Below are 230686 nucleotides of genomic sequence, written 5' to 3'. Positions count from 1 at the left end.
ATCCACTGGCTAATTGGCGTTAAAACCGCCACCACAATGGCTATAATCAGACCACTGATAAACCCCTGTTTCCAGGTCATTGATCCGTTAAGATCTTTTTCCCGTTTTTCTCTAAGTGCTAATACATAAATGGCGATAGCAATAAGTGCAAAGAAGTTCGAGTAAGTTGAATGGTAAGCAATGTAATTGTCATGAAGACCAACTAGCCTTGCTATTAATACCCACAACATACTGACTATAATAAAAATAACGCCCCACTTTATTTCTGTTGTTCGTGTTTTAAGCATTCTGGATTACCCTTTTGTAAAGATCCCTAAAAACAATAGCACTATTAAGGGATAGTCTGTAATTATAGTCCCGTTTTAAACGAATTAATTCAGGAGGATTCTCGTGGAAATACCCAGCATGCTCGCTATCGTGGCTGCACTGTGGGTTGTTCTGGTCATAGCCGGCGCTTTTGAGGCCGTTCGCCATTGGGCACTTGTCCGTAAAATTCCAGTGCGGGTCCATGTAAATGGTACTCGGGGAAAAACCAGCGTTACCCGGTTGATTGCTGCGGGGTTACGGGGTGGCGGCAAACGTATTTGTGCTAAGACAACCGGTTCAGCTGCAGCTATTACCGACCCGGATGGTCGCGAATTTCCTATTTACCGCATAAGCGGTGCCAATATTATTGAGCAAATGCGCACGCTCAAAAGAATGGCAGCATTAAAACCTGAAATTGTGGTTATGGAATGTATGGCGTTGCAACCTCAGTATCAGTCTTTGAGTGAATTACGTATGGTTCGCTCAACGGTTGGTGTTATTACCAATGCCCGTGCCGACCATTTAGATGTTATGGGCCCAGGTGAGAACGATGTCGCACTGGCTCTGGCAGGTAGTACCCCAGTAAAAGGCGACTTATTTACCGCTGAACGCGACTTACTGGATGTGTTTAAACATTCTTGCCAAGACCGTAAAAGTGAGTTGCACGGAGTGACAGAGGAAGAGGTTAACGCGATTACCGACGACACCATGAAACGTTTCCGTTACGCGGAGCACGCTGAAAATGTTGCGTTAGCACTGAATATCTGCGAACACTTGGGTGTTGACCGGGAAAAAGCCTTAGAGGGAATGGTCTCACTAGAGCCCGAGGCAGGTGCAATGCAAGTTCTTCACGTTAATTACTTCAAACGCGAAATTGTATTCGTCAATGCTTTTGCTGCCAACGATCCCGAATCTACCAGCCGTATTTGGGAAAACATGCTGGAGAAACACAGCGAAGGGCGACGTAAAGTTGTCTTAATAAATTGCCGGGCTGACCGCCCACACCGCTCCCAGCAAATGGCCGAAGACATCGTTAAATGGAGTCCCGCAGATAAATATCTGTTAATGGGCTCAGGAACCTTTATTTTCGTCCGTAATGCCGTGAAATACGGCCTTGACCCCGAAAAACTACTTGTTATGGAAAATGCTGAGATGACCGAAATTACCGAAACTATTTTAGAAGAATCCGGCAGCAGCGCATTAGTTGTCGGTATGTGCAACATTCACGGAGGTGGCGAAGAAGTCGCTCGTTTCTTCCAGAACCGGGCAATCAAGGAGGAAGATCTATGATTGCATTAAACATTCTTGCCGTTGCCATTGGTGTCGGTTTATTTTTTACTTTGTTACTCACACAAACATTAGGTTTAGCCGCCGGCGGCTTGGTTGTTCCCGGTTATGTTGCCTTGCAACTGACTGATCCTCTAAGCCTGGCTATTACACTTGTTGCGGCGCTTATTACCTACCTGATTGTCAGAATTATTGCCAGTTTCGCTATTATTTATGGCCGTCGCCAAACCATTATCATGATTCTTACCGGTTATCTCATTGCTGGCTTAATGGATTTATTCCTTGGCAACATTGTTAACTGGGTAGATTTGCAAATGATAGCAGGCGGTGGTGATGCGCAGGCTCAAGTTGCCACACTTGAATCGAGCTTTATGATGTCGATTATGGAAAGCAGCATCGTCGGCTACATTATTCCGGGACTTATCGCTATTTGGTTTGATCGGCAAGGCGTATTGCAAACCTTATGTGGGCTGGCAGTAACTGCAGTACTGGTTCGTCTTGCACTTATCATTATTATGCCCGAATCATTACAAATGTACGAAGCAAGCCAAGCATTTCAGATGCCAGGCTGGTAACAGGAGGACGAATCATGAGTAGTTTTACAAAGATTTATTGGCGTTCGTCGGGCGTACCAACCTGGGGACTTATTTTTCTTATCGTACTGTCAGTAATCGTTATGGTTTCTGCGGAAAATCTAAAACAACGCGATCCCGTCGTTGATGATAATTACGCAACCATGGTTAATGCGTCAAAAATAATGCGTGAAGGTATGCAGGTTCTTAAACCGTTACGCGCAAAACTGGCTCCAATTAACCCGGAATTCGATCCCCAACGCTCTGGTATGGTTGGTTTGGAAAACAGTATTGTTACCACTAACCATGGTAGTCGCGAATCGAAACAAACTACGATTAACCCTAACTGGGCAGCAGTCGCGGTCAAATTAATGGCAGATGCGGGTGTTCAGGAAGGAGATTTAGTTGCAGTTACGGTATCAGGTTCCTTCCCGGCATTGAACCTGGCTGTCTATTCAGCTATCGAAGCGATGGGAGCTGAAGCGATTATTATCGCATCCGCGTCATCCTCGCAGTGGGGCGGGAACGTACCTAACTTTTTATGGCTTGATATGGAGCGAGAACTCCGCGAAGCCGGCGTACTCAGTTCAAAACCCGTTTACGCTTCTATTGGAGGTATTGAAGATCGGGGAATTGGTATTCCCGAAGAAGGCATTACCTCAATACGAAATACAATAGAAAGAGCCGGTATCAATTTTATTGATCCTGCAAGCTACCAGGAAGCCGTCGCTGACCGTATTGCCATATTTCGTGAATATTCAGCTGACCGTCAATACAAAGCCTTCATAAATGTTGGTGGTGGCGCAACTATAGTAGGCCCTCCCGGTATTGATGATATGTTCAAGTCAGGTCTTCAGAAGGACGCTCCTTCACGAGCTTTTGCTGTCGACACCATGATGGGCTATTTCCTGCAAGAAGATATTCCGGGTATTCACTTTAGTGGCATTAAAGATATGGCCACACGACATGGCCTTCCGTTAATGCCACAAGAAGTTGTGCCCGTTGGCAATGGCGGTATCTATTCAGCAACCGTTTATAACCGCTGGTTAGCACTTGGTTTAGGCCTTGGTTTATTCGCCATGACCTGGCTTATCGTCCGCTCTGCACGCATTACCAGCTTATGGCGCAGAACTGGCGAAAGCGGTAAAAGTACGAAGCCAATGGTTTAATCATTACCCAAGTTTAAGGGAGCAAATTTTGCTCCCTTTTTTATTTCCTTTCCCTCAGGCTCATAGCAATCATGTCCTGATTATCACTAACTTCCTTAAAACCAAGACTGTTGTATAACAACCTGGCTGGGGTATTTTCAGGATATACATTCAATGTAATAAATCTGATTTTCTCCTGTGCCCAGGCATACTCCAGCAATGCTTTTACAAACAACCGACCGACCCCTTGGCCTCTAACTTTTGGGTTAACAATAAGGCACGCCAGGTGAATACCATTCTCTACTTTTTCATAGGCCTGAGCAAAACCAACCAGCTCTTCATTCTGATAAAATGCAAAAGTCCCGCGCTCATTGCCTTTAATCTGTCGCCAAATAGCCTCTGTCGGGCTGCCATACCGAACTTTATCACCAAACCACAGGCGAAACTCGGCAGCATTCTCAGGCCAGGTCAGTGCCACTTTTAATTCGTTGATTTCAGCTTTCTTTAGCATCGCTCTTTGTTTGAATAGTGGGATTTTCAATGTAAATTATCACAGAAAAAAAGCCAACGTCGCATTAGTTCGTTAACTAAGGTAATGTAAAGCAGATAAAAATAACCTCCTATAAGAGGTAATTAACGGCACCATGCTAAGCAATACCAAACTACACCAGAAGCTCGCTTTACCCTTAATTATTCTCTCTCAATTACTCGGTACTTCCCTGTGGTTCAGTATTAACGGAGTCTGGCATCCTTTATCGGCAGAGCAGCAACTCACTGAATCAGACTTAGGCGCTCTAACTCTGGCTGTACAGCTGGGTTTTATTATCGGCACTCTGACACTGGCATTGACCGGGTTGGCGGATCGCTACCGGGCCAGCCAAATTTTCCTGTTCTCAAGCATCGTTGGTGCAGCTGTTAATGCGCTGTTTATCCTAACCGTTGAAATTGCCAGCATAGCCTGGTTGCTGCGCTTTTTAACCGGGCTGTGCCTAGCTGGAATTTACCCAATGGGAATGAAACTGGTGATATCCTGGGTGCCTCGTTACGCCGGCAGTGCACTTGCCTGGCTATTGGCGATGCTTACTCTGGGCACGGCCTTGCCCCACCTCATGCGCGGCATAACTCTGGATTTTTCATGGCAGATCCCGTTACTGGCCTCTTCACTATTGGCATTGCTTGGTGGTTTATTAGTGGGCTGGCTTGGTAGTGGGCCTCATTTACCTAGCGTAGCGACGCCCCACACGTTACGTTCCGGATTACGCGCATTAATCCAACCTAAATTTCGTGCCATAGCAATAGGCTATTTTGGTCATGCCTGGGAGCTCTACGCTTTTTGGATGCTGACACCCTTGTTGGTATTGCACCCACTGGCGACTCTAAACCTGCCATTAAGCGCGGCATCCTGGCTGGCATTTAGTATTATTGCTATTGGCAGTCTGGGCTGTATTGGCGGCGGCATCATGAGTAAGAACATAGGTGGTTTACGCGTTGCCCGACTAGCTTTATTCAGTTCCGGTGCCATTTGCTTACTATACCCTTTAATGACAGAGCTTCCTGCAGAGTTAATTTTCGGTTTGTTACTATTGTGGGGTCTAACTGTTATCGCTGACTCGCCACAGTTTTCGGCACTAGCCGCCCAATTTGCGCCAAAGGAGAATATTGGCTCGGCACTGGCTATAATGAATGCCATTGGCTTTTCTTTAACACTACCGGCAATATGGCTAACCAGCAACTTGTGGTCTATACATAATGAATGGGTCACCTGGCTTTTACTGCCCGGTCCCGTTATTGGTTTATGGGCAATGCGTAAATTATCAGCATAGAGAAGAAACATGACGACAGAACAGAAAGACCAGCGTATCTACAAGCACGGCATTTTCACCATTGTCGGGATAATTGCTGCTTTAGCTCTTATTTTTCTTATTGCCAGGTTTGGCTAAGTGAGTACTCGCTACCCCTCACTCACCCTGCAATGTCAAAACTAAAGTACGAGCGCCACCATGATCTCTATGTTCACATAGGTATATACCTTGCCATGTTCCCATATTCAGACCACCTTCGGTAACCGGAACCGTCACGCTACTTCCCAGAATACTGGACTTTAAATGTGCCGGCATATCATCAGGCCCCTCAAACGTATGCCGGTAATAAGGCGCATTCTCCGGTACCATCTCATTAAAGTGGCTTTCGAAATCCTGACGGACTGTTGGGTCGGCGTTTTCGTTGATGGTCAGCGATGCCGATGTGTGTTTTATAAATACCTGTAATAGCCCCGCTTTAACCGACCCGAGTTGCGATAAAGCTTGTTCTACTTCATGACTAATAAGATGAAAACCTCGCGGCTTAGCCGCTAACCGAAGTTCCGTTTGTTTGATAAGCATTTGTAAACCTGTTTGCCGTATATCAGAGCTTGCCATATGCTGACAGCATACAGAAAATAAAAGTATAACTTAAAGGAAGAATAACCATGCGATACCTAATTATAGTTTTCAGCCTGCTATTCAGCAGTACAGTTTTAGCTCAAGAAAGTGTAGAGGAAACGACAACAAAGGCTGTTGAGGGCTTTCTTTACGGTGCCAGCATCAATGACCACAAGGTTCACGATAACTTCTGGGCAGAAGAACTCACTTACACCAGCTCGACTGGAAACCGCTTTGGTAAAGAGCATCTTATGTCCGGCGTTAAAAGCTCAAAGACCAAAGACCCGGAAGAAGTTGAAGTGTGGTACGAGGCCGAAGATATCGAAGTAAAGCAATTTGGTGACACTGTGGTTTTTAATTTCACACTAACCGCCGAAGAAGAAGGAAAAGTGACAAAATACTATTACAATACCGGCGTTCTCATTGAGCTGGATGGTCGCTGGCAGGCAGTTAACTGGAACGCGACTGAAGTCCCTGAATAAAACCGACATAAACGCCGGGGGTAAAAATGGCAAGAGCACACGCATTACATATTTTAGTCGAGACTAAAGATGAAGCCGAAAAACTAAAAGAGCAACTGACCAAAGGTGCTAAGTTTGCCGAGCTTGCACGTAAGCATTCACTTTGCCCCTCGGGCAAAAAAGGTGGTGACTTAGGCGAGTTTAGCCGCGGACAAATGGTTCCTGCTTTTGACAAAGTAGTGTTCGGCAAGCCCACTCTTGAAGTGCATGGCCCGGTCAAAACCCAATTTGGCTGGCACTTAATTAAGACGTTGTCTCGCAGCTAGCTAGCCGGGGCGGTGCCGGACTTAATTATTTTGTTCCGGCTCAACGCCTTTCTCGTTTTCAGATTTTACATAAATAGCAATGCCTTCTCCGGTTTTATCAGTCAACCCAAAAGCCTTACCCACACTTACTCCTAAGCCCAAGTTACCCGAGTATTTCCCTGCGCCGGTGCCGACATAAACAGAGTTACCTTCTTTTTCACCCGTTTTTTGAAGCAAAATTCCATTAGCACCAACTTTTGCCGCTTCCTGTTTCAGGCGCTTTAATACCGCGTCCATTTTCGCCTGCTCACCAAAGCTCCACGAGGAGTCGCTGGTTGCTTCAATTAAAGCTATTTCCTCATAGTTTTCTGGTTTTTCTAAATAGACTTTTACCTGCTCAGCCGGAATTTCCGGACGAGCATCACCAATAAGCACGGAAGAAGACGGTGACGCACAGCCCGCCATTAACAACGCCAGACCAAAAACTAAACCATAAGAAATGTTGTGTTTCATAATACGACTCTCGGTTTCAATTCCATCCTTAATCAATAGCACAGAAGTGGAGATTTCACTCAACTCTTTCAATATCTTTAAGGAGCCGTAGAATGCAGTTGGAATAAACGCTGTTCATGCTTTATTAAAAGAGGAGCTTTCAATTGGCGCACCAAAAACCGCACCTGCCCAGCAAGCTATGTCCGGTTTGCCAGCGTCCATTTGTCTGGCGTAAAAAATGGAAGGACTGCTGGGATGACGTTAAATACTGCTCTGAACGCTGTCGAAGACAAGGCCGTCAAAACTAGCGACACCTGATGATACCGAGGGTCATCAGCGCCAATAGTCGGGTGGTATTTTCGCCAATATTTCATAAAATTCTTTAGCCGCTTTTCTTCTATGCTAGCGTGGTTTTGTAAAGATTGGAATGTGTATACTGAACCTACGAACATAAAATTACGTACTAAATCGCACAGGAGAAAACCTGCTTAAAACAGTGGACAATGGTTTTGCTTAAGCGTAACCATGTCCATATTCCTATTTACACCAGCCGGGTCTTATATTTTCAATGAATAAAGCCGCGTTCGCCGATCTTGCCGAATACATGGATTTGCTATTAGATGCGATTTGCGTTGTTAATAAGCAGCACCAGTTCAGTTATTTGAGCCCGGGTGCAGCCCGTGTTTTTGGTTATACCCCTGAAGAAATGATTGGTCGTTCAATGTTTGACTTTATGCACCCCGATGACCATCAGGCAACCATGGCTATCGCTCAACAAGTCAACTCAGGTAACGAGGTTGTTCAGTTCGAGAACCGATACATACGTAAAGACGGCTCAATAGTGCATTTGCTATGGTCCGCGCGCTGGTCTGAACGAGACCAGATGCGGGTTGGCGTTGCCCGGGATGTATCTGAGCAAAAGCAACTTGAAGCAGAACGTGAAGCTTTAATAGCGCGCTTAGAGCATATGGCACTGACCGATCCATTAACCCAGCTCCCCAACCGCGCACTATTTTATGACCGGGTTCGTACATCACAAACACGAGCAGAACGCGATGGCGGCGGCCTGGGTCTGTTGTATTTAGATCTCGATAAATTCAAAGTTATCAATGACGCCTATGGGCACGCAACCGGAGACCAGTTACTGAAGGGAGTTGCTGAACGGATTGCAGCTTCAGTTCGTGCAACCGACACGGTAGCGCGCTTAGGTGGCGATGAGTTTGTGGTACTTATTGATGCGGTTCCGACAACAGATGAAGGAGTCGATATAGTGCGAACCGTTGCTGAGAAAATTCGTCAGGCAATGCAGGCACCATTAATACTGCCGCATGGAGAAGAGGTTGTTACCGCCAGTATAGGAATGGCTCTGTGGCCTAAACACGGAGACACCGTAGACGCTCTAATAAACCGGGCAGATCAAGCTATGTATCAGGCCAAGCGCGGCGGTGGGAATCGACTAAGTGAATAACCAATGAAAGCAGCGCATCACCGCAGAGTTAGTGCGGTGATGCGCTGTATTTAGGGAAAAGATTTAAGAACTTTTCGTTTCGCTAATATAGTCGTTAACGAATTGCTCAAGTACATTAAGTGGTACCGGACCACTACCCAGCACAACGTCATGGAACTCACGAATATCAAACGCATCACCAAGCTCTGATTTAGCTTTTTCGCGCAATTCAAGAATTTTGTTCATACCAATTTTATAGGCTGTTGCCTGGCCTGGCATAACAATATGACGCTCAACCATTTTCACGGCATCGGCTTTCGCGTTCGGCGTATTGTTCACGTAGAAATCGATACCCTCTTCACGAGTCCATTTTTTGTCATGGATACCGGTATCAACAACCAAACGCACTGCACGCCAAAGCTCCATAGCTAAACGACCAAAGTCAGAGTAAGGGTCTTCATAAAGGCCAATCTCTTTTGGAAGTTTTTCGGTATATAGCCCCCAGCCTTCTGTATAAGCCGTGTAACGGCCATACTTTCTGAAACTCGGAATACCTTCTAGCTCCTGCGCCATTGCAATTTGCATGTGGTGACCCGGAATACCTTCATGATAAGCCAAAGCTTCCATCTGATACGTCGGCATAGATGACATATCGTACAGGTTGGCGTAATAGATTCCCGGACGTGAACCGTCCATTGACGGCTGCTGATAGAATGCTTTACCTGCAGACTTCTCGCGGAAAGGCTCTACCGCTTTTACCGTTAACTCAGCTTTTGGTTTATTAAGAAACAATTCATCAAGGCGTCCACGCATGTCATCAATAACCGCAGTGGCTTCATCCAGATAACGTTGACGACCTTCTTCCGTACTCGAATAAGTAAAGTCGTCACTGTTGCGCATATGTACAAAGAACTCCTGAAGCGTGCCGTCAAAGCCAACTTCTTTCATAATGCCGCGCATTTCTTCGTGAATACGCTCTACTTCGTCCAGACCAATTTGATGAATTTCATCGGCAGTCAGGTCGGTCGTGGTGGTGCGTTTTAATGCGTTATTGTAAAAAGCTTCGCCATCAGGAAATTTCCAGGCGCCGTGTTTAGTATCCGCTTGCTCAGCAATGCCCTCTACTGAGGTGATCAAGCTTTCATAGGCCGGTTTTACTGATTCCAGCATCGCTTTTTTCGCCGAATCTAAAAGCTCATCGCGCTGACTGTCATCAATATCTAAGCCGTCTATTTTCTTAGAAAAGTCTGCCCATAACGCGCTGGGTTCACCATCATCAAACGGCGCACCGGTAATGATATTTTCACTGTCGCTAATGACATAAGGGTAAACGAACTTAGGTGCGATAATGCCTTTCTCAGCCCGCAGCTCCAGGTTCTCTGCCAACTGCTCAAATAATTCCGGCAGGCCATTAAGACGCGCAATATAGTCTTCTGCATCATCCACTTCGCTAATACCGTGCTGATTAATTAGCAACGATGCTACGCTGGAGTGCATACCGAACATTTGGTTAACCGGGTAGTTATAGTGACGCCATTTAAAGTCAGCAATGTCGTTTTCCAGCTTCTGCTTCATTAGCGTCCAGCTAATTTTAGTCTGCTCGTTAAGCTTAGATTCATCAATAGCCATTACCCGTTCCAGCTGTGCTTTCTGAAACTCTAAATCTTCTTTTGCGCGCTCTTCAGAAATATCGTCCCATTTATCCTGATCATCTTTAATACCAAGGTAAGACTGATACATAGGGCTGCGCATAACATTTTCCATGAAAATGTCTTCAAACAGCTTATTCGCCTTTTCCGATTCGGTTTGCTCCGCATTTTGGGTAGTGTTTTCAGTCGTCGCAGTTTTCGACTCCACAGTTGCCGTCGTCGCTTCTTCTTTGGAAGCGTCAGAGCAGGCTGTTGTCATTAACACTAGCGAGACCGCCAGCGCTATCTTTTTATATTCAAACACGTGTTCTCTCCTTTCAGTTTTCTAAACTTGATATCTGTTGTAGCACAGTATGTCAACGCAGGCACGACCACAGGGTAAATTGTTAAGGCAGGCAGCTGCTTATTGCAGTCTATGTTCCCGGCAGGCTTCAATTTGCGCCGCAGGCAAGGACTCACCTATTACCGGTTCAAGAGCTAACTGCACTTTTGGGATCAGTGCCTGAAACTCCGCCAGCAAAACCTCTTCGCTTACGCTTTCATTAAACACAAGTGTCACCTTTAAGCTTTGCGGGAAACGCTGATAATTAACCTCGTGCGTCAGCCAGATAAAACCTTCATGATCAAACTTTGCGGCTTCGCACATTTGAGTCAGTTCGCGGATTATCTCGCGCTCAATTTTTTTGTCCGTTTTTCGCATAGAAACCTTTCGTATTCGTTCAACAGAAAGCCTCGGCTATATTGGTATGGAAAGCGTATTTATTACGGTGCTCTATGCTGGTAGCATGTGGTTGTCGATAAGTTAGGTAGAAGCCTTATAACGCGTACTTCGCCCACCGCCTTCTGTTTTATAAAGCAGCCCTTGTGCAACCATATCCGCCAAATGTCGCGTCGCCGTTGCTTTGCTCACTTTAGCCACCGACTTATACTGCGATGCATTAATGCCGTCCGCAAAATCACCATCCAACAACCGGTTAAGCACTTTTTGCTGATTTGGTTGAATATTCTTGTTCACGTGCCGAGCCCAGAATTTTGCCTTAGCGACAACCCTGTCAATTTTTATTAAAGCGGCATCAACAGCCTCAGCAAGTGTTTGTAAAAACCAAACAAGCCATGGCGTTATATCAACCCCATGTTTCTGAGTATATTCCAGTATGTCGTAATAACCCGTACGATTTGCCAGAATCGCTTCGGACATCGCAAATAACCGAATACTTTGCCTGTCCGCCTGAGCCAGAGCTCTGTCGGTAAGCGCTCGAGTTATGCGCCCGTTCCCATCCTCAAATGGGTGTATTGTCACAAACCACAAATGGGCAATAGCAGCACGTAACAAAGGGTCGTAGTGCGAGTCCTGCTGCGTTTCGTTGTACCAATTAACAAAGCTTTCGAGCTCTGTTTCTATATTGGCTCTTGGTGGCGCTTCAAAATGAACGGTCGGTCGTGAAATAGGGCCAGAAACAATTTGCATAGGTGCTTCACCGCGCAAAACACCAGGCTCTACTTTTTGCATAAGCGATTCATGATGTTCAAACAACCACCGATGCCAGTTTAGTAGCTTTTCTAATTTAATTGGGTCATCCAGATCGGTTACTGCAGATCGCATTAAACTGGCTAGCCCTTCCGAGGAACCATCTGTTTTTACCGGTGATTCGTCATTAATACCGAACTGCCGAGCCAAAGATGAGCGCACCGCGTACACATCAACTTTTTCACTTTCTATCGCCGACGATGCAACAATATTTGCCAGGAGTGTATCGAGACTAAACTCAGCGTTATTTTCAACCAGTGCAGATTTACCCTTTAGCTGACCAAGACGATCATAAACACCACGCAACAAAGGCGCCAGCTGTTGTTGCTGCCACACCATGTTCGGCCAATTTTTATGTTGCCAAAGCCACGCGGTCATTTGCTGATTACCTTAGTTGCTTGCGTCGTGAGCTGAATAACAAGCTTATTCGGCTCATGCTATGAGCCAAATAGTAGGTGTATTCGGCTCATTTTGCAAACATTGGTACTTCTGTACCTTTTACCTGCTAAAGCCAATACGGGACTAAATCTACTAAAAGACTACCTGCGATCAGATACATTACCGCACTGATTAATGCATTGATAATACGCCAGGTTCTTGGTTTATTCAGTTTGTTCGCAAGTTTTTTTGCAACAAATACCAGTGTATAGAACCAGACTGCCGAGGCACATAAAGCTCCGGCAACGAACCACGGTCTATAGACTTGCTCAAAGCCAGCAGTAACACCGCCAACCAGAACAACAGTGTCTATATAAACGTGTGGGTTTAGAAATGTCATTGCAAAAGCCATCAATAATGCGCTTTTAAGCGATGTTCTTTTGCTTTCACCCTTTTCTATCGATAATCGACTTTCACCTTTTATCGCAGCTTTTAGCGCATTACTTCCATACCAGATTAAGAAAATAGCACCCGCTAAGCTCAGCATTTGCCCCCAGATGCTTTCAATCGAAAAGAGCGCGCCAACGCCAAATACGCCCGCACCAATAAGTAGAATATCGCCGATAAAGCAAACGGTCGCCGCTGCAAACGGATGATTATTGGTTAGCCCGGTTTTTAACAGAAATGCATTCTGGCTACCAATTGCGATAATCAACCCACCAGAAATTACGGCACCCATAACGAATACACTGACAAACTCAAACATTATCACTTCCTGCGTTGTTCTAATCGTTTAAGTCAACGATAATGGAAATCATCGCCAGTTTAATATAAAGAAACAAATAGTCAATATAATGACCGATAAAGATAAAACAGCTATTAACGAAGCTATCGCAAAACGCGTTTACACCTTTCGTAAGCAATACGGAATGTCCCTTGATGAGCTGGCTAAAAATGCCGAAATCAGCAAGGGAATGCTAGTGCAAATAGAGAAAGGGCGTGCAAACCCAAGTATCGGAATTCTATGCAAATTAGCCAATGCACTTGCCGTTTCTGTGGCGGATATAGTAGCTGTATCAGACGACCCGAAAGTAACGATTCGACAGCCTCAGGACATTCCGACACTCTGGAATGGTGATCATGGGGGGGCTGCTCGACTGCTTGCAGGTTCAAAGGGCACAATCATGATCGAGTTATGGCGATGGTCTATGTTTCCCAAAGAACAATTTGTATCTGAGGCGCACTCTAAAGGAACCATTGAACTCATTCACGTTGAGGGGGGTTGTTTAGACGTTTTGGTGAATGAAGAAACTTATACTTTATCGGCAGGTGACTCAATGACCGCCGAAATGGACGTTGCGCACACCTACCAAAACAGCACTAACGAACCCGTTCACTTCACAATGACGGTCTACGAAAAATCGAGGTAGAGGTCTCATTGAAAGTTTCTCTTCAAATATCAAATCAAATTTTGACCTATGGACCCAAGTATCGTGAATTCCAACAGGCTTTATCTAATAGTCGATCCTGAAGCCACCTGCTGGGACGGCAATGTTGAAGGTTTAGACCGAAAGCAAACCGTCGATGATATGGAAATTATCGAGTTCGGTTGTGTTATCGCACAATTAGACGGAGCCGTGGTGGACTCCCGATCGTTTATGGTTCGCCCGCAGGTACATCCAAAGCTCAGCGATTTTTGTACTCAATTAACCAGTATTACACAAAGGGATGTTGACTCAGCCCCGATTTATCAAGACGTAGTGCCTAAGATAAACCAGTGGCTGGAGAATTATGAGCTGGCTGCCTGGGGTTCATGGGGTAATTACGACAAGAACCAAATTGGGGCAGAGTTCCGCCGTCATGAAATAGCACCTGAATTCTTCTCACTGTCGCACATTAACATCAAGCAACAATGGCGACAGGACAAAGTGAATAGTCGTAGCGCTGGTTTAGCCAATGCACTTAGATATCATGGTTTGTCTTTTGAAGGAACGCACCATCGTGGTATTGATGATGCTTTGAATATCGCCCGGTTGCTGAGGTTTACTGAATTATGAAATCGCACCTGCGGTAATAACCGCAGGCTACGTCAAAACATATTATTCCAAGTTCTGAATTTTATTATCGATCTTTTAAAATTAATACCTATAAATCAAATATTTAATGCTTTTACTTGTAAATAATTTTGAATTCACCCACCGCTTTACCCACCATAAGGTTCTGGCTAAACCCTGCACATTGAATGATTCAACAGCTAACTTTTCGCGCGAAATGCGACTAGTGGTGTCAAGAAATAGTCGCTTCAACTCTTTTCCGAAGTTCTCGAATAAAAAAATTGCCACGCTTCCATTGCATCTCAAGCTCTTCCTCGGAATACACCTCGTCCAAGATCTTCAACCCGCTACTTCTTTTTGAGGTGATTTTCATTCTTTTGGCGCCTGGCTCCGCGATACCAACGGGAGAATGCATCCATACTGAGTGCACTAGGTCATTTCTCAATTTCGCGAACTTCTCCACTTTAACCAAAGCGTATTTAAACTCCTTGAATATATCAGATGAAGAGTCGCTGAATTTAAGCATTGAAGACGATACTAGCGCCACAAGCTGCTGAAAAGAAAGCTCGGATGTCAAAATTTGTGCTCGCTCATAGTCTAACCTCAGCAAAAGAGCGATACACATCTGTAACTCATGCTCATTAACAGTCTGCTGCATGATTATGGACGCATAAAGCTGTAAAAATCTTGGCGATATCGTTGAGGATATTCCGTGTGCAGACCAGTCTGGCTCTTCAATCATTCCGATTTTCCTTGTACTAGACTCACTCGTCGCTTCGCGAAGTTGAAACCGAGTCCTTATCTGTATTAACCCACACCTAAGGCCTTATAGACGGCATCGACAGGCTCGGAGTAGAAGCTAATCTGAAACTTCGAAAACAATTCGGCCGGTACAGTTGGAATGTCAGAAGCCGATGCCATGGGCAGCAAAACACGTTTAGCACCGCTATCAAAGGCCATCTGTAATGTATCTGCGAGGCTCTCTACCGGGTTTATAACTCCGCCTAAGCTCATGCTGCCTAGCACGACCATTTGTTCCTGCATTGGCTTCTTGAGCAGCATTGAGCAACAAGCTATTAGTGACGCCATACTCAAACTAGAAGCAGGGCCTGTATGGTGCAGCTCAACCACATGGAGGTGATATTCAAATTCAGAAAATTTCGCTGAGGCACTAATACGATTTAAGTTACCTTTAAAGTAATCAAAACCGATGCGTATTGCTTCCTTTGCTGCGGATGCTGAACCTTGCTGTCCAGAACCAACACCTGAAACTGAGTGCTTACCGTTGCCCGGCATCATTTGCGTTTCAATTCGGTACAAACCAAGTTGTCCGCTAGTACCTCCGCGGGCTACCGCATGAACTACACCAGGTTTTGGCATTCCCTCCGGAATTAAGGAGCTTCCTCCTTGCTCGGGTACGCTCACAAAGAACTCTTCTAACGACTCGTTATCGAGATAGCTAAAATGCACATCAAAAAACTCCATGCCACCAAGCTTTTTAAGCTGTTCTTTTATGCGACGGCGAACCTCAAGTGCGTAGGTTAAGCAAGCTCGAACATCTTCTTTTTCGAATTTTCCGTCCGGGTGCATTAGCTTTAATAACCCTGAAGTAGTTCTGCGAACCCCGATAACATCACGCTGGTTCAGGTTGTTACCAAGCTTAAAATATTTGTCGATAGCGTCAGCAAAGCCGCGTTTACGCATTTCACGCATGTATTCAGCAAGGTAATCGGTAATTAAGCCGTAGCGATTCGTGAAAAACTCGGGTCGCATTTTTGGCACTTCCCAACCTGGAATATAGGCATGGAAACGGTCAAAAAACGCCGTATCAATCATGGCATCTGGAAACGGTGCCAATAGATGGCTGGTTTTAACCAGTGTATCCACACTTTGATTGATATTACCCACAAACACCATTGATGCTTTCGCTTCAATCGAATCGCGACCACGCGCAAATGATCCAGACGCCATATAGTCTTTCATGATCTGCACGCCGTCTTTGTCTTTAAAGTTAATACCAGCCACTTCGTCAAAGGCTACGATGTCCCACATACCAACTAAGCCAACCTGGCGCGAGCTCATGTTATAAAACAAGTTCGCGACCGTGGTTTGGCCTCCGGAAACCAATATTGAGTTGGGTGAACATTCTTTATAAACGTGCGACTTACCCGTACCGCGCGGACCAAGCTCGCACACGTTGTAGTTGTTCTCGACAAAGGGGATCATCCGCGCAATTAAATGCCACTTCACCCGCTGCTCAAGGTTGGCTGGCTCCATGCCGATTGAACGTAATAACACGTCCATCCACTCGTCTGTATTGAACTGAGCACGAGCTTGGAACACCTCATCCATGTCCATCGAAGGCATCTGAATCGGTGCCAGCTTCTCAATTGTAAATGGCGACGTTTTCTGTCCTTCCTCGTAAAAGTATTTAACGGTGATAATGCACCAAATACCGCCCGTTAGTAGCTTCTCGTTTTCTTTGACTAACCGCGATGGAATAACTGCATCCTTCACGCCGAGATTCGACAGCTGCGCTTCATAAATATCTTTTTTCTGATTCAGCTTCACGCCCACTTTATCAATCACTTTATAAACTGTTCGCTCGCGGATAAGCGATTTCACCTTTTCAGCTTCATCGGGTCGTACGTAATTGTCAGTAAGAATTTTCTTAACGTTCTTTAAGCCTTCCTCAACAATCTCAGGATGATCCGACGCACAATACATGCCCAACAAATACTCGAGCACGTAAACAGGAACATTTGCACCTTCTTTCAGTTGCTTTGTAAGGTCTTTACGGACCACACGGCCCTTGAAGTAGTTGTTCAACTTCTTGTCTAAATCCAGACCGCTCTGATGATCTGCTTCTGTCTGCTGCTCAATTTCTGTCATTTTTCTCACTTCCAACTTAGATGGCCTGAATCGTAATCGCTTTTTTGCCATATTTTTGTTTTTTCTTATCGAACGCAACTATCGCTAAACCTTGAACTGAATCGCCATCTGATACGTCACTTAGCAGGTGTGGCGGAACAAAGACATCTTCCACAAAACCTAACTTGCGCTCGGAAGCGCCAACCACACGTAAACTGCCTTCGTAGCCTTCTACATCAGAAACTACAGCTAAGCTTACGGGCTCAGTTCTGACAATTAAGGGCGTTCCAGCGGAAAAATCTCCAAACAATTTAAGGTACGTTCCATTTTCCGGTAGTTTCCCGTTTGGAAATAAAGATCGTTCAACCCAAACTTGGCTATGGCGATTCAAATATACAAATACCTTTTTTCCAAAACGATGTTTATCAGTCACTACGCCATTCGCTGATGTTATACTGTCTAAACATAAATTCTCTGCATCAACAGACCACTGCTTCAATTTCGGCCATAGTGCTTGAGTATCCTCGTTACGGACAAACCATGACGCACGGGTATACTCAAGGACCTCTTCTTTCAAATTCCAGCCACTGCTTTCATAGATTCGAATAATTTCATTTAGTAGTAAGAGCGCGTCTGTTTTGTCATCATCCTTCGCCTTGAGTGCTAGTGCATTTTTCAAGCTTTTGAGTCTGAATTTTTCATCATGTGAAAGTAATATCGCTTTTGCATATAGTTTTAGAGCGTTGCCAGGTTCATGAATGTAGGTTTCACCGAGAGCATTCCAAGCCCACCCATCTGCTTTTTTCTCACGTAATACTTTTCGAGCGCAGTCTCTTGCTTTTTCAATCTGTCCAAATTCAACATAAAAGGATACTAGGTCGTAAATCAGCCACAACTTACCTTTATCACTATCTTCGGTTTTCTTGAGTGCATAATTCGCGAACGCATGGGCTCGCTGGACATCCGACAGATTGGGGTTTAGGGCTACAAAAGTAACAACCTTTCTTGCCAGCCATAATACGAGGCTAGGCACCTCTCCCTGCTCAGTTTTGTATGGAACGTGATCATTTTCATCAAAAATACGACTGCCACTATCAAGCACGAAATTAACAAGCTCCGCCGTTACTGTGCTAATATTTTTGAAGAGAATAAAAAGATACTTGAATTCAATATCAGTATCCGCTTGCGCAATATTCAGACGTCTAATTACACCACACCAATGATTGCATTGGTCTCGCTCGCTATCAGTGAGGAAAACATTTTCTCGCTTTGCAACACTGCCAGTTAAATCCTTTAACGCTGCATATGCAATCCAATACAACGACATTAGCAAGAACTTATTATCAGGGTCATCTTGAAAGGCTTTTTGCCCTAGACTCCAAGCATCCAAGTACTTACCCTCACCTTTTAAGGTTCTTATATCGTCAAACACTGTCATGTCTCTTGCACCGTAACGCGTTCCAGTAAATTTGCGATACTCTCTGAACTCGCTTTTAGTAGTGAGAACTTGGTTACAAAGCCCTCGCCATTAAAAATAACCTTGACCTCTGCTGTATCTGGAAGCATCTGCAGACTCAAAATTAGTTGGTATGGATGCTCGATCACAGAGAGAACACTAACCTGATGTCGATCTAATACTCTTCGCAGGGACTCATAGACGTCTTCTGCATTGGCATCCTGCGCAATGAATTTTCCCTGTAAGGTGTCGTATAACGCTTGTTTATCTTCCGTATCCGATAAAAGCTCTGCATCGACTTTAAAACTCTTCACTCTCAGATCTTTATCGTAATTCAAGACGACACTTACAACATCTTCCTCGCTAGGTTTAGCTAACTGAGCCTGCACCCGATATTGACTCTCTTTCCAACCAACCAACCGGAAATTCAAAATCTCCGCTCTCTCAAAGAGAGTAATCGCCATCGGTATTAATGAGTCTGAGATCGCAAGCTTAGATAACTGTGAGGCTTCTTCAGGAGATACGCTTCTATCGCGACTATAATAGAGCGGTCTCTTGACCTGCATATATTGAATTTCAAAAGACTCTCGTTCTGCGTGCAACAAGTTCATTAACGGTGAGACATGCGGTGGGTTCTGAACAAAAAACTTGTTCGAGGCCGTTAGTGAAGCTGTGTACAACCACTGAAAATAGTTCTTATTCGAAACCGCCGTTCCATTAGGTCCTTCTTGAGCATTTATCCAGGTTTCAGGCCAGACTCGCCCTTGAGCTCGATGAACCGTCATTGAGTGGGCTAGTTTTATGAATGCGGCGGAAGCGTACCCCATGCTTTGTAAGGTCTGGAGTTCCCACAGGTCATAGGCTAACTTTTTCTCTCGATAGCTAGGATCTTTTTTATCCGGTAACTGACTTTTGCGTTGGGAGAGAATAGTCTTCGCTTTGCTACGCGCAATTACATTTAATGCCACCATCTCATCAGGCGACAGTTCGTTATCCTGGGAATTAGTAAAGTTCAGTAAGCATCTGCATTCAACTTCACCAAGTCCCTGGACAATAACTTTTAGTCGAACAAAGTGAAGTATTGCGGCTGTTCCTCGTCCCCGTAATTCTTGTTGTAAAAACTCTTCATCGAGAACTTTTACGACTCGACCTAGGGAGCCTGAATCTATCCATTTAAAGTTAACACGAGCTAACTCATCGAGAAACGGATCATCTAACTCTGTATCGTCAGAAAGAACCGGAGTTCGGTTATAAAAATCAACCCAATCACCTTCCTGTATAGAGTCAATAGCTGTGTGCTTGAGAAGCTTACTCTTTACCGCGTTGTTTAAAATCGCGGCCTTCCCCTTCGTCGGTACAAGCATCATCGACTGCTGCAAATTCGACTGAAGATCTGGCTTCCATGACTTATCGCCACCCTCTAAAACATGTAGCCTCTTGCCCGCACTAACTTGCAACGCGTTAAACCTAGATTTTTTCATTGATTTCACTAGTTCTAACTGTAACTTCTCTAGTGCAGAGTCTTCTTCTCTTGAAATATTCTCGTTAAGTTCAACCGCTTGGATTGCGAGCTCAAATCGATCATACACGTTCGTCAACAATAGTGACGACTCCTCGCCAGCCCTCCCTAATTGATAAGGGTCACCAATAGCTACCAGACGGGAGCCTTCCTTTTTAATCATTTCCAGAAAATCATTAATTAATCGTCCGGAGCCATAACGGCGATCGCTGCGCATAAGCTCGGCGTCACTAAACAAATGTGCGTCCAATACAATAACGATTGTCTTTGAAAGGTCGGTCGGCGTCCGAATCTCGTGAATGGCAACTTTTCGACCGCCATCATCTTCAATCGAGGTGGGGGACTGCGAATACAAGTAACTATAAGCCGAACCAACTTCTATACCTAACCCTGCATATCGCCGCGCAATGCGTTTGCTCGGCGCCAGAAACTGAACCAAATATCCTGCATCCACCGCTTTAGCTTTTAACAAAGGAAGCAGTTCTCTTTTTCCCGTGTTGATCATCCCTTTTAACTGAAAAACTTCTTCGCCTTGGCTTAACCACTTCTCGAATTGGCCCAACCCATCATGTTGACTTTGCGTGAGTGTTAACTCTGATTGTTGTTCACTATTAGATGGGTCAGCAGATAGATCGTACGTTTGTCGCTGTGCATTTGATACACGTATTTTCGGTACTTTATAAACTTCTATACCAAGTAACTCCGGTATTTGGTCTTGGTCATCATAATCAAACCGAATTTCCCGGCTTACGATGTTTTCTAAATCACGCACAAAACTAGCTTGATCAGTAATATGGAACCAACGGTTTAAGTGCCCAGGAACGGCGCCATAATCCATTTCCATGGGCTGCTGGAAAACTACAGCGGCAGCAACATGGCCCCAGTTACATTGAAGATCTGAAAACTGGCTCTGAAAAAACTCAACTAAAGCGCGTTTATTTTTCTTTAATTGAACAAACGGATTAACACTTGCTCCACCCTTGACCTCTGCGTCAGCACCTTCAGGCGTTTTTATTTTCCAAGGACCAGCCTCTGAGAATTGAAGCTTTCCACCATAATCCTTGAAATCCAGGGCGATTATCGCATTGGGTTTTACAAGCAGAGCATCAAGCTCTCTGCTTCCTACGTGGACATTTCCGAGTAAATGCCAGTCATGGGAATGACTCTCACAGTGATGAGTCAAAGCGTCACACAGAAAATCAAAAAAACGATTTTCATGAGTATGCTCGAACGCCTCACCCCTAAATATTTTCAGTCCCATATTGCCTCCATGCGACTCTGGCAATTAAGCACAAGAATCTGCTTTATTGGCTTAATCAGAAAAAATCATCCTGAATCGCCAAATCAATTCGCACCGAATAAGTGTTGTATTCAGTTCTGGCTTGGTCATCATTTTGCAGCACTAAGGTGTAATTCTTGGTGCGATCGAAGTGCGAGCCTTTAAGTTTAATCATCACATTTCTGGTGCGTTCATCTACCTTACTCCCGGTACTGTCAAAGTTCACGGTTTCGATCGCCGACACCATATTGCCCTCGGAGTCACGAATGTAGATATTGAGCTGACGTGCATTGAGTCGCTCACTCACCGCATCCGTTTGCATAAATCGTATCGAGTCGATGTTATTGACGATTTTCAGTTGCTGCGCGGCAACAACCATTACATCGACTGGTTTACGCTCATGCTTTTGTGCTTGCTTTTTGTCCAACGCTCGTACTTCAAGTACAGGCACGCATACTTCCTGCAGTGAAGCGCCACCGTGGACAAACTTTGCGCCACCAACGAAATGAAAACGCTGCATGCCCTTGGGTAGCATAAACTGAGTATCACTGCGGCCACCGGTGGTGTCTTTCAATACACCACGCCAACAGGCGTCCGCCAACGGCAGATTCTCACCAACTATGTAGCGTTTTTTTGCTTCCCGAGCGCCGTCTGGCTTTTTAATTTCCAGCGTCGTTTTCTCATGCTCTTCCATTGCTTGTTGACGGAACAAGAAACCGTGATCGGCGGTAATAACCAACCGACTTGCGTTTAAACGATTGATCACGCGACCCACCAAATCTTTCAATTCACTGATAGCATCGCGGCAGGCAGCAAAGGTCCGCTCTTCAGTAGCGGCTTTATCACCAATGGCATCAATGGTGTCATGATAGATATATACCACTTCGGCATCACGAACGGCGTCACGACCTTGCTGATTACTCCAAGCCATTATTTCTTTGAAGCTTACAGCCATGCCATTTACGCGTTGCAGTAGTTTGTTGCGGCTCTCTAATCCCTGTGCTGATGTTCCATCGACGGTAACTACAGTTGAGCCAGATCGTTCGTCATAAGCAAGGCCTGAGCCAGCTGCGGCACGCGGTAACAAAGCAGCCATACCGAGCTGCGTATAACTTGGCAGCACGCCAAGTTGACTGGCTAGCGAAGCTTTAAAGCGCTTTTCATTATTAATCGAATTGGTAAGCTCATGAGCAATTTCATAGCGTAGCGCATCAGATACAATGACGAACATGCGCTTCATTTGTGTATCCTTTAATCGCCCGCGCACTTCTTGCTGGAAAAAACCATACTGGTTGTGTACACCGCTTACTGACCATTTTTCCATTAACCCTTCTTTCTCGATCAGGTTGTCCCATGTCATACCCGCTTGCGTGAGATACCAGTTGGAGTATATGCGTTCAACTTCATCGTCTAGCTCCCGCAGAATGTCAGCACCTTTGCTTTGCACATGATGCGCGTGCTCATTGAATAAGCGATACGCCTGGTCAAACTGATACAAATCTTGTTCGTATGCTCGGTACATGGCTTGCGCGCTGTCAAAATGAAAACCATCGTTGTGGGTGCGGCGCAAATGCAGCAACAACTCGCCATAGCGTAAGGCTTGGTAAATTGAACTGTACTCAGATTTACTCTGTGGCCAATGTGCCATTAAACGCCGTGACAACGCCGCTTCAAAGTCAGAGCGTTCTAAGCGTTCACCTTCGGTTAATAACGCGCGCACCGAACCACGAATAATGGCTTGTTCAATACCTTCAAAGGTTTCACATTCAAGCAATACACTTGGTTCATAGCGCTCAAGCTGCCTAGGCAGTTCAAGTAAACGCTGTAACTCGTGGGCGATGGTCTCATAGGCTTTTGAGTGTTTTTTACTGTCCCGCCAGCCACTCATTAAGGCATTCGCAGTAGCGCGACCGGCTGGGGTTTTCAGTACGTTATGTTTGAGCCAGGTCTTGTCACCATCGGCCACACTAAGTTGGGTATAAAGCTCGGTACAAAACAAACGCAGCACAAACTGTTTGATACTGGGTTCATCGCTTTCGTAGCCGTAGTATTTTTGCAATAACGCAAACAAGGGCACATCTAAATCAAAACGAGCCAGTTGCTTGAGCATAGGTAAGCGTTTATCGTTTTTACCGTCATACTCGGTTTCATCTTCATCCACCTCGGGCGCGATCACAACTTCGGCGTAATGCTCAAACAGGCTAAATAAAATCGAATCTAAGCTGTTAGTTTCGGCTTTGGTCAACACGGCCATCATACGCAAATCAAGCTGTAGTTCGTTTTCTTCACCCGTGAGTCGTTTTTGGAGGTCGCTAATACGCTTTTTACTGGCAAAAAACGCTTTACGCTGACTAATGTGCGCGCGCAATGACATACGCTGTAAACCCAGCTCGGTAATCAATATTGAGCTTTGGTCGGCATAAAACTCAGGGCTGTATTTGCGAATATCAAACAACCAGTCATTCACCACCGTAGGAGCAGGCTCTGGCGAATACAGCAGAAACTTCTGCGCTGGCTCGTCGAGCTCCATCCGCTTCTTGGTGGCAAATACAGAAACATCAGCCAGGTTCACCACACGTAAGTTCGCGATATCGCTCTCAAGTTCAGAAGTCAGCTCTGGCAAGTCATCGGCAAAGCTTCGCTCTGGGTCGTGCCAAAACACGATTCGCCCCTGCTCAAACTTCTTTTTAATACCTTCTGCGAGTTTTTCTAATTGCATAATTTTCTGCGCTTTAGTTCCTGCGTTTTAATCTAGTTAGGGCTTTTCACCGGTGATGTCTTTCACATTCGCCAGCAAATCACCAAACTTGCCGTAGTTCACCTTCACGCCATCGTCTAAATCGAGCGAGATGAGCATATCCGCATAATGCTTGAGTTTGCTGTCAAACTCACGCAACTCATTGAGCTTGCTTTGATACTCTTTCAGCTCTTTGCCTAATTTGGTTTTCTCGGCGGCGGTAGCGCTAGTTTGCTGCTCTTCAATATGACGAATCTGGCTTTCGTATTTACCCATCAGCGGGGTTACGTACTCAGTACGCATACGCGAAAGCGTGCCTTCATTGTAGCGATGTAAGTACACCAAACACTCAAAGGCTTTTTGTTTACCTGAGCTAAACAACCAATAAATCGGACGCTTCTTGTAGGTTTTCATGTGGTCTTTGTAGAACTGCATCGACAAATAACGGCGAATCGTTTCCATCGACGTTTCGCCTTTTTTTGGCTTAATCGCATGCAAGCAAAGTGACTCAGCGACGAAATCTAAGTTCTCTTGCAAGGTGTCTTCACTCCACACCACTTTGACAAACTCGCGGAAACGATTAGTGACGTCATCCGCAAACCATTCTTGATCCGTTAATGGCAAAATCGCATCGTCATCCGGCCTGAACTTCGGTGATGGGATTTGTGCTAAGTAATCTTGAATGGTTTCACCTTGACTGGCGAAAATAAGGCCAGATTTGTCGAGGGAGTAGCGTCCCATCATGCAGCCTATTGCATAAGAGATAAGATCTTTTAAAGTTTCGCTCCTTAAGAGGTTTTCAAGTGTTTCGCTATCATATTTGGAGCCGAACCGGTAAGTTGGATTGCACAAGAGCGTAATACGCTCCTCGTCGACTTCTTCCTTTATCTCTTCATCAAGCTCGTAAGACTCAATAAATAACTTATTATTTCTAATCTCTAATTCACGTACTTTCGACTGCCTCTTTTTCCAGCTTTCTCGAAGCTGCATAAAAGCCAATCTAGTACTCGGCTCACTTATTTCAGTAATAGGATTTGATTTAAAATCAAATGAAAATTCGCACTCATCCCAATCCAATTTTGTTTGCTTGATTAACTCTTCAGCCACGTCTCTAACTTCGGTACTAGTGAAGTTCGGTGCCAAGGTGATCTTCCGAAAATCCCCTGACTGAAAATGAAGTGTCGGATTAAGTATCTTTGACCAATAGTTCGCGAAGTTTGAATTTAATAAAGCAAGGCCAATAACCGTATAATCATTATTTTTAAAAAATGCAGAAGGACCTGAAGCATCAAAAATAAAACCCTCTGGCAAATATCTACAGGATAAATTCCCACTAGTAACATCGGACCATGTAATACCAGATTTAAAATAAAATTCCTCTCCTCGCGCACATGAGTTCTTTTCCTCCTTTATTTCTTTGCCATTATTTTCCCAATTCACCACATAATCATAATTACCGTACCACTTTCGAAACGGACCGCCCTTGTTATAAAAGAACCACTTCACTGATAATTTATTAAATGAAACTTCGTACCAACCTCTAACGTACCGATCGTTGTTTCCAGTTTGCACGCCATTCGATGATATAGCGAAATTTGAAATTGCTGGATACTTTTCAAAACAACTCAATTCCCTCTCACTAGCCCAATAAGCCACCGGACTCCCCGGTATCTTCATAAAATCCGCAGCAGAAGCGCGATAGAAATGTTTGTTCATGTCCGTATTTGTTTGTTCGCTCATTAGGCGTCTCCTTTGGGTAATGCTTTGCGGTCATGCGCCATATCGGTGTTGAACCCGTCAGGGACCGGTTTGAATGGTTTTGATGGTGATCGATGACTTGATTGGAACTCGCGCAGTGCTTGAATATCAATTTCACCAGTCACACAATAATCGTGAATACCACCTTTTACTCGCAATACGTCACGCTGATAGCGCTCTTTGGCAGGCGAACGCACACGACTATCACCGTACTTACGGTCATTCACCTGAATAACATAGGTATGAACATCCAGCGCAGTGGCTTCAACCAGTGAATTGAATGTCTCTGTATCGGTATTCCATTCCGGTACAAACAAGGCATCAATTTTACCGCGTAACGCCGCTCTGTAATGGATATTGGTTAACTCACTGCAGATCATCAGCGCAAAGCGAAAGTTTCGGTGTTCTATAATGGGGGGCGCTTTCCATGTTTGCTTTGGCTGCATGGTCACACCGCTTAATCGATAGATTTCGCGCTCTTCGTGCAGTGCTGGTGACTGCTTGTCTTGACGATAAATTATCTGTGAAGGAAAGCCCAAGCCATCATGGGTTAACGACGCCCAAACCTGATTCCGCACTCGCTTTTTAGGGTCGTGTAAATACTCAATTCCAGTAATGAGAGAAATGCCTTTGCCTTTCAGCTTATCCGCAACACGAATAAACCATTTTGCTGGTAACGCCAGTTCAGGCAAAACCAAATACCCAGCGCCATCTGGCTGATCGAGCAAATGGTTCAGCATACGATTCAACCGCTGATACCGCCCTAATGCATCGGGATCGACATTCTTAGTAACCGCCGCAATAAAACTCTCATTCTCAGTTTGCCAGCTCGACACAGCAATGGTTTGCTTGCTCTTGATCTCACCGTCCGGAACGGACAGCACTTGATTGCCTTTTTCAGTCTTAAATGTCGGCATCTTCTCACCAAGATCAAAACCGCGTAGCGCCCGCATAACCCGCTTCAGCTCTTCTGTCTGTTTGCTGTCGAATGGATTTGGGCAAATCAGACTGAGCTCATTTAATGAATATGGCCTTGTGCTGAATACAAGTCCTGAAGGCACAACTTTCATTTTCATCCAGTTCGCAAGTCCTTTGACAGGTTCGAAGCGCTCATGATCTGATTGAGTAAAAGATAAATCCGCTGGCTCCTTAAGCTTTCGTTTTACTGGCACATGCCGAGCTTGAATAAGCTCTCGCGGCAAACCAATAAACCGAAGCGGGTTATGAGCGAGGTCGTAACGGAATAGCCGCCGTGTTTGCTTTTGAATCTCTGGAATTGAGGTAATGAAATGCTCTTTATATCCCACATAAAACCAAAGATGCTCGGCAACTTTAAACCAATCGAATTCAGTTTCCTCGTACCAAACTTTCTTCGCATTAGCACTTAGCTGGAATGGAAACGCTGCAATAATGTGCTCAAGCACCTCGTTCAACAGTTTATTCTTCCAGCGATTGATTCGTTGGTCCTTGTCGTCGACGCCAGAGTCTTTCTCTATACCTGCAATTTTGATTTTATCGAGGTCGGATACGCTATCGATAAGTTCAAGCAGCGATCTCATCATTTTACCGAGATATTTAAAGTCTTCACACACTGCTGCCAAACGGACGATACGTGGCACATAAGCGGCCAGCTGAAAATACTTTTCGGGTACGAATACGTGGGTAATGACCGCTTCGTAAAAAGCATGACGTATTTCCTCCCAAGCTTTTGGCGGGAGATCTCGTTCATAAGCTTCGAAATCACGTAACTTTATGGCAAAGCTGGCTCTGTTAAGCGATAGCGCATCAGTTTTTCGCAAGCTGTCCGCGTGTTCGCCATTACTATTGGTGGCTTTCATTAAGTCAGTAGCCACTTCAATGGTGTCCATTGGTAGCTTCGGAAGAGAGCGCCATTCACTCGCGCGATGATTAATCTGCTCGGCGATTGCATTAATCATCGTTTGGCCTTCAAGCCCATCAAGCACAAACGCCTTGTTTTTCTCATTCTCGAAAGCAATCTCTGAGTCTTCTAGGTACTCGGCTTGGAATCGCACCGACTTCTCATCTTGCATGAGAGTGTTGCCGGATACGTTTGCAATCAACTTCCAAAGGTCCTGTTGACTACAAATTTCAGTAGTATTCTCCAACACCAACATGATGTCATCGACATAACGACCGTAATATAGAGGCCGTAGTTTTTTCTCAATAATTTGGTCGAGTTCAAATAACGCCAAGTTGGCGATAATAGCCGAGGCAGGTAGGCCCACTGGCAGCCCTCGCCCCAATGGAGTTAGCTTGGCCCAAGCTTTTACAGCCCCAATAAACAGCTTATTTAATGTGTTTTGATCAGCGCTTAACTGAATACCAATAAGCTTATGGAATTCCTCGTTCAGCATGAAATCAGGTTGGAGCCGGTGGTAATAGCTAGTTACATCGGCTGTTAGTGCAACAAGCTTCTTATCCGCCTTTAGCCCCTTTTGCATCGCTTGAATGCCATCGTCACGCCAGTCTTTGAATGGCTTTAAATACGGCTTAAAAGAGCCTAATGAAAGCTCGTTAAACTGCTTTTCACCTTTCTCTTGCCTGCGCAAGCGACTACCGCGCACGCTATCGCTTAACTTTGAGTCAAACTCAGCACCAACTTCCATAATCCAAAGTGCTGCAAGCACATGGAGATCCATCGTGCACTCGGCCATCAAACGAAATGTTGCAGTGTGTTCTGCTGAATCACCCTCACATTGTCCATATTTATTCTGTGAACGTGCTGTTGAGGCGAACACAATGCCTGTTTCGTCTTTGGCCACGCATTTACAGTCAACATCACCAACTTTGCGCTGTTGGACTGAGTAGCTTTTAGGTATCAAACTCCACGAGCCCAGAAAGCTTTCTTCTTTTATCCAAGCGACAGATTTGCCGTTAATCTTTTTCTGCAATCTCTTGAGGTTGTTTTCAAGATCATCTTCATAATCGGCAATAGCTAGCAACGATGGATTACTTGCGTAATACAAATCCACTTTTGCTTTGCGGTAGGCTGTTACCAGTCTGCTGAAGCTGATGTCCATGGCTCTAATCCTTGTTTTTCTTCGTTGCCGAGCTTTTGATGTCGCTTAGCTGCTCAACCAGCTGGTCATGCATAGCTTCATACAAGCGCATTACAAACTCTTGACGGCGCTTGGATTTGAGCTCACTGAATGCACGCGGCTGTTCCAGTCCTTTTGCATCAAGCCGGAATATTTGCTTAGCCTGCAGGCCCTTCAAATCATGTCGTTTAAAGTCGATAGGTGCTAATGCGACAGGAAACAGCAACGGCTTTTGTACCAATACTGGCAGCTCTTTTTCAGTGATGTATTGAGATTGCAAAAACGCTGGCGATAAAAGCAATAGACCAACATCGCAGTGTGCCATAGCGGTGTGAATACTCTCGTTCCAATCAGAGCCTATGGATATTTGACTGTCTTGCCAAAATTCAAATTCAAAGCGCGCATCCGCCCCAGCGTAATCGCTCAGCATTGCCATAAACTGCTGCTTGCCGGTTTTGTTGCTTCTGGCGTAGGAGACGAATACTTTTATTCTTCTTTTCATGCTGCACCTATCCACTCTGCTTCGCAGCGCCCATATTTCGCTCGTTCAATGGTGGGAAATCTTCAGGACGATTGTCATCACTAAGGTCGCTATGCTCCACGAAGCAATATGCTCCTTTTGTAAGCGGGCTGCCAGCGCGTTTCATCACTGTACCAGATGTTCCAAATGCGATGCCCATAACGCCGTTAGCCATGTGTACCAAGCATTCAATGGACGAGTTCTCGAGAATATCCTTTCTCATCCTCTCGTAGGACGACAAGAACATCCATGACTGCATGGTAACCATAGCGTTATAACGATGGTCATTGAGTAACTTGAAGCCACGCTCCATAAATATCGCAAACAAATCCGACTTACTGTTCGGGTAGGATTTTTTAGCGAAATCTTTCAGTGCTACATTCATGCCTTTGCTGCCCATGTAAGGCGGGTTGGCAATCACAGCATCGTAACGTAGCGCCAGTATCCAAGCTTGCTTGATGTAAGGTACAAGTTTGCTTGCTGCGCTTCGCTGTATAGCATCGCCTTCGATAGTTAAACGCTGCAGTTCGGCCAGTAAATAAGCTAACGCTTGCGCTTTATCATCAGACACTTCGATTAATGAACCGAAGGTCTTTGCGTCATTAAAATGGGCTAAGGTCTCTTTGAGTAGTTTGTAACGCTCATCGGCGCTGGCGCTGCTCAATGATTCATGGCTATCCTCAAATAATCCCTGTGAAGTGCCTTTTTGCCAATCGCCAGTGAGGTTCAGCGCCTGCCATAACTTATCAATCTTCAAATGCTTGGTTTCTTGCAGCGCTGCAATATTCAAATGCACATCGCCACTGGCTACGCGGCTGAACAAACGGCGGTCATCTTCTCGGGCAAGCATCATTAAAGTAAAACCTGCAAGTTGCCCAGCACGGTCGTCGATGTCTAATCCATACAAGTTATGCTTTAAAATTAGTTGTGGAATATCACGGCTACGATACCCGCGCTCTTCGTAAATGGCTTTCAGTACTTTATAAGCTTCCACCAGTATGTGACCTGAACCACAGGCGGGATCGAGCACTTTAATGCTCTCGGGTTCAATACTTGTAGGTGTAATGGCTTTTAACTGCGCCATTACCTCGTCCGGTTGTTCACCTGGCTCAATGTAATACTGCATCTGTTGCTTAAGTGGTGAATCTGGATAGGTCATTAACCAATGCCGACCCAAAGAGTTTTGTACTAAATGCTGCACAATCCAGTTCGGGGTAAATAACTGGGTGGCCGCTGGGATATCTTCGCTCTTGACCACTTTACCAATCACTTGGTCTTTCTTTTCCGAGATATAAAACTGATACAGCCAGCCGATAATCTCAACGTCTTGCCAGTTATCTTCGGGAATGTCGTCCACTAAGCCACGAATCACCGAATCGGTGCGGGTGAGGTTATCAGGCAACAATAGCTCGGTTTCATCGTCGAGCTTTTCAAATAAAAACGGCATGGCTTCATACAGCTGATGGCACTGGCCTAAAATCAGCTCACGGAACAAAGCCTCGTCTTGATCGCCCGCGAGCTTCAGCTCTTCAATATGCTGGCGGTTCAGCCCTAGGCTATCGGCCGCCTCAATGGCGTGGTCGAGAACTTCAAAACCATGCTCCTTCGTAGGGTGTGATAGAACGCGAAAACCATGCTCGAGGTAGCCCACTCGTAGTTCCATGAAACGAATGGCAGAAAAACGGTTGAACCAGGTGTAGGCCACGTTTTCAAGTAGCACCTCAAAACCAACGTCTTGTGCGCGCTTGGCTAGGCGTTCACGTTGCGGTGCTAATTTGGCATCAAAGGTATTGCTGCCAATCTCCAGTACCGAACCTTGCTGGGTCGCTTTGCTCACTCGCGCTTTGAGCGTGTCCTCAGCTTTAGTCCCCTTGGCTGGCTTCTCTGGCGCAAAAATTCCAAATAGGTTTAGGCGCTGTTCGACTGCTTTTTTGAATTGGTTGCGCGCTTTTGGTGCATAACTTTTTACGTGTTTAGTGTTCATTAAAAACTTTCCTTGATATCTCGAGGTCGTCAAACTACTTTGCTCGCCGGAGTTACAACAGACCGGATACGTGCCTTCAGGAGCTTCTCTCTATCCTCATAGAAATCTAAAAACTCACTTATCGAATCAGGAAGCCAAGATATAGCCTGAGACTGAAGATGGGCTTTGCGAGCGCTTTCGTCAGGCCACTGCTGAATATACCAGTCATTAGGCATTTTCTGACGTTTCTCGTTATTTACTGAACCTTCCATTAATTGCAGGTTTGGTAATCTATTTACGTGATCCTGATATAATTTATGTCGTTCTTCTGGGATGTTAATTGAACTGAGTTTTTTTGAGCTAAATAGACCTTTCGGATAAATATGATCGACATGAAAATGTCTTGAGAAATCAAAACCACAGAAGAGCAAGCTGAGCAGCGAGAAAGCTCTAGGGTTTCCATATTCGAGCTGCACTAATTCGTCAATCTCTTCATCATCGAAACGGAGTGACTTTCCACGTTGAGCCATTGTTGATTCAATTTGGGCAGCGGGGAATGAATTATTACCATAATTTTTAATGTCAACACGTATAGCAGTAAGAAGCGTATCCAACCCACTACCCCATATTCCAGATGCCTTTAATAGAGAGCGCAGAATCCAACTTCTAATGGAATCTCTGTCCTTTGCAAAAGCGGATCTTGTCAAATATCCAGAATCTAAACTCCTGTGGTGAAGATAATAAGCAATTGGCAATATTACACTCGTTGCCCGCAAGTTTTGACCGTTAAAACCGAAGCCCGCAATCAGTTGCACTGAGAGTGTCAATGCCTCTCTTATAGAGTCCCACTGTTCCTCTAGCTTCGCCATATTTGTTTTATTAAAGTTTTCTACCTTAAAGCCTACACTACCAATGTCTGACAGCATTAACCCTGTTTTTAAAACAAGATCCTTGCTGATTTGAAAGCCATCACCAATATTATTTAATTCATCAACTAAAGAATGAATCTCCTCGCGCGCATCCAAGTTAGTCCATTGAGCGACAGCTATGGAAAGTAAGAGATCTGAATATGAAAGTACTGTTCCTCCGCTGTTCATTCTAATAAATATATTTAGTACTCGTTCAAGATCTTGTTCAGATTCTTCGTAATAAAAAATCATAGGTTTATGGTGAACAGTCCTAACAAGATGCCTTAAATTGGACCTTGCTACATCGCGCTGCTCCCGAGCAAGCGATTCGTCGTCTGTAACCTCATCTATTAAGAGATCCTCATCATCCTCAAGGACTCGACAAACTCGAAACCAAAATTCAGAGTTGGTTCTTTGTATCGCGCGTTCTTCAGTAAGAAACTCAAACTGATATACAGAGCCGGTATCAGGGTCAAGTTTACTAAATAAATTTAAGTAGAGTTGACGAACAGGAAACGCATCATCATTTTTCCACCACTTTCCACTCAACTTCCTAGCATAGGAACCACGTAAGCCAATATTTAAAGCTGTAATGCGCTGTTGCCCATCGAGTACAGCTGTAAATTCACTGTCCGGTAATTGAGTGACATTCTCACAATGGTGATTATCTCTCTCGTGGTAGTGCGTCATAAACTGGTAAAATTGGTATTTCTGGCGATTCGCTGGCTTTATTTTCCAAAACAAAAATGTTCCGAAAGGGTAACCTTGAAGCAAACTATCAAACAGCGTGCATATCTGTTCTGGTTTCCAAACAAACTCTCTTTGAATAGCTGGTAACAAATATTCTTGGTCTGCGACTTTATTTAACAAGCTACTAACAGTTCCACCGGATTGATACATTAATCTATCCCCATTGACAGGTTTACTTTAAGCGCACGCGGTTACCGTTGCGAACTTCGGTTAATAGTTTTTCTTCAAGCGCCTGCAAGTATGCTTTCACGTCTGCTTCCGATTCTAAAAACTGCGCCGTAGGCACTTCTTTACCGGGCTGCACGGTTACAATTTTTTTCACTACGGGTTGCGGAGCTGGCTTTGGCTCTGGTTTGGGAATCGGCTCGTGTACGCCGCCGGTTTCATTTTCTGCTTCTGACTGTTTTGAACGCTGCTCTGCTTCCTGCGCTTCTTCTTTCTGTGCTGCTTCTTTTTGACGCTGTGCACGCTGCTCAATAAGCTCGTTAATCGCATCGTAGGCCAGCTCTTCTTGATCGGGAAGCTCTGAAACAGCGGCAATCAAGTCGGGAATGGAATGGCTGTTACCAATGCGCTGCTTGCTAAGCTGCAACGGGCGAAGCACTTTGTTTTTAAACTGCCCATCGGCTTGCACCGAATCTAGCTCCTTTTGTATTCGCTCTAAACAAGCCTCAACGGCGCTATTCGCAACGTCGCGTTGTGCTGCAACCAGTGCATCGTTAATGCTGCGCACGGTTTCAATGAGTGGTTGCACTTGGCTTAAATGCCCGTAAGGCTGGGGCATATCGTAAATGCGTTCGAGCTTTTCCAGTGCTTCCGCTGCTTTGGTGTCGCGTCGCAAATTCGTATCGTTCACCTGGAAATCATGCATGAGCGCTTTGGTCAGGTTTTGCCAGGTGTGGAACTGAGCCGTGTAGAAATCGTCAAGATCTTCAAAATCCTCCACTAAATCCAGTAGCGAGCTCTGTTGCTCCACAAAGCTCTCCACTACGGCATAAGGGTTGTCGTTCCCCAGCACTTCATTCACAACTGTGAGCGAGTTTTCAATCAAGTCTTTCCCCGGGAACTTGCCCGTTTCTGATTTGGATTTGAATTTGCTTAACTCACGCTGGTATTTCAGCAAGTTCTCGCAAATAAAGTTGGCGAGCTCTTTCTCTTGCGTACCGGTAAAACTGCGATTAAATACTTGCTTGGCGAGCGCCACCGCTTTACGTATTTGAGCTTCGTTGTGTTGACGTACTCTCATCACTTGCACTTCTGCACGCTGACGCACACTTGTCATCGGTTCGTAGGCATTTCGCAGCAGTAGCGGGGCCTCCCGCGTAAGCGTAATGCGTCCTGCTAGACCGAGCCGCGCAACAATTAGTAAGATTTCATTAGTTGGCCAACCATAGGGCCGCCGCGTAAAGCGTGTTTCAATATCAGTTAAGAACACCTTTTCGTTGCGGTCATACTTGATCGCTAAGAACTGTTCGATCTCTTTTATGGCTTCTGCGTTGACCGCTTCGCCATCGAGGTCTAACGCATCTTGCGTAGTATCGTCCGAAGTAAGCACCGCTCGCAGTTCGTGTAGCACGTCGCCCGGTGTTAGCTTAAGCATTCTCAGCTTACTAAAGCTGTTCTCTATTACATACTTGTACGCTTCTTCGACAATGCTTTGCGGGCTACTGGCTTTAATTTGCAGCTTTTCACCAATGGCAAAAACCTCAGCATCTTTAAACAGCTGCTCAAACTCGCTGACTAATCGTTTGCCGCGCTGTGAGTTCTCAAGCTGCTTATCACGCAGCAGGTGCTCTTGTTCAGGGCGTTGGCCACCGGTTAAGCTGATAAAGCGAGCGGTTTGAATGAAAGTGCGCAGCTCGTCGTAAATACGATCGTGCGCTGGCAACTTCATCAAAATGGCGCCGTCGTTGTTGCTTGCAGTTCTACACGCCTGATCGTGGCTAAACTGTTCGTAGTTCAGATCCAGCGGCGAGATGATTTTCAAGATTAAGTCCGCTTGCAAGCTGCCATCTCGTGGATGGCCATTACAATAGCGTGCAATAGGGAAATCTTGCTTGTTCTCTGGGTACCGGTATTTGTTTTGGCGTCTTAATACTTCGTCAAAAATAATCTCCGACAGCTTGTTGGTAACTTCCGCACCTTCAATATCCGTATGGCGAATTTCGTTCTCAATCTCTTTTTCTTCGTTGGTTAAGAATACGAACTCGTCACCGTTACGCGCAATCAGTACCTGACGCTCTAAACGATTTAAGCTCTCTTCAATGGCTTTGCGTAAATTGATTTTATCGGCGTCAATTTGATCAATACACAGGGTTACCAGGTTATCGAGTGTGCTTTTCACTACATCCACGTAGCGAATCAGGAACAGAACTTTGAGCACTTTGCCGTCGAACTCTGTCAGTGCACTGTTGTTTACCGCCTGCTCAATAGTTCGTTTTACTGCAGGTTCAAGGAAGCTCTCTATTGGCGCATAGAAACTGTAAAACGGCACAAGCACATCAAGCTTTTGATCTTTGATTTGTTTGGCCGCATGTTGAAAAGCATCGAGTAACGAACGCTCACCCATTGCCAGGTGTTTACCCGTTGCGCCCTTGGTACGAATCGCCTCGAATACTTTTTGCACCAGCTCGTAGTGATACGGCACAAAGGGATAGTTAATCACGAAGCTTTCAGCGTCTTCATAGCGCTTCAATGCCGCCGTGGTGGTTTCGTCGAAGGTCAGTTGGTTTCGTAAAATATCACCCTTTTCAGCAAACTCTTTTTCCAGTGCCGCCCGGGCTTCAGGTGTTTTCTCGAGCAAACGCTTTTGAATCACTTCTGAGGTATTGGTACTGGAAAGCTGCATGCGTGTGGCAAAACGGCCTTGGATTTTTGAGAAGTCTTGCCCTTGGATCTTATCTAAGTGACCAATTGCTTTGTCGATATCGGCTTGTGCAGTCACCACCAACCACGCACGACCACCACAATAGGTGCCTAGATCTTCTGCAATGGTTTGCAACTTGAGCATCATTTTTGAGTTTTTGCCGATGAACTGCCCTACTTCGTCGACCATGAACAACACATTGCGGTTGTTGTTGGCTTCACTGTATTCGTTGATCCAGCGGCAGAAATTGCGAATGTCCAACGGGAAGTTCTTCTCTAAGCCATCTACCCATTTAACTGTTGCCTCGAGGGTTTGCTCGCTGGCAAAGGCAAGCGCTTCAGCCATGTCATCCCGGTAAAAATCAAAGGCGTCACGCTCTTTTTCCCATGAAGAGCCAGTCAGTTGGTTAAACTTGTCTTTAAACTTTTGATATTGCCCGCGCTTATCGAGTTCACGCTCTAAATGCGCAATGAAAGGGTACTCCGCGCAATAGCCGACACGTTCGTTAAATACGCGCAGGAATACTTTCAGAATGGCATCGTCGCGATCTTCGGTATTCGCCCGCGAGTCGATGTTGAACAGGATTACGTCGGTGTCTTGAGCAACTGCTCGCTGGATATTACCTAGTAGCAGGGCGTCACTAATTTTCTCGCGGAAAAACTCAATCGCTTCGCGCTCAGCGCCATCTTTAGCAACTTTGCGGTTTTCGAGCAAATAACCGAGAATTTTCAGTAAGTGCGATTTACCTGAGCCAAAGAAACCCGATATCCATACTGCCACTTTACCGCCACGAGCTGCCTCATTAGGTTTTCCGCCAGCTTCAGGGGTGTAGGAATCGAAGAATTCAGTAATGTGGCGATTGAGCTCTTGCGTCACCACATACTCATCAAGTTCAACAAAAACACTTTCCTCGTCTTTCTGTTCCGCTTTTACAACGCCGTTGATGTTCCGTGTGAGTTTCTTGGTAAAAATCTGCTCAATGTTCATTTTTGCTTCCTGCTCTTTTAAATTCTTTATCTCGATTGTTGAAGCCGCGAATAGTGTGTTAGGGCACCAATTTAAATGCGCGGTAATAATTGCGTGATTCCACTTCACCAAAAGGCTGTAGATTCAGACCGCTATAAGTTCCGGGGTAGAACAACACAAGCGGCGTGTGGCCCATTACATCTTGCAATGCGCTCAATAACTCATGCCCACGAATCAATGGCCAGGCATTGCCAAGCCCAGAGAGAATTACAAAATCCAGCTCGGTAAAATTGTATTTATCTGCCAAGTAACGAGCGATTTTATCTTGCTGTAACGGGCCCGAAAGATTCTTTTTAAGAGCCTCCAAACCGACTTGCTTTTCACGCTCACAGGCACGTTCAAACAGCCCCCGCTCTTCAAGTAGCGCTACTATTTCTGCAAAGATATGAATATGCTCAAAGGTATGGCGTTTTTGCAGCCGCTTGTTGATGTGTTCGAGCTCTTCGCGCACTACTAACTCGTGTTCGGCCGGGTAGTCAAAGATCCAGAACCCAATTTCATTCCCAAGGCCATCACTACTCAAAAATTTCGGGCTTTCGATTTGCTCAAGAACCTGATTTAAACGCTCACGAAGCACTTTTAACGAGGCCGACACAGCTATACCTCCATCACTTGTGCGATTTTTTCATGGCCGTTTTGCACCAGCCACGATTGCACATCCGGATCAAGATAAACCGCCTGCAGGCGTTTCTGCCGTGCGGAGTTTAAGTAGCCCGCATCAACCAGCGCTTTGATCATGTTGTTACCCATTTTCTTGATGCTTGATTCAGAGAAGTTGGCGAGCTCTGGAATTGAACGAATACGCTCGTCAATAAAATCACTCCATGCATAATCAGACAGACGTTCCTCGAACATGCGCCGCGCATCCGACAGCTTGTGTCGCATAAAATCAATCGCAATGGGCGCCTGTTTCAAAAAAGCGGCCATTAATAGCTGTTTTACACAGGTTTCATTCGCCCGCACTAAAAACTCAAGATAGTTGTCACCCATAGGTTCAATTCGCAATCGAATCGTCCGCGCGTACCGTATTGCGGTTTTTGCTGAGTTTTTCTGCATGATATTGTCTTCTTCCACCACCCTCTTAAACTCAGCATCGCTCGGCTTTTCTAGCAATAATTCCGCAATCGTTCGGCTCTCCGCAACGAAGAGACTACCGCCAATAATGTCACCTACGTATTGTTTAATGTTTATCATCTGCTTGCCGTCTCTTTGTTCTTTCTCAGTAATTTATCCGGCAAAACTAGCCCCAACGTCGCACAAGCAGAAGTGTCGTTTTGAAGTTCTTCACTATTCTTCAACCACAAATGATAGCGGTCAGGACTTAACGTAAAGTCAGCAGTCACATCCACATTCCAAAACCTCAGCAAATATTTCGCTTCAGCAACTCTTAATGTGAGCTCAAGCTGCTGATTCTGCATTTGATAATCCAGCTCAATCGCTTTGGGGTGTTGGTGTTTAGGGTGCGGCACTAAGTTCAGGGTAACATTCGTGTTCCACTCAAGGTCGTTTTGCGCCTTCTCGTGTTCCTTGGGCTCGCTTGTTGCGACTTGTATGCTGGTTATACGCGTACAAACAAAATCCCGAAACTGCTTCGACTTTCTGTCAAACGCTCTAACATGCCAGCGATGGCCACTATTCAAAAATGCATGGGGGACAATCTCGCGCTGGCTTAATCCTGAGCTTAGTGATGCATATTCAATGGACACAGCTTGGCTTGCGGTAATAGCTCGTGTCAGGGCGGCAATAATGGCTGGTGCAGCATTGATGAGATCAACCGCCGCCACCACACTAGAGCGACCCAGAGGAAGCTCTAATGCAGCATGTTTAGAAAAATAGGATAGGGCGCGTTCGCCGTCGTGTTCGAATAATGGCTGAAATGCTTCGGTACGGTAATAGCGCTTCGTCTCGTGTTTTAGAACCAGGTTATCCGGCGCCAGCTCTTTGTAGGTTGCAAAATCACGCGAGCACGACGCCAACCCCATTTGGAAGCGTTGGATAAGATCATTACGGGCGATGCTCCCGAAGAACTGTAAGCAAAAATCAATGTAGGTAAGGCGTTCACGCTGGCCATGGCTGAGCTCGTTTAGCACCTGAGTCCCTTCTCATAACAATGTTGTGTTTATGTTTGTACTCTAATGCCTACACCTATGCAATGCAATCATTTTGATAGCATCGTTTTGTTTCAATTACAGTCGCGTTCCGCCACTCGCGCTTCACTCTCCACCCAGGCGCTTGCTCGACCAATTAGCGTGACCGCTTAAAGTCTATTAGATTAATTACTATAAAGGGGGTCGAGCGACAAGCGTGTGATAAGTTCGAATCCATGTGGCCAAGAACTTATCGGCAATTCAATGATTCATGATGTCTTGGTCATCCAGCCCAAAAACACTGGGCAAGAAATCAGCACAATGTCCATCCTTATCTCTTTTCTGCCTATCGTCGCATTGCTTAGCTTCATTAAACTTTACCTGCGATTGTGCTCCGTCCTAGATGCGATATCTGTAATTGAATCAGCAGGACTAACTACTGTTTGTAATTTCACGCGATCTTTCAGTTTTTTTTGAGCAATAAACGGAAAAATAAAATTGGACTTGTCTAGAGGTCGTTGACTATACACTCGCTCATCTCGTAAGCAGCAGAATTGAATGATTATTTAAAATTGACGATCCATGGGTCTTCACTCCCTCGCTCAAGATATATTTTGACTGTCTTACGGATCATGCTCTCTGCAATTGAATGAAGTGTTTGACTATAGTTAGGCGGAGCATTTGTTTCATAAGCGTATCGACCAACTTTAAAATAATCACGGTATTTATAGAGCATTTCACGCTCGAACGGTGACACTAATTTACGTTGAATTTCTGCGGGTAGCATATCCAACAGGTTTGAGAGATTATGCGAATCACCCGATACGTTGGGTCTACTGTATCGTTGATTCAAGCCACCTAAATTCCGTGAGGGCGTAAGTAGGTAGCTTTTAAGGATAATTTCGACAGCTAACGCTGCATTCGTCATGCTCACGCCACCACATATATCCCATGTTCGAACAGCAGCTAAGTAGTATTTATGCGCTGTTTCAACTGCCCATTCAGCCATTTCCCATTCATCGCTTTGTGCTGAATTTCTGGTAGATATGTACTCCTGTTGCTTGGGCACAACAATGTATCCATCACCTGGTGAGCCGAGAATACTCGTGTGTCCGATTGCATGCAACGCTGCGACGTACAAGCAAACAATCGCATCGAGCTTATCTTCGTGAGCCTTTACTTCCGAGCCAACGAGGTTGTGCTCCTGGTCGAATTTAAAATGCCCTACCTGTACATGATTAGCTATTTTCAAACGGAGCACAGGTGAGTTCTCCAGACTTCGAAGCAGCCACCCGAGTCGACGTTGCCCGTGGACTTGATCAGCAACCTTCATTCCTTTTTTCTTCTTGTATTTCAGCCTTTCAGGTAACCCAAACATGTTAATGATTGCCGGATGAGGATAACATTCCACCTGAAATTTTTTATCTGTAGTGAGGTGCTGAAATCCTTGGGTTTCTAACTTCTGAGAGAGCTCTACCGCAGGATGGTTTGGGTACTTTTCAAGGTTACTCGGCATGCACGATGCTTTCTTCTGACCAAAAGATCGCCCGATAGCTTTTTCACATTCTCTCATTCCTGTTTGATTGTTAATTATCGTCGGAGCATCGATCGCCACGCCTTCGACACGTCTACCCTTAAACTCTTCACAAATTGAATCAGGAGTCAAAACGTCGTGAGCGATATCCGTGACTGTTACAACGTCACCCTTCAGCTTACCGAATGCGATACCTGTCGGATGCTTAGCCGTCCAAGCGAGATCTATGCCAGCTAAAATCACAGCTACTAACCCAAACTTTTGCTGTAACTGATACGCGCATCACAGAAGGTACTAATTAACGTATCAACGGTTTCGAGTGCTCCTGTGCCCCATTGGTTCGTAAGTACATATGTTTTCTCGTCTTCATGAAAGAATTCACCCGGCTGAGAGAAAAATCGACGACTGCGATGTATTTGGCCTCCAGTGTCCAATTCATTGAACTTGGCCTGTATGTCTTCGTCGCTTAATATACCATTGAAAACTTGGAACGCGTTCCTTGAGTGATTAGGCAGATTACTAATCACCTCATTTATCTGGCTAGGCTTCACACCTCGTTCAATACAAGTCTTTACAACGCGATAGACCAACCAACGCTTACTCAATTCCGGAAATACCACTCCATCAACGCTCAAGTCAAAACGAGTTCTGTCATTAGTTGTTGTGCGGGCAGTTCGTTCACGTTGGCGCTTCTCTTTTATTTTAATCTGATAATCACTAGCTTCAGGCACAGGAATAACACTTTGTATGTCAATCAGCAGCTCATTGCCGTAAACATAAGGCTGCATGCGAATGCAGGTAATATCCAAGCCATTATCATTCAGCCACAATACAGATGTTGTGAGTTCTTTTGAAAAGTCAGCAGATGCAAGTATGATCCTGACATCTTGAGCGAAACTATCCTCATCTGGCTCACTCCATTGTAAGAAATCAAGCAACTTTTCTCGCGCTTCGACCTCCAAACCGTTCGCTTCAATGTAATCACTAAAAATGCCTACCAAACGCTCAAACGTAAGAGTTGAAACCATGGCTGCATAGCGAATCGCCTGAAGCTCCATATGCCCGCCATCTTCAGTACGTTTCAACTCAATAACGATTAACCGAGCTTCTTTGTCTATTGCCAATAAATCTATGCGTCGGCGGCTTTCATCCCAATCACCAAACTCCTCTGCAACTATCAAGATGTCGGGATACAACACATCTATTTGCTTTTTCAGCATTTGCTGTAAGTGGTTGCGCTCATATACGGCGTGCTGATCAAACCTTGTTGTTTCCAGCGCTGTCAGTTGATCATTGTGAAGGCGAAAAATTGGCATACCGGGATTCTCTTTGTGATTACAGTGTATGGTGATATTCAGGCTAATACAGTCAAGCTACAACAAATACTGGAGATTGTCATTGAGGCTAAACTTCGCGGTTGCTATCACGCTCCGTAATCCTATCTTCAATCCACTCAACCACTTCACTTTCCACCCAGGCGCTTGCTCGGCCAATTAGCGTGACTGCCTTGGGAAACTTCCCCTCCGACATCAACTTGTAAACCGATGAGCGGCCAAGCCCTGTCATATCCTTTACTTGTGGCAGTCTAATTAATCGCATGACGTTTCTCCTGTCTTAATTCGTCATGCGATGGCGCAGGCCTGTAACTAATTATGTGTCCGTGACCGTCTGCTTGCGTCCGTCGCTAATCTCTCGACTTTATTACTGGAGCGCCCACTGCCGAAATTGCTCCTTGCGATTCAACGGAATTTCAAACCTATATCACAGGTGTGCATTCAACCTACTAAAGGACTTAACCATGCACACTGATTCACCAAAACCCGATTTACCAAAACCCAAAAAAAACTACGTCACCACGCGCCGATTAACTGAGCCAGAGCTGTTCGAGCGCGCCAGCCAGCTCATTGAAGAGCGGTTCCAACGCGGTGATGCGTATTGCGAGCCGAAAGCCGTGAAGGACTTCCTGCAATACAAGCTTGCACACAAGGACCGTGAAGTATTCAGCATTATGCTGCTGGATTCACAGCACCGCCTGATTGAGTATCGCGAGATGTTCGCAGGCACCATCAATGCCGCCCCGGTGTACATTCGCGAAATTATCAAAGCGGTGGTGCAAACCAACGCCGCAGCCGTCATTTGTTCGCATAACCATCCCTCCGGTGTCCCTGAGCCATCCCGCGCGGATATCAGCGTCACGGAGCGTTTGAAGAAGGCTCTCGACCTGATTGACGTGACCTTGCTAGACCATATCGTCGTGGGTGAAACCACGGTTTCCTTCGCTGAACGCGGATTGCTATGAGGAGGACACCATGACAACACCATCATCAAAAGGAAAGTGGATTGTCTTTGGCGTGAACGCGGCGTTAACGGCGCTGGCGCTCATCCCGCAGTTACGCAAGCAAAACTCGGGGTCTAAGCCTGTGCTCAATATCGAACCACAGCCTGGCCTGAAGGACGCGCTTGATGCCGATATTGACTATGGCGTGTTTGGTTTGTTGTTTCTCGACAATAAAGGCGAGGTGATGTCCTCGTACAAGTTCGAGCGCAGCATTGTCATCAATCGCTTTGATATTGACCGAGAGGAGGTAATGCGGGTAGCGCGCGAGTCTGGCGCTTATGCAGCAGTTATCACGTTCAATCGCCACATCTTCAATCCTGATATCAGCCTGAACCGCGAACGCTTCATCCAGCAGATTTCTGATGCACTGACGGATGCCGGGATTCGGGTGTTTCAACGGGCATTTATGGGAGCGAATCCACCACCACGCAGTTAAGTTCCCAATTAAGCAATATGGGAACACTGTAAGCCAATAAAAACGGGAGCTTTGGAGTCAAACTGGCTCCAAAGCTCCCGTTTTGACGTTATACGAGAAAAAAGGAACACAACTATGGCAGAAGTCTATGCAGTCAAAAACCTCGATACCGTGAAGCTGGTGAGTCATTTACTTGAGCGTACCTTTGGCAAACAAATGGCCGATGTTTGGGACTTAGGCCTGAACCTGGCGCTGCGCATATCTGACTTGCTCAACATTCGCTTTGCCGATATCGAAGGCGACACCTTACGCGTTGTGGAAAGCAAAACAGGCAAAACGGCGGTTATTAAACTCAACGACAAGGCCCGAGCCATTATTGAACGCATTCAAGCGGAGAGCCCCGATCACGTTTACATGTTTCAATCCTACCGTAATCGCTGGTCACTCAATAAAGGCCCTAAGCCACTTAGTCGTCGCTACGCGAGCAAAGCCATATCAATGATAGGCGAGGAGGTTGGGCTGGCGCTGGGTACGCACTCCATGCGCAAAACGCGAGGCTACCACCTGTACCAAAACACCAAAGACCTTGGTCGCGTGATGAAGATGCTCCGCCACAGTTCAGAAGCGGTTACGCTGCGTTACATTGGCATTACGCAGGACGACATCGACCGCGACTTTATGGAGCTTGAAATCTAAGGGGCGGTGATGCCCCTTATTTTTTGTTCAGGTTTGAATAGCGACTGCCGTTGCAACCTGTGTTTCGACAATTGTTTTGACCGCCGAATAAATATCAACATCAGACTCAGGCGCTTCAATCGTCAGTATGAGAGAGTACCGTGTGGTTTCTCCATACATTTTCAAAGGAGTTCGGTTTTTCCACCACCCGGCAGTTGGGATAATGGCTATTTTATTGCGCTCTGCAAGATCAGCAGCAGTCCCAGTCCACACATCTTTCGAGATAGAGCCGTGCGCTCTGTTATTTGTGCCAATCAGCCAGTCACCTGTTTCATCTTGTGACTGAAAATCCTCGGGTTGATCGTCGGTATTAATTCGGTGGACCAACGCATCCGCATCCTCTAACGCTCGCTTGAGATCAAATACAAGGTTGTGACTTTGATAAGAGTACTTGCTATTGAATGCTCGACTTGAAGGATTTGGCTCAATGAAATATGAAAGGGTGACTGTTAATTTGACTTCAGTATCCGCCAAATCCTGGAGAATTTCTTTTGGCCAGGGCAAATCATGCGTAACAATTTCGTTGAGGCCGATTCCACCAGACTTACCTTTCTTGAACGGCGTGATTTCATCTTCAATAATCACGGCTACTCTTTGACTCGCGCTATCTAACGCCACCTCGATATTTGGCACCCCAAACCCTACACGACGCAAGAGCTTAGCAGAAAGTTGCTTTGCTGAGGTTGTTCCCGTCACTTGCTGTTTTAGCGCATCATTCCACTCAGCGGAATGCACAATCAAGCCACGAACCGTTTCGGGTCTTAAGTTTGGGTAAGCAGCGTAAATCTTAGCGGCAAAATTTGCGGCTAGTGCAGTTGCGGCGCTTGTTGCCCAGAGTGTCGTGAATAGCCGCTCTTGAACTTCGTGGTTGGTTGTAAGAAGCGACAACGAGGGATGTGTAACCCCACCGAGCGGACTCAATGCGATGTTTCCACCCTCGAACACAACATCAGGCTTAACGGGGTTCTTATTTGACCATTCAACAGATGTTGAGGTGTAAGGCGATATTTGCCCTGCACTAGCAACCGGCGCGCCTTGTTTCACGTCAGTCAGCGTTACCTTTTCGGTGTATGCTCCCACTGTCAACGCATTCCATGCTTGCCCAGGGTCATGGATTAACTGGTTGTCCAGGCAACTTGGGTAAGTTTGATAATCTGCGGGCTGTAATGCTGCGTTGCCTGCTGCAACGATGAATAGACGTTTCGGATCTTGCTCGCCTAGCCTGTTAAAACAGAGTTCGTCAATTGCTGCGGACCAAGCAGTGGGCCTACCAAAATCTCGTGTATCGGTAGCAGACACTGCCATCGTAAAAATGCGAGTTATATTGGGGTTCTGTGTTTCTGGTGCCGTTGCAGCGTCTATCGTGATGGCGCCATATGCTTGATCGCGATTGTCACCTCCACGATGAATTATTTTTACGGATTCGATTGAGTGCGCCACCTCCACAGCATCATCCGATTCAAGAGGCGCCTGTAAATCTCCGTAAAGCGATAGACCTGTCATGTGTGTGCCGTGGCCATCATTATCGGCTGTTCCGAATGCTTGGTTCACCGTATACAAACTGCGAGTATTAGAAAATGGTGAGATTAATGGGTGCCCAATATTCACACCGGTATCTAAAATGGTGACGACTGGATTGCGGTCGTTTCGTGAGTCAACGACTCTAGACGCCAAGTCGTTAGCCCAATCTCTTTGCTCTTCGATCGTAAGGTTGTCAAAGAACTCCGCTGTTTCCTTGGGCTTTCGTAATTCAGCAACACTGTTAAGTAAGTGAATGTTCGCACTAAGTTGCGAGACCGAAGCTCGAGCATAAAGTACAACTCGCTCTCGAAAATTTATTTGGTGCGACGATAGTTCAATACCTAATTGCTCAGCTAACATTTTAAATTGACGTTCTGCGGTTCCATCCCCTTTGACAAGCCACACTTCCCATGAAAATTCTTCATCAGGATTAGCAGGAAGCAGTTCCAGATCATCAGTCCACAAGGCTTTCAATGTAGCTCGGCTTAGTGATGCAATACTCTCGATTAGCTTTTTGCGAGCAGGCGATGATTCATCAATAGTTTCGGCATACTTTTCGAGCTTTTTCTGGAAAAAAGATAGTTTCCCTTCAGGGACAAAAACCGTGGCGTACTGAACGCTGCCTATCACTTGGATGTTAAGCAGTTCTACTTTTTGACGCTCGTCCGACAAACCGTCGAACACAAGCTCGAAGCCTTCGAAGCCTTGAAAAGTTACTTGTATGCCTACTCGTTCAAGTTCTTCCGCTTCAGCAGTTTGAGCGACTTCGCGCTCATAAGCCGCGAGGCTGGTGAGCTGCTGTGATAAATGTGCTAAGTGTCCGTAACGCTCAGGCTTTGGCTTAGGTTTCGTGTCCTCCCCACCCAATCCTTTTTTCTTTAACGGGTGCCGAGAGCCATTATTTCCGAGGTATAAGTGCGGCTTACTATCCCTGTTCGCCATAATAGTTATCTACCTTGTCGTTCGGAGCGCGACACTTGCTGGCGCTCTTTTATCGCTCGGTCAAGCCAGTCAGCTTTAAACTTTGATGCTCCACTTATTAGCATCTCTTTGGCAACGTCATCAGCTATGACCTTAATATCAGCTGAGCTCAAGCCCTCAGCTTTCTTTGCATAAGACTTCCAGGCTAGCCGCGATGGTGCGTGCGGCTTCAAACGTCGTTCTAGCAATTGCTCGATACTAATGACGGAGGGCAACTGATAATTAATAACATCATCAAACCGTCGGAATAGTGCCCGGTCAAGCAGCTCACTGTAGTTCGTAGCGCAAATGATCAAGCTTGTTGAAGTGTCTTGTTCAATCATGGTCAATAGACTATTAAGAACGCGACGAGCCTCACCAACATCATTCCCTGTGGCACGATCTGCTCCTAACGCATCAAACTCATCGAAAAAGTAAACGCCTCTAACACTCTCAATAGAATCAAATATCTGCCGAAGCTTCAGCGACGTTTCCCCCATGAACTTCGTGATTACCGCATCAAGTCGGACTTCAAACAAGGGATAACCAAGCTCACCCGCTAATGCTGCCGCCGTGTAAGTTTTACCAGTGCCTGGGGGGCCAACCAGCAAAAGTTTACGACGTGCACTTAACCCGTGGCTTCGAAGGTTGTTTATGTGGGACACTTCTTTGATGACTCGGTCAAGTTGACCGCGAGCAGCATCATCGAGAACAAGGTCGTTCAACTTGGTTGAAGGGCTTGATATGTTCAATAAGCCCGATGAATCACGCTGGCCTTTTGATATAGATACAATTTGCTGTTGTTGCTTAGCCTTGTTAACAAGTTCTCGCAACTCTTCAGCTAGCTTGACATGACCAATTTTTGCCTCATGTGCAGCTACTTGCAGCGCAACCGAACGGAAACGCTCTACGTCCCCTGCAACATGCGCATGTAGTAGTGCTTTTAATTGGGCTGAGCTAGCCATTAACAAGATCCTTCCTGCTTGGTTTAACAAACGCGTTAGTGTTTTATAGCATGGAAATTATACATGAGTAAGCCCTACGGCGCATTGACTTGAACCCAGATAAATAGAGCTTACTCAAGTGTTCGGTAACCTTCAGAAAATCTGAATGTTTTTAGGTTGGCTATTAAGACGGCCGATACAGTTTATCCAAGTTCGAATTCAAAAACTCCCGCGAAATAGCCGCACAGAAATCAACTGAATCCAAACCTTTCGGCAATCGGTTAGCCAAAGTTGCGTTCAGAACGAACGCGTGTTGATGCAAATCCATCCCTTCGTTGCTGGCTAGACTCGACTGCGTGACGATGGTGTTGATGAGGTCCTTCGATAGTTTTGACTTAAGGCCGTGGAGCTTTGCAAGCTCAATGATTTTTTCTTCGGTTAATGGACGTACAGGAATTTGCATTTGAGTCTCCTTGGGCAACAACAATGGCTACCCAGCTCATGACTAGTTGATACGGTTTGAAAAGTTATTGTTGGGGTACGGATTAAACCGCTGCGGCCTGGCGCTTTAAGTCACGCTTGCGTGAGTTTAATTCGCGGGCTGACTGACGAGGCACACCCCGATGCATTAGATTTTTCGGTAATTCTGCCAGCACGCTTAGTCGTCGAAAGGTATGCTCTAAGTCAGTGAAATAGGTTGAATCACCCTTGGACAAGCAAACAAAGGGAGCTCTTCCAAGCTTAACCAACAGTTTCGGTTTAAACTTTGATAGGCCTAGCGCTCGACACCACGACATCTGAACAAGATTTTTGAACTGGTCAGTTTCTTCATCCATGCCATAGAAGATTTTAAAGTCGAGCAGAATGGCCACTCTCCATTTGCGCGTTTGCGAACATGACTCTCCGTCGACATTGTATGCCCATACGAAGCGGACATTGTTCTCGAAGTAGCCGGTGTCGTACCTGAAGCGATAGTTAATGGACCAGCGCAGTTCATCACGAAGCGACTGTTCAAATGCCTTGGTCAGTTCAATGGGTGAACGCTCGACGTCATCATCCGACAGTGCCAATGTGAGCGTAACAACCGCTAAACTACCCTCGTGCTCTGGCTCTGACACAAGTTCTTGATAAAGCTGCTGCAAGCGGCTCATTGAAAACCCGTATTTACTGTTCTCAACGGGAAGTGAGCCAAAGGTGTTGCCAAAAAAAGTAAGTGCCATGGGATTCTCCTGAAGTTAGTTGTTCACAGGATGAATCCGCTCAGTAATTATTAATGAGATGCCTATTTTCGACTGGAACCGAACGACTTCTTGTGGTCTCCGTAATGTTTAGTTTTGAGCTTGGCAAGGTAGCTAACTCGGTAAAACATATCCTGAAATTCTTGCGAGTCAGCGCCGTCGGCCCTCCTAAGCCGATAAGTACCATTATCTACAAAGTTCACTAAACCTGTAAGGTCAGCCAACTCTATCCCAAGCACTCGCGCCCACGAAAGCTGGATGAAATGAGCAAGGCTCTTGTCGTTGCCGTTAAACCTGCCTAGGAGTCCGAAGAACGCGTCGTTCAATACCAAAGCAACGTGGTAATGAGGGTTAGGTGATTTGTATTGCTCAATACACCAGAAGCCCCTTGTCGTGCATGGATGAGCTCTACCACTGCGCTTGATGCGTTTCATGCGCTCTGCGGAAAACTGATAATCAAGCTTCTTGAAAAATTCGGTGATATCGCTGTTTTGGGGAAACACGGTGGGCAGATCTGGGTAGCGTAAGTCAAACCGAACTACGAGCAATCTTCCGTACTCACAGAAAGCTTTATCAAGTACTCCCTCCATCGACTCGAGATATTCGACTACCGTGCCATCTTCCGATTGATAAATTCGCTTACCGTTAAAAGTTGGTTCAAAGGTTAAGCTTAGATTGGTATTTGCTTTAACTCGTTTTTTCATGACTACCTCATATGACTGTGATTGGGTCATACAAGTAATCACTACTGTAATTTATTATAGCGATGACTGTTATGGTCGAGCAGCTTTAATGCTGCTCTCCAATAGTCACCTACTGAAGTTGTATATATTACTATTACATACATCAAGGCCTAAGGCGTGCCTTCCCGCAAAGTTAAATTACTCCATGATTCTCGGTAAGCCCACATTTGAACAAAACATCAAGATGAACTCATAAAATTACTAACGCATTTGATTAAATCAACCTTCGACTGACCTATACCTCCGGAAAAAAGTAGCAGCTAGCGCAATTTTTTATAGGTGACCCTTTCATCATAGACGGCATTGAAGCCCATAAATAAATAGAACTTTCTGCAAGTTTAAAACTTGTTTTAAAGCCTGTTGTAAATGTGTTTTAATGCGTTGTAGTGCAACTCAATAAAAAGCAGAGATCGATCATGAAGAAAAAATGGAGTCACTGGATTCTTAATTTGGATCCAAAAGATGAGGCCGCTTTCACCTGGCTGAGTAAATATTATCGGGATCGTCGAAAAGACTTCATACCGCGCAATGATATCAACTTGTATAAGTCGCTAAAGGACCACGTGATAAACCTCTATGAACGAGACAACGATCACGACTACAAATTTTTGCGCAACCTGAAAGCCGCTTATGAGCAATTTGAAAAGCGCCGAAATAATGGTGATAAGGTCAACCGGACATTCGAAATTTCAGTCGAGGCTGATACTCAGTTGACCACCATGAGTGGTGAATTAGCAGCTAGCAAAAACAATATCATTGATACCCTCATTCGTGAGTCGGCCAATGTTCATTTGCTGTTCACTGAAAAAGCCAAAGAACGGAAAAAGTTAACCGTGAAAGACATCATTAATCCGTTTGCGAAGGAAATGGGTGTCGGCGATTTCATCTTTGGTCGGCTCACCTTTCCCGATGAGGCGGCGTTGGGGAAAAAGGTATACGGCTTTATCGATAAGCTGAACAAGCAAGCGAATGCTAACAGCGATAAAGTAGACCCTTTGGCTCATGATGATGTGCTCACGCTAATGATTCGGGAAGGTATTTTACACAACATCAATAAGTCTATCGCAAGCCGCTCAGCACCTGGCTGGTTTGGACGAAAAATGACGAGCGATGAAGTAAAACGAACCATCGATGAGCTGCGCATTGATGATGTTTTTGAATTACCTAAAAAGACAACTGACAAGCTTGCCAGGTATCGTCACAAATTCGAGAAGTTGCATTACAAGCAACTTAATACTGATGTTATCAAAGAGGATATATTCATTGACCAACTGGTGAGTGATGCTCTTAACGCCGACGGCTTCAAGCATCGGATAAACAATCTGGAGCAACGAGTAGCGGAGCTTTCTGGCGCAAACCGAGAGTTAGAACGCGATCTGAACAATGAACTCAAAGATCTAACCTTTAACGATGAGGAGATGGAACGTCAACGGGTAATTATTGACGCACTAGGTAACCTTGTCACCTCACTTGTGGAAGAGCGTAATAAAGCGCAAGACGCATTGATTAGTCATCAATTAGTACAATCCGAAGGTCGAGATTCCAGACAACCTTCACGATTTAATAGCGACGAAATACCCCAGTCAATAAAGTCATTTCGAAGCTTAGTAAACCGGGCAAAAATTGGCAGTGTCGAACCAGAAGAGATCACATCAGTAGAGTTCCCAAGCCCTCAGATGCCCTACAAAGCAAATTAGTGAGGAGCGAGAATAGGCTTCAACCGCTCAGCAAGAAGAGTAAGCGCCTCTTTTCGCTCTTCAAAGTAGTCGTGCCGATCATATATGCCCTCAACGCCCTTGAGTTTGTGGTTGAGGCAACGCTCCGCCACATGTCCAGGTACGCCCAATCCTGCGAGCAAGGTTCGGCAGGTTCGTCTCAGATCATGAACTCGAAAGTACTCCAAATCACCTATCAAATTTGGTGGTTTGGCGCGTTTGCCGGTCTCAATGCCAAACATTTTACCAATGGCCCGGTTAAGCGTGTCGGGTCCCATGTGTGGACGAATCGCTAACCGACGACTGGGAAACACATAGTCAGAACCTGCGGCTCGAATTTGGAGCTCCCGAAACATCTCAAGGGCTAGGCTAGGCAGCGGCATAATAAGTCCTACCCCAGATTTACTTCGCTCCTTAGGTAGCTCCCAAATCGCTTTTTCGAGGTCAAACTCCTGCCACATCGCCTCACACAGTTCGGATTTCCGACACCCAAGCAATACCAACAGTGAGCAGGCAAGGTAATTATCGCGTGTGAATGACTGTGGATTAGCTCGGAACACTTTGAACGCGTGACTTAACTCATCAATCGTCAGAGCGCGGTCGCGACTCTTCTCAATGCCTCCTGCATCATCCACTTGAAATGCACTGGCCGGGTTCGCACCGATAACGTCAAGCTTTATGCCATGGTTGAACATTTGCTTGCAGTACATTAGCGCGTCGTTCGAGATCGTTGGACGGCCGGAATCATTAATCGCGGTAATAATGCGGCGAATATCGCGTGCGGTCACTTGGTCGACATTGTAGTCACCGATATGAGGGGCAATATCTTTTCGATAAACGCGTTCAGGGATCTGCGGGTGCTTCAAACGTTTACGATTGACTTGCTGCCAGTCCTCAAAAAGGTCATTTACGGTCCTAAGCTCTTGCATTTGAGCTTGCCGCTTTAGCGTGATTGGATTTTGACCTTCGCGAACCTGAGCCATTTTCAATGCGGCTTCAGCACGTGCCTCACTCAAGCTCATGTCAGCGTACTTGCCCAACGTCAATTCACGTCGCTTCTTATTAAAGCTGTAACGGAGCATCCAGTACGCATGTCCTGGTTTCTTATCGGTCGTGGTGGGCACAACAAAATACAACCCACCACCATCTGCGAATCTACCGGGTGCTTTCTTTGCCAATGAAGCGATTTTGGATGCGGTTAAGTTGGCCAAGTTACTGATTCCTTTGGTTAAAGGTGAGTTTTCAAATTTACCCACCACTCAAGACTTAGTAAACTATACCACACCCACCATTTTACCCACCATTATTTATTGGACACCCACCACTCTTTACGGATTTGTACGGACACAGAAAATAAAAAAGCCCTTTATTTAAAGGGCTTTGAGGTTGTTAGTGGACAAGGGCGGACATCATTCGATATTTTGGATCTGCTCACGCATCTGTTCAATCAAGACCTTAAGCTCCACCGCGGCGGCGGTAATGTCAGAGTTGATAGACTTAGAGGCCAAGGTATTTGCTTCGCGGTTGAACTCTTGCATCATAAAGTCCAGGCGGCGTCCGCAAGGGCCGCCTTTTTTCAGTATTTTGCGGGCTTCTTCCACGTGGGCGTCTAAGCGGTCGAGCTCTTCAGCTACGTCGGTTTTCTGCGCCAGCATGACCATTTCCTGTTCCACGCGCTGCGGCTCCAACTCAACTTTGGCTTCTTCAAACCGGGTTAGTAAGCGCTCACGTTGCCAGGCCATAACTTCGGGCATACGTTCACGCACAAAGGCCACCTGCGTGGTCACACCGTCTAAGCGCTCCTGCAGCATTTTATCAATGGCTGCGCCTTCGCTTTTGCGGTTCTCGATAAAGTCGTTAGTGGTCTTTTCCAGTGCGGCCAGAACGTCTTTTTGCAGCTCGTCCATGTCCTGATCCTGAGCAGCAACAACGCCGGGCCATTTTAGAACATCAATTGGGTTTAACTGTCCGGCAGCGGAGTGTTGGCTGACCCACTTGGCGCTGGCAATCACGCTTTTTGCCAGGTCTTCGTTAATCGACAAAGCGCTTTGCTGCGCTTCGTCTACCTGCAGGCTAAGCTTGCACTCGACTTTGCCGCGCTGCAGCTTTTTACGAAACTGCTCACGTAGTGAATTTTCCAGAGAGCGAAAGGTTTCCGGCAGGCGGAAGTAGGTTTCCAGATACCGTTGGTTAACGGAACGAATTTCCCAAACTGCGGTGCCCCAGTCGGCTTTTTGCTCGTAACGAGCATAACCGGTCATACTTTGAATCATGTCGGTTCCTTTGCTGCTAAGCAGCCGTTGCGGATGACGTTGTGATAACAATGTGCGCTGATATTACCTGTGATCCCGACCAAGGTGAAGTCAAAGCCTCGATAAATAAAGATGTCACACTTTTAACGGCCAACCTGACTTTATTACTGAGTACGCAACATTAAGCCACACAGTAAACCGCCGTAGCCGGCCACAACAAAGGAAATAAAAGATGAAATCCACAATAGCCGTTATTTTGTCATTCATAGTCAATGCCAGTATGAACCCCACGTTCGCCAATGAACACTCAGACATTCTTTCAAGTCAGGTGTCGGGTAGCGGACAGGATATGCTGCTAATACCCGGCCTTACCAGCGACAGTCGAGTTTGGCAGGATACTGCACATAAACTTAGTAAAAATTATCGGGTTCATCAGCTCAGTATTGCCGGGTTTGGTGACCAACCACATTACCGGCCACTACGGCAGCAATTTACCCAGCCCGTCATGGCTGCCATAACCAACTATCTAACTGACCATACCTCTGGGAATGCGGTGATTGTAGGTCATAGTCTGGGCGGCTTCCTCGGTTACCAGTTAGCCGTAGCCGATAAGCCTGCCATAAGCTGTGTGGTTGCCGTTGATGGCGTCCCGTTTTTCTCTGCATTGGTGACGAGGAACCCGGCCTTAACTGCAGAACAAGCCAAACCTCAGGCTCAGCAGTTATTGGCGGCATATCAACAAATGTCTGCGGCAACGATGGCGGCTCAAACAGCGCAGGGAGTCTCCCGTCACACCGCTTTAACTCAAGGGCAAGAACTTATTGTAGATATGGCTAAATCGTCCGATCCGAAAACGGCAGGGCGTGCTATCTATGAGTTGATGACAACAGATTTAAGGCCTCAATTAACACAACTGGAGATTCCGGTGTTACAGATGGCAGCAACGGGTGCATTTCCGAAAGAGCAACGCGCTGCCGCTATGACGCATTACCAAAAACAAGTCAGTGGTAGCAACCTGATAACCTTGGTAGAGTTTGATCAGGCGCGGCATTTTATTATGTGGGACCAGCCGCAATCCTTTATTCAGCAAACCACCGACTTTATTGAGGAGCGTTGTCATGCACAGTAACATCGCTGCATTAACTCAACACGTCAAACACGCGCAAGCCGGTGATAAATCAGCTTTTGCTGAAATTGTTCAGTGCACACAAAACCTGGTTGCCAGTGTCGCGTTGGCCATTGTTCAGGACGTTAAAGCCAGTGAAGATGTGGCCCAAGAAGCCTATATACTGGCCTGGCAGAAAATGAACCAGTTGAAACAGGCACAAAGCTTTTTACCCTGGCTTCGACAGACCACTCGCCATTGTGCTTATCAATGGCTTGAGAAGGAAAAACACAATCACCGTCAACACCAAAAACCTCTCGACAAAGAGCTGGAACAGCTAATAGCAACTGAACAGCCAGATGAGGACTTTACACAACAACAGCGGAACCAAATTATTGCACAAGCACTCACTCGCCTGCCCGATGACAGCCGCGATATTGTGCTGCTGTACTACCGAGAGCAACAGTCCAGTGAGCACGTTGCTGAACTGTTGGGTGTTGACGCCGCAACGGTGCGTAAACGCTTGTCCCGCGCCCGCAAAATGCTTGCGGCGGACTTACTGAGTCGAGTCGGGAAAGCCGCCTTACTCAGTGCTCCGTCACTCAGCGTCACCACGATACTCAGCTCGGCACTAACATTTGGCAGTCCACCGGCAGCAGCGGCTGGCTTATCCGCTTCCGGCGCACTAGGTAGCGGAATCAAGTGGATCACCTTTTTGGGTATTGCAGCCATTGGTATTTTTGCCGCTTTAGCCGGCTTGTTTATCGGCTCTCGTCAAGCACAGAAGTACGCCCCAACACACCAGGCGAAACAGCATCTGGTTCGTTTGCGAAATCGGGCAGCCGTATTCTTGGTCGTTATAGGCGGTTTGTTTTTTGCCAGTTATGAGCTGGACCCCGGCTGGATTCTTCCGCTTGCGACTTACAGTCTTTTAGTGACTGGCATCATGTACTATCAAGTTCAGGTGCAGCGTCACGTTAATAACCCAAAATCAAAACGCTGGAGCTGCTATTTAGGCGCCATTCTGGGTTTTGGTGGCGGGGGAATATCATTCATTGCGGGTTTAATCATGAGTGGCCGACTCTAGTCGGCCGTTACCTTAATTAGTTACCGCTTAGCGTGCTTTTCACGGTTCTTTTGTTTCTGTTCGGCGTTCTTTTTCATCATTATGTAGGCTGCGCCGCGGCCACCATGCGGTCGCTGTGCGCTATGAAACGCCAGTACAGGTTCCAGCTCGCGCAGCCACTTATTCACGTAACTTTTTATCAGTGCCGGATGCGGCTTAGTGTGCTTGCCCATGCCGTGGATGATTAAAGCCGTACGTACACCCGCGCCGTGACAATCTTTCACAAAGTTAAACAGTGCCGTGCGCGCCTCTACCAACGTATGGTGGTGCAAGTTCAAACTGGCTTCCATGCTGTAACGCCCCTGTTTAAGGCGTTTATACACTCCAGCCTGAACACCATCGCGATGAAACTCAATAACGTCCTCCGGCTCAACCAAGTCTACATACTCAGTCGATAAAAAGTTTTCGTTTTCAGCTTCTTCTGCCTCAGCGGCACGGCGGCGCTCTTTTTGCGCCAGCGTCGGTTCAAAAGCCTGCTTAATATCAGCAACTTCTTCACCCGCCAAGGGCGTTACGTCAGTCATTTCCTGACGAAACAACTCAAATTCTTCATCATCTGAACGCGACATACTGCCTCCCGCTCATATTCTTTTGCTCGGTCTAGTGTAATACGTTGCTGCGCGAATCGCGATCCATTAATCGTCCAATTCTGCTACAATTGCGCTCAATTTATACATCGCGACATTCACTCAGTAAGGAGATGACATGCGTCCAAGTGGCCGTACGGCACAACAAATTCGACCGGTAACCATTACCCGTAACTTTACCAAACACGCAGAAGGCTCGGTTTTAATTGAGTTTGGCGAAACCAAGGTGCTTTGTAATGCATCGGTAGAGCGCGGCGTTCCGCGCTTTTTAAAAGGTAAAGGCCAGGGCTGGGTTACCGCTGAATACAGCATGTTACCACGCGCAACTCATACCCGTTCCGCCCGCGAAGCTTCCCGCGGTAAGCAAGGTGGTCGCACCTTAGAAATTCAGCGCCTAATTGGTCGCTCGCTGCGTACCTGCATCGACATGAGCGCATTAGGCGAACACACCATTACTATCGACTGTGACGTGATTCAGGCCGACGGTGGCACACGTACCGCGTCTATCACTGGCGCTTGTGTCGCTTTAGTTGACGCGCTGAACTGGATGCGCGGCCAGGGCATGGTCAAAGTAAACCCGTTAAAAGAAATGGTCGCGGCAATTTCAGTGGGAATTTTAGACGGCGAACCGGTCAGCGATCTGGAATACATTGAAGACTCAAAAGCCGATACCGACATGAACATAGTTATGACAGAAGCCGGCAAGTTTATCGAAATTCAGGGCACAGCCGAGGGCGAAGCCTTTAGTTTTGACGAAATGAACAGCCTGGTCGAAATGGCTCGTCACAGCATTCGCGAGTTAATTGATATTCAGAAACAAGCGTTGGCGTAAGCTTCAGTATAAACGTAAGCGAGGAATAAGCAGGCAATGAAAGCGTATCAAAAAGAGTTTATTGAGTTTGCCATAGAGCGTGGCGTATTAAAGTTTGGTGAATTTACCTTAAAGTCCGGCCGCACCAGCCCGTACTTTTTTAATGCTGGGCTGTTTAATAAAGGTTCTGACTTAGCCCGCTTAGGCCGCTTTTATGCCGCCGCGCTGGTCGACTCCGGTATCGATTTTGACGTACTTTTTGGCCCGGCTTACAAAGGCATTCCAATTGCCACTGCCACAGCGGTCGCCTTATATGACCACCATCAGCAGGACACCCCATATTGCTTTAACCGTAAAGAAAAGAAAGACCACGGCGAAGGCGGTAACCTGGTGGGCTCAGCGCTGGAAGGCAAAGTGATGCTGGTGGATGACGTGATTACCGCCGGCACAGCAATTCGCGAAGCCATGGAAATTGTCGAAGCCAACGGCGCAGAATTATCCGGTGTTCTGATTGCTCTGGATCGTCAGGAAAAAGGCAAAGGCGAGTTATCAGCTATTCAGGAAGTTGAGCGTGATTTTGGCGCTCAGGTGGTTAGCATTGTGAGCTTAAATGACGTGATCAACTTCTTGAAAAATGACGACACCTTTAAGGAATATCTACCCAAAGTTGAAGCTTATCGCGCCGAGTTCGGCATCGCCTGATACGAATATGCGTAGCCTGACGTTTACGTCAGGTCCAATATCTCACCTGACATGAATGTCAGGCTACGCACCTCAGCACTCGTTTCCCCAGTTTCCCTGCCGCTACAGCTGTTCCTGTGGCTGCCAGGCAATACCAATGCTGCCGTTTACAATCTGGCATTCGCCACCTGAAGACTGTACGCGACTGGACTCCCCGCGCTGTGCAATTAGGCGGAAGTCTTTATTCAGCAAGCTAACCTGCTTACGCTCGCCACACAAAATACGCATGGAATCAATTAAGCCGCGGTCGGTTAAGAAGTTCGTAGTAGGCTCTTCCTGAACAACATCATCGCCTTCCGCAAACTCTGTCGTCTGCAGACCATAAGGTGAAATAACCCCCGATGCTCCGGCGACCAGATAATGAAACGTAGCAGCTACGGCTTTATCGGTTCCTTGCGCATCTTCCACCATAAATGCGCCACGCTCACCAATAATGCCAAAAGCACCGCTCTCTAAATTCACTTCCATTGCGGTGTTTTCGTCAATACCAATAGACAATGGCGTTGAGCTCGAAGCCGCCAAACGCATTAAGCGCCCCTGACGTCCACGTTCAGAAAACTCAGTATCCAATGTGGCATAGTGAAACAAGCTTAACCCACCCAGCGGATGATAAGTCAGGCTATCGGGCCCAACATTCGGCGGACAAGTCGTATCTAAATCGCATCCAAATGGAGGTGGATCAGAAGCAATAGCTCCCTCCTTTATAGCCTGAGCCGTTGTACCATTAGAAATCATAGGCTTAGAGGTCATAACCGCTGTGCCGGCACCTGTTCCGCCAATAACCACTTCCTTCTGTTGCACGGCTGCAATAATTGTCTTCAGCACATCACCGGGTTCATTATTCGCCTTAATAAAGGTTGAACGAATCAGGTTCTGGTCACCATCATTAAAGAACAGTCCGTCGGCGTCGGCTAGCATTTCTGCAGCTGCGTCAGAGTCCTTACAAAAAGCGACTTGCTCCTGATACCGGTCTTTATGCACACGGTCACGCTCATAAGCACCTAATTGCTTTTGCTGAATTTTTGCCAATTCATCGCAACGGCCTTCACGCTGAGCTTTAACTAAGGCTGAATCCAGCGGCAACCAATGTACCTCTGCTCCCAGCTGTTCAAATACACTATTGTAAAAATCTATCTCATCGTACGGGTTACGTGATGCCGACGTCAGAAAGTACACCTTCGGCTTCTGATCCTCTCCGGCAACTGACTGAGCCATTTCAACAAAGCGCTGGAAAATCGCTTTTGACTCACCTTTGAGATTTTCATCCAGATTAACCACTTCGCGTGCAGAATCCGGAACTGGTAGCTCGATTAAATCAATAATCCGGTTCCATTCTGCATCTGACAACGAGTTATAAAGCTGTTGTGTCGCCCGCCGGGTAAACTCACGCAGAAAAACGCGCTCCGGAACAATGTCCTCTTTTAAACGGTCGTGAATTAACTCCAGCGCGTCAGCGACTTTTTTGCGAGTCTCTTCACGGTAAGTAGGCCAAACCGATTCCGCCGTTGCCTTCGAACGAAACTTTTTCGACAGGTTTAAATATCTGTCGGTACGCATCGTTTCCTTATCTATCCAGTCAGCGTCATCACAGTTATCCGACGCGAAACTGGAACAGGCCGTCAAACCACCACCAGCCAACAATAAATGTCGGTACGTATCATCATCGGCAGCATTTGACGGTGCCGCAAAAGCTGATGACAATGCCGCCAAAGAGAGCAAGGAAAACAACGACTTAACCATAAATAAAACCCCTAGTTACCGACGGCTTTCACCGCTAGAATATTTCAACTAACAAAATCAACAGGCTGCAACGCTAGAGCGTTAACGACCTAACTGTCAAATATAGGACAATAGATTAACGCATTTATTATAGACAGACCTAAAATTCTCGCAGAAATAACTTATGTAATACGCTATAGTAAACCCGCTGTTAACAAACGTAACTCTATGAAAATAAATGATTTTCAGGGCTCGTGACGAGCATCTGAACACTGCTATACTAACCTCTCTTTTATGAAATAAGATCACACGCGTTGTTATGAAGTCACCGTTACGTTTTTGCGTTCTGTTACTGCTCTCGGGCCTGCTCCCGATGACCAGTTTTGCCTTCTCAGAGCAGAAACTGACCTTCCGTGCTCCCGAGGAAGGTCCCTTTACGCAATATGTAACAGCGGTGCTTGAAGAGGCTTACGGGAAACTCGGTATTGAACTCGAGTACGTCGAACTTCCCCGCTTACGAGGTGAGCAGTTGGCTACTGAAGGTACCATCGCCGGGGAGCTGGGCAGAACCGCTTTACTGGAAGACAAACGCCGACACCTGCGCCGGGTACCCTTTCCATTATTTACTTTTGATATTATCGCGGTAGCCGATCGTCGTAACTGTGGCTACTGCCCATTGTCAGAAATGGAAAGTCTGGCCTATGTTAACGGCATGGACTCAATTACCCAATTGGTCGAAAACCTGCCTTATGAACCGTCTATTGTCACCCCTATTGATATTGAGCAAGTGGTAAAGCTACTCGATTCGGGGCGCATTCAAATGGCATTTATGGGGGATTTTCAATTTGAAAATTCAGAGCTGAAAGATAACCCCCATTTAATTACTCATAAGTTATCTACGGAGATTGGTTTTCATTATCTGAACGAGGACCATGCCAGACTTATTCCCCAACTGACTTACCACCTGCAAACTATGCGCGACAACGGCCGGATGAAGGCACTGCGCGAGCAGTATGGTGTCACCCTGGAAACACCAATACAGCCCATAAAGCGTCCTGAGCAACTGACGGTTGTAGGAGCCATACACCAGGGCTTACTGAATGCAAACGGCACGGGCAAATTATGGAATTTGGCTAAATCCGTATTTCCAACCTTTACTCCCAGGCTCAATACAGTTGTCAGCAGTTGGCAGAGAAGTATTCAATTACTACAGGAAGGTCGTGCCGATGCGTTAATCGGTGTTCGTTCTGATCAAAAAATTAAAAATATTATTCTGTCTAAATATCATATTGCCTACGACGACAGCATTTTCCTTTTCACTCTTGAACAGCCGAATGATGGTCCTATTTGCGTATCCGGTCCCCGCTTCATGCAAACCTTAGTGGATACTGACCAACCCTTTTACCGCGCATCCAATTCACTGGACTGTTTTGCACTGCTGGATATGGAAAGAGTCAGTGCGGTAATAGACTACAAAGACAACCTGCCTGACTGGACCGAAAAGCCTTATAAGAAAAAGAAACTGTCCGCCCCGCAACCTTTATTCGTGGCCTTTTCCGATAACAACAGAGGCCGCGCGCTTCGTCAGCTGTTTGATAACACGCTGTTCGAACAGACAATTGAAGAAAGGGCTAAACGGCAAATTAACGAGCGCCTGTAAAATCATTCTGGCGCCAGGCTTCATAGGCAAAAATAGCCACTGAATTGGATAAATTAAGGCTTCGGCTGGTATCCGCCATTGGCAACCGCAACCAATTCTCTTGTGGAAAAGTTTCCAGGACCTCCATTGGCAGTCCGCGAGTTTCAGGGCCAAACAACAAAACATCGCCGGCCTCATAAGCCACTGCAGAGTAATTTGTCTTACCTTTGGTTGTGCACGCAAAAATGCGATTAAACGAGGTATTATTCAGAAAGCTCTGCCAGTCTTTATGGATATTCACAGAAGCTAAATCGTGATAATCAAGACCCGCCCGGCGTACTTTTTTTTCATCCAGCTCAAACCCTAACGGCTCAATTAAATGCAAGGACATGCCCGTGTTCGCCGCCAAACGAATAACATTGCCGGTATTAGGGGGAATTTCAGGCTCAAACAGTACAAGGTGTAACATGGTCGTTTTCATCACTTGGGTAAAAGCGGTAGAATAGCAGAATATCTTTTATAAATGTGTACCGGTACTGTGGCAAATCAGAAAAACTACCAACAGAATTATGCTTTTTGGGTGCGACTGGCTAGTACAGCGTCGGTTATCGTTGCCATAATCCTAATTACCATTAAGCTTTTTGCCTGGTTCCAGACCGAATCCGCCAGTATGCTGGCATCTCTCACCGATTCAATTTTAGACAGCGGCGCTTCCATATTCAGTTTCTTCGCGATTCGCTACGCTTTGCAACCAGCAGATGAAGAGCACAGGTTCGGTCACGGTAAAGCCGAGTCCCTGGCGGCGTTAGCGCAAAGCGCCTTCATCTCCGGTTCCAGCATGCTGCTTATTTTCCACAGCGTCCAACAGTTTATGCAGGGCGGCAGTGTGCCTAAAGTGGGCTACGGTATCGCAGTTTCTGCCATCGCTATTGTCATTACCTTTGTTTTAATTGTTATTCAGCGTATGGCTATTCGCCATACCAACTCTCAGGCCGTGCAGGCTGACAATCTTCACTATCAGTCGGACATACTGCTGAACTTAGCCGTTATTGTGGCGTTAATTTTAAGTAGCTATGGCTGGCTTTGGGCTGACAGTATTTTTGCCATGGGCATTGCGGTTTACCTTATTATTGGTGCGGTTCGTATTGGTTGGGATGCATTTCAGGCACTGATGGATCGCGAGTTGTCAGAAGAGCTACAAGAGCAGATTGCTAATATCACAATGGCAGTAGACGGAGTCAGGGGCTTTCACGGTCTACGCACACGGGAAGCCGGGCCGGTACGCTTTATTCAGTTGCACATTGAACTGGCCAACGAATTGTCTTTATTACGGGCTCACGCCATTGCCGACGATGTTGAAGCGCAACTGATGAAAGCTTTCCCGGGCGCCGATATTATTGTCCACATGGATCCTGAAATTGTCGCCGTGGTAGAAGGCTCACTTAAGCGTTAACAAGCTTCCGGGTTTCTTCAATAAGCGCGTCCAGCACAGGTTGACGAAACTTGTCTGTCTCCATCATCAGCTCGTGCGACGCACCTTTAATAGTCTCGAACCGAAAGTGGTCTCGGGTAACCGCAGCAGCTACCTTCTTTTGTCCAGAAGCGGAAACCACTTTATCATTCCCGGCCTGAAACAGAATGACCGGAATAGTGATGTCATTGGCCAGTTTCTGTGCGTTGATAGCGGCACTGATGGCCTCATACAGCCAGTTAAATGTGGGTCCGCCTAGCTGAACATCCGAGACATTGTCGTAAACATCCCGAAATGCCTTATATCGCTGTCGGCTGTGCGTCAGAACGTTATCTTCAAAAGGCACCGGCTTGTAATTTCCCATGCCGAGAAAGTACCAGGGTTTTGCCAGCCAGCGGTTTAGCCAGGCTCCCGCAAAAACTATCCAACGCGCAAGCCAATAAGGAACTATTCCTGTTTCTATGGAGAACATAGGAGCGGAGAGTATCAGCTTTTTATAAGGGTGCTGGTAGGTGGCACAGTAAATGGTCGCTATTGTTCCGCCCATCGAATGAGAAAACAGTATTTTGGGTACATCGCCAAATCGTGCCATTAACAGGTCGGTAAAGTCCGAAAAGTCACGTACAAAGTCGTTAAAGCTCTCGACATGCCCCTGATGAGGGTTCGCCGTCAGACGCCCCGACAATCCCTGCCCCCGATGATCCAGTGCCGCAACAGAAAAGCCCTGCTGTGCCAGCTCCCAGAACAACTCCTGATACTTCAGTGCGGACTCTATTCGCCCCGGAGCAATAACCACTAAGGGTGCGGAGTCGCTATGTCGGTAATAGGCAAAGTGTAATTTGATACCATCAAATGCAGTAAAATACTCAGAGGTAACTTGCTGCTCCCAAAAGACTTCGACTTGAGTGTTAAAAAACTCAAGCCATTCAGGCGTGTCGTCTGCAGGGCGTTGTTGTGTACTAGGCGGTTGCTTCATTCTTTCTGTTCAGGCTGACTTTTGGGTAAGTCTAACACGACTTCAAGTCCCCCTTCAGAGTGATTATGAGCTTTTAATTCGCCACCCAGAACAGCGGCCGCGCGATGACTCAGGGCTAAACCAAGACCAACGCCAGCTTTATGGTGTCGCGCCGGGTCACCGCGATAAAAAGGTACAAACAGTTTACTTATGGTACCTTCATCAACCCCCGGGCCGTGGTCCCGAATACGTATATGACAGCCTTTACCGTAATCGTCACAGGAAAGCTCAACGTTATCCTCGGTGTAGTGCAGCGCATTACGGACAATATTTTCAAGAACCAGCCGCAGCAATTCAGGGTCAGTATCAATAACCGGCCAGTTACTGCCGTGACGCAGCAAGCGCTCCCGTACTTCGGGGTGTTGATAACACATATCGTTAATAAGCTGCTGCACCAGTTCACCGCTATCCAGACTTTCATGGTTCAGATCAACCAGTCCATTCTCCAGCCTAGAGAGTGAAAGGATACGTTCAATAATCACACTAAGACGTTCAGTATCGCGGCGCAGTTGTTGCCAATTGGAGTCGTTCTCGTCGCAGTCGGCTAAATCCAGAGCCACTTGCATACGTGCCATAGGAGAGCGCAGCTCATGTGATACGTCGCTGAGTAAGCGTCGTTGTGCGTCGCGTGAGGTTGCTAAATCGATAGCGCCCTGCGATAAAGCCCTTGCCAGTTCGCCAATTTCGTCGCCGCGTTTAGGTAAGCGTTTCAGTTCTGGTGTTGCACTACCGTCAGCCACTTCGCGCATTGCCAGAATCATTCGTCGTATAGGGCGAATAAGCCAAATACCCAGCAAGACCGCAAGTAAACCACTGCCGACCAGCAAAGTCAGTATGCGCGCACGAGTCGACTCAGCTTCCAGTTTTTCACGGTCAACCTGCTCCTCAATGCCTAAAGGTTTAGTCACCAGAATTTTATTTCCGTCGAGCTCGAACGGACCCATTAGCAAACGTTCATCCAGAGGAATCTGCTGAGGTGAATCCTGACCCAGCATACGCAGTAGCGTGGAACCATGACTCACGCGCAGCATTTCATCCATTAACAGCTTCTCGCTGCCCTGCACCGATAACTGCGCGGCAACACGGTAGTCACCGGCAATAAGCCGACCAGGTTGTAACGAGTGAAAGGTTAGGGCATCGCTCAACAGAGGCTGTAAAGTTTGATGAATCTCCGGATCCAGTGGTTTAAGTTCAGCTTTGGGTTTATTCCAAACTGCTAACAAATAACCACTGGCCGCCGTGACCGAAAGCAGCGCCCAAAAAATGAAAAGTAATCTCAGAGCAAGCGATCGGTACCACCGCGTACGCCGGTTTTTCATAAGCTTGCAATCAGTCGGTAGCCGCGACCTCGTATGGTTTGAATGCGATCAGGTTTGGCCGGGAATTTCTTCCGGATGTTACTGATATGCACATCCAGACTGCGGTCAAAGGGTTCCATTTTTCGTCCCAGCGCCGCAACCGAAAGCTGATCCTTGCTGACCATCTGACCGGCCTGCTGCATCAGGCAACGCAAAATATCAAACTCGGTTGGTGTCAGTATCAGTTCAGCGTCATCGCACTTCACTTCGGTAGTAGCCGGATCCAGCACAATGCCGCAAACGTTCAGGCTTTCATTCTGCATGGTCGTGTTTGGCGTACGACGCAGCAGAGCTCTTACACGGGCAACCAGCTCTCGTGGATTAAAAGGTTTTGGCAGGTAATCATCTGCACCAAGCTCAAGCCCCATAACCCGGTCATCATCGTCACCACGAGCCGTTAGCATCAGGACGGCGGTATCCCGATGTTGTTGGCGCAACCGTTGCAAAAGTTGCATACCATCAATACCGGGTAACATAACGTCCAGCAAAATAAGTTCGTAGTCACCGTTAAGTGCTTTATCAAGGCCAGTGACACCATCTTCAGCGACACTTAAATCCACAGATTCACGTTTAAACAATTCTGTCAGCATGACAGACATTTCAGTATCATCGTCAATGAGTAGTACGGAATGTCTCATAAGTAGTTGTTCTCTCCAGAAATAAATCTATGATCCAAAATGCCGGGGGTGGATACGACCCTCTTTACATAACTTTTACTTTACACTTTTTATTTTAGCAGAGTTTTTAATTTCCGCGTTAAAGTGTTCCTTCCCCAGCCCAGCCATGCAGCTGCTTTTTGTTTGTGTCCGGAGAAGCGCTTTAACGCGGTTTGTAACGCAATCAGCTCCAGCTGCTGCTGATAACTTTGCAGAACATCCTGCGAATTTAAAGGGTGCTGCTCCAGCTCAGTTTGCAAAAAGTGTAACCAGGTCTGTTCACCTTTTAACTCTGCCAGAACAGGCTCTGAGGGCACCAAAATGTCTTCGGGCAGGTCGCGGGGGCTAATTTGTTGCCCGGGCGCCATAACCGTTAACCAACGACAGGTATTTTCTAATTGTCGGACGTTACCAGGCCAATTGTAACCCTTTAATGTACTAAGCGTTTCATTTAACAACGTTTTTGGTGTGACATTCAACTCTTCGGCCGATTTTTTAAGAAAGTGTCTGGCCAGGGTATCGATATCTTCCGCGCGTTCACGCAGAGGCGGCAGCCGCAAACGGATAACGTTAAGACGATGATAAAGGTCATCCCGGAAGGTGCCCTGGTTAACTAAGTGTTCCAGCTCCCGGTGGGTGGCAGCAATAACACGCACATCCACTTTTACCGGTTGCAACGCTCCCACCGGATAAAACTGCCCTTCGGCCAGAACACGCAGCAGCCGGGTCTGAACCGGTAACGGCATATCGCCAATTTCATCCAGAAACAAAGTACCGCCGTCGGCTTGCTGAAACCGCCCGACGCGTTTACGGTCGGCTCCGGTAAAGGCACCTCGCTCATGCCCGAACAATTCCGACTCAATTAAATCGGCGGGTATTGCTGCCATGTTAAGTGCAATAAAGGGCTTATCCGTCCGCGGGCTGTGTTTATGCAGAGCTCGCGCGACAACTTCTTTGCCGGTACCCGTTTCCCCAGTAAGCAGCACACTAACACTTGAGCCCGACAAGCGCCCGATAGCACGAAACACGTCCTGCATAGGCGTAGCTTCGCCAATAAGTTCGGGAACTGAGTTTGCATCCACTTCCGCGGGCGCATTTTCACTTTGTCTGGCATGCTGCAAAGCACGGTCAACGGCGGTAATAGCTTCATCAATATCAAAAGGCTTTGCCAGATACTCGAATGCGCCGCCCTGAAACGCTTTTACCGTTGTCTCAAGATCGGAATGCGCCGTCATAACAACAACCGGCAAATGCGCCTCGGTCTGATGCAACCGCTCCAGTACAGCCAGGCCGTTTTCTCCAGGCATACGGATATCGGTTAGAACGACGGTTGGCTTATCACTCTTTAATGCTGTGAAAAAATCTTCACCATTGGCAAAACTGCGCACGTGATAGCGGCTATCGGCAAAGGCTTTTTCCAGTACCCAGCGAATCGAGTCGTCGTCATCAATTATCCATAACTGAGCATTAGTGGTCATCCGTCACCTCATTACCATTGTCTGCAGAAAGATAAGGCAGATACACTGAAAATCGAGTTTTCCCGGGGCTGGAATCAAAATCAATTTTCCCTTTATGCTGATGCACTAAGTTTTGTGCCAGCGACAAGCCAAGCCCGGTTCCTTCGGCTCGACCGCTTATCAACGGATAAAACAGGGTATCGCGCAACTCCGGCGGTATACCGGGTCCATTATCGGTCAAAGTAACCACTGCACATTGCCGATAGCGCTGTCCAAACAGAGTCAACTGGTGCTCTACCCGGGTTTTAATCGTAATGCTGCCTTCGCCCGACATCGCTTGTGCTGCATTTTGGGCTATGTTCAAAAATACCTGTTCACAAGCTTCCGCAACCACCTGAATATCCGGCAGTGACGGGTCGTAATCGCGAACTAAATTAAGCGAGTCGCCATATTCGTACACCAAAGTTCTGGCAACTCTTTCCAGTACCTCGTGAATATTGGTCTCCTTCGACTCGCCCCTTTTTACCGGCCCAAGTAACCTGTCGACCAAATACCTTAACCGGTCCGACTGGCTGATGATCAAGTCCGTATACTCTGTCAGGCTCTCGTCCGGAAGTTGCCGCGCCAGTAACTGCGCCGCGCCGCGTAATCCTCCCAGAGGGTTTTTTATTTCATGCGCCATACCGCGCAGTAAGTGCTGAGTAGCAAATAGCTGATTACGCTGTTGGTCTTCCTGATTTATTCGCCGCAACTGGTCTACTTGTTTTAATTCCAGTAGCAAAGCACGTCCAAACGGTTGCTCTACTGTCTGAATGCTGGTTTCCACCCGAATATTATGCCCGGAATGCAGCGCGAACTGAGCTTCCGCATTCAGTACCGTTTGCTCGCTATTGAGACACTCCATCAGCGTTTCCGATGCCAGCGAACATTGGTAAAAAGCCGCAGTGAAAGGTTCGCCTAACAGGCGTTTTGCACTGTGATCGAGCAAGGATTCAGCAGACGAGTTGACGTAACGGATGGTCAGGCGATCATCGAGGATGAGTATGCCTGTGAGTAGTTGGTTAAGTAGCGCGCTATCGTTCACGAAGGCAGGATAAATTACGCACCAAGTTGGTGCAACCGGGTAAGGCAAGACACCTTACCCGGCCAGTAACCATTAAACGCTGTAGTACATATCGAATTCTACCGGGTGGGTAGTCTTCTTCAACGTTTCTACTTCGTTGTACTTAAGATCGATGTAAGCATCAATCATATCGTCGTCCATAACGCCGCCTTGCTTCAGGAAGTCGCGGTCTTTATCCAGCGCGTCCAGAGCCATTTCTAATGAATGACAAACGGTCGGAATGTCTTTCGCTTCTTCAGGCGGCAGATTGTATAAATCTTTGTCCATAGCGTCGCCAGGGTGGATCTTGTTACGGATACCGTCAAGACCAGCCATTAATAAGGCAGTAAAGGCCAGATATGGGTTCGCACTTGGGTCAGGGAAGCGCACTTCAATACGGCGACCTTTCGCACTGGAAACCAATGGAATACGGATAGAAGCCGAACGGTTACGGGCAGAATAAGCCAGCATGACCGGAGCTTCAAAACCAGGAACCAGACGCTTGTACGAGTTAGTAGAAGCGTTCGCAAAGGCGTTAATGGCACGTGCGTGCTTAATAATACCGCCAATGTAGAACAGCGCCGTTTCACTCAAGCCTGCGTACTGGTCGCCGGCAAATAAGTTTTCGCCGCCTTTGTTCAGTGACATGTGCACGTGCATACCAGAGCCGTTATCACCAACCAGTGGCTTCGGCATAAAGGTTGCGGTCATGCCGTAAGAATGCGCAACGTTATGCACCACGTACTTATAAACCTGCAGTTCATCAGCTTTCTTAGTAAGAGTATTGAAGCGTGTAGCCACTTCGTTCTGGCCTGCTGTTGCTACTTCGTGGTGATGGGCTTCAACAACCATACCCATGTCTTCCATTACTAAGCTCATGGTGCCACGAATGTCGTGTGCTGAGTCTACCGGAGGTACCGGGAAGTAACCGCCTTTTACGCCAGGACGGTGAGCCAGGTTACCTTCTGAATATTCACGGCCGGAGTTCCACTTCGCTTCTTCAGCATCAATTTTGTAAAACGAACCGCTCATATCTGTGTGGAAACGCACGTCGTTAAACAGGAAGAACTCAGGTTCCGGACCGAAGTAAGCGTCGTCTGCAATGCCTGATGAACGCAGGAAGTCTTCCGCACGCTTGGCAATTGAACGAGGGTCACGACTGTAACCTTGCATAGTTTCCGGCTCAAGAATGTCACAACGTACGTTTAATGTGACTTCATCAGTAAAGGGGTCAATCACCGCAGACTCGTTGTCTGGCATCAGTACCATGTCTGATTCGTTAATGCCTTTCCAGCCGGAAATAGATGAACCATCAAACATTTTACCTTCTTCAAAGAAGTCTTCATCGATTTGCGACACCGGAATAGTGACGTGTTGCTCTTTACCTTTAGTATCGGTAAAGCGTAAATCGACGAATTTTACGTCGTGTTCTTTGATGGTATCGAAAATCTTATTAGCTGACATGTTGTCCTCCGTAGACAGCGTCTAAAAATACAGCTTGAGTATAGCAAAGCCTGTGCCAACTGACTTTTTTGTTTATATTCATAAAGTTAGTTTATTTAGCATTATAATGCATAAATTAATACGCACCAGTATAGCGCATAATGCACAATATTGGTGCGCAAGTAAGGCTTTAGAATAACGTCATAAAAATATAACGAACAAAAAACAATCAGGTCTTTCTTAATCCAACTCAAAAAGGTAGAATACGCCGCTATTTTTCACAAAACCCCTTGGACGGGTTTCATTCCCGGACAACTACAGGCAGTTCTTAATGACAATTCAGGTATTTGATATAGAAAAATTACGCAACATCGCGATTATCGCGCACGTTGACCATGGTAAAACCACCCTAGTCGACAAGTTGTTGCAACAATCTGGCACTTTAGAAAGCCGTGGCGAAATAGAAGACCGTATTATGGATTCCAACGATCTTGAAAAAGAACGTGGTATTACTATCCTCGCCAAGAACACCGCGGTTAACTGGCAAGATTACCGTATCAACATTCTGGACACACCAGGCCACGCCGATTTCGGTGGTGAAGTTGAACGCGTACTTTCTATGGCAGACTCGGTATTGTTAGTGGTTGACGCCGTTGACGGTCCAATGCCTCAAACTCGATTTGTTACGCAGAAAGCCTTCTCTCATGGTTTGAACCCTATTCTTGTTATCAACAAAGTTGACCGTCCGGGCGCACGCCCTGACTGGGTAATGGATCAGGTATTCGACTTATTCGATAACCTGGGCGCTACTGACGAACAGCTGGACTTTCCGGTAGTTTACGCATCAGCGCTTAACGGCTGGGCATCATTAGACATAGAAGATCAAGACGGCGACATGACGCCATTGTTCGAAACTATCGTTAGTAAGGTAAGCCATCCCGATGCTGACCCTGAAAGCGACCTGCAAATGCAGGTGTCACAGCTTGATTACTCAAGCTACTTAGGCGTTATTGGTATTGGTCGTGTTACCCGCGGTAGCGTTAAAGTTAACCAGCAGGTGACTATTGTTGGAGCCGACGGCAAAGAACGTAACGGCAAAATTGGTAAAGTCTTTAGCTACCTGGGTCTTGACCGCATTGAAGCGGACAAAGCTGCAGCAGGCGACATCTGCGCAATTACCGGTCTGGGCGAGCTAAAAATCTCCGACACCGTGTGTGCAGTTGGTAAAGCTGAAGCTATGAAGCCACTGACAGTTGACGAGCCAACAGTAACTATGACCTTCCAGGTAAACACCTCTCCTTTCGCAGGTAAAGAAGGTAAGTTTGTTACTTCTCGTCAAATTCTTGAACGTTTGCAGCAAGAGCTGGTTCATAACGTAGCATTACGCGTTGAAGAGACTGACAACCCGGATCGTTTCCGCGTATCTGGCCGTGGTGAGCTTCACTTAGGTGTTCTTATTGAAAACATGCGTCGTGAAGGTTTTGAATTAGCCGTTTCTCGTCCAGAAGTTATCATCAAGTACGAAGATGGTAAGAAAATGGAACCTTATGAAACCATGACGGTTGATATTGAAGAGCAGCATCAGGGCGCCGTAATGGAAAAATTAGGCTTGCGTAAAGCTGAAATGACCAACATGACACCAGACGGTAAAGGTCGCGTTCGCGTTGATTTTGAAGTACCAAGCCGTGGTTTGATTGGCTTCCAGACAGAATTCATGACACTGACTTCAGGTACTGGCCTTATGTACCATACGTTTGACCACTACGGTCCGCACAAAGGCGGAACCATCGGTCAGCGTAGCAACGGTGTACTGATTTCAAATGCTCAGGGTAAAGCTCTGACTTACTCACTGTTTAACCTGCAGGAACGCGGTAAGTTATTTGCATCACACGGTGATGAAGTTTATGAAGGCCAAATCATCGGTATTCATAACCGTTCAAACGACCTGACAGTAAACTGTCTGAAAGGTAAGCAGTTAACCAACGTTCGTGCATCAGGTACTGATGAAGCACAAACGCTGAGTACGCCAATTCGTTTAACGCTGGAACAGGCGCTTGAGTTTATCAACGATGATGAGCTGGTCGAAGTGACACCAGAGTCTATTCGTATTCGTAAACGCGCACTGACAGAAAACGATCGTAAACGTTTAGGTCGTGAGCCGAAAAACGGTTAATAGACGACTAAGTCTTTAATCAAAGAAGCCCGCTACATTTAGCGGGCTTTTTTATGTCTGAAATTCAGCTAAAAGCTAACCGGCGCTGAGCAATTCCGGTTGCGGCAGCACGAAATAGAAAATCGAAAAGAAGTGGAAAACACTGCCAGCCAGCACGAACAAATGCCAGATAGCATGGTGATATGGCAACGACTTCCATACATAAAAAATAACGCCCAGCGTATAAGCTAAACCACCGGCAACAAGCAGCATTAATCCACCACTGTCTACGTTATCAATCATCGGTTTAATGGCAATTAATGCCATCCACCCCATTCCCAGGTATAAGCTAAGCGATAGCCACTTAATTCGTTTTTTCACACCCAATTCAAGAAACACACCCAAAAGAGCAATGCCCCAGGCTACACTCAACAGCGTCCAGCCCCATGCGTCTCTTAAGTTAATTAAAGCAAATGGCGTATAGGTACCGGCAATTAGAATATAAATAGCAGCATGATCAAGCTGTTGGAAGACCGCTTTTATTCTTGGCCAGGGAAACGCATGATATAACGTTGAGGCGGTATAAAGCAGAATAAGGCTGGCACCATAGATACTCGCAGCGACAACGTGCCAGGCATCACCATAAGCGGCAGCCCAGACCAACATGAAAACTAAGGCAACAATGCTCAAAACAGCACCAACGCCATGAGTTAACGCATGAGCCACCTCTTCCTTTACGGTGTAAGCTTTATCCAGACTCATCCTCTCTCTAGTCCCGGCGTTTCATAGCCTTTGCTAATGTTCTTAAGAGCCCGTATAAATTGGTCGTACTGTCTCTCATTGTCGTATTTCAGGTTGTAAGAATTATGAAACTGCAGGGTAAGCGTAACCCCATGCCCTTCCAGAAAGACCGTATAACCGTCGTGGTCGGTATAAGCTTCTATGCCGTCTAAATAATGGCGACCCTGACGAGCTTCACCATGAGTGTGTATCTTTTCGTACGCATCCAACATCAGTTTGTTATCAAGTTCGTTTTTCATCACACACCTCAGCGTTTTTAACTAAATGTATACCCTTATTATTAGGGTCGAATGTCCATTCGACAACCGCTTTTCCCTATTTGTTTTAAAATCCTTGTATCAGAATATACATACATAGGTGCATGATTAGACAAAAACCGTTATAATAATGAACGGATGTTAAGAAATAGGAGCCCGAAATGGTTCGACGCACAAAAGAAGACGCAATGGAGACCCGCGCCAAGTTGTTAGATGCTGCTGAAGCTTTATTCAGCGAAAAAGGTGTGACTCAAACGTCAATGATGCAAGTGGCAGAGAAAGCAGGCGTCACTCGCGGTGCAATTTACCATCATTTTGAGAATAAAATGGACTTGATTGAGTCTCTCATGGGGCGCGTTAAGCTGCCGTTTGATGAAATGCGGGAACAAGTTGCTGAAGGCTCCGAATTTGATCCATTAATTGAAGTCAAAGAACGCTCTAAAGAGTTTATTCGCCGTGTTCAGGACGATGATCAGGTACGCTCCTTAGCCAGTATTCTTTTACACAAATGTGAATACATTGACGAAGTAAACCCTATCAAATTAAGACATATAAGCGGCCGCAACGAGTGTATTTGCGACGTCGAAAAGCTTTTTGAAACTGCGATAAAAAGCAATGAACTTGCACCAACAGTCCACTCCCGCGTGGCGGTTATTGGTTTATTCTCTCTGGTCGACGGCCTTATTTACAACTGGCTACTCGCGCCTGATTACTTTCCTCTGGTTGAGTATGGCAACCAGGCTATCGATAGCTACGTTAATGGCTTAAAACGTTAAGGCTCATTACTGTCACCGCGGCTACGGCGCCAGCCACTGTATTTCCGATGCACGCCGCGGGTCAAAGACTGAAAAGTGTCCTCCAGTAAATCAACACCCAGCAGTACACCAACAATAACCAACGACAGCACGATACCAACTCCGTACATACCAAGACCAACCGCAATACCGATGGCTGCCAGCGCCCAAATAGTTGCAGCGGATGTGACACCAACCACAACGCCGTCCCGTGCCAGCATAACCCCGGCGCCAAGAAAGCCGATGCCAGTAATAATTTGGCCTATAACCCGCGATGGGTCACCACTTTCGCCAACTGCTGAAGAACCACCAACCAAAAACAAATAGGTTCCTAAGATGATGAGTGCCGCAGTCCTTATACCAACGGGCTTTCCTCTAACCTGACGCTCCAGCCCCACAATGGCACCACATAGCAGTGCGGTGCCTATGCCATTCCATGAGTAAGGGCCTAACTCTTCAACAACTTGCCAGTCAATCACTAACCAGCCTCTCCTTGTTCTAGAAATTGCATCAGAAAACTTTCATCCATTGCCGCAATAGCCTCATCGCTGGCCTTAGGGCAACTCGCGCACAAAGGCGCCGTCCAGGCCTGAACATTGGCAAGAATATCGCGTAAATGACTTACGGCTCGCAAGCCGCCTAAACCGCCGGGTGAAGCTGCGGCCAATAACACCGTTTTACCAGCCCAGGCCTGACTATCAAGTCGTGATACCCAGTCAATTGCATTTTTTATCAGCGGCGACACCGATGAATTATATTCCGGACTCACCAGAACAACTTTCGATGCTGACTGAATTTTCTCACCTAAGCTTTTCATCGACTCAGGCACTCCATCGGCGGCTTCTAAGTCACCATGGTAAATCGGCGCGTCCAGAGCATCAGCATCAACCAGCTCATAGCGAATACCATGTTTATCAGCCACTTCGGCTAAGCGGTGTTTCAGTTTGGTATTAAGCGAATCCTTGCGGCGGCTACCACCAATAAATAAAACGGTCATATTATCTCCTGCTCATTAAGATTGAGAGTCTTTCATAGCTTCAATAAAGCGGTTCGACTCGGTTACGGCCGCTTCCATATCTTTTATTAATACGGAAATATCGCTTTGCAGATTACTGAATTCACCACGAATAGCGTCAATCGCCTTGGCGTTCAGGTTATGCTTAAGATAAAGCACGTTATCCTGCATTTTATCCAGAACCGGCTGCATCTTATCTGCCGCGCGTTCCATAACCCTAAGCAGTTCAGCATAGCGACGCTCAGTTTCACGCAACTGTCGCTCACTTTCACGACGCATGTTGTCGTTACTGTATTCACCCAGCTCTTCGCTCCACTCGTCGAATAAGTCATTAGCTACTTCATCAACTTCGTCGATACGGTTGCGAACGCTCTCTGCTGCTGATTTACTGTCTTCGTAATCATCAAGCAACGCATTGTATTGTTTTTCCAGGTTACCGCCATCAATATCCAGCATGGCGTCCAGCCGCTCTAGCGCTGAACGAAACTCTTCCTGAGCATCGGTTTGCGAGTCGCGCGCATCGTCCACTCTATCGACCAGAATATCGCGCTTTTCTACGCCGAATTTTTCCATAGTGCCGTAGTAAGCACTTTGACATGCTGACAGCATGAAGGCCGCTACCAACGGCAATGTCCATTTTCTCATTTGTCACCTCGTGCAGCTTTAATAATACGTTCGTCGCGTTTGTCCCGATGATAACCATGCACCGCAATAATAGCGTGAAGTATAGCGATAATGTAAAGAGCGCCCAGAGCACCAAGCGAAACAATAAACAGCACCACGCCGACAATGGCGATAATGGCATTGAATATCGCCTGAAAGATTTTACCGGTAAGTAAAATTGCGATGGGCGGAAGCAAAATAGCTAAAATATATAACATAGTGTTCTCCTTGCACTTAACATGCCTCTTACCAATTAAGAGACATTCCTTTTAAAAAAGCAAACTAAATCAGTAAGGTAAACGGCTACCATCCCAGTGCCATAACGCTCCGGTATGTTCCGGTTTTAAGTTTTTCACAACAGCTACAATGCGCTCTGCAGAGAGTTCAGGTGAATACAGTTTGTCGGTGGATATTCGCTCCTGGAAAGGTTCCGACAAACGGGTATCCGTTGTGCCCGGATGTATTGCTGCCACCGTCAGGTTTTTATGAGTACGTTTTAACTCTATTGAAGCTGTTTTCAATAGCATGTTTAGCCCGGCTTTGCTTGAGCGGTAGGCATACCAGCCGCCTAAATAGTTGTCCTCAATACTGCCGACTTTTGCTGACAACTGTACCCAAAAGCGGGTCTTCTTTCTGTCAAGAATTGGCAAAAAAGCTTTAAGCGCCAGCATCGGTTTCACTGCGTTAACGGAAAATAACTTATTCAAATTATCTGCCGTTATATCGGTCAGTTTTTTCTCCGGAAAGGTTTCTTCGTCATGCAACATACCTATAGTTGATACGACGCCACTTAGCTGCTCACCCTTATTTTTAAACTCACGCACCCAGTCGCCAAGCGCTTTCTCATCATAGTCTTCTACTTGGCAATAGGTTACATCTGTCGATTCTGGTACCGAAACCTCAGGCTGCCGCGACAGCGCGAATATCGTTTCATCAGGGTATTGCTCGCGTAGTTCCAGAGTAATTGCCCGGCCTAATCCACCACCGGCACCTAATACCACCATTGCCATTTGCACTGCTCTCTATCATGATAGTTATTACGTTCCTACGTGAATAAAACTGGATTAGCTCAATACACCATGAAGCAAATTGAATGGAAATCGTATTTCAACCACACCTTAGGCTTTCTAAAGTACTTTGGGCAAAGGTTTAACAGCGACAATACCAATATTACCGCAGGCCACCTGACCTACGTCAGTATGCTGTCGCTGGTGCCTCTGCTAGTCGTTATGTTTACGGTTTTTTCAGCTTTCCCTATGTTTGAAGAGTTGCAGGAAAACCTGGAACAGGCAATATTTGCTAACTTACTCCCTACCTCGGGTGAACAACTGGAGGAGTATCTTAACGAGTTTGTGACTAATGCCTCCAAGATGACAGCAATTGGTGTCGGTTTCCTGTTTATTGTCGCCATTATGCTCATGTCGGCCATTGATAAGGCGCTGAATAATATCTGGCGGGATTCAAGCAAGCGCCATTGGTTGGTCTCTTTTGCTGTGTACTGGATGCTGCTTACATTGGGGCCGGTTCTGATCGGCTCTGGGCTCGCCGCAACCTCGTACTTTATTTCACTCAGTCAGTTCGCCGACGAATACGTATCCGGCGTGCAAAATTTTGTGCTGTGGTTTGTTCCAGTTATCACTTCTTTTGTGTTCTTTGTGTTGATGTATCAGCTGGTACCAAATCGTCAGGTTAAGTTTCGTTATGCGGCCTTTGGGGCGGTTATTGCGGCGCTCCTGTTCGAACTGAGTAAGCAATTATTCTCCCTGTACATTACCTTTTTCCCGACTTATCAGGCTATTTATGGCGCACTGGCAACCATCCCAATTCTTATCGTATGGATATATCTGTCATGGTCAATCGTACTCATTGGTGCCGTTTTAACTGTGAGTTTAGAGGAATATCAGTTACAGCAGCCTGAGTCGAAGTCTGATTGACCTGCTTTGAATTTTCACCGACCATAGCCGTTCTGTCTTTGAAAGGTATGTACTCATGATCGGACTCATTCAGCGCGTTAGCCGTGCCAAAGTTACTGTTGCCGATGAACTGGTCGGTTCTATCGGGCCAGGGCTGTTAATCTTATTAGGTGTTGAACACAAAGACGACGAAGCCAGTGCAGCCAAATTAGCTCAACGCATAGCCAATTATCGCGTATTTAGTGACGCTGAAGATAAAATGAATGATAGTGTTATCGATGCGCAGGGCGAAGTTTTAGTGGTTTCTCAATTCACCTTAGCAGCCGATACTCGTAAAGGTCGGCGTCCCAGCTTTTCTTCAGCGGCAACGCCCGACCAGGCCCTGCATTTATATCAGTTTTTTTGTGAACAAATGTCGGCGCAAGGCTTGCCGGTAGAAACCGGACGTTTTGCAGCAGATATGCAGGTTGAGTTGGTCAATGACGGCCCGGTCACATTTGAATTGAAGGTATAACACCTATGTATCGCGTCATTACTCCGGAAACAGACGAACAACTCGAACGTTATTACTACCTTCGCTGGCGGGTTCTGCGCGAGCCTTTTCAACGCCCTTTAGGCTCTGAACAAGACGAGTACGACCAGGTTGGTCATCACCGAATGGTGGTAAATGAAGCAGAGGAACCCGTCGCGGTCGGGCGGCTCCACTTTAATAGCCCGGAAGAAGCCCAAATACGTTTTATGGCGGTTGCGCCGGAGTACCGTGGGGAAGGGCATGGGGTTGCTATTATCTACGCTCTTGAGCTTGCTGCGCGAAAAGAAGGCGCAACACATGTCGTGATCAACTCACGCGACAACACTATTGGCTTTTACAAGAAATGTGGTTACGACGTAGCGGAAGAAGCCGATACCGTAAATAACCCCATGGCAGAACATCATTTACGTAAGTCCTTCACTGAGTACAACCGCATTATTTATCGGCCTGAATGGTGCACCGAACTACAGAAAACCTGGCAGGAAGACATTCCTATTTCCGATGCCATGGGCATTAAAATTCATCAGTATACGGGTCGTGTATTCGAAACCCGCGCGGTACTCTCGCGAAACATTAATGTACACGGCACCATGTTTGCCGGCAGCATTTACTCACTGGGTACTTTAACCTGCTGGGGGTTGCTGCATTTACAGTTGTTAGAGCGGGAACTGGAAGGGGCAGTGGTATTAGGTGATGGTAACATTCATTACCACAAACCGGTTACCCAGGAACCCAGGGCAATAGCACGGTTAAGCGACGTTACCGGTGACTTCTCCGCGTTAAAGCAGGGGAAAAATGCCCGTTTAACACTAAAAGCGCAAATATTAGATGAAGAGCAGCCGGTAGCAGAATTTACCGGCCGCTTTGTGGTTTTAGCAAAGCGGGATTAACCCCGCAATTTTAAGTCTCGGACAGAATATGCGGTAGTTGCACCACTGCCGCTAACTCGCCATTTTGAATCAGGTCGCTAGCCGCTTTAATATCAGGCGCAAAGAAACGGTCTTCAGCATAATAAGCCACTTGCTCACGCAAACAGTTAAACGCAGTTTCAACCGCAGCCGCACCTTTTAAAGGACGACGGAAGTCCAGACCCTGAGCTGCTTCTAACCACTCAATAGCAATAATGTCGCTGACGTTTTTAGCAATGTCCGTTAATCGGCGCGCTGCAAAGGTTGCCATCGACACATGGTCTTCCTGGTTAGCAGAAGTTGGCAGGCTATCCACCGAAGCGGGATGCGCCAGGGTTTTGTTTTCTGACGCCAATGCTGCAGCGGTAACCTGCGCCAACATAAAGCCTGAGTTTACTCCGCCATCATTCACCAAAAACGCGGGCAACTTGCTTAAATGGCTGTCTATGAGCAGGGCACTACGACGCTCTGACAAGGCACCAATTTCGCTGGCAGCAATGGCCAGAATATCGGCTGCCATAGCGACAGGCTCTGCGTGGAAGTTACCACCGGAAATAATATCCTGCTCTTCGCTGAACACCAGTGGGTTGTCAGTAACACCGTTGGCTTCGCGCACTAAAATACCCGAGGCATGCTCAATTTGGTCTAGCACCGCACCCATTACCTGAGGCTGACAACGCAGAGAATACGGGTCCTGCACTTTCTCGCAGTTCTCGTGGTCTTTAGCAATTTCAGAGCTGTCAGTCAGCACGTGACGCAGCATTTCGGCGGCTTTAATTTGCCCCGGCTGTCCACGCACGGCGTGTACACGTTCGTCAAACGGCGCACGCGAACCCATTGCCGCTTCCACAGAGGTCGCACCCACCACAATGGCTGCATGGTAATTACGCTCAATTCGGAACAGGCCTGCCAACGCTAATGCTGTTGATGCCTGAGTACCGTTTAACAGAGCCAGACCTTCTTTCGGTGCCAGTTCAAAGGGCTCAATACCCGCTATTCTTAAACCTTCCTCAGCGTTTAGTACCTCGCCATTGTGACGAACTGTACCTTCACCCACTAACGGCAACACCATGTGAGCCAGTGGTGCTAAATCACCAGATGCGCCCACTGAACCTTTTTCCGGAATGCAGGGGTACACTTCGGCGTTTAACAGTTTTATCAGCGCATCAACCAACACCGGACGCACACCCGAAAAGCCACGCGACAGAGAGTTAATTTTCAACAACAACATTAACCGCACCACGGCGTCTTCCATTAAATCGCCGGTTCCCGCAGCGTGCGATAACACAATACGACGCTGCAGATCAGTCAGACGCTCAGGTGGAATACGAGTATTCGCCAACAGCCCAAAACCGGTATTAATACCGTAAACCACTCGCCCCTGCTCCAGCACATCCGCCACGGTTTTTGCCGAGGTCGCAATGTTGTCTTTCGCTTCATCAGACAGCTTCAGTGTCTGATGCTGATAAAACCAGTTGCGCAGTTCGCTTAACTGCAACTGTCCTGGCTGTAATTCAAAATGACTCATGCAACCTCCTTACTTCGTATCCAGCATAGGTAAATCAAGCCCTTGTTCACGGGCGCAGTTTTTCGCAATATCGTATCCGGCGTCGGCATGACGCATAACGCCAGTGCCCGGATCGTTCCACAGCACCCGGCCTAACCGTTTGTCAGCTTCTTCAGTACCGTCGGCGACAATCACCACACCGGCGTGCTGTGAGTAACCCATGCCCACACCACCACCATGGTGCAGGCTCACCCAGGTCGCGCCGCCTGCTGTATTCAGCAAAGCATTTAGCAGCGGCCAGTCCGATACCGCATCAGATCCGTCCTGCATAGCTTCGGTTTCGCGATTAGGGCTGGCAACTGACCCAGAATCCAGGTGATCACGACCAATAACCACCGGCGCTTTCAGCTCGCCGCTTTTCACCATGTCGTTAAACGCACGGGCAATGCGGGCACGGTCTTTGAGGCCAATCCAGCAAATACGGGACGGCAAGCCCTGGAAGCTAATGCGTTCTTTGGCCATATCCAGCCAGTTGTGCAGGTGCTCATTGTCCGGAATCAGTTCTTTGACTTTCTGGTCGGTTTTGTAAATGTCTTCCGGGTCACCCGAAAGCGCAACCCAGCGGAACGGGCCAATACCTTCACAGAACAGCGGACGAATATAAGCCGGAACAAATCCGGGGAAATCAAAGGCGTTATCCACACCCACGTCTTTGGCCATCTGGCGAATGTTGTTGCCGTAATCCAGTACCGCGGCGCCTTCTTTCTGGAAGTGCAGCATAGCGCGCACCTGTACCGCCATGGATTCTTTCGCAGCATTTACCGTACCGGTGGCATCGCTTTCCTGCTTGGCTTTGTATTCTTCCAGAGTCCAACCTTGTGGCAAATAGCCATGCAGAGGGTCATGCGCAGACGTTTGGTCAGTGACCACATCCGGCGTTACGCCCCGCTGCTGCAATTCCGCATAAACGTCAGCGGCGTTACCCAATAAGCCCACTGAAATCGCTTCGCCTTTCGCCATGGCGTCGTTAATCAGTTTTAACGCATCGTCTAAGTTAGTGGCTTTATGGTCCACATAACCGGTGCGCAAACGGAAATCGATACGTGACTCGTCACATTCAACAGCCAGCATACAAAAACCGGCCATGGTTGCCGCCAATGGCTGCGCACCACCCATACCACCAAGACCACCAGTAAGTACCCACTTACCTTTCGCATCACCGTTAAAGTGCTGACGCGAAACCGACCCAAAGGTTTCGTAAGTGCCCTGCACAATGCCTTGTGAACCAATGTAAATCCAAGAGCCCGCGGTCATCTGGCCGTACATCATCAGGCCTTTCTTATCGAGTTCGTTAAAGTGCTCCCAATTCGCCCATTCCGGCACCAGGTTAGAGTTCGCAATCAATACACGAGGCGCATCTTCATGCGTCGGGAAAACACCCACCGGCTTACCGGACTGAATCAGCAGCGATTCGGTGGGTTTCAAGCGCTCTAAAGTTTCAATAATTTTGTCATAGCATTCCCAGCTGCGCGCTGCACGACCAATTCCGCCGTAAACAACCAGCGCCTGTGGATGTTCGGCAACTTCGTCATCCAGATTGTTCATTAGCATCCGCTTTGCAGCTTCAACCTGCCAGTTGCAGGTGGTTAGCTCGGTTCCATGAGGTGCGCTAATTTTGCGACTTCTATCCAAACGGGTGAATGACATAACTTACTCCTTAAAAGTTAAATGGCCGCCTAACTTAAAGCGGGAACCCGGATGGGTCAGAGTGGCGAAAGTCACCACGCCACCAGAGCTCCAGGTGCGGCGCAAAATTCTGAGACAAGGTTCGTGACGGTCGATACTTAAGTATTGGCAGAGAGTATTGACCGGCAGAATGGCTTCAATTTGATGACTGGCTTCGGTAAGCGGGCTGACCACGCATAAATATTCGTGCGGAGTCACCTTGCTGTAATCCTGCTTAAGGTAATCGGGAACCAGTTTCGGGTTAACAAAACGCTCTTCCAGCTGCACCGGCAGGTCGTTTTCGAAGTGGGTGATTAACGAATGAAACACCGGACTACCTTCTTCCAGCTCCAGCGCTTCAGCTACCTGAGTCGAGGCCGGCTGTTCTTTCAGCAGATGAACTTTGGCCCGATAGTCGTGACCTCGTGAACGCACTTCATCGGCAATATTGCGAATGGCCATAAATGAGGTTTGTGACTTAATTGGCGCAACGTAGGTACCAGAGCCCTGGGTGCGAATGACCAGACCTTCGTCGGCCAGTTCCTGTAGCGCGCGCCTGGCCGTCATTCGACTGACAGAAAACTGCGCCGATAAAGCGTTTTCTGAACTGACAGGGTGGTTTTCAGGCCACTCACCGGATTCTATCTTCAGATAAATGTGCTGTTTTATCTTTGAGAACTTGTTCATCCCGACCCCAACATGTAAATGACATGATTCGATGTTTTGAGGCTAAAAGTCTAGTTCAGAATAATTGTATATACAAGCAGCTTTTGCTACTCTTTTATCAGAACCAACCTTAAAGGACTGTTATGCAACGCATAGAAAATATCAACGCAGCGACAATGACGGATGATAAGGGTTATGGCCTTATCCAGGACGCTACAGTCATTATTAATAAGGGCAAAATTGAATTTGTGGGTGCCGCTTTTGACGCCCCCGCTACCCCGACTGCGGAAGTGATTGACGGTAACGGCGGCCTGCTGACTCCCGGGTTAATTGATTGTCACACTCACCTGGTTTGGGCCGGGTCCCGCGCTAACGAATTCGCGCAACGTCTGCACGGTGCCAGCTACCAGGAAATTGCCGAGCAGGGCGGTGGTATCAAAAGTACCGTTAAAGCCACCCGCGAAGCCTCCGCAGAAGAGTTACTGGAACTGGCTTTAGAGCGCGCAGAAACGCTTATGTCGCAAGGGGTGACGACCATAGAAGTGAAGTCCGGTTACGGACTGGACTTAGAAAACGAGCGCAAACAGTTGACCGTGGCTCGCCAGCTCGCCGAGCAGCTACCGGTCAACATTAAAACGACGTTGCTGGCCGCGCACGCGGTGCCCGAAGAGTTTAGTGAGAACGCCGACGGCTATATTGAAGAAATTATTCAAAACATTTTACCCACACTGGCTAATGAAGGCCTGGTCGACGCCGTTGACGCCTTTTGTGAAAGCATTGGATTTAGTCCGGCACAAACCGAAAAAGTGTTTAAAGCGGCAAAAGAGTTAGGACTACCAATTAAGCTTCACGCCGAGCAAATCACCAATCAGAAAGGTGCCAAGCTGGCCGCGGACTATCAGGCTTTATCGGCTGATCATCTTGAGCAACTGGATGAAGAGGGTGTGAAAGCCATGGCTGAAAATGGCACTGTGGCGGTGTTATTGCCCGGCGCATTTTACTTCCTGCGTGACACGCAAAAACCGCCGGTTGAGTTACTGCGAAAACATGCTGTACCCATGGCTATTGCCACCGACGCAAACCCGGGTTCATCGCCGATTCACAACCTACCGTTAATGCTGCAAATGGCTGCAACCTTCTTCCACATGACGCCGGAAGAGTGTCTGCGGGGCGTTACCGTCAATGCAGCAAAAGCATTAGGCGAGAACCAGCGCGGCGTTATTGCAGAAGGCTGTTACGCAGATTTAGCACTCTGGAATTGCAAAGACGCCGCTGAGCTCACTTACCAGTTTGGCGTGAACCCGTTAAAAACCTTGTGGTTTAACGGCGTCGCTCACGACCGTGTAAATAAGCCGTGGTCAGCTCGCTAAGCAACTGTCCGCATATTTTCATACCTTCGTCGAAGCCTGCACTGCACAATGACGGCGCGGCTTCGGCAAGGTGTAAATAACGCGCTTCGTTCACCTCAGCTAAACGCTTAACGTACTGAAAACCCTGGCCCAGACTTAAGCCAACATAGTTTACAGCACTAGCCGGTACGGCATTTAATGCATCAACGTCTACCTCAATACCAAGAGGTCGCTGCCAGGACACGGCTTTCGAGACTACTTCGTCCATTACCTCGACAAATGAACGCTCATATAAGCGGTGCAGGGTATGGTAACGCATTCCCGCATCCTGCAGCTGACGCAGACTACTGGCTGAGTTCTTACCCTGATGCAGACCAACAATATGATAAAACTCCAGCGCGCCTTCCATATAAGCGTAACTAAAGCCATTGCCCGAATGACGGCCTTCGCGCGGACGGAAATCTGCATGAGGGTCTAAATTGACCGCACCACAAGCTTCCTTTGTCACTTTATGTAAGCTTTTCAGTAGCGGATACGCATTATTGTGCCCCCCGCCGATAACAATGACCTCAAAACCCTGCTCGAACAACGGTGTCAGAATTTTCTCGACGCGGGCATCAACCTGCGCACAAAGCTCACGTAAGGTAGCGAGATCATGAGCGTCTGCAGCATCGAGTTCAGCTGCCTTTTCGTTTAAGTCGTCGCAATTAACCGCTCCAACCAGCAACAATTCGTGCGTAGAAAGTAGGCCGGTTTTTTGCAGGTTTAAGAAGCTTTTCAAAAAAGCCTGCCAGCCGTCATCGGCGCCAGCGCGACCAAGGTTAGCTCGCACCCCAATACTTTCGGGAATACCCACTAGCGCTACGCGCTGACCGTCTTCCCAGGCTTCCGCCAGACTCTCTTCGTAAGTACCCTCTTCAGAGAGCCCCCGAATAGCCTGACCAATTTTAGTTTCCTGCTCACGTACCGTGACCCATTTTGCCGGGTCGGTCAGTTCTAAGTAAGAGATGTCACTCATCATTCAATATCTAATGGTTCCGGAGACAAGATAACGCCAGTAGTATCGATATAAAGGTGGTCTTCCGGCAGAAAAGTCACACCGCCAAAGTTTACCGGCACGTTCAGCTCACCCACGCCTTCGCTAATAGCTCCAACCGGAATAGAAGCAACGCCCAGAATACCAATATCCAGCTCTTCCAGCGCGTCGACTTCGCGCACGGCACCGTAACAGACAATGCCTTCCCAGTCGTTATCCATGGCTTGCTCAGCAATGGCTGCATCAACCAGAGCGCGGCGTGATGAACCACCACCATCAATCAATAGAATCTTCCCACCACCGTCGCCGGCAATGGTTTCCTCAATAAGCCCTTTGTCTTCATGGCACTTGATAATAACTAAACTTCCGCCAAAAGAGCTGCGGCCTCCGTAAGACTCAAACATGGGTTCAACCACATCGACCATATCGGGGTATAAATCGCAAAGTTCTGAAGTGTTGTATTCCATGATTGTATTCCTGACGTTGCTATAGCAGTAGCTGGCAGTATACCTGCTATCCGGTGCGGACAAAAGCAACCTGATAGCGGCAACGAAACCCTTGAATTATAGAATAAAAACCCGTTTAATCTAACTAACCATAATAATAATAAAGTGAATTGCTATTTTCATGCCCCAGCTCGACCTCATGACCAGTCTGGCTATAGAGACCTTTGCGCATTCAATACAGGCAGTTTTTCTGCTCGGATTTGCCGCTTTACTGATGTATTACCATAGATACTATCAACGTGATTATCTAGGTTACTGGGCTTTCGCCTGCTGTGCATTTGGTCCTGGAGAAATCATCAGAGCCTTTCTGGCCGGAAGCGCAATGGTCGCGCCCGAGTCTGCGCTTAGCTGGTCCAGTGGTTTACAAGGGGTCGCTTTAACTTGCCAGTACCTCGCCATTTCGTTTATTGCCCTGGGTGCCTCTTGTGCCGCTTTTAATAAAAAACCACAAAATTACTGGCAATATATAGCTTATGGGGTGTCACTGCTGGGCGGTATTATTTCCTATTTTTGGCTAGATCCCACCATAAGCGATGCAGGTAACACGCCCAATGCCGGATTTATGCGGTTTCTGGTCACTGGCTTAGCGTTAGTCGCCATCAGCTTGCTTATGTGGCGGAAATTAGGAGGCGGCATCGGCCCCAAACTGGTATCCGGTGGCTTTTTCAGCATTGGCTTTAAAAACTTTATTGTACTTGCTGCTATTTTCTTTTTGCCCGGCAACGCCATAGACTGGATCCTCAGCTTTCAGTCACTGCTCACCGTTATCCTCATTGCAGCCGTCATTGTCGGCATAATTATTTGGTTGCTGGAATCTGAGCGTAATACCGCCGTGCGCGCCATTCAAAGAGCTGAGTATCTGCACACCCATGACGCGCTGACCGGAGTCTCTAACCGTGATCAGCTGGTTAGTAAAATTCCTTTATTCATCGAGTATTGCCGCAGTAACAACCGTCAATTAACCATTATACTTGTTGGCGTCAGTCGCTTTAAAGTGGTTAACGAAAACATTGGTATTCGCGGTGGTGACCAGGTGTTAAAAGAAATTGCCCGACGCCTGCAGAACTTTCGCAAACAGCCTCTGGCGGTATCCCGTATCAGCGGCGATGTCTTCGCTCTTGCCTTTGATCATTTAAAAAGCCGCAGCCTTATAAAAGATTTAGCTACAGAGCTTCAGGACACACTTAGTAACCCCATTGAAGTGGGCGAAAAAACGCTGAATATCGCCGCGGGTATTGGTATTGCTCGCTACCCTCAGCACGGCAGTCGCTCGGAAGTTCTGCTGAATAAAGCAACCATTGCGCTGACTCAGGCGAAGCAATCACACCAGCCCAGTGTTACCGTTTATGAGCGGGGCATGGATGAGATGTATTCCCACCTGGTTGATATGGAGCCAATTTTGCGACGCGCGATGCGGGAGAATGAGTTCACCCTGTATCTTCAGCCGCAGTTTGATTTTGACCATCAACAGCTTTGCGGCTTTGAAGCCCTTATCCGTTGGCAACATCCTGATCGCGGCCTGCTGAGCCCGGCAGAGTTCCTGCCATATATAGAGCAGTTGGGACTTTCCACTGAGCTGGATGACTGGGTGCTAAACCACGCGGCGGCTATCCTCGCCTCGTGGAAACAAAAGTTTGGTCTCTGCTGGCCGGTAGCGGTGAATTTATCGGCGCCGCAATTTCAGCATTTCCAGTTAATCGAAAAAATGCAGCAACTGCTTGAAGACTACAGTATTTCGCCCGAATGGCTGGAGCTTGAGATTACTGAAAACGTTGCCATGTCAGATTTACACAACGGCATGAGTGTTATCCAGCGGTTGCGGGAAATGGGTTTTGGCATTTCTATTGATGACTTTGGTACCGGCCACTCTTCACTGGCTTACCTTCGCTCATTACCTATTAACAAAATTAAAATAGACCGCAGCTTTGTCAGCGAACTTCAGCAAAACAATAATGATGTCACCATTTTAAAAGCCATGATCCGGCTGTCTCACGGTCTGGGTAAACGCGTTATTGCCGAAGGAATTGAAACCGAAGAACAACAGGACATGTTGCAAAAGCTGGGTTGCGACATGATGCAGGGCTATTTTTATTCACCGCCAATGCGCCTGCAATTTGCTGAACAGTTTATTGAACGCCAAATTCAGGGCGACAAAAAGCCGTTGCCACCCGGAGAGTTTGCAACGGCTTTCTAGCTCTACAATTTCTGCAGAGTTTTTTACAGGATGAAGCGGCTTAAGTCTTCGTCCTGCGACAGTTCACCGACATGTTCATTCACGTAGTCGGCATCAACAACCAGTTTCTCGCCACTGTGGTCAGTAGCATGGAAGGAAATTTCTTCCATTAAACGCTCCAGCACCGTATGTAAGCGACGCGCACCAATATTTTCTGTGGTTTCGTTTACATGGAAGGCCACTTCAGCAATGCGCTGAATACCGTCCTCAGTAAAGTTCACCTCAACGCCTTCAGTGTTCAGCAGAGCATGATACTGAGTGGTCAGCGACGCGCTTGGCTCAGTCAGAATGCGAACAAAGTCACCACTGGTCAGTGCTTCCAGCTCAACCCGAATAGGCAAACGCCCCTGTAATTCAGGAATAAGGTCTGAAGGCTTGCTCATCTGGAATGCACCAGAGGCAATAAACAGAATATGATCGGTTTTTATCATACCGTGCTTGGTATTCACCGTGGTACCTTCAACCAAAGGCAGTAAGTCACGCTGCACACCTTCGCGGGAAACATCTGGTCCGCTGGTATCACCACGCTTACAAATCTTGTCAATTTCATCTAAAAAGACAATGCCGTTCTGCTCAACCGACTCAATAGCGGCTTCTTTAACGTCATCAGGATTCAGCAGCTTCGCCGCTTCCTCATCAACCAACTGTTTGTAAGCGTCTTTAATGCGCATTTTGCGCGCCTTGGTCTTATCGCTGCCCATGTTCTGGAACATGTTCTGCAATTGCGACGTCATTTCCTCCATACCCGGCGGCGCCATAATTTCAACACCCATTTGCGGCATGGCTAAATCAATTTCTATTTCTTTGTCGTCCAGCTGGCCTTCACGTAATTTCTTACGGAATACCTGACGAGTACCACGTTGGTCATCGTTTTCCGGTGTCTCTTCCTGTTGCTGAGCCCAACCAGAAGAAGACTTCTTCGCCGGTGGCAGTAGTACATCCAGAATACGCTCTTCCGCCGCTTCTTCAGCGCGGTAACGTACCTTTTGCATCATTTCTTCGCGCGTTTGTTTCACAGCAACGTCGGTTAAATCCTTAATAATGGATTCAATTTCTTTACCCACGTAACCCACTTCTGTGAACTTAGTCGCTTCCACTTTAATGAAAGGCGCTTTCGCTAATTTCGCCAGCCGACGGGCAATTTCCGTTTTACCCACACCGGTAGGACCTATCATTAAGATATTCTTAGGTGTGACTTCCTGACGCAGCTCGTCATCCAGCTGCATCCGGCGCCAGCGATTACGCAGAGCAACGGCAACAGCGCGTTTGGCTTTATCCTGACCAATAATATGTCGGTTTAATTCGTCTACAATTTCTCTTGGGGTCATCTCAGACATCTTATTTTTTCCCCTGCTTCGTTTTGTCTTCAGCAATAGACTCTTCTTCTTCAATGGTCTGGTTGCCGTTGGTATACACGCAAATATCGCCTGCAATGGTTAGTGCTTTTTGCACAATGTCGCGGGCATTTAAGTCAGTATTTTCCAGCAAAGCTCTTGCTGCCGACTGCGCAAACGGCCCACCGGAGCCAATTGCAATTAGATCATTCTCCGGCTGCACAACATCGCCATTACCGGTAATAATTAATGACGTTTCTTTGTCAGCAACCGCAAGCAATGCTTCCAGCCGGCGCAGCGCCCGGTCGGTACGCCAGTCTTTTGCCAGCTCCACAGCCGCACGCATCAGGTTCCCCTGATGTTGCTCAAGTTTGGACTCAAAACGTTCGAATAAGGTGAAAGCGTCAGCGGTTCCGCCGGCAAAACCAGCCAGCACTTTATCGTGGTAGAGACGACGCACTTTGCGCGCATTGCCTTTCATTACGGTATTACCCAGAGAAACCTGGCCATCACCGCCAATAACAACTTTATCGCCGCGGCGAACAGATACGATAGTAGTCAAATCAAGACCCTCTTTTTTGTCTTAGTGACGTCGATGACAAGTATTTGAGGGTCTATATCGTATTTTTCAATGGTAAATGTCGACTAATCGATATTCCAGTTCCAGATTGCGCAGCCAAACACCTGATTACGCTGCAATTTATGGCGATCACGTTCGGCATCGCGTTTGGTTTCATAAGGACCCAGAATAACCCGGTACCAAAGCCCGTTACTGCCTTCAGTCGAGCGCACCTGAGATTCCAGCCCCGCCATCGCAATTTGTGCACGTAACCTTTCAGCGTCCTTCTGCTGACGGAAAGAGCCGCATTGCATGAGTTTCGGTGGACCCACTTCGCGTTCCGGCACATCCACTTCCACTTCTTTACTTCTTAGCTCTTCAATGTAACGCCAGCGCTCAGCCGATTTCTCCGGCAATAAGTCCGCCGGCGGCGGTTGCACCTGCGGTTGTTCAACCTGTTCAGACTTACCGCTAATTTGCACCAGCATATAGGTAAAGAAAGCAATGAGACCAATGGCAACAGCGACCACAAACCAGGGCACCGGTTTTCGCTCAGCAACCGGTTTTGCCCCGCGTTGCTGTTTTTTATTGGTTCCTTTTTTCTTAGCCGGCTTACGTTTTGGCGATTTTGGCTTACGATTCGCGTAATCCATAGTGCGTTACATCTTCTCCAGGGTTGGAATACCCAGTAATTCCAGGCCTTGTTTCAGTACGTTGGCGGTTAACATCGACAACTTCAGACGGCTGTTACGAAGGGCTTCGTCTTCCTGATTCAAAATTGGGCAGGCTTCGTAAAAACTAGAGAAGCGACCGGCCAAATCAAACAGGAAACCGCATAAGAAATGCGGCATAGCTTTATCCTGAACCTGATGCAGTACTTCGTTAAAACGGACCAACTGATTCGCCAGCGCCAGCTCGCGTTCGTCATTTAGAATAATATCAGCGTTACGGTCAAAGGCGGTGTCACCCAAACGATCGAAAATACTGTTCACGCGGGTGAAAGCATAAAGCAGGTAAGGTGCCGTGTTGCCTTCAAAAGTCAGCATGTGGTTCCAGTCGAAAACGTAGTCGCTGGTGCGATTTTTCGATAAGTCTGCGTATTTAACCGAGCTAATACCCACTACTTCGGCAACTCGTTTTTGCTGCTCTTCGCTAAGGTCAGTAGTTTTTTGCTGCAATAATTCCAGCGCACGGCGTTCGGCTTCATCCAGCAAATCAGCCAGCTTGGTCACACCGCCGTCACGACTTTTATAAGGTTTGCCGTCTTTACCCATCACGGTACCAAAACCGTAATGGTTCAGCTGTATATCGCCTTCCACAAAACCGGCTTTGCGCGCCAGCGTGAATATTTGGTCGAAATGCAGCGACTGACGGGCATCCACAAAGTACATCAAATGGTCGCCACCCAGTTCCTTCTGACGGTATTCAATGGCGGCTAAGTCGGTAGTGGCATAAAGATACCCCCCGCCTTTTTTCTGCACAATAATTGGCAGCGGCTCGCCTTCTTTGCCTTTGTATTCTTCAAGGAACACGCACTGCGCGCCCTGATCTTCAGTCAACAGGCCTTTCTCACGCAGGTGCTCAATAACGCCCGGTAATTTATCGTTGTAGGCACTTTCTGCCATCACGTCGTCACGAGTCAGTTTAACGCCCAGACGGTCGTATACGTCCTGACAATGGCTCAGTGACACATCAATAAACTGATTCCACAGCTTCAGGCAATATTCGTCGCCCGACTGCAGTTTCACCACCAATTGGCGCGCGCGGTCAGCAAATTCTTCGCTGTCGTCAAAACGCTGCTTGGCCGCTTTATAAAAGGTTTCCAGGTTGCTCAGTTCGTATTCTGCCGACTGATTATCCAGTGCTTCCATGTAAGCTAACAGCATACCGAACTGCGTACCCCAGTCGCCCACGTGGTTCTGACGAATCACTTTGTGTCCTAAAAACTCACACACACGGGACACCGCATCGCCAATAATGGCTGAACGTAAATGGCCGACGTGCATTTCTTTGGCCAGGTTAGGCGACGAGTAGTCAATAACAATGGTTTTGCTCTCTTCTGCCACATCCACGTTCAGGCTGTCGCTGTTAAGCATTGCGGTTAGCTGGTCTTTCAGTTGGTCCTGCGAAATGGTGAAGTTAATAAAGCCGGGACCCGCAATATCCATTTTTGACAGTAAAGAGTTTTCCGGAACCGCAGCAACAATGGCTTCTGCCAACTGACGCGGGTTCGATTTCGCCGGCTTTGCCAGCATTAATGCCAGGTTTGTCGCAAAGTCACCGTGCGACTTATCGCGGGGTCGGTCCAACTGAATGTTTACTGAATGATCCGCCGGAATTGTGCCTTGTGCTTTAAGTTGACCAATGGCTTCGGCCAGTAACTGTTCAAGTTGTTCTTTCATTAATGCGACTACCTGTATGAAAAATCGAAGAGGAAATTCAAAGCGCTTAGTTTAATCGCTACGCTCGATAAAAAAAACCGCTTAGTTGTTAATCAGCTGAAGTCTTGTGGATCAATGTCCAGTGACCAGCGCACTTTTTTCAATAACGGCAAAGCGTTAATCTGCGGCAACAAGTGTTCAATAAGCTGAAAACGCAATTTACGCGACTGACAATGTAACAGTAATTGATAGCGGTAACGACCAGCTTTACGCTCCATTAAAGCTGGCATCGGCCCCAGTAAAAACGCACCTTCCACCTGCGGCATTAGCTGCTGAATTTGGGTCATGGCCTGTACCACCGAGTCTCTGTCGGTTGCTTCGCCACGGAACAGCGCCAAATAAGAGAACGGCGGCAGCTCGCTTTGCTGGCGTTCGGCTAAAGCCGTCAACGCGAAATGTGAATAACCGTTATTGAGCAGATCCTGAATTAAGTCGTGTTCCGGATGGTGGGTTTGCAGTACCACCTTGCCGGCTTTGTGCTCCCGCCCGGCGCGCCCCGCCACCTGAGTATAAAGCTGTCCTAAACGCTCCGCAGCCCGGAAATCCGCACTGTAAAGCGCACCATCAACATCCAGCAGCGCCACCAAGGTCACATGCGGAAAGTGATGGCCTTTAGCCAACATCTGCGTGCCGACCAGCAAAGGGTACTCGTTATTTGTAGCTTTTTGCAGGTAGTCGTCTAACTGGCCTTTACGGCGGGTGGAGTCCCGGTCAATGCGCAGCACTCCACGACCCGGAAACATCTCCTTCAGGCTGTGCTCTAACTGCTCGGTACCCACGCCATGCGAAATTAAGTGCGTGGAGCCGCAGGAACCGCACTGCTTAGGTATTCGCTGCTGACTACCGCAATGATGACACTGCAACTGGTGATGAGCTTTATGTACTGTGTAATAAGCATCACAACGATGACACTGCGCCAGCCAGCCACATTCATGACACATTAACGCCGGTGCAAAGCCGCGGCGATTAAGAAACAGCAATACCTGATTACCGCGTTCAATTTCTACCTGAATTTGTTCCTGCAACGCTTTGGAAACACCGGCTTTAATGGGCTGCTGCTTCAGGTCAATAAGCTCGTGTTTAACCATTTGCGCACCACCAGCTCGCTGCCCCAACTTAAGCCAGTGAAAACGCTTGCTGACCGCGTTATTCAAAGTTTCCAGCGAGGCCGTTGCACTACCCAGTACCAGCGGAATATTCAGTAAAGACGCCCGTTTAATGGCAATATCCCGAGCGTGGTAGCGAAAGCCGTCCTGTTGCTTGTAAGACAAGTCATGTTCTTCATCGACCACGATAAGTCCGAGCTTCTGGCAGGGTGTGAACACCGCCGAACGGGTACCGATAATGATTGCCGCATGTCCGTGCTTCGCGTCCAGCCAGGTATTCAAACGTTCTCTGTCACTCATACCGGAGTGCAGCATGACCACCGGCGCGTCAAAACGCTCTTTAAAGCGCTGTAAAGTCTGTGGAGTCAGGCCTATTTCCGGTACCAGCACCAACACCTGCTCACCACGTTCCAGTACCGGTTCCATGGCTTGCAAATACACTTCGGTTTTGCCACTACCAGTAACCCCTTCCAGCAACAACGTACTGTGCTTCTGCTGTTGGTTAATGGTCGAAACCGCCGCTGCCTGCTCGGTATTTAGTGCATGCCCCTGCTCTTTTAGCACCGATGACTGCTTTTGCCAGCCCTGATTCTTAGTCGGTGCCTGCTCGCGCACTTCAATCCAGCCTTTATCCTGTAAGGTACGAAGCACGGCTGAGGTGACGCCTATATCGGTCAAGTCGCTGCGCCTGAGCGGCTGATGTTTAAGCGCCGCCAGCACCTGCTGCTGTCTTGCAGCCCCTTTTAAATCATTAATGGACTGCGCCCGGCCTAAGTCGGTCAACGCATAAAAAGTTTCGGTCAGATATTCCGGCGCATCGCCTTTGCGCAACAGAACCGGCAGGCTATTAGCGGCTACATCCCCCAATGAATGATGGTAGTAGTCGGAAGACCAGCGCACCAGCTGCCAGATATCATCCGGCCACAGTCGCTGCTCATCGAGAACCGAAGCAACCGACTTCAGTTCAAATGTTGGCGGTTCGTCACTGGCTTCGGCAACCACGTAACCCACTAGCTGACGCTGGCCAAAAGGCACGCGCACGCGGACTCCCTGCGGCAGTGGCTCGGCACTTTTGCACAGATAATCATAGGTTTGTCGAAGAGGTAGCGGCAGTGCGACTTTATAACGTCGTTCGCTACCGGTGCTGGCTTGCTTCATGGCTCTATTCTGGAACGCTACCGCGCAGAATACAAGGCAGCAGATTCTACTTGATCACAGGCTCAGGATCACATAAAATGCGCGGCTCTTAATTCATTGATGTTTTTTTGCGCATGGTGTTCGGCTTTGGATCGAATGGCGATGCGGCCCATAACTGAGGTAACCCCATGAAACAAGGTATTCATCCTAAGTACGAGACTTTAAAAGTCAGCTGTTCTTGCGGTCACACGTTCGAAACACGTTCAACCCGCTCAGAAGATCTTCACCTGGACGTATGTTCAGAGTGCCACCCGTTCTACACTGGTAAGCAACGTGTAATGGACACTGGTGGTCGTGTTGATAAATTTAAGAAGCGTTTTGGTGCTCTGGGCAAGAAAGACTCCTAAGAAAACCTATGGAAAACGCTGCTTAATAGCAGATTTTAAGAGAAAGGCGCTAAACAGCGCCTTTTTTTGTGCCCGCTTGCCTAAACCTCCTATTGTTAAAGAAAAGTTAACTGGTGTACTTTTGAACACTCATTAAATTTAGTTCTCGTCATTCGGCATAAAGACGGAGGTAAGATTTGTTTCTTAGCATAAAAGCGATAGACTGACTGGCATTCTGATAACCAGACTCAGGTATCACCGCATGACAGATTTTCGCCAACAGGCACTGGATTACCACGAATACCCGACCCCGGGTAAAATTTCGGTTGAACTCACCACTCCCGCAGAAACCAGCAAAGATTTAGCTTTGGCCTACAGCCCGGGCGTCGCAGAGCCGGTTAGGGAAATTGCTCAGGACCCGGACGCGGCTTACCGTTATACGGCCAAAGGCAATATGGTTGCGGTTATTACTAACGGAACCGCCATTCTTGGCTTAGGAAACCTGGGACCGCTGGCATCAAAACCGGTTATGGAAGGTAAAGCTCTGCTGTTTAAACGTTTCGCCGGACTGGACTCTATTGATATTGAAGTGAACCACCGCACCACGCAGGACTTTATCAACACCGTTGCTAACATTGCCGATACCTTTGGTGGTATTAACTTAGAAGACATTAAAGCCCCTGAGTGCTTTGAAATTGAACAAGCCTTAATAGAGCGCTGCAATGTACCGGTATTCCATGATGATCAGCACGGTACTGCCATTGTGACGGCCGCCGGTATGCTGAATGCGTTAGAAATTCAGGGTAAAAACCTGGCAGAATCTCGCATTGTTTGCCTTGGTGCCGGTGCTGCCGCCATTGCCTGTATGGAGCTTTTAATTAAATGTGGCGCACAACGCGAGCACATTTATATGCTCGACTCAAAAGGCGTTATTCACACCCGCCGGGACGACTTGAACGAATACAAGCAACTGTTCGCCAACAACACCGATAAGCGTACGCTAAAAGATGTTATCGACGGCGCGGATATTTTCGTTGGGGTTTCAGGGCCTAACTTACTCAGCGCAGAAGAGCTAAAACTTATGGCACCTAACCCGGTTCTGTTTGCCTGCTCTAACCCAGACCCGGAGATTAAGCCGGAAACCGCTATGGCCGCACGTGATGACCTGATTATGGGCACCGGACGCTCAGACTACCCGAACCAGGTGAACAACGTTTTATGCTTCCCGTTTATGTTCCGCGGTGCATTAGATGTGCGTGCTACTGCGATTAACGACGAAATGAAAGTTGCAGCAGTGGAAGCTATTCGTCAGTTGGCGAAAGAGCCAGTGCCGGAGTCGGTATTGAAAGCAGCCGGTGTCAAAGAATTAACCTTCGGCCGTGATTATATTATTCCTAAGCCAATTGACCCGCGCTTGTGTCCACGCGTATCGCGCGCCGTTGCAGAGGCTGCTGTGAAATCCGGCGCAGCCAAAATCGATTTACCAAAAAATTATATGCAGGATTAATCACGTAGCCTGATATTTATGTCAGGTGAGATGCCATTCCTGACGTGAACGTCAGGCTACGGCCACACGCACTGTTTAATCGTCCAACTCTTCATCGGTTGGAATAGGTAATCCCCGGGCTTCCAGCTCTTCGCGCACAGCTTTGGGGATTTTATTCGGGTTGGATTTTTGCAAGTCTTCATCTTCCGGCAGCGGCTGACCGGTAAAAGCGTGTAAAAACGCCTCACACAATAGTTCGCTGTTGGTAGCATGGCGCAGATTATTAATTTGGCGACGGGTTCGTTCATCGGTCAGTACTTTTAACACGCGCGTGGGTATTGAGACCGTAACTTTTTTCACCTGCTGACTCTTACGACCGTGTTCAGCATAAGGGTAAATATATTCGCCGTTCCATTTCATTGTTATTGTCCCGCTATATAACAAAACCACATAAGTTATAATGAATTGTACCCGAATGAACGACCCCGTCAAATTTTATCCGTCTAGATGGCTAAAAGTTGCTGACATTTGCCTGACAATATTTTAGCCTTAGTAGCAGTTACCTAATTCAAGCGAGTAGTTAAGGAAGGCGGAATGACAACAACTCAGCTCACAGAAGAGCAAAAGCAAGCCGTTGCCGACAGCGTTCAGGTGCATAAGTTTGGCGGCAGCAGTCTTGCTGATGCGTTCTGCTATCGCCGCGTTGCCCGAATTGTAACCGAGTATGCTGGTGCCAGCGACTTAGTCGTCGTTTCCGCAGCCGGAGATACAACCAACCGCATTCTTGCCATTATTAATTCTAAGGCGCAGCCAGGCGACACCGCCAGCATTCTGCTCGATCAGTTGGAGAGTTTTCAGCAAGGGCTGATCACCGAGTTATTAAGTGGCGACTTACAAAAACAGTTGCTACTACAATCGCAAAAAGACTTTACTCGCTGGCGTCGTTGGTTAGCCGGCGACGAAGCCATTAGCCATAACGCCGAGTTACTGTCGTACGGCGAGCTCTGGTCTGCCCGCTTGTTATCAGCTTTACTGCAAAAACAGGGCACCCGCGCCGACCACATTGATGCCCGCGACTTTTTACTCGCTGCAGATGCCCCTGAACCCGTTATTCAGGTAGAACATTCTCGTGAAAAACTATTACAAAGAGTAGCTCCTCACTCGGGCACCCGCTTTATTGTTACCGGCTTTATTGCCCGCGGTTTAAATGGCGAAAGTTTAACGTTGGGCCGTAACGGCAGTGACTATTCAGCAACCTTAGTAGGCAGTCTGCTGGATACACGTCAGGTTACTATCTGGAAAGACGTAGCCGGCGTTTATTCGGCAGACCCGCGCAAAGTTGAGCGCGTAGTCAGTTTACCAACATTAGACTGGACCGAGGCTGAAGAACTGGCGCGCCTTGGCAGCCCAGTTCTGCACCCAAGAACCTTTCAGCCGGTCGACCGTCAGCGTATGGTCATTTCCGTTCGCTCCAGCCTGAAAGTAGAAAATCAGCAAACGCGTATTGGTCAGTTCCAGAATACCCAACCTCGTGGAAAAGTCTTCACTTCACTGTCTGAAGTGGTGCTGTTTAAGGTTGAGCTGCACGATAAAGCCTTAGTAAAACGTCTGGATGAACTGGAACTAGAGCCACTGGTCAGCTGGACCGAGCCGGAAAATCATCAGCAGTATCTGGTGTTTCATCAAAACCACTTAGACTACCTGTCCGGCTGGTTGGACAGTCTGGGCGCCGGTGACGCCATTACTCAAATTCGCGGCTATTCCATGCTGGCCATTGTCGGTAACCGCATTCAGGAAACCGACCAGTTCTCGACCTTTAAACTGCAGCTTTCTGAGCAAAAAGTGCGTCGTTTTGCCCTGACACAAAACGGTGACTCTGCTGTCGCTATTCTGGAGCAAAAGCTTGATAACCGTTTACTCAACCGCCTGCATAGCCAATTGTTTAACTACCGTCGCAGCCTGGGCGTGCTGGTCATTGGTCGTGGCAACATTGGTACGGCCTGGCTGGAACTGTTCCGGCAGCAGCGTGACCGTATTAATCAGGTGATGGACGTGCGGGTTATGGGCATAGCCAACTCAAGGCGTTTATGGCTGGATTACAATGGCGTCGAACTCACCCAGTGGGCAGAAGACTTCGACCGTCTGGCACGACCTTATGTACTCACGGAACTGTTACGCGAGCTACCCAATGCGCCATACGATGAGCTGGTGGTGATTGATTTAACCGACGCCAAACAAGTCGCTCAGCTGTACCCCAGCTTGTTCGCAAACGGCCTGCACATTATTAGTGCCAACAAACGCGCGGGCTCCGCCGACGAGGCACTGTACCGTGAAATTCGTACCATTCAGCACGAGTACAAGCGTGAATGGCTGTACAACACCACAGTTGGTGCCGGACTGCCACTGAACTACGCCATTAACGACTTGCGTAATTCCGGCGACGAAATTCGCAGCATTTCCGGTATTTTCTCAGGCACCATGTCCTGGCTGTTCGAGAACTTTACCAAAGGTGTGACTTTCAGTTCACTGGTGAAAGAAGCCAAAGAGCGAGGTTACAGCGAACCTGATCCTCGTGAAGATTTATCCTGTCAGGACTTAGTCCGTAAATTATTGATTCTGGCACGCGAAATTGGGTTAAAACTGGACTGGCAGGACATTGAAGTAAAAAGTTTGGTGCCGGAGCACTTACGTGACTTACCACTTAGCGAATTTATGCAGCGCTTGTCGGAACTTGATGAGCCCATGACAGCCATGCTGGACGAAGCTGCTAAAGACGGCAAAGTGCCGAGACTGCTGGCTAGTTTTACCGTCAGCGACGAACAAAGAGTTACTGCTCAGGTTGGTATTGAGTACATTCCGGAAGGCGACATGCTGGCCAACTTAATACCCGGTGAAAACATCTTCGTTATCTACACCGACTGGTATTCAGAAATGCCATTAGTTATTAGCGGACCTGGTGCGGGTAAACACGTTACTGCTGGCGGCGTGCAGTCGGATCTGAATCAGTTACTGAGTAAACTGGCAGTGGGAGCTTAATGCTCCCACTAATTTGTTATTGCACAGCTTTTACCTGACTAGAATAAGTCGTCATCATCTTCTTGAAAGATATCGCCATTAGACTGACCGTTATCGCGACTGTACTCAGTGGGTTCGGTACCACGTATAAAGTATTCAAACCGCGTGGTGTAGTCACTTTTGTGCGATAACTTGCCGCTTTCTAAGTCAATACGGACATTCACCACACCCGGCGGAATACCAAAATCGCGTGACGGAAACAGCGGTAGCGCCTTCTCCATAAACAGGATCCAGCCCGGCAACGCAGTTTTCGCACCCGCTTCACCGCCAGTTATTGCCTGCTGACTGGAGTCGACTTCAGGGTGCTTCGACGTGCGTCCTAATTTACGGGAAACATCATCAAACCCAACCCAGACAGTTGTCGCAAGGTCCGATGTAAAACCTGAGAACCATGTATCACGAACATCGTTGGTGGTACCGGTTTTACCGGCAATGTTGCGACCAACAGCTTCAGTAATGGGTTTAGAACGCTGAATACGCCAGGACGTACCGTTCCAGCCTGTGCCATTTGCCCAGCTGCCGCCGCCCCAGACTGCTGAGTTCATTGCCTGCTCAACCAGGAACGCATTTTGTTCGCTAATCACCTGCGGAGCCGGGTTGTCACAGTCGAAACAAGCGCGCACCGGGTCGGTTTTTTCAATCACATTACCATCAGCGTCTTCAATACGTTTGATAAAGTAGGGCTCTATCAGAAACCCACCGTTTGAGAAGGCTGCGTATGCACGAGCTACCTGCATGGGTGTCATTGAAAGAGAGCCAAGAGAAAGCGATTCGTTCTCGGGAATTTTTGAGCGGTCCAGACCAAATTTGGCCAAGTGATCCGCCACTTTTTTAACTCCCAGTTCGCGAATTAAGCGCACCGAGACCACGTTCTTTGACTTAGCCAAAGCTTTACGCAAACGGATAGGGCCTTCATAGACTTCCGGCGAGTTTTTAGGTCGCCAGGCTACACCGGAACCCGGGTTCCATTGGTTAATGGGCGCATCATTCACCAAGGTAGCCAGAGTTAAGCCCTCTTCAAATGCAGCTGAGTAAATCAAAGGTTTAATGTTTGAGCCGACCTGACGCTCCGCCTGCAAAGCACGGTTGTACTGGCTCAGCTGGAAACTGTATCCACCGACAACAGCGGCAACGGCACCATCGTCGGGTTGTAAAGAGACAATAGCGGAACTGGGTTCGGGAATTTGCGCCAGTCGCCATTCGCTGCCGTCATTTACCCGACGCAACCAAATAACATGACCCGGCTGCATAATGTCAGCTGCGGTTTCCGGAGGCGGGCCCTGACGTTCCTCGTTTAAGTACTCGCGAGCCCAGTGCATAGCTTCCCATGGCAGGGTGAGTTTACCCTCTCCCTTCACTAATACGTCAGCCGACTGCTCTTCGACTGCAGTCACAACCGCCGGCGTTACCGCACCAATAACACGCAGTTGCTCCAGGTACTTGCGTATGGCTGGTTCTTTAACCGGCTCTTCATTCTTCTCTGCTGACCACAATAAACTAACAGGACCGCGATAACCGTGTCGCTCATCATAGCTGTGCAGGTTATCCCATATAGCCTGGCGCGCAGCCAACTGTACGTCGCTTCTAATGGTTGTGTACACCTGATAACCTTCGTTATAGGCTTTATCTTCACCATAGCGATCAACCATTTCCTGACGCACCATTTCTGCCAGGTAAGGCGCGTGCACTGTCACCTCAGCGCCATGGCGTCGAGCTGTGACAGGAGCATTTGCGGCTTCTTCAAATTCAGCACGAGTAATTTTCTTCTCGTCCAGCATGCGCAGTAAGACAACGCGTCGACGAGCTTTAGAGGCAGTAGGGTTTGAAATAGGGTTCAGGTTAGACGGTGCTTTAGGCAAACCGGCAATGGTTGCCATTTGCGCCAGCGTCAGTTCGTTTAACGGCTTACCGTAGTACACCTGCGCGGCTGCACCGACACCGTGGGCACGATGACCAAAGGTAATTTTATTCAAATAAAGTTCAAGAATTTCGTCTTTACTCAACAACTGTTCAATGTGGACAGCGATAAAAGACTCTTTCACCTTACGCATCCAGGCACGGTCAAAGCTTAAGAAGAAGTTTCGCGCCAGCTGCATGGTAATGGTACTGGCACCTTCCTGAATTTCACCGGTGGTGAGCAACACGCTAAAAGCCCTGGCAACACCTATTGGATCAACCCCAAAGTGCTGATAAAAACGGCTGTCTTCGGTAGCGAGAAAAGCATCAATAAGCGGCTGAGGTACATCTTCCAGTTTTACCGGAATTCGGCGCTTTTCGCCAAACTGCGAGATCAGTTCACCGTCAGCGCTAAACACCTGCATGGGTGTTTGCAAGCGCACGTCCCGCAAGGTTTCCACACTGGGTAACTCGGGCTTAACGTATAAGTAAAGGCTGCCAACCGTTACCCCGCCAAGAATAATACACACCAGCAAGGTGTAGATTAGCCGCTTAAACCACTTCAATTATCTGCTCCATGACTTCATTTTTACTACGTCAGAACTTACGCCAGAACTTACTACAGAAACACGCCAAAGTGTTGAAACCGAAATCACCGACATAAATTAGCTCATAACTCTTACTGACTATTATGGAGGATTTTTGTTCACAACACTACGCTTGCATCTGGCTTTTCTACAATAAGGATATTGTCTAATGTCATTACTTCGGCAACAACCACTTGCTGTGCAAATTAATCGTGAAAATTGTCTGGTTTTACAATTGTCCCGCCGGGGTCGGCATTTTGTTGTCGAACACTTTTCTCAGCAGCACCATAGCAGCTTAACCGGCAAGGGCTTAAAACCAGACAGTATTGTCTCGGCACTGGACTACAGCGCAACCCACTATCAGAAAATTCCGTTAGACAATAACCTGCAGGTTGAAGAGCAATTACTGGAAAAATTACCGCCCCAGCTAAAACGCAATACCGGTATAAGCTACGACTACTGCACCCATAACCACGGGCAAGAAGCAGAAGCGGTTATTGGCCAGCGTTCAGCACTGGAGGAATTGCTGGTCTTACTGGCCCCACTGAAAATGCCGGTGCAAGTGGTTGAACCCGTTTATCAGTCAGTAGTACGGGCAGCTAATGCGGTTTTGCCTTACCTTTGGCCTGACAATACCAAGTTCGAGACTAACATGGCGTGGGTAGTCGTTGAGCTACGTCAGCAACAATCCATTTTGCTTTATTGTAAAAACGGCGTCTTTCAGCGGCTGGACTCTGTCGACACCAACAATTTAGTGAGTTTTTTGCTTAAGGCTCAGCTTTCTCATCAATTCAGCTGGGTAATGAGTTTTGGCGATAAAGCCATTCAGTCGCAACTTGAACGGCAACTTTCTAATCAGCAACAACTGAAGCATCTGGCGCTTTCTACGGCCCCCTTTTTCCAGAACAACGTTGCCCCCATTATTTCAGTCCTGGATAACGAGCTAGTACTGCTGGGTTTAGCTTTGCGGGGGTTCAGTCAATGGCATCGCTAAACCTGTTGCAGTGGCGGGAACAAAGCCTATGGCTGCGCTACCGCGGGCTGCATTGTCTGGGTATTCTCCTGCTGCTTATTGTCAGCATTTTATCTGTGCAATGGGTCACGTCTTCTCAAAGTTACCTGAGCAACTTAAAGCATCAACTGGCGGAGCAAAAGCTGGCTCTGAAAGAGCAGAGCGTTCAGCAGCAACGCTGGGAGCAATACCAAAATCAGCAACAGTTGCAAAAAACCTTTACCCAACGAAAGCATACTAGCCACGACATGCTCAACGCATTTTACGCTCTGCTTGAGCGAACACAGCACCAACTCCGGCAGCGCGAGTTTTCCCTTAGCCAGTCTCAAATGAAACTCACCGCCATCTACCGGCAGATACAGCAGGTTAATGAACAGTATTTATGGCTGGAACAGCAGTTAGTAGAACCCGGATTAAAGCAGCAGCTACTGCCTCAGCAAGGTGTGGTGTTCGCCTACACCAGTGCTCAGAAAAACGCGAACAGCGGAGCTCAACCTAATGGCTGAATCACTTAAAAAACCACTGCGGTTATGGATCGCCGTGGTTCTGCTTTTCACCGCAGGGGCTATTGGCGTCAGTTACTTTCTTACCGGCTATCAGGCGAGCCAGCTAAATGGGCAGCTTAGGACGCAACAGAAACAGCTGCAGCAGACCGTTCCTGAGGTTCCCGAACAAACCGGGCCAGTTTTGAAGGAGCACCCAGAAACGGAAGTCTCCACTTTATTAACGCAGGCGGCAAGGCAGCATAATGTTGACCTTTATTATCAACAAAGCCCGGAAAACGCAAAGCAGTGGCTGGTTGGTGTTAACGGAACTTATCAGAACGCGTTGCGATTGGTCGCCTCTGTCATGCAGGCGCAGCAGGAAATGCGACAACCGTTTCCATTTACGCAAACACTAAAGTGGCGGGACGCCGGGGAAAACAACGGCAAATTAAGCTGGCAATTTCTCTGGTTATCAGCTGACAGCCCCGCACCCTCAGAACTTAGCGCTCACTCGTTGTTTAAATCAGACTTTCCGGACGTTATCGCAGAGCCTATCGAGTGTTTGGGCAAACCTGAAATAAAAAGCGACACTCGCATTAGTGACTGGTCGTTGGTGCAGTTAATTGCCACTCAAACCTCTCCGGTAAAAAAAGCCCTGTTGAAAATACCAAATCAACCACTGCTGACACTTGCGGAAAGTAGCTGGATAGCTGATCCGCTCATGCAGCTGCAAGGCGTTAACGGCGAGTACGCCGAATTTCAGCTTTGGGAAAAGCAAGCGGGATGCTGGTCAGCAAAGCCGTTGAAACTCCATTTAACTAAGGACAATTCCTCACAATGATACCAACACGACTCTCCTTTTATGTCTTTTTACTGCTGGGTATTCTGAGTTTGCAGCCCGTGTCGCCAGTCTATGCAGCCGACAAGAACTGGCAAAGCCTGCTAAGCGAACAGCAGCGCTTACAACCGGTATCACTCAACACCCGCAAAATGCCGCTGCGCGAACTCATACAATTATTAGCGGATCAGCATCAACTGAACATATTGATGACCGACAAGGTGAAAGGCGAGTCCAGCCTGAAACTGAATGGTGTCGCATGGCAGGACGCATTTGCGACGTTAATTGAGAGCCATGACCTCGCTATTCGTCTGCAGGGCTCTATGCTGCGCATTGATGTTGCCGGCCAACAAACCACAGATAGCAGCGAGTATCGCTCTATTTTACTCAGCGTTAACTTTGCAAAAGCCAGCGACTTAGCCAAGCTGTTAAAAAACGAGCAGCAGAGTTTTCTGTCACCAAACGGCGCGGTAAGCGTCGATGAACGTACCAATACACTTATAGTAAGGGACACATCAGAGCAACTGGACTCCATACGTCAGTTAGTTAATGACTTAGATGTGCCGGTTAAACAGGTGCTTATTGAAGCCCGCATGGTCACTGTAAAAGCTAATGTCAGTAAAGAGCTGGGCATTCGCTGGGGCGTTTCCGAATACGGTCTGGCAATACCGGAAGACGCAGGCAGTTTTGTAAAAGGCATGCAGGTAGACTTGCCTACCGCCGCACCCGCCGGCACTTTTTCTGCTAATTTAGCGCGGCTGAGTGACGATATTCTGCTGGATCTTGAACTGACCGCGCTGGAGCAGGAGAACAAAGCGGAAATTATTACCAGTCCGAAAATTTTCACGTCGAACCAACAACCCGCCTACATAGAGCAGGGCACCGAAATACCTTATGTAGAAACCGCCGCACATGGTGCTACTGCCGTGCAATTTAAAAAAGCGGTTATGGGCTTAAGTGTTACACCGCAAATTACCCCCAATAACCATGTTTTAATGGAGCTAACCATTACTCAGAACACCCGTGGCGATACCGTTGCCACCCCAACCGGCCCCGCTGTTGCTATCGACACTCAGGAAATGTCGACACGGGTGCTGGCAAAAAATGGCGAAACTATCGTTCTGGGCGGAATCTTTCAGGAACATAACTTGAATGATGACAGTCGCGTCCCCATTTTAGGGTCGCTGCCGTTAATCGGGAAATTGTTCTCTCATCAGCAGCAACGCGATGAAAAGCGGGAACTTATGATTTTTGTAACACCAACGATATTGCCACAAAGTTAGTCCAAAAGCCGATTACTATTGCTAAAGTGGGCTCAAGTTGCGATAATCGCGCTTCTTTTCGTTGGGTTGGGGGACGTCTCCAGACACTCCGGATTCGTGAGTTACAGCTAATTTTAACCAATGATGTAAGCAGGAATATGGCTGAGAAACGTAATATTTTTCTTGTTGGGCCCATGGGGGCTGGCAAAAGTACGATTGGCCGTCAAATCGCCAGACAATTACATTTAGAGTTCTACGACTCAGATTCTGAAATTGAGCGCCGCACGGGTGCCGAAATCAGTTGGGTGTTCGAGCTTGAAGGTGAAGAAGGCTTTCGTGCACGCGAAGAAAAAGTGATCGAAGAGCTTACCGAAAACATGGGCATCGTCTTAGCGACAGGTGGCGGCTCGGTCATGAGCAAAGAAAGCCGTAACCGTTTATCGGCACGGGGTGTGGTGGTGTATTTAAAGACCCCTATCGAGAAGCAGTTGGCTCGTACCCAGCGTGACAAACGCCGGCCTTTAATTGCCGAAGCTGACGACCCGCGTAAAGTGCTAGAAGAACTGGCACAAGAACGCGATCCTTTGTACGAAGAAATTGCCGACATTACGGTGCAAACCGATGAGCAAAGTGCAAAGTTTGTGGTCAACGACATTATCGAACAGCTTGAGTCCATTAACGGTCTTGGGTAAGTAACAGGAGCTGCGTTCATGGCTGAGGTTAACGTCTCTTTAGGTGAACGCAGCTACACCATCTACATTGGTAACGCCCTGTTACCCAATTATGTAGAGCGCCTTCCGCACAAACTTAATCAACAACTGCTGGTCATCACCAATCCGACCATTAGTCAGTACTACCTTAAGCCGCTATTAAAAAGCTTTGCCGGTCACCAAGTAAAAGTGTTTGAAATGCGCGACGGTGAGCAGTTCAAAAGTCTGGACAGCTATGCCGAGGCCATGGATATTCTGATAGACGCAGGTTTTAACCGCGACTGTGGCATTATTGCTTTAGGCGGCGGTGTGGTAGGTGATTTAGCCGGCTTTGTGGCGTCAACTTTTCAACGCGGCGTCGATTTTTACCAAATTCCGACCACCTTACTGTCGCAAGTTGACTCCTCCGTGGGCGGAAAAACCGCGGTTAATCATCCGCAGGGCAAAAATCTTATTGGCGCTTTTTATCAGCCTAAGTCGGTAGTTATTGATATTGATTGCCTGCAAACCCTTACCGAACGTGACTACCGCAGCGGTTTAGCCGAAATAGTAAAATACGGCGTTATCTACGACGCCGACTTTTTCCAATGGCTGGAACAACATACCGAAGAATTAAATCAGCAAGACCCGGCCGCACTAACCTACGCTATTCAACGCAGCTGCGAAATTAAAGCCGAAGTTGTGGCGTTAGACGAGCGCGAAAAAGGTCTGCGGGCATTGCTGAATTTAGGCCACACCTTTGGTCATGCCATTGAAGCCGCCACCGAATACGGCGCATGGACACACGGCGAGGCTGTGGCTGCTGGCATTATAATTGCATCTAAGCTGTCAGAAGTGACACAGCGGCTCAATTCGTCAGATTTTCGACGCATTAAAGATTTACTGCTGGCACTTAGCTTGCCAATAAAGGGTCCGCAAATGCCCTGGCAGGACTGGTTAGACTACATGCAGCGCGATAAGAAAGTAAAAGACGGTCAGCTGCATTTTGTTCTTCCGGTTGCTATTGGTCAGGCTGAAGTTGTCAGTACTGTAGAACACAATACCGTTGCTGCTGTGATCACTGAATGTTGCTAACGCCAACGCGTTATCTCTATTCGGCTGACAGACAGGAACAGACAGATGCAAGCACTTGCAAGCCCACAACATATTGTTGCCGCGCCGGTAAAAACCAAACCGAGCCAACAGCAGGTTATTGACCAGCTCCACGAGCAGTGCCAGCAAAGCGTGTCGCTTATTATGCTGCACGGTAAAGAAGGCAGCGGCAAAACCATCATTGCTGAAGTCTTTCTTGAACAGGCATCGGAATACGCTGAAGTCGCTTTTATCAGCGCCAACGAACGCTCCACCAATGACCGCCTCCGCGCCCAAATTCTGAACCAACTGTTCGGTACTATCAGCATTAACGACGAGTCGTTAAGTCGTCAAATTCAACGCCAGCGCCCGCTAAAGCACGCCATTGTTGTTATTGATAACGGCGAACAGCTATCCGAAAGCTTTATGGCCGAATGTATTTCTACCGTTACCCAACTGAGTGCCATTGGCCAGCGCACCAGTATTATCATTACCGGCGACAGCCGTTGGGCTCAACAGCAGCGTCCGGCACCGCACTTGCGTGTGCAAGGGCCAACTATGATAGAAGTTCAACCACTGAACCACGACGAACAAATACGTTTTGTGCAGGCGTTATTACCAGAAAAACAACGCAGCTTCTGGAACCTGGAACGCATTCAGCAATTTTTAAATTCCATTCATGGGTTTCCCGGAGAAATTCAGCAACGTCTGCAATTTACTCTGACCACTCAGGCTGCACGTTATCGCGATACCAGTACAGAAGATAGTGCAGCTGGTAACGAGACCAACGAACAAAGCACGGCGAAAAATAATCCGGAACAAAACAACCGTAGGAAAATGCGCCTTTGGCCCATTATTTTCGTTACAGTGGTTATTAGTCTGGCTTTTGCCAGCTTTTTGAATAAAGAACAGTTAACCGCTTATTGGCAGCAAGTGAATCCTGAATCAGCGGTATCGGCAGAAACAACTGCCGAAGAAACCACTAATACCGCCACCGAAGCCGCGCCGGAAGCAACGGAGCAAGCCGCCAGCCTGCCAAGTTTTGAGCCTTTAACCGAGCGTTCTTTAGAACTGGTTCCTGCAGAATTAGCGGCGTCTTACCGCAATGCGTTAGGTACATTAAACACCGTCGCTGCCTCTGAAATATCAGAGGGCGAAATCTCACTTGGTTTCATAAAGAAACAACAGCCACAGGAAGCAGAGCCTGTCGGACAGTATAACGAGCCGTCGGCAGCCGAGGCAGGCATTGATACTGTTGTAGCCCAACCAGAACCAGAAGTTAAGGCAGAACAACCTGAGCCACAACCGCAGCAAGCTCAACCGGAGCGTGCATTGCCGTTCCAGACCCAATGGGCGCTGGATCAGAGCTCAGGCAACTATACGCTGCAAATCAGCATTATTAGCGACCCGCAGCTACTGCGCGATTTCCGTAACGACTACGGCATAGCCGGTAATACCCAAGTTTATCAGCGCGCCGACCAACGTTATGTGGTTATTTTTGGCAGCTACCCCAGCATTGAGCAAGCCCGTGCAGCCGCCACGCAGTTGCCAGCTGAAGTGCAGCTAATGGAACCCTGGGCTAAGTCGTTTGCCAGTGTACAAAGCGACATTAATAGCCAGTAGCCGGACGAATCACGCAGTCAGCAATTTTCATCCCCCGGCCTTTGGGTTACAATCCGCAAAGGATAAACCAACGGCCGGCGCATGAAGAAGAATCGGGCATTTTTAAAATGGGCAGGCGGTAAGTACTCACTTATCGAGCCGATAACAGCACGCTTGCCGCAAGGTAAAAAGCTCATCGAGCCTTTTGTGGGCGCCGGTTCAGTCTTTCTGAATACCGACTACGACAGCTACCTGCTTAACGACATTAATCAGGACCTCATTACCCTGTATCAGTTTGTGAAGCGCCGTCCGAAAACTTTTATTCAGGACGCCCGCAAACTGTTCATCGATCGTAACAACCAGGCCGACGCTTACTACGCCCTGCGCGCCGCCTTTAATGCCAGCAGCGACCCTTACTTTCGCTCTTTGCTTTTTCTGTATATGAACCGCCACGGCTACAACGGCCTGTGTCGCTATAACAGCAAAGGCATTTTTAACGTGCCTTTTGGTGATTACCGCAAACCGTATTTCCCGGAAAAAGAGCTCGAGCATTTTGCCGAGAAAGCGCGCAAGGCCAAGTTTATTTGCCGCCCGTTTGAACAAGTTTTCCGGCGTGCGCGACAAGGCGATGTAATTTACTGCGATCCGCCCTACGCACCGCTGGATCAGACCTCTAACTTTACCAGCTACGCCACCGGTGGCTTTGGCCTGACCGATCAGGACGAGTTAGCCCGCCGTGCGGTACAGGTTGCGAAGAAACGCCATATTCCGGTACTAATAAGCAACCACGACACCGACCTCACCCGCGCCTTGTACAAGCACGCCGACATCAGTAGCTTGTCGGTTTCGCGCAGCATCAGTCAAAAAGGCGACGGTCGCAAACCCGTAGCCGAGCTGTTGGCCCTGTATGATAGCGAAATCAATAAAAGCAACGTGGTTTCTCTTAGCAACTCATTGAAGAAAGTAGGCACATGAACTGGCATTTAAAAGCATTTAACGACCTTTCACTGCATGATCTTTACGACTTACTGAAACTTCGGCAGGAAGTTTTCGTGGTGGAGCAAACTTGCCCATACCTGGACGCTGACGGCGCCGATGAGCAAGCCTTACATTTGTACGCCCGTAACAATGCCGATGAGATGATCGCCTACGCCCGGCTATACCTGGCAACCGCCGATACCGGCTATTCCCGTATTGGCCGGGTAATAACGCATGAAAAAGTGCGAGGTCAGAAGCTGGGTGTTGAAGTTATGCAACGCAGCATCGACTATCTTGAAGAGTATGCCCCCAAAGCCCCAATTCGGGTCGGCGCTCAAGTTTATCTGCTGAACTTTTATCAAAGCTTCGGCTTTGAGGCCATTAGCGAAGAGTATCTGGAAGACGATATTCCGCACATTGATATGCAACGCAAGGCTGCGCAGTGACAACTACGGCTCGGGTTCCCATTCTTGCAGGCAGCGATGCTGAAACCGTTGCGGTAAAAGCCATTGCCGAGCGCTGGGGACTACCGTCTGAAACTACGGATAGTGACGTTTTTCAGCTTTGGCTGACCGACGGCGTACTGGCACTGCACTGGCTGCAAAGCCCTCAAAAAATGTCGCCTTTAGTGGTGGACTTTCATCAGGGTAAAGCCGCCTACCGAGCTCAGAACACACAGTTAAAGAACGAAGCCATTGCCAAAGCCGTTGGTGTTAGTGGGCAGTTTAAACCATCGGTTGTCGATGCCACCGCCGGCCTGGGGCGGGACGCTTTTGTACTGGCGGGCTTAGGTTGCGAGCTGCAGCTTATTGAACGACATCCGGTTGTCGCCGCGCTGCTCGATAATGGCCTACACAGAGCCCAGAAGGAACACGACTTTATTGGTGACACCTGCCAGCGTATGCAGTTAATTGGCACCGACAACCTTTTTACCGGTAGTGGTTATACTCAAGAGCCCGACGTGGTTTATTTAGACCCCATGTACCCAAAAACCGGCAAGCAGAAGGCGCAAGTAAAAAAAGACATGCAAATGTTCCAGCAGTTGGTGGGCAGTGACGAAGACGCCGATACCCTGCTGGAACCCGCCCTCGCTCTGGCCAAATATCGGGTGGTGGTTAAGCGCCCGAACAGCGCACTTTTTCTGGCCGGGCGTGAACCAAACAGTCAAATTAAGAGTAAAAAGCATCGCTTTGATGTTTACATAAAACGAGGTTTTCATGAGTCAGCAAATTAAAGAAGGCGATAAAATTCCATCAGGTTCACTGACCAGCAAAGGTGATCTTGGCATTCAGAACTACGACCCGGCAGAGATATTTGCTAAAGGCACACACGTACTGTTTTCAGTGCCTGGCGCATTTACTCCGACCTGTTCGGAGAAACATCTTCCCGGCTACGTAGAACACGCCGAAGCATTAAAAGAAGCGGGTGTTCTGAGCATTAATTGTGTAGCTGTAAACGACGCCTTTGTTATGAAGGCCTGGGGCGAATCTTTAGGGATCGGAGAAAAGGTTCGGTTATTGTCCGACGGAAACGGCGCGTACAACCAGATAATGGGCCTGAGCATGGACACCGGCAGCTTCGGTGGCATCCGTTCTAAACGCTACGCCATGATCATTACCGACGGCCAGATAAAAGGCCTGTTTGTAGAAGAGGACAAGTCCTTTGAAGTAAGCAAAGCCGAGTACGTACTGGAGCAGTTGCAGAAATAATGTCGAACTGGGATGTGATTATTATTGGTGCCGGCGCGGCGGGGTTGCACTGCGCCGCTCATGCCGCACAGCGCGGTAAGTCGGTGCTGGTATTGGATCACGCCAAGCAGGCAGGCAAAAAGATACTGATTTCCGGCGGCGGCCGCTGCAACTTCACCAATATGTACGCCGGCCCCGAGAACTTTCTGTCTTCCAACCCACATTTTTGCAAGTCGGCACTCAGCCGCTACACCCAATGGGACTTCATTGGCCTGGTGGGTGAATACGGCATTGCCTACCACGAAAAAACCTTAGGCCAGTTGTTTTGCGACGACTCCGCCAAAGACATTGTGCGCATGCTAATGAACGAGTGCGACCGGCAAGGCGCCAAAGTTCAGCTCCGCACCGAGATTGTGTCAGTAGACTACGACGACAACTACCGCATTGAAACCAACCGCGGCGATTACTGCTGCGAGAAATTGGTTGTTGCCTGCGGTGGGTTATCTATGCCCAAATTGGGCGCCACCCCGCTGGGGTATCAAATTGCCGAACAGTTTGGGCATTCTATTGTTCCGGTACGCGCCGGTTTAGTGCCTTTTACCCTGCAGGATGACGAAAAAGCCCGCTTTGCCGAGCTTTCAGGCGTAGCTGTACCCGTAAGTGCAGAAGCCCACGACGGTTATTTCCGCGAAGCCATGCTGTTTACCCACCGCGGCGTCAGCGGTCCTGCTATTTTGCAGGTTTCCTCCTACTGGCAACCCGGTGAAGCCGTAACCATAAACCTGCTGCCCGACTTAGACGCCTTTGAGTGGCTGAAAACACAACAGCAGCAACAACCCAAAACCCAGCTTAATACCGTATTGCAGCAACACTTCCCCAAACGAGTGGTGACCGCATTAGCCGAGCACCACCAATGGCCGCTGAGCAACAAACTGGCCGACACCTCTAACGCACAATTTCAGGCCATAGCCGACAACCTTAACCGCTGGCAGTTAAAACCCAACGGCACCGAAGGCTATCGCACCGCCGAAGTCACCTTAGGCGGCGTTAACGTCGACGAAATCAGCTCCAAAACCATGGAAAGCCAAAAGCAACCCGGCCTGTACTTTATTGGCGAAGTGTTGGACGTAACCGGCTGGTTGGGAGGCTTTAATTTCCAATGGGCCTGGAGTAGTGGTTTTGCCTGTGGGTCGGAGTTGTAGGTAATGTGAAATGATAATTTAGTTTGCACGCTCGCGGTAAAGCATGCACGCAATGAATGAAAATTTCCCATAAAGTTTGCACGCTAAGTCATTTCTGCCTAGTATTCTATTAAGAAATTATACTTTGGAAATTTTGATGGCTCGAAGAAAGCTCAAAACGTTCGATGACTATAGTCGAGCCTTAAAAGATAAGTACGGGATTGGTGAACTTAGTACCTACAAGCCTTGGCTGAGGGTCCAGGATGTAAAATCGAAAGGAATTCGCTCGCAAGTTTTAGGTCTTAAAACAGGTAGAGTACACCATACTCTTTCCTCAATAGAAACCGAGTTCTTTTACCTTGCCGAATACTCGGATTCTGTCATCGACATCAGAGAACAGTTCCCTTTGTTACCTATAAACCTATCGATAAAGATAGCTGAGGCTCTCGGTATAGTTCACCCTGCTCATCCCGAAACTAAGGTACCAATAGTTATTACTACCGATTTCCTGCTAACTAGATTTATTGACGGCAAAAAGATATATGAAGCTATTTCAGTCAAGCCAGAGCACGATGTTAGTAATAGAAGAGTACTTGAAAAATTAGAACTCGAGAGAGTTTGGTGGGAGCTGCTGAGCGTAAAATTCTCTTATTTTATTGGTAATGAGCTAACACAAATTCAAAGTAGTAACATTAACTGGGCTACCCACCCTTTAAGGTCAGAGAAGCAGATATTCACTGAAGATGAACTGAGTATCGCTGCATCTTTCCTGTCACTAGGCAAACACCTTATTCGAGAGATCTGTTACTTGTTCATCGATAAGCTGAAATTGCAACATGAAGCCTCCCTCACTATGTTGAGGAGTTTAATCGGAAGAAAAAAGATTACGGTAGATCTTTCTTTTCCATTAGAGAACTCTGACTTCATTGAAATTTTAAGTATAGATATTAATACAGAGGACCTCTTCAGTGGAGCTTGTTAAAAACAGTGTATGGGATATCCGTAATGTTGATGGTGTTCAGCCCGGGTTATATCGTCTTCTTCAGGTTTTTGAAAATATTAGCTGTTTAATATTATTTAACTTGGAAAGTACAAAAGGTATACGTAGGCCAATAGCAATAGATTTAGAACGTTTTTCTAGAAGCTTGAATAAAAAAGAAGCTTTGAAAGGGAGTTTTTCATTACCGCCACATGTACTAATGAGTGAAGAAGAAATAAACGAACGTTATGCGGCAGTAAGAGATAAAAACTTTAGCCTAATAGAAAGTCTTATTGAACAATCTGAGTTTATTTTCGACTACGCAACTAAGAATAGAGTTCAATCATTAGCGAGGCACGCAAAAGATAAAGGTAAGGCCCGAACAACTATAGCTAGGTTATTAAGCACTTATTGGCGATACGGCCAAGACAAAAACGCCTTGTTACCCGCATATCAATACAGCGGAGGGCGAGGCCAACAACGCAAAGTCAGCGAATCGGCACTTGGGGCACCTAGAACCTCTAGAACTCTTGCTGTTAAAAGATCAAAGACTTTTATAGTCACGGATGCTGATAAAGAAAAAATTCGTAAAGTTCTTGAGAAGTATCATTTAAAACCTGGTGGAAAAAACTTAGTTGAGACCAGGAAAGAGTTGTTGAGAACATATTACTCTGATGAGATTAAGAAGGCTAAGGCGCTCGGTGAGATTCCATACGTTCCTAGCTATAAACAAGTTCACTCATGGAAGCATAAGCTTTTTACTGAAGATGAAATATCAAGAAAATCATCAACTGAACATGACTATTTTCTAAATAAAAGAGACTTGCTAGGTAATGCAAGGCAAAGATGGTCTGTTCCCGGAAGCTGCTTTGAAATTGACGCTACAGTCGCCGACGTTCATATAGTTTCAAGCTTTGGTAAGCAATACGTTTTGGGAAGACCCACAATATACACTATTGTTGACAGGGCAAGCGCAATGATAGTTGGATTAAATGTATCGTTGTATTTTGCATCGTGGAGAGCTGCTAGACAGGCGCTTGCAAACGCCTTTTTGCCCAAAGGGCCTTATTGCAAAGAGTTTGGCATTAATATCCAAAATTCGGATTGGCCTGCAGCACATATTCCTTTGAGGTTAATGTGTGACAATGGCGAAATGATTGGTTTAAACCCTCAGCACTTGGTAGTGCCGTTAACAGAGCTACAACTATCTCCTCCATATCGTCCGGACTTTAAATCTATGGTCGAAAGGCGCTTTGGGTTATTAAATAAGGAAATGATCCACAATCTCCTCGGCACGACGAGAGGGGGAAAAGTTGTTCGTGGTGATAAAGACCCAAGAAAAGACGCAATCTACACATTATCCGAGTTTACTGCTTTGTTGATTGATGCTGTGTTAGAGCTAAACCGCTCTCTCTATAAAAGCCTGGCGACCTCCAGTTCCTTACTAATTGAAAAAGACATACTTCCTACCCCTCTAAATTTTTGGAAAGCCCACATAGCTGAGCATAAGCATGCGTTAAAACTAGCCGACAGCAATGATGTTATTAGTCGTTTATATCCACCAGCTAAGGCCAGTATGACTCGTGGAGGTATCGAGTATAATAATATGTTTTACTCGTGTGACCGCGTGGTTAAAGATAAGCTAGCTTCAATCGCCAGAACCAACGGACAATGGCAGTTAGATGCAAGAATTAACGAAAACACTACCAATTACATATACGTTAGATTTGATAAAAATGATGCGTTCACCAAGTGTAGCTTGCTTAAAAAAGGAAGCATGCTCAAAAATCTCCCTATGCACGAGTCCGAGTTCGTTCTGGATTGGCTCAATAGGAATTATGAAAAAAGCCCAATAAGTGTTGAATCTATTGATACTAAAGTCTCAAGAACTAATATCGAGAAAAAGGCAAAAGCTAGATCTAAAAGCGACAGAATGACTTCCGCTGAAAAGACTAAAAATACTAGAGAGCGTCGCAAAACTGAAATTCACGAAACAGCAAATAAAGTCGTAAGCGACCCTTCATTGCGAGTACAGCCAAACGATAAAACTGATATTAGCACTAATACTAATAGTGTTGTTTATTTACCTCGTAGACGATCACAGTAAGGCACATTGGTTATGCGTAAGGAAAAGGCTACATATCATAAAGCTATATTGCCGGAACACCAAGGTAACCCATTAATAGAAGCTTTAAAGCCTAAAGCAAGCCAAGAGAAGGTTATGGAGGCTTTTAGCTATTACCCTGAGCTTGATGAAGATATAAGGCAACATCCCGATCCCTTGGTAAGAGAGGAATACACTTTACGCTTGAAACACCTGCGCCAGCCACTGCCCATCTACTATAAATGTTTCAGAGCGATAGAAGATGCAATCAAAGCGGGTTACTCCGCGAAAAATCCACTAAGTCCGACAACGTCACAATTTTTACATTATCCCCTTGACCAAAGACCCGATATTCCACCGAGCACTGGATACTTTGAACCTAAAGGAGACGGAATTACGCTTGTTGGAGAGAGCGGTGTCGGTAAATCAAGCATGCTTGAACAAATACTAAACTACTTTCCCAATGTTATTGAGCATGACAACTACTTCGGGCACGTCATGGAGCATAAATATCAAGTCGTTTGGTTGAAAGTTGATTGCCCTAACAAATCTAGCGTTAGAGACTTATGTGAGGAAATCTTAGCTGCTTTAGACTTGGCTATCGGTAATGAACGCACAATACCCAAATCAACCATCGGTGGACTTAATCGTCAAATAGAACAAAAAATTAAGGCTAGCTTTCTGGGTATTTTAGTCATAGACGAAATGCAGCGCTTCGAGTTTAACCGCACGGGTGGTGAAGTCAGCCTTCTGAATTTCTTACACAGCCTAGTAAATAATTTAGGTGTTCCTCTCTTTTTTTGTGCTAATCCACCGTTCAATAAAACGCTCGCAAAGAAATTAAAAGCAGCCCGAAGAGCCGAGAGCGGAGGCTATTTCGAGATGGACGCTTTAGCTCGTGACAGCGATGGATGGGATTGTTTTATTAACGAATTATGGGATTTACATTGGACCAACATTACTACTGAATTAACTAACGAGCTTAATGATAAGTTATTCGAGCTTTCCGTTGGAAATCTTGATATGGCACACAGAATTTATCGTCAAGCACAAAAACAGGTGATTGGTTCAGGTGACGAGAGGATAACAACAGCAGTGTTAGAGCACGCATATATTTCCGCCTGCGGTCTATCTTCTAAAACCGATGAAGTAGCGACTTTGCGTGAAAAAAACCCACTACCCAGGCGAGAAAATCGACAATCTCCTTCCTCAGCAAAAACAACTCAGGAAGTCGATAAAAGAGTCATTGGAGATATCACTCGCCCACAACACCACGAGTTTGAAAGTCAACTTAGAGACCTACAAAACGCAGTCGATTTACCAGCTAAAATAGCCGATCCTGACTTACTTAGAAGAGCTGAAGACGAAAGCGACCCCCTCAAATACCTTAGGCAACATAGAATTCTGTGTGATTCACCATTAGAGCAGTTTGGATAAAGTAGTCTAAAATATAGACAACAAAATTAATTTGTGGACTGATCATGCAGCTTCCCTCACCATTACCTGACGAAACTTTATTTAGTCGTTATGTCCGGCATATGACCATTCTAGGAATGACAGAGTGTGACTACCTTAAAGCCCTACTAAATAAGCCCCGTGCAAGTATTCACCCATACTTGACTGTAGGTATCACTAAAGCGGCCAGCATATGTAAAGATTCAATATTTAAAATTTATCAAGAACAAACACTAGGAAGTTTTTTTTCGTACTTTTTACCCCAACATGCTCAATCAATTTCAAACGCACTTCTTCGAAACAACGGGACTGCGGCGATTAGAGCATCTCAACTAGTTACCTTCAAAGAATCGGAGTTATTATCTTTAAAATACTGTCCTGTGTGTGCCAATAACGACATAAGACAATTCGGGGTTACATATTGGCATCGAGTTCACCAAATACCTGGAATAGAAGCATGTTCGGAGCATAAAGTCTGGCTTATGCACCAGGGACTCCCTGCTAGACCGCACATAAAACCACTCCTATTACCCAAATGTTCTGAAAAATTCGAAGAATGCCAAGAGATGAGCTTCAAACTCGCAAAATTTACGAAAAATTACATACATCATATTTCTTTATCAAATGAATTTTTTAGTCTGCCCAACCTCTTAGAGCGCTTAAAAGACCTTGGGTACATGTGTGGCGAAACGCGATTCAAGAGACAACAGTTAACATCAGACTTTTTTCATTTTGCAATGGGCTTAAAACGTACTTCAACTGGTTTGTTACCAGTCTCTGAGCAAGACTACCGGTACCTTTCCTATTTATTATCAGGATCGGTATGCCAACACCCCTTTAAGTATCTACTGATACTATTTTGGTTAAATAATAAGCTACCTGACTTCGATAAATATCAAATCAGTACAACTGAGGAGAAACCAATTAACAAGGATAAGTCTAAACTGTGCCTGAGCCTTTTAAAGCAAGGGAAATCAATGGCTAAAGTAAGCGAAATTACAGGAAAAAGTAGGTGCTATTTGAAAGCTTTAGCAATAAAGAATAATGTCGCGATAAGCCTTAGGCCGAGGCTGATTAATAAAAAAGTTATAAAAGCCGTGATATCAATGGCATATAAAGGGTTTCACCGCCAGAAAATTGCCAACGAGTTACGCATATCAACTGGTAGTGTAGAGCAAATCATATCCTCCGAAGAAGGTCTAGTCGTAAGAAGAAGACAATATAAATACCAATCAAAAAGACGATGTTATAAAGCAACAGTACTGAGAGCGATGCAAATGAATCACTCAGCCACCCGAGAACAAATTAAAAAGAGTTGTTATTCAGCTTTTTATTGGCTTTATGCGAATGAGAGAGATTGGCTCAATCAAACATTGCCGAAGCCAACAAAGCCTAAATTACCCCCAAAAGTCGACTGGAAAAAACGTGACCTCGAGCTAGCTCCACAAGTTAAAGGCATTTTAACTAATTGCGATGGAAAAATTTCGCGTACCCATATAGATAGGATGCTAGGCGGGCATGGTTGGCTAACACGGAAGCTACACAAACTGCCTCTCACAATGTTAGAGCTCCAAAAGCTTAACAAGCCATAATATCAAAGACCAAGCTGTTTAAGTTTTGCCGTTCTCCTGCTAAATTTCAGTAGCTCTCAAGCAATAACAAAAGAAACTTGCGGAAAACTTGTTTATATTGACATCCAGCGTTGATAGACCCTACGCGCTTTTATAGCTCTAGATAAATGTTCATTTACCAATGTTAAACCGTTCCACCAATCTGCTTTTGAGGAATGTTTTTTGCTAAAGATTCAAAAAAAAGAATCTATCCACAGTTATGTTTTCCGTACTCATATGGTAAATGGAGTTTCGAGTTTTTCCAATATCATTACAAGTAAGGGTCTCTGGGCTGCATCACCTAAAATATTAAAAGGCTCTTTGCATCTATATAAGCCAGTTGATGATTTAAAGTTTCTGAACTTATTGAGAGACTTTGGCTTGGCACATAAAACAAATGATATTTTCGGTAATCCCGCTTCTTACCGGGATGAACTAGAAAGATTTTTTGGCATAAATAAGCGAAAAATAGGAGCCAGACAAAGAACGTTCCCTATAACCTACTGTCTTGAATGCATCAAAAACTATATTCAGAATTTTGGATATGGGATAATTAGTATTGACTGGTATCAAAACTCATATTGCTCAATTCACAATATGAAACTTCATATTGCTAAAGCGAATAACCGAGAACAAGCCGTTGCTGCTCTAAACTTTATATTGAAAGGGGAACACCCTGAGGATTACGAAAGCCTTAATTATAAAGCAGGCTATATTCTAGCCCCCCAAAAAGATTCGCAGAAACACATTAATGACTACTTCCTTCCCTGTTTGGTTAACGACTTTAAAAATTGGGTCACACAGAATTTCAAACTTTTTTCAAAGGAGTTACTTGGTGCGCAATACGGCTCAGTAAGCTTCGTCACTAAACCATACATGATGAAAAAAATATATTACTCAGCAAAAGAAAATAAGCATCAAGGATTCACGGACTTCTTTAATAAGTCATCTAAAGTCAAACACTTAGATTCTGGTGCTATCAACCGGGGAGCCATAACCGAAAAAGCCTATAAAAGTCAAACATCGAAATGTCACGACTGCGAATACACGAGCTGTTTTGCAAATTTAGCTATTATCCCTACTAGAGCCGATGTACGTTTAACACGTCGGTGCGAGCTAAATCTTCTGATACTAATAGACTACCTAGCAGGTATGGGAATTTCCAATTATAGCAAGCGTTTAAGAATAATTAGAAAAATGTCTACTAATCAGAAGATGAAAGCTTTATCTGATTTCAACGGGCCCGAGTCTGACTTTTACAGACGGCACAGCATAGCTCTAGATCATTCAAAATTTACTTACGCAGAACCATATTTGATGTGGCCGGAAGACTAGTGGATTAAACTTCAACCTTAGCCCGATTGTTGATTTTTACTGCTTTTGAATTATCTAAACACTCCAAAAACGGCTACTGAGTGTCTAGTGAGCTAGTGCCGATTCAGTCGTCAGGCCACAGAAAAAACACTAACTCATGCGCTACGAGTAGAGCCAAGGTAATCCTCAAGAGCGTAATAAAGCTTTCCCAGAAGCTTGTTTGCTATCAAGCTTCTTTACAAATACAGTATCAAACAATTAAGCAATAACTGCTACGGTCCTTTTAATGTACATTCGAAAACTAAATTCTCGCACCTCTATACCTAACGACGCGAAAAGCCAGATAATCTTGCAAGCTGACAATTGGGACGATTTCGGTTTTAAGACATTATTCTCACTCACTATCTTTGACTCAGAGTCAAACCGATATGACGTAGGGAGTGTGAAAATTGGCTTTTTTGGACAAAAGGAAGGAGCAACAGCAGAAAGCATCGAAAGCCATTTCGAGCAACTTCCAGAGAGTTTCTTTTCATTAGGCCAGGACGCAGATTATTACAAAGCTCTAATGGAGGAAGTTCCTCAAGAGCTTGCTCAATACACCCTAACCGCGTTAAGAGACGTGATTTATTACCCCGAATTACTTAAACACGTCGAAAGTGAAGATTCATTTAATACATCTTTAATGAGAATGGTAAACCATTCGACGATCTCTAATCAGTTCCAAAGAATTATTAAGGGCGACGCAGCTTTGAGTGAGTACGATTTCTCATATAAACAAGCTGCTAGCGGGGGCTTTTCAGCAGTCGAACTCTCCTTTCAGGTAGAACCTAAGTCAATGCCAAGCTCAAACGTTCATATATTAATCGGCCGAAATGGTGTGGGGAAGACAACGCTCATAAATAATATGCTCAGTTCATTGTTAGCTAGGGAGGAAGATGAGGCCAAGATTCCTGGTGCATTTTATAGTAATGGCAACTTTCTTCCGTTAGAAACTAAACTAGATGAGGATTATTTTGCCGGGGTAGTATCTGTATCTTTTAGCGCTTTTGACGCCTTCGAACCGCCCGAGGACCAGCAAAGCTCCTCGGGCGGCATGAGGTACAAATATATTGGTCTTCAAAAAACCAATAAAGACTCCAATGCAGAGACGCGGAGCCTGAAAACAAAAAATGAACTAGCTTCCGACTTCGTTATTAGCCTAGATAGGTGCTTATCCTTGTCTGCTAAAGAGGCCCGCTGGTTAGAGGCAATAAAAAAACTCGAGTCGGACTTAAACTTTGAAGAGATGCAGTTAAATCAACTTGTTGATTTATACAAACAAGATCGTACCCGCTTTAACCAGCAAGCATACTCTATTTTTCATCGAATGAGCTCTGGCCATTCAATAGTCTTGCTTACAATGACTAAGCTCGTTGAGTCAGTTGAAGAAAAAACTATAGTTTTTCTTGATGAGCCAGAAAGTCACTTGCATCCGCCACTTTTGTCCGCATTCACACGAGCGTTATCAGACTTACTTTTAAACAGAAACGGCGTCGCTATAGTCGCTACGCATTCTCCTGTAGTCTTACAAGAAGTTCCGCAATTATGTGTTTCCGTTATAAGGCGAAAGAGAGGCATATTTGATATTTCCCGACCAGAGATAGAAACTTTCGCAGAGAATGTTGGTCGCTTAACTAGAGACGTTTTCGGGCTAGAAGTCTCTAAATCAGGATATTTAGAACTATTTAATTCACTAGTATCGAAAGGTCAGTCGTATGAGCAAATTGAGACCTCGTTCAACGGACAAATCGGGTTTGAAGGTAAAGCGTTGCTCCGCTCCTTGATAAACAGTAGAGATAAAAACTAGCAAATTATGAGAACAATAATACCGCCAGTTGATAATGCTGAGGCTTTCTTCCAGAGATGTGCTCGTGGATACCGAGATGAGCAACTTTGTGGCAGGCTTGAGGAAGTTTCACCAAGCATTGGACAGGCTTCATATAACTATGCCCAGCTAGGTAGCGTAAAAGAGCTATACAGAATTCCAGCAGATAACTCTGATAACAATGACATAGTTGTAGGGAATGTTACCAAGGAAGAACTAAAAGAGCTTTATTCAAACCAGGTAGCTCGAATCAACAGACCCGGTAGAGAGGTCTATGACAAAATACTATCCAAGGCTCCCAACGGTAGGTGCCCTTTATGTGCTCTAGGCTATGCGTCCACATTAGATCACTACCTACCCAAATCAAAATACCCCATTTTTTCGGTCACTCCTCTAAATCTAGTTCCCGCATGTAAAGACTGCAACACTGGTAAAAGAGATATTGTAGCTATATCTGCAGAAACACAAACGTTACACCCGTATTTCGAATCCAATCAGATAATCAATGAACAGTGGTTATATGCTGAGGTTTCACGCTCTGACCCTCCGTCCATTCGATACTTCGTTAACCCACCGGAAAATTGGGACCCTGTCTCCAAAGCGAGAGTTCTAGCGCATTTTGAAAGCTACTCTTTAGAAAAAAGATACGGTATAGAGGCAGCTGATGAGCTATCTTGCCTCACAGGTATTTTAAGCAAATATAAAAACGAAATGGGCAGGGGCTATATCAAGCAACATTTACAAGACCAGTTCGAAAAGTATGCCTGTGTGGATGCTAACTCATGGAAAGCCGCCTTATTTCAGGCGCTAGCGCAGAGCGAATGGTATTGTGATGGTGGGTATGAGTGAACTCGTGTCGATTTAGATTTTCCCTAAAATTTCAGCAAACTGGGGTTCTACCCCGATTTTTAACCGTCCGTGATAACGGGGCAGAAAAAGTCCCTCTTGACCCATTAAAAATCTTAGCTAAAAACCTACGAGCTGATAGGATGAAACTGGGTTTTAATCTAGATTTTGGGTCATATGAAAACTGCAAATACACCTCACAATTTTATCGCGAAGCCACCCAGGAAGGACTTTTGGTTACTTTTCAAAGTAGCCTCAATTGACAGGCTTTTGAAGATGCAGAAAGGCCTGCTCTACATGAATAGTCTTGAGTACTTTTCAAATTTAGAAGGTGAGGAGAGTCTGGCTTTACGAGCCGATGGGTTAGAGAAAGTATATGGAATATTGCGAGCAGGAAATACCCCCTCGGGTTACGCCACGTTATCTATCAAAGTTAATGATGAGGAAGTTGATTTAGGCTCTGATGCAGTTCTTACTGCCCACTTTCCAAGACCTGAAAATACAATGCTATTTTGCATGGGGGCTTTTGCTGACAATGAAGATGGCTTAATCCCCAATGAAATTGATGGAAAAATACACTTTGATAAGCGATTTCTCGATTTCGGTTCGCATGTTTTACTTATAAACAAGCCGAGCGAGTTTTCATACCGGATAAACAAAGCAATAAAAAAGCTACCTGGTACATTTAGCTCTAAGCTTTTAGATGACGGCTATGGCTTGGTCGATTATAAACCATTAGAGAATTATTCTGGTCCCATCGGCTTGTATACAAAAGATTGTAAATATTCATGGCAGATGGAATTTAGGATTTCTTTTGGCGTTCACAAGCAGTGCTTAAATTCAAAAGGAGCACTTGAACTGAACATTGGTGATATTTCCGACATAAGCGATATTGTGCCGGTTCAGGCGCTTATTGATAAACCCTTTGAGGTAAAAAGAAGGATATTTATAAAAGTTGGCGATGGCTATGAACAAATCAATAAGTAAAAAGGTAACACCATGAGAAAGAAAGCCCAAAAGACTACGAAGGTCGTTGTCGATATTAAGTGCGACATTTGTGGTCAAAGCGTGGTACCCGAATTTCAAAAGAACAACCTGGACAGATTAGATGAATTCTCTTCGTTTGCCCGGTTAACTGCTGAATTCGGTTATGGCTCAAAGCATGATGGTGAAGTATTCAGCTATGATTTTTGTGAGGACTGCTTTGATAAGATCCGAGTCAAAATGAGTGAGCTTAAAAGGGGCGAATGAGTTTCTAGTAAGCTAATCGCTATTCAATCTCTGGGTATCTCGTTTATTCAAAGATAGACAGACAACCTGATAGGTGGCATTAAAAGCATGGTAGAACGGATTTTCAATGATATTCCTGAAGGGAAGGTCACCGATGCCGACGAACAGTCTTTTTTAGTCGGATTGGGCTGGTCACGGGGAAATACATGGGATGATTTGCTTCAGTCAAAACGTATACTGATAGTTTCCGAGGCTGGGGCAGGAAAAACCTACGAATGCCGTAAACAGTCAAAGCGCCTTTGGGATGAGGGAGAGCCTGCATTCTTCGTTGAATTAGCCGCATTGGCAACAGAAGACCTTGTCAGCCTGTTAGATGTAGACGAAGAAGCCCGCTTGGATGCTTGGCTTGCCTCACAGTATGAAATAGCGACATTTTTTTTGGACTCGATTGATGAACTAAAATTGACGATGGGTTCGTTTGAACGCGCGCTTAAGCGACTGAAAAAGCGTATTGGAGGTCAACTTCACCGGGCGCGAATCGTCATCACGTCACGACCAATCCCCTTCGACGAACAGCTGGTCCGAAGTGTATTACCTGTTCCTCCAGCTCCGTCTTCGGAATCCAATGAAGATGCATTTGCAAAGATCGCAATGCGTGAGCATCGGGAGCAACATAACAATAGCAACCCAAATGAATCGCCCGATTGGCGGTCTGTAGGCTTAATGCCGCTGTCGGACGAGCAGATAGTCGATTTTTGTCGGCATGAGGGAGTGAGCCATCCTGACCTTCTTTTTGAAGACTTACTACGTCGAAATGCCCTAGAGTTTGCACGCAGACCTCAGGATCTTATTGAGTTATGCGCAGACTGGAGTAAGCATAAACGCATCCGAACACATCACGATCAGGTCGATACGAATGTTCGTGTGAAGTTACTTCCTCGCGAATACAGACCTGAACCAGCGGAATTGTCTGTCGACAAGGCAATTGAGGGAGCTAGCCGACTCGCGCTTGCAGTTCAGATGACACGTCGTCTAACTATTCGTCATAGTGCAGAGTCCGATGCTATTAACGAAGAGGCAGCTCTTGATCCCGCGGTAATCCTATCCGATTGGCAACCGAACGAACGAAAGGCACTGCTGGAGCGTCCGCTATTTGGTTTCGCTTCATATGGCAGAGTGCGTTTTCATCATCGTTCGGTCGCGGAGTATCTTGCTACCGAGCGGCTAATAGCGCTTAGAAAACATGGCATGCCGTTTCGAGCCCTCAAGCGGATTATCTTCGCTGAGACCAAAAGCAAAATGATCGTTAAGCCGTCCAAGCGGCCAGTCGCTGGATGGTTAGCCTTGAAAGAAAACGGGATATTTGAACTCTTGCGGGACCATGAGCCTGCTGTACTTCTAAATGAAGGCGATCCAGAGTCGTTAACGCAGACGCAGCGAAATCAAGCTCTTTACGCCTACGCTGAACGTTACGGCCCTGGTGGGTGGAGAGGCCTTCAGGTTCCTCACATTCAGGTCCATCGATTTGCGTCGAATGGGCTGGCAAAAGAAGTTGAAAGGATTTGGCGTTGTGGGGTAGAGAATCCGGATGTGCGAGAAGTTCTCATCAGCCTTATAGAAGCTGGTCGCATAGAAGCTTGTGCAGATATCGTATTCGATATAACTCAGGACATTTCAGCAACTGCGGTCGAACGTATAATGGCTATTGACGCGTTAGTCGCACTCGCTGACGAGAGATTAGAAAGCATTTCTGTCTGTATAGCTGATGGTGATTATCTCTGGCCTGATAGAGTAGCATGCGGTGCCATACTACGCCTTTTTCCAAAGTACATGTCGGTTGAGCAGCTTTGTCGGACCCTTAGATGGATAAAGCAAGGGAAGCGAAATATAGGCGACTTTAATTGGCAACTTCCAATTCTGATAGCAAGGTCGTCTCTTGAGTTCCCTGACCTTGAGGAACTTCGTAACGGCTTCCTTGCGCTTGTCTCAGAGGGGCTTACATGGCGAAAAGAGTGGCCGCATATTACCAGTGATCGGGCACATCTCAGTGAAGCACTCGCAGCAACATGTAAACGCGGCTTGGATATAAGCCAAGACGATCAGTGGCTTCATGCTAGTGTAGTCGCATTGCGATTACACCACCAAGACCATTATAACGACGAATCGATCAAATCACTTCGCAAACAGCTCATCAATCTGAAAGCAGAGGACAATGAGCGTCTTTTCTGGGTTGAGGACGCTTTGCTGCAGTCGCTCCATGAAATCAAAGATCCTTGGAGACGGCTCGCAGAACTCACTATCCACGATGGACCGGTTCAGCTAAGACCGGACCGGGATCTGACTTGGGTGAGCGAAGCGCTTGGAGACACGACCCGGGATGCGGATGAACGCGCAATGCTCTTGGAGGCAGCCATCCGTCTGTCGCCGGATCGTGATACAAGGAGAAAACACTATGAGGGACTTAGGTCCCTCATAGTGGATGAACCTTCATTCGTGCAAAGACTTGACGACTGGCTGAAGCCATCGAAATACGAAAAAGAGCATCTTCATTGGGAAAAGGAGCAGGCTGAAAAAAAGAAGCAGGAAGAGCGGCGTAAGGCCAAGAGCCGCGCGAGCTGGATTCAGTTCTGGCGAGAAGTTGCCAACCAGCCTGAAAAAGCATTTTCGACGGAGCAAAGCTGGAACACAGCTTGGAACTTGTGGCGCGCTATGAGTCATGATGGTGCAGACAGTAGAGCATCAGGCTGGAACCGGCGATTCATTGAAGAGCAATTCAATCAAGACACGGCCGACAAGCTTCGCCGGGTGCTGATGAAGATCTGGCGTGATGACCATCCAACTTTTCCCAGCGAAAGGTCCGAAGGCGAGCGCAATACATTTCTTGTACGTTGGCAACTTGGTCTGGCCGCGATCTACGCTGAAGCGGAGGCCCCAGGCTGGGAAGCTAAACTCAGCGATGCCGAAGCTGAGCTAGCCGCGCGTTACGCTCCAATTGAACTAAACGGCCTGCCTAAGTGGCTCGAGGACCTCGTAGACACACATCCAAAAGCTGTGGACAGGACGCTTGGAAATGAGTTTTCGTGGCAGCTGAACCGGTCGTCAAGTGAACAAGGCTCTTTGAATCTACTTCAAGTAGTTGAATATGCGCCTGAAAGGGTTGCCTGTTTATTTTTACCGCGACTGGAGTCCTGGCTAGATGACGGTGGGGAGGATATTAATGGTGGCGATGACACTAGCGGAATGGCCGGAAGGGTTCGGCAAGCCACACGGATTATCATTAAGCATGGCAATGCTGCGGAAATTAAGAAACTTCAAGAACAGGCACTCCAGAGGTTGGAGCAACAATTGCCGTTTTCGATGCGCCTTGTTTGGTTGTCCACCTTAATGCAGATTGAACCGCAGGAGGGGATCGAACGGCTAACTGACCTAGTTAAGAGAGTTGAACCTTCTAAGCGATCGGACGCTGTGACATGGCTAGCCAAACTCTTTGGGAATGACCAAGACGGAATTAGTTTGCGTGACGAACGATTAACGCCGCAATTACTGCTCAGGCTTCTTCGTTTGGCCTATCGCCACGTTCGAATACAGGACGATGCGCACCACGAAGGGTCCTATTCACCCGACACTAGAGACAACGCAGAACAGGCGCGCAATAGCATTGTAAGCGCATTGCTTGACGCGAGAGGAAATGAGGGCTTGGCCGCCAAGATAGAAATGGCTGCAGATCCTTTGTGCGCTCATTTCAAGGATCGCATTTTGGCTGTGGCAGCAGAGAATTGGGCACTAGAGATCGATGCTGATACATTTGATGAAGCTCAAGCAGTAGATCTTGATAGAACTGGTGAAGCTCCAGCTTCAACGAATGAAGCCATGTTTGCGTTATTGAAGGATCGGTTATCTGATCTTGATGAACTTTTACTACACGACGATTCACCGAGAGAAGCTTGGGCGTTAATATCAGATGAGAAGATAATGCGTCGAGTAATTGCGCGAGAACTTAAGCGCGCCGCAAATTCACTTTACACTGTCGACCAAGAGGCGGTAACGGCTGACGAGAAGGAAACCGATATACGTCTGCGTTCTGTTCTGTCGAAACATGAAGCTGTGATTGAACTCAAGCTGGGTAATGCAAATCGCTCTGCGAAAGAGCTGCTAGATACAATTGAAGGGCAATTGGTCAGAAAATATATGGCGGCTGAACACTGTAGGGCTGGAGCTTTGCTGATAACTCTTACGAAAGATCGCCAATGGCATCATCCAGTTGAGAAACACAAGATCAAAGCAGATCAGTTGTTATCGTTGCTTATTGCTGAGTCTGACAGAGTTCAACAGGCTCTGGGAAGTGATACCTATATTCATGTACATCTTCTTGATTTGCGTCCCAGGTTATCCACTGAGGCTAACGTTAAATAAGTAGTTTGAGCGAGCTAGCCGAACACCTCTTTGAAGCAATATGTGCTACCTGTGACGATTAGAAAGAGGTTTACATGGCGCTTGTTCTAACGTCAGTATTGAATTATAAGGCTTTCGTGAAAAATTTTACTTCTCAATCGTTTAAAAGTATTGAATAGGATTTCTCCCTAAGCCTGACCTTACTTACCAAAGTCATATCTTCGATTACATCGAGATGTTTTATAACAGCAAACAAAAACATGGTTACAATAATTTACTATCACCAGTAGAGTACGAGAAGCGTTACGGAGTGGAATGCCCCCAGTATCATTGCCTATTTGTTCGCTGTGGCTTCGTGGATTAGCCGTGACAACTTTTAACAAAGCGTTGCTGTCGGACAAACTTCCCGCAGAGCGCGGCTTTAATTTTCTTTACCCTCAAGGAGCTTGCATGGGTATAGCTATTTTTACAACAATTGCGTCGCTAGCGAGCTTATTCGGCCTGGCTTTCCAGCTTTATAAGCACAAAGAAAAGCCTCTAACTTATGCGTTATTATTAATTTCAGTTATTAGCACAGTTGTTGCTGCGTATTCATGGGTAGAAACACATAATCTTGAGGCAGAGAATCGAGCATTAATGAATGCAAGGCTTGAAGCAGATAAATTGCTAGAGTCATGGCCGAAGCTAGAGAAATTTGATTACACATCTCGCGGAGAGTTTAGAGGGATCGTAATATCCGGCATGGCTTTTCTTGAGTCCAATAGAAAGTTCTTTCCTGAAACATATTTAGCTACCAAATCATTGTTATTTGTCGAGTTAGAGACCACATCAAATAAAGATGAAAACTACGTATCAAAGCGTAGTAAGTTAAAAGAAGCCGCCAAAACAATGGTTACGACTATCAAAGCAATAAGAGTTAATAAGTCAATGCAGCCGACCTCTAACGCGTTGGCTGATTGAGGGGTTAGACACAAGAATGGCAGATGTTCGCGAATCCTACAAAGCTATGACACTCCGGATTCTGAGTAATTTCCAGTTACTGGAGTTGACACTGAAGCTGTACATCGGGAGAGCCTATGAGCTTATCGGCCTGTCTCTGAATGGACGTATGCATTTCGATTATTCAGTAGCCGATGTTGAGAATTTCCCTCTTGAGAGGCTGCTGAATGTTTTTGGAAAGCTCAATGGCAATCGGGAGTTACTGGAACGTCTGAATAAGCTTAGAGCTCAAAGAAACCATGTGGCGCATGAGTCGCTAATCATCGTCATGGGCACTATATATGACAAGGAGGTCGTACAGAAAAAGCATGGAGAGTTTTTCTACCTTGAAGACGAACTGACAGAGTGTCTGGACCTGGTCGTCGAAGAAACGAAAGCCTTACACTCGGGTTTTGCCGGAAAATAGGGTCTAACTAATTGTTTCAGTTCGTTCTAGGCCGGAAGACCCTCCGGCGGACGCCTATTTATCCGATTGAGAGGAGATTACGTTGAAATTTGGAACCTAAAAGGCGGTGTGAAGATGTGTTAGCTGGCCTTCGATAGAAGCGATTATTTCCTTTTGATGACCTTTACGAATCATGTTATTGCCTTTAACTGCGTGGTATACCGCTTCCAAGCATTCATCAGTCAGCCAACCTTTAAAAACATTCACATAGTCATTAAGAACTTCTTGCCTAATTTGGCTGCAATCAAATGCAGTATGAGCTTCGATGCAACTTGCATAAGAATCATGTGCTAAAAATTTGTGCTCAGCTTCGGGTAAAGGAACATGGAAGTGATCTAATCCTTCCTGAAAATAAAACTGATTTATTTCCGAGTTAATCAATAACACTAGTAACCTAGGCTCAAGTGATGCTACAACCAAGAATTTATTTTTGGGTGGAGTCGTGAAATCGCAGTGCTTGTGAAGTACCGCGCCTACTCTCAGATTATTTTCTATTAATTTGGCAAATGGACTTTGACTGGCTGGCATTTATTTCCCTTGCTCGTACTCTTCCCTGGCACCTAATTACGATCAAGGGTGTCTATTATGGTGAAGCTCTAATAGTGCTTTGCTATTTTGAAGCGTTGATAGGATAGCTTCAACAGGCATGAAGTTATTGCGTCCTGCCCTTTTCCATGCCTCGTCGTGACTAAGGTCACCTAAATCTTCATTCTCACTTAGCTGAATAACTTCGTCCATGCATAGCAGATCAGAACCGCTAAAAAGATCTTCATCTGCTTGTCTTTTTGCAGTAACAATATAATTTGAACCTAACTTCACTGGCGACTCAACTGAGAATGGTAGCTCTTTACCCTTTCCGATATTTTTAATCAGATCATAAGCTGTTGACGGAACTGGTCCTTTTTCCATTGCCGAGTAACTTTCATCAAAGATAAAGCGACCATAACGCTCCATATGGAGCTTATCAGCAAGGTAGAATACCTTTAGCACGTTATACATATTTTTCTTGTGCGCAGGAGCGCGCTCCGCTATGTAAGCGAAGGCTTCAAGTATTCTTGAAATGCTCTCTTTATTCATAATGCTCATAAGAAAATTAACATAAAAGGAAAAGTTGTGTTCACCGCACATGATAGAGGTTGACATGAAAAAAATAAAGAGAAATAAAAAAATAGCTTAGCTTTGTTAACGAGAAATTAACACAAGAAGTCAATGTGCAACATAGAGTCCTCTATAACTTATTGATTCTAAATTGCTTTATAATTTTTCTGCTCTCTTGCCACCTGATATGAAATTGGAGTGTCCGCATGGTAAGCCACCCTTACTTTTTTGCGATTTACACTTTTTCAATGACAGTAAAATGCTTAACGCGGTGAGGAGTTTTTTAGACACGGCTCACCAAAGAACCAGTTCAAATTTGTTATTCGTAAAAATACCAATCTCTGCTATTGGCATCGAACCTTCAAGCCGCTAGGAGCTGTGAGTTAAATCTTTCAGTGCAACGCAATGTGTGTTCGTTATTTTTTGACGAGGAAACTGTCAGGGCCCCCTCAAATTTAAGTGAATTGAGTATCTAACCTTATTAAACGATTGTAGAATATTTATTAAAATACTCTACTAATGTAAATAGATATAAGCGAGCTAAATCACTCCAGCTTCAAAGGGAATAGGTTGTTGAATACATTACTAAACTTGATAAAAGAAACTGATTTCATTGGTTCAGATGTTGCAATAATAGTCCTTGGAACCTCAATAGCAGTCTTTGCTTTCTTCAGATTTCGAAAATTACTTGCGGATTGGGATCCGAAAAAGAAAAAGCGTGAACATCATAAATTTCGAATAGCCTCATTGGAAGCTATGAAAAGTGCAGACTCGGAAGAAATCAATGATTTTATAATCCGTAGTTCTGATACTGCGTTGATACGATCTCTAAAAGAGCAAATTTGGGAGGCCTATGACGCCAGATATGTTTTTGTCGATGAACTAGGGGAGGATGAAGTTTCACGTTTACGTTTTCCTCTGACGACTGTTGAGGCTTACGCAAGGGGGCGGCAAGCTTTAATAGCTCCAACAGCCAAGTCTAATAAAGTTTGGAGTATTAAAAAAGCTTCAATCTCTCTCCAAAGGCTTAGTCTCACATTTTTAGTTGGTGCCCTTATTTGTATTTCCTTCTCTCTGTCCGGTTTTTTTAGTTTGTTGATAAGGGAGTTATTTTCGATTGAAGGAGAGCACTTTTTAGACAGTATTCTGGTGCCTTTACTTATGCTTGGAGCTATTTTTTCTGCGATCGGTTATACGCTGATGGATAATATAAAACACGTTATCAGTGCTCATAAATTTAAAAACCTTTGGGTACAGAGGATTGATTCCTCCATAAATGAGTAACGTATCTTATCAAGGAGGAAGCACAGGAACGCAGGGCTCACTAATATGACTGAATCGCCACTAGTTCTCTAAAGCCTGAGTTGTCGCAGATGGAGGCGCGGAGAGTAAAATTTAAAGTCCTCTCTTGGCACGAAACCGAAGTTCAGCAACAAACGAAGAGCGAATCATTAGCCTTTTTAAGACTTTTTTCTACTTCAATTTAGAGATTAACCGGCCTGCTATTGTTAAGTGGGAATGTTGCTAACGATGTACGGCACGCTTGCCTCATCAACATTGCACGTTTTGTTGTTGTTTTGCGTATTTAGGTCGTTTAGTGTCAATTACATAAAGAAAAACTAAAATTTAGTATTGTACGCCCCTTAAAAGGTAAGCTAGCTTGCTCATGTTGATTTTTGTTAACTCAAAACCTCTCAGAATGCTCATTTGAGCAGCAACTTAATATGCGGCAACTAAAAATGGAACGAGTTACGAAGAACACACGCACAATATTCAAAGGTTAGCTGTTTAGAGGGCATATGGAGCAAGACGAGTTTTTCCTCAAGGTTTCGAGAGCGCTATCAGGATGTCAGATGGTAGAGATGGAGTTGAAGCTCTATTTAGCTCACGCTGTCGCCCTCATAAAAAAACGTCTGGGTGACCGTATGCCCTTTGGAATGTCCGGCGACGATTTTCAAAACCACTCTCTCGAAAGGCTAATTACTGAATTTAAGAAGTTTTCCGATAATCAAGAGTTGGTTAAACGCCTCAACAAGTTCAAAGATGAACGAAACTTCCTAAGTCATAAAGCTATTGCATCCTGTATAGATGCACACAATGGTTATCAAGAATGGCAAGCTGCTTCTCTTGACGAACGTTTGTTAAAAATTGAGAAAGAGGCGTCAGAACTATTCCTTGCTATTCATAACGATTCGACAAGGTTTTTAGGATACTTGTGGTTTGAAAATGAAGCTTGAGTCAGCAACTGACAAGGACCGTAGTAAAAGTACGTATGTATATTTAGACGAGGCAACGTTTTCCTTTTCTCATAAACACCTCTCATTTTAGTTACATTGTAAAGGTTAAATTTGTCTAGCAAAATCTGGGAAGTCCATTCACGCCATCTCAGAACAGATGCTAATTACATTGATGATAGTTTCAGAGCCACTCGGGCTGCCCTCTATTAGGTGATAAAAAAGTCTTACAAGAAGGCTTAGGATTAGCCAAAACCACGCACTTTTTAAAAGTGCTTCCGCCATTTTCACATTCGTCACTTTCTCATTCGTCGCCACATAATTGTGACGCAGACATTTCAGAGTGTCACGAAATAAGGTCAGCTCAACTTTTTCATCACCAACATTGAGTAAATCTCTCCAGCTCATAGTTCGAAAGGCTGCTACTTTCAATGCGTGTTTTGCCCAGAGAATACAACGAAACGCAACAATAGCTGATATGCCCATCGTTATAACCATTAGCCACGACAGTGCCGAATACAGACCAGATTCTGATCTCCCAATAATATCGATTGCTAATGGAGACAATGTGATTAGTGACGCGAGGAAAGCTGTAGCGACACCAAGATATAGTCCACCCTTACTGTCAGCAGAGGACCTTCGTTGTTGCTCTTGATCGTAAAGCCTCCGAGCTTCGCCTAGCGCGACATCAACAAAGTCACCGGGATCAGCTTTCTTTATTAATTCAAGATCTCTCTTTAATGATTCGTCATCTGATTTACCTGATAGTCTTGGCCATAATAAATCAAAGTTCATGTTTTCTCCGACAGGCAACTAACTCATCTACGATTGTAGAAGCGATGGGTAAATTTGTCTGATTCTCAATCCACGCCCATTGTCCGTTTGGATTTATTTCCAAAAACCAATAGTTATCTTCTTGATCACATATCAGGTCAATAGCGCCAAACTTCAAATTTAACTTTGATGTTAGCTCAATACATGATGCAGCTACGCCTGTCGGTAGTTCGATAACTTGATGACGCAAATCTATCCTCCCTCCTTTACGCCAATCTACTCTCGTTTGCTCTGCATCCTGCGACCAAATTGCGACTGGAAAAATCTGCTTTCCAACCACAGTAACTCTTACATCGAACTTCTTAATGATTTCTTGTTGAAAAATTGAGGGAACCTGGGAAATAGCTGAAGCATGTGCAGTGTTTACTTCAGGGATTCTGCTGGTAAAAATCACCTTGTCATCTTTACCTTCGATTAGACCTTGCCTTACAGGCTTAATGATAAGCCCATTGCTCCCTGTTTTCTGAATAATATCGTTAGCAACGTTAGTAATTAAACCGTTGGGTACTCTGAAGCGCGCTTCCTTCGCTAAGAGCAATTGCTTCGGCTTATCTTCTGCAAGTGCTATCGATACTGGTGAGTTGAACCACTTACCTTCGAGTCGAGCGTAAATACTTTTTAAAAAAGCCAACCATTCTGATGCAATGTATTCATTTTCACTGGTCTCTGATGAGTTTGTATACTCAGGGGAGGAAGGTCTTCGAAAATAGGCAGATTGAACCTGGCTGCCGTTAATGTACCCAATCCGCCAATCATCCATGTTTTCATAGCCAATAGAGCATTCGTAATTCGCTAATGACTCTGTATTTAACCGATAGTAGTCGACTTCTCTTTTACGCAATTCACGGACAATATAGTCGGTCGTAATATCCCTCTTATTCGTGACCAAAAGAATCATAGGTCATAAGGACTCATCGAGTTATCGTCCTTTTCTTGCGCCACGTCAGTTTTCGTTAGTAAACTATTCAAGATGCAGGATCTTAAATCGGTATCGTCACTCTCTTCATGCACCTTGGTCTTAGTCATCATTTCGAGGGCGTATGGACTTTCATCGTCTCTCTCAACATCGACTTTCGTCTTTGTATTTAGCTCCGCACTGTTGAACGCTAATGAATCAATTGCCGGCATCATGGACTCTGCATCGAACCACATATCAGCTTGTTCCGAGTAAAAACCACCAATTTCCGGAGACTGTGAGAGTTCTCGCTTGGTTGCAAAATTTAAGATAAAAGGTTTAGTTTGATGGCATAGCATGTCTATAAATCCTTTAGTATTTAATACCCACTGAATGAAAACTTGCGTCCTATTTTTCCAATTAACTATACAGCTCTTGTTATGCTCATAGTCTAGGCTGTCAAGATTAACTGAGTCGGTACTAGTTTACTAGACACTGAACCATTCCAATTGGAGTGGACCGAGAATCATAGACAATTCCTGACTATTATTTGAGCATAGGAGGAAAGTTTATGAACAACCAACGATACAGTCCAGAATTTAAGGATGAAGCAGTCCGTCAAGTGATAGAACGAGGGTACACCGTTGCTGAAGTTTCTGCGAACTTGGGGGTATCTCAACACAGTCTCTATAAGTGGGTAAAAGCAGCCAACCCGACCCCCTCCAAGCAAAAGGACGATGAACTGATAGAGGCTAAAAAAGAAATACTGAAACTACGTTCAGACCTAAAACGTACTGAGGAAGAGCGGGACATTCTAAAAAAGGCCGCAAGGTACTTTGCAAGCCAGCCAGAGTAAAGTACCAGTTCATCAATGAGCATCGGCGCATTCATTCGATTGCTTTGATGTGTCGAGTTCTTGAGGTTGCGCGTGCAGGTTTCTATTTCTGGATCGATAAACCGTTATCTGATCGTGCCTTGGAAGATCGTCGGTTGCTCCCCTTAATAAAAGATTCGCATAGCGCCAGTTGCGGTGTTTACGGCTATCGGCGCATTCATTTGGATTTGTGCGAGCTCGGCGAGTCGGTTGGTAAAAATCGTGTTTTAAAAATTATGAATGCACATAATATCAAGGCCTCAAGGGGATATAAGAGATTTCGATACGGAGCCGGCCGGCCAGCTATTGTGACTCCTAACCTATTACAGCGGGAATTCACCGTGGCACGACCTAATCAAGCCTGGGTAACTGATATTACCTATATCCGGACTTGGCAGGGCTGGCTTTTTCTTGCGGTTGTCATGGATCTTTACGCCCGTAATATTGTTGGATGGTCGATGAAGCCTAGTCTCGCTAAAGAAATTGTTCTAGACGCTCTGTTGATGGCTGTGTGGCGTCGAAAACCGACCTCCTCAGTATTAGTGCATTCTGATCAGGGGTCACAATACGGAAGCGATGATTGGTTCCGGTTTTGTAAGTCTAATAACTTAGAGCCCAGCATGAGTCGTCGGGCTAACTGTTGGGATAACGCCGTTGCAGAGTCTTTCTTTAGTAGTTTAAAGAAAGAGCGGGTTAAAAAACGGGTCTATAAAACGCGAGAATTAGCGCGAGCTGACATTTTTGATTACATTGAAGTATTCTACAACCGGAAACGGCGACATAGTCACCTCGGTGGCATCAGCCCCGAGCAGTTTGAGCAAGCCTCATTTTGAGGCGTCAGGGTGTCAATGATACTGGGGGCATTCCAAATTGGAATCTACGAAAGAGAAGCTCAACGTCCGCTGTTGGCACGAAACCGAAGTTCAGCAACGAGCGAGAAACAGACCTTCTGACTTTCAGCTTACTCCAACTAGTGACTAGACGTCCCGTTATTAGTAAGAGTGGATGTCGCTAGCGATACACGGCAACTTCACTTCGGAAATATTGCGCACTTTGTTGTATTGTGTATTTAAGTCGTTTAATGTCAATAACATAACAAAAATAAAGGTTGGATATTGTGAGCCCTATAGAGTGTAACTGAGCATGCTCAAATTGCCTTTTCTAGCTCGGAACCTTTCAAATCAGGAATGCTTGCTTGATCAGTAAGTCAAGAACAGAAGACTAGCAATTGGACGAGCTTCTAAATGCGCACGCACAATATACAAATGTTATATTCACAGGAGAATTCATCATTGGAAGCATTTAATTTGTCAGTCTTAGCTTCAATCATCGCTTCACTAATAGTTGCCTATTTAACGGCTAAGTTAACTATCGGGAATAGGTACGGAGAGGCTACAAAGAGGTTGTTTGTTGCGGTAATGCAATACTATTTCGCAACTAAGGCTCTTGTAACGCAAGATAACCTCGAAGAAGTTGAGGGCGATTCCAAGTTTAAAGCCGAAAAAGATGCTGATGTATATTTAAACAACTTAGAAAGTGTCTATAAAACTGTATGTTCCATTCTTAATTCTCCTGGCGCTAGTGAGCTCTTAAAGAAAAATTTGCAAATTGCTGCGCTGCCTATTTCTATAAATATGGAAATATATAACTTCAAAAAGACAAAGCTTATTTCAAACAAAACCTGCTTAAAAGATATGTTTGAAGTGATGGATTTCCTATTAAAACAAAAGCCAATTGCAGAGCTTAAAGGACAAAAAATTCATAATGAAGTTTCCCGTATTCATCGTGAGTTAAACGATAGCTTTCTTATCGGTGTTCTTGGTTTTAATCCTAATAAGTGAATATAACAAAGTATTTAAGGGCGGACGCATAAAGGTTGGCTTGCGCTCATTCTTCGCTAATTATAGCCAACCTTTGTTTGCCGCTTAACACGGCGTTATGTTTAATGAGACATAGATGAGAATATTATTAATAATTTTTTGCATGTGCTTCGCGTCTCTATCCTGGTCTCAAAGTCTTCCAGAGCATGCTTCAGAGAATCCATACGGCAGTGGTTGGAAGTGTGATCGAGGATATTACAAGTCAGGCAATAAATGCGAAAAAGTTCAAATACCAGAAAATGCTGGTCTTGATGTTTACGGCAGTGGCTGGAAGTGTAATAGGGGCTATTACAAATCAGGCAACACCTGTGTAGAGGTTCAAGTCCCTAAAAACGCAGGCATTGATGTTTACGGTAGTGGCTGGAAGTGCAATAGGGGCTATTACAAATCAGGCAATACCTGTGTAAAGGTTCAAGTTCCTGAAAACGCGGGGATTGATGTTTACGGCAGTGGCTGGAAGTGCAATAGGGGCTATTACAAGTTCGGCAATAAATGTGTAAAAGTTCAAGTTCCCGAAAACGCGAGTATCGACATTTATGGTAGTGGCTGGAAATGTAATCGAGGTTTCAAGAAAGTTGGAAGCTCATGCAAGGCTATGACACAGCAAGAGCTTCAAAGGCAAATTGAGTTGGAAAAAGCCGCTATTGCTGAAATGCAGCGTCGAAGAGCTCAGGGCGTAAGTGGTGACGACTGCGATACAGAGTACAAAACAAACGCTGAAGTTTGTGTTGAAATTACTGGGGGCGATATTGATTGTAACGAAAGCTATTCTGGTAATTATTATAATGATTGTGACGTTTCGCTTAACTATGAAGTAAACACCGATTATAGCGGCGGTGCATACCTAGACGTTGAAGTCGAGTGCACAGTTGAGATTGAATATAAGGGTAGAAACACGTATTCAACTCAATCAGACTCAAGTTATGGAGATGAGTCTCACGATCTCTATGCTCACGATAGTGATAGCGAAACTCTTAATTTCAACTTTTCATTTGGGTCTTATCAAGAGGTCACGAGCGCAAAAATAAGTAGTGCGGAATGCGAAATCGATAGCGTGGATCTGTACTAAAAAACGTAACAAGGCGCTGCTGTCGGACAAATTTTCCGCTGCGTTCCAAATTTGCCGCAGAGCGCGGCGTTAAGCGAAAATTAAGGATAGGTACTTTGGTAGAAATTCAAGAGATTTTTAATGAATGGTGGAAGCCAGTATTTCAAAGCGTCGTTGGGGCTTTTTTGTTTTGGCTTATTTTGAAATATGCGCCACTTGCTTACGGTAAACTGAACGCCAAGTATGCTAAGCGATCGCTTGTTTCTAAGAAGAGACTCCTTATATATCAGGTAACTAAGTATAAGGCGTTAACTTCTGAAGGTGCAGAACGTTCTACATATTTCTCGGCTCTTATATATGCTGCACATCGTGAGCTCATCAAAGGATTGATCTGGCTTACACTAGGTTTGGTGACCATGTCCGTCATCCCAACTTTTGGAGTTGTTGGCTTCATTGGCGCATTTTATTTTTTCATTAAAGCGGCAAGCGTAACTTCACCAATTGATACAGATATCGACAAAGAAGGAAAACTGGAAGAGCTGAATTTAGAGTTGGAAGAGATAAGAAGCTCGCTTAACAAAGGCAGTCAGTAGGATGCTCGCAAGCTCGCACCTCTGCTGCCGACGTCAACGTCCGCTCCTGGCACTAACCTGACAGTCTGCTGTGAGCGAAAAGCAGACATTGGACTTTCTGACGTTACAAGGTAGTCTAGCTTGCAAGTGACGCTAGACGTTAAACTTACAGAAAATAGGGATATATATGGAGCCTAAAACTAAAATAGGTGAAGCTCAAGTTCAGCAAGCATTTGTTGAGCATTTAAAGTTTAAGATAGGTAGAAAATTTGGCGCTGAGTTTCCCTATGCTTACGGCGCATTTAATGGAAGTCAAGATAGGAAATATGCCGACTATTTTGCAGGGGTTAATGCTAAAAATATACTTATAGAATTTAAAGAGTTTAAATCTGAAATATCATCAGAGTCACGAAAACCATTAAGAAATAAACTATGCAACATCATAAGCGATGCTAACCTTTCTAATTCACTAAATGCTCACTTCATTGCTTGGCGGCTTGAGAACTCAAAAGACAATAGGCTTAGGGTGAAAATTGATACATACCTTCCTACGGTCTGCGCGTTATTTAATAAGCATTTTGATGGTAATAATGAAAGGTGGATACCGGAGTTTGTTGATGATTTCTTAGATATTAAAGCTGGGGTAAGTAATGAGAGTTTTGAGGCATACATAAACGAACTATCAAATATCGCAGGTGATGATGGGGATTCTAGTTTTTATGGAGTCCATTTAACTTTTGACCCTGAACATGGGGTAGACTTAAGAATTTTTTCAACTGTAGCTGAGCTTATTGAGTTCTCGAACAAACTGAGTCTTAGTAAATCGCCTGAACCTAAAAATAGCAAACCATCACCCGAAGATGATGAGTCAAGCCCATATCGGGGTGGCCCTTCTAGGTAAACTTTTAACAAGTCGTTGCACTAGACAAGCCGGTAAACGCAGCGTTACTGAAGGTCCGCTCCTGGCACTTAACAGTCAACAAAGAAGTTAGTGTTACTCTCCACTCAGTGTGCAAACTTTATTGTCATTTTTTTATTTAATGTACAAACTATATTGTCACTTCACAGGTAACTTTCAGGGAGAGCGTTTATACGGGTTAGTTCCGCTTTGTGCCAACAGCGGACATTGGCGCTTTAGCTACGTACGGTTTAATCTTCAGCGGGGCTTCTCTATTGTTTCCGAGAAATCATTAATTTTTTTCGAGCATCTCCGAGGATGGGTCTGCAGCAAAATAAGCAATTTTCTGCCGTAAGTTATCTCTATATACTACTACTGAAAACCGCAGACCATTAAACCAGCATCGGCAAAGTAGAGCAGACCAAGATCAACGCCATACTCCAGTTAAAAAGGCGCATGTGCAATTCCTGCTTTAACACTCGACTGATTTTCTTGCCTGCGTACGCCCAAATAGAGGCGGAAGGCATATTCACAAATATAAACGCCAGTGTGACCAAAGTCAGTCCAAACAAACTTGCTGTCGGGTTATAAAGGCTCACCGCCGATAAAGCCATCGTCCAACCTTTTGGATTTATCCATTGAAATAAAACAGCGGCCGAGAACGTCATCGGCTGATATGAAGCGCTCTCCACTTGCGGACGACTACGCGCAATTTTTAATGCAATGTAAACTAGAAACACGCCACAAATCACGCGCAGCGCATCATGAATTTTAGGGAAAGTCTTAAAAACCTCGGCTAAACCCAGTCCCACTAAAAAAATCATAAGGCCAAAGCCAAAGATAACACCCAACATATGGGGGATAGTCCGTCTAAAGCCTACGTTGGCACCCGAGGCCATCAACATCATGTTATTAGGGCCGGGTGTAAAGGTAGAAACGAAAGCGAACAGCAAAAGCGCCAGTAATGACTGATCCATGACAGCAACCTTTTCCAGTAAGATATGGCGCATAGAATAACTGGAATACTATGAAATTTTGTGCTTTTATTGCCACTAAGGTAGAAAATTAAGAAATAATATTCTCATATGGATAAGTTTGACGAAAAGATATTGCAAGAACTGAAAAGCGATGGGCGAATTTCCAATATCAAACTGTCAGAGCGTATTGGATTATCGCCGTCGGCAACATTTCGGCGAGTACAGGAACTTGAACGCAAGCGCGTTATCAAAGGCTATCGCGTAATTTTAGACCCTGAGCAGCTCCAAATCGGTTTTGTCGCATTCGTCACCATTGGCTTAAGTGACCACCGCAGAAGCTCGCAGCTAGCTTTTGAGCAACACGTTGCAGATGTACCCGAAGTCGTTGAGTGCCACAACGTAACAGGAACCCACGAATATCTGTTACGCGTTGAGGCAACTGACCTCAAACATTTTCAACGCATACACTCCAACGTGCTGGGTGAGTGCCCACATGTCAATGCCATCACCACAATGGTTGTGATGGAATCATCAAAAGATCAGCGCAGTTGAATTAGATAGAAACCGAAGGTCCGGTTTTGCTCAAAAGCGTCTGAAAATAAATTGCGAAGAAATATAGTGAGGTTAACAGTTGCAGTTATTCACGAGGACTTTCTTGGTGTATAAAATCCAATGGCGATTCACAAACCCGATAATTTTTAGGTTCAAAGGTGGCAGATAAATTGAACCAGGTCTCATTGATGAAAAAGTGCTATAACCCTCAAACTGTTGTACTAGTTTTGGTTTCAGTTACTGGCCTAATAGCATTCCTAACGCTTGATATAACCCCCAAAGATTTGCTAGCTAAAGCTTTCTTTTTGATAGTATTTAGCCCAATTACCATAGTATGGGCCGTTGCTATTATTTTTTCCACGAAGAATTACCCATCAAAAATAATCTTTGACTTTAAAAAACAACACATACAGTTTAGCGAAGCAGTGGCTATTAACTTTGATGAGGTAGAGTCAGGATTAGTCCACTCCAAATTCGGCTTTTTAGGAGTAAGTCTGGTTTTATCTAGCGGTAAAAAATATATTTATCGAAATTTTTTCACGTGTGATATTGACGAGGCTGAGTTTGCATCATTGCTCAAAAATGTTCACTCGATAAAATATGAATATGAGAAAAAAGTGTAAAAGTGTGCATTGAAGATTAAACACGTTGGACTTTGGTCAGTCACTAGTCGAAGTAGGCAGGCAGTTTGAAAAAGATCAAAGCCCCCGCTTATCGCTAATAGCGTGCGCGTATAAGTATGGGTTGATACAATGCCAACTTATGAGCGCTTTCATACGTCAGTGGCTCTGGTACCATAGCTCCTCTTTAACCGGAAAAGAGAAAATAAAGGAAGCTAAAAATAGCGACTGAACCTACAAAAAACATTAGAGTTAAAGCTTTTGACTGAATTATTGACCGGAAAAAAGCAATGACAGTCCAGGCTCCGGTTACTCCAAGAGTATAATTAGCAGAGTCTTCATGGTCTCTTCGTTTCATCTATTCCTCGTGTTAAATATCCTCAATACTTTTAATAATACTAGCATCACCGGAACGACTTTCTCACTCTGTGAGACAGTCAGAAAAACTGAAGACAGGACAATGTCAAAGCCAAAATATTTCTTAATCACGCTCCGCTTCCAGCGCTTTTCGTTTTCTATAAGGCATAATCAAAAGCCGCCAAACCCAATAACCGGTTGCTAACGCGTAAAGCACATTTTTTCCAAGAAACATCCAGTCAAAACCGGTATCTAACCAGTAACGAACAATGTCAATAATTGCCACTACAAAAAGTATTGAACAAACAACAGCAAGTAATAAGAGAATTGATTCTTTCAAATAAGACACTGCAACACCCCCAGGTTACTTACAAAATTTTAACTACGATAATTTCTCTAATACAGAAAGGCAAATCAGCGAATCCCAAACTATTAAGAGTTCGCATTTTAATCTGCTAATCGCTCAAGGCTGACAGAAAAATTTCTCACTGTTCGGCAGTATTGCTTTCTAAAGGCTCGCCTTCCTCATCCTGCAGCTGATTATCAAATGCTGCTTGAAGACCCGTTTCCTCTTCAGGCATGTCACCTTCATGTTCAGTATGCCCGGGATAAAATGGTGATATTAGTGCGATAAGAACGCCCACCGCTGCAAAGATAGAAAAGCTCTCGGCATAACCAAATTCACCGACTAGTAAGCCAATAATAGGCGACCCTGCTGCCTGGCCTAAGGCACAAGCTACAAAGGGCAGCACAGGTCCTATTGAAAGGCGACCAGGCAATAAGCGAATACCTGTCATCAAGTACAGACCGGTCAGACTCATGTAGGCCAAGCCGAAGATCAAAGCTGAAAACACGGCAAGATAGATTTGACTTGGGCTGGCGGCTAATAGAGTTAAACTGGTTGTTAGCATCATCAGCATTAGTGCATGCGTGATAGCCGGGTTATTTCTATCGGCCAAATCACTAATAATAGCGCCCCCCAAACCTGCAATACCTAAGGCCAACCATAACCAACCGCTTTGTTGAGATGATAATGAGCCCAAATTAGTGACTAAATCCGGCCCAAACGTCCAATAAGCTGAAGCGATAAAGCCCATGGCGAAAGCAAATAAAGATAGCTTTAATAAACGCCACCATTGTCTAGCTTTGATTTTCGGTGGTGGCGCTGCATTTGATGGGGTTAGCCTGGAAACCGAAGGAATTAAATACCAGGCAAGAAGAACCCCAATAACGGCTATTACCGTGAATGATAAATAGGCGTAGCGCCACGCCCCAACTAAAAATAATACAGCTGGAACAGAGAGCGCGACACCAATGCTTGTACCCGCATTCATTACTGAACTGACCCGTCCATGGATGGAGCGGTCGACCAAAGCCTGCATGGCTGAAGTTAAAGCGGGCATCATTAAACCAGTGCATATACCGCAAGCAAATACCCCTAAACCGAGACTTATGGGGCCAGTGGCCTGACTTACTGTAGCCAGACCGAGAACACTAAACAAAGCCGATAACACCGTCGTGTTACGGGCACCAAAATATTTGGTAACTAAAGGAGCCACCAAACTGATAAAAACGAAACTTATAAGGGGAAGTGCAGCGATAACACCTATTGTATTCGCGCTGATCTCTAGGTCAGCACGTATTTGCGGGACAAACAAACCGAAGGCGAAACGAGCTAAACCAAAGCTTATGGCAATAAGTGTGGCGCCTGTAAGCGCAAAGCGGATGCCTGAGACTTGTCCCATAAAAGCGTCTTAAACCGATGATTCATCCTATCAGTTTAAGACGCTTTTATGGGTTACGAAACCATTGGGTATGGTTACTGTCAATTCACATTAACTACTGCGTTTGCGTCCCGAACCGCTTTTAACATAGCTTGCGTGTCCTCAGATGAATACCAACGTCCGTTAGACATAACGCCCGAAATTGCTCTCGTATTGTGAATATCCGCCAGCGGGTTACTGTCCAGTACCACAAGGTCTGCCTGGTAGCCTGAGGCAATTACCCCAGTTTGCAGTCCCATCCACTGTGCGGTTTCAGCCGTCGCGCTTCTCAATGCCTCAGCTGGTTTATAGCCGGTACGAACCAGCGCAGCAAGCTCGTCGTGCATGGAAAACCCGGGAACCATCACAGGAACATTTGCATCAGTACCCGCCAGAACCTTGACCCTATTATCGCGCATAGCCTGCAAAAGTATCTGGTTGGCTTTTGCGTAAGCTTTCCAATAACGCTGATTACCGGGAACACGCTCTTCAGGATAGTCTTCCGGTAAACGATAAATGTTTACTTCGGGCAGCCACCCCATGACTTTAATACTTGGGTGTAGAGCCTCCGCAATTCCGCGGTTTACATGCTCTACGTGAACATGACTCAGTGCACTTTCTACGCTTATTTTCTGTACAAGAAAGCTCTCGACAAGCGCCAGAGTAGAAACCACCGCCATATTATTCTCTGCCAGACGGCTTGCTATGTCGGTACTACGCTTTTCTACAAACTCCAGAAAGGCCTCAGTATTATCGCGGCCATAGCCACCAAACTCACGGTCCAGGGCTTTAACAAACTCTTCAACATGGGCTATTTCTTTCAGGTTCGACGGCCAAAGCTCTGAAAGTGGCAGGTTATATGGAATATGCCCTAAAATTTGTATATCGCTATTAACCGCCTCTTCGTTAAAAGCAAAGAAGTGGTCATTGCTTAAAAGCGTGTAAATTTTTATGGCATCGTAGCCTGCGTCTTTAATCTCGTTTACCCGCTCAGGTATATCGTCGATATCGGCTACCGAGTTTATTTTTGCAGCCCAACGGTCGAACAAGCCAGCAATACCACTTGAGCTATTATGACGTCGGGTTGCCACAAATAAGTCCGGCCCCGGCCGTCCTGATGCAATTTCAGCACGCCATTGCAGGTGCTCTTCACTACCATTGAGCTCACGTACATGGGTGACGCCATTAGCCAGATACAACAACAAGTCATTCGGGCTTTGCCATAAGTGCACATGCGCATCAATAAGGCCGGGAATTATAAACTTACCCGTGCCATCAATGACTTGCGCATCCTCAGGTAATGAGAGGTCGCTCCCCACTTTTGTTATTTTGCCTTCTTGAATCAATACCGTCTGATTAGGCAGCATGTACTGTCCATTATCTGACAACACGTTTGCGTTGGTAATGGCGTAAGCGTCCTGAGTTTTTGCATAAAGCGCAGGGTCTACAACAGGAACATATTCTCCCCAGGCTTTATTCACCTGGTAGTACATAACACCGAAACTGGTCGCGCTGAGAGCAAGCAATAAAACAATTAACCACAAACCGAGTTTCTTTAAGTTTAAAGCTTTCATAACTAATTACCTTTGGTTCTGATAAGTGCATTCAGAATAGAAAGGCAACCCAATAAAAGCTGATCGATTATGAAAAATATCGCGTCAATTTTGAAAATTCTGAAGGTTTTTGCGAAATTGAGACGGCGTCACTCCGGTTTCTTTTTTGAAGGCACGATTAAAAGGCGGTAAAGAGTTAAACCCGTTATTCAGTGCAATGGTTAAAATGGGCAGGTGGTCGTTCTCCCGTTCTGAGAAGCAGTCCATCACGCCTTTAAGCCTGAAAGAGTTAATGTAATGGCTGAAGTTAGTGAAGCCCGTTTGGGTGTTTATCAAGGTTCTCAATTTATGCTCTGCTACCCCCAGCTTTTTGGCCAAATCAGCAATGGTCAGAGCTTCTTCTAAATACATCTTGTCTTGTGTCATTAGCTTGTCGAGTTCGGCCAGTATTCTTTTATCCACTGCTGACAATTGCTTTTTCTGAGACGCGTTCCGATAAAAAGTCAGCGCAGACGTGTCGCCCTTTAATACCCATAGGCTCATGGAAAAAATGGGAAGCCAGACGCTCAGCGCGTTAATTGTAGACTGGGCGCTTTGCAACCAAACAGAGCCCACCAAAACCGCGACCAAAACAGACGCTGAAATAATAAACAAAAAATAAAGTCGATAGGTACGCCGGGCTTCAATTAAGTCATCATTCCGGCCTATTAGCGTAACGAACACCATATGTGCCACCAGAAAAAGTGACAGCGTAATGACAACAATGGGCCACCACGCAGGCAGCTCATTCAACCAACCCAGCCAAACAGCCCGTTCAGCCAGCATAGAGGCGCTTACTGCAATTAAAGCAAGCCAATGGAGTTTTCCTGGCCTGAAATCTCGATGAAAAAGGGTTAACACAAATACCCAGGTAACCGGCAAAAGCAAAGTATCCAGTAACCGAAAGGGAACTTGCCACACCATAGGAAGCGCAAATTCAGCGGGCATAGAACCAAGCAGAAAGCTTGCCAGGCAGAGGTTTGTAGCCACCATTAAAGTACAGCGTCTGGAACGGGGCAGATCTTTAATTACCAGCACCGTCATAAGCAACAACAAGCCCAGTGCGGAAAACCGGATGAATGCGTCAATCAATAACATAAGCCTGTGCCTTGGGCTGTCCTGAGAATCAGTATCTTTAGTTAAATTATAACCAGCCTTGAGATAAAATCTGAAAATTAATCTAACCCGGCTTTGTCTTCCAAAATCAGCTCACCGTTAAGACTATGTAAAGCTATTCGGTAATTGCCAGCAGTCGCTGTCTACTTGGGCTATTTGTTCCAATCGGTTATTATTTATTCACATACACTTCGAAGGTTGCCTGCATGTCACACAACAAATTTGACATTATACCTGCTGCCAGCTTTTCTAATATTGGGTTAGAAATGATTCCGCCGTTTCCAGGCCTCTCCAGCTGGGTTCAGTGCTTGTGGGTTAATAATGACTTAAAAAACAGTTCGCGCCATGTTGAAGAAAAACTCTATCCCGATGCGGGGTCCAGTTTAACTTTTGAAATACGTAATACTCGGATCAATGCTCGTTATTTTCACCATACTCGAGTCGTTACTCACCGTTGGGATACATCAACAAGGTACATTAGCGTACGATTCCGCCCGGGAGGCGCGAAAGCACTGCTGAGGCTGGACATCGATGATTCGCAGAACATCGAAATAGAGTTGCTCGACACAGCCTTTTCTCAACAACTCAGTTTACAGCCATTAATGGACATGCTGCCCACTCTATCGGCAGACCAACAAGTACAGGCGGTACAAAACTGGTTACTGACGCTGAGTTATCGTGCTCAAGAACCGAATCGTAAGTGGTCGACTTTATTGGCTCATGCGTCCACCTATTTAATACCGCCTCAGCAACTGGCATTACAGAATGGATTTAGTCGACGCACACTGGAAAGGCAATTGCGCAAATACTTAGGTTTTACACCAAATCAGCTGCACGGCTTTGCTCAAATTCGAGCCGCCCGACAATATTTGATTTTGACACCAGACAGTCTCAGCGACATTGCTCTTGCCTGTGGCTACTTCGATCAAGCGCACTTTACAAATGCTTTCCGTGAGCAAACCTTGGAAACGCCACTGCAATACCGCCAAAGAAAAATGTCGCAAATCTCCAATCGATAGCTAGCGAATGTTCCTAAAGTATCCGGAGTTAATCTTTGGAGGACATTATGCAACACCGAATTTCACAATCTTCACTTTATAAACAATGCCCGCGCCTGGTGACTCATTTAACCGCGTTAGGCGATGTACCGGAATCAGTAAATCTGTCTCCGCAACTTCTGCATCTCGTCAGACTGCGCGCATCACAACTAAACCACTGTGGCTTTTGTCAGAAAATGCATACCGATGAAGCCCGAGCTGATGGTGAACTCCAGTCAAGGCTAGATGTGCTTCCGGCCTGGAAAGAATTATCGTGTTTTACCGCAGAAGAACGGGCTGCTTTGGCCTGGACGGAAGCACTAACGCTAATCAACCATGTAGAAATCACAGATGCTGTCTTTCAGTCGGCACTGGATGCTTTTGGAGAAAGTGGGTTAATTGAATTGACTACGGTCATAGTACAGATAAATAGCTGGAATCGTATTGCAGTGAGCTTCCGTTTCCAACCCGACATAAAATAATGGGCCGTAGTATGAAAGCAACTTTCTTACAGCGCCTTCAAAAAAACACATTAGGGATATTGGCTAGCTTGTCGTTCTTCTTTGGGAGCATGCTATTTCTACCCACTTTCGCAAGCTATGCAACGGTCGGTGTGTGGCTCTTCATGACAGGATCAGCGTTGATGTTTATCGATATTATTCGCTCACTAAATGATTAGTGGGCGAATAGACCAGCGAGTCAATTACTGGACCAAGACACTCTATTTCTTCCATCTCTTTTACTTTTATAAAGAGCTAAATCGGCCTTTTTGTAGGCGCTGTTAAATTCATCTTCAGCCTTTAACTCTGTCGCACCAATCGAGACCGTGACCTTAATAGACTGATTTTTATCAATAGTAATAGCGTTGCCCTCAATCGCTGTGCGCACTTTTTCCAAAACTCTTTCGGCTTTCTCTCGGGGAAGATCAGTCAAAAGCAGGGCAAATTCTTCTCCGCCAACCCGCGATACGCAATCACTAATACGTACAAGTCCAGCTATTTTACGAGCCGTTTGCTGCAAAACCTCATCACCTGCGTCATGACCGTAGTTATCATTTACTTTTTTAAAATGATCAACATCGATGATGGCAAAGCAAGTAACATTTGCGAACTTATTATCGTTGGGCTCCAGCTCTTCAAATCTCTCAGTAATAAACAACCGATTCGACAGTCCGGTTAAAAAATCGGTATAAGCAAGTTTCTCTAACCTCTTAGTCTTAGACGAGTTAATAATAATAGTCTCAATAGCAGAGCAAATTAAACTCATTAACTCAATATCGAGCTCGGTAAACGGTGTAAGCCGTGTCTCAGGACTAGTGAAGTTTAACGTTCCCCAGGTTATCCCATTAACTCTTATAGGCAGCCCCAGGTAGGTTTGCAGTTGAAATTTTTCATAGCAGGGGTGGCCTGAATATTCGTCGCTTTCAGAAGCATGCGTAGTTGTAATGACCTCATTAGCCGTCAACGTCACCGAGCAATAAGTATCGCCTAACGGAAAAGTTGTTTCAGCAGGGATATCTGCTGTTTCCGAGTACGAATATTTAACCGTGTAAGTATCATTCTCAACATGGCTTACAAGCCCTGTTTGAACATTTAAATAATGACAACCCAGTTTAAGCAAGTTATTGATACGTTCGGTTGATAATACCTGTGACTGGCAATTTACTACATCGTGAACCGCTCGCAGCACTTCGGCTGCACTCGCATATTCGGTCACATCGTTTATAACCGCGAAAAATCCATTAACTTTTTTACTCAAGCCTTCAAAGTTAGGAACATACTTGATATCCAGTAGAATAGTGCGCCCGTCTCTCAGGTTCACTTTATCAGTAAAGCCTATTTCCTCGCCTTTCAGTACTCGATCATGAAGCTCCGAAATTTTTCCATAAGACTCTTCCCCAACAACCTCGGCAATACTCTTACCTTTAATGTTTTTGAGTTTTACACCGAAAAAGCCCTCATAGGCAGTGTTGACGAATTTGTAACGACGCTCATTATCCACAAAGGCAAGCAGGTAGGGCAGCACGTTTGATAACTTCTTAAAGGAGCGATCTACTTTCATGATTTGGCTCGAATTTCTGCTGAGTCATTCTAATTTTAGCATACACAGGTGTTTTGACTGTGTACACCTAGTTACTACTAGAGAAAGTTCCTCCCAAATTGCAATTTCCCCTTTACCTCCACCACTCATCTCGCTTATGCTAAATAGCCGTTTAGACGTCTAAACGGCTTATTAATTCATTTTGTGAGGTATTTAATGAAATCAAAGTTCTTTACGTTATCAACTATTGCCGCTGGGCTTATCGCTGCATCGGCATCCCCAGCTCTGTTAGCCAATGATGCTAGCTCCGAGCTGGAACGCATTAGTGTTACGGGTTCCTACATTAAACGGGCCCAGAATGAAGACGCCACGCCGTTGCAAATTATTGATGCCAGCGACATATCGGCCAGTGGTGAAATTACGCTCACAGACTTGCTGCGTGACTTAACGGTGAATACCGGTAACAGTTACGACGAGCAATACACCAGCAGCTTTTCGGCGGGTTCGGCTTCGGTTGGCTTACGCGGCTTAAGCCCCAAAAACACGCTTATTCTGGTGAATGGTCAGCGGGTGTCTAACTACGGTTTTGCGTTGGGGACTCAGGATACCTTCGTTGACTTAAACGCGTTACCTTTAGGCGCGGTGGAGCGCATAGAGGTACTGAAAGACGGCGCTTCCGCAGTATATGGCTCGGACGCTATTGCCGGGGTTATCAACATTATTTTGCGCAACAATGTACAAAGCACGCAATTTCGGGCGGGTGTCGGCGGTGCCAGCGAAGGTTCATTAACGCAATACAGTGCGGGCGTTATCAGCGGGTTTGGCGACATAGCAGACGACGGCTATAACCTGACGTTCAGCTACGACTATCTGACCCGCGAGCGGTTAAACGCCAATGACCGCGACTTTACCCGTTCCGGAGACTTTCGCGACAAGCCCGGCGGGCGCCTGGCTGGTTGGTCGTCGCAGGGCGGTAACTATTTAAGTGATCCGCAGAACCCTCAGGCTTTTGAGAACTGCCCGGGCCATTCTGAAAAAAGAGACCGAAGCGATTTTACCCCCGGCGCAGACGGCCAGGTGTGTGCCTTTAACGCTCAGCCATACAACACGCTTCAGCCAGAAGTTGAGCGACATCAGTTCTCACTGCAGGGCACTTTGCAGCTTACCGAGGACATACAGGCGTACAGTGACTTTCTTTACAGCAATAATCGTTCAAGCCACGTATTTGGTGCGCCGTTAAGCGTTGGTGCAGGACTACGGGCTTACAATCAGGAAACCGGCAGTTTAGTCGATATTCCGGTGGAACTACCGGTGGGGCATCCGGGTAACCCGGGTTCAGAGGCCTTACCTTTTGAATACACCTTTTTTGATGTAGGCGAGCGCGTAAAAGCCAATAAACAAGACTTTCACCGCTTTCTGGCTGGTGTAAATTACCGTGGCTTAGACTGGGACTGGTCGGTCAATGTGCTGAACTCACAAAGCCGCCAGCGCGAGTACGTTGATAACTTTATTAACCGCTACACTTTTGAAGATGTGCTGGCCAGTGGCGAATATGACTTCGTTAACGGCAACAATGACCCGGCAACCATTGAAGCGTTACGCATTGATACGCGTCGTCCGGGCTTTTACGAGCTAAACAGTATCAACGCTAATGCCAGCACCATTTTAAAAGAGCTGGATAACGGGCCGCTAAGCGTTGCTTTTGGTGTCGACTGGCGAGAAGAAGAAATGGATGCGGGAACCTCACCGGAGGTTTTGTCGGGCACCGAACTGCGTCCGGCTATCAACCTGGTTAAAGGGAAACGACAAGTTGCCGCAGGCTTTGTTGAGCTGGACGTCCCTGTTGTCGAAAACCTGAATGTGAACCTTGCCGGCCGCTATGACCATTATGATGATTTTGGCTCAGCCTGGTCACCTAAAGTGGCGTTCCACTATGTATTAGGCGACGACTGGTTGCTGCGCGGTTCCTGGTCTCGCGGCTTCCGTGCACCATCGCTTCCGGAAATTGCAGAAAGCAACACCATCAGTTATGGCTCGGTTATAGACCCTAACGACCCTATTAATCCGGGCGCGAGTCGTGGTTTCACGCAAGTGCGTACAGGTAACTCTGAGCTTGATGCCGAACGCTCAACCAACCTCAATGGGGGTATTATCTGGTCGCCGCAAGCAGGTGCCAGCATAGCTGTGGATGTATTCGAAATTGAACAGGACGACATTATTGCCCCCGACAACGCGCAGTTTATTGTCAATAATGAAGACCTGTACGCTGACCGCATACAGCGTGACGATGCCGGACGACTGCAAATTATCAGCAACCAATACCGCAATCAGGGCACACGCTCTACCCGCGGCTTCGATATTGATGCGAATTACCAAGTGCAGTTAAGCAACTCGACGCTTCAGCTTCAAAGCACCTGGTCACGGCTTTTGGAATACGAGCAGGCATTAGTTGCCGGTCAGGAACCTACTGACGGTGCTGGCGGTAATATTCTGGGCGCACTGCCTAAGTGGAAAGGCAACAATCAGTTGCGTTGGCTTGTTAGTGACTGGCAATGGGGCGTCAGCCTTAACTACACCGGCAGCTATGAGCAACAGGTGGCCACACAAAGCAGCAACCCGGGTTTAGATGAAAAGGTCGACAGCTACTGGCAGGTTGACTCGCAGCTGGTTTATCAGGGTTTTGGTGACACTCAACTGACCCTGAATATCAGCAACCTGTTCGACGAGCAGCCGCCGTTTGACCCGGCTGGTGGTGCCTACGGATACGATATGACCCAATACAATCTGCGCGGTCGTACAGCTAACCTATCCATTGTTCATAATTTTTAGTAGAAAATATCAGCGGGGTCAGAAAAATTTCTTCTGACCCTATTTTGTAAACGTGTGATCTAAACACCCCTCTTACGCTATAGTACAAGGAGTCTTAATAAAGGAAGCTTGCGCTTATGAAAAAATGGATCTGGATAATTGCATCGGGAGTTACCGCACTAGCGGCGGTTAATGTCCAGGCGCAAGAACTGTCTGATATGCAGCAATGTCTGCTGGATGAAATGAACAACACTAAGGCTGACGCCACCATTGCAGATATTCGCTCTACCTGCGAAGAACAACTGCGGTCAGCTGAGAATGACGAAGATATAGTGGAAGTCGATGCGGTTGAAGACCCCGGTGCTTTAACCAGCCGCATGAAAAGCGAACAAGTTACCCAGTTTGACCCTTATGTATTAACACCGCACCGTCGTAACTATTTATTACCCGTTATTACCACGAACAACATTAACCGCCTGCAATATGCCGATGTTGAAGGTTACGAGCAGAACCTGGAAGACTATGAAGCAAAGTTCCAATTAAGTTTCAAAGTGCCTTTTAACAAAGAAAGTTTGCTGTTTGAAGACGACCAGTTGTTTTTTGGCTTAACCGTGCAGTCCTGGTGGCAGGTGTATTCCAGTAATATTTCTAAACCATTCCGCGAAACCAACTACATGCCCGAGGTTTTTTATGCCACTTCAACCGGCTGGCACCCTTTTGGTACCAATACCGCGTTAGTTTTCGGTTTAGAGCATTTGTCTAATGGGCGTAGCCAGCCATTGTCACGCAGCTGGAACCGCGGTTACATGCAATTTGTGGTAGAAAAAGGCCGCTTCGTTTTCTCGCTGAAACCCTGGTTACGTTTTCAGGAAGACGCCAAAACAGACCCCATGCAATCGAGTGGTGACGACAACCCGGATATTACCGATTACGTGGGTGACTATGAATTCACCACCGCCTATAACGATGGTGACTTCGAGTACATTCTCAGGCTCCGCCATGCCGTGGATACCGGCAGAGGGTCGGCAGAGCTTAACTGGACATTCCCTATTGGCGGGAAGTTTATTGGCTATACCTCAATTTTCACCGGTTACGGAGAGAGCCTGATTGACTACAATCACAAGCAGACTCGCTTTGGTATCGGTATAGCCTTAAACAACATTCTATAAGGGTTTAGAAACTATAGGCGGCTGACAACCATAAGCGTCGGCCGTCTTCAACATAGCCGTACTCTTCTACACCAATTTCCTTGTCGAATAAGTTGTAAACACCCGCAGCCAGCTTTAAGTCACGCGTAACAAAGTAGTTCACACCAAAATCCGCCAGTGTATAAGACGGCGCGACCAGAGAGCCCTGTGAAGGCCCTGTTGTCGGCTGGCTCTCTTCACCACGATAATGCACACGCAACCAACTGTTCCAGCGCTTACCTGGCTTCCAGTTCAGTGAGGTTTGTACTAAGTGCTTAGGTAGCTGGTTTAATGGCTCACCTTTATATTCACCCGATTTTTGCTCAGAGTCGGTGTAGGTATAGTTACCTTTCAGTGACCACTCCCGGCTGAAATGCGTACTTAAAGTCATTTCAATACCGCGAGTAACGGCTTCATCAATGTTAATTCGGGTGGTTGGCATAGAGCCAAATTGATTAGGCCCTGCATCGCAAATGCTTTCAGGGCAGTCTACCCGGGTGATTTTGTCGTCAAACTCATTGTAGAACACGGTAATTGAGGTTGAGCTACGACGTCCCCAGTCCGTGTATAACCCTAACTCGTAGTTGGTCGAAGTTTCAGCTTCTAAATCCGGATTACCATAAACATTACCGCCGCGGCTGACCTGTCCCCAGTCAGCGGTTGTTTCACGCAGGCTTGGCGCACGGAACCCGGTAGAAACACCACCTTTAATGGTTGTGGCATCGCTTAGAGTATAAACACCGTAAACACGTGGACTTAAATGTCCACCAAACACGTCGTCGTCATCATAACGGACACCGGTTGTCAGGCTGAATTTATCAAATAGTGGCCAGGCAGTTTCTGCAAAGGCCGACCATTGCGAGCCTTCAATGCGGTTACGATCACTTATTTGGTTACTGGTTAAATCTTCCAGCTCTTCCTTTTGGTACGCCACGCCAAGATTCATAGAGCTTTCTTCAAGCAGTGGTACGTTCCAGTGACTCTGAAAATCGGTGTTTTTAATGGTCATAAGACGCGCTTTGTTTTCATATTCATCGCGCTTTAAATAACTGCGGGCGCCCACCAGACCCCACTGACCATTATGGGCAATGGACATGCTGGTATTATCATATTCAGTGGTTGATGACTCCGGGCAGCCACGACGACCGCATTCCTCGCCCGGCGCCAGCGGTTCAATGGTTTTGCCGACAGAAGCGTCGATGCTTTGCTTAGCGGTACCCACTTCAAACAAAATTTCATGGTCGCGGTTTGGTGTGTAAGCCAGTTTTAAGTCCGCATCTTCTGCGGTTTTATCCCGGTAGCCAGAAACAATTTCATCTTCCAGACGACGCGTATAACCGGCCGACAACTGAATGCCCAAAGTGTCTTTAATTAACGAGCCGGAGGTGAACAAGTTGGTCTGGTAGCTATTGCCTGACTCCGAACGTTCCTGCAAAGTGCCATCAACGCGAATTTCCGAGCGCCATTCTTCCGGTGTTTTACGGGTAATGATATTGATAACGCCGCCTATCGCATCCGAACCGTAAAGAGACGACATTGGCCCCCGAATAACCTCTATGCGATCAATTGCCGCCAGTGGAGGTGTCCAGGCACCTTCAACGCCGGGCCCGTCACTGTTTGGGCGGGTTTCGCGCGAGCTCTGGCGCTGGCCGTCGACCAAAATCAATGTGTAGTCGGCACCCATACCACGCAGGCTGATGTCCTGCCGGTCACCGCCGCCGGTCACAATAACGCCCGGGGCGTCAGTCATGGCATCGGTTAAGTCTTTATAAAAACGCTGAGAAAGGTCTTTTCTGTCAATAACAGAGATTGAAGCGGGCGCTTCTTTCAACTGCTGTGCAACACCTGATGCCGTTACCACCATGACTTCCATATCTTTATGTTTATGATGTTTTCTTTTAGGCTTTTCCTGTTCCTGAGCCTGAGCAACGCCTACTGCTGATGCTACAGTTAATGCTAAAATGCTCAATTTTAAGCCGCTGATACTGCAATTCATGTTCATCCCCTAATGAATTATAAATGCGAATTATTTTCATTAGCGATTTTAACTGGTACTATGGAATCAGCAATTACAAAAATATTGAAAGCTTCTTTAGCAGGACTTAACACATGAATCCGAAAATGATTCGATCATTAAAAGCTTTTACCCGTACGGTAGAACTCAACAGCATGAGTGCTGCTGCAAATGAACTGCATATGACAGTGTCCGCTATTAGCCAACAGCTGCAGCGACTGGAAAACGACAACGGAATTTCGCTTTTTCACCGTAATACCCGTTCCCTTTCACTTACCGAAGCCGGTCAGGTTTTTTATCAATCGTGCCTCGATATGCTGGCTATTGCAGCGAAAAACCAGGAACGTTGGGACCAGCTAACGAATCAGCCGCAAGGGCAAATAAAAATTATTGCGCCCGTGGGTTTTGGCGGAGGCTTGTTAAGTGAGCCACTAAAACAGCTGCAGCAAGAGTTTACTAACGTGAGCTTTCAGCTGCATATGACCGATGAGCCTATTGACCTCATTACCTCGGGGGCAGATTTGGCTATTCGCATTGGTCCGCTGGCCGATTCAACCTTATACGCCAGACATTTGGCTGACTGGCACCTGATCCCTTGTATTGCTGCTGAGCATCCTGCGGCTAAAAACTCGATAAAAAGCTTTAAAGATTTACCCGAAGGTTGTTTTATTGGGCACATACCCAGCTTACCCAACAAAGACTTCCCCAAGCCTAAGGTGCTGCTGAACAACATGCAGACGGTAGTCCAGTTGACGCTAGATGGTGTTGGCTATGCGCTACTTCCGGAGCCGGAAATTAAACATTACATTGAGAGTGGGCGCTTACTGCGTTTGTTGCCAGAGTGGGAAGGCAGTCCGTACAGTGTACACGCCGTGTTGCCTATTAAAGACAACATACCGGCGAAAACTGAACGGACTATTGAGGTGCTAAGCCATTTCTTTCATCGACTGTAACGAATGATCAACTTCGCTTTCGCCAGCCATTAGGTCGAAAGCTCTCATCTCAGTGCCACTTTCATCCAGGCAACGGCGTAGCACACTGGCAACATCCTCGCGCGGGATTGACCCCGGTGCCAACGATTCACCAACAACCACTTTACCGGTGGCTTCTTCGTCGGTTAAGGCCCCTGGACGTACAATGGTCCAGTTGAGTTTGGTGCGCATTAATTCGCGGTCAGCGTAATGTTTGGCGGCATAATAAGGAAGCAGAGCTTCAGCCCAGTTCTCACGGTTATTCGACTGCCAGGCACTGACCATAACAAAACGTTTTACGCCCACAGATTCCGCTGCTTCCATGGTTTTCACTGCACCGTCCAGGTCGACTAATAAGGTTTTGTCGTCACCAGAGCTTCCACCAGAACCTGCCGTAAATACCACGGCATCAACGCCCTGAAGCAGCTCTTCCAATTTTGAAACGGAGCCTTCTAAATCACCCAATTTGGCCGTTACTCCGCGGCCTTCCCAGGCTTTTTGCTGCTCTTCCTTACGCACTACCGCAATCACTTCATGTTTTTTTGCGTGTTGCATCTGTTCAACTAAATGCTGACCAATTTTTCCATTTGCGCCTATAACTGCTACTTTCATCATCGACCTCCATGAGTGTTTCGTGTCTGAGTTTACGTAACAAAAGCTTAGTTTAGATCGCTCATTTACACCGATTTACAGGCACAAAAAAAGGCAACCCGAGGGTTGCCCTTTTAGACTTCGAGGCGCGTAATTAAAGCGCTACGATGTTTTCAGCCTGAGGACCTTTAGGGCCTTGAGTTACTGCGAACTCAACGCGCTGGCCTTCAGTTAAGGTTTTGAAACCGTCGCTAGAAATAGCGCTGAAATGTGCGAAAACGTCTGCGCCGTTTTCACGTTCGATGAAACCGAAGCCTTTTGCTTCGTTAAACCATTTTACTGAACCAGTAATTTTCTCTGACATAATATATCTTCCTGTAACTTTTAAGTATGTGGTCATTTAGACCGATGGTGCGGGTAATAATAAGAACTTAGAACTACAGGACGATGGTATTAATAATAATAGGTCAACGAAGTGGAGTTTTTTAACTAACTGTCTTTCTATCTATCCGACCCCTCGCAGTCTACGCTTATTACACTGCGAGTCAAACCATTTACCAAGTTATTTTCATAATAAAGTTAAACATCACTTCATGGTTCTACAGAGCAATCAATTGTAATTAATGTGGCATTACAAATAGTGTAGTAACAACTCGCACTCTAGGCCGTCAATATTGCTTTAAAAAAGCCAGCGCCTTTACGTCGGGCAAACTCAATATTGCGTTCAGGAATTGATTCAGGATCGTCATAATTATCGAGAGCTTCTTCAATACTGGCCTCACGCAGGAGATGTAAAGTTGGATACGGGGCTCGGTTGGTATAATTTGCAGGATCGTCCTGAGGCTCGCCCTCAAAGCAGTAATCGGGATGAAAATGCGCCAGCTGGTAAATACCTTCGTAACCTTCCTCAACAAGCAAAGCATCGGCGACATCAACCAAATTTAGAAATTCGTAAAAGCCTTCAAACCCCGACGGTAAAATAAACAGGGTGGTTTCGGTTTCAGGTGTGGTATCCAGGTGTTTAGCTTCATCCAGCAGCTGCTGTAAAACAGCCTGTGGCTTGCGATTTTCGGCTACACTATAGCGAATACTCTTGCGCTCAACTTCGCGGCGCGCAAAAGGGCAGATGTTGTACTTTACAATCAGCTGTTGCACCCAGTACCGAGTTTGCTCAATAATCTGGTGGGTATCGGTCGTCATATTTCTTATCTTCGCTAAAAAGGGCGTCACTTTGCCATGAAATCACTTGAACTCAAAATACCACCTTTGCTGGTTGTTGCCATAGTCGCCGGTTTAATGTGGTTAACGGCTCACTATACGCAGGCCTTTAACCAATTTTATGTCGGCCAGCGCGCCGCAGCTATTTTTCTATTGGTCTTAGGAGTCTTGTTGCCCTTGCTTGGCGTTATTGGTTTTCGCAGAGCACAAACCACGGTAGACCCACGCGCTCCGAATAAAAGCACCGAGCTTGTCACCACAGGAGTATACCAAAGAACACGTAACCCTATGTATTTAGGCTTTTTCTTTTTGCTTATGGCTTGGGGTGTGTTTCTGGGGAGTGTCTTTTCTTTATGGGGGCTGGCGTTGTATGTCGCCTATATGCACCGCTTTCAAATTCTGCCGGAAGAACGTATGTTAACCGAAACTTTTGGTGAAGCTTACAAAAGCTATTGTCGTAAAATCGGGCGCTGGTGGTAACCGGCAGCTTTAGAATAACTGCCGGTGTTTTAAGCTCCGGCCTAGTAAAGTTAAGCCTGACAAACTAAACCATAACGCGATGGTAGCGGCAATAATGTTCAGTAAGCTGTTAAAGTCGCGTTCGCCACTGTAATCCATAAAGTGTAAACGAAACATCCAGTCACTTAGCCACCAACTATTATTACGGTGATCAACCACTTCACCAGAGGCAGCGTCTACATACACTCGCGTACGAATATCGTCGGTAAAAGTGACTCTGTAACCGGGCTTGTGCCAGTCAATAATTTCGTCACTACCCGTTACAGCCTGTACTTCGTTAACTGAACCCGGCCCGTTATAGCTTTGTCGCGCCAGTTTTGCGGCCAGTGGCGCAGATGTTTGCCAACGCTCTCCGGTCTGGGCATTCACATAATGTCTGGAGCCATCAATTGTCAGAACAACATACTGAGCCGTTTCCGAAATTGAGCGTATTTCCACACTTTTAACGTTATCAAAACGCTCAATTAAGGCGTTTTCAGGGTAAAAAACAGCCTCTACCGGCGCTTTCGGAATACTTTGAAAGTAATGATGAGCAGCCAGGCTCTGGTGACCCACCCAACCGAAGTATAGACCACTAACCAGCCAGATAAGCACTTGTATAAGAATGACCAAACTCAGCCAACGATGCAGCTTACGCACAAACCTCATGCAGTTCGCCTGCTTGTTCTACGCGGCCGGAAACGGAAGTAAAGCAGAGCCGTGCCAGTTATTACAAAAAGTATATTCGCGACGCTAAATGCCTTTAACCACCAGGTTTCAATATCCACGCGGTCTTGGTAATCCATTATGTGAAGCATCCAGAAAAAGTCGAACAGTCGCCAGAAGTTATGTCGTTTGCTTACCAGCTCCCCGGTTGTCGCCGAGAAGTACAAGGTAGCACCGGCCAAATCATTAAAATCTACTCGCCATGCGGGTAACAAAGCAGGGTTAAGTTCACCCGGGGCCCGGTCTTCAATATAGCTAACCTGGGCTTTGGTCTCTTCGTTACCGGTATAGTGTTGGCGGGCGATATAACCAATATCCATGCGGTCAAGTTTAACTGGCTCCAAAGATTCCGCGCTCAGCAATTGCGTACCGGTTTGGCTTTCAACGCGGTAAACCGTCTGCAAAGAACCATCTACCCATTGGCGCATAAGTCGCACCGACGTGGCTTGCGGATGTTGCTCTAAGACCCAGCTTACCGGCGAAATTAACGTGTTCTCAGCTATAGGTTGCTCAAGCTTTTTCACCAGATGGTCGCCGTGAATGAAGCTTAAATCAAAGAACACCATATAGGCGCCACTAATGCTCCATACCACTAACTGCAGGCCAAAAAGAAGAGATAACCAGCGGTGCCAGATGCGCCATTGTCGTAATTTCATCAGGGTTATCCGTGCCCGCTGCGTTTAAGTTAAGCCTCTAAAATTATCGACTTGCCCTGTAAAAGTCAAAGCAGTTCTTTCACTCTTTGCCTTAACTCCGGAATAATCTCAGTTTCAAACCATGGGTTACGCTTCATCCAGATATTGTTGCGGGGGCTGGGGTGAGGTAATGGTAATAACTGCGGCCAGTAACTTCGCCAGTCTCTGACACGTTCGGTCAGGCTACGCTTAGGTTCCTGCAAATGCCACTGTTGCGCGTACTGACCAATAGCCAGTGTCAATTCTAAATTGGGTAGCTGTTGCAGTATTTGCTCGCGCCAGGTTGGCGCGCATTCAGGGCGGGGAGGCAAGTCACCGGACTTGCCGGTGCCCGGATAACAAAAGCCCATAGGGATAATAGCCAGTTCTTCGGCATTGTAAAAAGTGTCTTTATCAATGCCCATCCACTGACGAAGCCTGTCGCCACTGGGGTCATCGAAAGGCTTACCGGAGGCATGGACGCGCTTTCCGGGGGCTTGTCCGGCAACTAAAATTCTGGCTTTAGGGTGCAACTGAACAACGGGGCGGGCACCAAGCGGCAGCTCTGGTTCACATAAGGTACAGGCACGGACATCACGCAGAACTTGTTGCCAATGCGGCGGCTCTTCCCATTTCATAACCTTGCTCCAGCAGCTTTTTATCCTGAGTGAAACGCCCTACCGGAAAATCCTCCGGCGGAGCCAGAATTGTCATTTTACAGTCCGCAGGAGGGTTATCAATAAAGTTAATAGCGTCATTGTAAACTGCCGAACGCCGGGCTACTGCGTCAAATAAAGCAGGATGGTGTTTGAAAAAGCGCTTAGTAAACTTAGGCAAGGGTCTTATCTTCTTTCGGAAGCCTCGCGGCCGGGACAAAATAACCGTTATATCCCGCGCACCCATTTCATAGGCTTTAATCACCGGAATAGAGTCACCCAGTCCGCCATCCGTCATAGGAGCGCCGCCAACGGCCGGAAACTCGCGGTAAGCCAGCGGAATAGCGCAGGAAGCAGGAAATAGTTCGTGTAAGTTGTCGGCTGTCACCCTGGTATACACCGGAAACCCTGTATCGACATTGGTCGTTACAACGTATAAAGGCCGGTTCTGCTCCAGGTAATGGCGGGTGTTCAGCGGCACTTGCTCAAACGAAGCGTGCCAAAGCCAGCTTACATCGCAAAAATGTCCGCCTTTTAAAAAGCGTCGCCAGTTCAAAAACTCTGGTTGTAGCGCATGCTGCAAGAGAACTTTACGGTTACGTCCGTGGTCGCCGGCAAGAAAACCAATCAGGTTAGTTGAACCTGCCGACACCCCAATTGCAAAATCAAAGTCAGTTTGTCCGGTTTCAAGAAAACCGTCCAGCACACCAGCAGCGAAGATACCGCGCATTGCGCCACCTTCTACCACTAGTGCTCTTTTACTTTGCTCCTGGGTCATACACCTGCTTATTTTTTACTTCTCAATACTCTTTATTTTTCAATACTCTTTATTTCTCAATGAAGGCCTGCTCAATCACGTAGCTGCCTTGCTTACGTGACGTTGCTTTACTAAAGCCTCGTTCATTGAGAATAACCATCAGATCTTGAAGCATAGCGTCATTACCGCACAACATAAAGCGATCGTGTTCAGGGTTCAAATCTGGCATACCAATGGTTTTGGTTAAAGTTCCAGACTCCAGCAAATCGGTAATACGTTGCTGATGCGCTTCATCACGAAATGGCTCGCGGGTCACTGTCGGGTAATAGATGAGTTTTTCCCGCACCCAGTCACCAAAGTATTCGTTGTTTGGCAGAATCTCAGAAATTTCTTTTTGATATGCCAGCTCAGAAACCCAACGCACACCGTGAACCAACACGACTTTATCGTACTGTTCGTAAATGTCGGGGTCTTTAATAACACTCATAAAAGGCGCTAAACCGGTACCGGTACTGAGCAAGTACAAGTTTTTGCCGGGCAGTAAGTGCCCCGGTACTAACGTGCCTGTAGGGCGTGTCGACAATACCACTTCGTCACCCACCTTAATATGTTGCAGGCGTGACGTTAAGGCGCCGTCCGGCACTTTAATACTGAAGAACTCAAGCTCTTCTTCGTGGTTTGCACTGGCAATGCTGTAAGCTCTGAGCAGCGGCTTGTCTTCCAGTTGCAGTCCCATCATTACAAACTGACCGTTTTCGAAGGTAAAGCTTGGCTGACGCGTGGTTCTAAAGCTAAACAGGGTGTCGTTCCAGTGACGTACCTGAGTCACTTTTTCCGCAATGATACTTCTCATAACAATTCCTCATTGGCGATTTTGTGCGCATAATAACATAAAAAAACTAAATCTAAATGAGAATTTTTATCATTAACTATTGAAAATGAGAACGGTTTTTATATAAGATACATGCACTGTTGTTTGTAAAGGAAGAAAAGTTAATGGCTCGACGTTCGGGTGGCCGCAGAGGGTGGTCTTTAAAAGACTGGCATTGGATAAGCTCTGCCGTTTGCCTCATTGGCATGTTGTTGTTTTCAGTCACCGGTATAACGCTAAACCATGCTGGCTGGATAGAATCCGCACCCAGCGTCGAAAGCCATGAAAGCTCTCTCCCACAAACGGAATTGGACCGGTTGGCGAATGCTTCAGGGAATGACGCTCTACCAACTTTTTTCCACCGCTGGTACGAAGATAAGACGCAAAACAGCATCAGTTCAAATGCCGAAATCGAATGGAGTGACTACGAATTGTACGTCGCCATGCCTCGCCCTGGCGGGGACAGCTGGTTCAGCGTCGATTTAACCAGTGGTGCTTTTTATTCGGAAACCACCGATCGCGGCTGGATAGCCTACTTCAATGACCTCCACAAAGCCCGCAACACCGGTTTTCTCTGGAGCCTTTTCATTGACGTATTTGCCGTTGCCAGCATTTTATTCACAATTACGGGGTTATTACTTTTGAAAAAATACAGTAAGGGGCGCAAGTCCACCTGGCCACTGGTTCTGGCTGGCTTCATCATTCCTTTGTTCGCCGTTATGGGGTCAGCGCATGCTGCTGAGAACGAGCTCAATGTCGAAATTCCCCGTCTGTCAGTGGCTGAATATCACGCACCTTACCTGGCGGTATGGCTGGCAAATAAACGTAACCAACGGGTAGTTGATATTGCAGTCTGGTACGACGTTAACCTAAAAGATAACGAAGGCGAAAAGTGGCTTAAAGACATGCGCCAGTGGTGGCGTCGCAGCGGCCGCATGGCCGACATGCCTATCGACGGTGTATCGGGTGCAACTCGCCGCCCCGGCACTCACAAGGTGGACTTAACGCCTTTATTAACCAAATTACCAGAACTTGAGCCCGGCCAGTACTACTTGTATGTAGAAGCCGCGCGCGAAGTCGGCGGTCGTGAAATGTTGCGCCTGCCATTGTCTTTACCTATCGATAGCCCAATATCCATCTCAGAGACCGGCGAGCACGAGCTTGGCCGAGTGTCATTAAAACTGGAGCCTTAATCATGAAATTATCTTCTGTACTTACTACCAGCCTGGCTGTGCTGACCTTATTTGCCAGCACCAGCAGCGAAGCTCACCGGGTCTGGATTAAACCCAGCGCCACCGTCGTTTCCGGCGACTCAGAATGGGTGACTTTTGATGCCGCTATCGCCAATGGCATTTTTTATCCTGATCACTACCCGCTTAGCTTAGATTACGTCAAAGCCATGGCGCCGGACGGCTCCGATGTGACTCTGGAGAATGGCCATAAAGGCAAGTATCGCTCGGTATTTGATATTGAACTGGAAAAAGAAGGCACTTATACCATTTATTCAGCCAGCTCAGGTTTATCCGCACGCTGGGTGGATGACGAAGGTGAACGCCAGTACTGGCCGCCACGTGGTGCGCAAAAAACCAATGAAGACTTCTACAAAGAAGTGCCTCAGGACGCTAAAGAGTTAGAAGTTAGTGAGCGCTCACGTCGTGTTGAGACATTTGTAACTTCTGGTGCGCCAACTTATGACACGCTCGGCCCAACAGGTAAAGGTCTGGAACTTGAACCGGTAACCCACCCGAACGATTTATACACCGCTGAAAACATTACCTTTAAATTTAATATTGATGGTGCTGCAGCCGCGGGAACTGAAATTGTCTTAGTAAAAGGCGGTGAACGTTACCGTAACCAGGCACAACCAACCAAGTTAACAACTAACGAGAAAGGCGAAGTCACCTTCACTCTGGATGAACCAGGCATGTACTGGTTAGAAGCAGAATACGCCGACGACAACGGCGAAGCCCCGGCAAGCAAACGCCAGGGCTCTTATGTTGCCGTATTAGAAGTTCTGCCTATGTAAGGTTTCATCTGACGTAGCCTGACATTCATGTCAGGTGCGATACAACCCGACGCGGACGTAGCCTGACATTCATGTCAGGTGAGATATCGCTCCTGACGTAAACGTCAGGCTACTCAAGACGAACCACTCCCAGGGTGTTGGCGTCGGTGCCGAACCAAATGGAATCGGTAGTTTCATCAGAGAACATATGACGAACGGTACCGCCGCCACTCTCCAGCTCAATTGGCTCTGAAAACTCGTGGGTTTCGGTATCGAAGCCCACCAGCCGGTTTGGCTGCACACCGGTTTCTACAAACCAGACGTCATTACGTTTATCCACAGCCATACCATAAGGCCGTGAATTTTCTTCAGCCGGTGCCCGCCAGTCTTTATTCTCACCGCTAGCCGGATCGTAGCTACCCACGTAACCCTTGTTATAGTCGACATACCAGATGGTACCGTCGTCAGTCATACCCAAACGACGAGGCCGGTTATCTTTTCGATCCAGCTCAATTTCCTGTAGCTTGCCGTTTTCTACAGTAGCCAGCTTATTTGTACCAAAGAGCGTCGCCCAGGGTTTGTCGTTCTCGACAATTAAACCGTAAGGCCGGGCCGAATCCGTAGGCACACTCCAAAGCTCTATTTCACCGTCATCGGTTTCCAGAAAGCCTATTTGATTACCGCCCTGCACCGTAAACCAAATATTACCATCGCTAGTGAAATCCATGGTGTGGCTGTCGCGTGTTCCATCTCCGGGTAATTCATACTTTTTAATGTCGCCTGAAGCCGGATCAATTAAGCCAATATGGTTCATTAGGTTACCGGCATACCAGCCCCCGCGGTCGTCAACAATTACGGTATGCGGGCCTGCGCCATCGGGTAGATCGTAGCGTTTAAACTCTTCGGTTTCGGGGTTAAATGTTGCCGCGTAATCACTTCCCTGACCCACAAACCAGACAGTGTCATTATGTACCCAGGGATCACGGGGTCGAGAGTCTTCCCAGGGAACCTGCCACTCCTGAATTTCCGCTTTAGCCAGTCCACTGTCTTTGTGGTCATCGCTGTTAGCCGGCGCACTGCTTACTCCCGCCAGGCCAATGATTACCGCACTTGTTAAGCTTAAGTATTTCATTTTATGGCCTCCGTAAATAATTTCGTATCCTGACATTACAGTAGGCTGACGTTTACGTCAGGAACGATATCTCACCTGACATGAATGTCAGGCTACCGCAATGGCATATCCAACTGATTTATCAGTATAGACGCTATTGCTTCAAACCCCACACTGTGCAATCTTCAACCTTTAAATACTAAACGGTACCTCTTACATGCTGGATCAATGGCTCATTGGAATAATCTTAGTCGCCATGTTGGTGCTTTTCGTCATAGATAAATGGCGTTACGACCTGGTTGCCATGATGGCGCTATTGTCCGCAGCTATCCTTGGTCTGGTTCCAACTGCTGAGGTTTTCAGTGGTTTTGGTAACGCTGCTGTCATTACGGTTGCGGCAGTATTGATTATTAGCCAGGCGCTATGGCGTTCCGGCGTTGTCGATGCATTGGCCTCAGCTATGAAAAATATTGGCGATAAACGCTGGATACAAATGATAGCCCTGACCTCAGTCACGACAGTCTGCTCGGCTTTTATCAGTAATACCGGCACCATGGCGATAATGATTCCGGTCGCCCTGCAACTTGCCCGCAGCAGTGGCAACAACCCATCCAAATTGCTTATGCCTATGGCTTTTGGTTCATTACTGGGTGGTGCCATTACTATGGTGGGTACGCCACCAAACATTATTATTGCCGACATTCGTCGCGAAGCTATGGGCGAGTCCTTCGGTATTTTTGAATTTACTCCGGTCGGCCTCAGTATTGCCATAGCCGGTTTGCTTTTTATGTGGTTACTCAGCTCCTGGCTAGTGCCTGAAAAAGCAGGAAAGTCGAAATCGCAGTCGCTATATGATGTCAGCAGCTACCTGACCGAACTCTATGTACCTGAAGGCTCTAATTTCGTTGGTGAAACTCTGTATGAGCTGGAAAACCGCAGCGAAGAAGACTTTGTGATTGTTGCGCTACAACGTGGCGAAAAGCGCTGGTCTGCACCCGCTCGTTATTTACGGCTAAAAGCTGAAGACGTGCTGATAGTTGAAGCCAATGCTGAAACTATTCAGCAGGTAATTGACGGAACCGGACTGGAGCTCAATGCCGAAGAGGAAATTGATGACCGCTTTTTAAAATCCGACGACATTACGGTTATTGAGGGCATTGTCGGACATGACTCTCGCCTTATCGGCCGCTCCGCTGCCGACATTAAACTGCGCAGCCGCTACGGTATTAATGTACTGGGCGTAGCCCGGGAAGGTCAGAAGCTGGGAACAAAACTGGCAAATATTCGCTTTAAGCCAGGCGATGTTTTATTACTTCAGGGAGACGCTGAAGTGCTTAATGACGTATTTCAACGCTTCGGCTGCTTCCCCCTGGCGCAACGCAGTTTACGGCTGGGCTCGCCAAAACAGCTGATCCTGCCATTGGGGATATTCTCGGCAGCAATTCTGGCAGCAGCACTCGGCCTTATCTCGGTGCCGGTTGCTTTCTCACTGGCAGCAGGCCTTATGGTTATTACCAATATTTTGCCTCTGCGAGAGCTCTACGACGCCATAGACTGGCCTATTATTGTTCTGCTGGGCGCAACCATTCCACTGGGTTCCGCGCTGGAGCGCAGCGGTGCCGCCGACACCATTGCTAATGCAGTGCTTTACATCAGCCAGGGGTCGCCCGACTTTGTTGCGGTGGGTTTACTGCTAATAGTGACTATGCTGCTGTCCAACATTGTCAATAATGCGGCGGCAGCAGTACTTATGGCACCTATTGGCATTAGTATGGCGAGCAGCTTTGGTGCCAGTATGGATCCGTTTTTAATGGCCGTTGCTATTGGCGCCGCGGTGCCTTTCTTAACTCCTATAGGCCATCAGTCGAATATATTGGTTATGGGCCCGGGCGGTTACAGCTTTAGCGACTACTGGCGGCTTGGCCTGCCGTTGTCTCTGCTGGTGTCGGCGGTTGCGCTGGTCATGATACTGCTGGTATGGCCGTTATATTAATTGCTAATTTTATAAGGCAAATAGGTTTGCAGTGTTTTCAGGTGTTCGCGTAACGCACAGCTTTCATCCTGACAATACTGCTCAATGGCGTCGCTAAGAGGCGCCTCCATAAAACGGTAAAAGCCTTCGCGCAGAACCGGCTCAAAACCACGATGCAATTTGTGCTCACCCTGGGCACCCGCGTCAAAATACTGCAGCCCGTGGTTTATGCAAAACTCAATTCCCTGATAATAACAGGCTTCAAAGTGCAGAAATTCAAGCTCTTCCAGGCAGCCCCAGTAGCGTCCGTAAAGTGTATCTTCGCCTTTAAAGCACAAAGAAGCAGCCAGCAGGTTGTCGTCTTTGTAGGCAGCGAATACCACAATATAATCGGCTAAATGTTCAGCCCAGAGCTTGAAGGTAGCAGGGGTTAAATAGCCGCCATGCCCAGAACGTTTTAAATAAGTACGCTGGTAGAACAGGGTAAATTGCTGCCAAAACTCCGCAGTCAGCTCATTCCCTTGAAAGGTTCGCATCTGCACATTTTGTTCTGATACTTTCTGCCGCTCTTTGCGAATCGTCTTACGCTTACGCGACACCAGAGCCGCTAAAAAATTATCAAAGCTGCCGTAGTCCCGGTTTTGCCAGAGAAACTGGATATCAAAACGCTGCCACCAGCCTTCATCGGCTAAAGCACGGCTCACGTCAGGTTCAACGTACAAACTCTGCAAGTTACTGACGTCATGTTGCTTTAACAACTCCGACTCAATAATGGACAGCACTTCGCCGCGGTTAACGCCCTCGTTAATAGCCAGACGTGGTCCCTGACATGGGGTAAAAGGTATGGCGTTAATCAGCTTGGGGTAATACTGAAAACCGTAGCGCTCAAAGGCTTCGGCGAAGGCCCAGTCGAACAGATACTCACCGTAGGAATGCGTTTTCTTAAACCACGGCATAGCCGCAACTATGGTGCCATTATCATCATAAACGACAACATATTGCGGCAACCAGCCGCGCTGCAACCCAAGACTGCCACCCTGCTCAAGCGCCAGCAGAAAGTCATAGCGAGTAAAGGGGTAATGGCGCCCGAACAGGCTATCCCAGTCGTTTTTAGCTACAGTGGTGATTGTTGAATGAATAACTGCTCGCATGCGTTAGGCGCTTAAGAGCCCAAGCACACTGATGTCTTCATCCAACTGTGGCCAGTGAATACCCTGACCGTTACCCAACAATTGCCAATCCTAACGCTGCTCCTCGGTGGCACTTTCCAAGCGAGGGAACCAAACAATGGGCGCAGAAATTTTACGGCCATCAGCAAGCTCGACCTCAAGAGTTGCCTCGGTAACAGATACATTCACTGCAACAGGATGGCGATCAATTTCTAAAGTATTCATACCACGCCTCCAGTAGTTCTTCTCAATTAGAAGCTTATCTTAACAGACAAATCATGATTAAAAGACAGTAAAAACCCGCACCCAGACATCAGCGGTCAGCTGTAAAGAGCTGTGAGCCTCGGCACGTTCACGGCCCTCGGCACTGCTACGGTAGAGGTGTGGTGTCATGGTAAGTAGGTTTTGAACAGCCTGGTTATTATTCAGTTCAAATTGGAAAGTCACACGCTGCTCTGATGCTAAAGACCAGTATTCTGAGTTTACAGGCAGGTTATCTGACTTTGTTTTTATCTCAGAATAAATAATGGCTTTTAGCTCTTTTAGGTGATCACCAGTTGGGTCTACCATAATCAGCCGCCCGCCGGGCTTTAGAACCCGCTTAAATTCAGCTTCAACAGGGAAGCCAAACACGCACAAAATAGTATCGACACTGTTATCGTCCAATGGAATAGAATTATTGGAAGCGACCATCCAGCTGAGGCGTTTATCGCGTTTTGCCGCAGCCTGCACTGCCCATTTTGAAATATCCAGAGCGGCCATGCTTAAATCAGTACCGTTTTGTTCCGCCTGCTCAATCAAATAACGTAGGTAGTAGCCTTCGCCACAACCGGCATCGAGCACCGCCTGCTCGCCCTGTACTAACACAGTATCAGCCAGGACCTGCGCCAGTGGTTCATAATAACCCTGCTCCAGAAACTCCCGCCGTGCCTGCACCATGGCTTTGCTGTCGCCGGGGTCTTTCGAGCGCTTATTCTGCACCGGCAACAAATTCACGTAGCCCTGCTTTGCCACATCATAGCTATGGCCATTTTCACAACGCCAGCTGCCGTCCACCAACTGCAAAGGTGACTGCTCTATTGGGCAACGTAAGGCGGATATTTTTGTTATTGGCATACCATCTACTTTTACAACGCTATTTTGCGACCATCTTATTCTTCCTGCTCGCCTTCTGCCAGCACAACAAAAAACCACCATCGCTAAAAATTAACGATGGTGGTTTTGCTATAGCTAATACGTTAAATAATAACTACTGGCTTGTACTGACGCCCAGCTCTTTCAGCAGATTATCCGCATGGTCAACGTATTCCATCTGCCACAGCATGTAGCGAGTATCCACCTGAATAGAACGGGTGTTCTCCAGGTTGAAATCCCAATCGGAAATAATGGAATCCAGCGTGCCGTCAAAAGCCAGGCCGACAAACTCACCTTTATGGTTCAAAACCGCAGAACCTGAATTACCACCGGTAATATCCAAAGTGGCAAGGTAGTTCACAGGTACAGAATTTAAATCCGCTTTCTCATAAGGACCGAAGTCACCGGCTTCAATCGCCTTCAGTTGTTCTTCCGGCGCATTAAACTCCCCTTCACCAGTGGCTTTTTCTGTTACACCACGCAAGGTAGTAAAAGGTGCCCAGGCATTACCGTCTTCGGTACCATGGTCACGGCCTGCAACGTTACCGTAAGTAATTCTCAGCGTGCTGTTCGCATCAGGGTACACCGCCTCTCCTTTACTTTGCATAAAGGCAATTTTTGCACGCATGTAGTCAGCGTAGGCTTGCTGAATTTTACCGGAAAGTTCTTGGCTCTTTTTCTCATCTTCTAAATCGGAAGGATAAAGTGCGACAGCAGCTTTGACGAACGGGTCTTCGCTTTGCTCAAACTGTTCCGGGCCAAATTCCAGCAACGCCATACGGTTATCCCGGTCAAGTAAGCTAGTGCTTTCATACCAACCATCAATTAACGCGCTTAACTCGTCCTTGCTCATGCCATCACGCAGACCCATAGCTTTATCAAACGCGGCATCGCGCTCTGACTTAGGCTGCGCCATGTAGCTGCTCAGATTGTGCAGATCTAATGCCTTCTCAACCTTAGCGTCAAAATTGCGATCCATACCTGCTAAATATGACTCAAAGCGCGGAATATCACGTTCCTGGTAACCGGCTTTGCGTTCGGCGTCGGGCTTGGTGCCTTCCTGAGCCAAACGGTGCACAGCGCGGGCAACAGAAAGCAAACGCGGCGTTGCATTATTCAGTTGGTAATCAGCACGACTTTTCTTATGGCGCTGCTGTAGCAACATATCAATGGTATTAAGCCCATCGGCATACAACGCTTTTTTCGTGCGGTCGCTGTTTACCCACTCAGTCAGTTCTTTATGTTCCTGTTGCTTACGTTCCAGCAAGTCGCTGTTCGCAAAGCTGTCCAGCATACCCTGACGGTTTTTCAGGTAATTGTTCAGGCCGGCAACACGACTGGCGTATTTAAGCTCTGCGTCTTTGTCGTCGGCTGTTTCCCGGGCAATAATGTCCAGCGAATCCTGAAACTGCTCAACTGTTTTAGGATAGCTCCATTCAAAGGTTTCTTTTACTTCAGACGGCAGACGATGACGGTTAGTGCGGCCCGGATAACCCAGCGCCATAACAAAGTCACCTTCTTCCAGACCTTCACTGGCTATCGTTAAGTGGTAATCCGGTTTATAAGGTACGTTGTCTTCACTGTAATCCGCTGACTCACCTTCCGGGCTGACATAAGCGCGTAAAAAGCTGTAGTCGCCAGTATGACGTGGCCACATCCAGTTATCGGTGTCGCCACCAAATTTGCCAACACCGCTTGCCGGTGCATGGACTAAGCGAACGTCCTTAATTTCCAGTTGCTTAATAAGGTAATACTCGAGGCTGCCGTAATATGCAGCTACCGTGCAACGATGCCCTTCGTCCTCTTCACATTCTGCTACCAAAGCTTTCTGGTTATCTTCTATCGCGTCCAGACGCGCTTTGCCCGTTAACTCGGTTACCTTGGCATCAATCACCTTATTAGTGACGTCATCGACCGCTTTAGTCACAAAAATGCGACTGCCCGGTGCCGCCGGTACTTCTGCACTTAAGTCTTTGGCTAAAAAGCCATTAGCGAGCAAATCGTTTTCTGGCGTCGAGTTATGAGCAATGCTGTTGTAAGCGCAATGATGGTTCGTTGCTACTAATCCGTCTGGTGACACAAACGAGGCCGAACAACCTCCCAGACTGACAATAGCAGCAGCGGGGAACTCGGTTAATTTAGAAATATCATTAGGGTCAATAGTCAGACCTGCCGCCTTCAGCTTATCGGCAATTTCCGGTAACTGTTTGGGCATCCACATACCTTCGTCGGCTGCCGCAAAACAGCTGACTACAGACAAAGCAATCAATAACTTTTTCATAGTGTCTCTTCTGTTAATTGTTAGGGAGGGAACAATAACCTCTGATAAAAGCTATAGTCATAGTCTTGCCGAAACTTGTCAATAAACAGACAAGTAATGTTACAAAATAACAGTGTCAAAATTTACGCACAAAAAAGGCCGTGCAAAAGCACAGCCTCTTACAAGTATAGCTTGCTGTTTTTACCAAGCGTATTTAACACTCAGTTCCACATTGCGCGGAGCACCGAAAAAGCCCTGATTATAAAAGTCGATGCTGGAATAGTACTTTTTATCAAACAGGTTGTTGACGTTAAAGCTCAGATCCCAGTTTTGGCTTAACTTATAGTTAGCCATGGCATTCACAACGGTATAGCTGTCCTGAATAAAGGTTTCGCCATTTGGGCCTATATTCGGGTTAGACGATATTTTGCTCTGCCAGTTGGCGTTCACACCGACTTTCAATGCATCTGTGGCAGTATAAAGTACGCTGGCTTTCACCATGTCTTCGGGTAAGTAAGGCGCATAGTCTGAACCGTCACGATCTTCCGACTCATTGTGGGTATAACTGAAGAAAATATTCAGCGAATCGGTTGGCTTACCATTTAACTCAAGCTCATAACCTTCACTTTCGGCACCATCAACTCCGATAGACGGCTGGATAGTCGTGCCTGGTAGGAAATCCGGGTTATCGGGGTCATTAATCGCTAGGTTATCTTCTTTTACTTTAAAGACGGCAACACTGGCTGTTAAAGCTTCATTAAAGAAGTCGCCTTTAACGCCCAATTCTGCGTTTGAACCTTCCACCGGACCAATGAGTTCATTTTCTGCATTTCGTGCGCTTTGAGGTTTAAAAATTTCCGTGTAGCTGGCATAGGTTGAAATAACGTCTGTGACATCATAAACCAGCCCGAAATAAGGGGTGTTAACACCTGAGTTTTTATAATCGCTTGGCGACCAGGGTGATTGTACAAAAGTGTCATAGGTTGTAATTCTATTGCCTAGAATAGCAGTTAAGTCATCCGTTAAACTCAATTGAGCTGCAGCGTATACCCCTTTTTGTTTATATGATTCATAAGTTCCATAAGCGGGAGTGTCGCTAAAGTTAATGGGATCGACCCCATTCCCCCAGTCAAACAAACTAGGAACGTCTATGGCGTCAGCACTGCTATAAGAAACGGAATCAACATTTTGTTCAGAACTCAAAGCACCGGCTGTTAATTGGTGCTCACGACCAAATAGCTCGAAAGGACCTGACGCCAAAAAGCGATAGGAAGTTTGCTCACGTTCAGCAACATAATGATTTGGCGATGTTCCTAAGCCTTGTCCGGTATCTTTGTTTGGAAAACCGGAGAAATACAAAAGATACCCGTCCATATCATCTTCACGACGTTCAACATCCAGTTGGATATCCCAGCCGTTATCAAAAGCATGCTCTAACTGAACGAATACACTAGTACTTTCTCTATCCCATCGATTCCAGGTCGATGCTGTCGTTGTACTAACTGGCAAATCATCAGCCTGTGTACCGTCGTCATAAAACAGAGGCAGTGCGCCCCACATACTTCCTTTGGGATTACGCTCGCTATAATCAGCGCCCATGGTTAAACGTGTTTGAGTCGTTAAATCAGCAGTTACAACAGCGTAAATTTGCGCGTTTTCTTTTTCGGACAAATTGACGTAACTGTCACCTTCTTCATAGGCAAGCGCAACACGTCCTTTTACGTTTCCATCCTCAGACAAAGTTTGAGAGTGGTCAGCTTCTACTCTGTAGTTACTCCAGGAGCCAATCCCCAGGCTCGCATAACCACCATCTTCCGCTTTAGGGCGCTTACGAATAAGGTTAATGGCAGCAGAAGGTTCGCCGGCACCGGTTAACAAACCGGTAGCGCCACGCACAATTTCAACGCGTTCAAAAATAACGGAGTCCGCCAAAGCTTCACTAAAGAAGCTGTTGTACGCAATAGGCACACCGTCAAACTGGAAGTTGGTCACATCGCGGCCACGGGCACGGAAGAAAAACCGGTCAGTTTCGGCCTGTTGCGCCTGAATACCCGGTGCAAACTGCATCACATCGGCAACCGTATCGAGCGAGAAGCTGTCTATAAAGGTGCGGTCAATAATAGAAATAGATTGGGGTGTCTGGCGCAATGTTAACGGCAGGCCTGTTGCAGTAGTCGCCTGATCTAAAGAACTGCCGGTAACCTTAATGTGTTCAAAAATCTTTTCCTGCGTTCCTGCTTTTTCTTTGTTTTCTTCAGCAGAAGCTTCCTTTTGTGCAGCTACAGCCGCGGAGCTTAACAGGGCGGATGCTACCGCTGTGGCTATGAATTTTCTGGCAAATGCCTTCATGAATTGTCTCCCGACCAAACTTTGTAAATGAGAATTGTTATCGACACATTGTATTTGATAATTGTTCGTATTTACAATATCATTTCGGAAAATTTCTCGGGGGAGTTCGAATGACACAAAGGCAATGGTTCAAATTACATGGGTGGTGCTCGCTGCCAATATGGATCCTGTTTTGCTTTATTTGCATTACCGGTACCATCGCCGTATTCAGTCACGAGCTAACCTGGCTGTTCAACGAAAATGCGCGCGCGGTTAATCCTGACAATTTGCCAGCTCAGCCAATTTCCGAGCTAGTTGCTACCGTTAAAGACCAGTTTCCAACGGCCAACGTTACGACGGTAATGACTTTTGAGCCTTATATTATTAACGCCGTACTCTTCTCTGATGAAAACATCCCGATGGGCATTGCGTATGTAAACCAGTACACCGGAGAAATTCAGGAAGTTAATCAGGGCATCACTTTTATTAACTTTATGCGCTCACTGCATAGCTGGTTGCTATTCCCCTGGCAAGACGGCTACAGCGTTGGTTATTACCTGGTTTCGGCCATGTCCTTTGTCATGATTGGCGCTCTGGTTACCGGCCTGGTCATTTATAAAAGGTTCTGGCGCGCTTACTCGCAACCTAAAATTCGTGCCAAGCAAGGCAAAAAAACCCTTTTAACCGACTTACACAAGCACGGCGGCGCCTGGTCCATCTGGTTCCTCATTGTTATGAGTTTAACTGGCCTCTGGTACTTTACTCAGCAAGTGCTCTGGCACGCAGACATTGATATTGAAGAACACGCTCCGCTGGTTGAAGTATCTGACATTCCTATGGGAGAAAAAGCACAGGCTCCGGTGTCTTTTGAAGACGCTTTGCTTATAGCGGAGCAGCGCTTCCCTGATATCCGCCCCAGCTTCATTATGATGCCTGAGCATAACCGTGACATGTTCAAAATTATGGGCGGCGGCGACTTCATTTTCTACGACCAATACTCTTACCGGCTGGATATTAACCCGTGGAATGGTGAGATAGCCCGGGCCGTTTCGCCCGACAATATGAATACCCTGCAGACCATTCAGCATATTGTTGATCCGCTGCACTACGGCACTATTGGCGGTATCTGGACTAAAGCCATCTGGTTTATTTTTGGACTTATTTTGTCAGCCATGTCCATTACCGGATTTTTGATTTGGGGTTCTCGCACAGTGAAAGCGGCAAAAGCCAAACGCACACCGCTGCAAGAGTCGTTACAGAATGAAGGAGCTAACTAATGGCACGCCGTAAAAATACCTTCTGGAACCGGAATAAATTTAAGTTCAGTGGCTTAATTCTTATTCTGCCCTTTTACTTTTTATATGAGCAGTTGCAGCCACCTGAATTCCCTCCTGTCTGGGATGAAAAAGCCGCAGGCCCATTTAAAGTGGCCTTGCAACCAGCCAATAATGACGCGCCTTACGCACATCATGAAGACTGGGTAAAAGACTTTTCAGCGTACGTTAACGAAGGAAAAGTCAGTGATATTCGTCAGGGTTACGTGAACATTGGCGAGGAGCCAATTGCTATTGAAGAACTGCAACAAGATGATGTCGGCATTTTGCACGGCAGTGAGTTATTGCAGCACGTACATGCTATAGCGCCACAAAAACTCAATTCACAACAGCGCGTTTGGGTCACTTTGCAAACCTGGAATGGTGACGTTCATCAAGCTCATTGGGAACTTCCCGAAACTTGGGTGAAATAACACTTTAAACGCGAATCATTTTCATTTAGAATCTCCGCCAATTTAGATCGCATCTAATATTTGAGGGGAATAATGAAAATTCAAAAGACTGTTCTGGCGGCTAGCATTCTGGCCGCTTTAGCTTCCACCAGCAGTTACGCACAAGAAGAAAAACAAGAGAAAACTCAAGAAGAGATGATGGAAACCATCAATGTCAGCTCTCGCGGACTTATCTCTTACGTTAGTGCTACTGGCTCCAAATCTGACACACCGATTATTGAAACGCCTTTATCGGTTTCTGTACTTACCGAAGCTCGTATTCAGGACTTAGGTGCTGTTACCGTGCAAGATGCTATCGGCTACGTTGCAGGCTTGTACAACGGCCCATACGGCGTTGACACTCGTGGCGACTGGGCTCAGATTCGTGGCGTTGCTCCAGTTCAGTACCTTGATGGCCTTAAATCTCTGTTCGGTAACTACAACAACGTTCGCGTTAACCCTTATTCTCTTGGCCAAATTGAAGTTTTAAAAGGTCCTAGCTCGGTTCTATATGGCCAAGGCTCTACCGGCGGCATTATTAACTTAGTGAGTAAACGTCCGAAGGCAGAAACTGAAGGTCAGTTCTGGGCTCAATTGGGTAACTACTCCCGTAAGCAAGTTGCCGGCGATATTACTGGTGCATTGAACGATGATGCTTCGTTAACCGGCCGTTTTGTAGGCTTATACCGCGACAGCGATACGCAAACCGATTACGTTCCGGATAACAGCCTGGTGCTAAATCCGTCATTGAGCTGGCATGCCTCTGAAGATACAAAAATTACCTTAATTGGCAACATTCAGCGCAATGAGTCAGGCTCGAGCACACAATTTTTCCCCTGGCAGGGAACCTTGTTGCCGAACGAGTTTGGCCAAATTGACAGCTCTACTTTTGTGTCAGAGCCGGGTTTCGACAAATACGATACGGAGCAAGACGCGCTAACAGCCATTGTTGAACACGACATTAATCTGAACTGGAGTCTGCGTTTAGCAAGCCGGTACAGCGACAGTCATGCAGACTACAACACAATGTACGGTTGGCCGCCGGTATTTGCGGAAGACAATCGCACAGTAAGTCGTGTAGCTACTTTATATCGCTCTGACTCAAGAAGCTGGACAAGTGACTTACAACTGCATGGCTCGGTAATAACCGGTCCTGTCGAACATGACCTTGTATTCGGCATAGATTTTCAAGACGCATATACAGATTCCGACTCTGCTAGCGCGGCAGTGCTTAACGAACTCGACTTGTACAATCCGGTGTATGGTCAGGCAACAGGCTTACCTACAGAAGAAGACATAACCGATGCCGCTTCTTTAACAACTCATCAATTAGGATTTTATGTACAAGACAACATGCGCATCGCAGAGAAATGGTTAGTTTCGGCCGCCTTGCGTCGTGACAGAGCGACCAATAACCCTGAGGGTGGCGTGGCAACAGACCAATATGCCACTACTGGTCGACTGGGTTTTATGTACTTAATGGATGGCGGTGTCTCACCATACATTAGTTACAGTGAATCGTTCTCTCCACTCATTGGCCGAGATGCTTATGACAATCCATACGTCCCATTAGAAGGTAAACAGTGGGAAGCTGGTGTTAAATACCAGCCGGAAGGTACAGAACACTTACTGACCGCTTCCGTTTATAAAATTACAGAAGAAAACAGAACTACCACCTCTAATGATGGCGATGCCCCATTCCCTGACCGTCAGATTCAAGTGGGTGAGGTCGAGATAGAAGGTGTTGAATTAGAAGCTCAGCTGGCCTGGGATTCTCTGGACGTTTACGCCAGTTACGCGTACACCGATGCAGCTATAAGCAAAAGCAACGAGCCAACTGAAGTTGGTAAGCCTTTATCCGCAACACCGGACCATCAGGCATCTATCTGGGCCACGTACCGCCCAGATAATTGGAACGGCTTTAAGATTGGTGCCGGTGCACGTTATGTCGGTAATACTTCCGACGGTTATGTAACTTACAATAGTAATCAGCTGTACTTAGAAACACCCAGCTATACCGTATTTGACGCCATGATCGGGTATGACTGGGACAACTACAGTTTGAGTCTGGATATTGACAACCTGACTGACAGAACAGTACTCACTTCATGTTTGAACCGAGGAGAGTTCGACTCAGGGGACAATTACGGTGACTGTTTCTACGGACAGCAACGCACGATTATGGCGAACTTCCGTTATAACTTTTAAAGCTTACTGAGTGTAGCTTTCACGTGTAGCCCCGGGCGTATCTCTTCCCAGCGTCCGGGGCTCTTTTTTAGGTGTGATTTATTCGTTGGTATAGTACTGAACGCCTATCTCTATGCGATCACGACCATTTTTCAGGCGCCAGCGGTTCATGTCTCTTAATGAGTAAACGCAGCCGCAATATTCCTGTTGGTAAAAACGTTCACGCTTAGCAATTTCCACCATACGCGCCGCGCCGCCTTGCTTACGCCAGTTAAAGGTCCAGTAGTGCAGGCCAGGGTATGGTGCTACCGCACGCTGACCACAGTCGTTAATCTGGTCCATGTTTTTCCAGCGTGAAATACCTAAGCAACTGGTAATGGTGTCAAAACCGTTTTCGTGGGCATACAGCGCTGTACGCTCAAAGCGCATATCAAAACATTCGGTGCAACGTTCACCGCGCTCCGGCTCCCACTCCAGGCCTTTAACCCGTTCGAACCAGTTTTTAGAGTCGTAATCGCAGTCAATAAAGTCCACACCCAGCTTCTCAGCAAAGCGGATGTTCTCTTCTTTACGCAGCAGATACTCTTTTTCCGGATGAATATTCGGGTTATAGAAGAAAATGGTAAATTTAATGCCAGCTTCCGCCATGCGCTCCATAACCTCGCCTGAACATGGCGCGCAGCAAGAGTGTAGCAACACATGATCAGACCCCGTCGGAGTCTCCAAAACAATGGATTCTTTCTTGTTTCTAGCCATAATTCTCTCTTCGCGGCTGAAATTTGTGCGAATTATAACTCAAACAGGCGGGGGTGATCACCTTCTTGGTTAGAAGAGCTTATAGTTGAATGAAACCGATCGAGCCATTTCATTACTCAACCCGCAAACAATATTGTAGGAGCGCCTCTCTAATACTCTGGCGAGATTTTAGAAAAAGCATCATATATGCTTTCTCTTCTTCAAGTCGATAAATGGCTCTAAACTGCTGATCAGGGAGAATAAAGTCACGATAATTCGTAAAGCCTAAGTCGGCCGCTTCTTCACAAAGCGGGCTGCTTTCGGGATAGCGTATTACCCTCTGCTCAAGCATATCTATAAAATTAAATATCAGACCCCTTGCCTGCGATTGACCAATATACCTCGCCAGATATTGGCTATGTGCACTAACTTGACGTTCAAATGTTTCGGTATATTCAATACTAATTGCCGTCATTCGTCAGCACTTCCTCAAGATTAGAACGAAGCTGATTTGAAGATAAGGTGCGTCCAGCTTTTAAATCTTTTTCTGCGAATGACATTAGCTTCATAAAAGCCATTTGTTCTTGCTGCATTTCATACTGGGCTGGGTCCTGAACCACATAGAGTGGCTCCCCATTTTGGGTAACAACAACAGGCTCCTCAACATTCATTGAAGACAGTTCTTTCTTAAATGCTGAAACCGTTGTGATGCGTGACTGTTTAGTTTGATACATTGTCTGCCCCCTAGACTAGGTTACTTTTAAAATTATAGATGAAAACCAACAGAAGTCCAAATAAAGACCAAATTTAGTCTACAAACACTTTAGAGGTAAATATGAAAAGGATTTTATTAGTATGCGCATTTGTTTTGGTTGCTGCTTTCTCTTTTTGGGCAGGCCACCAAGCATCGGAAGTAAATACGCCAAAAACTACCGATACTTCAAATGAAGAAGAGCTCAAACGCGAGCAACTTATTGCAGAGAATCCCAGCTTTTTTGAGGGACAGAACAAGTATTTTTCTGACGACGGCAACTACCTTTATGGCGTTGAGAGATTTGTACCGCAGAATGGCATCAGTTCGTGGGGAATAAGCCGCGAGAAAGAGCTATCCAACCTGCTGTCCGATCAAGATGGGCTGTTACACGCGGAGTCCGAATGTCGGCTGACCATGTGCATTACGACAGGCGCATTCATGAGCCAGCAAGAGTTTCGCACTTTCTCGATAGACTACAATAACCTGCAATTTTACGGTCAGCGTTATGGAACGAAGTCTTTAACTGATGGCCTACTGGTTTTTTATGTTATTACCTATAAGCAGACCGACTAACCCATAAGCTGCTTACTAAGCATACCAATAATGAAACCAAATACAGCCCCGAGTGCGGGCATCCAGTGGCGGCGCATTTTCGCCTGTGGGGCAATGTCCTGAAACACCAGGTAGAGAATGCCGCCCGCGGCAAAACTCATGATCATCGCTGTAATTTGTGGTGCATCACTCAACCACCAGTAACCCATAATTGCCGCCAGGGGGCCGAAAAAGGAAACACCTAAAAGCCCGATTAAAGCGGTTTTAGTGGTTAATTTTGCCGATTTCAGTTCACGATAGGCATTAAACCCTTCCGGGAAATTTTGCGCGGCAATGAAAATGGCCAGCAAAATGCCCATTTTTGGGTTAACGGCAAACACAGCCCCTAGAGAAACCGCTTCAGGCACAAAGTCGAGCACCATCGCCATAAATTGTGAAACATTGCCCTCATGCTTTTGCAACCAAGCATCAACGAGGCAAAAAGTAACACCGCCAGCGGCAAATAACCCTGTCAGTTGCCAGGCATTTAACTCTTTCATTCCCTCTGGCACTAATGCAAAAGCCACGGCGGCCATTAAAATGCCACCACCAAATGCCGTAACGCCGTGTACGAACTCTTTCTTAACTGTCGTATTGGCTTTGCCTTCAACGTGCGCTAAAAAGCCGCCGAAAACCGCCATTAAGCCGGCTCCCCAGGCTATGAGCAGCATAATATAAACGTTCATGATTAAACCTTATCAAATACAGAGCCGGTGTCCGGGCTAAACAATTTACTGTAAAGCTTGGTCGCGTAGTTGTCCGTCATGCCCGAAATATAGTCGCAAATAACACGATTGGGGTTTTCTGCGTTTTTATATTTTTGCAAAGTAGAGCCAGGCAGCAGTTGCTCTGGGTTTTCGCTCAGTACCTGAAACAGCTTCAAGATCATCATCTGGCCTTTGTACTCCAAAACTTGCACCGAAGAGCTCCGAATAACATGCTTAAACACAAAGTCCTTCAACACTTGCAGAGTATGTTCAATATGCTCCGGAAGGCTCGCCTGCAGATCCAGCCAGGGAGATTCAAACAGGTTCTGTTCTGCAACTTCGATGGCATCCACAAAATGCCCGACAAGTTTACTAATTGCATGCTTACGCGCCCTGCTTTGGCCTGAAAAAAGCGCCTCGGTGTAAAACCGCTCTTCCTGCATAATAACGCTGTTGTCGTCCAACACAGCGAGTACGTCTTCGCGCCACTGCTTTTCAGTTACTAGGTTCAGCGCCAGCGAGTCTTCCAAATCGTGCACGCCGTACGATATATCATCTGCCAGCTCCATAATGGAGGTATCAAAAGCTTTATATTGTGCTTTGGTTTTACCCTCTTTCGTTTTAGTGGAGCGAAAAGTCGCTTTGTCGTTGGGAGTCAGCGGTTCCAGTATCCAGTCCAGCACATCCTGTTCGTCGTCATGAATGGATTTAGGCGGTTTAAAAGCACTTAAGTGGTCTTCGGCAGATAGTGAGCAAGTACTAACTTCGCTATGCAACACCGGATACTTAAGCACGCCAAGTAAAGTACGCCGGGTTAAATCCAAACCGTCGTGGTCGGAATACTCACCCAGCTTTGAAATAATACGCAGCGTCTGCCCGTTACCCTCAAAACCACCGCTGCTGTGCATGTGATAGTTCAGCGCCACTTCACCACCGTGCCCGAACGGCGGGTGACCAATATCATGCGCCAGACAAATGGCTTCAATTTGGAAATAGGACGGGATATGCATCGAAATAGCGTCGTTGTTGGCATACTTTTGCTTTAACTTCTCACAAATGCCCGAGCCAATCTGCGCCACTTCCATAGAGTGCGTTAAGCGCGTACGGTAAAAGTCACTCTCGCCCACACCCAGCACCTGAGTTTTTGCCTGCAAACGGCGAAACGCCGACGAATGAATAATACGCGCCCGGTCACGCTGCGCATCACTGTCCGGCGTAGCGGCATTAAAGGTGGTGGTTTTTCCTGAGCGGCGTTTGAGCATAGCAAAATGTCTTCGTTTGTTTTTTCAGTTACTCACAGCAAAACAAATTTTTTCGGGTTTGCCCAGTTTTAATACCGCCAATGTAAGACATTTATATCAATGCCTTACCAATTGATAGTTTAAGAACTCAAATTTAGTATAAATACACCAACTTGACGCACAACACTGTTGTGCATAGAATGAATGCAAAGTGATCAGTAAACCATGGCCGTTAAATTCAGGGACGACTGGCTAGAACGATTCTACGAAGATGATATCAGCCACAAGAAAATACCGAAGATCATCAAAGGAGCGCTCTTCAGGAAGCTCGAAATTTTGGATGCTGCAACGCAGGAGTCAGATTTAAGGGTTCCCCCAGGTAATCGCTTCGAATATTTAAAAGGAAAACTTTCGGGGTATTGTTCTATCCGGGTTAACAAACAGTATCGACTTATTTTCCACTGGGAAGACGGTATCGCCCAAGATACATACCTGGATCCACACCTTTACCAAAGTTAAAAAGGATAATTATGAGAGATACAAAACGTCGCCCGGTATCCGTTGGCCAGATGCTAATAACCGAGTTTCTTGAACCGATGAACATTGAAATAAAAGAGCTCGCTGATGCCATGAGAGTACACAGAAATACGCTCAGCCGAATTGTTCATGACAAAGGAGCCTTGACCGCACCTATGGCTATTAAATTAGCTGCCGCTTTGGGTAACACTCCGGAGTTCTGGTTGAATATTCAGCACGCCGTCGAAATCTGGGACGTACGCCACCGGGCATACGAACAAGAAGCTGAAAACGTAAAGCGCTTGAAACCTCACGCTAAGCCTTATCAGCAGGCTTGAGGGATCGGCGGCTTTAAAACCTCAATAAACCCGCTGCTTCTGTTGTTCGTAATTAAGTGTCATAGCGGCTTTCGCTAGTTCAATTTTACATTCTGGAATATCGCGTAGCTTTTCCTGACGGAAATATTCAAGCAGGTGGCACAAATGCCAAAGTGACGGGTTGCCCTCATGCACCGGTAGTGGAAACTTCTCCAATTCCTGATCCCGTACTTTCCGCAAATATTGCCGGCTCATATTGAGTTGCTCGCCAGCGTCTGACAAGCCAACCAAATCCGGGCCTATTTCAACTAGCTTAGCCTGAGGGATTATTTTTTGAATATCAGATAACGCAGAGCGAATTGCCTCTGTTGCATTATTTGATTCACGTACAAAATTTAACGCCAATCGACCCGCAACTCCCACGCCAATAATTGCATCATCACATCCGCCAGCAAAAATCTGGTTACTAAGATCATCGGTTTTCAAGTCTTTAGGGATGACAAACTTCAACGTAAAGTCATATTCATTCATTGTCGTCATCTCCTATATAGATACAGTTATCAACAACTCGCTTTAACTGGTTTGAATGAGTCTTCTCATTTCTCGGCGTACTATTTACAGAAGTGATGCAGAACTCTCCACAACGACATTTCAAGCTGTTTTGTTTACACAAAATCTGTCCCCAACAATGTCCTTTTCCGCGATACTGCACTCTCCAGCCTTTCTGTTCGGCATAACGCAAAGCCTTTTCAACTTCCTTTTTAGGGTGTCTGGGTCTATCCATGTAAGCTTCAGCCCGGATTAAATTTATACAACAACAACTAAGTTGTCAAGTGACAACCTTGTAGGTAAGAATTGAAAGTGTAGTTCAGCTTTTACGTCTTCGCTACAGACCGAAACTGGCACGCCTCTTGCTGTTTCCTATCCATAAACGCGAATAACGCACTAAACAGGCAAAACATTGCCACCCGGCAATGCCAATTTTGGATAAGGAAAAGCCATGAACATGAACCCTGTGAGTAATAACGCGAGTTATCCGACGACAACAACGACGCAAAGTAATAAAACTGAGGAACCTGGCAATACGGAACAAGACCGTGAGTCGCTGATAGACAATGCCTACCGCAGTATATTGCTGAATCGTATGGGTGTTGATACCGGGCATCTGGAAGAAATTGAGCAAAAGATAGAAGAGCTTGAGAGTAAATCCAGCCTTACCAAAGAAGAAAAAGACGAACTTAACAGTCTGATGGAAGCGCGCGATCAGCTATTCGAAGATGCGATGCGTCGTCAGGCGGAAGAAGGCAATAACGGCAAACAGTCCAATATTCCCATATCAATAACTGAAAACTTTAATGCGCGTAAGATTTCGCCTAACGACATGAGCGAACTGGCCAGCCAGTTGTTTGATGCTGGCGTTATTACTCGTGAGCAGCGTAGCGCAATGAGTTTTCAAATCTCCAAAACCAGCCTACACAAAACCTTTACGCCAGAGTCTCAGCAGATAGACCCGGATAAGCCCATGGATTTTGTGAAGTTTTGGGAAGATAGGGTAAAAGCCAACGACTATTTTGACGTATCAGCAAAAGAAAAAGCGAAAGACCAAGGAATTTTAGATGTGCTGCGGCAGGTTTAATTTACTTTTTTGAGTCATCCAGATCAGACTTTTTCGCTTCAGCTAAAAGCTTCTCTGCGTCGGCGCTAATAGCCTTTAGCCGCGCTGCTGTCGGCCTAAAAAGGGACTCTACTTTAGGGTTGCAGGCTTCCAACTGGCGCACCATGGCTTCAAATAACTCGGCACCCACCATATAACCAGCGGTTTTATTGTGGGAAAGTACCGCCACAGGCTCAGCTTCAAAATACTGGCAGGGGTGCTTGCGCACGTCACTGGCAGATACCGTTTTTTCAGCCAATATAGTTTGTGTGTTCATACTCTACCTCACCACTTTTACATCTATTGACTAAATTATAGCCATAAAACATACGCAATTACAAACAAAATAATATACATAAATATGTACAATTTAATTTTCTGTCTGTTTTTTCAAATCACTATTCTGCGCTTCAATTTCACTGATGTACTTTGACTGATGCTCGCGTGCGAGTTTCACCGCTTTGTTCGAGGCCTTTAGCGCACTCTCGTTGTTGTCATTCATTGAATAAACCGTTGCCAGGCTGTCCCATAAAACTTCGGACTGGTCGAATACCTCAACGCCTTTCTCCAGAATAGCCTGTCCCCAGTCAACTTGGCCTTCATAAGCGGCCTTTAAGCCATACACGTTGTATTGCTGAACCGACATAGGAAAGTCGTAACCCACCGTCTTTTCGTAATCAGCGTAGAACGCCTGCAACTGCTCCAGCGACTTAATTTCGATATTCGGCACCGCGTTAAAACCACGAAAAACGGATTTAAGCCCCTCGACATTGCCAATTAGCGGCGTGCTGTCATGAGTTTCGTTGGGGAACTGCTTTGATTCCCAGTTAAAAACCGATTCCGGCTTCGCTTCCAGCACGTTCAATAAACGCTCATAGCTCTCGGCCATTTCGTTAGGCTCATTCGCCATACTGACAAACCAACGTACCGCCGGCTTTTCTGCCTCTTGCTCTGCCGCTTTTATGTCATTGATAAGCGCAAAATCATCCCACCAAAGGCTTGGGCTCACCGATATTGCAGCATTGATAAAATCTGAGTGGTGAGTCGCCAGATAACTGGTGTAGAGCCCCGACAACGAGTGCCCAGTAACCACCGTATAAGGCGACTCTCTGTACTTTTTCTGCAACGCTGGCATAAGCTCATCTTGCAAAAACTGGGTGTACTGCTCAGCACCGCCAGAGCGGTCAGCGTAGGCTTCCATTTTTGTGTGAGTAAAACGCTTTAAGCGGTTCCTCGCACTGACCCCGACAACAATCATTTCCGGCACAATAGAAAACGTACTTAAAAAATTAACGTTACCCGCTATGTGTTCAAACTGCGTTGAACCGTCCATAACCAGTAGCACCGGATACTGAAAACTGTCTGAATGCTCATAGCTTTCCGGCAAAGCAACCCTTGCCGTTATCCCTTCATCAAGGAGCTTAGATTCCATAGTGAAGATTTCGGACGCATGTACGCTGGCAGCGGTGAACAGAACAAAAAGATAGGCAAATGAACGGGTTAAGCTTTTAAAGGAAAGAGCCATGAGATCAGTAAGTTACTGGGTCGTGGGGGTATATTAGAACTAATTTGGGGTGGGAGCAATTAGGGGCTATCAAGCAGAGCTAGATGTTACGGCAGGTTATCCCTACCGCAACACACTAAATGCTTGATAAAGCCGAGTTGGGAGTTTATTTTTCAACTCCCAGGTTATATTCATTGGTCGCTCTCCGTGGCTGTCGATAAACGTCACAGGTCCGCAAGCTTTGTAGGCTTTTTGCTTATTCTCTCTTACAAATAATTGGAATTGCCAACCATTAGTACCACTCTCAATATAACGACGACCCGTTGGAGTATTTGAAGAAGCGGTATTCTGTGATTGCCAATGGAATTTGTCGCGACTTATCGCATAATCGTTATAGGCAACGCCTTCGTGCAGCGCGTCTGCTTTGTCTAAAGTAACAAAGAGCAGTTCCACTTTCCTATCCTGCAAACGCAATACTCCTGCCTGGAAAGGGGCACGATGATCTTCACTTAGAAAACCAACCGCAGTGAGTATTTCGCGTATTTGATAGGATGCATGAAGTTTTAAAGCTGTATCTTCTAGCCCTGGTAAGTCGTGGAATACATAGTTTGTTTTCGCATCAAGATATCGCGATAGCTGATTTAATTCACCGCATGCTTCCGACTCATCATGCAGTCGCTGAATAAATTCTTTGCCGCTCCCGACTTGGCTGTTTTGCCCATCTATTTGATATGCCAGCATTTGCGCGTATTGCTTTTCTCGCTGGTTCAGGTTAGCAGGTTGATTGGCTTCAGATACTCTCTGAATAAACTGCAAATACTCTGGATCATCAATATGTAATAAGCTAATAAAGCGCCGGCTAAAGTAGGTTTCCACATCATTGCCTTCGCCTTGCAGTAGTTGGGCCGCCCGCTGTAAATTTGTCCATCCCGTTTTGTTACCACTTCCTCGATAAATATCCGTAAGCTCTAACTGTTGTTCCGTTAAAAACTCTGACAGTCCAACTTGGCTACGGCCTTTTATTCGAGCAAAGTGATTGAGTTCGTTTCGAAGCTGGTTCCATCTTTGATTTATAGCTTCGCGCAAACTTCCTAAAACAGACTCGCGTGCTTGTTTTTGTAATTGTAAATAACAACCGCTAGGTAATTTTCCGAAACCATTTTTAACACCATCAAATACTTCGTTTCGCGTTAACCCTGTGATAGCTCCATATAACACGTCGAAACGAAACCCTGCTCGGTGTTGACCGACAAAGTCTAGAACTAGGCAACTCTCTTTTTCGGGATGTAAACGCAATCCGCGCCCTATTTGCTGCTGAAATAAAGTGACGCTCTGAGTAGGTCTTAACAATAAAAGTGTATCGACAAAAGGCAAATCGACACCTTCGTTATAAAGATCGACTGTCACTAAGACATTGATTTCCTTATGGGCGAGCTTTTTAGGTAATGACACTCGCTCATCTTTAGAGCTTTCACCATAAATCAGCGCAGCGGAGATCCCTGCCTTATTAAACTGTTGCGTCATGAATCGTGCATGTTCGACATCCACACAAAATGCTAACGCTCTTGAGTCACTTACCGTATTAACAACTTCGGACCATGCTCGAATAACATTGCGCGCACGCACGTCATTTTCAGAGAGAATATTATGAAGATCTATACGTCCATCCCCATTGGCCCAGTTAACATCACGATAGTCTTGTCCGTCGTCACAGGCATAATATTCAAATGGAGCCAATAACTGCTGGTCTAACGCATTCCAAAGCCGCATTTGTACTGATGGGGAGCCATCTGGACGGGAATCAAAATACGCTAGTACGTTTTTGTTATCCGCTCGTTCGGGCGTCGCTGTTAAACCGAGTAGGTATTTCGGCTGCATACGAAACACAACGTCATCAAAACTTTGCGCCGCAATATGGTGACATTCATCAACTACCACAACTTGCCAATGGTTCTCCGGGAAACGCTCTAAGATTCCTTGCGAACGTAGACTCTGAATGGTGGCAAATAAGTGGTCATACTGTTGAGGTCTATGTCGCCCTGTTAATAGGTCGCCAAAGTTCGAGTCCTTTAGTATTTGCCGATAAGTCATTAATGACTGACTAAGAATTTCTTCTCTATGCGCAACAAATAATAATCGAGGTCTTCCTTTCTCCTGTTCACAAATTCGGCGGTAATCAAACGCCGCCATGACTGTTTTCCCTGTCCCTGTGGCAGCAACCAACAAGTTTTTATAGCGCCCGTGTGCCCTTTCATTATCTAGTTGCTCAAGAATATCCGCTTGAAACGGTTTTGGGGTAATATCAAAAAACGTTGTGGTGACATGCTCAAGTGAATACTTGCCGCCAGACTCTCGAATTAAGGCTTGCTCTAGTGCGTCAACATGCTCGCGATCATTCGGATCATAAGGTTGAAATTCTCCATCTTCCCACAAGGTCTCAAAATGTGCCTTTGCTCTCGAATAGAGATTCTCTTGCCCTCGCTCTGTGAACTTCACAGTCCACTCTAATCCGCCCATTAAGGCCGCTCCAGATAAATTGGCGCTGCCCACATAAGCGCTACCAAAACCTGTCTTACGTTCAAATATCCAGGCCTTTGCATGAAGCCTCGTCCGCCGTCCATCTAAAGAGACACGAACCTCACAGTTAGGAAGCTTAGCGAGCATATCCAACGCGTTTTTCTCTGTAGCGCCAATATATGTCGTGGTAAGTACACGAATCGACGTTTTACTTTTTCCGGTCGCGTCAGTCGCTGTAATTTGCTTTAAAACATCATGAATTTTTCGGACACCAGAGACTGTAATGAAACTAACTAGAATATCTACATGGTTGCAACTGGATAGCTCTGCAATGAGTTCATTAAGCAAAGCTGGTGAGTCTTTTCCCGCGGTAAATAGCCACGGCTGTGCTAGCCCAATTTGAGGCAGTTCTGGCTGCTCACCTTTTCGGTAAAGCGATCGCAACACTTGAGGAGGAGAGATAAACTCGTCAATAATTTCAGCAGCAGTCTCATCCTTAAGCGCACTGCGAGCGTGTTGAAGCAGCCCGTTTAAAAGCTCAACTTGTTGACTCAGTTTTTCGTTATCAGTTAGCTTTTCACCTTCTCCCACTGCCGCTAGCACAAGCGAAAGTTGTTCTGACAATGACTCCACTAAACGATTATGGCTAACTTCAAGGCTTAGATTTTCTAAATCAGAAACAAGATGACCGTCCTGTTCAGATAACCCATCCTTAACAGCAGAAGTTTGCAACAAGTCATAAATGCCACGGTATAAATTAGACACGCTTGCCTCCCTGGCTAAATAGTTTACTACCCACCAAACTCAACCGCTCTTTAGCTCGGGTAATCCCGGTGTACAGCAGTTCTTTGCTTAGGACGGCGCTGTCGTGGTCTGGCAGAACCATAACGGTGTGTTTGAATTCGGAGCCCTGAGATTTATGCACGGTCATGGCGTACACGGTTTCTATGTGGGTGAGGCGGCTGGGCAGTACCCAGCGCACACTCTTATTTTCAGACTGATTCTGATCGGGAAAGGCGACGCGCAGGTGGTCGTGTTCGGGGTCTTTAAAGGTTAGGCCAATGTCGCCGTTGTTCAGCTTCAGTCCGTAGTCGTTTTTGGTGACCATAACGGGGCGGCCTTCGTACCAGGTGTTGGCGTTTACGCCGAGTATGTCGCCGACTTTTTGGTTAACGGCTTTTACGCCCCAGGGGCCTTCGCGCAGGGCGGTCAAGATTTGGAAGTTGCTTAGGTTTTCTAGGGCTTCTTGGGCGAGTTTGTTGATGTCCTCGGCGTTGGTGGTTGTAGCGGCATCATTGTTGGTGTCAGTATTGCTCCTGACGTGTAACGTCAGGCTACGGCGCACTAAGCTCTCAAATTTCGCATCATCTAAGCTACTAATTTCGTACAGGCTAACGGGATAGTCTTCATCGGCGACTTTGGCTTTTTCCAGTTCCTGTTTTGTTGCGGCGTTGTCTTGTCGGTTAATGGCGTTGGCCAGGTCGGCAATAGGGCCTTTGAAGCGGTAGCTTTTGCGGAATTTCACAACATGCTGCAGGCGTTGCTCGCCGCTGTCGTCAATTAAGTCGCTTGGGAAGGCTGGTGTGTCGGCTACTTGCTGCAACCACTGGGCGGTTTCTGTGTGGTAGTGGCCTTGGTCTGCGCCTTCACACAGGTTGCCCAACACGGCGCCTGCTTCTACGGAAGCTAGCTGGTCTTTGTCACCAATAAGCACCAGCCGCGCGTTTTTGGGTGTGGCTTTTAGCAGCGCGGTCATCATTTCAATGTCTATCATTGAGGCTTCGTCGACTATCACAACGTCGGTGCGCAGTGGGTTGTCGGCATTGTGTTTAAAGGCGCGCGAATTCGGTTTTACACCCAGTAAGCGGTGCAGGGTTTTACCTTCAGGTTTTATGGAATCTAAGGCGTCTTTCAGGGTGGCGAGTTTTGCATCACCCCGCAGCTTAGTCAGCTCGCTTTCTATGGACTCAGTGAGTCGTGCGGCGGCTTTACCGGTAGGCGCTGCCAGCGATACGCGCAAGGGCGGTAAGCCGAGGAATAAGGTCTGATGCTGCAACGCAGTTAACAAGCGCACTACGGTGTAGGTTTTACCTGTGCCGGGCCCGCCGGTTATGACGCTAAAGCGGTTGCGCACGGTGTTAGCGCAGGCCACGCGCTGCCAGTTAATCTCTTCGGTTTTGTCACCGTCAGGTTTATCAAACAACTTCGCCAACGTGCTTTTCAGTAAGTCGTCGTTGGTAACGGGACGGTCGCTCATGCGCGCCTGCAAATCACTCTCTATAAAGGCTTCGTACTGCCAGTAGCGGCGCAGGTACAGTTTACTGCCACTGAACACTAACGGCTGATTGCCTTGGCCGTCGGCGTCTACACAGTGGCTTTGGGTTAAAGCCGCTTCCACATCGGTACCAAATTCGCGAAACAATTCACCTGGATTCAGGCAGTTTGGGGAATAGCGGTTCTCGGGTGGTAAATTCAGCACGGTCTCGGGTTCTTTCTGCAACGCTTTTATATCAATACTGGTATGCCCCCGCCCGGCTTCGTGCGAGGCACACAGGGCTGCCAGCAGCACTTCACTGTGCGTTTCTCCGGCTTGCTGCAAAAACTCGACAAACGCCAGGTCTATTGAGCGTATCCAGCCGACGTCGCGCCACTCACGCAGGGCATCAAATAAGGTGTTTGAGGTTACTTCTGTCATACCGGCTCCTTATCGGACAAGTCCTTACCCGCAAAAAGTGCGTCCAGCTGCTCTATTAACGCCCGTGGCGGCCTGTCACAAAATGCCCCGCCGGTTTCCGCCCTATGCCCACGCAAGAACAGATACACGGCACCGCCAACGTAAGTGTCATAGTCGTAGTCACTGTCTAACCGTGCTTTTAACAGGCGATGCAAAGCCAGCGTGTAAATGACGTATTGCAGGTCATAACGGCTGTGCAGAATTTTCTCGCGCATGGCTTGTTCGGTGTAAGCGTGGTCGTCTTCGCCCAGCCAGTTGGACTTATAATCTGCCACGTAATATTTGCCGTCGTGCTCAAACACCAAATCGATAAAGCCTTTGAGCATGCCGTTCAGCACATTGGGTTCCAGCGCCGGGCGTTCATGCCCCGGCAGAATATGTTCGCGAACCAGAGCATCCAGTCTTTGTGCGTTAACCTCGCTGGCACCGAACCAGAATTCCGGCTCAGCTTTGTATTGCTCCAGTGCGCTTAAGCTCACGCTTTCACCACTGTCATTAATGGGGAATTCGTTGTGCAAATAGGCATTCAGCCAATGTTCCAGACTGTTCTGATGTTCCTGCCAATAAGGGCTGACACAAAAGCCTTTTACCAACTCAGTACGCTCCGCGGCGCCACCCGCAATATGCGCAAAACCCATATTGGCCGACTCTTCCAGTAGGTTATGCAGGAACGTACCCGGCCCCGCGCCTTTGGGTAAATGATGAATGCTGTCCGGGCTTGGCTCGGCGGCACTGGCGACTTCCGCTTCGTCATCGTCGCGCTCGTCCAACAGGTTCATTTCATCGGGCGACTGCGGTGCCTGCACGCTTTTTGTCACGGCGCCTTCGTATTTCAACGCGCTGTAACTGGCCACCCACCATCGCTCTAGCTTGCGGTCTGCGGGCATGCTGCGCGGTGTCAGCTTCGGCCTTGTTTGTTCCTGCTCCAACGCACGGACTAAAGGCTCGTCGTCTTCCAGTCGCGTTAATTGTGTGTGCGGTGCCTGCTGCCAGCGCTCGCTGACTTCGTTGTACAGCTCATCGGTTAACGACTCGCCGCCGTTCAGCAGATAAAACAGCGGGTTGTTGCGATGTTCTTTCACCGCTTCCAGCGCAATAAAGGTCGCGTACTGCGCGCGGGTAACGGCCACGTACATTTTGCGTAAGTCTTCTGCGAGGATCTCATTACTCAAGCGCTGTTTATTGTCGTCGTCTTTTGACCACAATACTTGTAGCTCACCGTTTTCATCGTGGTACACCGCCGGCGGTTTTATCCGGTAGGCTTCTGCCTGGGTGTACGCCACAAAGGGCATAAACACCAGCGGGTACTGCAGGCCTTTTGACTTATGAATGGTGATAATTTTTATCAGTTCGTCGTCGCTTTCTAAGCGCAGTTGCTGCTCGTCGCTTTGGGTGCGGCTGTTGCTGCCAAAGCCGTGGCGTTCGTTCACCTGTTCGGCAAAATGGTTCACCAGCGCCGGAATACCATCCAGTACCAGGCTCTGCTGTTGCAGCAACTCAGCAATGTGCAGCACGTCGGACAGCTGGCGTTCGCCGTGAATGCGGTCTTCCATCAGCTTGGCCGGCACCTGATGGTCGTGCAGCAGGCTGTGCAACATGGCTAGTACACCCTGTCGCTGCCACTGGTCGTGATAACTTAAAAACTGCTCTACCCGCTGCTCCCACTCGCGTTCGTGGCTGTGAATATGCTCCAGCTCACTCAGCGGCAGGCCAAGTATCTGAGTAGCTAAGGCACTGCGTATCAGCGACGGGTCGCGCGGCTCGGCGCAGGCACTGACCAGCGCCAGCAAATCCTTCGCGACCCGCTGGGCAAATACCGATTCTCTATCCGATAAGTAAACGCTTTTCAGCCCGCGATCGCTCAGCGCCTTTTTAATGGCGTTGGCTTCGTTAAAGTTGTTTACCAGCACCGCAATGTCACTGGTTTTGACACGCTGTTCCAGCTTATCGTCACCGTCGTAATAGCCCGCCTGCGGGTCGTTAAGCAGGGAGGCAATCAAGTTAGCGTGATGGTTCGCGGCAGCCCGGAAAAAGTCATTTTTATTACGTTTTTCTTCGCCGGACACCGACCACAAGAGCGCCGGTGCAGTTTTTAAATTGCTTGATAACAGGCAATGCTTGAAAGTGCGCTTCAGCCCATTTGCACCCACCGGGTTAAAGGGCAGCTGGTTTTCTGCTTCGGTTTTAAACAGAAAAGCGCCGCGCGGCAGCTCTTCAGCGCGCTCAAACAGCGCATTAACGCCATCCACCATGGCCTGCGACGAGCGAAAGTTCCGCGCCAGATTATAATGCCGGCCTTCGGTATCGCGCCGGGCTTTTAAATAGGTATAAATATCGGCGTTACGGAAGCTGTAAATGGCCTGTTTGGGGTCACCAATCAGGAAAATACCGGTACCCGGGTGCGGGTTCGCCAGGTTATAAATGCGGTTAAAAATCTCGTACTGCACCGGGTCGGTGTCCTGAAACTCGTCCACCATAGCCACCGGATACTGCTTGCGAATAGCCGCAGCTAAGGCTTCACCGCTGGGTCCTTTCAACGCGTCACGTAAACGCGTCAGCATGTCGTCGTGGCCCATTTCGGCGCGCTGGTTTTGCAACTCGGCAAAGCGGTTGCTCACCCAGAAAGCCGCGTGTTGTTTTACTTTAGCTAGCTCTTCCTGCTGCTGTACTTTGCTGCGCTTAATGCGTTCCTGCAGCTCGCCTAACACCGCCCAGCTTTGGGGCATACCGCCAAGTTTGGCCTCGGCGAACTTCTGTAACTCGTCGGTGCTAATGTTTTTCCAGTTTGCCGCGGTGGCTTCGGGCTCAACCAGGTCAGGGTCGCCGCACCAGTCCGCAAATTTCTGAAACTGCTTAAGTTTGGTTGCTGCACCCTTAGCTTGTGAGGTTTTATCAACCAAATCCTGCACAATAGGCGCAACTTCCTGCTTTATACAAGCCATTCGCTGCTGATGCGCGCTTTCAGCTTCTTTCAACAGGCTGTGCAAGTCACCATCAATCGGCGCCTGCCCACTCTTACTTAAGCTGTAAGTCAGCCCTAACAAGGCTTCGGGTGATTTAAAATCTTCCAGCAACCGGGCGCTGAGTTCAGCGTCAGCCGGGTAAATAAAGCGCCGGAAGTAGTCTTCGGCCGCCTGCAGGCGCAGCTCTTCGTTGTCGGTTTCAACGTCCTGGCTGAACAAACTGCCACTGGCAAAGGCGTGCTCTTTCAGCATGGACTGGCACCAGCCGTGAATGGTTTTCACCGCCGCCTCGTCCATGGACTGCGAGGCTAAGTCCAATAGCCGCGCCAGATGCATCAGATTTTGCCCCTGCGCCGCGCAGTCTTCCCGCAAACTGGCTAAGAAAGGGTCGCCTTCTACCGCTTCCGGATCACGGAAGTAAGCTGCGGCTTCGGCTAAGCGTGCGCGAATACGGTCACTCAGCTCTTCGGTGGCAGCTTTGGTAAAGGTCATGACCAGAATGTTTTTCGGCACCAGTTCGCGATCAAACGCAGTTTCTTCCGTACCATTATGCGAGCCATGTCCAATAACCAAACGCACATAAAGCGCAGCAATGGTGTAGGTTTTACCGGTACCGGCGCTGGCCTCAATTAAGCGGCTGCTGTTCAGCGGAAAATCGAGCGGGTTCTCTAGCGTATGTCCTGAGGTATGTGACGGTAACTGGCTCATGACTTTTCCTCCGGCACCAGGGTTAAGCGCATAGGGTCATAAAGTTCGTCCATAAAGCGGCGGAAGTGCGGTGATGCCTGAATGGCTTGGTAACTTTCGGCAACGCGCCCGCAATAATCGCTTTTGGTGACCAGCGCCGGGTCTTGAAAGCCTTCTTCTTCGTATTTCTGTCGGGCGGCTTCATGCGCCAGCATTTCGTCCTGGCCGTTCTTGTCCATTGCGCTTAGCCAGGTCATGCCCACATCCAGATGCATGGGCTGCGGCTGCTGCGCTGACAGGGCCACCAGTTCCAGTATTTGCTCCAGTTGTTGTACCGCAAGCTCAGCGGGCACCGGCGCCACCTGCAACTGGCAACCCCCTTTGGACACAATTAAAAGCCGTGTCGGCTTTTGTAAATTCAATAACAACAGACCAAGGTAATACGCGCTGGCGTGCTTCCAGCCGCCGCTGTTTATACCTTTACCGTTTTTAGCCGCAATATTGCTGGCCGAGGTAACCACCCATAGGCGCTCGCCGTTCTCATTACTGTGCAGCCCGGTTACTGTGTCATCAATAGTCAGCCCGCTGTGCTCAAAAAACACCGTTTCCGGAAACTCATTCACACCCGAATAACCAGCAATGCTCTGCTGATAGGTTTCCAGTATCTCCTGCGACTGCTCCAGTAACTGAAGTCCATTTTGCTCGGCTATTGCACCAATGCCCAGAGCCCCTTCGCGTTTAATTCGGTTCAGCTCTTTTAATAAAGAGGCTTCAATGCCAGCCCCTCCAAGCAGTGCTCGTTTGCCCGCATCCACCAAACGTGTAGTCAGTGACCAGCTTTGCAGGTTATCCATAACAAAGGCTTCGCTGTCGTCCAGGTCTTCACTGCTGCGGCTAAAGTAAGTATCCAGTCGCCAGTTAAAGTACAGCCGGGCGGGCTCTTCAATAAAGCGTTTAATGTCGTTAATGCTCAGGGTGCGTTCCAGCTCGTAGTCGGCAACCGTTCCCGAAGCCATGCGACTCTTAGAAGCCACCGCACCCTGATGCGCCTGCGCCCACTCGCTGGCATAGGTGAAGTAGTCCGAGTCTTCCTGGTTAAAGTAATACGGGTTAAACGGCTGTAATTTGTGCTCAACCGTCAGGGCGTCAATGTCCACTTCCCAACCTTGCTGCAGGTGATCTCGCAGTTGCGCTACCAAAACCGAGGGCGTGCGCTCGCTGTTGTCTTTAGCGCTGTAACCCACCCAGCTTAGGTAAAAGCAGTCGCGGGCTGAGAGCATGGCTTCCAGGAACAAGTAACGGTCATCGTCTCGACGCGAGCGGTCACCCGGACGGTAGCGGTCAGTCATTAAATCAAAGTCCACACGCGGTGTTGAACGTGGGTAATCACTTTCGTTCATGCCCAGCACACACACGTATTTAAACGGAATGGCCCGCATGGGCATTAAGGTGGCAAAGTTTACCGCCCCCGCTAAAAAGCGCTGGTTCAGGTTCTGCTGGTCCACGCGCTCCAGCCAGGCGTCTTTAAATATGGGCAGGCGCAGTTGGGATTCGTTATCCGCCTCTACGCAAATATCCCGTAGCTGATACAACTCGTCACTCAGTTTAGCTAAAAGTAAGCGGTCACTGTCTTCTTCAGCCTCAAAAAACTGTTCCAGCAGCCACTCGCCCTGAGTGACCCACTCCGGTAAGCTGTGTCCACCCTGCGCGTGCTGCCACCATTGTTCCAGCGTGCGCACCACATCCGCCAGGCACCCCACCAGCGCAGCACTTAGCCCGGCCACTTCGGCATAAGGTTCTACGTTAGCCCAGGGTGAGTCGTTTTCTGCACCAACGTCAGCCAAATCACCCATGGCGTAGCCGGCTATCATGCGTTTTAAGCCAAACCACCAGCTGTTGGTTTCTTCCGCTGCCGGCATATAAAACTGCCCGCGCTGCTCAGCATTCAGCCCCCAGCGTGCGCCGGCTTCTTTTACCCAGCGCTTTAACTGCGGCAGGTCATCGTCACTCATGTCAAAGCGTTGCTGCACCGCCGGTACCGACAATAAATTGAATAAATCGGTCTGAGTAAAACGCAGTTGGTCAACTTGCAGCAATAGTTCCAGCGCTATCATTAACGGCCGTTGATGTCGCTCACCCTGGTCGGCAATGGTATAAGGAATGGCACGTGGGTCGCGCTCACCAAAGCGGTTGTGATACCGGCCAAATACCGCATCAATGTATGGCGCGTAGGTATTCACATCGGGCAGCATCACCATAACATCACGCGGTTTGAGTTCCGGGTCTTTGTCAAACGCGTCCAGTAACTGATCATGCAGCACTTCCAGCTCGCGCTGCGGGCTGTGGCAAACATGAAACTGCAGTGACTTATCGGCGGTATTCGGCGTAGGCCAAAGCTCGCGGGTTTCCTGAACTGGGCGCAGATTTAGAATGTCGTCCTGCAACTGGGCGAGTAAATGGTTCGTATTATGTGGCTCAAACAGCTCCAGTTTAATAGTGTTAAACGCTTCCTGTTTGGCCAGGGTTTCGTCGTATAAATCCAGCAGGCGAATGTAGTCACGACCCTGCTTACCCCAGGACGCCAGCAACGGATGCGCCAGCTGGTGCAGTTCGTCGTCGTTCGGATCGTCGGGCAGTTCCGGTTTGTGTTTTAAGCGCGAAGAGGCTTTTACCGCCTGTCTTAAAGCTTCTTTGCCGTCGACAATATCGGCCCAGTGGTATTGCGACGGGTTATGCACACACAACAGAATTTGCGTGTAGCCTTTTATGGCATCCAGCACCTGCAGCATTTGCTGCGGCAGCGAGGAAATACCAAACACCACCACCCGTGGCGGCAAACCCGCCGGACGCTCAGTCAGCGCCTGCGCCGTATCAATAAAACGCTGATGCAGTTCGGCCCGGTTATTCCAGTAGTCATCTATGCCAATGTCGTTACTAACTGCGCGCCACAATTCCGGCTGCCACAACTGTTCGGCTTCAACTGGTTGTTCCTGCTCCAGCACATCCTGACCACGCACCCAGTTATCCAGCCAGTCGGCACGGTACACCGCGTACTGATCAAACAAGTCAGCCAATCGCCCGCTTAACTGATACAGCTTGCGACCGTCGTTGTCGTCGGAGGTATAGTGTTTAAGCGGTGCAAAGTGTGGGTTGTGCTCGATAAGCTCAGGCAAAAGACGCATTAATCGCCAGGTTAGGCGGTCTTTATCAAAGGGAGAGGTTTTGGGGATGTCGTCACCGAGCACGGCTCTGTATGCCTGCCACTGAAACCTTGCCGGCAGGGTGACATCTATCATGGCAGCAATGCCACTGGCCTGGGCTAAATTAATTTTCAGCCACTGGGCAATACCGTTACTTTGCACCAGCACGGTTTCCTGCTCCAGCGGCGCCAGCGGATAGTTTTGGGTGAATGTAACCGCCACATCGGTTAGGTCTTCCAGCCGATGTCCATGCGCGACAATAAAGCCGGGGGTCAATTCACTCACTCGCTGCTCTCCCTGTAGGGTTGCTGTAAGACATTCATCCTAATCAATAGAGAATTATCTTACTAGTTATAGAGCAACTTATCGACGCGCTTATTTGGTCAGTAACTTGTCCTTGGCCTGACGGTTGGCCTTGCGCATTTCGGAAAAGGCCGAGTCTTTTTTGTAACGGCCTTTTTCAACGTGTCGGATAATGGATACGTCTTCAATATCCAGCGGCTTTCCGTGCGTACCCAGTAACCAGCGAAACGCGCGATCTTCATAGGCTTTGGCCCAATGGTCTTTCGGTGCCTGGTAGCAACTTGTCTGCTCACAGTAACCATAGCGGCGGGCGGTATCACCGTGAGTAATTTGTACGGGACCCGTTGCTTTGCTGAAGGTGTGGTAGTTATAGCCAGCTTTTTTCAGGCATTCATCGGTCGAAATTTCTTTGCCGTTACACAGAACGTCGTGCTCTTTGCTTAACAAAGCCGTGCGTGCAACTTTTTCGGGGAACACCAGAATACACGATTCTTTAGTGAGCGCCTCTTTCAAGCTGGGAAAGGTATTTTCCCCAAACATTAAGTCGCAGTCGGTAAACCATATCCAGTCGGCTTTGGTTTCTTTCGCGGCTTTATTGCGACCAATAGCGCGTCGCATTAAATCGTTCTTTTCAAGCGCAACGAAATTCCACTCAATATTATCAATTTTCTTACTGGCATATTCTTCAATTAAAGCTACTGTCTCTTTGTCTTCAGGGCAGTAGAAGCCGGTCAGGGTCACTTTAAAGTCTTTCGGTGCGTGATCAACTAACGACTTCAACTGATATACAAACAAATGCGAGTAGTTCCAGCAGTGACTGACTATTTCAATATGCTCTGGAGGACTGGTTATATCATCAATTTCTGTAGACTGGGGGACATCGTAAAACCAACTGGCAGGAAAAGGGCTGGAAACTGCAAATCGTAAAACGAATTCTTTACTCTGCTGTAGCCAATGCTGTGTCGCCATTAAGTTATTGCCCCGTTTTCGTTTTTTAAAAGGAATGTGATATTTTCGACACAGGTTACAGAACATTAGTTCAATTTGTAACCTTGGTATTATTAATGTAGCTTCAAATTGTTAACTATTTATTACCATTAGTTAACCTTAACGTCGCTTCATATCCGCTAAGAAGTCAACAGGGCCTGCTTATGGAAATCTTTATCGCCGTATTTTTCTTTGCCTTTTCAACCACCATAACACCGGGCCCTAATAACATTATGATCATGTCGTCGGGGGTGAACTACGGTATTAAAGCCAGCCTGCCGCACTTTCTGGGCATCTGCTTTGGCTTTCCGGCTATGGTGTTAGTGGTTGGTATGGGGTTCGGTTCCATCTTGGAACAGTTTCCACTGCTGCACCAACTGATAAAGGTTGCCGGTACACTTTATTTGCTCTGGCTGGCCTGGGTTATTGGCTCACAAACACCGAAAACCATTGAAAAAGGCGACCGCAAACCCCTGACTTTCTGGCAAGCGGTGTTGTTTCAATGGGTTAACGGTAAAGCCTGGGTTATGGCAACGGGTGCGGTTGCTGCATTTACTACCGTAGCTGGAACGCTTTGGTCCGAAGTAATAGAGATAACAGCGGCCTTTTTGGCTGTAGCCTTCCCTTGTGTAGGAATTTGGCTCATTGCAGGCGCCGGATTGCGTCAATTGCTAACCAACCACACCGCACAAAGAATTTTTAATATTTCCATGGCCTTACTACTGGTCTTTTCTGTGCTTCCTGTCGTAGAGGATATATTACAATTTTATTTTGCTTAAATCTTTGTTTGATTAACATAAAAATAACAATGTAAGCTAAACTCGTTAACGGTTAATCGAAAGATTATGAAAAGAACAGGGGTGAGCCATGGATCCAAAAACTGCGCAAATATCTTTTGATCAGCTTATCTCTGAACTGTCGACCCGCCTTATTAACAGCGAGCCGGCTGAAACTTACGAATGTATAGAGGAGGTAATTGCTGCTATCGGCAATTACACTGACACTGATCGTTGTTACGTATTTGAGTTCGACGACAATATCCAAAATATGACCAATACCCATGAGTGGGTGAGAGACGGTTATCAAGCACATATCACCGATCTTCAATCGGTTGCGTTAGAAGAACTTCCCTGGTTTTTTGAGCAGATAAAAACCCATCATAAATGCATTGTAGATAATATTGATTTATTACCTCCAGAGGCTACAGCCGAAAGAGCCGAGTTTGAGCGCGAGCAAATTAAATCAGTTATTTGCGTTGGGCTGGTCGCAAACCAGCACCTGCTGGGTTTTGTCGGTTGCGACATGGTGCGACAAGAACGGCAGTGGACACCGGAAGAAATTCGTCGTCTACGGCTGGTTGCCGATATGGTAGCGAATACGCTGGAGCGCCAGCGCACCTATTCCGAGCTCATCCATACACAACGAGCATTGGAAAAGGCCAACCGCCTGCTACAAGCACAAGTAGCACAGGACGGTTTAACCGGCATAGCTAACCGCCGCGCTTTCGATGAACGTATTACTAACGAAGTACAGCGCGCATCGCGCCATAAGACACCACTGGCTTTGCTCATTATTGATATTGACCAGTTCAAACCATACAACGACCACTACGGGCATTTGCAGGGCGACCAGGCGCTGAAATCTGTCGCTGACGTAATGTTTGAGCAGCTACAGCGTAATACTGACTTTATCGCGCGTTATGGCGGTGAAGAATTCGTTGCGGTTATTTCCGCTACCGATGAAGAAAAAACGAAAGAAAGCATGAACCAGTTGTTAAAAGCCGTGCGGGATTTAAAAATCGAGCACGGCGCCTCAGAAGTTGCACCTTATTTAACTATCAGCATAGGGGGCTATATTCATAAGCCAAGGGCTACTGAAAACACCGAAGACTTAATTGCCCGCATGATATCTAAAGCCGACTCAGCGCTGTATCGCGCTAAGTCGGATGGTCGCAACCGGGGTTATTTAGATACTTAGTTCCAGCTGGACAGCTGTTTCTGAAGCTCTTTATCGTCAATCTTTTTCAGGCTGGCGATAAGCTGCTGAGACTCCTTGTCATTCCCTTTCAGGGCAAGCAATTGAGCTAACCGAAAGTTTGCCCAGTGAGCTTTTGGCGCGCTGTCCGGTAACTCAGTGTCCAAATATTGTTGCAGTGCAACGATGCCTTTATCCAGGTGTTCCTCCGCCAAAACTGAGGTTTTACCGAATTGGTATAAAGCCATTACCGGAGCTTCGCCTTTTCTCGATTCACCCTCAGCTGCCTGTTCAAAAAGCGAGAACGCCTTTTCATAATTCCCGTCTTTTTGTTCCTGAAAGCCAAGATAAACCAGAACGTCGGCATTATTCGGATGCTCAGCTAAAATTTCATTCACTAGTGTCCGCGCCTGCTCTTCTTTTTCATGATGTTGCAGGTATTTAACTCGGGCAAATGCTCCTTCCACCGCATCTATTTCCTTAATGGCCTCAATTTGCGCCAGTGCTTTTTCATCATCGCCACCAGCTATTGAAGGTGCCATCATATAAAACTGCAGTAACGCAGTGCGATATTCCAGCGAACCAGGTTCAAGCTCTACGGCTTTTTCAAAAGAGTCGACAGACTTGCCAGCATAACTGAGCGCACTGAAAAAAGAGTCCTGTGCCTGCTGGGCCATAACGATACCGCGTATATGCCAGGCTTCAGCATTTTCCGGCTCATTCTTGACCCAGTCTTCCACGGTATCTTCGGCGTCATCCAGCCGCTGTTCGGACAAATGATTTTGAATAATTTGCTTAGTTGACTCCCCGGCATAACCGCCGGGGAGAAATAAAGCAGTTGTCAGTACCAATACTAGCCATTTCACAATAACTCTCCTTAGCTAGGCTTTTTTCTGCTCTTCAACCCACTGGTTAACTCGACGTTCCAGAATATGCAGCGGTAGTGCACCACCACCAAGAACCGTGTCGTGGAAACCACGGATATCGAACTTGTCACCTAAAGCCTCTTTGGCCTCTTCTCGCAGTTCCAGAATGCGGATCATGCCAATTTTATAAGCTGTTGCCTGACCCGGCATAACCAGATAGCGGCGCACTTCTGAACGCACCGCGCCTTCAGCAATTGGGGTGTGCTCCTGGAAGTACTTAACCGCTTCCTCTTCAGTCCAGCCTTTAGCATGCATGCCGGTATCCACAACTAAGCGCACGGCACGCCAGATTTCCGTGGTTAAGCGACCAAAGTCAGAGTAAGGGTCTTCATAGGCACCCATTTCCTTGGCTAACTGCTCTGAATATAAACCCCAGCCTTCGCTATAAACCGTAAAGCCAGCCTGAGTACGAAACTCCGGTACGGACTCCAGTTCCTGAGCAATAGAAATTTGCATATGGTGACCCGGATTACCTTCATGATAAGCAATGGCTTCCATCTCATTTTTCGGCATCGAGCTCATATCGGACAAATGCGCATAGTAAATACCCGGGCGATCACCGTCAGGCGAGCCGGGATAGTAATGCTGGGCAGCACCATCTTGCTCACGGAAAGGTTCAACGCGTTTCACTACCAAGTCGGCTTTTGGCAAAATACCAAAATATTCCGGTAGCTTTTCATTAATGTAAGCCAGGTATTCGCGCGAATCTTCCAGGTACATCTCTGCGCCTTCGTCATTGTTCGGGTAGAAGAAGCGCTCATCGGTACGGATATAATCAAAGAAGTCCTGCAAATCGCCGTCAAATTCGACTTTCTCTTTAATGGCTATCATGTCATTGGTCAGACGCTCGACTTCACTCAGACCAATCTCATGAATTTCATCAGCCGTTAAGTCGGTGGTCGTATAGTTGGCTAAACGGGCGTTATAGTAAGCTTCGCCGTTTTCCAGACGGTGCACGCCGGTCGCGATTTCGTCGGTGTTTTCAATATCGCTTTCCAGAAAGCTAATAAGCGCTTCGTAACTTGGCTGGAAACGTTCCAGCAGCACCTTGCGCACTTCTTTTTCGTATTTATCGGCCTGTTCTTCGGAGATCTCGTCACTTTCCTGAAGAGAGCTAAGTTTGTTTTTAGCGTCTTCAAGCAAGCTTGAGTCGCCTTCTTCATCAAAAGGCGCACCCGATGTCAGCCCTTTAGCTTCTTTAATAATTTGCTCATACGCAAAGCGCGGCGCGCGAACACCATTCTCTACTTGCTGTTCAGCGCGCTGCAATAATTGTTCAATAGCGGTTGCACCGCCTTCCAGACGGGAAATATAAGCTTCCATGTCTTCCACGTTATCAACCCGGTGGAAGTTGATTAAAAACTGCGGCAGGAAGGTGTGCGCGCCACGCATTTGATCGAATACGTAGTCCATGCCGCGGAATTCGGCATTACGCTTAGCTTGTTCGTATTGGTAAACCCAAACGTCGTAAGACGTCTGAGCTTCCAGGTTTAGCTTGTCGTAGTCAAAGTTGGCTTTCAGCTCTTCAACGGTTCCTTCCAGCCACTCTAATTGTTTTTTCTCTGCAGCGACGGTCATATCATCAATGTCGCCGTAGCGATCTTTACGGCCCAGGAAGGTCATTTGAATAGGGCTTTGCTGAAGTTGCTCTTCGTACTTTTCCTCAAACCACTGATTCAGACGTTCGGTTTCAGATTGTGAGCTTTGCTCAGTTTGTTTAGGTTGCTCAGCAGCCGTTTGAGAATTTTGACCGGAATTGGTCTCTTGCGGTTGCCCACAAGCCGTTAATAAGCCCAAAACAGCCAGGGCGACAATGGAATAACGCATAGCAGTGTCCTTTATTCTTCTTTTGATACAGGAAGAAAAACTATAGCGTGCTTGTTACACTAATGGAAATGCTTAAATTATAACCGAAGAATTTATGGCGAAACCGAACAAGAAAGGGCCGGTGCGCACCGTGCAGATTTCTTGTCTGCAGTGCAAAACGCCCATATTTAAATACAGAAAAGGTGGCAAAGGCGCTTTAGTAAAATGCTTTATCGAGCGGATTGTTGAAGACCACACGACCACACCATGTCACTGCCCGGGCTGTGGACAGGAGTTTGCGCGCGAAACCATGATACGCGGCACCCCTGCTTACAAAATTATTGGCGGTAAAGTCCATTCAAAATAGGTGCAGCATGTCAGTCTCAATTAGTGAAAAAATCAAACAGGCTTACCAACACGCCGTTGAACAGGCCAGCGCGTCGCTTTTGCGGCAACCGCAGAACCCAATGGCCGACGAACTGAGGTTGCTTGCAGAACAACTGCAACCGAATGAGAAAAGAGACGTTTATGGCAGCGGCGCGCTTATTAATGACTTTGAAGAGGAAGTGGCGGAGTTACTAGATAAACCCGCAGCGTTGTTTTTGCCAACCGGGACTCTGGCGCAGCCTTTGGCATTGCGCGTGCATGCCGATGAGCGCCAGCGCAACGGCGTGGCATTACATCCTACCTCGCATTTAATGTTACATGAACAGATGGGTTTTGAGGCGTTATGGAAATTAAACGGCACCACAACCGGTTTTGCCGATAAACCCATAACGCTTAACGACCTAAAGTCGGTGCAAACGGATGATTTAGCGAGCGTACTACTGGAACTGCCCATGCGCGAAATTGGTGGGCAACTGCCGGACTGGGACGACTTAGTCATGCAGTCAGAGTGGGCGCGACAACACAATATTGCTATGCATCTGGACGGTGCGCGCTTATGGCAAGTGCCAGCAGCGTATGGTTGCTCACTGCCTGAAGTCTGTGAGTTATTTGACTCGGTTTATGTCAGCTTTTATAAAGACTTAGGCGGCATTTCAGGAGCGATACTGGCAGGCTCAGAGGGTTTTATTGAGCAAGCGAAAATCTGGGCTCGCCGCGCCGGGGGGAATATCATTACGCAATATCCGCAAGTACTGTCTGCCCGCCACGGCCTGAAGGAAAACCTGCCAATTATGCCGGAAGCCGTAAATTACGCCCGCGCACTAGGAGAGGCGCTGAACACGCTAGATGGTGTACGAGTTAACCCAGAAACGCCGCAAGTGGCCATGTTTCATCTGCATTTTGCTTTAAAAGCCAATGAACTCAGTGAAAAAATAACGGATTATGCCAGCAATACCGGGGTTGTATTATTGCCACTGCCAAGAGCTGAGATGAACGACGAAGCTATTTGCGAAATTTCAATTGGAAGAAACGCCATGTCGCAGCCACAGAGTTTTTGGCTACGACACTTTAAGGCGTTTTTGGAAACACTCTAAGTTATTAATGTTGCTTTTTCCGGTCGCCCTTGTGGTGTTTGCGGTGCTCGCCCAACACATGGTTCAGCGTGTCTAAGTAGCTTTTACCAAAGCCTTTAACACGCTGTTTATTCATTTGCTCAGAGCCCAGATGAACTTCTTCCAGTGAGTTCGCTGCAATGTCCAGCTCTTTGCTTAAACGCGCCAGCGCCACTTCCAGTGTGTACGTCAGTTCATGAACTTTAGCCATGTCCTGAGAGGTTAAATCACCCTTCACAATTTCCTGTAGTTTCGCGTTATACTCGTTCAGGTTCATAATAGCCTGTTCCAGATTCTCGGCTGGCTCTGGTTTAAAATGTTCGTATCGCTGCTCATCGTCGTCGGCCATGGCCGCTACGTTAAAAAGTAGTGCCGCACCTGCGGCCATCATGGACAAAAGTTTCATAAAAACCTCATTTATTGTTAATAGTTATCATTATTGTTCATGTGTCCGTTTTTTACAAGATGAACGGCGGTGAACCTGATATCCTTTAGCTTGATGTATCTCAAGGAGTGAAGCAATGTTTTCCTGGTTTGAGCGCCGACTAAACCCTTTTCCTACGGAGGAACCCACTCAGGCTCCTACCGGATTTTTTTCATTCTGCTGGCATTTTACCAAAGGGGCGACTCCTTTTATTGCGGTAACCGCGCTGCTTATGGCCGCTATTGCCATTGCCGAAGTCTGGTTATTTGGCTTTTTAGGGCAAATTGTTGACTGGCTGTCAGCACAGGACAAAGAAACCTTATTAAACGATCAGTTCTGGCCATTGCTTGGAATGAGCGCGATGGTTTTAATCGGTCTTCCCTTACTGGTCTGGTTTCATTCTATGCTAACCCACCAGACGTTGCTGGGTAACTTTCCAATGCGCATTCGCTGGCTGGGACATCGCTACCTGATGAAACAGTCCATGAGTTACTATCAGGATGAGTTTGCCGGCCGGGTCGCCACCAAATTAATGCAAACCTCACTCGCGCTGCGGCAATGCATCATGACCTTTATTGAGGTTGTGAACTACGTCGCTGTCTATTTCCTGGGGATGTTTGTCATTATTGGTAGTGCCGACTGGCGAATGATGCTGCCGCTGGCTTGCTGGCTTATTCTGTACGCTCTGTTGTTACGCTTCTTTGTGCCTAAACTGGGTAAAATATCAGCCGAACAGGCAGATGCCCGCTCTAATATGACCGGACGCATTGTCGACTCCTATACCAACATTCAAACCGTTAAGTTGTTCTCACACTCGCTACGCGAGGCCGAGTTTGCGCACGAGGGTATGGACACTTTTCTGGGAACAGTGCATAAGCAAATGCGCCTGGTTACGCAGCTTTATGGCTTTCTCTACTTTATAAACTGCGCATTGTTGTTCAGCTCTGCTGCCACCGCCATTGTGCTATGGATGGATAATGCAGTGACTTTAGGCGCTGTTGCTGTCGTTATCGGTCTGGTTCTGCGCTTGTTTGGCATGTCGCAAATGGTTATGTGGCAAATGTCGACGCTGTTTGAAAGCATTGGTACGGTTCAGGACGGTATTGGCTCAATTGCTGTACCACAGCGCATTGTCGATGAACCCAATGCGCCCGCTTTAAACGTGACTTCCGGCGACATTAATTTTGACCATGTTCGCTTTCATTATGGTAAAGGTCATGGCGTTATGGATGACTTTAATCTGCACATTAAACCGGGCGAGAAAGTCGGTATTGTCGGACGCTCAGGTGCAGGTAAATCCACGCTGGTGAATTTGTTGTTACGCTTCTACGACGTTGAGGGCGGCGAAGTTCGTATTGATGATAAACCTATTAATAAAGTGCAGCAGGACAGTTTGCGCGCGAACATTGGCATGGTGACTCAGGACACCTCTTTGTTGCATCGCTCAGTACGCGACAATATTTTGTATGGGCGCCCCGATGCCAGTGAAGAGGACTTAATGAAGGCGATACGCGAGGCGCATTGTGAAGAATTTATTGCGGACTTAAGTGACAGCAAAGGTCGTACAGGTCTGGATGCCCATGTCGGCGAACGCGGCGTGAAACTCTCAGGTGGTCAGCGCCAGCGAATTGCTATTGCCCGTGTCATGTTAAAAGATGCACCCATTCTGATTCTGGACGAAGCAACCTCAGCGCTGGATTCGGAAGTAGAAAACGCCATTCAGGAAAATCTGTATAAACTCATGCAGGGCAAAACGGTTATTGCTATTGCCCACCGCTTATCCACTATTGCGGCTATGGACAAGCTAGTAGTAATGGATCAGGGGGAGATTATTGAGCAAGGCAGCCACGAACAGCTGCTTGCTCAGGATGGACTTTACGCCAAATTATGGCGCCACCAGTCCGGCGGCTTTTTAGCGGAAGAAGCTTAATGAGTGAGTTCGTACGCTTCGTCCGATTCAACCTTGGCGAAGCGTACGCCCAATTCGATTAGCCGTTTTTTGCCCCGGGCTGTCATGTCAGTAATAAACTGAAACTGCTGTCGGGGGTCTATTGGGTAGGCTTTTAAGCGATACTTTGTGCCCCAGGGTTGTTCTGCTGCAGTAACCGCTATTGGCTTACCGAGTTGTAGATAAGGGCTGGTCAGCGCTACTTCCTCCAGCGCGTCGCGAATTTGATAGGCGTCGGCTTCCGGCTGAGTATAAAACTCAGCAATGCACATTAAGCTGGGCCCACCGTTGTTGGCATTATGTATTAAGTTATCCCAGAGTTTTAAATGTGGTACCCAAATAACGGTGTCATCATTAGTAACCAGTTCAACTGTGCGCATGCCAATATGGGTGACTTCGCCATAACTTCCATCCACTTCTATCCAGTCACCCGGGCGGTAGGGCATTTCGTGAATGGCTACCACTCCGGCAATTAAGCTGCTGACATAATCTTTTAACGCAAAACCAATAGCCAGACCGGCAGCACCGAGTGTCGCTACCATATTTTGCATTGTTGGCTCAATAATACGCGGAATGATCATCACCAGGGCAATAACCAGAACCAGTATGCGGATCATTGGCACTAATGCCAAAACGTACAACCGCCTTTTGCCATGCAGATTTGAAGCAATCCAAGGTAGTATCCTCTGGATAACCCAAACCACCGCCAACGCAACGGCAATAATGACCGCGATTTCGAAAAGGGCAAAGCCATCCAGCGACTTGAAGAGTCCGACCACGTCGTTTAATGAACCTGTTTCCATAACTCTCTCCCTTAAAACCTATCTAGCCAGAAACCACGGGCAGTCAGCAAATCCCGGACTACGGGGTAACCGCGAGCGGTAACATACCAACAGTCTTGTTCCAGCTCAATTAAGCTGCGTTGACGCAAAATTTGTAACTGAATTTCAATCTGGCTTTTGGAAATAATAGGCAAAACTTTAACCAAATCCGTTTTGCTTAATCCCCGATGAAGCAGCAGTGCATAGCAAACAAAGGCCGTTGCATCGATAATATCGGAGGGTAAAACCGGGGTTTCAAAAGCGTCCTCGCTGCTGCGCTGGTAACGATCGGAGTATGCCGCTGCTATACCGGCATTTCCGCGGCTGAGAGCGGCTAAAGCGCGTAAACGACCATCACCGCGAGCCAACCCGAGTTGCTCTAGCGCCTCCTGATCCAGCCCCTGCAGGGTCCATAACTGACTCACAGGTACGGGCCATACTTTTTCCAGGAAAGCCCAGGCCCAGCTGTCGCAAACAATAATGCCTTTACCAGCCTCCCCGGAAAGCACCTGTGAAAAAAACTCGCGCACCCAGCGCAGACCATTGGTTTGGCGGAGAAAACCATGAGCCAATTGCGGCATCACCCAGGGTCCGGTTTTATCAGTTTCGGTCGGAAATTCCGGCAAAGAATCCTCATCAGGATCGCAAAGCGACATTCTGTCGGGTAAACACAACTCAGTTATTTCGTGTTTTTTCACCCATTTTTGAACTGCTTCAGTAACACCTGAATGAGGCGGCGCTATAATCCAGCGTAAGCTGTTATCTTCGTCGTCTTCCAACCACTCAGAAAAACACTGCTCCAAAGCATCTGCTGCGTCATCAAAACTGAGCTCAAGCGCCTCAGGCTGATCCTCTTCAACTTCTTGTTCCGGGTCAGGTGTTACCCAGCGAATTATTTTTTGCCACCATTTTTTTACCTTAATGACGGTAGGAACGGCTGGCTTTTTATATTCATCAACAGTAACCCATTGCCATGTTTTTTCTGGCTCTTCGGCCATCCTGAGAATCCTTTTCACAAATAAATAAAGTATTGCTTAGCCCCGATAATAGAGTGCCTTGAAGCAGAGTCCAATGAAAATTTTGCAACCCGACTCTTGAAACCAAATTGAGCAGTACACATATAGAAGTTAAGGCAGGTGTCTCTGAGAGAGCCGCCTTAACCGACACATGGTGTGTCACTTAATTAAACATTTTAAAGTTATTGCTTCAAAGGAGAATGACTATGGCAACTATCGACTTAAGCCCTCTATATCGTAGCAGTGTAGGTTTTGACCGCATGGCATCTTTGCTGGATTCGGCACTACGCTCAGATACTGGTGCAACCGGATATCCTCCCTACAACATTGAACTGGTAGCAGAAAACCAGTACGCCGTTACACTGGCGGTTGCAGGTTTTGAAGAGGATGATCTGGAAATTGAAGTAGAGAACGGCGTACTTCGTGTGACCGGCAAAAAAGCCGAAGAAAACGAAAAACGCGAATATCTGCACCGCGGCATTGCAAACCGTGCCTTCGAACGTAAGTTCAGCCTGGCTGAGCACATTGAAGTCACCGGCGCAGCCTTAAAGAACGGTCTGTTAACGGTCGGCCTGGTGAAGAATATTCCTGAAGCCAAGAAACCGAAACGTATCGACATTAGCAGTTCAACTAAAGACCTGCTGCAAGATCGTTCCAAAAGTAAGGAAAGTGCTGCTTAAACTTAAGCACTGGATGAGGGGCGGCAATTAGCCGCCCTGTTTTTCCTGACGTTGCCACTCTACTGGGTGCCCACAGACGAACCCCTGGATATAGTCTACGCCCAGCTGAGTGAGCTTAATACGCGCTTCATCACTTTCCACACCAACCGCACATACCTCAATATCAAGAACCTTAGCAATACGCACACAACTCGCTACCAGTTCCGCATCAACCGTATCTACCAGCATGTCCTGCACCCAAAACCGGTTAACTTTAATTTGCGTTAATGGTAACTGCCGCATAAGCCGGAACGAATTGAAACCAGTACCAAACTGATCTAAAGCGGTACCAATGCCCAACTCCTTTAGTTCTCTAAACAAGCGGTAAGTTTCGTCAAAATATTCATTGGCATCGGGCTCTGCTACTTCAAACACCAACTGTTCCGGTTGTAGTATAGAGTTTTTCAGGATTTGCTCTATAAAGCGAATAAAGTCGACATCTTCGAGGCTTTGCGCGGACAAATTAATATGACAACGCCAGGTTCTATTAGCTTCAAAAGGTTGTTCATTAAAATGCTCAATAACTTCCCTGACCAGCCAGCGGTCAGCCTTACCCATAACCCCGGCATTTAGAGCGGCGCGTAAGAACTGCTGTGGAGCAACAGCTTCATCACTTTCGTTACCCGGCAGCCGTAAGAGTAACTCGAAACAATGCTTATCCGCAGTGTTTGAGACACTGACCAGAGGTTGCGCAAATAACTGCCAGTTTTCTTCCCGCAGTGCTTTCTTCAAACGAGCTTCCCATTCTTCTTCAGCCTGCCCAATTAAACGTATCTGATCGGCTTCACTGTGCGTGTGTACTCTGTAGTCACCCTGCTGCATTGCTAACTGCACGGCTTCGCGAGCCTGCCGCATAACGGTACTGGCAGCCAGCCCTTCTCCCGGACTAAAAGCAATACCAGCATTACCTGTCAGCTGGAAAATACGTTTTTCACTACTAAAACGAAACTCTCTGCAAACTTGCAGTAAACGATGCGCCTGAGCAAACGCCGCTTGTTCTTCCTCGTTCGTAAGTAACGCAATTTCTGCTTCACTTATACGTGCGACACGAGCGCTTTTAGGCGCTTTTTGCTGCAAGGACAATGTCAGCTGCAATATGGCCTGATCACGACCGTCAGCACCCGCTTGATCCGCAATAACCTGCAAACCATTAAGACGAATAATGATAACACTGGTTGTCTTTTTACTATCCAGCCGGGACTGTAATAAGCGGCGAAACTCGCGCACGTTTAACAAACCGGTTACGGCATCGTGATGTGCCAGAAAATTGAGGTGAACCTCTGCTTCCATACGTTTAGTGACATCGGCCATACGTCCGGTATTGTCAGGAAACAATTCAATATCGAGCCACACTTTGCGCCCGTCAAACCGTTCAATTGAGACCAACTGCCGCTGCCCTTCAATGCTGAAACCTTTTGGCCAGTGTGCCTGAACTTGCTTCAGTGAATGCGCCGCCAAAATTTTTATCATTTGTCGGTTAACCTGTTTAATACTGCCGTCAGGGTTCACTCTGAACCAGCCTTCTCCGGTTCGCTTTAAAATACGCCATAAACGCCGTCTTAAAATTTTACGGTTGCGTTTTAAATTGCCAATGCGCTGTACCAGACGACTAAAGCGGTAGCGCTCAAGCGCAAGCAAGAACATTGTTATAACTAAAGTCAGAGCGCTGTATAGCAGTAAACCGGAAAGACCTTCCCATATCGGGTTATAGCGCGGTGAAACTAGTAACCAGGCCGGTATAATCGTCAGAATCATCAATACGGTTTGCCATCTATGACCTGCTAAGGGTTGTTTCTGCAGGCTACGGCCAATAACCACTGCCCCCCAGAGCAATAGCGCATTAATTTGCCAGGACACAGAAGCCAGCCGCCAGGGCTCCGATAGCCAAGGCAACAAAATTGTCAGCGCAATTGCCGTCATCATTACCGCATAACCAATACGATTAAAGCGGGAGAATTTAAAGCGAAAACGCGACCACTCCCATATAAACCAGCTAAGAGCCAGAATCAGGATCTGGCTGATATACACCCTCAGCTCGGCAGCAATGTCAGGCGAGTATGGTGTGAAGTAAGTAATCCAGATACCGCTGTGTGATAACAGTGCGAGAGTAAAGGTTAATGTCAGGCCGCCAAAGGAAATTAACAGGCGGCTACCGAACAACCGCGCTGAAACAGCCGCTGCTAAAGCCAACAGAATAAGAATACCGGCGTTAACCCCCAAAGCAGTTTGTTGCTGCTGAAGGCGTAACTGTAAGTCGCCCGGCTGCCACAGCCCTATAGACGGCATTTGTTCCGGCCATTGCTGCACCGACACCGCTAACCAGACAATTTTGTTAGCTGGTAAGGTTACCGGCAGAGCTTGCTCGTGCGACAAGTATTCACGCTGCAATAGCGGGGTAGAAAACCGACTGATGATGCGGCTTTCTACCTGCCCGTTTTTATCCAGTAAATAAACCCCAACTTGTTCCAGGTAAGGATCGCTAAAATGCAGATGAAGAGTAAGCGGTACGTTACTGCGATTAAACAAGGGAACCACGCCCCATACATTAGGTCGTTCGCCGGCATAGTTATGGTTCTGTAACTCCTCAGGGTTTAACCAGCGCTGCGGTTCATTAATAGCAATGCTCTCAACTTGCAGATTGGCGTTGACCACCCGGTAATTGAAGTGTTCATTCAGCATTAACCGCGAGCTTTGCGGGGAAACGGTCAGAGGATCTTGAGCAAAAGCCGGTGGTATCAGAGTTAACGCTAACAGCAGTGCGGCAAACCAATAGTTAAACATAACCATACTCCGCCAGGCGTGCTTCTAATGCCGCTTCAGGTTCTTCCAGTGCTTGTAACCAGACGGCATCACAAATTTCCGAATAGAATAGCAGCCAGTGTCGCTGGTTAATACTTAAACGCCAGCAAAATTGGTCGGCCGCCCATTCTTTTTCGCGGATAGTAGCACCAATACGCTCACAAAGTTCGTTCATCCAAAGCTCATGCTCAGCTTCCGGTGGCGTACTTTTTAGCGTAATGACGTTGTCTTCCATTGTTACTCTTTACCCGTTAAATAATTGTCGCTCGCTGGCTCCGGATAAGAACGCTTCCACGGCCTGCATAAACTCATTGCCATAACGTGCCAGTTTAACTTCTCCAACACCATTGATTTCTAACATATCTTTGGCTGTTGTGGGATAGTGTACACACATTTCCACCAGTGCAGCGTCACTAAATACCACAAAGGGCGGAACCTGGTCACGATCAGCAATGTCTTTACGCAACTTGCGTAAGCGACGGAACAAAATTTTATTATAATCACCGCGGTCGGTAATTCGGGTTTTGGTTGCGGTTAATTCTATTCTCGGCTTAGCCAGTTCCAGCGGAACTTCGCCTTTTAACACAGGACGCGCGGCATCAGTGAGCTGAAGTGCTGCAAAACGTCGAATGTCCTGCAGAATAAGTCCCCGGTGAATAAGCTGCCGTAATACCGAAAACCAGTGTTCCTGGGTTTCCGACTTGCCTAAGCCGTAAGTGCTCAACTGGTCGTGTCCCAACTCAATAACACGCTGAGCTTTTGAACCACGCAAAACCTCCACTACATGGTTAATACCAAACTGCTGACCTACACGGTACACACAGCTCAATGCTTTTTGGGCGTCCTCCAGACCGTCGTAGCGCTGGGGCGGATCCAGACACAAATCGCAGTTTCCACATTCTTTATCAGAGTATTCATTAAAATAATTCAGCACAACCAGGCGTCGGCATGTCTGCGCTTCTGCCATCGCCTGCATGGCTGAGAACTTTTGTGCCTCAACCAAGCGCCGTTGCTCATTCTCCTGTTCTTCTATCATGCGCCGTATCCATTGCGCGTCGCGCGGGTCATAAAGCATGACCGCCTCAGCTGGCAGACCATCGCGCCCGGCCCGCCCGGTTTCCTGATAGTAAGATTCAACGCTGCGGGGAATATCAAAATGAATAACAAAACGAATGTTGGGCTTATTAATACCCATACCAAAAGCCACCGTCGCAACAACGACATCGATGTCGTCACGCAGAAACTGACGCAAGGTACTTTCCTTTATCTGGTGCTCAATACCGGCATGGTAGGGTGCAGCGCGCACACCGGCTTGTTGCAGACTTTCCGACAGCTCTTCGGTTTTTTTGCGGCTGCCGCAGTAAATAATACCGGCGGCGCCTTTTTGCTTTTTAACGTAGTCACGAACCTGCTTCAGTGGTTTGTACTTTTCCTGCACCACATAACGAATATTGGGACGGTCGAACGAGCTGCGGTGGACCAAAGGTTCGCGCAGACACAGCCGTTCAATAATATCGTGCTGGGTGGCAGAGTCTGCAGTTGCCGTTAACGCCATAAAAGGCACATTGGGCAGGTAATTACGCAGTACTCCAAGTTTGCCGTACTCAGGGCGGAAGTCATGTCCCCATTGACTGATACAGTGTGCTTCGTCCACCGCAATAAAATTGAGCTTTAATGACTGCAGCCGCTCAATAAAAGACGGCTGCAAAACTCGTTCAGGACTGACATACAAGAGTTTAATGTCTCCGCTTTGCAAACCCTGAAATGTTGCCATCGATTCCTGCGACGACACACCTGAATGCAGAGTTGCCGCGGAAATATCCAGCGCTTTAAGTGCCTCGACTTGATCCTGCATTAGTGACAACAAAGGTGAAATCACCAAAGTAAGGCCGTCACTACAAATGGCGGGTAACTGATAACAAAGCGACTTACCGCCACCGGTTGGCATCAGCACCAGAGAGTCACGCCCCTGCATAGCGGCCTGCATAATATCCTGCTGGCCGTCACGAAACTGATGATAGCCAAAGGTAGATTCAAGCTGCTGCTTAAGCGGATCAAATTGTGCTTTTTCGGCGGTACTGCTGTGCATGGTTATATTGACTTCCCGAGTAACATGCTCTTATTGTAAGCGTCCTGTCCGCTAATCACCATGCCGAAAATGAATACACAAACAATACTGACAAAAGTTTCCGAGTTTATGAACACCCAGGTTCCGTTCCAGGCACTGCTTGGCCTTGAAATTACGGAGTTTAACCCTGCGCGTGGTGAAATTCGCTTTAAATGGCAGGAACAACTTATGGGTAATGTGCCACAGCGTATGCTGCATGGTGGGGTTACCGCTACAGCGCTGGATACGGCCGGGGGACTGGTCGCCATAGCCGGCATGGTCGACAGACTGGAGTCGCCTACTGAAGCTTATTTAATGGAGCGTCTGAGCCGTTGTGGTACTATTGACCTTCGGGTTGATTATCTTCGTCCGGGGCGCGGTACCGAGTTTATAGCCAGCGCTACCATTATCCGCTCAGGTAATAAAGTAGCGGTGGCGCGGATGGAGTTGCACAACGAAGAAGGCACGCACATAGCGTTCGGTACCGGGACTTATCTGGTCGGCTAACGCTGATAAAAAAGGATTCTAGAGACATGTCCGATGACGCTGTTCGGGCGCGGCAAGGCGTTTTCTTCGCACTTGCAGCCTATACTTTTTGGGGCATAGCACCGGTTTACTTCAAGCTGGTGAAACAAGTACCTGCACTAGAAATACTCTCCCATAGAATTATTTGGGCATTTTTGATGGTGTTTGTACTAATCGTTGCTATGAAGCGACTGGATCGCATTCGCCCTATTCTGAAAAGCCGCAAATTAGTACTGCGTTTAACCCTGGCAACCTGCTTGCTGGGTGGTAACTGGTTTTTATTTATTTGGGCCGTCAACAGTAACCATATGTTAGATGCCAGCCTCGGCTACTACATTAACCCGCTATTGAATGTGGCTATCGGAATGGTGTTTTTTGCCGAACGTATGCGCCGCCTGCAATTAGTTGCCATTGGTATGGCCGTAGTGGGCGTTACCATCCAGATTGTTACCTTTGGCTCGGTACCCTGGGTGGCTCTGGCTTTAGCCTCTAGTTTTGCCATTTACGGCGCCATTCGCAAACGCCTGCCGGTCGATTCTATTAGCGGACTTTGGCTGGAAACTGCGATTCTATTCCCGGTAATGCTTATTTATCTATTTGTGTTTGCCGAATCAGCCAGTAGTGATTTAACCGCTAACCCGTGGACGTTAAACCTGCTGCTGGTTGCCGCCGGGCTGGTCACAACCATTCCACTGCTGTGTTTTACCGCAGCGGCACAGCGCCTACGTTATGCCACTCTGGGTTTTTTCCAGTATATAGCTCCAACATTAATGTTTGCTTTGGCGGTAGTGGTTTACGGTGAACCTTTAGAAGAAAGTAAGCTGATCACTTTCATTATTATCTGGAGTGCGCTGGCACTGTACAGTTTCGATTCTATTATACAGCGCCAGCGTGATCGTAAAGCGAGGAAGAAGCTAGCTTCAGCTGAGGCTGGCATCCATTGAGATCTCAGCCTTCAGCACTTTGCTGACCGGACAACCTTCTTTCGCTTTTTCAGCCAGTTTCTGGAATTTGTCTTCGTCAATATCCGGAATACTGGCTTTCACCTTCAGATGAATTTTAGCGATACTGAAGCCATCACCATCTTCTTCTAACGAGACTTCGGCTTTAGCATCAATACTTTCCGGCTCATAGCCAGATTCACCCAGCATTAACGAGAAAGCCATGGCATAGCAGCCTGCGTGCGCCGCGCCCAGAAGTTCTTCCGGGTTGGTGCCTTTGCCTTCTTCAAAGCGGCTTTTAAATGAGTATTGGGTGCTGTCTAAAACACCACTTTGCGTTGAAACAACGCCTGAACCTTCTTTTATACTACCTTTCCACTGTGCATTTGCAGAGCGTTTCATAAAATGCCTCCGACATTGTATGTATGTACCTTAAAGGTAGTCGAAGAATGCGGTTTTTGATCACCTCTTTACACTTTAGAAAACCGGATCCAGTCGTGCATAAGCAACAACCAGCCACTTGCTGCCGACATTGTCGAAGTTAATCTGAATTCTGGATTGCGGACCGGTACCTTCATAATTCAACACCGTACCTTCGCCAAACTTCGGGTGGCGCACGCGTTGGCCTAATGAATAACCCGTTTGCTCAAAGCTTTCGTGGCTGGCTGCGTTATTGAACCGGCCATAACTGGCGGGCTTTTCTACCCGGGTTTGCAGCCGAACTTCATGCAGAGTGTCCGCCGGTATTTCACTGATAAAGCGACTGACTTTATGAAACAGTTCCTGACCGTAAATACGGCGCTGTTCGGCATAAGTAAGCACTAACTTTTCCATTGCGCGGGTCATACCTACGTAGCAAAGGCGGCGCTCTTCTTCCAGCCTTCCTGGCTCATCCATCGATTGCTGAGACGGGAACAGGCCTTCTTCCACACCGGTCATAAATACTAATGGAAACTCCAGACCTTTCGCACTGTGCAGTGTCATGAGCTGTACGGCATCCTGATATTCATCGGCCTGCTCTTCACCAGCTTCAAGCGAAGCGTGTGCTAAAAACGCATTCAGCGGTGTCATGTCTTCTTCGGCGTCATCCAGAGTGAAGTTTTCACAGGCAGTCACCAGCTCTTTTAAGTTCTCGACCCGGGTTTCCGCTTTTTCGCCTTTTTCGGCCTCGTACATGGCCATCAGACCGCTTTTCTTAATCACCTCGTCGCTCAGGCGGCCTAAGGAAAACTCTTCAGTTTCGTCGTCTAAGTTCTCGATAAAGTCCAGAAACGAACCCACAGCGTTACGCGCCCGCCCGGCTAGCTGCTTTTCGTTGACCATATATTTTGCCGCCTGCCATAAGGACTCTTCACGCTCTCGCGCCGCCTGGCGGATCATATCCATAGTCCGGTTACCAATGCCCCGCGTCGGCGTATTGATCACCCGCTCGATAGCGGCGTCATCGTCGCGGTTGCCCAGAATTCGCAAGTACGCTAATGCATCTTTTATTTCCTGACGGTCGAAAAAGCGCAAGCCGCCATAAATACGATACGGAACGCGCGCATGCAGCAACGCTTCCTCTAAAATACGTGATTGTGCGTTACTTCGGTATAAAATAGCGGAATCCTGCAGCGAACCACCCTGATCACGCCATTCTTCAATTCGTGCCACAATATAGCGAGCTTCATCCATTTCATTGAAGCCGGCATACAGGCTTATCGGCTCGCCGTCGTTGCCATCGGTCCATAAGTCTTTACCCAGACGCCCCGAGTTATTGGAAATAACTGAGTTTGCGGCGCGCAAAATGGTGCTTGTAGAGCGATAGTTCTGCTCCAGCCGGATAGTCTCAGAGCCTTCAAAGTCCGATAAAAACTGGTGAATATTCTCGACTTTAGCACCGCGCCAGCCATAAATGGACTGGTCATCGTCACCGACAATGGTCACACTGTTCTGGCTGCCAGCCAATAAGCGGATCCAGGCGTACTGAATGGAGTTGGTGTCCTGGAACTCGTCGACCAGAATATGGCGGAAGCGGTTTTGATAATGCTCGCGGACAATGCGGTTATTGCGCAGTAACTCGTGCGCGCGCAGCAGCAGTTCGGCGAAATCCACCAGACCGGCCCGGTCACAGCTTTCCTGATACAAAGTGTAGATTTCTTTTAAGGTTTGCTCTGTAGGGTCGTAGGTTTCAATGTGCTGCGGGCGCAGACCTTCGTCTTTTTTACCATTGATGTACCACTGCGCCTGCTTTGCCGGCCAGCGTTTATCATCCAGGTTTAAGCTTTTAATTAAACGTTTAATTAACCGTTGCTGGTCATCACTGTCAATTATCTGAAAGTTTTGCGGCAGACCAACGTCCATATAATGGGCGCGTAATAAGCGGTGCGCCAGACCATGGAAGGTACCAATCCACATACCACGCACCGAGCTGCCCACCAGTTGCTCAACCCGTCCGCGCATTTCGGCTGCCGCTTTATTGGTAAAGGTAACAGCCAGAATACTAAAGGGCGAATACTGCCGCTCCTGAATAAGCCAGGCAATGCGATGCACCAACACACGGGTTTTACCACTACCGGCTCCAGCCAGAACCAGCATATGACCGTCGGTTGCAGATACGGCCTGCTGCTGTCGTTCGTTTAAATCTGCCAGAAGCGGGTGTGTACTCATTAGCGGTCACCTAAATCATTATTGGGAACTGTGTTGCGTTAATGCGTCAGTGTAATAGTGCATCACTGTATAAGCAACCAGTAGTTGTTCGCCGGCTTTAATCCAATAAAAGCCGTTGTAGCTGATTCAGGTTATGCAAAGTAACGGTTGGCAACACCGACAAGTGCGCAGTGGTTCCCAGCCCTGAGGTTAGCCAGGCCGACTGCCAGCCATGACGCTGCGCACCCAGAATATCGGAATATGGATGATCTCCCACATGTAAGAACTCATGCGGTTGCAAATCAGGTAACTTTCGTTCAGCGGCGGCGAACATATCGGGCAAGGGTTTGCCGCGAATGCCGTCTCCGGGCTGAATCACCAGCTCGAAGTACTTAGCCAAACCAATTTTATCCGCATTAACATTGCCATTACTCAGCGCAATTAATTTGTAACGCTGCGACAGAGCCTCCAGTAATTTTATACTGTCTTGTGGCACTTCAAAGTTACTGCGCTCGGACAGAAACACATCCATAATGGTATTCGCGGCCCTTGCCGAATCATCAACACCGAACTTCTCTAACCCCAGTTCCAGGGTCTTCAGGCGCAGTTTGGTCATATCGCTGGCAAGAGTTTCATCAGTACGGCTAACCTCATCACGGAAACGGCGCCAGTGGTGCATGTCCCACTCAGCAGTTTGCGGGTATTGTTCCGCAATATAGCTGTGAGCGACTTCTTCCGTACGCTGCATAACCGGCACGTTGTCATAAAGCGTGTCGTCTAAATCAAAACTGATAACTTTGGGTAAATGCCAACGGCGGTGGAACTGCATAACGCGTTACTTCTTATTTGATAAAAGTTAAGTCGATTTTTTCCGGGCGCGCGGGTGGGCGCTGTCATAAACACTGGCTAAACGTTTAAAGTCCAGATGAGTATACACCTGAGTTGTGGATAAGTTGGCATGTCCAAGCATTTCCTGCACAGCGCGCAAATCACCACTAGATTCCAGCATATGAGAGGCAAACGAATGCCGTAACTTATGCGGGTGCAAGTCACCCACCACACCTTGTTGTTTGCCCCAGTAATTCAGCCGCTGCTGCACAGTACGGGGGCTAATACGCTGTAGCCTTTTGCTCACAAAGAGCGCCAGCTCAGGCTTTTGATTTAACCAGGCCTGACGCACTGACAACCATTTTTTTAAGGCTTTTTCAGCACAACGACCAAAGGGCACAATACGCGTTTTGCTGCCTTTACCGGTCACCCTTAATTGCATCATACGGTGGTCAATGTGGTCTAGATCAAGACTCACCAGCTCCGCCAGACGAATACCACTGGCATAGAGCAGCTCCATCATGGCGGCATCGCGAATGGCTAAGTCATCATCTGTGGGTAAATCCAGTAAATGAGAAATACTATCCACATCGAGGTTTTTAGGTAAGCGTTTGGGAATTTTAGGTGCCGATACTGACATGGCCGGGTTGTCATCCATAGCGTTAGATTCCACCATGAACTGACAGAAAGTGCGCCATGCCGATAGTTTTAAAGCGATACTGCGTTCACCCAGCCCATTGCGCCGCCAACCGACTAAAAGCCGTTCAATAACAGGGACACGCAGCGCTTTAGGTTCCGTTATTTTTTGCAGTTCAAGAGCAGTCAGATCAGCGGCGATAAGGCGCTGGTAATTCTTTAGCGTTAGCTCCGCTAAGCCCCGCTCTCCCTGCAGTTGTTGCATCCATTTTTGCTGCCAGTCATGCAGCTTCATGGTTTTGCAGTAGCCCCGGTAACAATGCGCTGAGCAAGGCCTGTAGCTGATTGATCAGTAACTTGTCCATGGCCGGCTCAAAGTGACTGGCGTTAGTATTACCAACCGCCAGCATGCCCAATTCGCCGTTGTCACCGAGTAAAAGCAATGCCACGGAAGCAATCTCTTCATCCTGGAACAACAACTTATGCTCTTGCTCCGTTAAGCGGCCAAGATAGATAGAGCTTTCATTAAAACGTTTGCTTAGTAGCTTCTTGTGAGTGTCGGAAGCAAAGCTGTACTGCTCGCCTAAATCGACCGGGCTGTCGAAAAACTTCAAGGACAAGGCCGGCATTTCCAGCTCATTCTCAAAGGTGTTTTGCAGTTCATCCAGAACCTGACTCAGGCTCTGACAGCGCAACAGACTGACGTATAAATTGCTGTAAGCCGAGAAAATAGCTTCATTGCGGCGAGCGTTTATCATCAGCTCGGTAATTTCTTCTTCCAGTTGCTGTACGCGCAAACGCAGCTTCTGTTGCTGCCGTTCAATTAACGAGACGGCGCCTTTTTCACTGTGTTGAAACTGTAACTGAGCCAGCAAGTCATCATTTCTCGTGAAAAAGTCAGGATTCTCTTGTAAGTATTCTCTGATCAGGCTGTCGTCTAAACGTTCATTTGCAATCATGTTCGATTCGCTATTCATAACACCATTTGTCCATCGTAAACTAATTCTGCGGGGCCGGTCATTTTTACAGGCTGCCCCTGCTGCCAACGGATAATTAAGTCCCCGCCAGGCAAACTGACTTTTACTCGTTCATTTAATAAGCCTTGCTGAATACCGGCTACAGCCGCGGCGCAAGCGCCACTGCCGCACGCCCGAGTTTCACCAACACCACGCTCAAACACGCGCAGTTTAATTTCATCAGCCGATACTTTCTGCATAAAACCGACATTCACGCTTTCGGGGAAGCGCTCATGCGCTGCCAGAGCCGCTCCAAGGGTTTCCACGGGTGCCGTGTCAACGTCATCCACAGCGATAACGCAGTGCGGATTGCCAAGACCCAGAACACCACAAAGAACTGTTTCTTCTTTTACTCTTAAAACGTAAGTTTGCTCTGCTTTTTGCGCTTTAAAAGGCACCACTGCCGGTTCGAACAAAGGTTCGCCCATATCCACCGTCACCTGACCATCTTTCTCTAAGTGCAGCACCATTTTTCCGGCCTTGGTACTGACTTTCAGGTGATTCTTATTGCTTAAATTTTTAGCTTTTACAAACTTCGCAAAGCAGCGGGCACCGTTGCCGCATTGAGCAACTTCGCTGCCGTCGGCATTAAAAATGCGGTAGTGAAAATCCAAATCGGGGTCATAGGGCGGCTCAACTAACAGCATCTGATCAAAACCAATACCCGTGTGCCGATCTGCCCAGCGACGTATTTGGTCTGGGTTCACATATAAATTCTGAGTGACGTTATCCACCACCATAAAGTCGTTGCCGAGCCCGTGCATTTTTGAAAAATGTAATAACATTTTTATTTGCCTTCCTGGTGTAACAAGTGCTCGCCCCGGACGAGATCGTTAAAGCTTTCACGTTCGCGGATCAGTGTAGCATTATCACCAGAGACCAAAACCTCCGGCGGGCGGCCACGACTGTTATAGTTAGACGCCATAGTAAAACCATAGGCACCGGCATGTTTAATGGCCAGTACGTCGCCCTGTTGCACATTTAAATGCCGTGCGTGTCCGAAGAAGTCACCGGTTTCACACACCGGGCCGACAATATCATTCAACTGATCGCCGCCGCGTTTGTTTTCGTGCGCCGGTAAGATGTCATGCCAGGCCTGGTACAAAGACGGACGTAATAAATCGTTCATGCCGGCATCAACCAACACAAAGTTCTTATCTTCTGAGGGTTTAATGTATTCCACTGTGGTCAGCAAAACACCGGCATCGGCGGTAATAGCACGACCGGGTTCTAGTACCAAAGTAATTTGCGGGTAATTCTCAGCTAACTTAACCAGTTCCTTCAAATAAAAGGACTTATCCAACGGCTCTTCCGGCTGATACGCCACACCAAAACCACCACCTAAATCCAGGTGTGTCAGCTGGATACCGTCTTTTTCCAGTTCCGAAACCAGGTTAAACATGCGCTGCGCGGCATCGAGGAAAGGCTCGGCGGTCATTATTTGCGAGCCAATATGGCAGTCCGCACCAATTAAATTAATATTAGGCAGGCTATGTGCTTTCAGAAAAACCGGCTTAGCCAGTGACATGCTAATGCCAAACTTGTTGGCTTTCATGCCTGTGGCAATGTACGGATGCGTTTTGGCATCGACGTCAGGATTTACCCGTATGGAAACCGACGCCTGTTTGTCCATGGCGGCAGCAATGTCCTGAATGCGCTCAAGCTCCGCCTCAGACTCTACATTAAAGCAGCCGATGTCCGCTTCCAGCGCCATAATGATTTCGTCTTTTGACTTCGCCACACCGGAAAAAACCACGTCTTTTGCGTTGCCGCCGGCCATAAGTACACGCTGAAGCTCGCCACCGGAGACAATATCGAAGCCAGCGCCATGCTCAGCCAGTAACTGCAGAATAGCTAAGTTGCTATTGGCTTTTACTGCATAACACAGCTTATGAGGCGCAGGCCAGTATTGCTGAAACTCACGCCAGTTTTTTAGAATCTGACCTTTGGAATAAACATACAAAGGCGAACTAAAACGCTCAATAAGACTCTCGACGTCGCAGTTTTCAATATGAAACTGGCCATTTTTATAGTCAATTAATTCGCTCATTTGGTATCTTCCGCCGGCGGCTCTGCAGGTGTATTTTGCTCTGGCATAGGCTCAGGCGTCAGTGGTCCTTTCTGACCACAACCGACTAATGTCATTAAAATGGCTGATAGCACCAGCGTCTTGATTACAATTCGACTAAACATCGCTAAACTATAGGTATTCCGTTTGGGTTTCTATGATGCCTATCATCGCACCAGATACCTAAAAAGTCATTAATCGTCGTAAAGGAAAACGAATGACCCAAAGCGTTAGAATTGCAACACGCAAAAGCAAGCTGGCTTTATGGCAGGCTGAACACATTCAACAACGCCTTGAGGAGCTGCATCCGGGCCTGTCGGTAGAGTTGGTTCCTATGTCTACTAAGGGCGATGTCATTCTGGATACCCCGCTGGCAAAAATTGGCGGTAAAGGCTTGTTCGTAAAAGAACTGGAAGTGGCGATGCTGGAAGGCCGTGCAGATATTGCCGTACACAGCATGAAAGACTTGCCGGTTGAGTTCCCGCCGGGGCTGGAGCTTCACACCATTTGTGAACGCGAAGATCCGCGCGATGCTTTTGTATCCAACAACTACAAAAACCTTAATGAACTGCCGGAGGGCGCAGTAGTCGGAACCTGCAGTTTGCGACGCCGCTGCCAGGTAAAAGAGCAGTTTCCGCATTTAGTCATAAAAGATTTACGCGGCAACGTTCAAACACGTTTACGCAAACTGGATGAAGGTGAGTTTGATGCCATTATCCTGGCGGCATCGGGCCTCATTCGACTGGAGCTGGGCGACCGCATTACCTCCTTTATTCCGGTAGAGCAGTCATTGCCTGCTAACGGTCAGGGTGCACTGGGTATTGAGTGCCGCAGCGATGACGATGAAATGAAAGCCTTGTTGGCGCCACTGCAATGTCAGGAAACCCGAACCAGGGTGTTAGCTGAGCGCGCAATGAACCGCGGGCTGGATGGCGGCTGTCAGGTGCCTATTGGCGCTTATGCAGAGCTGGAAGGTGATGAAGTCTATTTACGCGGCCTTGTTGGTGAGCCTGATGGCGGCAAAGTGCTTCGTGATGAAGTGCGTGGCCCGGCGTCTAAAGCCGAAGAGTTAGGTTCAGAGCTTGCTGAACGGTTACTTAAACAAGGTGCAGCCGAAATTCTGAGCGCAGTCTATGACAGTGAATCCAGTCACTCATAAAGCGGTTTTACTGTTGCGTCCGGGCAAGAGTCCGGACAACTTTACGCAACAGCTGCGCGACACTGGCAGAGAATGCTTTGTTCACAGCTTTATTGAGATAGAGCCTTTACCTGTGAATAAAGAGCAGTTGGCCCAGCTTAAACAAAAGCATTGGGATGGCATTGTTATTGTTAGTAAAAATGCTGCTCATTATGCCTCCCTGGCTGGTTTTAGTAGGGTTTCTTCTAAATATTATGCCGTAGGTCCGGGAACCGCTTCTTTTGCGTGCAGCCATTTAAACACAGCGGTTAGTTGCCCGACCTTTATACATCAGTCGGAAGGGTTGCTGGAGTTGTCGGAGTTACAAAAACTGCAGCAACAGAACTGGTTGATTATTCGCGGAGAGGGCGGGCGTGAGTTATTGGCCGATGCCATACGAGCTCGCGGAGCTTCTGTCCATTACTGGGAAGTGTACCGCCGAAAACAACTCACATTGAACGACCCTGAACTGATTCAGCAGTGGATAAGTTCAGTTGGTACTATTGTTGTTACCAGCGCTGAACAACTGGGATATTTTTTGTCGTCTATGCCAAATTCAGCCCGAAGCTGGCTGGACAGCTGTCAGTGGATAGTTCCCAGTCATCGCCTGAAAGGTTTGATTCCTTTCGGACAATCAGACAATATCAAAGTTACAGGCAGTGCAGCGGACGCCATATTAATGAATGCGCTAATAGCGGATGGAAAAACTCATGACTGAAGAGAATAAAGTTGAGAACGAAGACGTTCAGAATGATGAACAAAATAGCGAGAAGAGCACAGAAGAAGAAACCATAACCGCCGAGAAAAGTAGCGGGCGCTTCTTCAAACGCTTAGTCTGGTTTATAGTTTTAATTGCTATTGTTGCCGCCGCATACTGGGGCTATACACGTTTCCCTGGTTTATTTAAGTCAGACTCTGAACAGGTTAGTGAACAGCCGCAGGAAGATCCGGTTGAAACGCGCTTCAAACAACTGGAGCGCTCTGTTGGAAACCTGGAGCAGCAACTACAAAGCACTGTTCAGGCTCGCGAGCTGGATAAGCTGAGTAACACCGATCAGCAGCTAGAGCGCGAGTTAACTAGTTTGCGTCAGAGCCTCGAAGATATTCGTGACGATATGCGCAAAACGCCTGCCGAGAAAGCGGCTTACTGGCGTCTACTGGAAATAAAACAGACCTTATCGGCGGCTGCGCGAATGATGTGGAGTCAGGACGACTACAAAGCGGCTCTGCAACTTTTGAAATTAGCCGACCAGCAGTTGGCGGGTATCGACAGTCGTAACGCAATTCGTACCCGCGAGAAGCTGGCGGGGGATATTGAACGAGTGAATGCCGCAGTTAAAGCAGACAATACTGACTTGGCGCTACAACTCGTGGGTCTGCAACAACGAGTGTCAGACCTGCCCGACGAAGTAAACAGTAATCAACAGCGCTTAAGTTCTGACACCCAGAATGTCAGCGGAGATGTTAATGACTGGCAAACGAACCTAAGTGCTAACTGGCAGTCATTCCTTGATAATTTTATTCGCATTCAACCCGTGGACAGCGACCCTGAACCTCTGCTGAGTAGAACCCAACGCACGGCACTAAACGAGCGCATTCAATTACTCTTTACTCTGGCCCAACAATCGGCTGTAAAAAATAATGATGAGTTGTGGCAGCGCTATTTGGAGCAGTTATCTGAGCTAATTGCGCAAGTAAAAGGCGACGGAGCAGCCTCTCAAGATATTATTTCGCGTATTCAGTCGCTGAGTCAGGAGGACTTCGAACAACAGAGCATAGAGCAGCTCGAATCTCTGGATTTCATCGCTCAGGCTATTGAGCAGGGAGATGCCTCATGAAATGGATCATCGCTCTGGTTGTCATCATTATATTGGGGGCCATTATTGGACCACTCGCGTCGGGTAACGCGGGCTATGTTTTAGTTCAGTTTGCCGGAGTAGCGATTGAGACGACCGTAGTCGGCCTGTTTGTCGTTACTATTGTGGCAATTGCCGTACTCAGCGTTGTGGTGTCATTACTGCGTCGGCTGCTTAGCAAAACCCGTCAGGGCCGGAAGTGGTTGGCAAATCGAAGCGAACGTAAAGCTCAGAACATTTTCCAGCAGGGCATACGCGAGCTGCTGGATGATAACCCCGAAAAAGCGACTGAGAGCCTGTCTAAGGCCTATAAAAAGTCTCCTGACAATAACATTGCCGCGTTAACTGCAATTGCCGCCTGCCTTAATAAAGACGCCGGAAAGGCAACTTACTGGCACGATGAAGCAGGGGCATTTTATGATAATGCAGATACACTGCTTCAGCTTGTTTCCATTGAACAGTTGGTAAAAAAAGACCCGGCAGAAGCGGATAAAGAGATGCAAAGCTTACTGGAAGCTAAGCCGCACTCTGCCAATGTACTTAAGCTAGCTTATCGGGTATTTAAAGCGTCTGGAAACTGGCAGCAACTGAAAGAGTTATTGCCAGAGCTGCGCCGTGTAACCGACCTTGCTCCAGCTGAATTTGACCGTCTTGAATATCACGTCTATTTTGAACGCTTTGTTGCTGAGGGTCGCAGAAGTAACGAGATACTGTACAACGAGTGGCGCAGCTTACCCAGTAAACAACGTAGCGACGCAACCATCAGATTAAGTTATGCCGCTGCGTTAAAGCATTTAGGTGATTATGAAGTCTCTGCCAGAGTGGTTTTAAAAGGGCTAAAAAGAGGGGAGTTGCAACCGGCTGCCGTTAACTCTTTGCATTTATTTAATGCAAAATCGGAGAAGTTGCTGGAGTTTGTTCAAGCTCAGTTGAAACAAGATCCGGAAAATAGAGATTACCTCTATGCTCTTGCACAAATCGCTATGGATAATCAGGATTTCTCGTTAGCGCAACGTGCTTTGAAAAAGTTAGCAGAAATTGAACCCAGCAGTCACGTCTACCGCTTATTGGGCAATGCTTATCATGCTCTTGGTGATAGTCAGCTAGCTGCTAACGCCTATAAAGAGGCGTTAGCTCACTAGTTAAACGTTGGCGCTGTAATTATTGACGTATACCTTCAATTGACAGCGTCAGCTCAACTTCTTTAGCCGTTGGGCCTAAGTTATAGTCAATTCCGTAATCAGCCAAGGTTAGGTCTACTTCACCTTCGAAGCCACGACGGAATCCGCCCCATGGATCTTCGCCAGCGCCAACATGCTCAACTTCGATAGCGATTTCTTTAGTCACGCCATTAAGAGTGAAGTTGCCATGCAGTGTACCTTCCCCTTCATCGTCGTCATCCGGCACATACTTAGTGCTTTCAAATGTCGCAGTAGGGTGATCAGATACACTCAGGAAGTCATCGCCACGTAAGTGTTTATCTCGCTCAGCGTGGTTAGTATCTACGCTGGATGTATCAATTGTTACTTTAACTGAGGAATTTTCAGGAGCGTCCTCGTCATAGCTGAAAGAGCCTTCAAAGTCATTGAAACGACCGTATAACCAACTGTAACCCAAGTGGCTAATTTTAAATTGAATAAAGGCGTGCTGGCCTTCAGTATCAATTTTATAGTCTTCGGCCATTGCTGCCGATGTAAATAAAGTACTGCCCGCCAAAGCGGCTGCAATTAATGTCTTTTTCATTATGATTTCCTCTTAGTTTTTCCAAACATTCGAATAAGTGTACTGTCTTTATTAATAAAGTGATGCTTCAGCGCCGCCAGCCCATGACCACCAGCCAGGATCACTAAAGACAACGCTGAGTACCAATGTACGTCACCAGCAATATCTTCCTGCTTTGGTAAATCGGTTATTACTGCTGGTACCGAAAACCAGTCAAACACGCTGATAGAACTGCCGTCTGCTGTTGAAATCAAAAAGCCGCTGATCATTACTGTGAATAGCAGCAAATAAAGTAAAAAATGACCCGCTTTCGCTCCTAACCTTTCAAGCTTGCTACCTAAAGGTTTAGGCTTAGTATTGGTTAAAGTCCAGAGCACTCGTAAAACCGTTACGATAAGTAAGGTAATGCCAAACGATTTATGCCACCAAGGACCCAGGCGATACCACTCGTCGTAGTAGGTCAGGGTTAGCATCCACCAGCCTAAAGCAAATAAACCAAATATTATTAAGGCCGACAGCCAGTGAATTAATACTGCTGTCAAACCGTATTTATCTGATGTGTTTTTCCACATAAAGTTTTCCTGATTTGTCTAAGTTTTATATTAGTTCATATTTATAGAATGAAAATACGTATTATTAGTAGATTAACATCTAATTAATAGAATGTAGTAGCCTGATGCTCTTGCATCAGGTGAGGTGGTCGGGGAGTAAGCCCGGGGGATATTATCAGAGCGGGTCCTGGCCGACACGCGTCACTGCCGCTATAAACTGAGCAGGAGGACTCAGGTACGGAGAAGCTAAGTATCTCACCTGACGTGAACGTCAGGCTACCGAGCAGACATAAAAAAAGCCCCTCGCATAAGCGAAGGGCTGTTTTATTTGTAGTCTGGCGGTGACCTACTCTCGCATGGGGAGACCCCACACTACCATCGGCGCTGGTGTGTTTCACTT

Annotated in this window: 208 protein-coding genes and 2 pseudogenes (1 of these 210 cut by a window edge); 93 read left to right on the top strand and 117 right to left on the bottom strand. The window is 46.9% G+C overall.

What is annotated here, in order from left to right:
- A protein-coding gene (locus ACN0RF_RS10505) for a DUF4199 domain-containing protein (RefSeq protein WP_414018732.1) crosses the window boundary here: on the bottom strand, positions 1 to 287 show its 5' portion. It extends 208 nt beyond the left edge of the window; 287 of the gene's 495 nt are visible here — the first part of the coding sequence; the start codon lies at positions 285 to 287; its stop codon lies beyond the left edge, outside the window.
- Positions 288 to 390: 103 nt separating this feature from the next.
- Here ACN0RF_RS10505 and pgsB point away from each other — a divergent pair, with 103 nt between their 5' ends.
- From pgsB to pgsW, 3 genes are read left to right on the top strand one after another with little or no spacing between them, the layout of a single operon-like run.
- Positions 391 to 1596, top strand: coding sequence for a poly-gamma-glutamate synthase PgsB (pgsB, locus tag ACN0RF_RS10500; RefSeq protein ID WP_417438967.1), 1206 nt, complete (start codon positions 391 to 393; stop codon positions 1594 to 1596).
- Positions 1593 to 2168 carry a poly-gamma-glutamate biosynthesis protein PgsC gene (pgsC, locus tag ACN0RF_RS10495; protein ID WP_417438966.1) on the top strand — a complete coding sequence of 192 codons (576 nt, stop codon included), beginning with the start codon at positions 1593 to 1595 and terminating at the stop codon, positions 2166 to 2168. The genes pgsB and pgsC overlap by 4 nt, the downstream gene beginning before the upstream one ends.
- A 14-nt stretch (positions 2169 to 2182) precedes the next feature.
- Positions 2183 to 3334, top strand: a complete 1152-nt coding sequence (pgsW, locus tag ACN0RF_RS10490) for a poly-gamma-glutamate system protein (protein WP_417438965.1) — start codon at positions 2183 to 2185, stop codon at positions 3332 to 3334.
- Positions 3335 to 3374: 40 nt separating this feature from the next.
- On the opposite strand, the gene ACN0RF_RS10485 is transcribed toward pgsW, so the two are convergent.
- Positions 3375 to 3854, bottom strand: a complete 480-nt coding sequence (locus ACN0RF_RS10485; RefSeq protein ID WP_417438964.1) for a GNAT family N-acetyltransferase — start codon at positions 3852 to 3854, stop codon at positions 3375 to 3377.
- Positions 3855 to 3957: 103 nt separating this feature from the next.
- Here ACN0RF_RS10485 and ACN0RF_RS10480 point away from each other — a divergent pair, with 103 nt between their 5' ends.
- Positions 3958 to 5136: an MFS transporter gene (locus ACN0RF_RS10480; RefSeq protein ID WP_417438963.1), complete on the top strand. Its 1179-nt coding sequence runs from the start codon at positions 3958 to 3960 to the stop codon at positions 5134 to 5136.
- A gap of 135 nt (positions 5137 to 5271) precedes the next feature.
- On the opposite strand, the gene ACN0RF_RS10475 is transcribed toward ACN0RF_RS10480, so the two are convergent.
- A complete protein-coding gene (locus ACN0RF_RS10475; RefSeq protein ID WP_417438962.1) occupies positions 5272 to 5694 on the bottom strand; it encodes a secondary thiamine-phosphate synthase enzyme YjbQ in 423 nt (140 codons plus the stop codon).
- An 86-nt stretch (positions 5695 to 5780) separates the two neighbouring features.
- On the opposite strand from ACN0RF_RS10475, the gene ACN0RF_RS10470 reads away from it, so the two are divergent.
- A complete protein-coding gene (locus tag ACN0RF_RS10470) occupies positions 5781 to 6215 on the top strand; it encodes a nuclear transport factor 2 family protein (protein WP_417438961.1) in 435 nt (144 codons plus the stop codon).
- Positions 6216 to 6241: 26 nt separating this feature from the next.
- Positions 6242 to 6520 (top strand): peptidylprolyl isomerase, encoded by a 279-nt coding sequence (locus tag ACN0RF_RS10465; RefSeq protein ID WP_011235637.1) that lies wholly within the window; start codon positions 6242 to 6244, stop codon positions 6518 to 6520.
- A gap of 21 nt (positions 6521 to 6541) precedes the next feature.
- Here the strand turns inward: ACN0RF_RS10465 and ACN0RF_RS10460 are convergent, their stop codons facing one another.
- A complete protein-coding gene (locus ACN0RF_RS10460) occupies positions 6542 to 7012 on the bottom strand; it encodes a hypothetical protein (RefSeq protein ID WP_034822802.1) in 471 nt (156 codons plus the stop codon).
- A gap of 143 nt (positions 7013 to 7155) precedes the next feature.
- Here ACN0RF_RS10460 and ACN0RF_RS10455 point away from each other — a divergent pair, with 143 nt between their 5' ends.
- Both ACN0RF_RS10455 and ACN0RF_RS10450 read left to right on the top strand, forming a co-directional pair.
- The gene (locus ACN0RF_RS10455; protein WP_082815469.1) at positions 7156 to 7299 is read left to right on the top strand and encodes a DUF2256 domain-containing protein; all 144 of its coding nucleotides are present in this window, start codon (positions 7156 to 7158) and stop codon (positions 7297 to 7299) included.
- Between the two features lie 260 nt (positions 7300 to 7559).
- Positions 7560 to 8459: a sensor domain-containing diguanylate cyclase gene (locus ACN0RF_RS10450; RefSeq protein WP_011235640.1), complete on the top strand. Its 900-nt coding sequence runs from the start codon at positions 7560 to 7562 to the stop codon at positions 8457 to 8459.
- Between the two features lie 63 nt (positions 8460 to 8522).
- Here ACN0RF_RS10450 and ACN0RF_RS10445 read toward each other — a convergent pair whose 3' ends face one another.
- From ACN0RF_RS10445 to ACN0RF_RS10430, 4 genes are all read right to left on the bottom strand, one after another.
- Entirely contained in the window at positions 8523 to 10346 is a 1824-nt protein-coding gene (locus ACN0RF_RS10445; RefSeq protein ID WP_417439055.1) for a DUF885 domain-containing protein, read from the bottom strand.
- A 144-nt stretch (positions 10347 to 10490) separates the two neighbouring features.
- On the bottom strand, positions 10491 to 10787 hold the full coding sequence (locus ACN0RF_RS10440; RefSeq protein WP_011235642.1) for a hypothetical protein: 297 nt from the start codon (positions 10785 to 10787) through the stop codon (positions 10491 to 10493).
- Positions 10788 to 10889: 102 nt separating this feature from the next.
- Positions 10890 to 11993: a Fic family protein gene (locus ACN0RF_RS10435; protein ID WP_417438960.1), complete on the bottom strand. Its 1104-nt coding sequence runs from the start codon at positions 11991 to 11993 to the stop codon at positions 10890 to 10892.
- Positions 11994 to 12120: 127 nt separating this feature from the next.
- Complete coding sequence (locus ACN0RF_RS10430; protein ID WP_034822737.1) at positions 12121 to 12759, bottom strand: LysE/ArgO family amino acid transporter; 639 nt, start codon at positions 12757 to 12759, stop codon at positions 12121 to 12123.
- Positions 12760 to 12847: 88 nt separating this feature from the next.
- Between ACN0RF_RS10430 and ACN0RF_RS10425 the strand changes: the two genes are divergently transcribed.
- Both ACN0RF_RS10425 and ACN0RF_RS10420 read left to right on the top strand, forming a co-directional pair.
- A complete protein-coding gene (locus ACN0RF_RS10425; RefSeq protein WP_417438959.1) occupies positions 12848 to 13423 on the top strand; it encodes a helix-turn-helix domain-containing protein in 576 nt (191 codons plus the stop codon).
- Between the two features lie 63 nt (positions 13424 to 13486).
- On the top strand, positions 13487 to 14050 hold the full coding sequence (locus ACN0RF_RS10420; protein WP_417438958.1) for an exonuclease domain-containing protein: 564 nt from the start codon (positions 13487 to 13489) through the stop codon (positions 14048 to 14050).
- 229 nt (positions 14051 to 14279) lie between these two features.
- On the opposite strand, the gene ACN0RF_RS10415 is transcribed toward ACN0RF_RS10420, so the two are convergent.
- The 17 genes from ACN0RF_RS10415 to ACN0RF_RS10335 all read right to left on the bottom strand — a co-directional run bounded on the left by ACN0RF_RS10415 (position 14280) and on the right by ACN0RF_RS10335 (position 41979).
- The gene (locus tag ACN0RF_RS10415) at positions 14280 to 14789 is read right to left on the bottom strand and encodes a hypothetical protein (protein ID WP_417438957.1); all 510 of its coding nucleotides are present in this window, start codon (positions 14787 to 14789) and stop codon (positions 14280 to 14282) included.
- A 65-nt stretch (positions 14790 to 14854) separates the two neighbouring features.
- Positions 14855 to 16939, bottom strand: a complete 2085-nt coding sequence (gene brxL, locus ACN0RF_RS10410; RefSeq protein WP_417438956.1) for a protease Lon-related BREX system protein BrxL — start codon at positions 16937 to 16939, stop codon at positions 14855 to 14857.
- A gap of 16 nt (positions 16940 to 16955) precedes the next feature.
- Positions 16956 to 18356: a DUF7017 domain-containing protein gene (locus tag ACN0RF_RS10405; protein ID WP_417438955.1), complete on the bottom strand. Its 1401-nt coding sequence runs from the start codon at positions 18354 to 18356 to the stop codon at positions 16956 to 16958.
- Positions 18353 to 21154 (bottom strand): NERD domain-containing protein/DEAD/DEAH box helicase, encoded by a 2802-nt coding sequence (locus ACN0RF_RS10400; RefSeq protein ID WP_417438954.1) that lies wholly within the window; start codon positions 21152 to 21154, stop codon positions 18353 to 18355. Before ACN0RF_RS10400 ends, ACN0RF_RS10405 begins: the two co-directional genes overlap by 4 nt.
- A gap of 55 nt (positions 21155 to 21209) precedes the next feature.
- A complete protein-coding gene (pglZ, locus tag ACN0RF_RS10395) occupies positions 21210 to 23891 on the bottom strand; it encodes a BREX-1 system phosphatase PglZ type A (protein WP_417438953.1) in 2682 nt (893 codons plus the stop codon).
- Between the two features lie 36 nt (positions 23892 to 23927).
- Complete coding sequence (gene pglX / locus ACN0RF_RS10390) at positions 23928 to 25586, bottom strand: BREX-1 system adenine-specific DNA-methyltransferase PglX (protein WP_417439054.1); 1659 nt, start codon at positions 25584 to 25586, stop codon at positions 23928 to 23930.
- A 62-nt stretch (positions 25587 to 25648) separates the two neighbouring features.
- The gene (locus tag ACN0RF_RS10385) at positions 25649 to 28660 is read right to left on the bottom strand and encodes a reverse transcriptase domain-containing protein (RefSeq protein WP_417438952.1); all 3012 of its coding nucleotides are present in this window, start codon (positions 28658 to 28660) and stop codon (positions 25649 to 25651) included.
- 52 nt (positions 28661 to 28712) lie between these two features.
- Positions 28713 to 29228: a toll/interleukin-1 receptor domain-containing protein gene (locus ACN0RF_RS10380; protein ID WP_417438951.1), complete on the bottom strand. Its 516-nt coding sequence runs from the start codon at positions 29226 to 29228 to the stop codon at positions 28713 to 28715.
- A 7-nt stretch (positions 29229 to 29235) separates the two neighbouring features.
- Positions 29236 to 31230: a BREX-1 system adenine-specific DNA-methyltransferase PglX gene (gene pglX / locus ACN0RF_RS10375; RefSeq protein ID WP_417438950.1), complete on the bottom strand. Its 1995-nt coding sequence runs from the start codon at positions 31228 to 31230 to the stop codon at positions 29236 to 29238.
- Between the two features lie 29 nt (positions 31231 to 31259).
- Positions 31260 to 33017, bottom strand: coding sequence for a DUF262 domain-containing protein (locus ACN0RF_RS10370; protein ID WP_417438949.1), 1758 nt, complete (start codon positions 33015 to 33017; stop codon positions 31260 to 31262).
- A gap of 22 nt (positions 33018 to 33039) precedes the next feature.
- On the bottom strand, positions 33040 to 36720 hold the full coding sequence (brxC, locus tag ACN0RF_RS10365; protein ID WP_417438948.1) for a BREX system P-loop protein BrxC: 3681 nt from the start codon (positions 36718 to 36720) through the stop codon (positions 33040 to 33042).
- A gap of 58 nt (positions 36721 to 36778) precedes the next feature.
- Positions 36779 to 37354 carry a DUF1788 domain-containing protein gene (locus ACN0RF_RS10360; RefSeq protein ID WP_417438947.1) on the bottom strand — a complete coding sequence of 192 codons (576 nt, stop codon included), beginning with the start codon at positions 37352 to 37354 and terminating at the stop codon, positions 36779 to 36781.
- 2 nt (positions 37355 to 37356) lie between these two features.
- Positions 37357 to 37953 (bottom strand): DUF1819 family protein, encoded by a 597-nt coding sequence (locus ACN0RF_RS10355; RefSeq protein ID WP_417438946.1) that lies wholly within the window; start codon positions 37951 to 37953, stop codon positions 37357 to 37359.
- Positions 37950 to 38849, bottom strand: a complete 900-nt coding sequence (locus ACN0RF_RS10350) for a WYL domain-containing protein (RefSeq protein ID WP_417438945.1) — start codon at positions 38847 to 38849, stop codon at positions 37950 to 37952. Before ACN0RF_RS10350 ends, ACN0RF_RS10355 begins: the two co-directional genes overlap by 4 nt.
- A 559-nt stretch (positions 38850 to 39408) precedes the next feature.
- Positions 39409 to 40623: a DUF429 domain-containing protein gene (locus ACN0RF_RS10345; protein WP_417438944.1), complete on the bottom strand. Its 1215-nt coding sequence runs from the start codon at positions 40621 to 40623 to the stop codon at positions 39409 to 39411.
- A gap of 5 nt (positions 40624 to 40628) precedes the next feature.
- Positions 40629 to 41696, bottom strand: a complete 1068-nt coding sequence (locus ACN0RF_RS10340; protein ID WP_417438943.1) for a hypothetical protein — start codon at positions 41694 to 41696, stop codon at positions 40629 to 40631.
- An 88-nt stretch (positions 41697 to 41784) separates the two neighbouring features.
- On the bottom strand, positions 41785 to 41979 hold the full coding sequence (locus tag ACN0RF_RS10335; RefSeq protein ID WP_417438942.1) for a helix-turn-helix transcriptional regulator: 195 nt from the start codon (positions 41977 to 41979) through the stop codon (positions 41785 to 41787).
- Positions 41980 to 42178: 199 nt separating this feature from the next.
- Here ACN0RF_RS10335 and radC point away from each other — a divergent pair, with 199 nt between their 5' ends.
- From radC to ACN0RF_RS10320, 3 genes are all read left to right on the top strand, one after another.
- Complete coding sequence (gene radC, locus ACN0RF_RS10330) at positions 42179 to 42679, top strand: RadC family protein (protein WP_417438941.1); 501 nt, start codon at positions 42179 to 42181, stop codon at positions 42677 to 42679.
- A gap of 10 nt (positions 42680 to 42689) precedes the next feature.
- Positions 42690 to 43154, top strand: coding sequence for a hypothetical protein (locus tag ACN0RF_RS10325; RefSeq protein ID WP_417438940.1), 465 nt, complete (start codon positions 42690 to 42692; stop codon positions 43152 to 43154).
- A gap of 114 nt (positions 43155 to 43268) precedes the next feature.
- A complete protein-coding gene (locus tag ACN0RF_RS10320; RefSeq protein WP_417438939.1) occupies positions 43269 to 43829 on the top strand; it encodes a tyrosine-type recombinase/integrase in 561 nt (186 codons plus the stop codon).
- Between the two features lie 27 nt (positions 43830 to 43856).
- On the opposite strand, the gene ACN0RF_RS10315 is transcribed toward ACN0RF_RS10320, so the two are convergent.
- From ACN0RF_RS10315 to ACN0RF_RS10295, 5 genes are all read right to left on the bottom strand, one after another.
- Complete coding sequence (locus tag ACN0RF_RS10315; protein WP_417438938.1) at positions 43857 to 46331, bottom strand: S8 family peptidase; 2475 nt, start codon at positions 46329 to 46331, stop codon at positions 43857 to 43859.
- 5 nt (positions 46332 to 46336) lie between these two features.
- Positions 46337 to 47314: an AAA family ATPase gene (locus tag ACN0RF_RS10310; RefSeq protein WP_417438937.1), complete on the bottom strand. Its 978-nt coding sequence runs from the start codon at positions 47312 to 47314 to the stop codon at positions 46337 to 46339.
- A gap of 163 nt (positions 47315 to 47477) precedes the next feature.
- Positions 47478 to 47756 (bottom strand): hypothetical protein, encoded by a 279-nt coding sequence (locus ACN0RF_RS10305; protein ID WP_417438936.1) that lies wholly within the window; start codon positions 47754 to 47756, stop codon positions 47478 to 47480.
- Between the two features lie 82 nt (positions 47757 to 47838).
- On the bottom strand, positions 47839 to 48513 hold the full coding sequence (locus ACN0RF_RS10300; protein ID WP_417438935.1) for a YagK/YfjJ domain-containing protein: 675 nt from the start codon (positions 48511 to 48513) through the stop codon (positions 47839 to 47841).
- Between the two features lie 62 nt (positions 48514 to 48575).
- Complete coding sequence (locus ACN0RF_RS10295; protein WP_417438934.1) at positions 48576 to 49235, bottom strand: inovirus Gp2 family protein; 660 nt, start codon at positions 49233 to 49235, stop codon at positions 48576 to 48578.
- Positions 49236 to 49690: 455 nt separating this feature from the next.
- Between ACN0RF_RS10295 and ACN0RF_RS10290 the strand changes: the two genes are divergently transcribed.
- Positions 49691 to 50971 (top strand): hypothetical protein, encoded by a 1281-nt coding sequence (locus ACN0RF_RS10290; protein ID WP_417438933.1) that lies wholly within the window; start codon positions 49691 to 49693, stop codon positions 50969 to 50971.
- Here ACN0RF_RS10290 and ACN0RF_RS10285 read toward each other — a convergent pair.
- Together ACN0RF_RS10285 and ACN0RF_RS10280 are read right to left on the bottom strand one after the other, a co-directional pair.
- Positions 50968 to 52200, bottom strand: a complete 1233-nt coding sequence (locus ACN0RF_RS10285) for a tyrosine-type recombinase/integrase (protein WP_417438932.1) — start codon at positions 52198 to 52200, stop codon at positions 50968 to 50970. The two genes, ACN0RF_RS10290 and ACN0RF_RS10285, sit on opposite strands and share 4 nt — an antisense overlap.
- Before the next feature lie 198 nt (positions 52201 to 52398).
- A complete protein-coding gene (locus ACN0RF_RS10280) occupies positions 52399 to 53262 on the bottom strand; it encodes a YicC/YloC family endoribonuclease (RefSeq protein ID WP_011235647.1) in 864 nt (287 codons plus the stop codon).
- 211 nt (positions 53263 to 53473) lie between these two features.
- Here ACN0RF_RS10280 and ACN0RF_RS10275 point away from each other — a divergent pair, with 211 nt between their 5' ends.
- A complete protein-coding gene (locus tag ACN0RF_RS10275; protein WP_417438931.1) occupies positions 53474 to 54370 on the top strand; it encodes an alpha/beta fold hydrolase in 897 nt (298 codons plus the stop codon).
- Positions 54360 to 55433, top strand: coding sequence for an RNA polymerase sigma factor (locus ACN0RF_RS10270; RefSeq protein WP_417438930.1), 1074 nt, complete (start codon positions 54360 to 54362; stop codon positions 55431 to 55433). The genes ACN0RF_RS10275 and ACN0RF_RS10270 overlap by 11 nt, the downstream gene beginning before the upstream one ends.
- Before the next feature lie 20 nt (positions 55434 to 55453).
- Here ACN0RF_RS10270 and smrA read toward each other — a convergent pair whose 3' ends face one another.
- The gene (smrA, locus tag ACN0RF_RS10265; protein ID WP_011235650.1) at positions 55454 to 56041 is read right to left on the bottom strand and encodes a DNA endonuclease SmrA; all 588 of its coding nucleotides are present in this window, start codon (positions 56039 to 56041) and stop codon (positions 55454 to 55456) included.
- A gap of 136 nt (positions 56042 to 56177) precedes the next feature.
- Here smrA and rph point away from each other — a divergent pair, with 136 nt between their 5' ends.
- The gene (rph, locus tag ACN0RF_RS10260; protein ID WP_126782790.1) at positions 56178 to 56891 is read left to right on the top strand and encodes a ribonuclease PH; all 714 of its coding nucleotides are present in this window, start codon (positions 56178 to 56180) and stop codon (positions 56889 to 56891) included.
- Between the two features lie 36 nt (positions 56892 to 56927).
- Positions 56928 to 57572 (top strand): orotate phosphoribosyltransferase, encoded by a 645-nt coding sequence (gene pyrE / locus ACN0RF_RS10255; RefSeq protein WP_417438928.1) that lies wholly within the window; start codon positions 56928 to 56930, stop codon positions 57570 to 57572.
- A gap of 102 nt (positions 57573 to 57674) precedes the next feature.
- On the opposite strand, the gene ACN0RF_RS10250 is transcribed toward pyrE, so the two are convergent.
- Entirely contained in the window at positions 57675 to 59351 is a 1677-nt protein-coding gene (locus tag ACN0RF_RS10250; protein ID WP_417438927.1) for a cyanophycinase, read from the bottom strand.
- A 298-nt stretch (positions 59352 to 59649) separates the two neighbouring features.
- Here ACN0RF_RS10250 and ACN0RF_RS10245 point away from each other — a divergent pair, with 298 nt between their 5' ends.
- The gene (locus tag ACN0RF_RS10245) at positions 59650 to 60990 is read left to right on the top strand and encodes an ABC transporter substrate-binding protein (protein ID WP_417438926.1); all 1341 of its coding nucleotides are present in this window, start codon (positions 59650 to 59652) and stop codon (positions 60988 to 60990) included.
- Here ACN0RF_RS10245 and trmL read toward each other — a convergent pair.
- Positions 60974 to 61438, bottom strand: coding sequence for a tRNA (uridine(34)/cytosine(34)/5-carboxymethylaminomethyluridine(34)-2'-O)-methyltransferase TrmL (gene trmL, locus ACN0RF_RS10240; protein ID WP_417438925.1), 465 nt, complete (start codon positions 61436 to 61438; stop codon positions 60974 to 60976). The two genes, ACN0RF_RS10245 and trmL, sit on opposite strands and share 17 nt — an antisense overlap.
- A 54-nt stretch (positions 61439 to 61492) precedes the next feature.
- Here trmL and ACN0RF_RS10235 point away from each other — a divergent pair, with 54 nt between their 5' ends.
- Positions 61493 to 62422 (top strand): cation diffusion facilitator family transporter, encoded by a 930-nt coding sequence (locus ACN0RF_RS10235; RefSeq protein WP_417438924.1) that lies wholly within the window; start codon positions 61493 to 61495, stop codon positions 62420 to 62422.
- Here ACN0RF_RS10235 and ACN0RF_RS10230 read toward each other — a convergent pair.
- The 6 genes from ACN0RF_RS10230 to glnA all read right to left on the bottom strand — a co-directional run bounded on the left by ACN0RF_RS10230 (position 62412) and on the right by glnA (position 69492).
- Complete coding sequence (locus tag ACN0RF_RS10230; protein WP_417438923.1) at positions 62412 to 63416, bottom strand: lysophospholipase; 1005 nt, start codon at positions 63414 to 63416, stop codon at positions 62412 to 62414. The genes ACN0RF_RS10235 and ACN0RF_RS10230 overlap by 11 nt on opposite strands.
- Positions 63413 to 64678 (bottom strand): sensor histidine kinase, encoded by a 1266-nt coding sequence (locus ACN0RF_RS10225; RefSeq protein ID WP_417438922.1) that lies wholly within the window; start codon positions 64676 to 64678, stop codon positions 63413 to 63415. The genes ACN0RF_RS10230 and ACN0RF_RS10225 overlap by 4 nt, the downstream gene beginning before the upstream one ends.
- 92 nt (positions 64679 to 64770) lie before the next feature.
- Complete coding sequence (locus tag ACN0RF_RS10220) at positions 64771 to 65451, bottom strand: response regulator transcription factor (RefSeq protein ID WP_342487881.1); 681 nt, start codon at positions 65449 to 65451, stop codon at positions 64771 to 64773.
- A gap of 89 nt (positions 65452 to 65540) precedes the next feature.
- Positions 65541 to 66947 (bottom strand): nitrogen regulation protein NR(I), encoded by a 1407-nt coding sequence (gene ntrC, locus ACN0RF_RS10215; RefSeq protein WP_417438921.1) that lies wholly within the window; start codon positions 66945 to 66947, stop codon positions 65541 to 65543.
- A complete protein-coding gene (gene glnL / locus ACN0RF_RS10210; RefSeq protein WP_417438920.1) occupies positions 66937 to 68058 on the bottom strand; it encodes a nitrogen regulation protein NR(II) in 1122 nt (373 codons plus the stop codon). The genes ntrC and glnL overlap by 11 nt, the downstream gene beginning before the upstream one ends.
- A gap of 24 nt (positions 68059 to 68082) precedes the next feature.
- Positions 68083 to 69492, bottom strand: a complete 1410-nt coding sequence (glnA, locus tag ACN0RF_RS10205) for a glutamate--ammonia ligase (RefSeq protein ID WP_011235662.1) — start codon at positions 69490 to 69492, stop codon at positions 68083 to 68085.
- A 310-nt stretch (positions 69493 to 69802) separates the two neighbouring features.
- Here glnA and typA point away from each other — a divergent pair, with 310 nt between their 5' ends.
- A complete protein-coding gene (gene typA, locus ACN0RF_RS10200; protein WP_011235663.1) occupies positions 69803 to 71644 on the top strand; it encodes a translational GTPase TypA in 1842 nt (613 codons plus the stop codon).
- Positions 71645 to 71719: 75 nt separating this feature from the next.
- On the opposite strand, the gene trhA is transcribed toward typA, so the two are convergent.
- Positions 71720 to 72385 (bottom strand): PAQR family membrane homeostasis protein TrhA, encoded by a 666-nt coding sequence (gene trhA / locus ACN0RF_RS10195; RefSeq protein WP_417438919.1) that lies wholly within the window; start codon positions 72383 to 72385, stop codon positions 71720 to 71722.
- On the bottom strand, positions 72382 to 72663 hold the full coding sequence (locus ACN0RF_RS10190; RefSeq protein WP_153850151.1) for a DUF3081 domain-containing protein: 282 nt from the start codon (positions 72661 to 72663) through the stop codon (positions 72382 to 72384). Before ACN0RF_RS10190 ends, trhA begins: the two co-directional genes overlap by 4 nt.
- 179 nt (positions 72664 to 72842) lie before the next feature.
- On the opposite strand from ACN0RF_RS10190, the gene ACN0RF_RS10185 reads away from it, so the two are divergent.
- Positions 72843 to 73457, top strand: coding sequence for a TetR family transcriptional regulator (locus ACN0RF_RS10185; RefSeq protein ID WP_417438918.1), 615 nt, complete (start codon positions 72843 to 72845; stop codon positions 73455 to 73457).
- On the opposite strand, the gene ACN0RF_RS10180 is transcribed toward ACN0RF_RS10185, so the two are convergent.
- The 5 genes from ACN0RF_RS10180 to ACN0RF_RS10160 all read right to left on the bottom strand — a co-directional run bounded on the left by ACN0RF_RS10180 (position 73454) and on the right by ACN0RF_RS10160 (position 76163).
- Complete coding sequence (locus tag ACN0RF_RS10180; RefSeq protein WP_417438917.1) at positions 73454 to 73954, bottom strand: MgtC/SapB family protein; 501 nt, start codon at positions 73952 to 73954, stop codon at positions 73454 to 73456. The two genes, ACN0RF_RS10185 and ACN0RF_RS10180, sit on opposite strands and share 4 nt — an antisense overlap.
- Positions 73954 to 74472: an NADPH-dependent FMN reductase gene (locus tag ACN0RF_RS10175; protein ID WP_417438916.1), complete on the bottom strand. Its 519-nt coding sequence runs from the start codon at positions 74470 to 74472 to the stop codon at positions 73954 to 73956. The genes ACN0RF_RS10180 and ACN0RF_RS10175 overlap by 1 nt, the downstream gene beginning before the upstream one ends.
- Positions 74473 to 74487: 15 nt before the next feature.
- Complete coding sequence (locus ACN0RF_RS10170) at positions 74488 to 75135, bottom strand: DUF2959 domain-containing protein (protein ID WP_417438915.1); 648 nt, start codon at positions 75133 to 75135, stop codon at positions 74488 to 74490.
- A complete protein-coding gene (locus tag ACN0RF_RS10165) occupies positions 75132 to 75371 on the bottom strand; it encodes a YqaE/Pmp3 family membrane protein (RefSeq protein WP_417438914.1) in 240 nt (79 codons plus the stop codon). The genes ACN0RF_RS10170 and ACN0RF_RS10165 overlap by 4 nt, the downstream gene beginning before the upstream one ends.
- A 69-nt stretch (positions 75372 to 75440) precedes the next feature.
- Positions 75441 to 76163, bottom strand: coding sequence for an SDR family NAD(P)-dependent oxidoreductase (locus ACN0RF_RS10160; RefSeq protein WP_417438913.1), 723 nt, complete (start codon positions 76161 to 76163; stop codon positions 75441 to 75443).
- Between the two features lie 69 nt (positions 76164 to 76232).
- On the opposite strand from ACN0RF_RS10160, the gene ACN0RF_RS10155 reads away from it, so the two are divergent.
- The 3 genes from ACN0RF_RS10155 to ACN0RF_RS10145 are packed head-to-tail and all read left to right on the top strand — an operon-like array spanning position 76233 to position 78488.
- Positions 76233 to 77087 carry a virulence factor BrkB family protein gene (locus ACN0RF_RS10155; protein WP_417439053.1) on the top strand — a complete coding sequence of 285 codons (855 nt, stop codon included), beginning with the start codon at positions 76233 to 76235 and terminating at the stop codon, positions 77085 to 77087.
- 55 nt (positions 77088 to 77142) lie between these two features.
- Positions 77143 to 77580 (top strand): D-aminoacyl-tRNA deacylase, encoded by a 438-nt coding sequence (gene dtd, locus ACN0RF_RS10150; protein WP_417438912.1) that lies wholly within the window; start codon positions 77143 to 77145, stop codon positions 77578 to 77580.
- A gap of 5 nt (positions 77581 to 77585) precedes the next feature.
- On the top strand, positions 77586 to 78488 hold the full coding sequence (locus ACN0RF_RS10145; RefSeq protein ID WP_417438911.1) for a YiiD C-terminal domain-containing protein: 903 nt from the start codon (positions 77586 to 77588) through the stop codon (positions 78486 to 78488).
- A 10-nt stretch (positions 78489 to 78498) separates the two neighbouring features.
- On the opposite strand, the gene hutH is transcribed toward ACN0RF_RS10145, so the two are convergent.
- The 3 genes from hutH to hutC are packed head-to-tail and all read right to left on the bottom strand — an operon-like array spanning position 78499 to position 82425.
- The gene (gene hutH, locus ACN0RF_RS10140) at positions 78499 to 80034 is read right to left on the bottom strand and encodes a histidine ammonia-lyase (protein WP_417438910.1); all 1536 of its coding nucleotides are present in this window, start codon (positions 80032 to 80034) and stop codon (positions 78499 to 78501) included.
- Positions 80035 to 80043: 9 nt separating this feature from the next.
- Positions 80044 to 81720, bottom strand: coding sequence for a urocanate hydratase (gene hutU / locus ACN0RF_RS10135; protein WP_417438909.1), 1677 nt, complete (start codon positions 81718 to 81720; stop codon positions 80044 to 80046).
- A gap of 3 nt (positions 81721 to 81723) precedes the next feature.
- Positions 81724 to 82425, bottom strand: coding sequence for a histidine utilization repressor (gene hutC, locus ACN0RF_RS10130; RefSeq protein ID WP_417438908.1), 702 nt, complete (start codon positions 82423 to 82425; stop codon positions 81724 to 81726).
- A gap of 122 nt (positions 82426 to 82547) precedes the next feature.
- Here hutC and hutI point away from each other — a divergent pair, with 122 nt between their 5' ends.
- On the top strand, positions 82548 to 83774 hold the full coding sequence (gene hutI, locus ACN0RF_RS10125) for an imidazolonepropionase (RefSeq protein ID WP_417438907.1): 1227 nt from the start codon (positions 82548 to 82550) through the stop codon (positions 83772 to 83774).
- Here hutI and ACN0RF_RS10120 read toward each other — a convergent pair.
- Positions 83725 to 84774 (bottom strand): formimidoylglutamase, encoded by a 1050-nt coding sequence (locus ACN0RF_RS10120; protein ID WP_417438906.1) that lies wholly within the window; start codon positions 84772 to 84774, stop codon positions 83725 to 83727. The genes hutI and ACN0RF_RS10120 overlap by 50 nt on opposite strands.
- Entirely contained in the window at positions 84771 to 85256 is a 486-nt protein-coding gene (gene rraA / locus ACN0RF_RS10115; RefSeq protein ID WP_417438905.1) for a ribonuclease E activity regulator RraA, read from the bottom strand. Before rraA ends, ACN0RF_RS10120 begins: the two co-directional genes overlap by 4 nt.
- Before the next feature lie 160 nt (positions 85257 to 85416).
- Between rraA and ACN0RF_RS10110 the strand changes: the two genes are divergently transcribed.
- The gene (locus ACN0RF_RS10110) at positions 85417 to 87489 is read left to right on the top strand and encodes a putative bifunctional diguanylate cyclase/phosphodiesterase (RefSeq protein ID WP_417438904.1); all 2073 of its coding nucleotides are present in this window, start codon (positions 85417 to 85419) and stop codon (positions 87487 to 87489) included.
- Positions 87490 to 87512: 23 nt separating this feature from the next.
- On the opposite strand, the gene hslU is transcribed toward ACN0RF_RS10110, so the two are convergent.
- The 5 genes from hslU to priA all read right to left on the bottom strand — a co-directional run bounded on the left by hslU (position 87513) and on the right by priA (position 94126).
- Positions 87513 to 88865: an ATP-dependent protease ATPase subunit HslU gene (hslU, locus tag ACN0RF_RS10105; protein ID WP_417438903.1), complete on the bottom strand. Its 1353-nt coding sequence runs from the start codon at positions 88863 to 88865 to the stop codon at positions 87513 to 87515.
- 1 nt (position 88866) lies between these two features.
- Positions 88867 to 89424 carry an ATP-dependent protease subunit HslV gene (gene hslV / locus ACN0RF_RS10100; protein WP_011235683.1) on the bottom strand — a complete coding sequence of 186 codons (558 nt, stop codon included), beginning with the start codon at positions 89422 to 89424 and terminating at the stop codon, positions 88867 to 88869.
- Positions 89425 to 89507: 83 nt separating this feature from the next.
- On the bottom strand, positions 89508 to 90074 hold the full coding sequence (locus ACN0RF_RS10095) for an SPOR domain-containing protein (RefSeq protein ID WP_417438902.1): 567 nt from the start codon (positions 90072 to 90074) through the stop codon (positions 89508 to 89510).
- A 6-nt stretch (positions 90075 to 90080) separates the two neighbouring features.
- Positions 90081 to 91823, bottom strand: coding sequence for an arginine--tRNA ligase (gene argS / locus ACN0RF_RS10090; protein WP_417438901.1), 1743 nt, complete (start codon positions 91821 to 91823; stop codon positions 90081 to 90083).
- Positions 91824 to 91915: 92 nt separating this feature from the next.
- Positions 91916 to 94126: a primosomal protein N' gene (gene priA / locus ACN0RF_RS10085; protein ID WP_417438900.1), complete on the bottom strand. Its 2211-nt coding sequence runs from the start codon at positions 94124 to 94126 to the stop codon at positions 91916 to 91918.
- Positions 94127 to 94293: 167 nt separating this feature from the next.
- Between priA and rpmE the strand changes: the two genes are divergently transcribed.
- Both rpmE and ACN0RF_RS10075 read left to right on the top strand, forming a co-directional pair.
- Entirely contained in the window at positions 94294 to 94512 is a 219-nt protein-coding gene (gene rpmE, locus ACN0RF_RS10080) for a 50S ribosomal protein L31 (protein WP_011235687.1), read from the top strand.
- A gap of 241 nt (positions 94513 to 94753) precedes the next feature.
- Positions 94754 to 95998 carry a malic enzyme-like NAD(P)-binding protein gene (locus ACN0RF_RS10075; RefSeq protein WP_417438899.1) on the top strand — a complete coding sequence of 415 codons (1245 nt, stop codon included), beginning with the start codon at positions 94754 to 94756 and terminating at the stop codon, positions 95996 to 95998.
- 75 nt (positions 95999 to 96073) lie between these two features.
- Here ACN0RF_RS10075 and metJ read toward each other — a convergent pair whose 3' ends face one another.
- Complete coding sequence (gene metJ, locus ACN0RF_RS10070; RefSeq protein WP_011235689.1) at positions 96074 to 96397, bottom strand: met regulon transcriptional regulator MetJ; 324 nt, start codon at positions 96395 to 96397, stop codon at positions 96074 to 96076.
- Between the two features lie 174 nt (positions 96398 to 96571).
- On the opposite strand from metJ, the gene ACN0RF_RS10065 reads away from it, so the two are divergent.
- Positions 96572 to 99013 carry a bifunctional aspartate kinase/homoserine dehydrogenase II gene (locus ACN0RF_RS10065; protein ID WP_417438898.1) on the top strand — a complete coding sequence of 814 codons (2442 nt, stop codon included), beginning with the start codon at positions 96572 to 96574 and terminating at the stop codon, positions 99011 to 99013.
- Between the two features lie 38 nt (positions 99014 to 99051).
- Here ACN0RF_RS10065 and ACN0RF_RS10060 read toward each other — a convergent pair whose 3' ends face one another.
- On the bottom strand, positions 99052 to 101514 hold the full coding sequence (locus ACN0RF_RS10060; RefSeq protein ID WP_417438897.1) for a penicillin-binding protein 1A: 2463 nt from the start codon (positions 101512 to 101514) through the stop codon (positions 99052 to 99054).
- Positions 101515 to 101704: 190 nt separating this feature from the next.
- On the opposite strand from ACN0RF_RS10060, the gene ACN0RF_RS10055 reads away from it, so the two are divergent.
- The 25 genes and pseudogenes from ACN0RF_RS10055 to ACN0RF_RS09935 all read left to right on the top strand — a co-directional run bounded on the left by ACN0RF_RS10055 (position 101705) and on the right by ACN0RF_RS09935 (position 129561).
- Positions 101705 to 102529 carry a hypothetical protein gene (locus tag ACN0RF_RS10055; protein WP_417438896.1) on the top strand — a complete coding sequence of 275 codons (825 nt, stop codon included), beginning with the start codon at positions 101705 to 101707 and terminating at the stop codon, positions 102527 to 102529.
- Positions 102517 to 103053 carry a hypothetical protein gene (locus ACN0RF_RS10050; RefSeq protein WP_417438895.1) on the top strand — a complete coding sequence of 179 codons (537 nt, stop codon included), beginning with the start codon at positions 102517 to 102519 and terminating at the stop codon, positions 103051 to 103053. The genes ACN0RF_RS10055 and ACN0RF_RS10050 overlap by 13 nt, the downstream gene beginning before the upstream one ends.
- Complete coding sequence (locus ACN0RF_RS10045; RefSeq protein ID WP_417438894.1) at positions 103046 to 103873, top strand: hypothetical protein; 828 nt, start codon at positions 103046 to 103048, stop codon at positions 103871 to 103873. Before ACN0RF_RS10050 ends, ACN0RF_RS10045 begins: the two co-directional genes overlap by 8 nt.
- Positions 103870 to 105153 carry a type IV pilus secretin PilQ gene (locus ACN0RF_RS10040; protein ID WP_417438893.1) on the top strand — a complete coding sequence of 428 codons (1284 nt, stop codon included), beginning with the start codon at positions 103870 to 103872 and terminating at the stop codon, positions 105151 to 105153. The genes ACN0RF_RS10045 and ACN0RF_RS10040 overlap by 4 nt, the downstream gene beginning before the upstream one ends.
- A gap of 137 nt (positions 105154 to 105290) precedes the next feature.
- Positions 105291 to 105824 carry a shikimate kinase AroK gene (gene aroK, locus ACN0RF_RS10035; RefSeq protein ID WP_273024927.1) on the top strand — a complete coding sequence of 178 codons (534 nt, stop codon included), beginning with the start codon at positions 105291 to 105293 and terminating at the stop codon, positions 105822 to 105824.
- Positions 105825 to 105842: 18 nt separating this feature from the next.
- Positions 105843 to 106916, top strand: coding sequence for a 3-dehydroquinate synthase (gene aroB / locus ACN0RF_RS10030; RefSeq protein WP_417438892.1), 1074 nt, complete (start codon positions 105843 to 105845; stop codon positions 106914 to 106916).
- 45 nt (positions 106917 to 106961) lie between these two features.
- Positions 106962 to 108536, top strand: a complete 1575-nt coding sequence (locus tag ACN0RF_RS10025; RefSeq protein ID WP_417438891.1) for an AAA family ATPase — start codon at positions 106962 to 106964, stop codon at positions 108534 to 108536.
- 81 nt (positions 108537 to 108617) lie between these two features.
- Positions 108618 to 109490: a Dam family site-specific DNA-(adenine-N6)-methyltransferase gene (locus tag ACN0RF_RS10020; RefSeq protein ID WP_417438890.1), complete on the top strand. Its 873-nt coding sequence runs from the start codon at positions 108618 to 108620 to the stop codon at positions 109488 to 109490.
- Positions 109487 to 109939: a GNAT family N-acetyltransferase gene (locus tag ACN0RF_RS10015; protein WP_404397696.1), complete on the top strand. Its 453-nt coding sequence runs from the start codon at positions 109487 to 109489 to the stop codon at positions 109937 to 109939. The genes ACN0RF_RS10020 and ACN0RF_RS10015 overlap by 4 nt, the downstream gene beginning before the upstream one ends.
- On the top strand, positions 109936 to 110727 hold the full coding sequence (locus tag ACN0RF_RS10010; RefSeq protein ID WP_417438889.1) for a class I SAM-dependent methyltransferase: 792 nt from the start codon (positions 109936 to 109938) through the stop codon (positions 110725 to 110727). The genes ACN0RF_RS10015 and ACN0RF_RS10010 overlap by 4 nt, the downstream gene beginning before the upstream one ends.
- Positions 110711 to 111202, top strand: coding sequence for a peroxiredoxin (locus tag ACN0RF_RS10005; RefSeq protein WP_417438888.1), 492 nt, complete (start codon positions 110711 to 110713; stop codon positions 111200 to 111202). The genes ACN0RF_RS10010 and ACN0RF_RS10005 overlap by 17 nt, the downstream gene beginning before the upstream one ends.
- The gene (locus ACN0RF_RS10000) at positions 111202 to 112383 is read left to right on the top strand and encodes an NAD(P)/FAD-dependent oxidoreductase (RefSeq protein WP_417438887.1); all 1182 of its coding nucleotides are present in this window, start codon (positions 111202 to 111204) and stop codon (positions 112381 to 112383) included. The genes ACN0RF_RS10005 and ACN0RF_RS10000 overlap by 1 nt, the downstream gene beginning before the upstream one ends.
- Positions 112384 to 112519: 136 nt before the next feature.
- Positions 112520 to 113344 (top strand): TnsA endonuclease N-terminal domain-containing protein, encoded by an 825-nt coding sequence (locus ACN0RF_RS09995; protein WP_417438886.1) that lies wholly within the window; start codon positions 112520 to 112522, stop codon positions 113342 to 113344.
- A complete protein-coding gene (locus ACN0RF_RS09990) occupies positions 113331 to 115448 on the top strand; it encodes a transposase (protein ID WP_417438885.1) in 2118 nt (705 codons plus the stop codon). The genes ACN0RF_RS09995 and ACN0RF_RS09990 overlap by 14 nt, the downstream gene beginning before the upstream one ends.
- A gap of 12 nt (positions 115449 to 115460) precedes the next feature.
- Complete coding sequence (locus ACN0RF_RS09985) at positions 115461 to 116882, top strand: AAA family ATPase (protein WP_417438884.1); 1422 nt, start codon at positions 115461 to 115463, stop codon at positions 116880 to 116882.
- A 44-nt stretch (positions 116883 to 116926) separates the two neighbouring features.
- The gene (locus tag ACN0RF_RS09980; RefSeq protein WP_417438883.1) at positions 116927 to 118492 is read left to right on the top strand and encodes a TnsD family Tn7-like transposition protein; all 1566 of its coding nucleotides are present in this window, start codon (positions 116927 to 116929) and stop codon (positions 118490 to 118492) included.
- Between the two features lie 201 nt (positions 118493 to 118693).
- Entirely contained in the window at positions 118694 to 119845 is a 1152-nt protein-coding gene (locus ACN0RF_RS09975; protein WP_417438882.1) for a hypothetical protein, read from the top strand.
- A gap of 421 nt (positions 119846 to 120266) precedes the next feature.
- Positions 120267 to 121670: an AAA family ATPase gene (locus tag ACN0RF_RS09970; RefSeq protein ID WP_417438881.1), complete on the top strand. Its 1404-nt coding sequence runs from the start codon at positions 120267 to 120269 to the stop codon at positions 121668 to 121670.
- A gap of 6 nt (positions 121671 to 121676) precedes the next feature.
- On the top strand, positions 121677 to 122537 hold the full coding sequence (locus ACN0RF_RS09965) for an HNH endonuclease (RefSeq protein ID WP_417438880.1): 861 nt from the start codon (positions 121677 to 121679) through the stop codon (positions 122535 to 122537).
- A 273-nt stretch (positions 122538 to 122810) separates the two neighbouring features.
- Positions 122811 to 123521 carry a hypothetical protein gene (locus ACN0RF_RS09960; protein WP_417438879.1) on the top strand — a complete coding sequence of 237 codons (711 nt, stop codon included), beginning with the start codon at positions 122811 to 122813 and terminating at the stop codon, positions 123519 to 123521.
- 12 nt (positions 123522 to 123533) lie between these two features.
- Positions 123534 to 123785 carry a hypothetical protein gene (locus tag ACN0RF_RS09955; RefSeq protein WP_417438878.1) on the top strand — a complete coding sequence of 84 codons (252 nt, stop codon included), beginning with the start codon at positions 123534 to 123536 and terminating at the stop codon, positions 123783 to 123785.
- 87 nt (positions 123786 to 123872) lie between these two features.
- Complete coding sequence (locus tag ACN0RF_RS09950) at positions 123873 to 128177, top strand: hypothetical protein (RefSeq protein ID WP_417438877.1); 4305 nt, start codon at positions 123873 to 123875, stop codon at positions 128175 to 128177.
- A 187-nt stretch (positions 128178 to 128364) separates the two neighbouring features.
- A pseudogene (locus ACN0RF_RS09945) lies at positions 128365 to 128520 on the top strand (IS3 family transposase); the annotation flags it as partial.
- The gene (locus ACN0RF_RS09940; RefSeq protein WP_417438876.1) at positions 128472 to 129116 is read left to right on the top strand and encodes a hypothetical protein; all 645 of its coding nucleotides are present in this window, start codon (positions 128472 to 128474) and stop codon (positions 129114 to 129116) included. The pseudogene ACN0RF_RS09945 and the gene ACN0RF_RS09940, both read left to right, overlap by 49 nt.
- A 16-nt stretch (positions 129117 to 129132) precedes the next feature.
- Positions 129133 to 129561: a hypothetical protein gene (locus tag ACN0RF_RS09935; RefSeq protein ID WP_417438875.1), complete on the top strand. Its 429-nt coding sequence runs from the start codon at positions 129133 to 129135 to the stop codon at positions 129559 to 129561.
- Between the two features lie 96 nt (positions 129562 to 129657).
- On the opposite strand, the gene ACN0RF_RS09930 is transcribed toward ACN0RF_RS09935, so the two are convergent.
- Together ACN0RF_RS09930 and ACN0RF_RS09925 are read right to left on the bottom strand one after the other, a co-directional pair.
- Positions 129658 to 130128 carry a hypothetical protein gene (locus ACN0RF_RS09930; protein ID WP_417438874.1) on the bottom strand — a complete coding sequence of 157 codons (471 nt, stop codon included), beginning with the start codon at positions 130126 to 130128 and terminating at the stop codon, positions 129658 to 129660.
- Positions 130129 to 130170: 42 nt separating this feature from the next.
- Positions 130171 to 130677 (bottom strand): Panacea domain-containing protein, encoded by a 507-nt coding sequence (locus tag ACN0RF_RS09925; protein WP_417438873.1) that lies wholly within the window; start codon positions 130675 to 130677, stop codon positions 130171 to 130173.
- A gap of 594 nt (positions 130678 to 131271) precedes the next feature.
- On the opposite strand from ACN0RF_RS09925, the gene ACN0RF_RS09920 reads away from it, so the two are divergent.
- Both ACN0RF_RS09920 and ACN0RF_RS09915 read left to right on the top strand, forming a co-directional pair.
- Entirely contained in the window at positions 131272 to 131982 is a 711-nt protein-coding gene (locus ACN0RF_RS09920) for a hypothetical protein (protein ID WP_417438872.1), read from the top strand.
- A 515-nt stretch (positions 131983 to 132497) separates the two neighbouring features.
- Entirely contained in the window at positions 132498 to 132935 is a 438-nt protein-coding gene (locus tag ACN0RF_RS09915; protein ID WP_417438871.1) for a hypothetical protein, read from the top strand.
- A 138-nt stretch (positions 132936 to 133073) separates the two neighbouring features.
- On the opposite strand, the gene ACN0RF_RS09910 is transcribed toward ACN0RF_RS09915, so the two are convergent.
- Genes ACN0RF_RS09910 through ACN0RF_RS09900 form a run of 3 tightly spaced genes read right to left on the bottom strand, consistent with a single transcriptional unit; the run spans position 133074 to position 135020 of the window.
- The gene (locus ACN0RF_RS09910) at positions 133074 to 133727 is read right to left on the bottom strand and encodes a hypothetical protein (RefSeq protein WP_417438870.1); all 654 of its coding nucleotides are present in this window, start codon (positions 133725 to 133727) and stop codon (positions 133074 to 133076) included.
- Complete coding sequence (locus ACN0RF_RS09905; protein ID WP_417438869.1) at positions 133717 to 134664, bottom strand: hypothetical protein; 948 nt, start codon at positions 134662 to 134664, stop codon at positions 133717 to 133719. The genes ACN0RF_RS09910 and ACN0RF_RS09905 overlap by 11 nt, the downstream gene beginning before the upstream one ends.
- Positions 134661 to 135020 (bottom strand): hypothetical protein, encoded by a 360-nt coding sequence (locus ACN0RF_RS09900; RefSeq protein ID WP_417438868.1) that lies wholly within the window; start codon positions 135018 to 135020, stop codon positions 134661 to 134663. Before ACN0RF_RS09900 ends, ACN0RF_RS09905 begins: the two co-directional genes overlap by 4 nt.
- A 212-nt stretch (positions 135021 to 135232) precedes the next feature.
- Between ACN0RF_RS09900 and ACN0RF_RS09895 the strand changes: the two genes are divergently transcribed.
- The 5 genes from ACN0RF_RS09895 (at position 135233) to ACN0RF_RS09875 (ending at position 139936) form a co-directional block, all read left to right on the top strand.
- Positions 135233 to 136368, top strand: a protein-coding gene (locus tag ACN0RF_RS09895; protein WP_417438867.1) for an IS3 family transposase whose coding sequence is annotated in 2 segments (ribosomal slippage) — positions 135233 to 135476 and positions 135476 to 136368 — 1137 coding nt in all. Because the reading frame shifts where the segments join, the coding sequence is not laid out codon by codon here.
- A 459-nt stretch (positions 136369 to 136827) separates the two neighbouring features.
- A complete protein-coding gene (locus ACN0RF_RS09890; protein ID WP_417438866.1) occupies positions 136828 to 137376 on the top strand; it encodes a hypothetical protein in 549 nt (182 codons plus the stop codon).
- A gap of 115 nt (positions 137377 to 137491) precedes the next feature.
- On the top strand, positions 137492 to 138484 hold the full coding sequence (locus ACN0RF_RS09885) for a hypothetical protein (RefSeq protein ID WP_417438865.1): 993 nt from the start codon (positions 137492 to 137494) through the stop codon (positions 138482 to 138484).
- Between the two features lie 95 nt (positions 138485 to 138579).
- Complete coding sequence (locus ACN0RF_RS09880) at positions 138580 to 139056, top strand: hypothetical protein (protein ID WP_417438864.1); 477 nt, start codon at positions 138580 to 138582, stop codon at positions 139054 to 139056.
- 166 nt (positions 139057 to 139222) lie between these two features.
- Positions 139223 to 139936: a hypothetical protein gene (locus ACN0RF_RS09875; RefSeq protein WP_417438863.1), complete on the top strand. Its 714-nt coding sequence runs from the start codon at positions 139223 to 139225 to the stop codon at positions 139934 to 139936.
- A gap of 389 nt (positions 139937 to 140325) precedes the next feature.
- Here the strand turns inward: ACN0RF_RS09875 and ACN0RF_RS09870 are convergent, their stop codons facing one another.
- Positions 140326 to 140910, bottom strand: a complete 585-nt coding sequence (locus ACN0RF_RS09870) for a LysE family translocator (protein WP_417438862.1) — start codon at positions 140908 to 140910, stop codon at positions 140326 to 140328.
- 108 nt (positions 140911 to 141018) lie between these two features.
- Between ACN0RF_RS09870 and ACN0RF_RS09865 the strand changes: the two genes are divergently transcribed.
- Both ACN0RF_RS09865 and ACN0RF_RS09860 read left to right on the top strand, forming a co-directional pair.
- Positions 141019 to 141462, top strand: a complete 444-nt coding sequence (locus ACN0RF_RS09865) for an Lrp/AsnC family transcriptional regulator (protein WP_011235705.1) — start codon at positions 141019 to 141021, stop codon at positions 141460 to 141462.
- Between the two features lie 158 nt (positions 141463 to 141620).
- Positions 141621 to 142085, top strand: a complete 465-nt coding sequence (locus ACN0RF_RS09860; protein WP_417438861.1) for a hypothetical protein — start codon at positions 141621 to 141623, stop codon at positions 142083 to 142085.
- Between the two features lie 478 nt (positions 142086 to 142563).
- Here the strand turns inward: ACN0RF_RS09860 and ACN0RF_RS09855 are convergent, their stop codons facing one another.
- The 4 genes from ACN0RF_RS09855 to ACN0RF_RS09840 all read right to left on the bottom strand — a co-directional run bounded on the left by ACN0RF_RS09855 (position 142564) and on the right by ACN0RF_RS09840 (position 146892).
- Positions 142564 to 142788, bottom strand: coding sequence for a hypothetical protein (locus ACN0RF_RS09855; RefSeq protein WP_417438860.1), 225 nt, complete (start codon positions 142786 to 142788; stop codon positions 142564 to 142566).
- 136 nt (positions 142789 to 142924) lie between these two features.
- A complete protein-coding gene (locus tag ACN0RF_RS09850) occupies positions 142925 to 144184 on the bottom strand; it encodes a CynX/NimT family MFS transporter (RefSeq protein ID WP_417438859.1) in 1260 nt (419 codons plus the stop codon).
- 80 nt (positions 144185 to 144264) lie between these two features.
- Positions 144265 to 145776 carry an amidohydrolase family protein gene (locus tag ACN0RF_RS09845; protein WP_417438858.1) on the bottom strand — a complete coding sequence of 504 codons (1512 nt, stop codon included), beginning with the start codon at positions 145774 to 145776 and terminating at the stop codon, positions 144265 to 144267.
- 84 nt (positions 145777 to 145860) lie between these two features.
- Positions 145861 to 146892, bottom strand: a complete 1032-nt coding sequence (locus ACN0RF_RS09840; protein WP_034822840.1) for a helix-turn-helix domain-containing protein — start codon at positions 146890 to 146892, stop codon at positions 145861 to 145863.
- Positions 146893 to 147116: 224 nt separating this feature from the next.
- Between ACN0RF_RS09840 and ACN0RF_RS09835 the strand changes: the two genes are divergently transcribed.
- The 3 genes from ACN0RF_RS09835 to ACN0RF_RS09825 are packed head-to-tail and all read left to right on the top strand — an operon-like array spanning position 147117 to position 148626.
- A complete protein-coding gene (locus ACN0RF_RS09835; protein ID WP_417438857.1) occupies positions 147117 to 147929 on the top strand; it encodes a helix-turn-helix domain-containing protein in 813 nt (270 codons plus the stop codon).
- A 47-nt stretch (positions 147930 to 147976) separates the two neighbouring features.
- The gene (locus ACN0RF_RS09830; protein WP_016341409.1) at positions 147977 to 148429 is read left to right on the top strand and encodes a carboxymuconolactone decarboxylase family protein; all 453 of its coding nucleotides are present in this window, start codon (positions 147977 to 147979) and stop codon (positions 148427 to 148429) included.
- Entirely contained in the window at positions 148429 to 148626 is a 198-nt protein-coding gene (locus tag ACN0RF_RS09825; protein ID WP_417438856.1) for a YrhK family protein, read from the top strand. The genes ACN0RF_RS09830 and ACN0RF_RS09825 overlap by 1 nt, the downstream gene beginning before the upstream one ends.
- Positions 148627 to 148646: 20 nt before the next feature.
- Here the strand turns inward: ACN0RF_RS09825 and ACN0RF_RS09820 are convergent, their stop codons facing one another.
- Positions 148647 to 150008 carry a diguanylate cyclase gene (locus ACN0RF_RS09820; RefSeq protein ID WP_011235711.1) on the bottom strand — a complete coding sequence of 454 codons (1362 nt, stop codon included), beginning with the start codon at positions 150006 to 150008 and terminating at the stop codon, positions 148647 to 148649.
- A 195-nt stretch (positions 150009 to 150203) separates the two neighbouring features.
- On the opposite strand from ACN0RF_RS09820, the gene ACN0RF_RS09815 reads away from it, so the two are divergent.
- Both ACN0RF_RS09815 and ACN0RF_RS09810 read left to right on the top strand, forming a co-directional pair.
- On the top strand, positions 150204 to 152816 hold the full coding sequence (locus ACN0RF_RS09815; RefSeq protein ID WP_417438855.1) for a TonB-dependent receptor plug domain-containing protein: 2613 nt from the start codon (positions 150204 to 150206) through the stop codon (positions 152814 to 152816).
- A 116-nt stretch (positions 152817 to 152932) separates the two neighbouring features.
- Positions 152933 to 153964, top strand: a complete 1032-nt coding sequence (locus ACN0RF_RS09810; protein WP_011235713.1) for a phospholipase A — start codon at positions 152933 to 152935, stop codon at positions 153962 to 153964.
- 4 nt (positions 153965 to 153968) lie between these two features.
- Here ACN0RF_RS09810 and ACN0RF_RS09805 read toward each other — a convergent pair whose 3' ends face one another.
- The gene (locus tag ACN0RF_RS09805; RefSeq protein ID WP_417438854.1) at positions 153969 to 155978 is read right to left on the bottom strand and encodes a ligand-gated channel protein; all 2010 of its coding nucleotides are present in this window, start codon (positions 155976 to 155978) and stop codon (positions 153969 to 153971) included.
- A gap of 113 nt (positions 155979 to 156091) precedes the next feature.
- On the opposite strand from ACN0RF_RS09805, the gene ACN0RF_RS09800 reads away from it, so the two are divergent.
- On the top strand, positions 156092 to 156949 hold the full coding sequence (locus ACN0RF_RS09800) for a LysR family transcriptional regulator (protein ID WP_034822844.1): 858 nt from the start codon (positions 156092 to 156094) through the stop codon (positions 156947 to 156949).
- Here the strand turns inward: ACN0RF_RS09800 and ACN0RF_RS09795 are convergent.
- The 3 genes from ACN0RF_RS09795 to ACN0RF_RS09785 all read right to left on the bottom strand — a co-directional run bounded on the left by ACN0RF_RS09795 (position 156923) and on the right by ACN0RF_RS09785 (position 158758).
- Complete coding sequence (locus tag ACN0RF_RS09795) at positions 156923 to 157582, bottom strand: SDR family oxidoreductase (protein ID WP_417438853.1); 660 nt, start codon at positions 157580 to 157582, stop codon at positions 156923 to 156925. The genes ACN0RF_RS09800 and ACN0RF_RS09795 overlap by 27 nt on opposite strands.
- Before the next feature lie 130 nt (positions 157583 to 157712).
- Positions 157713 to 157922 (bottom strand): cold-shock protein, encoded by a 210-nt coding sequence (locus ACN0RF_RS09790; RefSeq protein ID WP_011235717.1) that lies wholly within the window; start codon positions 157920 to 157922, stop codon positions 157713 to 157715.
- A 296-nt stretch (positions 157923 to 158218) separates the two neighbouring features.
- Positions 158219 to 158758, bottom strand: coding sequence for a DUF1415 domain-containing protein (locus ACN0RF_RS09785; protein WP_417438852.1), 540 nt, complete (start codon positions 158756 to 158758; stop codon positions 158219 to 158221).
- 36 nt (positions 158759 to 158794) lie between these two features.
- Between ACN0RF_RS09785 and ACN0RF_RS09780 the strand changes: the two genes are divergently transcribed.
- On the top strand, positions 158795 to 159256 hold the full coding sequence (locus ACN0RF_RS09780; protein ID WP_417438851.1) for a methyltransferase family protein: 462 nt from the start codon (positions 158795 to 158797) through the stop codon (positions 159254 to 159256).
- A 9-nt stretch (positions 159257 to 159265) separates the two neighbouring features.
- On the opposite strand, the gene ACN0RF_RS09775 is transcribed toward ACN0RF_RS09780, so the two are convergent.
- The 5 genes from ACN0RF_RS09775 to ACN0RF_RS09755 all read right to left on the bottom strand — a co-directional run bounded on the left by ACN0RF_RS09775 (position 159266) and on the right by ACN0RF_RS09755 (position 162940).
- Positions 159266 to 159943 (bottom strand): PepSY domain-containing protein, encoded by a 678-nt coding sequence (locus tag ACN0RF_RS09775; protein WP_417438850.1) that lies wholly within the window; start codon positions 159941 to 159943, stop codon positions 159266 to 159268.
- Positions 159940 to 160656 carry a PepSY domain-containing protein gene (locus ACN0RF_RS09770; protein ID WP_417438849.1) on the bottom strand — a complete coding sequence of 239 codons (717 nt, stop codon included), beginning with the start codon at positions 160654 to 160656 and terminating at the stop codon, positions 159940 to 159942. Before ACN0RF_RS09770 ends, ACN0RF_RS09775 begins: the two co-directional genes overlap by 4 nt.
- Before the next feature lie 65 nt (positions 160657 to 160721).
- Positions 160722 to 161312, bottom strand: a complete 591-nt coding sequence (locus tag ACN0RF_RS09765; protein ID WP_417438848.1) for a uracil-DNA glycosylase family protein — start codon at positions 161310 to 161312, stop codon at positions 160722 to 160724.
- A complete protein-coding gene (locus tag ACN0RF_RS09760; RefSeq protein WP_417438847.1) occupies positions 161269 to 162108 on the bottom strand; it encodes a patatin-like phospholipase family protein in 840 nt (279 codons plus the stop codon). The genes ACN0RF_RS09765 and ACN0RF_RS09760 overlap by 44 nt, the downstream gene beginning before the upstream one ends.
- Positions 162109 to 162157: 49 nt before the next feature.
- Positions 162158 to 162940, bottom strand: a complete 783-nt coding sequence (locus ACN0RF_RS09755) for a ferredoxin--NADP reductase (RefSeq protein WP_011235725.1) — start codon at positions 162938 to 162940, stop codon at positions 162158 to 162160.
- A gap of 143 nt (positions 162941 to 163083) precedes the next feature.
- Here ACN0RF_RS09755 and ACN0RF_RS09750 point away from each other — a divergent pair, with 143 nt between their 5' ends.
- Entirely contained in the window at positions 163084 to 164151 is a 1068-nt protein-coding gene (locus ACN0RF_RS09750; RefSeq protein WP_417438846.1) for a PepSY-associated TM helix domain-containing protein, read from the top strand.
- Between the two features lie 2 nt (positions 164152 to 164153).
- On the top strand, positions 164154 to 164984 hold the full coding sequence (locus tag ACN0RF_RS09745) for a DUF4198 domain-containing protein (protein ID WP_417438845.1): 831 nt from the start codon (positions 164154 to 164156) through the stop codon (positions 164982 to 164984).
- Between the two features lie 109 nt (positions 164985 to 165093).
- Here the strand turns inward: ACN0RF_RS09745 and ACN0RF_RS09740 are convergent, their stop codons facing one another.
- A complete protein-coding gene (locus tag ACN0RF_RS09740; RefSeq protein ID WP_417438844.1) occupies positions 165094 to 166095 on the bottom strand; it encodes a lyase in 1002 nt (333 codons plus the stop codon).
- Positions 166096 to 166291: 196 nt separating this feature from the next.
- On the opposite strand from ACN0RF_RS09740, the gene ACN0RF_RS09735 reads away from it, so the two are divergent.
- Positions 166292 to 168067, top strand: a complete 1776-nt coding sequence (locus ACN0RF_RS09735; protein WP_417438843.1) for an SLC13 family permease — start codon at positions 166292 to 166294, stop codon at positions 168065 to 168067.
- On the opposite strand, the gene ACN0RF_RS09730 is transcribed toward ACN0RF_RS09735, so the two are convergent.
- The 5 genes and pseudogenes from ACN0RF_RS09730 to ACN0RF_RS09710 all read right to left on the bottom strand — a co-directional run bounded on the left by ACN0RF_RS09730 (position 168064) and on the right by ACN0RF_RS09710 (position 174958).
- Positions 168064 to 169197 (bottom strand): GNAT family N-acetyltransferase, encoded by a 1134-nt coding sequence (locus ACN0RF_RS09730; protein WP_417438842.1) that lies wholly within the window; start codon positions 169195 to 169197, stop codon positions 168064 to 168066. The genes ACN0RF_RS09735 and ACN0RF_RS09730 overlap by 4 nt on opposite strands.
- Positions 169198 to 169200: 3 nt before the next feature.
- Positions 169201 to 169440: pseudogene (locus ACN0RF_RS09725) on the bottom strand (DUF2442 domain-containing protein).
- A gap of 57 nt (positions 169441 to 169497) precedes the next feature.
- Positions 169498 to 170331, bottom strand: coding sequence for a putative RNA methyltransferase (locus tag ACN0RF_RS09720; RefSeq protein WP_417438841.1), 834 nt, complete (start codon positions 170329 to 170331; stop codon positions 169498 to 169500).
- Between the two features lie 133 nt (positions 170332 to 170464).
- Positions 170465 to 172630 (bottom strand): S46 family peptidase, encoded by a 2166-nt coding sequence (locus tag ACN0RF_RS09715; RefSeq protein WP_417438840.1) that lies wholly within the window; start codon positions 172628 to 172630, stop codon positions 170465 to 170467.
- A gap of 180 nt (positions 172631 to 172810) precedes the next feature.
- Entirely contained in the window at positions 172811 to 174958 is a 2148-nt protein-coding gene (locus tag ACN0RF_RS09710) for a TonB-dependent siderophore receptor (protein ID WP_417438839.1), read from the bottom strand.
- A gap of 110 nt (positions 174959 to 175068) precedes the next feature.
- Here ACN0RF_RS09710 and ACN0RF_RS09705 point away from each other — a divergent pair, with 110 nt between their 5' ends.
- The 3 genes from ACN0RF_RS09705 to ACN0RF_RS09695 all read left to right on the top strand — a co-directional run bounded on the left by ACN0RF_RS09705 (position 175069) and on the right by ACN0RF_RS09695 (position 178910).
- The gene (locus ACN0RF_RS09705; RefSeq protein ID WP_417438838.1) at positions 175069 to 176214 is read left to right on the top strand and encodes a PepSY-associated TM helix domain-containing protein; all 1146 of its coding nucleotides are present in this window, start codon (positions 175069 to 175071) and stop codon (positions 176212 to 176214) included.
- On the top strand, positions 176214 to 176684 hold the full coding sequence (locus tag ACN0RF_RS09700) for a hypothetical protein (protein ID WP_417438837.1): 471 nt from the start codon (positions 176214 to 176216) through the stop codon (positions 176682 to 176684). The genes ACN0RF_RS09705 and ACN0RF_RS09700 overlap by 1 nt, the downstream gene beginning before the upstream one ends.
- Before the next feature lie 72 nt (positions 176685 to 176756).
- Complete coding sequence (locus tag ACN0RF_RS09695) at positions 176757 to 178910, top strand: TonB-dependent siderophore receptor (protein ID WP_417438836.1); 2154 nt, start codon at positions 176757 to 176759, stop codon at positions 178908 to 178910.
- A 78-nt stretch (positions 178911 to 178988) separates the two neighbouring features.
- Here ACN0RF_RS09695 and ACN0RF_RS09690 read toward each other — a convergent pair whose 3' ends face one another.
- The 3 genes from ACN0RF_RS09690 to ACN0RF_RS09680 all read right to left on the bottom strand — a co-directional run bounded on the left by ACN0RF_RS09690 (position 178989) and on the right by ACN0RF_RS09680 (position 180358).
- On the bottom strand, positions 178989 to 179645 hold the full coding sequence (locus ACN0RF_RS09690) for an epoxyqueuosine reductase QueH (protein WP_034822872.1): 657 nt from the start codon (positions 179643 to 179645) through the stop codon (positions 178989 to 178991).
- 112 nt (positions 179646 to 179757) lie between these two features.
- A complete protein-coding gene (locus tag ACN0RF_RS09685) occupies positions 179758 to 180099 on the bottom strand; it encodes a hypothetical protein (RefSeq protein ID WP_417438835.1) in 342 nt (113 codons plus the stop codon).
- Positions 180086 to 180358: a type II toxin-antitoxin system prevent-host-death family antitoxin gene (locus tag ACN0RF_RS09680; protein ID WP_114982302.1), complete on the bottom strand. Its 273-nt coding sequence runs from the start codon at positions 180356 to 180358 to the stop codon at positions 180086 to 180088. The genes ACN0RF_RS09685 and ACN0RF_RS09680 overlap by 14 nt, the downstream gene beginning before the upstream one ends.
- Before the next feature lie 101 nt (positions 180359 to 180459).
- Here ACN0RF_RS09680 and ACN0RF_RS09675 point away from each other — a divergent pair, with 101 nt between their 5' ends.
- Positions 180460 to 180951, top strand: a complete 492-nt coding sequence (locus ACN0RF_RS09675; RefSeq protein WP_417438834.1) for a hypothetical protein — start codon at positions 180460 to 180462, stop codon at positions 180949 to 180951.
- On the opposite strand, the gene ACN0RF_RS09670 is transcribed toward ACN0RF_RS09675, so the two are convergent.
- Positions 180948 to 181655, bottom strand: a complete 708-nt coding sequence (locus ACN0RF_RS09670; protein ID WP_114982300.1) for a ZIP family metal transporter — start codon at positions 181653 to 181655, stop codon at positions 180948 to 180950. The two genes, ACN0RF_RS09675 and ACN0RF_RS09670, sit on opposite strands and share 4 nt — an antisense overlap.
- Positions 181656 to 181657: 2 nt before the next feature.
- Positions 181658 to 182938, bottom strand: a complete 1281-nt coding sequence (locus ACN0RF_RS09665; RefSeq protein ID WP_417438833.1) for an anti-phage deoxyguanosine triphosphatase — start codon at positions 182936 to 182938, stop codon at positions 181658 to 181660.
- 204 nt (positions 182939 to 183142) lie between these two features.
- Between ACN0RF_RS09665 and ACN0RF_RS09660 the strand changes: the two genes are divergently transcribed.
- Positions 183143 to 183436 (top strand): type II toxin-antitoxin system RelE/ParE family toxin, encoded by a 294-nt coding sequence (locus ACN0RF_RS09660; protein WP_417438832.1) that lies wholly within the window; start codon positions 183143 to 183145, stop codon positions 183434 to 183436.
- Between the two features lie 11 nt (positions 183437 to 183447).
- On the top strand, positions 183448 to 183771 hold the full coding sequence (locus tag ACN0RF_RS09655; RefSeq protein ID WP_011235745.1) for a HigA family addiction module antitoxin: 324 nt from the start codon (positions 183448 to 183450) through the stop codon (positions 183769 to 183771).
- A 21-nt stretch (positions 183772 to 183792) separates the two neighbouring features.
- Here the strand turns inward: ACN0RF_RS09655 and ACN0RF_RS09650 are convergent, their stop codons facing one another.
- Positions 183793 to 184281, bottom strand: coding sequence for a DNA-binding protein (locus ACN0RF_RS09650; RefSeq protein WP_417438831.1), 489 nt, complete (start codon positions 184279 to 184281; stop codon positions 183793 to 183795).
- A 469-nt stretch (positions 184282 to 184750) separates the two neighbouring features.
- Here ACN0RF_RS09650 and ACN0RF_RS09645 point away from each other — a divergent pair, with 469 nt between their 5' ends.
- A complete protein-coding gene (locus ACN0RF_RS09645) occupies positions 184751 to 185386 on the top strand; it encodes a hypothetical protein (RefSeq protein WP_417438830.1) in 636 nt (211 codons plus the stop codon).
- A 1-nt stretch (position 185387) separates the two neighbouring features.
- Here ACN0RF_RS09645 and yafN read toward each other — a convergent pair whose 3' ends face one another.
- From yafN to ACN0RF_RS09610, 7 genes are all read right to left on the bottom strand, one after another.
- Positions 185388 to 185681 carry a type I toxin-antitoxin system antitoxin YafN gene (yafN, locus tag ACN0RF_RS09640; RefSeq protein ID WP_054490425.1) on the bottom strand — a complete coding sequence of 98 codons (294 nt, stop codon included), beginning with the start codon at positions 185679 to 185681 and terminating at the stop codon, positions 185388 to 185390.
- A gap of 93 nt (positions 185682 to 185774) precedes the next feature.
- A complete protein-coding gene (locus tag ACN0RF_RS09635; protein WP_417438829.1) occupies positions 185775 to 186836 on the bottom strand; it encodes an alpha/beta hydrolase in 1062 nt (353 codons plus the stop codon).
- Positions 186837 to 187031: 195 nt separating this feature from the next.
- Positions 187032 to 190190 carry a DUF3427 domain-containing protein gene (locus ACN0RF_RS09630; protein ID WP_417438828.1) on the bottom strand — a complete coding sequence of 1053 codons (3159 nt, stop codon included), beginning with the start codon at positions 190188 to 190190 and terminating at the stop codon, positions 187032 to 187034.
- Positions 190183 to 192120 (bottom strand): exodeoxyribonuclease V subunit alpha, encoded by a 1938-nt coding sequence (gene recD / locus ACN0RF_RS09625; protein ID WP_417438827.1) that lies wholly within the window; start codon positions 192118 to 192120, stop codon positions 190183 to 190185. The genes ACN0RF_RS09630 and recD overlap by 8 nt, the downstream gene beginning before the upstream one ends.
- Entirely contained in the window at positions 192117 to 195830 is a 3714-nt protein-coding gene (gene recB, locus ACN0RF_RS09620; protein ID WP_417438826.1) for an exodeoxyribonuclease V subunit beta, read from the bottom strand. Before recB ends, recD begins: the two co-directional genes overlap by 4 nt.
- Positions 195827 to 199294 (bottom strand): exodeoxyribonuclease V subunit gamma, encoded by a 3468-nt coding sequence (recC, locus tag ACN0RF_RS09615; RefSeq protein WP_417438825.1) that lies wholly within the window; start codon positions 199292 to 199294, stop codon positions 195827 to 195829. The genes recB and recC overlap by 4 nt, the downstream gene beginning before the upstream one ends.
- Positions 199295 to 199384: 90 nt before the next feature.
- Positions 199385 to 200281: a glycosyltransferase gene (locus tag ACN0RF_RS09610; RefSeq protein ID WP_417438824.1), complete on the bottom strand. Its 897-nt coding sequence runs from the start codon at positions 200279 to 200281 to the stop codon at positions 199385 to 199387.
- A gap of 182 nt (positions 200282 to 200463) precedes the next feature.
- Between ACN0RF_RS09610 and ACN0RF_RS09605 the strand changes: the two genes are divergently transcribed.
- Complete coding sequence (locus ACN0RF_RS09605) at positions 200464 to 201078, top strand: LysE family translocator (protein WP_253618532.1); 615 nt, start codon at positions 200464 to 200466, stop codon at positions 201076 to 201078.
- 88 nt (positions 201079 to 201166) lie between these two features.
- Complete coding sequence (locus tag ACN0RF_RS09600) at positions 201167 to 202276, top strand: sensor domain-containing diguanylate cyclase (RefSeq protein WP_417438823.1); 1110 nt, start codon at positions 201167 to 201169, stop codon at positions 202274 to 202276.
- On the opposite strand, the gene ACN0RF_RS09595 is transcribed toward ACN0RF_RS09600, so the two are convergent.
- Positions 202273 to 203139 (bottom strand): tetratricopeptide repeat protein, encoded by an 867-nt coding sequence (locus ACN0RF_RS09595; protein WP_417438822.1) that lies wholly within the window; start codon positions 203137 to 203139, stop codon positions 202273 to 202275. The two genes, ACN0RF_RS09600 and ACN0RF_RS09595, sit on opposite strands and share 4 nt — an antisense overlap.
- Before the next feature lie 15 nt (positions 203140 to 203154).
- Positions 203155 to 205026: a DUF885 domain-containing protein gene (locus tag ACN0RF_RS09590; RefSeq protein ID WP_417438821.1), complete on the bottom strand. Its 1872-nt coding sequence runs from the start codon at positions 205024 to 205026 to the stop codon at positions 203155 to 203157.
- A 94-nt stretch (positions 205027 to 205120) separates the two neighbouring features.
- Between ACN0RF_RS09590 and ACN0RF_RS09585 the strand changes: the two genes are divergently transcribed.
- Positions 205121 to 205372, top strand: a complete 252-nt coding sequence (locus ACN0RF_RS09585; protein WP_011235762.1) for a hypothetical protein — start codon at positions 205121 to 205123, stop codon at positions 205370 to 205372.
- Between the two features lie 7 nt (positions 205373 to 205379).
- On the top strand, positions 205380 to 206486 hold the full coding sequence (locus tag ACN0RF_RS09580; RefSeq protein WP_417438820.1) for a threonine aldolase family protein: 1107 nt from the start codon (positions 205380 to 205382) through the stop codon (positions 206484 to 206486).
- Positions 206487 to 206490: 4 nt separating this feature from the next.
- On the opposite strand, the gene ACN0RF_RS09575 is transcribed toward ACN0RF_RS09580, so the two are convergent.
- Positions 206491 to 206910, bottom strand: coding sequence for a DUF6746 family protein (locus ACN0RF_RS09575; RefSeq protein WP_034822904.1), 420 nt, complete (start codon positions 206908 to 206910; stop codon positions 206491 to 206493).
- A gap of 115 nt (positions 206911 to 207025) precedes the next feature.
- Between ACN0RF_RS09575 and ACN0RF_RS09570 the strand changes: the two genes are divergently transcribed.
- Entirely contained in the window at positions 207026 to 208858 is a 1833-nt protein-coding gene (locus tag ACN0RF_RS09570; RefSeq protein WP_417438819.1) for an ABC transporter ATP-binding protein, read from the top strand.
- Here the strand turns inward: ACN0RF_RS09570 and ACN0RF_RS09565 are convergent.
- On the bottom strand, positions 208855 to 209679 hold the full coding sequence (locus ACN0RF_RS09565) for a mechanosensitive ion channel family protein (protein ID WP_417438818.1): 825 nt from the start codon (positions 209677 to 209679) through the stop codon (positions 208855 to 208857). The two genes, ACN0RF_RS09570 and ACN0RF_RS09565, sit on opposite strands and share 4 nt — an antisense overlap.
- Positions 209680 to 209690: 11 nt before the next feature.
- Positions 209691 to 210695 (bottom strand): hypothetical protein, encoded by a 1005-nt coding sequence (locus ACN0RF_RS09560; protein ID WP_417438817.1) that lies wholly within the window; start codon positions 210693 to 210695, stop codon positions 209691 to 209693.
- A 224-nt stretch (positions 210696 to 210919) separates the two neighbouring features.
- On the opposite strand from ACN0RF_RS09560, the gene ACN0RF_RS09555 reads away from it, so the two are divergent.
- Entirely contained in the window at positions 210920 to 211393 is a 474-nt protein-coding gene (locus ACN0RF_RS09555; RefSeq protein ID WP_011235768.1) for an Hsp20 family protein, read from the top strand.
- 27 nt (positions 211394 to 211420) lie between these two features.
- Here the strand turns inward: ACN0RF_RS09555 and ACN0RF_RS09550 are convergent, their stop codons facing one another.
- From ACN0RF_RS09550 to recQ, 3 genes are read right to left on the bottom strand one after another with little or no spacing between them, the layout of a single operon-like run.
- Positions 211421 to 214213 (bottom strand): EAL domain-containing protein, encoded by a 2793-nt coding sequence (locus ACN0RF_RS09550; RefSeq protein WP_417438816.1) that lies wholly within the window; start codon positions 214211 to 214213, stop codon positions 211421 to 211423.
- The gene (locus ACN0RF_RS09545; RefSeq protein WP_417438815.1) at positions 214206 to 214466 is read right to left on the bottom strand and encodes a DUF3630 family protein; all 261 of its coding nucleotides are present in this window, start codon (positions 214464 to 214466) and stop codon (positions 214206 to 214208) included. Before ACN0RF_RS09545 ends, ACN0RF_RS09550 begins: the two co-directional genes overlap by 8 nt.
- A 9-nt stretch (positions 214467 to 214475) precedes the next feature.
- Positions 214476 to 216320, bottom strand: coding sequence for a DNA helicase RecQ (gene recQ / locus ACN0RF_RS09540; protein ID WP_417438814.1), 1845 nt, complete (start codon positions 216318 to 216320; stop codon positions 214476 to 214478).
- A 60-nt stretch (positions 216321 to 216380) separates the two neighbouring features.
- Between recQ and ACN0RF_RS09535 the strand changes: the two genes are divergently transcribed.
- Both ACN0RF_RS09535 and rarD read left to right on the top strand, forming a co-directional pair.
- Positions 216381 to 216845, top strand: coding sequence for a thioesterase family protein (locus ACN0RF_RS09535; protein ID WP_011235772.1), 465 nt, complete (start codon positions 216381 to 216383; stop codon positions 216843 to 216845).
- 26 nt (positions 216846 to 216871) lie between these two features.
- On the top strand, positions 216872 to 217807 hold the full coding sequence (rarD, locus tag ACN0RF_RS09530) for an EamA family transporter RarD (RefSeq protein ID WP_417438813.1): 936 nt from the start codon (positions 216872 to 216874) through the stop codon (positions 217805 to 217807).
- Here rarD and ACN0RF_RS09525 read toward each other — a convergent pair.
- From ACN0RF_RS09525 to lptM, 8 genes are all read right to left on the bottom strand, one after another.
- Positions 217784 to 218206 carry an OsmC family protein gene (locus ACN0RF_RS09525; RefSeq protein ID WP_417438812.1) on the bottom strand — a complete coding sequence of 141 codons (423 nt, stop codon included), beginning with the start codon at positions 218204 to 218206 and terminating at the stop codon, positions 217784 to 217786. The two genes, rarD and ACN0RF_RS09525, sit on opposite strands and share 24 nt — an antisense overlap.
- 75 nt (positions 218207 to 218281) lie before the next feature.
- A complete protein-coding gene (gene uvrD / locus ACN0RF_RS09520) occupies positions 218282 to 220453 on the bottom strand; it encodes a DNA helicase II (RefSeq protein WP_034822914.1) in 2172 nt (723 codons plus the stop codon).
- Positions 220454 to 220550: 97 nt separating this feature from the next.
- Positions 220551 to 221261 (bottom strand): HAD-IA family hydrolase, encoded by a 711-nt coding sequence (locus tag ACN0RF_RS09515; protein ID WP_417438811.1) that lies wholly within the window; start codon positions 221259 to 221261, stop codon positions 220551 to 220553.
- A gap of 27 nt (positions 221262 to 221288) precedes the next feature.
- Entirely contained in the window at positions 221289 to 222191 is a 903-nt protein-coding gene (locus ACN0RF_RS09510; protein ID WP_011235777.1) for a tyrosine recombinase XerC, read from the bottom strand.
- Positions 222178 to 222873 carry a DUF484 family protein gene (locus tag ACN0RF_RS09505; protein WP_287796206.1) on the bottom strand — a complete coding sequence of 232 codons (696 nt, stop codon included), beginning with the start codon at positions 222871 to 222873 and terminating at the stop codon, positions 222178 to 222180. Before ACN0RF_RS09505 ends, ACN0RF_RS09510 begins: the two co-directional genes overlap by 14 nt.
- Positions 222870 to 223697 carry a diaminopimelate epimerase gene (gene dapF / locus ACN0RF_RS09500; RefSeq protein WP_417438810.1) on the bottom strand — a complete coding sequence of 276 codons (828 nt, stop codon included), beginning with the start codon at positions 223695 to 223697 and terminating at the stop codon, positions 222870 to 222872. The genes ACN0RF_RS09505 and dapF overlap by 4 nt, the downstream gene beginning before the upstream one ends.
- A 2-nt stretch (positions 223698 to 223699) precedes the next feature.
- The gene (gene lysA / locus ACN0RF_RS09495; protein WP_417438809.1) at positions 223700 to 224962 is read right to left on the bottom strand and encodes a diaminopimelate decarboxylase; all 1263 of its coding nucleotides are present in this window, start codon (positions 224960 to 224962) and stop codon (positions 223700 to 223702) included.
- Positions 224959 to 225105: an LPS translocon maturation chaperone LptM gene (lptM, locus tag ACN0RF_RS09490; protein WP_011235781.1), complete on the bottom strand. Its 147-nt coding sequence runs from the start codon at positions 225103 to 225105 to the stop codon at positions 224959 to 224961. The genes lysA and lptM overlap by 4 nt, the downstream gene beginning before the upstream one ends.
- A gap of 92 nt (positions 225106 to 225197) precedes the next feature.
- Between lptM and hemC the strand changes: the two genes are divergently transcribed.
- Genes hemC through ACN0RF_RS09470 form a run of 4 tightly spaced genes read left to right on the top strand, consistent with a single transcriptional unit; the run spans position 225198 to position 229155 of the window.
- Positions 225198 to 226139: a hydroxymethylbilane synthase gene (hemC, locus tag ACN0RF_RS09485; RefSeq protein ID WP_417438808.1), complete on the top strand. Its 942-nt coding sequence runs from the start codon at positions 225198 to 225200 to the stop codon at positions 226137 to 226139.
- A complete protein-coding gene (locus tag ACN0RF_RS09480) occupies positions 226114 to 226875 on the top strand; it encodes a uroporphyrinogen-III synthase (protein WP_417438807.1) in 762 nt (253 codons plus the stop codon). Before hemC ends, ACN0RF_RS09480 begins: the two co-directional genes overlap by 26 nt.
- On the top strand, positions 226868 to 227995 hold the full coding sequence (locus ACN0RF_RS09475; protein ID WP_417438806.1) for a uroporphyrinogen-III C-methyltransferase: 1128 nt from the start codon (positions 226868 to 226870) through the stop codon (positions 227993 to 227995). Before ACN0RF_RS09480 ends, ACN0RF_RS09475 begins: the two co-directional genes overlap by 8 nt.
- Positions 227992 to 229155 (top strand): heme biosynthesis HemY N-terminal domain-containing protein, encoded by a 1164-nt coding sequence (locus tag ACN0RF_RS09470; protein WP_417438805.1) that lies wholly within the window; start codon positions 227992 to 227994, stop codon positions 229153 to 229155. The genes ACN0RF_RS09475 and ACN0RF_RS09470 overlap by 4 nt, the downstream gene beginning before the upstream one ends.
- 19 nt (positions 229156 to 229174) lie before the next feature.
- Here ACN0RF_RS09470 and ACN0RF_RS09465 read toward each other — a convergent pair whose 3' ends face one another.
- Complete coding sequence (locus ACN0RF_RS09465) at positions 229175 to 229756, bottom strand: YceI family protein (protein WP_417438804.1); 582 nt, start codon at positions 229754 to 229756, stop codon at positions 229175 to 229177.
- Complete coding sequence (locus ACN0RF_RS09460; protein ID WP_417438803.1) at positions 229756 to 230307, bottom strand: cytochrome b; 552 nt, start codon at positions 230305 to 230307, stop codon at positions 229756 to 229758. The genes ACN0RF_RS09465 and ACN0RF_RS09460 overlap by 1 nt, the downstream gene beginning before the upstream one ends.
- Between the last annotated feature and the right edge of the window lie 379 nt (positions 230308 to 230686).

It is taken from the genome of Idiomarina sp. (assembly GCF_048260185.1).
Classification (GTDB): domain Bacteria; phylum Pseudomonadota; class Gammaproteobacteria; order Enterobacterales; family Alteromonadaceae; genus Idiomarina.
This window is presented reverse-complemented; position numbering and strand designations above follow the sequence as displayed.

Bases quoted from the DNA above. Each gene is read 5' to 3' on its own strand.
- pgsC (WP_417438966.1), top strand. From the start codon at position 1,593: ATGATTGCATTAAACATTCTTGCCGTTGCCATTGGTGTCGGTTTATTT.
- pgsW (WP_417438965.1), top strand. From the start codon at position 2,183: ATGAGTAGTTTTACAAAGATTTATTGGCGTTCGTCGGGCGTACCAACC.
- ACN0RF_RS10480 (WP_417438963.1), top strand. From the start codon at position 3,958: ATGCTAAGCAATACCAAACTACACCAGAAGCTCGCTTTACCCTTAATT.
- ACN0RF_RS10475 (WP_417438962.1), bottom strand. From the start codon at position 5,694: ATGCTTATCAAACAAACGGAACTTCGGTTAGCGGCTAAGCCGCGAGGT.
- ACN0RF_RS10470 (WP_417438961.1), top strand. From the start codon at position 5,781: ATGCGATACCTAATTATAGTTTTCAGCCTGCTATTCAGCAGTACAGTT.
- ACN0RF_RS10465 (WP_011235637.1), top strand. From the start codon at position 6,242: ATGGCAAGAGCACACGCATTACATATTTTAGTCGAGACTAAAGATGAA.
- ACN0RF_RS10460 (WP_034822802.1), bottom strand. From the start codon at position 7,012: ATGAAACACAACATTTCTTATGGTTTAGTTTTTGGTCTGGCGTTGTTA.
- ACN0RF_RS10450 (WP_011235640.1), top strand. From the start codon at position 7,560: ATGAATAAAGCCGCGTTCGCCGATCTTGCCGAATACATGGATTTGCTA.
- ACN0RF_RS10445 (WP_417439055.1), bottom strand. From the start codon at position 10,346: ATGACAACAGCCTGCTCTGACGCTTCCAAAGAAGAAGCGACGACGGCA.
- ACN0RF_RS10440 (WP_011235642.1), bottom strand. From the start codon at position 10,787: ATGCGAAAAACGGACAAAAAAATTGAGCGCGAGATAATCCGCGAACTG.
- ACN0RF_RS10435 (WP_417438960.1), bottom strand. From the start codon at position 11,993: ATGACCGCGTGGCTTTGGCAACATAAAAATTGGCCGAACATGGTGTGG.
- ACN0RF_RS10430 (WP_034822737.1), bottom strand. From the start codon at position 12,759: ATGTTTGAGTTTGTCAGTGTATTCGTTATGGGTGCCGTAATTTCTGGT.
- ACN0RF_RS10425 (WP_417438959.1), top strand. From the start codon at position 12,848: ATGACCGATAAAGATAAAACAGCTATTAACGAAGCTATCGCAAAACGC.
- ACN0RF_RS10415 (WP_417438957.1), bottom strand. From the start codon at position 14,789: ATGATTGAAGAGCCAGACTGGTCTGCACACGGAATATCCTCAACGATA.
- brxL (WP_417438956.1), bottom strand. From the start codon at position 16,939: ATGACAGAAATTGAGCAGCAGACAGAAGCAGATCATCAGAGCGGTCTG.
- ACN0RF_RS10405 (WP_417438955.1), bottom strand. From the start codon at position 18,356: ATGACAGTGTTTGACGATATAAGAACCTTAAAAGGTGAGGGTAAGTAC.
- ACN0RF_RS10400 (WP_417438954.1), bottom strand. From the start codon at position 21,154: ATGGGACTGAAAATATTTAGGGGTGAGGCGTTCGAGCATACTCATGAA.
- pglZ (WP_417438953.1), bottom strand. From the start codon at position 23,891: ATGCAATTAGAAAAACTCGCAGAAGGTATTAAAAAGAAGTTTGAGCAG.
- pglX (WP_417439054.1), bottom strand. From the start codon at position 25,586: ATGAAGATACCGGGGAGTCCGGTGGCTTATTGGGCTAGTGAGAGGGAA.
- ACN0RF_RS10380 (WP_417438951.1), bottom strand. From the start codon at position 29,228: ATGAAAAGAAGAATAAAAGTATTCGTCTCCTACGCCAGAAGCAACAAA.
- pglX (WP_417438950.1), bottom strand. From the start codon at position 31,230: ATGAACACTAAACACGTAAAAAGTTATGCACCAAAAGCGCGCAACCAA.
- ACN0RF_RS10370 (WP_417438949.1), bottom strand. From the start codon at position 33,017: ATGTATCAATCCGGTGGAACTGTTAGTAGCTTGTTAAATAAAGTCGCA.
- brxC (WP_417438948.1), bottom strand. From the start codon at position 36,720: ATGAACATTGAGCAGATTTTTACCAAGAAACTCACACGGAACATCAAC.
- ACN0RF_RS10355 (WP_417438946.1), bottom strand. From the start codon at position 37,953: ATGATAAACATTAAACAATACGTAGGTGACATTATTGGCGGTAGTCTC.
- ACN0RF_RS10340 (WP_417438943.1), bottom strand. From the start codon at position 41,696: ATGCCAATTTTTCGCCTTCACAATGATCAACTGACAGCGCTGGAAACA.
- ACN0RF_RS10335 (WP_417438942.1), bottom strand. From the start codon at position 41,979: ATGCGATTAATTAGACTGCCACAAGTAAAGGATATGACAGGGCTTGGC.
- radC (WP_417438941.1), top strand. From the start codon at position 42,179: ATGCACACTGATTCACCAAAACCCGATTTACCAAAACCCAAAAAAAAC.
- ACN0RF_RS10325 (WP_417438940.1), top strand. From the start codon at position 42,690: ATGACAACACCATCATCAAAAGGAAAGTGGATTGTCTTTGGCGTGAAC.
- ACN0RF_RS10320 (WP_417438939.1), top strand. From the start codon at position 43,269: ATGGCAGAAGTCTATGCAGTCAAAAACCTCGATACCGTGAAGCTGGTG.
- ACN0RF_RS10315 (WP_417438938.1), bottom strand. From the start codon at position 46,331: ATGGCGAACAGGGATAGTAAGCCGCACTTATACCTCGGAAATAATGGC.
- ACN0RF_RS10310 (WP_417438937.1), bottom strand. From the start codon at position 47,314: ATGGCTAGCTCAGCCCAATTAAAAGCACTACTACATGCGCATGTTGCA.
- ACN0RF_RS10305 (WP_417438936.1), bottom strand. From the start codon at position 47,756: ATGCAAATTCCTGTACGTCCATTAACCGAAGAAAAAATCATTGAGCTT.
- ACN0RF_RS10300 (WP_417438935.1), bottom strand. From the start codon at position 48,513: ATGGCACTTACTTTTTTTGGCAACACCTTTGGCTCACTTCCCGTTGAG.
- ACN0RF_RS10295 (WP_417438934.1), bottom strand. From the start codon at position 49,235: ATGAAAAAACGAGTTAAAGCAAATACCAATCTAAGCTTAACCTTTGAA.
- ACN0RF_RS10290 (WP_417438933.1), top strand. From the start codon at position 49,691: ATGAAGAAAAAATGGAGTCACTGGATTCTTAATTTGGATCCAAAAGAT.
- ACN0RF_RS10280 (WP_011235647.1), bottom strand. From the start codon at position 53,262: ATGATTCAAAGTATGACCGGTTATGCTCGTTACGAGCAAAAAGCCGAC.
- ACN0RF_RS10275 (WP_417438931.1), top strand. From the start codon at position 53,474: ATGAAATCCACAATAGCCGTTATTTTGTCATTCATAGTCAATGCCAGT.
- ACN0RF_RS10270 (WP_417438930.1), top strand. From the start codon at position 54,360: ATGCACAGTAACATCGCTGCATTAACTCAACACGTCAAACACGCGCAA.
- smrA (WP_011235650.1), bottom strand. From the start codon at position 56,041: ATGTCGCGTTCAGATGATGAAGAATTTGAGTTGTTTCGTCAGGAAATG.
- rph (WP_126782790.1), top strand. From the start codon at position 56,178: ATGCGTCCAAGTGGCCGTACGGCACAACAAATTCGACCGGTAACCATT.
- pyrE (WP_417438928.1), top strand. From the start codon at position 56,928: ATGAAAGCGTATCAAAAAGAGTTTATTGAGTTTGCCATAGAGCGTGGC.
- ACN0RF_RS10250 (WP_417438927.1), bottom strand. From the start codon at position 59,351: ATGGTTAAGTCGTTGTTTTCCTTGCTCTCTTTGGCGGCATTGTCATCA.
- ACN0RF_RS10245 (WP_417438926.1), top strand. From the start codon at position 59,650: ATGAAGTCACCGTTACGTTTTTGCGTTCTGTTACTGCTCTCGGGCCTG.
- trmL (WP_417438925.1), bottom strand. From the start codon at position 61,438: ATGTTACACCTTGTACTGTTTGAGCCTGAAATTCCCCCTAATACCGGC.
- ACN0RF_RS10235 (WP_417438924.1), top strand. From the start codon at position 61,493: ATGTGTACCGGTACTGTGGCAAATCAGAAAAACTACCAACAGAATTAT.
- ACN0RF_RS10230 (WP_417438923.1), bottom strand. From the start codon at position 63,416: ATGAAGCAACCGCCTAGTACACAACAACGCCCTGCAGACGACACGCCT.
- ACN0RF_RS10220 (WP_342487881.1), bottom strand. From the start codon at position 65,451: ATGAGACATTCCGTACTACTCATTGACGATGATACTGAAATGTCTGTC.
- ntrC (WP_417438921.1), bottom strand. From the start codon at position 66,947: ATGACCACTAATGCTCAGTTATGGATAATTGATGACGACGACTCGATT.
- glnA (WP_011235662.1), bottom strand. From the start codon at position 69,492: ATGTCAGCTAATAAGATTTTCGATACCATCAAAGAACACGACGTAAAA.
- typA (WP_011235663.1), top strand. From the start codon at position 69,803: ATGACAATTCAGGTATTTGATATAGAAAAATTACGCAACATCGCGATT.
- trhA (WP_417438919.1), bottom strand. From the start codon at position 72,385: ATGAGTCTGGATAAAGCTTACACCGTAAAGGAAGAGGTGGCTCATGCG.
- ACN0RF_RS10190 (WP_153850151.1), bottom strand. From the start codon at position 72,663: ATGAAAAACGAACTTGATAACAAACTGATGTTGGATGCGTACGAAAAG.
- ACN0RF_RS10185 (WP_417438918.1), top strand. From the start codon at position 72,843: ATGGTTCGACGCACAAAAGAAGACGCAATGGAGACCCGCGCCAAGTTG.
- ACN0RF_RS10175 (WP_417438916.1), bottom strand. From the start codon at position 74,472: ATGACCGTTTTATTTATTGGTGGTAGCCGCCGCAAGGATTCGCTTAAT.
- ACN0RF_RS10170 (WP_417438915.1), bottom strand. From the start codon at position 75,135: ATGAGAAAATGGACATTGCCGTTGGTAGCGGCCTTCATGCTGTCAGCA.
- ACN0RF_RS10165 (WP_417438914.1), bottom strand. From the start codon at position 75,371: ATGTTATATATTTTAGCTATTTTGCTTCCGCCCATCGCAATTTTACTT.
- ACN0RF_RS10160 (WP_417438913.1), bottom strand. From the start codon at position 76,163: ATGGCAATGGTGGTATTAGGTGCCGGTGGTGGATTAGGCCGGGCAATT.
- ACN0RF_RS10155 (WP_417439053.1), top strand. From the start codon at position 76,233: ATGAAGCAAATTGAATGGAAATCGTATTTCAACCACACCTTAGGCTTT.
- dtd (WP_417438912.1), top strand. From the start codon at position 77,143: ATGATCGGACTCATTCAGCGCGTTAGCCGTGCCAAAGTTACTGTTGCC.
- ACN0RF_RS10145 (WP_417438911.1), top strand. From the start codon at position 77,586: ATGTATCGCGTCATTACTCCGGAAACAGACGAACAACTCGAACGTTAT.
- hutH (WP_417438910.1), bottom strand. From the start codon at position 80,034: ATGAGTCATTTTGAATTACAGCCAGGACAGTTGCAGTTAAGCGAACTG.
- hutU (WP_417438909.1), bottom strand. From the start codon at position 81,720: ATGTCATTCACCCGTTTGGATAGAAGTCGCAAAATTAGCGCACCTCAT.
- hutC (WP_417438908.1), bottom strand. From the start codon at position 82,425: ATGAACAAGTTCTCAAAGATAAAACAGCACATTTATCTGAAGATAGAA.
- hutI (WP_417438907.1), top strand. From the start codon at position 82,548: ATGCAACGCATAGAAAATATCAACGCAGCGACAATGACGGATGATAAG.
- ACN0RF_RS10120 (WP_417438906.1), bottom strand. From the start codon at position 84,774: ATGATGAGTGACATCTCTTACTTAGAACTGACCGACCCGGCAAAATGG.
- rraA (WP_417438905.1), bottom strand. From the start codon at position 85,256: ATGGAATACAACACTTCAGAACTTTGCGATTTATACCCCGATATGGTC.
- ACN0RF_RS10110 (WP_417438904.1), top strand. From the start codon at position 85,417: ATGCCCCAGCTCGACCTCATGACCAGTCTGGCTATAGAGACCTTTGCG.
- hslU (WP_417438903.1), bottom strand. From the start codon at position 88,865: ATGTCTGAGATGACCCCAAGAGAAATTGTAGACGAATTAAACCGACAT.
- ACN0RF_RS10095 (WP_417438902.1), bottom strand. From the start codon at position 90,074: ATGGATTACGCGAATCGTAAGCCAAAATCGCCAAAACGTAAGCCGGCT.
- argS (WP_417438901.1), bottom strand. From the start codon at position 91,823: ATGAAAGAACAACTTGAACAGTTACTGGCCGAAGCCATTGGTCAACTT.
- priA (WP_417438900.1), bottom strand. From the start codon at position 94,126: ATGAAGCAAGCCAGCACCGGTAGCGAACGACGTTATAAAGTCGCACTG.
- rpmE (WP_011235687.1), top strand. From the start codon at position 94,294: ATGAAACAAGGTATTCATCCTAAGTACGAGACTTTAAAAGTCAGCTGT.
- ACN0RF_RS10075 (WP_417438899.1), top strand. From the start codon at position 94,754: ATGACAGATTTTCGCCAACAGGCACTGGATTACCACGAATACCCGACC.
- metJ (WP_011235689.1), bottom strand. From the start codon at position 96,397: ATGAAATGGAACGGCGAATATATTTACCCTTATGCTGAACACGGTCGT.
- ACN0RF_RS10065 (WP_417438898.1), top strand. From the start codon at position 96,572: ATGACAACAACTCAGCTCACAGAAGAGCAAAAGCAAGCCGTTGCCGAC.
- ACN0RF_RS10055 (WP_417438896.1), top strand. From the start codon at position 101,705: ATGTCATTACTTCGGCAACAACCACTTGCTGTGCAAATTAATCGTGAA.
- ACN0RF_RS10050 (WP_417438895.1), top strand. From the start codon at position 102,517: ATGGCATCGCTAAACCTGTTGCAGTGGCGGGAACAAAGCCTATGGCTG.
- ACN0RF_RS10045 (WP_417438894.1), top strand. From the start codon at position 103,046: ATGGCTGAATCACTTAAAAAACCACTGCGGTTATGGATCGCCGTGGTT.
- ACN0RF_RS10040 (WP_417438893.1), top strand. From the start codon at position 103,870: ATGATACCAACACGACTCTCCTTTTATGTCTTTTTACTGCTGGGTATT.
- aroK (WP_273024927.1), top strand. From the start codon at position 105,291: ATGGCTGAGAAACGTAATATTTTTCTTGTTGGGCCCATGGGGGCTGGC.
- aroB (WP_417438892.1), top strand. From the start codon at position 105,843: ATGGCTGAGGTTAACGTCTCTTTAGGTGAACGCAGCTACACCATCTAC.
- ACN0RF_RS10025 (WP_417438891.1), top strand. From the start codon at position 106,962: ATGCAAGCACTTGCAAGCCCACAACATATTGTTGCCGCGCCGGTAAAA.
- ACN0RF_RS10020 (WP_417438890.1), top strand. From the start codon at position 108,618: ATGAAGAAGAATCGGGCATTTTTAAAATGGGCAGGCGGTAAGTACTCA.
- ACN0RF_RS10015 (WP_404397696.1), top strand. From the start codon at position 109,487: ATGAACTGGCATTTAAAAGCATTTAACGACCTTTCACTGCATGATCTT.
- ACN0RF_RS10005 (WP_417438888.1), top strand. From the start codon at position 110,711: ATGAGTCAGCAAATTAAAGAAGGCGATAAAATTCCATCAGGTTCACTG.
- ACN0RF_RS10000 (WP_417438887.1), top strand. From the start codon at position 111,202: ATGTCGAACTGGGATGTGATTATTATTGGTGCCGGCGCGGCGGGGTTG.
- ACN0RF_RS09995 (WP_417438886.1), top strand. From the start codon at position 112,520: ATGGCTCGAAGAAAGCTCAAAACGTTCGATGACTATAGTCGAGCCTTA.
- ACN0RF_RS09985 (WP_417438884.1), top strand. From the start codon at position 115,461: ATGCGTAAGGAAAAGGCTACATATCATAAAGCTATATTGCCGGAACAC.
- ACN0RF_RS09980 (WP_417438883.1), top strand. From the start codon at position 116,927: ATGCAGCTTCCCTCACCATTACCTGACGAAACTTTATTTAGTCGTTAT.
- ACN0RF_RS09965 (WP_417438880.1), top strand. From the start codon at position 121,677: ATGAGAACAATAATACCGCCAGTTGATAATGCTGAGGCTTTCTTCCAG.
- ACN0RF_RS09960 (WP_417438879.1), top strand. From the start codon at position 122,811: ATGCAGAAAGGCCTGCTCTACATGAATAGTCTTGAGTACTTTTCAAAT.
- ACN0RF_RS09955 (WP_417438878.1), top strand. From the start codon at position 123,534: ATGAGAAAGAAAGCCCAAAAGACTACGAAGGTCGTTGTCGATATTAAG.
- ACN0RF_RS09950 (WP_417438877.1), top strand. From the start codon at position 123,873: ATGGTAGAACGGATTTTCAATGATATTCCTGAAGGGAAGGTCACCGAT.
- ACN0RF_RS09940 (WP_417438876.1), top strand. From the start codon at position 128,472: ATGCCCCCAGTATCATTGCCTATTTGTTCGCTGTGGCTTCGTGGATTA.
- ACN0RF_RS09935 (WP_417438875.1), top strand. From the start codon at position 129,133: ATGGCAGATGTTCGCGAATCCTACAAAGCTATGACACTCCGGATTCTG.
- ACN0RF_RS09930 (WP_417438874.1), bottom strand. From the start codon at position 130,128: ATGCCAGCCAGTCAAAGTCCATTTGCCAAATTAATAGAAAATAATCTG.
- ACN0RF_RS09925 (WP_417438873.1), bottom strand. From the start codon at position 130,677: ATGAATAAAGAGAGCATTTCAAGAATACTTGAAGCCTTCGCTTACATA.
- ACN0RF_RS09915 (WP_417438871.1), top strand. From the start codon at position 132,498: ATGGAGCAAGACGAGTTTTTCCTCAAGGTTTCGAGAGCGCTATCAGGA.
- ACN0RF_RS09910 (WP_417438870.1), bottom strand. From the start codon at position 133,727: ATGAACTTTGATTTATTATGGCCAAGACTATCAGGTAAATCAGATGAC.
- ACN0RF_RS09905 (WP_417438869.1), bottom strand. From the start codon at position 134,664: ATGATTCTTTTGGTCACGAATAAGAGGGATATTACGACCGACTATATT.
- ACN0RF_RS09900 (WP_417438868.1), bottom strand. From the start codon at position 135,020: ATGCTATGCCATCAAACTAAACCTTTTATCTTAAATTTTGCAACCAAG.
- ACN0RF_RS09885 (WP_417438865.1), top strand. From the start codon at position 137,492: ATGAGAATATTATTAATAATTTTTTGCATGTGCTTCGCGTCTCTATCC.
- ACN0RF_RS09875 (WP_417438863.1), top strand. From the start codon at position 139,223: ATGGAGCCTAAAACTAAAATAGGTGAAGCTCAAGTTCAGCAAGCATTT.
- ACN0RF_RS09870 (WP_417438862.1), bottom strand. From the start codon at position 140,910: ATGGATCAGTCATTACTGGCGCTTTTGCTGTTCGCTTTCGTTTCTACC.
- ACN0RF_RS09865 (WP_011235705.1), top strand. From the start codon at position 141,019: ATGGATAAGTTTGACGAAAAGATATTGCAAGAACTGAAAAGCGATGGG.
- ACN0RF_RS09850 (WP_417438859.1), bottom strand. From the start codon at position 144,184: ATGGGACAAGTCTCAGGCATCCGCTTTGCGCTTACAGGCGCCACACTT.
- ACN0RF_RS09845 (WP_417438858.1), bottom strand. From the start codon at position 145,776: ATGAAAGCTTTAAACTTAAAGAAACTCGGTTTGTGGTTAATTGTTTTA.
- ACN0RF_RS09840 (WP_034822840.1), bottom strand. From the start codon at position 146,892: ATGTTATTGATTGACGCATTCATCCGGTTTTCCGCACTGGGCTTGTTG.
- ACN0RF_RS09835 (WP_417438857.1), top strand. From the start codon at position 147,117: ATGTCACACAACAAATTTGACATTATACCTGCTGCCAGCTTTTCTAAT.
- ACN0RF_RS09830 (WP_016341409.1), top strand. From the start codon at position 147,977: ATGCAACACCGAATTTCACAATCTTCACTTTATAAACAATGCCCGCGC.
- ACN0RF_RS09825 (WP_417438856.1), top strand. From the start codon at position 148,429: ATGGGCCGTAGTATGAAAGCAACTTTCTTACAGCGCCTTCAAAAAAAC.
- ACN0RF_RS09820 (WP_011235711.1), bottom strand. From the start codon at position 150,008: ATGAAAGTAGATCGCTCCTTTAAGAAGTTATCAAACGTGCTGCCCTAC.
- ACN0RF_RS09815 (WP_417438855.1), top strand. From the start codon at position 150,204: ATGAAATCAAAGTTCTTTACGTTATCAACTATTGCCGCTGGGCTTATC.
- ACN0RF_RS09810 (WP_011235713.1), top strand. From the start codon at position 152,933: ATGAAAAAATGGATCTGGATAATTGCATCGGGAGTTACCGCACTAGCG.
- ACN0RF_RS09805 (WP_417438854.1), bottom strand. From the start codon at position 155,978: ATGAATTGCAGTATCAGCGGCTTAAAATTGAGCATTTTAGCATTAACT.
- ACN0RF_RS09800 (WP_034822844.1), top strand. From the start codon at position 156,092: ATGAATCCGAAAATGATTCGATCATTAAAAGCTTTTACCCGTACGGTA.
- ACN0RF_RS09795 (WP_417438853.1), bottom strand. From the start codon at position 157,582: ATGATGAAAGTAGCAGTTATAGGCGCAAATGGAAAAATTGGTCAGCAT.
- ACN0RF_RS09790 (WP_011235717.1), bottom strand. From the start codon at position 157,922: ATGTCAGAGAAAATTACTGGTTCAGTAAAATGGTTTAACGAAGCAAAA.
- ACN0RF_RS09785 (WP_417438852.1), bottom strand. From the start codon at position 158,758: ATGACGACCGATACCCACCAGATTATTGAGCAAACTCGGTACTGGGTG.
- ACN0RF_RS09780 (WP_417438851.1), top strand. From the start codon at position 158,795: ATGAAATCACTTGAACTCAAAATACCACCTTTGCTGGTTGTTGCCATA.
- ACN0RF_RS09775 (WP_417438850.1), bottom strand. From the start codon at position 159,943: ATGAGGTTTGTGCGTAAGCTGCATCGTTGGCTGAGTTTGGTCATTCTT.
- ACN0RF_RS09770 (WP_417438849.1), bottom strand. From the start codon at position 160,656: ATGAAATTACGACAATGGCGCATCTGGCACCGCTGGTTATCTCTTCTT.
- ACN0RF_RS09765 (WP_417438848.1), bottom strand. From the start codon at position 161,312: ATGAAATGGGAAGAGCCGCCGCATTGGCAACAAGTTCTGCGTGATGTC.
- ACN0RF_RS09760 (WP_417438847.1), bottom strand. From the start codon at position 162,108: ATGACCCAGGAGCAAAGTAAAAGAGCACTAGTGGTAGAAGGTGGCGCA.
- ACN0RF_RS09755 (WP_011235725.1), bottom strand. From the start codon at position 162,940: ATGAGAAGTATCATTGCGGAAAAAGTGACTCAGGTACGTCACTGGAAC.
- ACN0RF_RS09750 (WP_417438846.1), top strand. From the start codon at position 163,084: ATGGCTCGACGTTCGGGTGGCCGCAGAGGGTGGTCTTTAAAAGACTGG.
- ACN0RF_RS09745 (WP_417438845.1), top strand. From the start codon at position 164,154: ATGAAATTATCTTCTGTACTTACTACCAGCCTGGCTGTGCTGACCTTA.
- ACN0RF_RS09740 (WP_417438844.1), bottom strand. From the start codon at position 166,095: ATGAAATACTTAAGCTTAACAAGTGCGGTAATCATTGGCCTGGCGGGA.
- ACN0RF_RS09735 (WP_417438843.1), top strand. From the start codon at position 166,292: ATGCTGGATCAATGGCTCATTGGAATAATCTTAGTCGCCATGTTGGTG.
- ACN0RF_RS09730 (WP_417438842.1), bottom strand. From the start codon at position 169,197: ATGCGAGCAGTTATTCATTCAACAATCACCACTGTAGCTAAAAACGAC.
- ACN0RF_RS09720 (WP_417438841.1), bottom strand. From the start codon at position 170,331: ATGCCAATAACAAAAATATCCGCCTTACGTTGCCCAATAGAGCAGTCA.
- ACN0RF_RS09715 (WP_417438840.1), bottom strand. From the start codon at position 172,630: ATGAAAAAGTTATTGATTGCTTTGTCTGTAGTCAGCTGTTTTGCGGCA.
- ACN0RF_RS09710 (WP_417438839.1), bottom strand. From the start codon at position 174,958: ATGAAGGCATTTGCCAGAAAATTCATAGCCACAGCGGTAGCATCCGCC.
- ACN0RF_RS09705 (WP_417438838.1), top strand. From the start codon at position 175,069: ATGACACAAAGGCAATGGTTCAAATTACATGGGTGGTGCTCGCTGCCA.
- ACN0RF_RS09700 (WP_417438837.1), top strand. From the start codon at position 176,214: ATGGCACGCCGTAAAAATACCTTCTGGAACCGGAATAAATTTAAGTTC.
- ACN0RF_RS09695 (WP_417438836.1), top strand. From the start codon at position 176,757: ATGAAAATTCAAAAGACTGTTCTGGCGGCTAGCATTCTGGCCGCTTTA.
- ACN0RF_RS09690 (WP_034822872.1), bottom strand. From the start codon at position 179,645: ATGGCTAGAAACAAGAAAGAATCCATTGTTTTGGAGACTCCGACGGGG.
- ACN0RF_RS09685 (WP_417438835.1), bottom strand. From the start codon at position 180,099: ATGACGGCAATTAGTATTGAATATACCGAAACATTTGAACGTCAAGTT.
- ACN0RF_RS09680 (WP_114982302.1), bottom strand. From the start codon at position 180,358: ATGTATCAAACTAAACAGTCACGCATCACAACGGTTTCAGCATTTAAG.
- ACN0RF_RS09675 (WP_417438834.1), top strand. From the start codon at position 180,460: ATGAAAAGGATTTTATTAGTATGCGCATTTGTTTTGGTTGCTGCTTTC.
- ACN0RF_RS09670 (WP_114982300.1), bottom strand. From the start codon at position 181,655: ATGAACGTTTATATTATGCTGCTCATAGCCTGGGGAGCCGGCTTAATG.
- ACN0RF_RS09665 (WP_417438833.1), bottom strand. From the start codon at position 182,938: ATGCTCAAACGCCGCTCAGGAAAAACCACCACCTTTAATGCCGCTACG.
- ACN0RF_RS09660 (WP_417438832.1), top strand. From the start codon at position 183,143: ATGGCCGTTAAATTCAGGGACGACTGGCTAGAACGATTCTACGAAGAT.
- ACN0RF_RS09655 (WP_011235745.1), top strand. From the start codon at position 183,448: ATGAGAGATACAAAACGTCGCCCGGTATCCGTTGGCCAGATGCTAATA.
- ACN0RF_RS09650 (WP_417438831.1), bottom strand. From the start codon at position 184,281: ATGAATGAATATGACTTTACGTTGAAGTTTGTCATCCCTAAAGACTTG.
- ACN0RF_RS09645 (WP_417438830.1), top strand. From the start codon at position 184,751: ATGAACATGAACCCTGTGAGTAATAACGCGAGTTATCCGACGACAACA.
- yafN (WP_054490425.1), bottom strand. From the start codon at position 185,681: ATGAACACACAAACTATATTGGCTGAAAAAACGGTATCTGCCAGTGAC.
- ACN0RF_RS09635 (WP_417438829.1), bottom strand. From the start codon at position 186,836: ATGGAATCTAAGCTCCTTGATGAAGGGATAACGGCAAGGGTTGCTTTG.
- recD (WP_417438827.1), bottom strand. From the start codon at position 192,120: ATGACAGAAGTAACCTCAAACACCTTATTTGATGCCCTGCGTGAGTGG.
- recB (WP_417438826.1), bottom strand. From the start codon at position 195,830: ATGAGCCAGTTACCGTCACATACCTCAGGACATACGCTAGAGAACCCG.
- ACN0RF_RS09610 (WP_417438824.1), bottom strand. From the start codon at position 200,281: ATGGCGACACAGCATTGGCTACAGCAGAGTAAAGAATTCGTTTTACGA.
- ACN0RF_RS09605 (WP_253618532.1), top strand. From the start codon at position 200,464: ATGGAAATCTTTATCGCCGTATTTTTCTTTGCCTTTTCAACCACCATA.
- ACN0RF_RS09600 (WP_417438823.1), top strand. From the start codon at position 201,167: ATGGATCCAAAAACTGCGCAAATATCTTTTGATCAGCTTATCTCTGAA.
- ACN0RF_RS09590 (WP_417438821.1), bottom strand. From the start codon at position 205,026: ATGCGTTATTCCATTGTCGCCCTGGCTGTTTTGGGCTTATTAACGGCT.
- ACN0RF_RS09585 (WP_011235762.1), top strand. From the start codon at position 205,121: ATGGCGAAACCGAACAAGAAAGGGCCGGTGCGCACCGTGCAGATTTCT.
- ACN0RF_RS09580 (WP_417438820.1), top strand. From the start codon at position 205,380: ATGTCAGTCTCAATTAGTGAAAAAATCAAACAGGCTTACCAACACGCC.
- ACN0RF_RS09575 (WP_034822904.1), bottom strand. From the start codon at position 206,910: ATGAAACTTTTGTCCATGATGGCCGCAGGTGCGGCACTACTTTTTAAC.
- ACN0RF_RS09570 (WP_417438819.1), top strand. From the start codon at position 207,026: ATGTTTTCCTGGTTTGAGCGCCGACTAAACCCTTTTCCTACGGAGGAA.
- ACN0RF_RS09565 (WP_417438818.1), bottom strand. From the start codon at position 209,679: ATGGAAACAGGTTCATTAAACGACGTGGTCGGACTCTTCAAGTCGCTG.
- ACN0RF_RS09560 (WP_417438817.1), bottom strand. From the start codon at position 210,695: ATGGCCGAAGAGCCAGAAAAAACATGGCAATGGGTTACTGTTGATGAA.
- ACN0RF_RS09555 (WP_011235768.1), top strand. From the start codon at position 210,920: ATGGCAACTATCGACTTAAGCCCTCTATATCGTAGCAGTGTAGGTTTT.
- ACN0RF_RS09550 (WP_417438816.1), bottom strand. From the start codon at position 214,213: ATGTTTAACTATTGGTTTGCCGCACTGCTGTTAGCGTTAACTCTGATA.
- ACN0RF_RS09545 (WP_417438815.1), bottom strand. From the start codon at position 214,466: ATGGAAGACAACGTCATTACGCTAAAAAGTACGCCACCGGAAGCTGAG.
- recQ (WP_417438814.1), bottom strand. From the start codon at position 216,320: ATGCACAGCAGTACCGCCGAAAAAGCACAATTTGATCCGCTTAAGCAG.
- ACN0RF_RS09535 (WP_011235772.1), top strand. From the start codon at position 216,381: ATGCCGAAAATGAATACACAAACAATACTGACAAAAGTTTCCGAGTTT.
- rarD (WP_417438813.1), top strand. From the start codon at position 216,872: ATGTCCGATGACGCTGTTCGGGCGCGGCAAGGCGTTTTCTTCGCACTT.
- ACN0RF_RS09525 (WP_417438812.1), bottom strand. From the start codon at position 218,206: ATGAAACGCTCTGCAAATGCACAGTGGAAAGGTAGTATAAAAGAAGGT.
- uvrD (WP_034822914.1), bottom strand. From the start codon at position 220,453: ATGAGTACACACCCGCTTCTGGCAGATTTAAACGAACGACAGCAGCAG.
- ACN0RF_RS09515 (WP_417438811.1), bottom strand. From the start codon at position 221,261: ATGCAGTTCCACCGCCGTTGGCATTTACCCAAAGTTATCAGTTTTGAT.
- ACN0RF_RS09510 (WP_011235777.1), bottom strand. From the start codon at position 222,191: ATGAAGCTGCATGACTGGCAGCAAAAATGGATGCAACAACTGCAGGGA.
- ACN0RF_RS09505 (WP_287796206.1), bottom strand. From the start codon at position 222,873: ATGAATAGCGAATCGAACATGATTGCAAATGAACGTTTAGACGACAGC.
- dapF (WP_417438810.1), bottom strand. From the start codon at position 223,697: ATGTTATTACATTTTTCAAAAATGCACGGGCTCGGCAACGACTTTATG.
- lysA (WP_417438809.1), bottom strand. From the start codon at position 224,962: ATGAGCGAATTAATTGACTATAAAAATGGCCAGTTTCATATTGAAAAC.
- lptM (WP_011235781.1), bottom strand. From the start codon at position 225,105: ATGTTTAGTCGAATTGTAATCAAGACGCTGGTGCTATCAGCCATTTTA.
- hemC (WP_417438808.1), top strand. From the start codon at position 225,198: ATGACCCAAAGCGTTAGAATTGCAACACGCAAAAGCAAGCTGGCTTTA.
- ACN0RF_RS09480 (WP_417438807.1), top strand. From the start codon at position 226,114: ATGACAGTGAATCCAGTCACTCATAAAGCGGTTTTACTGTTGCGTCCG.
- ACN0RF_RS09475 (WP_417438806.1), top strand. From the start codon at position 226,868: ATGACTGAAGAGAATAAAGTTGAGAACGAAGACGTTCAGAATGATGAA.
- ACN0RF_RS09470 (WP_417438805.1), top strand. From the start codon at position 227,992: ATGAAATGGATCATCGCTCTGGTTGTCATCATTATATTGGGGGCCATT.
- ACN0RF_RS09465 (WP_417438804.1), bottom strand. From the start codon at position 229,756: ATGAAAAAGACATTAATTGCAGCCGCTTTGGCGGGCAGTACTTTATTT.
- ACN0RF_RS09460 (WP_417438803.1), bottom strand. From the start codon at position 230,307: ATGTGGAAAAACACATCAGATAAATACGGTTTGACAGCAGTATTAATT.